General features: G+C 66.0%; 148 protein-coding genes, 9 tRNA genes and 2 pseudogenes (1 of these 159 cut by a window edge). 102 read left to right on the top strand and 57 right to left on the bottom strand.

What is annotated here, in order from left to right:
• Position 1 precedes the first annotated feature (1 nt).
• The 3 genes from AC07OK_RS01810 to AC07OK_RS01800 all read left to right on the top strand — a co-directional run bounded on the left by AC07OK_RS01810 (position 2) and on the right by AC07OK_RS01800 (position 439).
• A tRNA-Glu gene (locus AC07OK_RS01810) sits at positions 2-77 on the top strand.
• A gap of 152 nt (positions 78-229) precedes the next feature.
• Positions 230-305, top strand: a tRNA-Glu gene (locus AC07OK_RS01805).
• A 58-nt stretch (positions 306-363) separates the two neighbouring features.
• Positions 364-439, top strand: a tRNA-Glu gene (locus AC07OK_RS01800).
• Positions 440-483: 44 nt separating this feature from the next.
• Here the strand turns inward: AC07OK_RS01800 and AC07OK_RS01795 are convergent.
• From AC07OK_RS01795 to AC07OK_RS01785, 3 genes are all read right to left on the bottom strand, one after another.
• Positions 484-2,520 carry a S8 family serine peptidase gene (locus AC07OK_RS01795; protein ID WP_494688691.1) on the bottom strand — a complete coding sequence of 679 codons (2,037 nt, stop codon included), beginning with the start codon at positions 2,518-2,520 and terminating at the stop codon, positions 484-486.
• An 11-nt stretch (positions 2,521-2,531) separates the two neighbouring features.
• Positions 2,532-2,825 (bottom strand): hypothetical protein, encoded by a 294-nt coding sequence (locus AC07OK_RS01790; protein ID WP_494688690.1) that lies wholly within the window; start codon positions 2,823-2,825, stop codon positions 2,532-2,534.
• A gap of 93 nt (positions 2,826-2,918) precedes the next feature.
• Positions 2,919-4,157: a hypothetical protein gene (locus tag AC07OK_RS01785; RefSeq protein WP_494688689.1), complete on the bottom strand. Its 1,239-nt coding sequence runs from the start codon at positions 4,155-4,157 to the stop codon at positions 2,919-2,921.
• A 164-nt stretch (positions 4,158-4,321) separates the two neighbouring features.
• Between AC07OK_RS01785 and earP the strand changes: the two genes are divergently transcribed.
• The 4 genes from earP to AC07OK_RS01765 all read left to right on the top strand — a co-directional run bounded on the left by earP (position 4,322) and on the right by AC07OK_RS01765 (position 9,110).
• Positions 4,322-5,476, top strand: coding sequence for an elongation factor P maturation arginine rhamnosyltransferase EarP (earP, locus tag AC07OK_RS01780; protein WP_494688688.1), 1,155 nt, complete (start codon positions 4,322-4,324; stop codon positions 5,474-5,476).
• 132 nt (positions 5,477-5,608) lie between these two features.
• The gene (locus AC07OK_RS01775) at positions 5,609-6,184 is read left to right on the top strand and encodes an elongation factor P (RefSeq protein WP_116988197.1); all 576 of its coding nucleotides are present in this window, start codon (positions 5,609-5,611) and stop codon (positions 6,182-6,184) included.
• 192 nt (positions 6,185-6,376) lie between these two features.
• Positions 6,377-7,984: an amidase gene (locus tag AC07OK_RS01770; RefSeq protein ID WP_494688687.1), complete on the top strand. Its 1,608-nt coding sequence runs from the start codon at positions 6,377-6,379 to the stop codon at positions 7,982-7,984.
• A gap of 109 nt (positions 7,985-8,093) precedes the next feature.
• On the top strand, positions 8,094-9,110 hold the full coding sequence (locus AC07OK_RS01765; RefSeq protein ID WP_494688686.1) for an alpha/beta fold hydrolase: 1,017 nt from the start codon (positions 8,094-8,096) through the stop codon (positions 9,108-9,110).
• Here AC07OK_RS01765 and AC07OK_RS01760 read toward each other — a convergent pair.
• From AC07OK_RS01760 to msrB, 8 genes are read right to left on the bottom strand one after another with little or no spacing between them, the layout of a single operon-like run.
• On the bottom strand, positions 9,103-9,837 hold the full coding sequence (locus AC07OK_RS01760) for an ABC transporter ATP-binding protein (RefSeq protein ID WP_494688685.1): 735 nt from the start codon (positions 9,835-9,837) through the stop codon (positions 9,103-9,105). The two genes, AC07OK_RS01765 and AC07OK_RS01760, sit on opposite strands and share 8 nt — an antisense overlap.
• Complete coding sequence (locus tag AC07OK_RS01755) at positions 9,827-10,585, bottom strand: ABC transporter permease (protein ID WP_494688684.1); 759 nt, start codon at positions 10,583-10,585, stop codon at positions 9,827-9,829. The genes AC07OK_RS01760 and AC07OK_RS01755 overlap by 11 nt, the downstream gene beginning before the upstream one ends.
• Before the next feature lie 9 nt (positions 10,586-10,594).
• Positions 10,595-11,053 (bottom strand): cupredoxin domain-containing protein, encoded by a 459-nt coding sequence (locus AC07OK_RS01750; protein WP_494688683.1) that lies wholly within the window; start codon positions 11,051-11,053, stop codon positions 10,595-10,597.
• The gene (locus AC07OK_RS01745; protein ID WP_494688682.1) at positions 11,050-11,634 is read right to left on the bottom strand and encodes an SCO family protein; all 585 of its coding nucleotides are present in this window, start codon (positions 11,632-11,634) and stop codon (positions 11,050-11,052) included. The genes AC07OK_RS01750 and AC07OK_RS01745 overlap by 4 nt, the downstream gene beginning before the upstream one ends.
• The gene (locus AC07OK_RS01740) at positions 11,631-12,680 is read right to left on the bottom strand and encodes an ABC transporter substrate-binding protein (RefSeq protein ID WP_494688681.1); all 1,050 of its coding nucleotides are present in this window, start codon (positions 12,678-12,680) and stop codon (positions 11,631-11,633) included. Before AC07OK_RS01740 ends, AC07OK_RS01745 begins: the two co-directional genes overlap by 4 nt.
• Before the next feature lie 47 nt (positions 12,681-12,727).
• On the bottom strand, positions 12,728-13,441 hold the full coding sequence (gene msrA / locus AC07OK_RS01735; RefSeq protein WP_494688680.1) for a peptide-methionine (S)-S-oxide reductase MsrA: 714 nt from the start codon (positions 13,439-13,441) through the stop codon (positions 12,728-12,730).
• Positions 13,442-13,456: 15 nt separating this feature from the next.
• Entirely contained in the window at positions 13,457-15,286 is a 1,830-nt protein-coding gene (locus tag AC07OK_RS01730; RefSeq protein WP_494688679.1) for a cytochrome c biogenesis protein DipZ, read from the bottom strand.
• 16 nt (positions 15,287-15,302) lie between these two features.
• Positions 15,303-15,797, bottom strand: coding sequence for a peptide-methionine (R)-S-oxide reductase MsrB (msrB, locus tag AC07OK_RS01725; RefSeq protein WP_494688678.1), 495 nt, complete (start codon positions 15,795-15,797; stop codon positions 15,303-15,305).
• 151 nt (positions 15,798-15,948) lie between these two features.
• On the opposite strand from msrB, the gene AC07OK_RS01720 reads away from it, so the two are divergent.
• Both AC07OK_RS01720 and AC07OK_RS01715 read left to right on the top strand, forming a co-directional pair.
• Positions 15,949-16,665, top strand: coding sequence for a response regulator transcription factor (locus AC07OK_RS01720; protein WP_116988204.1), 717 nt, complete (start codon positions 15,949-15,951; stop codon positions 16,663-16,665).
• Positions 16,662-18,155, top strand: a complete 1,494-nt coding sequence (locus AC07OK_RS01715) for a sensor histidine kinase (RefSeq protein WP_494688677.1) — start codon at positions 16,662-16,664, stop codon at positions 18,153-18,155. The genes AC07OK_RS01720 and AC07OK_RS01715 overlap by 4 nt, the downstream gene beginning before the upstream one ends.
• On the opposite strand, the gene AC07OK_RS01710 is transcribed toward AC07OK_RS01715, so the two are convergent.
• A complete protein-coding gene (locus AC07OK_RS01710) occupies positions 18,152-18,955 on the bottom strand; it encodes an AraC family transcriptional regulator (protein ID WP_494688676.1) in 804 nt (267 codons plus the stop codon). The two genes, AC07OK_RS01715 and AC07OK_RS01710, sit on opposite strands and share 4 nt — an antisense overlap.
• Before the next feature lie 61 nt (positions 18,956-19,016).
• On the opposite strand from AC07OK_RS01710, the gene AC07OK_RS01705 reads away from it, so the two are divergent.
• Positions 19,017-20,222, top strand: coding sequence for an MFS transporter (locus AC07OK_RS01705; protein ID WP_494688675.1), 1,206 nt, complete (start codon positions 19,017-19,019; stop codon positions 20,220-20,222).
• Positions 20,223-20,227: 5 nt separating this feature from the next.
• Here AC07OK_RS01705 and dbpA read toward each other — a convergent pair whose 3' ends face one another.
• From dbpA to AC07OK_RS01660, 9 genes are all read right to left on the bottom strand, one after another.
• Complete coding sequence (dbpA, locus tag AC07OK_RS01700) at positions 20,228-21,646, bottom strand: ATP-dependent RNA helicase DbpA (protein WP_494688674.1); 1,419 nt, start codon at positions 21,644-21,646, stop codon at positions 20,228-20,230.
• 73 nt (positions 21,647-21,719) lie between these two features.
• Positions 21,720-21,944 carry a hypothetical protein gene (locus AC07OK_RS01695; RefSeq protein WP_494688673.1) on the bottom strand — a complete coding sequence of 75 codons (225 nt, stop codon included), beginning with the start codon at positions 21,942-21,944 and terminating at the stop codon, positions 21,720-21,722.
• A gap of 136 nt (positions 21,945-22,080) precedes the next feature.
• Positions 22,081-23,745, bottom strand: a complete 1,665-nt coding sequence (locus AC07OK_RS01690; RefSeq protein WP_494688672.1) for an acid phosphatase — start codon at positions 23,743-23,745, stop codon at positions 22,081-22,083.
• A gap of 149 nt (positions 23,746-23,894) precedes the next feature.
• Positions 23,895-23,971 (bottom strand) — tRNA-Met (locus AC07OK_RS01685).
• Between the two features lie 436 nt (positions 23,972-24,407).
• Positions 24,408-24,815: a hypothetical protein gene (locus AC07OK_RS01680; protein WP_494688671.1), complete on the bottom strand. Its 408-nt coding sequence runs from the start codon at positions 24,813-24,815 to the stop codon at positions 24,408-24,410.
• Between the two features lie 91 nt (positions 24,816-24,906).
• Positions 24,907-26,076 carry a methyltransferase gene (locus AC07OK_RS01675; RefSeq protein WP_494688670.1) on the bottom strand — a complete coding sequence of 390 codons (1,170 nt, stop codon included), beginning with the start codon at positions 26,074-26,076 and terminating at the stop codon, positions 24,907-24,909.
• A 105-nt stretch (positions 26,077-26,181) separates the two neighbouring features.
• Entirely contained in the window at positions 26,182-27,123 is a 942-nt protein-coding gene (locus AC07OK_RS01670; RefSeq protein ID WP_494688669.1) for a hypothetical protein, read from the bottom strand.
• A gap of 77 nt (positions 27,124-27,200) precedes the next feature.
• Complete coding sequence (locus tag AC07OK_RS01665) at positions 27,201-27,410, bottom strand: hypothetical protein (protein ID WP_494688668.1); 210 nt, start codon at positions 27,408-27,410, stop codon at positions 27,201-27,203.
• 41 nt (positions 27,411-27,451) lie between these two features.
• Positions 27,452-28,066 (bottom strand): putative metalloprotease CJM1_0395 family protein, encoded by a 615-nt coding sequence (locus AC07OK_RS01660; protein ID WP_494688667.1) that lies wholly within the window; start codon positions 28,064-28,066, stop codon positions 27,452-27,454.
• Positions 28,067-28,213: 147 nt separating this feature from the next.
• Here AC07OK_RS01660 and AC07OK_RS01655 point away from each other — a divergent pair, with 147 nt between their 5' ends.
• Positions 28,214-28,369, top strand: a complete 156-nt coding sequence (locus tag AC07OK_RS01655; RefSeq protein WP_199538385.1) for a hypothetical protein — start codon at positions 28,214-28,216, stop codon at positions 28,367-28,369.
• A gap of 6 nt (positions 28,370-28,375) precedes the next feature.
• On the opposite strand, the gene AC07OK_RS01650 is transcribed toward AC07OK_RS01655, so the two are convergent.
• From AC07OK_RS01650 to AC07OK_RS01635, 4 genes are all read right to left on the bottom strand, one after another.
• Positions 28,376-29,527 (bottom strand): serine hydrolase domain-containing protein, encoded by a 1,152-nt coding sequence (locus AC07OK_RS01650; RefSeq protein ID WP_494688666.1) that lies wholly within the window; start codon positions 29,525-29,527, stop codon positions 28,376-28,378.
• 32 nt (positions 29,528-29,559) lie between these two features.
• Complete coding sequence (locus tag AC07OK_RS01645) at positions 29,560-33,366, bottom strand: AAA family ATPase (RefSeq protein ID WP_494688665.1); 3,807 nt, start codon at positions 33,364-33,366, stop codon at positions 29,560-29,562.
• Positions 33,363-34,613 (bottom strand): exonuclease SbcCD subunit D C-terminal domain-containing protein, encoded by a 1,251-nt coding sequence (locus AC07OK_RS01640; RefSeq protein WP_494688664.1) that lies wholly within the window; start codon positions 34,611-34,613, stop codon positions 33,363-33,365. The genes AC07OK_RS01645 and AC07OK_RS01640 overlap by 4 nt, the downstream gene beginning before the upstream one ends.
• A gap of 87 nt (positions 34,614-34,700) precedes the next feature.
• Entirely contained in the window at positions 34,701-37,358 is a 2,658-nt protein-coding gene (locus AC07OK_RS01635) for a diguanylate cyclase domain-containing protein (RefSeq protein WP_494688663.1), read from the bottom strand.
• Between the two features lie 144 nt (positions 37,359-37,502).
• On the opposite strand from AC07OK_RS01635, the gene AC07OK_RS01630 reads away from it, so the two are divergent.
• The 7 genes from AC07OK_RS01630 to clpB all read left to right on the top strand — a co-directional run bounded on the left by AC07OK_RS01630 (position 37,503) and on the right by clpB (position 48,758).
• A complete protein-coding gene (locus tag AC07OK_RS01630) occupies positions 37,503-38,744 on the top strand; it encodes a winged helix-turn-helix domain-containing protein (protein WP_494688662.1) in 1,242 nt (413 codons plus the stop codon).
• Positions 38,745-38,754: 10 nt separating this feature from the next.
• Entirely contained in the window at positions 38,755-39,744 is a 990-nt protein-coding gene (locus tag AC07OK_RS01625; protein WP_494688661.1) for a DUF2804 domain-containing protein, read from the top strand.
• 15 nt (positions 39,745-39,759) lie between these two features.
• Positions 39,760-42,168, top strand: coding sequence for a bifunctional acetate--CoA ligase family protein/GNAT family N-acetyltransferase (locus tag AC07OK_RS01620; RefSeq protein ID WP_494688660.1), 2,409 nt, complete (start codon positions 39,760-39,762; stop codon positions 42,166-42,168).
• A gap of 250 nt (positions 42,169-42,418) precedes the next feature.
• Positions 42,419-43,045, top strand: coding sequence for a hypothetical protein (locus AC07OK_RS01615; protein WP_494688659.1), 627 nt, complete (start codon positions 42,419-42,421; stop codon positions 43,043-43,045).
• 79 nt (positions 43,046-43,124) lie between these two features.
• Positions 43,125-45,602: a DUF349 domain-containing protein gene (locus AC07OK_RS01610; protein ID WP_494688658.1), complete on the top strand. Its 2,478-nt coding sequence runs from the start codon at positions 43,125-43,127 to the stop codon at positions 45,600-45,602.
• Complete coding sequence (locus AC07OK_RS01605; RefSeq protein WP_494688657.1) at positions 45,599-46,075, top strand: molybdenum cofactor biosynthesis protein MoaE; 477 nt, start codon at positions 45,599-45,601, stop codon at positions 46,073-46,075. The genes AC07OK_RS01610 and AC07OK_RS01605 overlap by 4 nt, the downstream gene beginning before the upstream one ends.
• 100 nt (positions 46,076-46,175) lie before the next feature.
• Positions 46,176-48,758, top strand: coding sequence for an ATP-dependent chaperone ClpB (gene clpB, locus AC07OK_RS01600; RefSeq protein WP_494688656.1), 2,583 nt, complete (start codon positions 46,176-46,178; stop codon positions 48,756-48,758).
• Here the strand turns inward: clpB and AC07OK_RS01595 are convergent.
• The gene (locus AC07OK_RS01595) at positions 48,755-49,720 is read right to left on the bottom strand and encodes a GGDEF domain-containing protein (RefSeq protein ID WP_494688655.1); all 966 of its coding nucleotides are present in this window, start codon (positions 49,718-49,720) and stop codon (positions 48,755-48,757) included. The genes clpB and AC07OK_RS01595 overlap by 4 nt on opposite strands.
• A 65-nt stretch (positions 49,721-49,785) precedes the next feature.
• Positions 49,786-50,574, bottom strand: coding sequence for an AraC family transcriptional regulator (locus AC07OK_RS01590; protein ID WP_494688654.1), 789 nt, complete (start codon positions 50,572-50,574; stop codon positions 49,786-49,788).
• A gap of 94 nt (positions 50,575-50,668) precedes the next feature.
• Between AC07OK_RS01590 and AC07OK_RS01585 the strand changes: the two genes are divergently transcribed.
• The 3 genes from AC07OK_RS01585 (at position 50,669) to aceA (ending at position 54,002) form a co-directional block, all read left to right on the top strand.
• Entirely contained in the window at positions 50,669-51,892 is a 1,224-nt protein-coding gene (locus tag AC07OK_RS01585; RefSeq protein ID WP_494688653.1) for an MFS transporter, read from the top strand.
• 37 nt (positions 51,893-51,929) lie between these two features.
• Positions 51,930-52,424: a ribonuclease E activity regulator RraA gene (gene rraA, locus AC07OK_RS01580; protein ID WP_494688652.1), complete on the top strand. Its 495-nt coding sequence runs from the start codon at positions 51,930-51,932 to the stop codon at positions 52,422-52,424.
• A 282-nt stretch (positions 52,425-52,706) separates the two neighbouring features.
• Positions 52,707-54,002: an isocitrate lyase gene (aceA, locus tag AC07OK_RS01575; protein WP_494688651.1), complete on the top strand. Its 1,296-nt coding sequence runs from the start codon at positions 52,707-52,709 to the stop codon at positions 54,000-54,002.
• Positions 54,003-54,055: 53 nt separating this feature from the next.
• Here the strand turns inward: aceA and AC07OK_RS01570 are convergent, their stop codons facing one another.
• Together AC07OK_RS01570 and AC07OK_RS01565 are read right to left on the bottom strand one after the other, a co-directional pair.
• A complete protein-coding gene (locus AC07OK_RS01570; RefSeq protein WP_494688650.1) occupies positions 54,056-54,277 on the bottom strand; it encodes a hypothetical protein in 222 nt (73 codons plus the stop codon).
• Positions 54,278-54,279: 2 nt separating this feature from the next.
• A complete protein-coding gene (locus tag AC07OK_RS01565; protein ID WP_492923629.1) occupies positions 54,280-54,537 on the bottom strand; it encodes a hypothetical protein in 258 nt (85 codons plus the stop codon).
• A gap of 176 nt (positions 54,538-54,713) precedes the next feature.
• Here AC07OK_RS01565 and AC07OK_RS01560 point away from each other — a divergent pair, with 176 nt between their 5' ends.
• Positions 54,714-55,643 carry a 23S rRNA (adenine(2030)-N(6))-methyltransferase RlmJ gene (locus AC07OK_RS01560; protein ID WP_494688649.1) on the top strand — a complete coding sequence of 310 codons (930 nt, stop codon included), beginning with the start codon at positions 54,714-54,716 and terminating at the stop codon, positions 55,641-55,643.
• 105 nt (positions 55,644-55,748) lie between these two features.
• Positions 55,749-57,017: an EAL and HDOD domain-containing protein gene (locus tag AC07OK_RS01555; RefSeq protein WP_494688648.1), complete on the top strand. Its 1,269-nt coding sequence runs from the start codon at positions 55,749-55,751 to the stop codon at positions 57,015-57,017.
• 19 nt (positions 57,018-57,036) lie between these two features.
• On the opposite strand, the gene AC07OK_RS01550 is transcribed toward AC07OK_RS01555, so the two are convergent.
• From AC07OK_RS01550 to AC07OK_RS01540, 3 genes are read right to left on the bottom strand one after another with little or no spacing between them, the layout of a single operon-like run.
• Entirely contained in the window at positions 57,037-58,296 is a 1,260-nt protein-coding gene (locus AC07OK_RS01550) for a lipoprotein-releasing ABC transporter permease subunit (RefSeq protein ID WP_494688647.1), read from the bottom strand.
• 3 nt (positions 58,297-58,299) lie between these two features.
• A complete protein-coding gene (locus AC07OK_RS01545) occupies positions 58,300-59,025 on the bottom strand; it encodes an SAM-dependent methyltransferase (protein ID WP_217945901.1) in 726 nt (241 codons plus the stop codon).
• Positions 59,026-59,033: 8 nt separating this feature from the next.
• Positions 59,034-59,624 (bottom strand): Maf family nucleotide pyrophosphatase, encoded by a 591-nt coding sequence (locus tag AC07OK_RS01540; protein ID WP_494688646.1) that lies wholly within the window; start codon positions 59,622-59,624, stop codon positions 59,034-59,036.
• A 128-nt stretch (positions 59,625-59,752) separates the two neighbouring features.
• Here AC07OK_RS01540 and AC07OK_RS01535 point away from each other — a divergent pair, with 128 nt between their 5' ends.
• The 29 genes from AC07OK_RS01535 to AC07OK_RS01395 all read left to right on the top strand — a co-directional run bounded on the left by AC07OK_RS01535 (position 59,753) and on the right by AC07OK_RS01395 (position 82,459).
• Positions 59,753-60,250 carry a YceD family protein gene (locus AC07OK_RS01535; protein ID WP_494688645.1) on the top strand — a complete coding sequence of 166 codons (498 nt, stop codon included), beginning with the start codon at positions 59,753-59,755 and terminating at the stop codon, positions 60,248-60,250.
• A gap of 198 nt (positions 60,251-60,448) precedes the next feature.
• Positions 60,449-60,631: a 50S ribosomal protein L32 gene (gene rpmF / locus AC07OK_RS01530; protein ID WP_008449924.1), complete on the top strand. Its 183-nt coding sequence runs from the start codon at positions 60,449-60,451 to the stop codon at positions 60,629-60,631.
• A gap of 194 nt (positions 60,632-60,825) precedes the next feature.
• Complete coding sequence (gene plsX, locus AC07OK_RS01525) at positions 60,826-61,887, top strand: phosphate acyltransferase PlsX (protein ID WP_494688644.1); 1,062 nt, start codon at positions 60,826-60,828, stop codon at positions 61,885-61,887.
• Positions 61,888-61,902: 15 nt separating this feature from the next.
• Complete coding sequence (locus AC07OK_RS01520) at positions 61,903-62,916, top strand: beta-ketoacyl-ACP synthase III (protein ID WP_494688643.1); 1,014 nt, start codon at positions 61,903-61,905, stop codon at positions 62,914-62,916.
• Positions 62,917-63,028: 112 nt separating this feature from the next.
• Complete coding sequence (gene fabD / locus AC07OK_RS01515) at positions 63,029-63,970, top strand: ACP S-malonyltransferase (RefSeq protein WP_494688642.1); 942 nt, start codon at positions 63,029-63,031, stop codon at positions 63,968-63,970.
• 45 nt (positions 63,971-64,015) lie between these two features.
• The gene (fabG, locus tag AC07OK_RS01510; RefSeq protein WP_494688641.1) at positions 64,016-64,762 is read left to right on the top strand and encodes a 3-oxoacyl-ACP reductase FabG; all 747 of its coding nucleotides are present in this window, start codon (positions 64,016-64,018) and stop codon (positions 64,760-64,762) included.
• Between the two features lie 156 nt (positions 64,763-64,918).
• Complete coding sequence (gene acpP / locus AC07OK_RS01505) at positions 64,919-65,158, top strand: acyl carrier protein (protein ID WP_008449912.1); 240 nt, start codon at positions 64,919-64,921, stop codon at positions 65,156-65,158.
• Positions 65,159-65,188: 30 nt separating this feature from the next.
• On the top strand, positions 65,189-66,436 hold the full coding sequence (fabF, locus tag AC07OK_RS01500; protein ID WP_445228937.1) for a beta-ketoacyl-ACP synthase II: 1,248 nt from the start codon (positions 65,189-65,191) through the stop codon (positions 66,434-66,436).
• A gap of 177 nt (positions 66,437-66,613) precedes the next feature.
• Positions 66,614-67,042 carry a protein YgfX gene (locus AC07OK_RS01495; RefSeq protein ID WP_494688640.1) on the top strand — a complete coding sequence of 143 codons (429 nt, stop codon included), beginning with the start codon at positions 66,614-66,616 and terminating at the stop codon, positions 67,040-67,042.
• Between the two features lie 77 nt (positions 67,043-67,119).
• A complete protein-coding gene (rpoE, locus tag AC07OK_RS01490; protein ID WP_494688639.1) occupies positions 67,120-67,722 on the top strand; it encodes an RNA polymerase sigma factor RpoE in 603 nt (200 codons plus the stop codon).
• Positions 67,723-67,809: 87 nt separating this feature from the next.
• Positions 67,810-68,124 carry a sigma-E factor negative regulatory protein gene (locus tag AC07OK_RS01485; protein ID WP_494688638.1) on the top strand — a complete coding sequence of 105 codons (315 nt, stop codon included), beginning with the start codon at positions 67,810-67,812 and terminating at the stop codon, positions 68,122-68,124.
• A gap of 198 nt (positions 68,125-68,322) precedes the next feature.
• Complete coding sequence (locus AC07OK_RS01480; protein WP_494689019.1) at positions 68,323-69,762, top strand: Do family serine endopeptidase; 1,440 nt, start codon at positions 68,323-68,325, stop codon at positions 69,760-69,762.
• Between the two features lie 41 nt (positions 69,763-69,803).
• Positions 69,804-70,049: a glutaredoxin family protein gene (locus AC07OK_RS01475; protein ID WP_217945911.1), complete on the top strand. Its 246-nt coding sequence runs from the start codon at positions 69,804-69,806 to the stop codon at positions 70,047-70,049.
• A gap of 247 nt (positions 70,050-70,296) precedes the next feature.
• Positions 70,297-72,090 carry a translation elongation factor 4 gene (lepA, locus tag AC07OK_RS01470; protein WP_494688637.1) on the top strand — a complete coding sequence of 598 codons (1,794 nt, stop codon included), beginning with the start codon at positions 70,297-70,299 and terminating at the stop codon, positions 72,088-72,090.
• Positions 72,087-73,004: a signal peptidase I gene (gene lepB / locus AC07OK_RS01465; RefSeq protein WP_494688636.1), complete on the top strand. Its 918-nt coding sequence runs from the start codon at positions 72,087-72,089 to the stop codon at positions 73,002-73,004. The genes lepA and lepB overlap by 4 nt, the downstream gene beginning before the upstream one ends.
• Before the next feature lie 38 nt (positions 73,005-73,042).
• Positions 73,043-73,432, top strand: a complete 390-nt coding sequence (locus tag AC07OK_RS01460) for a DUF4845 domain-containing protein (protein WP_494688635.1) — start codon at positions 73,043-73,045, stop codon at positions 73,430-73,432.
• Between the two features lie 106 nt (positions 73,433-73,538).
• Positions 73,539-74,276, top strand: coding sequence for a ribonuclease III (gene rnc, locus AC07OK_RS01455; RefSeq protein WP_494688634.1), 738 nt, complete (start codon positions 73,539-73,541; stop codon positions 74,274-74,276).
• An 11-nt stretch (positions 74,277-74,287) separates the two neighbouring features.
• A complete protein-coding gene (era, locus tag AC07OK_RS01450) occupies positions 74,288-75,190 on the top strand; it encodes a GTPase Era (RefSeq protein WP_116988253.1) in 903 nt (300 codons plus the stop codon).
• A gap of 21 nt (positions 75,191-75,211) precedes the next feature.
• Positions 75,212-76,072: a DNA repair protein RecO gene (gene recO / locus AC07OK_RS01445; RefSeq protein ID WP_494688633.1), complete on the top strand. Its 861-nt coding sequence runs from the start codon at positions 75,212-75,214 to the stop codon at positions 76,070-76,072.
• Between the two features lie 21 nt (positions 76,073-76,093).
• Positions 76,094-76,855 (top strand): pyridoxine 5'-phosphate synthase, encoded by a 762-nt coding sequence (gene pdxJ / locus AC07OK_RS01440; RefSeq protein WP_494688632.1) that lies wholly within the window; start codon positions 76,094-76,096, stop codon positions 76,853-76,855.
• Positions 76,852-77,247 (top strand): holo-ACP synthase, encoded by a 396-nt coding sequence (acpS, locus tag AC07OK_RS01435; protein ID WP_494688631.1) that lies wholly within the window; start codon positions 76,852-76,854, stop codon positions 77,245-77,247. Before pdxJ ends, acpS begins: the two co-directional genes overlap by 4 nt.
• A gap of 22 nt (positions 77,248-77,269) precedes the next feature.
• Positions 77,270-79,129, top strand: a complete 1,860-nt coding sequence (gene uvrC, locus AC07OK_RS01430) for an excinuclease ABC subunit UvrC (protein ID WP_494688630.1) — start codon at positions 77,270-77,272, stop codon at positions 79,127-79,129.
• 96 nt (positions 79,130-79,225) lie between these two features.
• Complete coding sequence (gene pgsA / locus AC07OK_RS01425; protein ID WP_494688629.1) at positions 79,226-79,810, top strand: CDP-diacylglycerol--glycerol-3-phosphate 3-phosphatidyltransferase; 585 nt, start codon at positions 79,226-79,228, stop codon at positions 79,808-79,810.
• A 54-nt stretch (positions 79,811-79,864) separates the two neighbouring features.
• Positions 79,865-81,826: a DUF6351 family protein gene (locus AC07OK_RS01420; RefSeq protein WP_494688628.1), complete on the top strand. Its 1,962-nt coding sequence runs from the start codon at positions 79,865-79,867 to the stop codon at positions 81,824-81,826.
• A gap of 71 nt (positions 81,827-81,897) precedes the next feature.
• Positions 81,898-81,973 (top strand) — tRNA-Gly (locus tag AC07OK_RS01415).
• A gap of 66 nt (positions 81,974-82,039) precedes the next feature.
• Positions 82,040-82,115, top strand: a tRNA-Gly gene (locus tag AC07OK_RS01410).
• Between the two features lie 45 nt (positions 82,116-82,160).
• A tRNA-Gly gene (locus AC07OK_RS01405) sits at positions 82,161-82,236 on the top strand.
• Between the two features lie 56 nt (positions 82,237-82,292).
• Positions 82,293-82,366 (top strand) — tRNA-Cys (locus AC07OK_RS01400).
• Positions 82,367-82,383: 17 nt separating this feature from the next.
• Positions 82,384-82,459: transfer RNA gene (locus tag AC07OK_RS01395), tRNA-Gly, on the top strand.
• 553 nt (positions 82,460-83,012) lie between these two features.
• On the opposite strand, the gene AC07OK_RS01390 is transcribed toward AC07OK_RS01395, so the two are convergent.
• The gene (locus AC07OK_RS01390) at positions 83,013-83,252 is read right to left on the bottom strand and encodes a hypothetical protein (protein WP_494688627.1); all 240 of its coding nucleotides are present in this window, start codon (positions 83,250-83,252) and stop codon (positions 83,013-83,015) included.
• Positions 83,253-83,490: 238 nt separating this feature from the next.
• Between AC07OK_RS01390 and AC07OK_RS01385 the strand changes: the two genes are divergently transcribed.
• Both AC07OK_RS01385 and AC07OK_RS01380 read left to right on the top strand, forming a co-directional pair.
• Positions 83,491-84,447, top strand: coding sequence for a sensor domain-containing diguanylate cyclase (locus AC07OK_RS01385; protein WP_494688626.1), 957 nt, complete (start codon positions 83,491-83,493; stop codon positions 84,445-84,447).
• Between the two features lie 37 nt (positions 84,448-84,484).
• Positions 84,485-84,925 (top strand): FKBP-type peptidyl-prolyl cis-trans isomerase, encoded by a 441-nt coding sequence (locus tag AC07OK_RS01380; RefSeq protein WP_494688625.1) that lies wholly within the window; start codon positions 84,485-84,487, stop codon positions 84,923-84,925.
• Between the two features lie 8 nt (positions 84,926-84,933).
• On the opposite strand, the gene AC07OK_RS01375 is transcribed toward AC07OK_RS01380, so the two are convergent.
• A complete protein-coding gene (locus tag AC07OK_RS01375; protein WP_494688624.1) occupies positions 84,934-86,094 on the bottom strand; it encodes a glycoside hydrolase family 88 protein in 1,161 nt (386 codons plus the stop codon).
• 205 nt (positions 86,095-86,299) lie between these two features.
• Here AC07OK_RS01375 and AC07OK_RS01370 point away from each other — a divergent pair, with 205 nt between their 5' ends.
• The 6 genes from AC07OK_RS01370 (at position 86,300) to AC07OK_RS01345 (ending at position 98,188) form a co-directional block, all read left to right on the top strand.
• Positions 86,300-88,486 carry a glycoside hydrolase family 88 protein gene (locus AC07OK_RS01370; protein WP_494688623.1) on the top strand — a complete coding sequence of 729 codons (2,187 nt, stop codon included), beginning with the start codon at positions 86,300-86,302 and terminating at the stop codon, positions 88,484-88,486.
• Positions 88,487-88,496: 10 nt separating this feature from the next.
• On the top strand, positions 88,497-90,917 hold the full coding sequence (locus tag AC07OK_RS01365; protein WP_494688622.1) for a polysaccharide lyase 8 family protein: 2,421 nt from the start codon (positions 88,497-88,499) through the stop codon (positions 90,915-90,917).
• Between the two features lie 144 nt (positions 90,918-91,061).
• Positions 91,062-92,126 carry a LacI family DNA-binding transcriptional regulator gene (locus AC07OK_RS01360; protein ID WP_494688621.1) on the top strand — a complete coding sequence of 355 codons (1,065 nt, stop codon included), beginning with the start codon at positions 91,062-91,064 and terminating at the stop codon, positions 92,124-92,126.
• Between the two features lie 176 nt (positions 92,127-92,302).
• On the top strand, positions 92,303-94,699 hold the full coding sequence (locus AC07OK_RS01355) for a TonB-dependent receptor (RefSeq protein WP_494688620.1): 2,397 nt from the start codon (positions 92,303-92,305) through the stop codon (positions 94,697-94,699).
• 80 nt (positions 94,700-94,779) lie between these two features.
• Entirely contained in the window at positions 94,780-96,768 is a 1,989-nt protein-coding gene (locus AC07OK_RS01350; protein ID WP_494688619.1) for a DUF2264 domain-containing protein, read from the top strand.
• A gap of 136 nt (positions 96,769-96,904) precedes the next feature.
• Positions 96,905-98,188, top strand: a complete 1,284-nt coding sequence (locus tag AC07OK_RS01345) for an MFS transporter (RefSeq protein ID WP_494688618.1) — start codon at positions 96,905-96,907, stop codon at positions 98,186-98,188.
• Here AC07OK_RS01345 and AC07OK_RS01340 read toward each other — a convergent pair.
• The 5 genes from AC07OK_RS01340 to AC07OK_RS01320 all read right to left on the bottom strand — a co-directional run bounded on the left by AC07OK_RS01340 (position 98,179) and on the right by AC07OK_RS01320 (position 104,470).
• Positions 98,179-98,994 (bottom strand): NAD-dependent epimerase/dehydratase family protein, encoded by an 816-nt coding sequence (locus AC07OK_RS01340; protein ID WP_494688617.1) that lies wholly within the window; start codon positions 98,992-98,994, stop codon positions 98,179-98,181. The two genes, AC07OK_RS01345 and AC07OK_RS01340, sit on opposite strands and share 10 nt — an antisense overlap.
• Positions 98,995-99,088: 94 nt before the next feature.
• Positions 99,089-100,381, bottom strand: coding sequence for a D-tagatose-bisphosphate aldolase, class II, non-catalytic subunit (locus AC07OK_RS01335; RefSeq protein WP_494688616.1), 1,293 nt, complete (start codon positions 100,379-100,381; stop codon positions 99,089-99,091).
• A complete protein-coding gene (locus AC07OK_RS01330; RefSeq protein WP_494688615.1) occupies positions 100,378-101,328 on the bottom strand; it encodes an ROK family protein in 951 nt (316 codons plus the stop codon). Before AC07OK_RS01330 ends, AC07OK_RS01335 begins: the two co-directional genes overlap by 4 nt.
• Positions 101,315-102,442, bottom strand: a complete 1,128-nt coding sequence (locus AC07OK_RS01325) for an SIS domain-containing protein (protein ID WP_494688614.1) — start codon at positions 102,440-102,442, stop codon at positions 101,315-101,317. Before AC07OK_RS01325 ends, AC07OK_RS01330 begins: the two co-directional genes overlap by 14 nt.
• 87 nt (positions 102,443-102,529) lie before the next feature.
• Positions 102,530-104,470, bottom strand: coding sequence for a glycoside hydrolase family 27 protein (locus AC07OK_RS01320; protein WP_494688613.1), 1,941 nt, complete (start codon positions 104,468-104,470; stop codon positions 102,530-102,532).
• Positions 104,471-105,030: 560 nt separating this feature from the next.
• Between AC07OK_RS01320 and AC07OK_RS01315 the strand changes: the two genes are divergently transcribed.
• The 14 genes from AC07OK_RS01315 to AC07OK_RS01250 all read left to right on the top strand — a co-directional run bounded on the left by AC07OK_RS01315 (position 105,031) and on the right by AC07OK_RS01250 (position 121,872).
• Positions 105,031-106,899, top strand: coding sequence for a DUF1302 domain-containing protein (locus AC07OK_RS01315; protein ID WP_494688612.1), 1,869 nt, complete (start codon positions 105,031-105,033; stop codon positions 106,897-106,899).
• Between the two features lie 13 nt (positions 106,900-106,912).
• Positions 106,913-108,268, top strand: coding sequence for a DUF1329 domain-containing protein (locus AC07OK_RS01310; protein ID WP_494688611.1), 1,356 nt, complete (start codon positions 106,913-106,915; stop codon positions 108,266-108,268).
• An 80-nt stretch (positions 108,269-108,348) separates the two neighbouring features.
• On the top strand, positions 108,349-109,326 hold the full coding sequence (locus tag AC07OK_RS01305; protein WP_494688610.1) for a WD40/YVTN/BNR-like repeat-containing protein: 978 nt from the start codon (positions 108,349-108,351) through the stop codon (positions 109,324-109,326).
• Between the two features lie 16 nt (positions 109,327-109,342).
• The gene (locus AC07OK_RS01300; RefSeq protein WP_494688609.1) at positions 109,343-111,733 is read left to right on the top strand and encodes an efflux RND transporter permease subunit; all 2,391 of its coding nucleotides are present in this window, start codon (positions 109,343-109,345) and stop codon (positions 111,731-111,733) included.
• Between the two features lie 39 nt (positions 111,734-111,772).
• Positions 111,773-113,980, top strand: coding sequence for a long-chain-fatty-acid--CoA ligase (locus AC07OK_RS01295; RefSeq protein ID WP_494688608.1), 2,208 nt, complete (start codon positions 111,773-111,775; stop codon positions 113,978-113,980).
• Between the two features lie 79 nt (positions 113,981-114,059).
• Positions 114,060-115,040 (top strand): quinone oxidoreductase family protein, encoded by a 981-nt coding sequence (locus AC07OK_RS01290; protein WP_494689018.1) that lies wholly within the window; start codon positions 114,060-114,062, stop codon positions 115,038-115,040.
• A 10-nt stretch (positions 115,041-115,050) separates the two neighbouring features.
• A complete protein-coding gene (locus AC07OK_RS01285; RefSeq protein WP_494688607.1) occupies positions 115,051-115,899 on the top strand; it encodes a TauD/TfdA dioxygenase family protein in 849 nt (282 codons plus the stop codon).
• A 17-nt stretch (positions 115,900-115,916) separates the two neighbouring features.
• Positions 115,917-116,969, top strand: a complete 1,053-nt coding sequence (locus tag AC07OK_RS01280) for a beta-keto acid cleavage family enzyme (protein WP_494688606.1) — start codon at positions 115,917-115,919, stop codon at positions 116,967-116,969.
• Between the two features lie 5 nt (positions 116,970-116,974).
• A complete protein-coding gene (locus tag AC07OK_RS01275; RefSeq protein WP_494688605.1) occupies positions 116,975-118,258 on the top strand; it encodes an MFS transporter in 1,284 nt (427 codons plus the stop codon).
• Positions 118,255-118,902, top strand: coding sequence for a DsbA family oxidoreductase (locus tag AC07OK_RS01270; protein ID WP_494688604.1), 648 nt, complete (start codon positions 118,255-118,257; stop codon positions 118,900-118,902). The genes AC07OK_RS01275 and AC07OK_RS01270 overlap by 4 nt, the downstream gene beginning before the upstream one ends.
• Positions 118,899-119,225, top strand: a complete 327-nt coding sequence (locus AC07OK_RS01265) for a Rieske (2Fe-2S) protein (protein WP_494688603.1) — start codon at positions 118,899-118,901, stop codon at positions 119,223-119,225. Before AC07OK_RS01270 ends, AC07OK_RS01265 begins: the two co-directional genes overlap by 4 nt.
• The gene (locus AC07OK_RS01260; protein ID WP_494688602.1) at positions 119,222-120,232 is read left to right on the top strand and encodes a YeiH family protein; all 1,011 of its coding nucleotides are present in this window, start codon (positions 119,222-119,224) and stop codon (positions 120,230-120,232) included. The genes AC07OK_RS01265 and AC07OK_RS01260 overlap by 4 nt, the downstream gene beginning before the upstream one ends.
• Positions 120,233-120,260: 28 nt before the next feature.
• A complete protein-coding gene (locus tag AC07OK_RS01255; protein ID WP_494688601.1) occupies positions 120,261-121,466 on the top strand; it encodes a porin in 1,206 nt (401 codons plus the stop codon).
• 10 nt (positions 121,467-121,476) lie between these two features.
• A complete protein-coding gene (locus tag AC07OK_RS01250) occupies positions 121,477-121,872 on the top strand; it encodes a type 2 periplasmic-binding domain-containing protein (RefSeq protein ID WP_494688600.1) in 396 nt (131 codons plus the stop codon).
• A 7-nt stretch (positions 121,873-121,879) separates the two neighbouring features.
• On the opposite strand, the gene AC07OK_RS01245 is transcribed toward AC07OK_RS01250, so the two are convergent.
• Both AC07OK_RS01245 and AC07OK_RS01240 read right to left on the bottom strand, forming a co-directional pair.
• Positions 121,880-122,170: a helix-turn-helix domain-containing protein gene (locus tag AC07OK_RS01245; RefSeq protein WP_494689017.1), complete on the bottom strand. Its 291-nt coding sequence runs from the start codon at positions 122,168-122,170 to the stop codon at positions 121,880-121,882.
• 132 nt (positions 122,171-122,302) lie between these two features.
• Positions 122,303-122,899 (bottom strand): annotated as a pseudogene (locus AC07OK_RS01240) (AraC family transcriptional regulator); the annotation flags it as partial.
• A 388-nt stretch (positions 122,900-123,287) separates the two neighbouring features.
• Between AC07OK_RS01240 and AC07OK_RS01235 the strand changes: the two are divergent.
• The 3 genes from AC07OK_RS01235 (at position 123,288) to AC07OK_RS01225 (ending at position 129,670) form a co-directional block, all read left to right on the top strand.
• Complete coding sequence (locus AC07OK_RS01235) at positions 123,288-126,287, top strand: TonB-dependent receptor (RefSeq protein ID WP_494688599.1); 3,000 nt, start codon at positions 123,288-123,290, stop codon at positions 126,285-126,287.
• 20 nt (positions 126,288-126,307) lie between these two features.
• Complete coding sequence (locus AC07OK_RS01230) at positions 126,308-128,173, top strand: glycoside hydrolase family 35 protein (RefSeq protein ID WP_494688598.1); 1,866 nt, start codon at positions 126,308-126,310, stop codon at positions 128,171-128,173.
• 96 nt (positions 128,174-128,269) lie between these two features.
• Positions 128,270-129,670, top strand: a complete 1,401-nt coding sequence (locus AC07OK_RS01225) for a diguanylate cyclase domain-containing protein (protein ID WP_494688597.1) — start codon at positions 128,270-128,272, stop codon at positions 129,668-129,670.
• On the opposite strand, the gene AC07OK_RS01220 is transcribed toward AC07OK_RS01225, so the two are convergent.
• Both AC07OK_RS01220 and AC07OK_RS01215 read right to left on the bottom strand, forming a co-directional pair.
• Positions 129,611-129,964, bottom strand: a complete 354-nt coding sequence (locus AC07OK_RS01220; RefSeq protein WP_494688596.1) for a cupin domain-containing protein — start codon at positions 129,962-129,964, stop codon at positions 129,611-129,613. The genes AC07OK_RS01225 and AC07OK_RS01220 overlap by 60 nt on opposite strands.
• A 3-nt stretch (positions 129,965-129,967) precedes the next feature.
• Positions 129,968-131,782 carry an AI-2E family transporter gene (locus AC07OK_RS01215; RefSeq protein WP_494688595.1) on the bottom strand — a complete coding sequence of 605 codons (1,815 nt, stop codon included), beginning with the start codon at positions 131,780-131,782 and terminating at the stop codon, positions 129,968-129,970.
• 208 nt (positions 131,783-131,990) lie between these two features.
• On the opposite strand from AC07OK_RS01215, the gene AC07OK_RS01210 reads away from it, so the two are divergent.
• Genes AC07OK_RS01210 through AC07OK_RS01190 form a run of 5 tightly spaced genes read left to right on the top strand, consistent with a single transcriptional unit; the run spans position 131,991 to position 138,706 of the window.
• Positions 131,991-133,112, top strand: a complete 1,122-nt coding sequence (locus AC07OK_RS01210) for a hypothetical protein (protein WP_494688594.1) — start codon at positions 131,991-131,993, stop codon at positions 133,110-133,112.
• Between the two features lie 12 nt (positions 133,113-133,124).
• On the top strand, positions 133,125-133,556 hold the full coding sequence (locus AC07OK_RS01205) for a phosphate ABC transporter substrate-binding protein (RefSeq protein ID WP_494688593.1): 432 nt from the start codon (positions 133,125-133,127) through the stop codon (positions 133,554-133,556).
• A 42-nt stretch (positions 133,557-133,598) separates the two neighbouring features.
• A complete protein-coding gene (locus AC07OK_RS01200) occupies positions 133,599-135,212 on the top strand; it encodes a methyl-accepting chemotaxis protein (protein ID WP_494688592.1) in 1,614 nt (537 codons plus the stop codon).
• The gene (locus AC07OK_RS01195; RefSeq protein WP_494688591.1) at positions 135,209-137,587 is read left to right on the top strand and encodes an ATP-binding protein; all 2,379 of its coding nucleotides are present in this window, start codon (positions 135,209-135,211) and stop codon (positions 137,585-137,587) included. Before AC07OK_RS01200 ends, AC07OK_RS01195 begins: the two co-directional genes overlap by 4 nt.
• Before the next feature lie 12 nt (positions 137,588-137,599).
• Positions 137,600-138,706: an HD-GYP domain-containing protein gene (locus AC07OK_RS01190; RefSeq protein ID WP_494688590.1), complete on the top strand. Its 1,107-nt coding sequence runs from the start codon at positions 137,600-137,602 to the stop codon at positions 138,704-138,706.
• Between the two features lie 16 nt (positions 138,707-138,722).
• Here the strand turns inward: AC07OK_RS01190 and AC07OK_RS01185 are convergent, their stop codons facing one another.
• The 6 genes from AC07OK_RS01185 to AC07OK_RS01160 form a co-directional block, all read right to left on the bottom strand.
• Complete coding sequence (locus AC07OK_RS01185; protein ID WP_494688589.1) at positions 138,723-139,817, bottom strand: transporter; 1,095 nt, start codon at positions 139,815-139,817, stop codon at positions 138,723-138,725.
• Positions 139,818-139,981: 164 nt separating this feature from the next.
• Positions 139,982-141,580 carry a bifunctional 3-(3-hydroxy-phenyl)propionate/3-hydroxycinnamic acid hydroxylase gene (locus AC07OK_RS01180; protein WP_494688588.1) on the bottom strand — a complete coding sequence of 533 codons (1,599 nt, stop codon included), beginning with the start codon at positions 141,578-141,580 and terminating at the stop codon, positions 139,982-139,984.
• Positions 141,577-143,520 carry an acyl-CoA synthetase gene (locus AC07OK_RS01175; protein WP_494688587.1) on the bottom strand — a complete coding sequence of 648 codons (1,944 nt, stop codon included), beginning with the start codon at positions 143,518-143,520 and terminating at the stop codon, positions 141,577-141,579. Before AC07OK_RS01175 ends, AC07OK_RS01180 begins: the two co-directional genes overlap by 4 nt.
• A 31-nt stretch (positions 143,521-143,551) precedes the next feature.
• Positions 143,552-144,580 (bottom strand): alcohol dehydrogenase catalytic domain-containing protein, encoded by a 1,029-nt coding sequence (locus AC07OK_RS01170; protein ID WP_494688586.1) that lies wholly within the window; start codon positions 144,578-144,580, stop codon positions 143,552-143,554.
• The gene (locus AC07OK_RS01165) at positions 144,577-145,533 is read right to left on the bottom strand and encodes a fumarylacetoacetate hydrolase family protein (protein WP_494688585.1); all 957 of its coding nucleotides are present in this window, start codon (positions 145,531-145,533) and stop codon (positions 144,577-144,579) included. The genes AC07OK_RS01170 and AC07OK_RS01165 overlap by 4 nt, the downstream gene beginning before the upstream one ends.
• Before the next feature lie 39 nt (positions 145,534-145,572).
• A complete protein-coding gene (locus tag AC07OK_RS01160; RefSeq protein ID WP_494688584.1) occupies positions 145,573-146,721 on the bottom strand; it encodes a VOC family protein in 1,149 nt (382 codons plus the stop codon).
• Positions 146,722-146,881: 160 nt separating this feature from the next.
• Between AC07OK_RS01160 and AC07OK_RS01155 the strand changes: the two genes are divergently transcribed.
• From AC07OK_RS01155 to AC07OK_RS01115, 9 genes are all read left to right on the top strand, one after another.
• Positions 146,882-147,562: a TetR/AcrR family transcriptional regulator gene (locus AC07OK_RS01155; RefSeq protein ID WP_494688583.1), complete on the top strand. Its 681-nt coding sequence runs from the start codon at positions 146,882-146,884 to the stop codon at positions 147,560-147,562.
• Positions 147,563-147,614: 52 nt separating this feature from the next.
• On the top strand, positions 147,615-148,319 hold the full coding sequence (locus tag AC07OK_RS01150) for a TetR/AcrR family transcriptional regulator (RefSeq protein ID WP_494688582.1): 705 nt from the start codon (positions 147,615-147,617) through the stop codon (positions 148,317-148,319).
• A 273-nt stretch (positions 148,320-148,592) separates the two neighbouring features.
• Positions 148,593-149,699 (top strand): efflux RND transporter periplasmic adaptor subunit, encoded by a 1,107-nt coding sequence (locus AC07OK_RS01145; protein WP_494688581.1) that lies wholly within the window; start codon positions 148,593-148,595, stop codon positions 149,697-149,699.
• Positions 149,696-152,749 (top strand): efflux RND transporter permease subunit, encoded by a 3,054-nt coding sequence (locus AC07OK_RS01140; protein ID WP_494688580.1) that lies wholly within the window; start codon positions 149,696-149,698, stop codon positions 152,747-152,749. Before AC07OK_RS01145 ends, AC07OK_RS01140 begins: the two co-directional genes overlap by 4 nt.
• A gap of 25 nt (positions 152,750-152,774) precedes the next feature.
• A complete protein-coding gene (locus tag AC07OK_RS01135; protein WP_494688579.1) occupies positions 152,775-154,145 on the top strand; it encodes a TolC family outer membrane protein in 1,371 nt (456 codons plus the stop codon).
• 30 nt (positions 154,146-154,175) lie between these two features.
• Positions 154,176-154,358 (top strand): hypothetical protein, encoded by a 183-nt coding sequence (locus AC07OK_RS01130; RefSeq protein ID WP_494688578.1) that lies wholly within the window; start codon positions 154,176-154,178, stop codon positions 154,356-154,358.
• Positions 154,355-154,951 (top strand): hypothetical protein, encoded by a 597-nt coding sequence (locus tag AC07OK_RS01125; protein WP_494688577.1) that lies wholly within the window; start codon positions 154,355-154,357, stop codon positions 154,949-154,951. Before AC07OK_RS01130 ends, AC07OK_RS01125 begins: the two co-directional genes overlap by 4 nt.
• A gap of 195 nt (positions 154,952-155,146) precedes the next feature.
• Positions 155,147-157,870, top strand: a complete 2,724-nt coding sequence (locus AC07OK_RS01120) for a TonB-dependent receptor (RefSeq protein WP_494688576.1) — start codon at positions 155,147-155,149, stop codon at positions 157,868-157,870.
• 93 nt (positions 157,871-157,963) lie between these two features.
• On the top strand, positions 157,964-158,608 hold the full coding sequence (locus tag AC07OK_RS01115) for a GntR family transcriptional regulator (protein WP_494688575.1): 645 nt from the start codon (positions 157,964-157,966) through the stop codon (positions 158,606-158,608).
• An 8-nt stretch (positions 158,609-158,616) separates the two neighbouring features.
• Here the strand turns inward: AC07OK_RS01115 and AC07OK_RS01110 are convergent, their stop codons facing one another.
• The 3 genes from AC07OK_RS01110 to AC07OK_RS01100 form a co-directional block, all read right to left on the bottom strand.
• Positions 158,617-159,528 carry a hypothetical protein gene (locus tag AC07OK_RS01110; RefSeq protein ID WP_494688574.1) on the bottom strand — a complete coding sequence of 304 codons (912 nt, stop codon included), beginning with the start codon at positions 159,526-159,528 and terminating at the stop codon, positions 158,617-158,619.
• Positions 159,528-162,194, bottom strand: coding sequence for a TonB-dependent receptor (locus AC07OK_RS01105; RefSeq protein WP_494688573.1), 2,667 nt, complete (start codon positions 162,192-162,194; stop codon positions 159,528-159,530). The genes AC07OK_RS01110 and AC07OK_RS01105 overlap by 1 nt, the downstream gene beginning before the upstream one ends.
• A gap of 110 nt (positions 162,195-162,304) precedes the next feature.
• Complete coding sequence (locus AC07OK_RS01100; protein ID WP_494688572.1) at positions 162,305-163,261, bottom strand: helix-turn-helix domain-containing protein; 957 nt, start codon at positions 163,259-163,261, stop codon at positions 162,305-162,307.
• Between the two features lie 168 nt (positions 163,262-163,429).
• Here AC07OK_RS01100 and AC07OK_RS01095 point away from each other — a divergent pair, with 168 nt between their 5' ends.
• From AC07OK_RS01095 to AC07OK_RS01080, 4 genes are all read left to right on the top strand, one after another.
• Positions 163,430-165,679 carry a glycoside hydrolase family 3 C-terminal domain-containing protein gene (locus tag AC07OK_RS01095; protein ID WP_494688571.1) on the top strand — a complete coding sequence of 750 codons (2,250 nt, stop codon included), beginning with the start codon at positions 163,430-163,432 and terminating at the stop codon, positions 165,677-165,679.
• 342 nt (positions 165,680-166,021) lie between these two features.
• Entirely contained in the window at positions 166,022-166,741 is a 720-nt protein-coding gene (locus AC07OK_RS01090) for a hypothetical protein (RefSeq protein ID WP_494688570.1), read from the top strand.
• Positions 166,738-167,748, top strand: a complete 1,011-nt coding sequence (locus AC07OK_RS01085; RefSeq protein ID WP_494688569.1) for a hypothetical protein — start codon at positions 166,738-166,740, stop codon at positions 167,746-167,748. The genes AC07OK_RS01090 and AC07OK_RS01085 overlap by 4 nt, the downstream gene beginning before the upstream one ends.
• The gene (locus AC07OK_RS01080; RefSeq protein WP_494688568.1) at positions 167,730-170,060 is read left to right on the top strand and encodes a trypsin-like peptidase domain-containing protein; all 2,331 of its coding nucleotides are present in this window, start codon (positions 167,730-167,732) and stop codon (positions 170,058-170,060) included. The genes AC07OK_RS01085 and AC07OK_RS01080 overlap by 19 nt, the downstream gene beginning before the upstream one ends.
• Positions 170,061-170,459: 399 nt before the next feature.
• On the opposite strand, the gene AC07OK_RS01075 is transcribed toward AC07OK_RS01080, so the two are convergent.
• On the bottom strand, positions 170,460-172,136 hold the full coding sequence (locus tag AC07OK_RS01075) for a sodium:solute symporter family transporter (protein WP_494688567.1): 1,677 nt from the start codon (positions 172,134-172,136) through the stop codon (positions 170,460-170,462).
• A gap of 184 nt (positions 172,137-172,320) precedes the next feature.
• Positions 172,321-172,977, bottom strand: a complete 657-nt coding sequence (locus AC07OK_RS01070) for a PEP-CTERM sorting domain-containing protein (RefSeq protein ID WP_494688566.1) — start codon at positions 172,975-172,977, stop codon at positions 172,321-172,323.
• A gap of 86 nt (positions 172,978-173,063) precedes the next feature.
• Here AC07OK_RS01070 and AC07OK_RS01065 point away from each other — a divergent pair, with 86 nt between their 5' ends.
• Positions 173,064-173,606, top strand: coding sequence for an NADPH-dependent FMN reductase (locus AC07OK_RS01065; protein ID WP_494688565.1), 543 nt, complete (start codon positions 173,064-173,066; stop codon positions 173,604-173,606).
• On the opposite strand, the gene AC07OK_RS01060 is transcribed toward AC07OK_RS01065, so the two are convergent.
• Positions 173,563-174,330 carry an MFS transporter gene (locus AC07OK_RS01060; RefSeq protein ID WP_494688564.1) on the bottom strand — a complete coding sequence of 256 codons (768 nt, stop codon included), beginning with the start codon at positions 174,328-174,330 and terminating at the stop codon, positions 173,563-173,565. The genes AC07OK_RS01065 and AC07OK_RS01060 overlap by 44 nt on opposite strands.
• A 302-nt stretch (positions 174,331-174,632) precedes the next feature.
• Between AC07OK_RS01060 and AC07OK_RS01055 the strand changes: the two genes are divergently transcribed.
• Genes AC07OK_RS01055 through AC07OK_RS01045 form a run of 3 tightly spaced genes read left to right on the top strand, consistent with a single transcriptional unit; the run spans position 174,633 to position 179,150 of the window.
• Complete coding sequence (locus tag AC07OK_RS01055) at positions 174,633-176,639, top strand: TonB-dependent receptor plug domain-containing protein (protein ID WP_494688563.1); 2,007 nt, start codon at positions 174,633-174,635, stop codon at positions 176,637-176,639.
• Positions 176,640-176,646: 7 nt separating this feature from the next.
• Positions 176,647-177,195: a YfiR family protein gene (locus tag AC07OK_RS01050; RefSeq protein ID WP_494688562.1), complete on the top strand. Its 549-nt coding sequence runs from the start codon at positions 176,647-176,649 to the stop codon at positions 177,193-177,195.
• Positions 177,192-179,150 carry a putative bifunctional diguanylate cyclase/phosphodiesterase gene (locus tag AC07OK_RS01045; protein WP_494688561.1) on the top strand — a complete coding sequence of 653 codons (1,959 nt, stop codon included), beginning with the start codon at positions 177,192-177,194 and terminating at the stop codon, positions 179,148-179,150. Before AC07OK_RS01050 ends, AC07OK_RS01045 begins: the two co-directional genes overlap by 4 nt.
• A 460-nt stretch (positions 179,151-179,610) precedes the next feature.
• On the opposite strand, the pseudogene AC07OK_RS01040 reads toward AC07OK_RS01045, so the two are convergent.
• Both AC07OK_RS01040 and AC07OK_RS01035 read right to left on the bottom strand, forming a co-directional pair.
• Positions 179,611-179,874: pseudogene (locus AC07OK_RS01040) on the bottom strand (transporter substrate-binding domain-containing protein); the annotation flags it as partial.
• 14 nt (positions 179,875-179,888) lie between these two features.
• Positions 179,889-180,350: a cache domain-containing protein gene (locus AC07OK_RS01035; protein ID WP_494688560.1), complete on the bottom strand. Its 462-nt coding sequence runs from the start codon at positions 180,348-180,350 to the stop codon at positions 179,889-179,891.
• A gap of 289 nt (positions 180,351-180,639) precedes the next feature.
• Between AC07OK_RS01035 and AC07OK_RS01030 the strand changes: the two genes are divergently transcribed.
• The 3 genes from AC07OK_RS01030 to AC07OK_RS01020 all read left to right on the top strand — a co-directional run.
• Positions 180,640-180,966 carry a response regulator gene (locus AC07OK_RS01030; RefSeq protein WP_494688559.1) on the top strand — a complete coding sequence of 109 codons (327 nt, stop codon included), beginning with the start codon at positions 180,640-180,642 and terminating at the stop codon, positions 180,964-180,966.
• A 98-nt stretch (positions 180,967-181,064) separates the two neighbouring features.
• The gene (locus AC07OK_RS01025) at positions 181,065-184,361 is read left to right on the top strand and encodes an EAL domain-containing protein (RefSeq protein ID WP_494688558.1); all 3,297 of its coding nucleotides are present in this window, start codon (positions 181,065-181,067) and stop codon (positions 184,359-184,361) included.
• Positions 184,362-184,430: 69 nt separating this feature from the next.
• Positions 184,431-185,609: the 5' portion of a sensor histidine kinase gene (locus tag AC07OK_RS01020; protein WP_494688557.1), read on the top strand. The gene runs 45 nt beyond the window's last position; 1,179 of the gene's 1,224 nt are visible here — the first part of the coding sequence; the start codon lies at positions 184,431-184,433; its stop codon lies off the right edge, out of view.

Here is a 185,609-nt window from a genome sequence, read left to right as displayed (position 1 = left end):
TGTCCCCATCGTCTAGAGGCCTAGGACATCACCCTTTCACGGTGAGTACGGGGGTTCGAATCCCCCTGGGGACGCCAGTATTGCAAAAGCCGCCTAGAGCGGCTTTTTTGTTTTTGCAGCCTTTGCGCGCTTGTTGCAAGCTCGACTATGTTTCGGGTTTTTCCTGTAAAAACAAGGGTTTGCTATTGCCAAGCGCGGATTTGACTGCTATGATTCGCGCCTTAGAAAAGTCCCCATCGTCTAGAGGCCTAGGACATCACCCTTTCACGGTGAGTACGGGGGTTCGAATCCCCCTGGGGACGCCAGTGTTTCAGGACTTTTCTAACAGGTCAGCGCAGTTGATACGCGCATGGACAGATTTCTGTCCCCATCGTCTAGAGGCCTAGGACATCACCCTTTCACGGTGAGTACAGGGGTTCGAATCCCCTTGGGGACGCCAGTCAAGCAAAAAGCCGCCTAGTGCGGCTTTTTGCTTTTCCGGGCTTACCACATGATGGGGTTGTACGGCTGCGGCAGCGGGAAGCGCCCCATATGGAGCGGCCATTGCGTGCCGTAGGCGGCCATCTGCGCCGCCCGCGCCACGTCCAGCCCCAGCGGATCGTAGACCGCGCCGCCGCCCATCAAGCCGCTCATTGGGTTCCCCATCGCGCCACCCAGCGCGCCGCCCAACTGCGGCGCCGCCATCATCGGCGACAGCACGCCGGCCTGCTGCGGCGCCACCTGCGCGGGCTGCTGGTTGGCCTGGTTCTGCAAGCCCACCGCCACCAGCACATCCGGCAAGCCGAAACCGGTGCGGCTCTGGTCGGCCAGGCTGACCCGGTGCGCGCTGGCGCGGATGATCTGGAACAGCCGCTCGACCCGCTCGGCCCCGCGCGCCTTGTACTGCGGCGACTGGAAGTCCGGGTGGTGCGCCAGGGTCAGCGCCGCCAGCCCGGTCACGTGCGGGGTCGCCATCGAGGTGCCGTCCCAGGCCGCGAAATTATTCGGCGGCACGCAAGAGGTGATCGCCACCCCCGGCGCGCACACCGCCACCTGCGGTCCAAAGCAGCTGAACTTGGCAGTGAAGTAGCCGTAGGCGTCGACATTCTGGTCCAGCGTCTGCGCGTGGTAGCTGTCGGCCGGGAACTCGTCGAGCTTGCCCACCGCCGCCACCGCCAGCACATTCGGCGACGAGGCAGGGTATTGCACCGCGCCGCCCGAATTGCCGGCCGCGACAATGCAGGCGATGCCGGCCCGCTTGGCGCGCACGATCTGCTGCTCCAGCGCTTCCGACACCTCGGCCCCGCCCAGGCTCAGGTTGACCACGTCGATCTGCTTGTCGATGCAGTACTCCAGCGCGTCGATCAGCTGGCTGATCTGCCCGCCGGGGAAGAGCTTGCAGGCATGGACCTCGGCGTCCGGCGCAAAGCCGCGGATGCCCGAGGCGATGTCGGCCGCCGCGATCACGCCGGCGCAGTGCGAGCCGTGGCCCAGCGTGTCCTGGTCCCAGCCGTCGGGGTTGGTTTTCTTGTTCAGCACGTCGAAGCCGGCCTTGATGCCTTTCAGGTTGGCGTGGGTGGTGGCCGCGCCGGAATCGATGATGGCGATCTTGATCCCCTGGCCGCGATAATTGCCGGGCAGCTGATCCAGCCGCATCGCCTTCTGGCCCCAGCCGTAGGCGCGCTGGCGCGGGAAGCCGGCCAGCGACGGCCAGTCCGACAGCGCGCGCAGCGTCACGACATTGGCTTCGTCGGTACTGATGTCGGGGTCGCGCTGGTAGAAGCTCCAGTAATCGGACTTGGGCTTGACGTACAGGCCGCGCACCGATTCCGGCGTCTCGCCGAACAGCGACAGCGTGACCTGGCCGTTGGCGTCGGTCACGCCGCTGGCCGGCAGCATGCTGCCGAACAGCGACACTTCCGCTTCCGCCTGCGGTGCGCCGTCCTTGCCGATCACGCTGACGACGGCGTTGAGCACCGGGCCGCCGCTGGTCGACATGACGCCGGTTACCATTGCCGGCTGGCGCAGCGCCGGGTCCATCAGGTTCAGGTGCTGGTCGTTTTCCACCAGCAGCCGGCCCTGGCCTTGCTGGTGCAGCACGGCGGCTTTCTGTTCCGTCATGCGCGCCACCAGCACGCCTTGCGAGCCGCCCATGCCGTCGGCCAGCGCGCCGAGCACGGATTTCGGGCCGACCGTGTCGACCACTTCGATGTCGTTGCTGCTGCGCAGAGCCTGTTCCAGCGCCGAGAATTGCAGCGGCTGGAAACTCATCGCCTGCAAGCCGTCCGGTTGGCGCGGCGCGATCACATACTGCTTCTTGCGCGCCGAGATAGCGCGGCCAGCGCCGTTGGCGGGGCGTTTGCCGGGATCGCCGGCGGTATCGGCCGCCGTGTCGCCGGCAGCGGCGACCGGGCCGGCGCCGGCGCCGCTGGAGCCGCGCGTTGAGCGGCTGGTGTTGTCTGTGGAACTGGCAGGTTCGCCGCCGCCGGAAAGCGTGGGATCCGGGGACGACGAGACGCCATCGTTGGAGGGTTTGGGCATGGACTTTCCTTTCAAATCGGATCGGCCTGCTCGCGGTCGAAAAGCGACAGCGGCTGGTCCGGTTCTATCGTCAATTGGTGGGAGGGCGTGCCGGTGCTGCGGAAATGCAGCTCCAGCACGCGGGCTTTGTCGGGACTGATTTCTACGACCGCCGTATGCGGCTGGTCGTGCGGACCGATGACGTCGACCACAGTGATCTCGGGGTCGACGTCGGCCAGCGCCAGAAAATCGGCCAGCGGCGCGCCGCCGGTGGCATGGATCAGATACCTGGCCTTCTTGGCTTGCGCGCCTTGGGTTTCAAACATGAGGGTCTCCTTGAAAAGTGCAGCGCCCTCCGCGGCCGCCGCCGTCGGAGGGCAGGGACGGCGGCGCCGTCCGGTCAGCGCCTCAGCGCGCGGTCAATGCAGTAATTGACCGCCGTACAGCGCGGTGTTGCCGGCGTTGGCCATTTGCGCCTGCTGCGAAAGCTGCGCCAGTTGCGCTTGTTGTGCCTGCTGCTGTTGCTGTTGCTGTTGTAGCTGCTGTTGCAACTGCTGCGTATAGGCCGCAGTCACCGGGTCCACGGCGAACGGCAGCATGCCGCCCAGCTGCCCGGCGATGCCGCCGATGGTGTTGCCCAGTCCCGAATTGCCGAAGGCGCCGCCGATCACGCCGCCCAGCGGTTGCGCCACGCTCTTGATGATGTTGCCGAACCAGCCCTGCGGCGCCAGGCCTTGCAGCTGTTGCAGCTGTTGCAGCTGCGCGTCCTGGGCTTGCTGCGCATAGGCTTGCGTCACCGGATCGACGGCGAACGGCAGCAGGTTGGCGATGTTGGGACCCGGGTAGCCGATGCCTGGGCTGCCGATGGGGCGGCTGAAGATGGGTGGGCTGATGATGCCGGTATTCGCGCGGTTGCGCAGCAGGTCGCTGAAGTAGCCCTGCGGCGCCAGGCTTTGCGCTTGCAGCTGCGCCGCCTGCTGTGCATAGGCTTGCGCCACCGGATCGGCCGAGAAGGGCAGCATGCCGCCCAGCTGGCCGGCGATGCCGCCGATGGTGTTGCCGATCCCCGCATTGCCGAAGGCGCCGCCTATCATGCCGCCCAGCGGCTGCGCCACGCTCTTGATGATGTTGCCGAACCAGCCTTGCGGCGCCAGGCCTTGTGCTTGCAGCTGTTGTAGTTGTTGGAGCTGCGCTGCTTGCTGGGCATAAGCCTGCTGCACCGGATCGGCCGCGAACGGCAGCATGCCGCCCAGCTGGCCGGCGATGCCGCCGATGGTGTTGCCCAGGCCGGCGTTACCGAAAGCGCCGCCGATGGCGCCGCCCAGCGGTTGCGCCACGCTCTTGATGATGTTGCCAAACCAGCCCTGTGGTGCGAGCTGGGCCTGTTGCAGTTGCTGCAGTTGCTGTTGTTGTGCTTGTTGTGCGTAGGCGGCAGTCACCGGGTCGACGCCCAGTGGCAGGAAGGCGCCGCCGATGCCACCGGCCGCCTGGCCGATCTGGTTGCCGAGATGAGAGTTGCCGAACAGCCCGCCGATGCCGCGGCCGATCAGGCCGCCCAGCGGTGCGCCCAGCAAGCTGCCGAAGAAACCTTGCGGCGCCAGGCCGCCCAGTTGTTGCGGTGCTAGTTGTTGTGCATAGTATTGTTGATACTCGTTCATGACATCTCCTTGTTGTGGTTGCTGTTGGCCAGCGCCGTCCGCGTGCCGCTTGAACCGGCGCTGGAAGGGATTGGACTGGGCCAGTGAGCGGAAGTTTTGGTATTCTTGGTGGCTCTCGCACGTTAATCAGGTATCATCCAGCCTCACTTTTTTTTCGACCTGTCATGAAGAAATTCCGCCGCCTCGATCTGTTCTGCCGTGTGGTCGACAACTACGGCGACATCGGCATCTGCTGGCGCCTGGCGCGCCAGCTGCGGCGCGAGCACGACCTCGCCGTCACCTTGTGGGTCGACGACCTGGCCAGCTTCCGCCGCATCTGCCCCGAGGTCGACACCGCCGCCGACCGCCAGCAGCTCGATGGCGTGCAGGTGCGCCACTGGCGCGACCAGGACGGCGTCTACACGCCGGCCGACGTGGCCGACATCGTCATCGAATTCTTCGCGGTCGACATCCCGCCCGGCTACATCGAGGCGATGGCGCAGTGCGAGCCGCGCCCGGTGTGGTTCAACCTGGAAGGCCTGACGGCGGAGGAGTGGGTCGAAGGCTGTCATCGGCTGACGTCGCCGCATCCGCGCCTGTCGCTGACCAAGCATTTCTTCTTCCCCGGCTTCACCGACAAGACCGGCGGCCTGCTGCGCGAGGCGGAGCTCGATGAACAGCGGCGCCAGTTCCAGTCCTCGCCGGCGGCGATGGCGGCGTTCCTGGCGCGCTTCGGCGTCACGCCGGCCGAGATGGCGGCCACCAAGGTCTCGCTGTTCTGCTACCCGCACGCGCCGGTGTCGGCGCTGCTGGACGTCTGGCGCCAGGGCGATACGGCCATCACCTGCCTGGTGCCGGAAGGCGTGGCGGCCGAGTCGGTGCAAGCCTTCCTCGGCGCCGACGCCATCGCCGGCGCCAGCGCCACCGACGGCGCGCTGACCTTGCGCGTGCTGCCCTTCGTGCCGCAGCCGGACTACGACAAGCTGTTGTGGGCCTGCGACCTGAACTTTGTACGCGGCGAGGATTCCTTCGTGCGCGCGCAGTGGGCCGGCAAGCCCTTCGTCTGGCACATCTATCCGCAGGAGGAAGACCTGCACCACCAAAAACTGCGCGCCTTCCTGCAGCGCTACGCCACGGAGCTGGCGGCGCTGGCCGAATTTTCGCTGCGCTGGAACGGCGCGCCGACGGCGGGCGAGGGCAGCGACTGGGCGTCGCTGTGGCAGGCGTTCGCGCGCCAGATGCCGGCGATGAGCGCGCGCGCCGCCGAGTGGCAGGGACAAATGCTGGCCAACGGCGACCTGGCCGCCAATCTGATGGCGTTCGCCGCCACGCTGAGATAGGCGGCGCGGGAAAAGCCGGGTATAATGCCGGGTTAATCTTTAGCGCATTTTTACCTGATCAACCGTGAGCTTTGGGCCTAGCACCTGGCGACAGATGATTTTTACGCAACCTACTTTTTACGTACACTCTCTATGAAACCTGCAAAAGAAATTCGTGTTGGCAACATCATCATGGTTGACAGCAAGCCTATGATCGTTCTGCGCTCCGACGTCAACGGTTCGAGCCGCACGGGCTTCACGTACAAATGGAAGATGAAGAATCTTCTGACCAACACCCCGATGGAAAACGTATTCCGCGGCGACGACAAGTTCGACGTGGTGGTTCTGGACAAGAAGCCAGTGACCTACTCGTACTTCGCCGATCCGCTGTACGTGTTCATGGACACCGACTACGAGCAATACGAAATCGAAGAAGAAAACCTGGGCGAAGCGCTGAACTACCTGAAAGACGGTATGGAATGCGAAGCCGTGTTCTACGACGGCAAGGCGATCTCGGTTGAACTGCCAACCACCATCGCACGCCAGGTCGTGTACTCGGAGCCTGCGGTCAAGGGCAACACTTCGGGCAACGTCCTGAAAGAAGCCAAGATCGAAAACGCCATCGAAGCCCATCGCCACACCGTGCAAGTGCCGCTGTTCGTGAGCCAGGACGACGTCATCGAAATCGACACCCGTACCAACGAATACAAGCGTATCGTTCGTAACTAATCGGTTTTAGTGCTAAAAAAGCACGCCCAAGCATGTTAAACACATGCCGGCGTGCTTTTTTTATTGGAAATTGGTAATTATTTGCTGATTTGTAATAATTTTTGTAGTGTGGCTGGCAACACGCTGATATATTTATGCAACGCAATAAATAGTGCGCATTGGTGATCAGTTCAAACCACTCACGAGGATGGCATGGATCGCAGGGAATTCGTTCGTATCGGCGTGGCGGCGGGTGCCGCGGCGGGCAGCAACCGGGTGCTGGCGGCGCCGGCGAGTGCGGCGTCCAAGCATGGCCCTGGCGGCATTCTCGATGCCGGCGTCTGGGAACAGCAGCAGATGATGGAGGCCGGCAAGCTGACCTCGCACTCGCTGACTTCGCAATACCTGGCCCGCATCAAGACCATCGACAAAGCCGGACCCCGCCTCAACGCCATCATCGAAATCAATCCCGAAGCGCTGAAGATCGCGCTGGAAATGGACCGTGAGCGCAACCTCAAGCGCGTGCGCGGCCCGCTGCACGGCATCCCCGTCCTCCTCAAAGACAACATCGCCACCGGCGACCGCATGAGCACCACCGCCGGCTCGTTGGCGCTGAACGGCATCCGCGCCGCGCGCGACGCCCACGTTGCGGCGCAGCTGCGCGCGGCCGGCGCCGTCATCATCGGCAAGACCAACCTCAGCGAGTGGGCCAATATGCGCTCGACGCATTCGGTCAGTGGCTGGAGCGGGCGCGGCGGCCTGACCTTGAATCCGTATTCGCTGGACCGCAATTGCAGCGGCTCCAGCTCCGGCTCGGGCGCGGCGATCGCCGCCGGTCTGGCCACGCTGGCGGTCGGCACCGAGACCGACGGCTCGATCGTGTCGCCGGCCTCGATCTGCGGCCTGGTCGGCATCAAGCCAACCTTGGGACTGGTCAGCCGCAGCGGCATCATCCCGATCGCCCACTCGCAGGACACGGCCGGCCCGATGGCGCGCAGCGTCGCCGACGCCGCGCTGATGCTGGCCGCGATGACCGGCGTCGACGCCAGGGACCCGGTGACGCAGCAAGGCGCCGGCAAGGCCGGCGACTACCGCGCCGCGCTGGAGAAGGGCGGCTTGAAGGGCAAGCGCATCGGCGTGGCCCGTAACTTCTTCGGCACCAACGACGAGCTGGACGCAGTGATCGAAAAAGCGCTGCTGGACTTGAAGGCGCAGGGCGCGATCCTGGTCGACACCGAAGTGCCCAACATCAGCAAATATGGCGACAGCGAAACCGAAGTGCTGCTGTACGAATTCAAGGCCGACCTGGCGGCCTACCTGAAGGAATATGCGCCGCACGCGCCGGTGTCCAACATGGCCGACGTGATCGCCTTCAACCAGAAAAACCACCAACAAGAGTTGCCGTACTTCGGCCAGGAATATCTGGAGCGCGCGCAAGCGAAGGGCGATCTCGACACTCCGGCCTACCGCGATGCGCTGGCCAACAACCAGCGCTACGCGCGCGCCGAAGGCATCGACCAGGTGATGCGCGAGCACCAGCTCGACGCGCTGGTGGCGCCGACCGGCGGCCCGGCCTGGCTGACCGACTTCATCAACGGCGACCATTTCGGCGGCAGCTTCTCGTCGCCGGCGGCGGTGGCGGGCTACCCGCACATCACGGTGCCGGCGGGGTATGTGCACGGCCTGCCGGTAGGCCTGTCGTTCGTCGGCGCCGCCTACAGCGAAGCCGTGCTGATCCGCATGGCCTACTCCTACGAACAAGCGACGCTACACCGTCGCGCCCCGCAATTCCCCGCCAGCGTCTCCCTCGCCGTCCGCTAAAAAGAGGGTCAAGTCTGACATTCGGACACGGGCACAACTGTAGTAAAGTTGCTAAGCTTGAGCTCGTGTCCGAATGTCAGACTTGACCCTAATTTTAAGGAGGAATTGAATGATTAAACCTTTGTTCCGTTTTGCATTGCTGGCGCTGGTTGCCGGCGCGCTTTCTCCGGTATTGGCGGCTTCCGCCGTGAAGAGCGATGGCGGCCGTGCGTTTGCCAAGCCGCAGCAGCTGATTGATGTCGGCGGTCGCAAGATGAATCTGCATTGCAGCGGCGAGGGCGACACCACCGTGTTGTTCGACTCGCCGTCCGGTGACGCAGGTTGGGCCTGGTTCAAGGTGCAGCCGGAAGTGGCCAAGCACACGCGCGCCTGCGTGTTCGACCGCGCCGGCTACGGTTTCAGCGACCCCGCAACGCGTCCGAACACTTCCGAGAACGTGGCCGAGGATCTGCACAAGCTGCTGGACGGCGCCGGCGTCAAGCCGCCGTATATCCTGGTTGGCAATTCGCTCGGCGGCGCCAATGTGCAGGTCTACACCTATCGCTATCCGGACGAGGTCAAAGGCCTGGTGCTGGTCGAAGCGCAGCATGAAGACGAAACCAGCCGCCTCGATAAAGTCACCGATGGGAAGATCAAGCAGATCTACGGCATGGTCGAGCAGCAGAACCAGTACTGCCTGGCCGCCGCCAGCAAAGGCAAGGGCATCGCCGCCGGCAGCCAGCAGCAGAAGAACTGCATCGGCGATCCGTCGACCTTCTTCGGCCCTGCACTGGGACCGGTGGTGCTGGCGCAGGAGCGCAAGCCGACCTACTGGCGCACCACGGTGGCGGAATGGAATGCGATGAAGGACAGCGACGAGCAGCTGCGCGCCTTGCGCCGCCCGCTCGGCGACCTGCCGCTCGTGGTGCTGACGCGCGGCGTGAGCCCGTATGCGGTGCCGAACCAGCCGCAAAGTGCGCTCAATAAAGCGATGGAAGACGAGAACGTGGCGATCCAGAAGCAGATGGCCGCGCTGTCCACGCGCGGCACGCAGCGTATCGTGGCCGGCGCCGGCCACGGGATTCAGGTCGACAAGCCGGAAGCCGTGACCGAGGCCGTGCTGGAAGTGCTCACACAGGTCAAATAGTCACACCCAATTCGCGCAGGATCTGTTCCTTCATCTCCTGGAACTCGGGACGGGACAGCTTGCGCGGATGCGGATGCGGCACCTCGAACGTCGCCTGTATCCGCGTCGGCCGTGGCGACAGCACCAGGATGCGGTCCGCCATGAACAGCGCTTCCTCCACATCGTGCGTGATCAGGATCACCGTGTGACGTTCCTCGGAAAGGATGCGCAGCAGCTCGGTGCGCATCTTCAGGTTCATCAACGCGTCCAGCGCGGAGAAGGGTTCGTCCATGTACAGGATCTCCGGCTTGACCACGAAGGCCCGCGCCAGCTCCACCCGTTTCAACATGCCACCCGACAGCTCGTGCGGATAGCTGTTCTCGAAACCCTTCAAGCCCACCATCTCCGCATAGTGATCGGCCAGCGCCGATTTGTCGCCATGGCCGTTGCCGGTCAGGCCGAACATCAGGTTCTGCTGCACCGTCAGCCACGGGAACACCGAACCATGCTGCGAGATCGCGATGCCTTTGGGGCTCGGCCCGCGCCGCACCGTGCCGTCGATGCGCACCTCGCCCTCGCTGGGCTGCTCGAAGCCGGCGATGATCTTCATCAGCGTCGATTTGCCGCAGCCGGACGGCCCGACGATGGCGACGAATTCGCCATCCTTCACATCCAGGCTGACGCCGCCGACCACCGGCAGCTCCTTGAAGTTTTTCTTGATATCGTTGACGACGATCTTAGCGTCCATAGCGCCACCTTACCGATTTGAGGCCTTCGAGTTTGCGCATCACCGCGTCCAGTATCAGGCCGATGACGCCGATGATGATCATGCCGGCGATGACCAGGTCATAGCGGTTGCCGGCGTTGCGGGAGTCCATGATCAGGTAGCCCAGGCCGGAGCGCAGCGCGATCATCTCGGCCGCCACCACCACCAGCCACGCCACGCCCAGCGCGATGCGCATGCCGATGATAATCTCCGGCAGCACCGCCGGTATGATCACCTGCCGGAACAGCGTAGTTTTGGAAACGCCGAAGTTCTCCGCCGCCCGCAGGTAGCGCCGCTCGATGGTGTGCACGCCGGACGCGGTCTGCACGATCATCGGAAACACGGCGGCGATAAAGATCAGGAAGATCGGCGACAGGTTGCCGACCCCGAACCACAGGATCGCCAACGGTATCCACGCGATCGGCGAGATCGGCCGCAGGATCTGGAAGATGGGGTTGAGCGTGATGTAGGCGCCGTCCACGCGGCCCATCCACAAGCCCAGCGGAATCGCCACCGCCGCCGCCAGCCCGAAGCCGGTGCCAACGCGGAACAGCGAGGCGCCGATATGCTCCCACAGCGTGCCGTCTTCGGCCAGTTCCAGCGTGCCGGTCACCACTTGCAGCGGCGTCGGGAAGATCACGCTCTCGGTCTGCACCACCACGATCCACCACAGGGCGATCAGCGCGGCCAGCACCGCCAGCGGCGGCAGGATTTTCTTGAGTTTTTCCATAACGTCCAATTAGGTTGAGAACATATGCGGCGCGCGCGCCCAGATGCGCAGGGCGCGCCACTTCAGGCGCGGCCAGCCGACGGGCGGCATGGCGTCGACCACCACCCGCATTTGGCCGCTGGCGTGTGCGGTGCAGGCGAAGTCGTTGACGGAGACGGTTTCAAACGGCAGCCGGAAACTCTGGCCCGGCATGATCAGCACCGGCCCGAAGATCTGCGGCACGCTGTCCTTGTTGCGCAGCAGGAGCACATCGTTCGCACCCTGCGTCAGATGGATTTCGGAAGGCAGGATCTCCACCTTGTCGCCGGCCATGCGGCGCGCCCAGGTGCCGTTGGGGATTTCAAACAGCTCGTCGCGTGAGGGCAGGGCGAGCGGTGCCAGCGCGGCCCATGCGCACAGGGCTACGACGCCGGTAGCGGCAAGGCCCAGCGCGATAACGGCCGGTTTGCGTAGGCGTTGCGTACTCAATTCTTCAGCAGCAGCGTGGCGTCATGCACCACGTCGGCGGCGGTGCGTCCGAACGGCAGCAGCGCGCGCAAGCTTCCCTTGCGATCGACGAAGTACAGGTACGAGGAATGGCCGACGGTGTAATCGGTCTTGCTACCGTCGATCATCTTCTTGGTCGCGGTGATGCCGTAGTCCTGGCGCACGCGCGCCATTTGCTGCGGCGTGCCGGTGGCGCCGACGAAGGTCGGGTCGAACGCGCGCAGATAGTTCCGCATGCGCTCGGGCGTGTCGCGCTCGGGATCGACGGTGACGTAAATCACCTGCAGCTGGCTGGCCTGCGCGCCCATCTGCCGGCGCGCCTCCGCCAGCATCCCCAGCGATACCGGGCACACATCCACGCACGAGGTGTATCCGAATTCCAGCAGCACCAGCTTGCCCCGGTACTGGCTCAGTTTCAGCTCCTTGCCGTCCGAGCCGCGCACCGTGAAGTCGGGCGCCATGCGCGGCGGATCGAATACGCCGGCCTTCAAGCCAAGGGTGTCGGCGGCTTGCGCGCCGAACGCGATCGACATCGCCAGTAACGCTACGCTCCACTTGCTCATATGTTGATGGCGACCGGCTTGATGGCCTTGACGAAGCTCTCGTCCACGTAGGACTCGTAGGCGATGGGGTGCTTGATGGTGCCGGCTTCGATCGACAACTGCATCAACTCGTCGAACTCGGCGCGTATCATGCGCAGGTCGCCGTAGGTCACGCGGTCGGTCGGGTTCTGCATCACGAAGCGCAGGATGTTCGGGTCCTGGTTGAAGTACTTGCGGCCGGCGGCGATGGTGATCGCCTTCTCGCGGCTGGCCGGCGTGGAATCGAGCCAGCTGCCGGCGGCCTGCACGTAGTTGACCAGCTCCTGCACCAGCGGGCGGTTTTCCTTGATCAGCTCTTCGCGTACCGTTAGCACGCAGCAGATGTAGTTGCGCCACTCGTCGCGCGTCATCGCCAGCGGACGGGCGTAGCCGGCGCGCTGCGCTGCGGCGCCGAAAGGTTCGCCGGTGCAGTAGCCGTCCACCGCCTTGGCGTACAGCGCGGCCGGCATGTCCGGCGGCGCCATCTCGACGATCTCGATATCCTTGGGCGTCATCTTCTCGCGCGCCAGCATTTTACGCAGGAATAGGAAGTCCACCGCGAAGCGGCTTGGTATGGCGATGCGCTTGCCGCGCAGGTCGGAGAATTTTTTATGCGTGGAGTCGGTGCGCACCATGATGACGGCGCCCGAACGGTGGCCCAGCGAGACGATCTTGACGGGGATGCGTTTGTCGGCCAGGTCCATCACCAGCGGCGCCAGCATGTAGGCGGCCTGGATGCGGCCCGTCATCAGCGATTCCTTGACCTCTGGCCAGCCGTTGTATTTGCTGTATTCGAAGCCGCGCGGCAGCGCGCCCGGTTTGCCCGCTGCCGCGGCCTTCGCCATGCAGGCAACCGGCAGCGTCAGATTGCAGGTGACGGGCAATCCTCCGACCTGGATGGGGGCATCGGCCGCGCGCGCGCTGGACGGCAAAATCAGCGGCAGCGCGGGCGCGGCGGCGGACAGCAGGCCGCCCAGCAGCCGGCGGCGCAGCGGTGAATCGGGGGAGGGATCGTCTCTGGTATCCATGGCGCCTGGCCGCATAGTATTTTGCTGTAATTGTACTACAGCCAGTACTACAGCCCTTTACGGACCAGCACCGGATCGGCGCGATACACATCCGGCGCGATACGCTTCAGGTTCTCGACCTTTGGCAGGTCGTTGAAGGCGATGTACGGATGGCTGGGGTGCAGCGTCAGGAAGTTCTGGTGATAGGTCTCGGCCGGGTAGAATGCCTTGTCCATTTCGATCCTGGTCGCCAGCGGTTTCTTGAACACGTGCGACGCATCCAGCTGGGCGATGTACTTTTCCGCCACGCTGCGCTGAACCGGCGTTTGCGGGAAGATCGCCGAACGGTATTGCGTGCCGCTGTCCGGTCCCTGGCGATTGAGCTCCGTCGGATTGTGCGCCACCGAGAAGAAGATCTGCAGCAGCTTGCCGTAGCTGACCTGCGCCGGGTCGTAGGTGATCTTTACGCTCTCGGCGTGGCCGGTGTCGCCACCGCTGACGGCGTCGTAGTTGGCGCTGCGGCTGTCGCCGCCGGCATATCCGGAGACGGCGTTGCTGACGCCTTTCACATGCTGGAAAACGCCCTGTACGCCCCAGAAGCAGCCGCCGGCAAAGATCGCGGTGGCCGCATGCCCGGCGCCGGCCGGTTCATCGATCGCCGGCGGGGCGATCACCACCGCGACCTCCGCCGATTCCGCCGGCTGCTGCCACAGTGCCACGCCGAAGATGGCCGCGCCGACCAGAGCCGCAGGACCGCCCCAATTTTTCAGGATACTGTTCATGATGTGCTCTCCATTTCAACCAAAGGTAAAGGCGTAGGCTTGCGCGCCGGGATCGAGAAATTCAATGCTGAAGGTGCGGTCGGCGATGCCGCCGGACTGCCGCACCAGCTGATACAAACGCTGCCCGGTGATGGTACCGCTGCCGTCGGCGCCGACGTCGGTGCCGTGGCTGGCGCCTGGCGCGGCGCCGTCTACCGTCACGCGGAAGCGCACCGGCTTGCCGTCCTTGCCGGGGCCGAGCACCAGGTGCAGGTCGCGCGCATGGAAGCGGTAGACGATGCGCCCCGTGCCCTGGCTCAGTGTGACCTGGTCGGGCTGCGACAGCCAGTTCCCGGCCAGGCCCCATTGATTCAGCGCCAGCTGCGAAGGTGCGGTGTAGCTGCGCGCCTTGTCCGCTGCCTGACCTTCCGGCGAGGCGAAGTTCCGTGCGCGTTCGTAGCCCAGATAGGTCTCCGGTGAAGCCACCTGGCTCATGTCGGCGGCCTGCTGCACGCCCTTGGCGTCTTCCGCGCTGACTACCGTGTTGGCGACGTTCTTGCGGCCCGCTTCCTCCAGCAGTTGCTGGATCACCTGCTCGGACTGGGCGTATTCGCCTTCGCCGAAATGGTGATGACGGATCTGGCCCTTAGCGTCGATGAAGTAGTGCGCCGGCCAGTACTGGTTGCCGAAGGCGCGCCAGATGGCGTAGTCGTTATCGACGGCGACAGGGTAGGTGATGCCGAGATCCTTGATCGCCTTGCGGACGTTGCCGATATCGCGTTCGAAGGCGAATTCGGGAGCGTGCACGCCGATCACCACCAGGCCCTGGTCGCGATATTTTTCCGCCCAAGCTTTCAGATAAGGCATGGTGCGCAGGCAGTTGATACAGGAGTAGGTCCAGAAGTCGACCAGCACTACTTTGCCTTTCAGCTGGGCTGCGGTCAGCGGCGCGGAGTTCAGCCAGTCGACGGCGCCGGTCAGCGGCGGCAGCTTGCCTTCCACCGGGAGCGTGTCATCGTTCGACGCTGCGCCGTGCATGGCCATCATGGCAGCGCCCTTGCCGGTCATCGCGGTGCGCGACATCATCGCACCGCCGGCCATCATCGCGCCGCCTTGCGGTTCGCGGGGCGACAGCTTATCGATCAGCTTCTGCTCCAGACCCGCCGTCGCCACGGTCGACACCCGTGTCAACAGCCCGGTATCGAGCCCGCTGGCGATGGCCGCCACGCCGCCCAGCATCGCCACGCCCAAGCCGCGCCGTATCCATTCGCCCGCGCCCAATGAGCGCTTCATCGCGCTGAAGACCTTACCGCCGATGAGCAGCGCCAACGCCAACGAAGTCGCCGCGCCAGCCGCATAAGCCAGCAGCAGCAAGGTAGTCCCGGCACTGGCGCCGTTCAGCGCCGCGCCGGTCAGCACCAGGCCAAGCACCGGACCGGCGCAGGGAGCCCACAGCAGACCGGTCGCAATCCCGAGCAGGAACGACGCCCGCGCTCCGGACCATGCACCGTCACCAGTTGCAGCATCCGACGCATGCGCCTTGCTGGACAGCTTGTCGCCCAGCGCCACTAGCGGCTTGGTCAGGCGATCCGCCAGATGCGGCAGCATCAAGGTCAAACCAAAGAAAGCCATCAGCGCCATCGCCAGCCAGCGTCCGTACTGGTTGGCCTGCACCACCCAGCCGCCACCGACCGCCGCCAGCGTGGCCACCAGCGCAAAGGTCAGTGCCATCCCGGCCAACATCGGCAGGCCGCTGCGCACAAACGGCTGCCCGGTGCGCGCAAACACGAACGGCAGCACCGGCAAAATGCACGGGCTGAGGATGGTCAGCGCGCCGCCCAGATAAGAAAGAAGTATCAGCAACATGACGATCACCCTCCCGTTAAGCCGCGCCGGGCGTGAAGGTCAGCGCCAGACCGTCGATGCAGTAACGCAGGCCGGTCGGTTCCGGGCCGTCATCGAAAACATCGCCCAGATGCCCGCCGCAGCGGCGGCACTGCACCTCCGCGCCACGGAAGCCCAGCGACGTCGTGCGGCTGGTGTAGACGCCGCGTTCCAACGGCTTCCAGAAACTGGGCCAGCCCGTACCGCTATCGAACTTGGTCGCGGACGAGAACAAAGGATTCTGGCAGCCGGCACAGAAGAATTTTCCGGTGCGATGCTCCTTGTAGAGCGGGCTGCTGAACGGCCGCTCCGTGCCGCCGCGCCGCAAAATTTCGTACTGCGCAGGCGAGAGCAGGGCGCGCCATTCGGCGTCCGTGTGGGTCACTTCCCAGGCCGGAGTTGGCGCGGCATGGGCGGCGCGCCATTTTAAAGCTGCGGCGCCTGCCATCAGGGCGGCGCCGCTAGTCAGGAGAAATTTACGTCTGGAAGTCATAAGAGCTCCATAAAGTGGAATGTCGATGCAGCCATTGTGGCCGGGAAGGGCTGGCGAAATCCTCACGTAAACTTCAATTAAATGTGATACTTTTCAAGGCAGGAATCCCGCACAATGGCGGCACCCAGACTCTTACCCGGCCCGACTGACTATGGATTTACCAAAACGCGTCCTGATCGTTGAGGATGATATGCCCATCGCCGACCTGCTGCGCCTGCATTTGCAGGACGAGGGCTACCAGGTCACCCATTGCGCCGACGGCAACCAGGGCCTGGCCCAGCTGCGCACCGGTGGCTGGGATGCGCTGATCCTCGACCTGATGCTACCCGGCGTGGACGGCCTGGAAATCTGCCGCCAGGCGCGGGCAATGGCGACCTACACGCCCATCATCATCACCAGCGCCCGCTCCAGCGAAGTGCACCGCATCCTCGGCCTGGAACTGGGCGCGGACGATTACCTGGTCAAGCCGTTCTCGGTGCTGGAGCTGGTGGCGCGCGTCAAGGCGCTGTTGCGTCGTGCCGACGCCATGGCCCGCAACCAGCGCAACGAATCCGGCGCGCTGGAACTGAACGGTGTGCGTCTTGATCCTCTGACCCGGCAAGCCCAGGTCGAAGGCCGCCCGCTGGACCTGACGCCGCGCGAATTCGACCTGCTGTACTTCTTCGTCAAGCATCCCGAAAAAGTGTTCTCGCGGCTGGACCTGCTCAACCAGGTCTGGGGCTACCAGCACGACGGCTACGAGCACACGGTGAACACCCACATCAACCGCCTGCGCGCCAAGATCGAGGCCGATCCCGCCGACCCGGCCCGTATCCTGACCGTGTGGGGCAAGGGTTACCGCTTTGCCAACGGCGGGCCCGCGGAATGAACCTGAGCCTTTCCCAGCGGCTGTCGCTGGTGTTCTCTGTGCTGCTGCTGGCTTGCTGCGGCGCGTCCGCGTGGTTGCAGATCCGCGCCAACATCATGCATGAGAAGGAAGTGGTGCAGGGCCTGTCGCGCGGACTGGCGCGCAGCATCGCGCTCGATGCGCAGCTGATGCATGCGAACAGCGATCCCGCGCCAGCGCCCGGCGTACCGGCCAGTGTGGGCCTCGGCCCCGAAACGGTGCGTCGCCTGTTCGGCCAGCTGATGGTGGTCAATCCCAACGTCGAGGTCTATCTGCTGGACATGGACGGCCGCATCGTCGGCCACGCCGCGCCGGCCGGCCACCTGAAGCGCGACCATGTCAACCTTGAACCGATCCGCCGCCTGCTGGACAACCAGCCCTTGCCGATCCAGGGCGACGACCCGCGCAGCGACAGCGGCCGCAAGGTCTTCAGCGCGGCCGTGCTGCGCATGGATGAACGCAAGGTCGGCTACATCTACGTCATTCTGCAAAGCGAGGAGCATGACCGCCTTGCCGCCCGCGCCACCGCCAGTTCGGTGCTGCGCACGACCTTGTGGTCGATGGCGATCGTGGCCTTGCTAGGTCTCTTGGCCGGCCTGGTTGCCTTCCGCCTGATCACGCGGCCTTTGCATCGCCTGGCCGCCACCATGCGCCAGCTCGACACCAAGGCCGAGCAGCTGGTGCTGCCGCCGCCCAATGCCGGCGGGCGGCGCGACGAGATCGCGATCCTGGAGCGCACCTATGGCGAAATGGCGGAGCGCATCAACGAACAATGGCAGACCATGCGTCAGCTGGATCATGAACGCCGCGAAGTGGTGGCGAACATTTCGCACGACCTGCGCACGCCGCTTGGCTCACTGCACGGCTACCTGGAGACCTTGTCGCTGAAGGATGAAACGCTGGACGCGGCGAGCCGCCAGCATTACCTCGGCATCGCGCTGGCGCAGAGCCGCAAGGTGGGACGCCTGGCGCAGGCCCTGTTCGAGCTGGCGCGCCTGGAGCACGGCGCGGTGGAGCCGGAGATTGAAGCCTTTTCGCTCAGCGATCTGATACAGGACGTGTTCCAGAAATTCGAGCTGCGCGCCGAGGAAAAGCAGCTGCGCCTGAATGCCGTGCTGCCGCATCCGGCGCCGATGGTGCGCGCGGACCTGGGCATGATCGAGCGCGTGCTGACCAATTTGTTCGACAACGCGATCCGCCATACGCCGCCCGGCGGCACCGTCGAGATCACGGTGGAGCCGGGTGGGCAAGGTCACGTTCGCATCACCGTCGGCGATACCGGCCCAGGCATCCCGGTGGATATGGAGGGAGTACTGTTCCGCCGCCCATTCGCGCTGCGCGGCGAACACAGGGAAGGGGGCTTGGGCCTGCTGATCGTCAGCCGCATCTTGCAACTGCACGACAGCAGCATTGAATTGGTCCGCGTGCCGGAGCGGGGCGCCGTCTTCCGTTTTACGCTGGCGACGGCTTAGGCCTGCTGCAAAGGCGCGCGCCAGCTGTTCAGATAATGTTGCGGTGTTTTGCCGAGTATGCGGCGGAACATGGCGCTGAACGCGCTCGGGCTGGCGTAGCCCAGCGCCGCCGCGATCTCGCCCACGCTGTCGCCGCGCGCCAGCCGGCCGAACGCCTCGGCCAGATGCACCTGCTGCACCCACTGGCGGTAATGCAGCCCGGTCTCCTTGGGGAACAGACGGATCAAGGTGCGCGCGCTGGCGCCGGCTTCGGTGGCCCAGTCCTCGATGGTGCGCGGGCTGCCCGGATCGTCCACGATGGCTTCGCACACCGCCAGCAGGCGCCGGTCGCGCGGCCAGGGGATCGCGATCGGCACCGTCTCCGCCGCCGCCAGTTCGGACAGGATCAGCATCGCCAGATGTTCACCGCGGCCGGGCAGCGGGTATTCGATCGGCTCGTCCAGCAACGACAGTATCAGTTCGCGCAGCAGCGGGCTGACTTCGATCACGCGGCAGCTGTCGCCGAAAGCCTGTGCCGTTGCGGCCTCGATGTAGATGGTCCGCATCGTCACGCGGCTCAGCGAGGTCCATTGATGCACCACGCCCGGCGGGATGAACAGCGCGCGGCGCGGCGGCAGTAGCCATACGCCGAAGGCGGTCTTCACCTTCATCAGTCCTTCGGTGGCATAGAGCAGCTGCGCGCGTTCGTGGCTGTGCGGGGCCGCCGATACACCGTGCACCGCGTCGCGCGCCATTGCCGTGACCACGCGTGGCACGCGCTGATAATCGCGATGGTCGCCGCTGCGTTGGAGAGCTTTCATTGTCACTTATTCGACGAAAAATGGAATAGATCGGGTTTTCGACCATATTACACTGGCTGGCATGAATACATCCACACTTGCTCCCGCCAGTCGCCCGCACGGCGACACCGTTATCTCCATCCTCGGCGCCGTCGCCCTGGTCCATCTGCTGAACGACCTGACGCAAGCGATGCTGCCGTCGATCTACCCGATGCTGAAGGCGCAGTTCGGCCTGACGTTCACACAGGTCGGCCTGATCACGCTGGTCTTCCAGTGCACCGCCTCGCTGCTGCAACCGTGGATAGGCCTATACACCGACCGTCGCCCGATGCCATTTCTGCTGCCGCTGGGGATGGTCGCCACGCTGATCGGCGTGCTGATGATGTCCGTCGCCAGCAGCTTCCCGGCTTTGCTGATAGCCGCTGCGTTGATCGGCGTCGGTTCCTCGACCTTCCACCCGGAGGCTTCGCGCGTGGCGCGCATCGCCTCGGGTGGGCGGTTCGGTTTTGCGCAATCGCTGTTCCAGGTCGGCGGCAATGTCGGCTCGGCGCTTGGGCCTTTGCTGGCTGCGGCCATCATCATCGGCCGGGGGCAGGGCAATATCGCCTGGTTCGTGCTGGTGGTGGTGGTGGCGATTGCGGTGCTGGTGCATGTCGGCCGCTGGCATAGCGCGCACCTGGCCGGACTGCCGCGCAAAGCCGCATCGCACGCCGTATCGCCTTTATCTAAAGCCCGCGTTTATGGCGCGCTGACGGTGCTGGCGCTGCTGGTCTTCTCCAAGTACGTCTACATGTCCAGTTTGAGCAGCTACTACACCTTCTACCTGATCGATAAATTCGGCTTGTCGGTATCGTCGGCGCAGTTGTATCTGTTCTTGTTTTTGGCGGCGGTGGCGGCGGGCACCTTCATGGGTGGGCCGATCGGCGACCGCATTGGCCGCAAGCGCGTGATCTGGATCTCGATCCTTGGCGCGGCGCCGTTCACGCTGGCACTGCCCTACGTCGGCCTGTTTTGGACGGCGGCGCTGTCGATGGTGATCGGCTTTGTGATCTCGTCGGCGTTTTCCGCCATCGTGGTGTTCGCGCAGGAGCTCATGCCGGGCAAGGTTGGCATGATTGCGGGGATCTTCTTTGGATTGATGTTTGGCGTGAGCGGCATCGGCGCCGCCGCCATGGGGCATATCGCCGACGTGGCCGGCATCGCCTATGTGTACAAGCTTTGTTCGTTCCTGCCGCTGCTGGGCATCCTGACGGTGCTGCTGCCGCATATCGAGCAGCCGCACCGCTAATCGAATCAGGACTCGATGAAGCGCATCTTGAAGTTGCGACCTTTGATGGCGCCGAAGTCGCCGCCCAGCGGGTTGTTCTTGCTCAGGCGCTCGAAGGCATCGTAGGCCACGCGGCGGTCGATCGCCACGTAGGTCTGGAACTCGAACACGTTGATCTTGCCGACTTGTTCTTTGCTCAAACCAGCATCGCCGGTCAGTGCGCCCAGCAGGTCGCCCGGACGCAGCTTGTCCTTTTTGCCGCCCGAGATCACCAGCGTCATCATCGGTGCCGGATCGACGCCGTATTCGTTGTCGTCCAGCGATTTCAGGTCGAACCATTCGACCGGCGCCTTCTGGTATTCCTCGATCAGCTTGACCCACTTCTTCTCGTTCGGCGCGCACAGCGACAAGGCCAGGCCTTGTTCGGCGCCACGGCCGGTGCGGCCGATGCGGTGGATGTGCACCTCGGTGTCCTTCGACACGTCGACGTTGATCACCGCTTCCAGGTTAGGGATGTCCAGGCCGCGCGCGGCGACGTCGGTGGCCACCAGCACGGAGCAGCTGCGGTTGGAGAACAGCACCAGGATCTCGTCGCGTTCCTTCTGTTCCAGTTCGCCGTACAGCGCCATCGCGGAGAAACCCTTCGATTGCAGCTCTTCCACCAGCTCGCGGCATTGCACCTTGGTGTTGCAGAAGGCGATGGCCGATACCGGCTTGTAGTGGCCTAGCAGGCGCGCCACGGCGGAGGTGCGCTCGTCGAAACCGATCTCGAAGAACAGCTGTTCGATCTGGCTGTTGTCGTGCTGCGCTTCGACCGTCACTTCGACCGGATCGGCCAGGAAGGAATCGGTGGCGCGGCGGATGTCGTCAGGGTAGGTGGCCGAGAACAGCAAGGTCTGGCGACGTTTCGGGCAGGCGCTGACGATGCCGGCGATTTCGTCGTAGAAGCCCATGTCGGTCATGCGGTCCGCTTCGTCCAGCACCAGCGTTTCCACTTTCGACAGGTCCAGCGTGGCGCGGCCCAGGTGGTCGCGCACGCGGCCCGGCGTGCCGACCACGATGTGGGCGCCATGCTCCAGCGAGGCGATCTGCGGACGCATCGGCGAACCGCCGGTCAGCACCAGCACCTTGACGTTGCCGGTGGCGCGGGCCAGGCGGCGCAGCTCATTGGCCACCTGGTCGGCCAGTTCGCGGGTAGGGCACAGCACCAGCGCCTGCACGGCGAACCAGGCCGGATTGAGCTTGGCCAGGATGCCGATGCCGAAGGCGGCGGTCTTGCCGCTGCCGGTCTTGGCCTGGGCGATCAGGTCGCGGCCTTCCAGCACCGACGGCAGGCTTTGCGCCTGGATCGTCGTCATCTCCTTGTAGCCGAGCGATTCGAGATTGTCCAGGAGGGCGGTGGTCAGCGGCAGGCTGGAAAACGCGGTGGAGGCGGTGGATGTCATGGTGTCAGACCTGTTCAAAAAGGACGTGGTCACAGTCTAACAGGCTCGCTGACGCTGTGATATCGGGTTGGTATTAGTTTGGCGCCCACACCGGCAAGCCGGTCAGGTCCAGGTTTTCGTCGCGCACCCAGACCGGCAGACCGGAGTTGTCGGTGGCGTCGAGCAGTTCGAGCTGCACTTGCTTGAGCGTGGGACGCTTGCCGCGTGGCGCCGGTGGGCGCTTCGCTTCCGGTTCGAGCGGCGCGGCCGGGCTGAAGCCGGGCAGGTCGAACGTGGCGTTATCTTTTTTATCTCTCATTCTTAAATCTCGTGCCCACGGCACTGGTGAAAATGCGCCGCTCAAAACAAAAGCCCGGCTGCAGCAGTCGGGCTCAGTAAGTAAGTCGCGGATTGTAACACAGAGGTGCCGTCTCCAGCACATCCGCGGCATCAACTCATCGGAAGCTCAGCGCCCCCGTCAGATCGCCCGGCGGCAGCGCATTACGGGCCGCGAAGGCGTCGTTGCGCAGCTTCAGGCCTTCCAGCAGCGGCAGGCCGTGCAGGCGGGTGATGAAGCGCATGATCGAGGTGGTGTCGTAGAAGCTGTGATCGACCTGGCCTTTTTTCGCGTACGGCGAGACCACGATGGCAGGGATGCGCGAGCCTGGGCCCCAGCGGTCGCCCTTGGGCGGCGCCACGTTATCCCACCAGCCGCCGTTTTCGTCGAAGGTGATCACGATGACCATGTCCTTCCACTGCGGGGACTTCTTCAGGTGCTCGATCACGTTGGCGATGTGGGCGTCGCCCGACTCGATGTCCGAGTAGCCGGCGTGCAGGTTCAGGTTCCCTTGCGGCTTGTAGAAGGTCACCGCTGGCAGCTTGCCGGCGATGGCGTCGGCGAGGAATTTGTTCGAGATCGGGCTGTCGCCCAGGCCACCGTCGCGCAGGTGTTCCGCGCGCGCGGCGGTGCCGGGCGCGAACTGCTTGAAGTAGTTGAACGGCTGGTGGTGGTACTGGAAGTTGGGCTTCTCGCCGCCGCCGCGCGCGTCGAGCGCCGCCTGCCACGCGCCGCCGTACCACGCCCAGCTGACCTTCTTGGCCGACAGCAGGTCGCCGATGGTGTCGTAGGTTTGCGGCGGCAGGGTGCCGGAGTCCTTGGGATCGGCCAGCAGCGGATCGCCGTCGAAGGCCGGGCGGATATAGCTCGGCTGGTAGGGCGGGGCCATGGTGTTGACCGCGTAGCCGTCCGGCGTGATGGCGCCGTTGTTGGTGTAGATTGGATGGCCGTCCATCGCCGAGGCGGGGCTGTCCTTGGTCACGGACAGGCGCATGCCGGTTGGGCCGTCGTCGAGCACCGCGATCTTTTTCTTGGCGGCGGTGTCCTTGGCGTTGAAGTATTCGGGCGTGCGGCCGGAGATCAGGAACTGGTGGTTCAGGTAGGAGCCGCCGAAGGCCGCCATGAAGAAGTTATCGCACAGCGTGTACTGTTCGGCGATCTTCCACAGGCCGAGGTTCTTGCTGGTCTCGCCGTAGTAGCCCATGACCATGCCGCCGGTGTTGCCCCAGGCCGCGAAGCCGTCGTTCTTGCCGTCGTTGATCTGCATCTGGTTCTGGTAGAACAGGTGCCACAGGTCGCGCGTGATCACGGCTTCAGGCAGTGGTTTGCCATCGCTGTCGACCAGTTTGAACGGGCCGTTCGGCAGGTTCTTGACGTCGTCTTCCTTCAGCGCGTATTTTTTGCCGCCGATGTCCTGGGTGTTCGGCACCATGCCGCCCCAGACTTTCGGCAGCGTGGGCAGCACCGAGCCGTCGAAGTCGCGCTGCTGGCAGGCCGCTGCGGTGGCGGCCGACAAAGGCGCGGCGGTGCCGGGGAAGTTGGCGAACAGGTTGTTGAAGCTGCGGTTTTCCAGGTAGATCACGACCACGTTCTTGATGTGGGCTTGCAGCTTGGCGTCCAGCGAGCCTTTGGCGGCGGCCGGCTTGGCGGCGGCGGCTTCGCTCAGGGCAGGCAGGGAAGCGGCCATGCCGGTAGCGGCGGCGGCCTGGAAGATGCGGCGGCGCGATGGACTGGCGGGCGCATCCTGCTCCTGTTGGGCTGTAACCTGAACTTGATCCTTCACACGCGTCTCCCTGGGTAACCAAAAAGAGCAATTGTGACAGTTTTGTGACGGGTTGGGTATATCGGCGATGGGGCTGCGCGCCAGGGGGATCGGCGCCGTAAACAGAAAAAGCCGTTGATTCCTGAAAGAAATCAACGGCTTATCGAATCTGGTTGCGGGGACAGGATTTGAACCTGTGACCTTCGGGTTATGAGCCCGACGAGCTGCCAGACTGCTCCACCCCGCGTCTGAGGCCCGAATTATACATAGACCTTTTGTATTCCGCAAGGGTCAAAATAAGAGCTACTTATATTTCTCCAGATTTTTTAAGTTCGGCTTATGCTTATGGCATCACTACGGGAACTTGTCGATGTCTGCGTGGGTTCCGCAGTCCCTCAAATATGCACAGCCGCTTTCAAAGGTGAAGCTCGCCTTGTAGGCGTCGTTGCTAGTGAGGTGAACCGTGTAGACGTTGACTTTTTTCGTCGGGTCCAGTGCCGAGCTAACTTGCTTGTTGGTCAGAGTATGCAGGTGCAGCTTAGCTGGTGGGTTATCAATGTCTATCAAAATCATGTCGCCGAGAGCGCGCCTTGCCTCTTTCTTGATGTCCGGTTTAAGCCGCTGAAAACTGTTTTTAAACCGAGGTAGATCACAGTTGAGCGTTCGGATAAGTCTCTCCGAACTCATCTCTCGGACTCAATCCGGTCCAATACCTGATTTACTTCCTCTGCCGTGCTTGCTACATACCCGGGTTTGCGGGGAGAGAACGGTATGTCGTGCTCGCCAAGTTCCCACTGCAGATTGGTGGCGGAGGCATAGGCGGCTCTCGCAGCTTCCCTGAGGAGGGGCAAGACAGCTCGTTTGTAGGTTTCTCGGATAACTTGCTTGGCTAGTGCCAGTGCATCGTCGATTTTGAAGTCGAGGTCGAGAGCATCTTCGGCTTCGCCGGAGTGGATGCGCGAAAGTGTGGCGTCAAAATACTCCTGCATTTGACTTAAGTGTCTCGACAACTCTGCGAAATTGTCGGATTTTGTCTCCTGAAGTTGCTCCAGAAGGCTGCGTATCGCTTGAAGGATCTCAACTGTTTGCATGAGTGGCCCCGCTTTCTTAGGAAAGTCTGCTCTGGATGTTAAACAGAGTCAAACGCCACTCGATACAAGTCTGATCTGCCGCAAGGCGGTGTTACGCGGCGGCCAGGCGCCACAGCGACGTGACCTCGGCGGCGCGTGCCGCGTGCAGCGGATCGGTGGCGTCGGCGGCGCGCGGGTGGGTAGGGCGCACGTCGTGGCGGTCGATCACTTTCAGGCCGGCGGCGGCGATCCATTCCATCAGGTCCGTGCGCGGACGCAGGCCCAGGTGCTCGGCCAGGTCCGACAAAATCAGCCAGCCCTCGCCACCCGGCGTCAGATGGTCCGACAGGCCGGCCAGAAAGCCGCGCAGCATGCGGCTGTCCGGATCGTAGACCGCGTATTCAATCGGCGAGCTCGGACGCGCCGGCACCCACGGTGGATTACACACCACCAGCGGCGCCCGGCCTTCGGGGAACAGATCCGCCTCCAGCAGCTCGACCTGGCCGTCCAGATCCAGCCGCGCCAGATTCTTGCGCGCGCAGCTCAGCGCCCGCTGATCCTGGTCGGTGGCGATCACGCGCGCCACGCCGCGCTTGGCCAGCACCGCCGACAGCACGCCGGTACCGGCGCCGATGTCGTAGGCCAGCTTGACGCCGGCCGGCAGCGGCGTATTCGCCACCAGTTCCACATACTCGCCGCGCACCGGCGAGAACACGCCGTAATGCGGGTGGATGCGCGCGTCCAGCGCCGGGATCTCCACGCCGGTGCGGCGCCATTCGTGCGCGCCGATCACGCCCAGCAGCTCGCGCAGCGAAGCCACGAACGGTTCCTCGAAGCGGCCGTAGGCCTCGTTGCAGGCCAGCTGCACGTCCGGCGCGCGGCGCAGCGGGATGGCGTAGGCGGCGTCGAAGGGAATCAACAGCATGGCCAGCGTGCGAGCGCGTTGCGACTGCGCCTGGCGATGCAGGTGGAAGGCTTCGGTCGGCGTGGCAGGCACTTTGGCCGGCTTGGCTTTCTTGGCCGGCTTGGCCTTGTGGTCGGCGCGGCGCGCCAGCGCTTGCAGCAGCTGACGGGCGTTCTGGAAGTCGCCGCGCCACAGCAGCGCCGTGCCTTCGCAGGCCAGGCGGTAGGCCACGTCGGCATTGGTGCGGTCGTCGGCGAGGACGACGCGTTTCGGCGGCGCCATGCCGGCTTCGGAACGCCAGCGCGCGGAACACTGCACGCCGTTCTCCTCCCAGTGGATCTGTTGTGGCGTCGGGGAGGCGGTGGTTTGTGCTGACATGTCGGGGCAATCGGTAGGTGTAATAAGCGGAAGCACAAAAAACGCCGGGGATGGTGTCCATCCCTGCCGGCGTTTTGGTGTTGAGGCGCTTATTATACTTGGCGCTTAGCTGGTGGCGTCTTTGGCGCTCGGTGCGGCGTCGTTGGCGGCGGTGGTCGAGATCGGGTCGTCGGCCAGCGCGGGCGTCGCGCTGACGCCTGCCGGTCCCGCCTTGATGGGGTCCGACACGGCTTGCACGCCGTTGGCGTCGCTTGCCGGCTTGACCTTGTCGGCGGCGGTTGGCGCGCTGTAGGTGTTGGTGTCCTTGCTGTTGACCAGGCTGAGAAGACGCAGCGACAGGTTGCGCAGCGTATTGCGGTCGATGCCGTTGCTGGCCTGGCTCGGGGAGCTGTCGCCGGTCGACAGCGCCGAGTGCAGGTCGCGGCCGATCAATTGGAACAGGTCGGCCAAGGTGCCAGGGAAGTCGATATTCGGCACCTGCACCGACGGCAGGTTGTCGGTGCTGGCGCCATCGGCGGCCACCGGTTTCTTGCTGGCGGCGTCGCTGGATGGCTTGCTGTTGCTGGTTTCCTGGCTGGCGGCGCCGCTCAGTTCAGCGTCGTACTGCACTTCCACTTCGAAATCGAATTTGCGGCCGTCGGCGGTGGTGATCGTGCCCTTGCCGATGAAGTGCGAGCTGTCGGTCAGGTCGAAAGCGGCAGCGTCGCTGCTGCTGTTCGGTCCCGAAGTGTGCTGCACGCCCACGGCAAAGCTGGACGAGGTGTCCAGGCTGGCCGAGTCGAAACTGATGGTCGCGCCCTTGCCCGCGTCGCCGAACAGCGAGGTGGCGAACTTATTGACGAAATCCTGCGCGAAATCGACCGTCGCGTTGCCGACCGAGGCCACATGCTGCGCCAGGGCGTCGTCGGACAGCGAAGCCGGCGAAGAACTGGCGGCTTTCAGGGGCGTGGCGGCGGCCGCGCCGGTCGTCTTGCCGTCGTTGCGCGTGTTGGCGCCATAGAGTGGCGCTGGCAAAGCGCGGGGGCCGAGAGCAGGTAGGATAGACATGGCAGGTTCCAGCGGATTCCATTTGATAGTACTTCTATAACGGTCCCGCTGGAGATTTCTTGAGGGCTGCGCGAAGATTAATGATGATGGGTCCAGCCTTCCGGCGCCGCCAGGTAGGAGGCGACGGCGTCTTTCTGGCCGATGGCGTGGTGTTTGACTTCGCCGCAGGTGCAAATTCCCAGGTAAGGCTGGATGTGCGAGCAGGCCGACACCTTTTGCAGGCGGACTTGCACGGCTTTGGCGCACTTGGCGCATTTGAAGGTCAGGGTGCGTGGTGCTTTTAACATGGTTGCTCTTGGCTGGACTGGTAAAGGCGGGATTCTATCACTCAGGCATAGATGTCCAGCTTGGGCGGCACCAGCGGCGGCGTTTCGTAGGTGCGGCGGACTTTGGCGGCATCGTCAGAGCCCTGTCCGTGGACCCGTGCCGCCGCCTGTTCCACCTGCTGCGTCGCCAGTTCGGCGCGGGCCTGCAGTTCCAGCTGCGCCGCCTGGGCCGCCACCGCGCGGTCGGCGCCGGAGGGATCGGCCGGCGCCAAGGCCGCCGCCTGTATCGTGCGGGCGCGCTCGATGGTCTCTTGCGGCGTGCGGCCGGGCGATGTATCGATATGCACCTCGCCGCCGATGGCGTAATCGACTCCGTTCGGTCCGCGCTGGTAGGTGTAGGAAGCGCCGGATGTGGCCAGGCCGCCGGCGGTGGCCAGGTGCGCCTGCTCGTGCTGGCGCACTTCGGTGTCGCGGGTTTTCAGTTGGGCGACCAGGGCCAGCGCTTCGGGCGTGAGGTTGGTGACGGAGTCGCTGCCGGAAAAATTGGTGTTCGGGGACGAGCTGGTCGAGGCGGAAGCCGGACCTGCAGGCGTGACCGACGACGTCACCTGAACCGGCGGCGTCGCGCGCACCGGCGGCTGGCTGGCGGAACTCGGTGATATGGCGCCTGTGCTCATGGTGGTGCGCATTGCCTCCTGCTCATCTGAATGATAGCAAATCTGTAGCAAATGGTTGCAAATTAGCGGCGGCCCGCAGGTCAACTGGCGCGGCGCGCCCGCGTTGAAGGTCTACTGGGGATCATCTTCCACCAAAGAGGCAAGACCATGGACCAAAAGAAGCAACCGAGCAAAGAATCTGTGCGGCAGTGGTTGCAGACGCAAATCGCGGAACGGCGCCCGCCGCCGGACGCCCAGCAAATCCGCCGCGAGCTGGGGTGGGAGATGCTCAAACTGGAGCGAAAGGAGCGGCGCGAACGCTAGGATGTTCTAGTCGCTGACGGTGGCGATCAGCGTGTGCAGCAGCTGGTTGACCTTCGCGCCCATCGCATCGGAGCCGTAGTCGCCGGCGGTGATGACCACCGTCAGATCGAGCTCCGGCACGATGAAGATGCGCTGGCCGCCGTTGCCGAAAGCGGCGCTCCACGGCGTGCGATGGCCGTGCCAGGCCGCCGTGCCGTCCCACCACTGGTAGCCGTAATGCAGCTCGTCCGGCTGGTTGCCCGGACTCCTGAAGCCCACGCTCAGGCGCGGCTTCAGCGATGCATCCACCCATTCCTCGGTCACGATCTGGCGGCCGTTCCAGCGGCCGTGGTTCAGCATCAGCCGTCCCAGTTTGGCCATGTCGCGTGGACGCAGGCGCAGTCCCGCAAACGGCGCCGGCCGGCCGCGCAAGTCGGTCACCCATTCCCACTGCAGGATACCCAGCGGTTCGAACAAGTCCTTGCGGGCGACCTCGATCCACGGCTGGCCGCTGACGCGGCTGACGATGTCGGCCAGGATGGTGGTGCCGCCGCCGTTGTAGTTCCACACCGCGCCAGGCGGCGCGACGATGGGCCGCTCCAGCACATAGCGCAGCTGGTCGGATTTCCAGAACAGCCGCAGCTCGTTGTTGGGCTGTGCGCCTTCGTCCCACTTCCAGCCGCCGCTCATGGTCAGCAGATGTTCGAGGTTGACGGCGTTCAGCAGCGGCGTGCGCAAGTCCTGATATTCGGGGTAGTAGTCCAGCACCGGCGTGGTGAGCGCGCCGATTTTGCCGCGCTGCTTCTCGATGCCGACCAGCAGGCCGATGACGCTCTTGCCGATCGAGCGCACGTCGTGCAGCGTGTCCGGCCCGAATTCCACCGTCGGCGCGAACGGCGGCCAGACGCCCAGCCCACGCCGGATCGAGTGGTCCTTGCCGGTGCGGTACATCTCCGCCACCAGCTTGCCGTGGCGTTCAATGACGATGCCGTGGATATTGTCCTTGCCCTGGGCCAGCGCGGTCAGCGTGACGCACAGTGCGTTGGCGTTGAAGCCCGATGCTTCAGGCGCCGCCAGTTCCCAGCCATCGCCTTGCGTGTAGGGCGCGGCGCAAGGCGCGGCATGGGCAAGCGGCAGTGCGGTGGATAAGCAAAAACACAGACGGAGCAATAATTTCATGAGCCAGCCTGAATTAACAATAAAACACCATTCTACTGCACTGTGACCGCGCTTTTGCCACCCGCCGAAGGTTGTACCAAGATTTTTACGGCGATCCGCTCAGTCATTTCCTGCACGTGCGAGATGACGCCGACCTTGCGGCCCATCGCTTGCAGGCCGTCCAGCGCATCCATCGCCACGCGCAGGGTCTCGGCGTCCAGGCTGCCGAAGCCTTCGTCGATGAACAGCGATTCGACGCGCACGCGGTTGGACGACAGCGAGGCCAGTCCCAGCGCCAGCGCCAGCGACACCAGGAACGATTCGCCGCCGGACAGCGAATGCACCGAGCGCATCTCGCCACCCATGTCCTGGTCGCGCACCAGCAGGGCCAGCGACGGGCTGGCCGGGTTGTCGATGCGTTCCAGCTGGTAGCGACGGGCCAGGTGGTTCAGATGGGCGTTGGCGTAACCCAGCAGGACGTCCAGCGTGAATTGCTGGGCGTAGTTGCGGAACTTCTTGCCGTCGGCCGAGCCTATCAGGTCGTTCATGCGCGCCCAGCGCTGTTCGATTGCTTCCTGCAGCTCGATCTCGGCCAGCATGGCTTGCGATTGCTGGCGCTTGGCGTCGTCCTGCGCCAGCGCCAGTTGCAGGGCGGTGGCGCTGTCGTGGGCGGTCTTGCGTTCGACCGCCAGCTCGTTCAGCGCGGCGGCCAGCAGCGCGATCGGCGTTTGCTCGTCTGCCGGCGCGCGCTCCGGCGGCGCGGACAATTGGTGTTGTTCGCGCTGGCGCTGGCGTTCATTGAGCACGGTGGCCGCGTTGTCGGCGGCGCGGTCGATGGCTTGCAGCGCGGCGCGTTCGGCGTCGACCTGTTCGGCCGAGTGGGCCAGCAGTGCGTGCAGGTGCTCCAGGTCGCGCAGGCCGGCGTCGGGCTGGCGCTGCTGGAAGGCGGCGATCCAGTCGGACAGCGCGGCCGCCGCCGATGACGATGCGCCGTGCAGCGCCGCCAGCCGTTGCGCCGCCTGGGCCTGCGCCTCGTCCGCGCGCGCGCGCGCGTGGGCCGCCTGCTGTGCTGCGGTTTGCAGGCCGGCCAGGCGCTCCCTGGCGGCGTCGATGGCGGCGTTGAGCGCCGTTTCGACGTCGCGCACTTCCTTGCCGCCCCACAGCGCCATGCGTTGCTGCTGCATGTCCTTGAGCGCGGCGTCGGCGCTGCTGTAGATAACGCGGGCGTTGACGGCGTCCAGGCCGGCCTTGGCCTGCGCTTCGCCGAGCGCCTTCACCTCCACATCGACGGTGGCGATGGCGGCGGCGCGTTCGTCGTAGGCGGCGCGCTGCGTCAGCCATTGCCTGCTCTCGGCCTGGCGGGCTTCGTGGAATCGGGCGGGGCCGGCCTTCCAGTCGTCCTTCCAGTCGTCGCTCGGGATGTCGCTGCCGCTGAAGGCCGGGTCCAGGTCCGCGAGCAGGGCGCTCAGCGTCAGGGCGACTTCGATGCGCTGGTCGTCCAGCGCCTTGTATTCCGTGTTCGATTGCGCCAGCGCGGTCTGGGCGTGCGAGGCGACGCTCTGCAAACGCGTGTGCTCGGCCGCCGCCAGGTCGTAAGCCGATTGCGCCTGGTCGCGGGCGATGCGGGCCGTATGCAGGGCGCGCTCCTGCCGCTCGATGGCTTGCAGCGCGTCGCGCACCATCTCCAGTTGGGCGACGAACCAGCCGGTGCGTTCAGGCTCCGGCGGCAGCGATGCCGCAAGCTGCGACGCGGCCTCGTCCCGGCCCTCAGCATGCAGGTGGCTGTGCCACGCTGTCGCGACGCGTTCCAGCGCCTGCGCCACGGTGCGGCCTTCGCTGGCCAGCGCGTTCAGCTGCTCAAGACTGGCCTGCTCGGTGGCGCGTTGCGCCGCCTGCTGGTTGACGTTGGCCTCCATCTGCTGCCGGCAGCGGGTGACTTCCGCCTGGAACTCGGCCAGCATGTCGTGCAGGCCGTCGTTATCGTGCCGGTATGGATGCTCGTTCGATCCGCACACTGGGCAAGGCGTATCGTCCTCCAACGCGGCGCGCAAGGATTCGACGTTCTTGGCGCAGGCGGCTTCCGCCAGCTTCAGCGAACGTTCCGCCTGCGAGAAGGCGGCCAGCATGCCGACGCTTTCCTGCAGCGCCGCCTTCAACTGGATTTCGGCCGCTTCCACGGCCTGTCGCAACTGCGCGGACTGCGCCTGGATATGCGTATATCGCGATTGCCGCGCATCGAGATCGATCCAGAGTTTTTCCGCAGACGCCAACTGATCGCGGCGCAACTCCAGGTCGTGGCGCGATGTCTGCAACTGCTCGACCGGGAAGGCCGTCAGCGCGCGCGCCGCGTCCTGGCGTTGCGCTTCCAGTGTTTGCAGGGCGACGCTGGAGGCGGTCAGCTTGCCGCTGGCGTCGGCCTCGTCGTCGCGATGCGCCTTGGCGTTGCGCTGCACGCGGGCCAGCGCGCTGCTCAGTTTCTCGGCTTGGGAGGCGGCTTGGCCGGCCTGTACGAACAGCACATCCCAGCGCTCCCAGGATTGCGCCATCGTCTGCCATTGTTTGTGCTGCGCCAGCCAGGCGACGCCTGCTTCATGCTGCACGCCCAGGCGCTTGCGTTCGTCCTGCCGTTCTTGCAGCGCGGCCCTGGCCACGGCATCCGCCTGGTCGGCTGTTTCGCACGCGGCGGCGGCTTGTCGGTAAGCGGGCAGCAGGGCTTCGATGCGGGCGTCGAGCGCCTTGGCCTGGTCCAGCTGCGGCGCGGCTGCGCGCTGGGCGGTTTCCGATTCCTGCACCTGCGTCGCGGCCTGCGCTTGCGCCGCCGTGGCGCGCTCCAGCGCCTGCGCTGCGGACGCGGCATCCTGCGTGCTGGCGGCGATGGCTGCCTGCGTGGCCGCGATGTCGGCGGCGATGCGTTCAATTTCAGCGGCCAGTGGACGCGCCGGTTGCACTGCGGCGATGCGCGCCAGCGCGGTGCGGCGCGGCGCTGACGCTTCCACTTCGGCGACTGCGGCCCGGCAGGCCTGCTGCGCCGACTGTTCGTCTTCCGCCAGCTTCTCGGCCTGCTTGTGCCAGCGCAGTTCCTGTTCCAGCTCGGCCTTGCGCTGCTCCAGCAATTGCAGCTCGGCTGCGGCGGTTGCGCTGTGCGCTTCCAGCTCGCCGCGTTGTTCGGCGTTGAGGGGCTTCTGGTCGGCCAGGCGGGCGCTCAGTCTTTGCAGCGCGGCCTGTTCCAGCTTGGCGCGTTCGAAGGCCCGCATCGAGATTTCGCTGTAGACGGTGCTGCCGGTCAGGGTCTCCAGCAGTTCGCCACGTTCATTGTCCTCGGACTTGAGGAAGGCCGAGAACTCGTTCTGCGCCAGCAGCACGGCGCGCGTGAACTGCTCGAACGACAGGCCGATGCGCTTCTCGATTTCCACCTTCACTTCGGTCTTGGTGCCGCCGATGGCCTGCAGCGACGGCAGCAGATGCAGCGTCATCTGGGTCGGCTGCAACGCGCCTTCGGCCTTGGTGCGCGAACGGCGCACGCTCCAGCGGGCGCGGTACGAGGCGCCGTCGTTGCCGACGAAATCCACTTCCGCAAAGCCCTCGGCCGTGCCGCGACGCAGCAGCGTGCGCGGGTCCTGCGTGGAGATGGTCTCCGCGCCGACGTCGGTCAGGTAGCTGCGGCCCGCGACCTTCAACAGGCGCGGCGTGGCGTCGTACAGCGCCAGGCAAAGCGCGTCGAGCAGGGTGCTCTTGCCGGCTCCGGTCGGGCCGCTGATGGCGAACAGGCCGGTCGACGCCAGCGGCTCCTGCTCGAAGTCCACGCCGAATTCGCCCGCCAGCGACGCCAGGTTCTTGCCGCCGATTTTCAGGATTCTCATGGCTGCCCCGGCGTCAACATCAGTTCCGCGAAGGCGCTCAACTGGTCGGTCGGCGCATCGTTGTCGAACCTTTGCCGGTATAGCTGGCGGAAGATATCGTCCGGCTTGAGCTGCTCCAGCTGGTCCAGCGTCATCACCTCGTCGTCGATGGAGGTGCTGCGCGCCGCGCTGGAGGTCTCGATCTTGGCCAGTCGCACCGGCTTGCCGTCCAGCGCCGCCTCGATGCGCGCGCGCAGGCCCGGCTCCGGCGCGTCCAGCCGCACCCGCACCTCCAGAAAGGGTTGCTGCTCCGGCTCCGCCGGCTGCGCGTCCAGCGCCGCCAGTTCCTCCAGCACCTGCGCCAGCGGCGCCGGTTTGGCCGGAATGCGCAGCAGCTGGACCGCGCGCGGCACCATCAGCGGCGCGATCTCGCGTACTTCGCCGCCGTCGATGTCGATGCGCAGGATCTGGTGCTGGTAGCCCACCTCCGCGAACGACAGCGGAATCGGGCTGCCGCAATAACGGATGTGCTGCTGCTTGCCGACGCTCTGCGCCAGATGCAAATGCCCCAGCGCGGCGTAGACGATGGCCGGGTCGAAGATCCCTGCCGGTAGCATCTCGGTGCCGCCGATGACGATGCGGCGTTCCGAATCGTTGGACATCTGGCCGTCGACCATGTGGCAATGGCCCATGGCCAGTATCGCCTGGCCTGGCTGGCGCTTGGCCAGCGCCAGTTCCAGCGCCTGTTTGTAGAGCAGGGCGATGCCGGCCAGATAAGGGTCGGCGCAAGGATCGGCACCTTCGTCGGCCGCCACGCGCGGTACGTCGCCAGGGCGCAGGAAGGGCACGGCCAGGCACCAGGCCTCCACCGCGCCGCCACGGCCGGTCAGCGGCAGCACCAGTTGTTCCAGGTTGATCTCGCCGTCCGCCTTGCGCTGCACGCTGCCGACCACCCGCGTGCCGTGCGCTTCCAGCAGCGGTCCGGGCGCCTCCAGCCGTCCCGGCGAATCGTGGTTGCCGGCGATGACCACCAGGTTCAGATGCGGCACCCGCTCCCTGGCCCGCTGCAAAAATCGATACAGCTGCTTCTGCGACGAGGCCGAGGGATTGGCGTTGTCGAAGATGTCACCGGCGATCAGCAGCGCGTCGGCCTGTTCGGCGGCGACGGTGTCGAGCAGCCAGTCCAGGAAGTGCTGGTGCTCGTAAGTACGCTCGAAATTATGCAGGGATTGGCCCAGATGCCAGTCGGAGGTGTGCAGCAGACGCATGAAGATGTGTAATCAAAACAGCCGGGAAGCGCACAATATAGCGCAAGATGGCGCCGGATGAGTTGATAAAAGTGGATCGGCGGCCGGCTAGGCCGCGTTGCTGGCCGTCGCCGGCAGGGCCGGGCCGGCGCGATAGGTGTTGCGGCCGCCCTGTTTGGCCTCGTACAGCAGCACGTCGGCGCGGTTCAGCAGCTCGGCCGGCGTGACATCCTCGCCGCGGTAGTAGGCCATGCCGATGCTGGCGGAAATCGACACCACCGTGCCATCAAGGTCGAACGGCGCCTGCATCGCGGTGACGATCTTGGCTGCCAGCGCATCGGCGGCGTCCATGCGGCCGATGCGCTCCATGATGATGGTGAATTCGTCGCCGCCCAGCCGGGCGACGGTGTCGGAGCCGCGCACCGCGTGCGTGAGCCGCCCCGAAAAAGCCTTCAGCAGCGCATCGCCGACGCTATGGCCGAAGGTGTCGTTGACCGGCTTGAAACGGTCGATATCCATGTACATCACCGCCATCAGGCCCACGTTCTCGCGGCAGGCGGCCATCGTGTCCTGGAGCTTTTGCAGGAAGCCGGCGCGGTTGGTCAGCCCGGTCAGCGCATCGACTTGCGACAGCTTGAGCAGGCGCTGCTTCTCGCGTTTTTGCGCCGTGATGTCCTGCCGCATGACGTGGAAGCCGATCACGGTCACGCCGTCTTCGTCCATCTGCGGGATGTACACCACCTCGAAGGTGCGGCCGACGGTGCTGTCGGGATCCTCCTCTTCGAAGGTCAGCGTTTCGCCGGCCAGCGCGCGCTTGATGTAGGGGGATAGGAATTGATAGCGCTCCTGGCCCATGGTCGTCTCGATGGACTTGCCCAGCACCGTCAAGCCGCTGCGGTTGAATTCCCGTTCGTAGGCGACGTTGTGGAAGCGGTAGATCTCCTCCGAGTCGACATAGGCCACCATCGCTGGCAGGGTATCGGCGATGGTGCGCAGGCGCGCTTCGCTCTCGCGCAGCGCCATCACCGATTTGCGCACGTGGGTGATGTCGTCCACCGTGCCGACGTAGCCGTAGATCTGGCCATCCACCACCATCGCCGCGACCTTGAACGAGATCCAGACCATCATGCCGTCCGGGTGCACGCAGCGCACCGTGTCCTGGTAGGGCACGCGAGTCTTGGCCATGTGGTTCAGGGCCGCCTTCAGCACCGGGCGGTCGCTGGGATGGACGGCCCGCATCCACTGGTCGCCCAGCGCCTCTTCGCGCGTCAGGCCGGTGATGAATTCGAAGGTGCGGTTGACGTAGGTGCAGTGGCCGGTGGGATCGGCGCGTATCAATCCGAGCGGCGAGGCGTCGTTGACGGCCGCCAGTTCCGCCTGGTTCTTGCGCATCGCCAGTTCGCTTTCCTTGCGCGGGGTGATGTCGCGCGTGGTCACGGCCACGCCTTCGTGGATGGCGACGATCTGGTGGTGCAGCCACAGATGGGCGCCGCCCGGCAGGAAGTCGACTTCGAATTCCTCCTCCAGCGGCCGGCCGCTGGCCAGCACCGCCTTGTACTTGTCGAGGAAGCCCTTGGTGTGCAGCGCCGGCAGCACTTCCATCAGGCGCTTGCCCTTGACTTCTTCGGCGGTGGAGCCCAGCAGCGCCGCGCCGCGTTCATTCAGGTCGGCGATGGTGAAATCGATCACCTGCTTGTCCGGACCGCGCATGCGGCAGGCCTTGAACAGGTAGACCGCGTCCATGCTGGCGTCGGCCGCGGCCCGCAGCATGGTCTGCGCTTCGGTGACCATGCGCGCGCTGCGCCGCAGGCGGTGCGCCTGTTGCATCAACAAGCCGACAAACAGCAGCACCAGCACCGAGGCGACGGCCACCGCCTTGTAATAGATGTCGCGCCGGTGCTCGAAGGTGGCCATCGCCGATGTGACAGGGTTGCCGACCACCGCCAGCATCAGGTAGCGCGGCATCTCGGTGTAGCCGTAGATGCGCTCGACGGCGTCGAACGGATGCGCCAGCAGCAGCTCGTCCGATTGCTGCCGGCCGCCCTGCGCCACAGTGAAGTCGATCGAATCGCTGATGATGACCTGTTCGTCGACGCGGGCGGTGGACATGCCGTTTTCACGGCTGATCAGCAGCACCGCGCCGCCTGGGTCGACGTTCAGGCGGTCGTAGTCCTCGACGAAGGCGGCGGGATCGATCATCACCATGATGACGCCGGCGAATTCGCCCTGGCGGTTGTTCAGGCGGCGGGAGATCTGGATTTGCCATTTCTTGGTGCGCGGCTCGACCACCGGCGTCGTCACCAGCGGCGTATCGGCGGTGTTGTTGGCGAGTTGGCTGAAGAAGGCTTGCTGGTGCTGGTCCGGCGCGAAGTAGCCGTTGCGGCTGTCGAGCAGGCGGCCGTCGGCGCCGACCAGTGCCAGCGGCAGGTCCAGCTTGGACGGCAGCAGCGAATCGAGCAGGCCGTTCCTGCGGGTGAATTCGGCCAGCCGCAGCGTGCCGCCGGTTTCCTCGTATTTGAGCTTGAACAGCTGCGTCGCGTGGTCGATCTGGCGCAGCAGGTGGTTGGTGTGTTCGGCCAGCGTGCGCGCCAGCGACTGGCTATGCAGCACCGCTTCGTAATGGGCGGTCAGTTTCTCCTGGCCGATCTGGTAGGCCGCGGCGGCCCACAGGGCTGCCAGCAGCGCCAGTGCAAACACCGGCAGCAGTATCGCGCGATACAGGTGGCGTAAATACATCACGAACGGGCGAGTGGCGAAATAGTTCATCGAAAATCTACGTTCCCCGCGAATTGAAAGCTGCTTGCCATGTGTGGATATTCTGCACGGAAATGTCACGTTTGTGGCTGGCGGGTCAAAAAAAACCGCTTTCCGATCACAGGCAATGTTGATTTCTTTATTAGAATAGCGTTCATGAACGAATTGATCATCAGCCTGGCCGCGGCGCGGGCGCTGCACCTGGCGGCGCAGGGACTGCTGCAAGCGCGCCGCCGCAAGGCGCGCCAGGCCGATGTGGTGGAGGCGATCCGCCAAATGGGCGTGCTGCAGATCGACACCATCCACGTGGTGGCGCGCAGTCCCTACCTGGTGCTGTGGAGCCGCCTGGGCGACTATCCGCAACCGTGGCTGGAACAGGCGCTGGCTGGCGGCCAGCTGTTCGAGTACTGGGCGCACGAGGCCTGCTTCGTGCCGATCGAAGACTACGGCCTGTATCGCCACCGCATGCTGGACCCGGCCGCGATGGGCTGGAAGTATTCCGAGACCTGGATGGTCGAACGCCGCGCCGACGTCGACGCGGTGCTGGCCCACATCCGCGCCAACGGCCCGACGCGCTCCTCGGACTTCGAGCGCACCGACGGCCAGAGCGGCGGCTGGTGGAGCTGGAAGCCGGAAAAGCGCTCGCTGGAAGTGCTGTTCACGTCCGGCGCGCTGATGATCGCCGCGCGCGAGAACTTCCAGCGCATCTACGACCTGGCCGAGCGGGTGCTGCCCGGCTGGGACGACAGCCGCACGCCGCACATCGACGACACTCGCCGCGCGTTGGTGCTGAAGGCGGTCAAGGCGATGGGCTGCGCCCGCGCCGGCTGGATCAGCGACTACTTCCGCACCAAGCCGCCGCGCCTCGATCCGGCGGAACTGGTGGAGCAGGGCCTGCTGCTGCGCGCCTGGGTCGAGGACTGGGATGATCCGATTTACATCCACCCCGACCACGCCGAACTGCTGGCCGCCGCTGCCGCCGGCACGCTGGCGCCGACCCTGACCACCATCCTGTCGCCGTTCGACCCGGTGGTGTGGGACCGGCGCCGCGCGCTGGAGCTGTTCGGCTTTGACTACCGGCTTGAATGCTACACTCCGGCGGAGAAGCGCCGCTACGGCTACTTCACGCTGCCGATCCTGCGGCGCGGCGCGCTGGTCGGCCGGGTGGACGCCAAGGCGCACCGGCGCGGCGGCGTGTTCGAATTGAAAGCACTGGAACTGGAGCCGGGCGTGCGCGTCAGCGAGCGCTTCGTGCGCGATGTCGCCGGCGCCTTGCAGCGTCTGGCCAACTGGCACCAGTGCCCCGATGTACAGATTACGCAGGCCACGCCGGACAGTTTCGCGCCGCTGCTGCGCGCCGCGCTGGCCAACAACACCAAGGAAATGGAAGCTGCATGATGGGAGTTCAATGAGTTTGCCCGCCGCCCCCGCCAGCCTGCTGAGCCCAGACGGCCAGCCGCTGTTCGGCCGCTACGCCGGCCAGGTTGGCCATATCGACTGGAGCCAGCTGGCCGCGCCGTTTGCGCGCGGCCGCCTGTGGCGCCGCTTCCACCACAAGCGCTGGCACTACGTGGCGCTGTGCACCGAGCAGATATTCTGCGCGGTGGCCATCGTCGACCTGGGCTGGACCAGCACCGCCTTCGCCTACGCCTTCGACCGCAGCGATGGCGACATGCTGGCCAACTTCGGCCAGGACGGCTTGCCCGGCCTGTCGGCGCGGCTGGCCGACCATGCCGGCGCGTCGAGCAGCTTCAAGACGCGCAAGAGCAGCATCGCCATCGACAGCCGCGACGACGGCAGCTACGCCCTGACGCTGCGCTGCGACTACCTGGAGATCGACGCCGAATTCGGCCCCGGCGCCTCGCCGCTGCTGTTGGCCACCGGGCCGGTGGCGCAAGGCTCGGTGCACGCGACGCAGAAGTCGTCCGGCCTGCCGCTGAGCGGCGAGGTGCGCACCTTCCGCGAGGATTACAACCTGGCCGGCGGCGTCGCCAGCTTCGATTACTCCAACGGCCTGCTGGCGCGGAACACCGCCTGGCGCTGGGCTTCTGCGCACAACCTGGAGATGGGCTTCAACCTGCAGTCGGGCTACTTCGGCGGCAACGAGAACGCGCTGTGGCTGGACGGCCAGGTGCACGCGCTGGCGCCGGTGCACTTCATCTACGACAGCAGCGATCCGCTGTCGCAGTGGCACATCTTCACCGAGGACGATCTGCTGGAGCTGTACTTCACGCCGGAAGGCGCGCGCCGCGACAACAAGAACCTGGTGGTGGCGGCCAGCCGCTACCTGCAGCCGATCGGCACCTTCACCGGTTGGGTGCGCAGCGCGCCCGACCAACCGAAACGCATGGTCACGCAGATGATGGGCGTGACCGAGGACCACGCTTCACGCTGGTAAAAAGGTAGGGCCGCCATGAGCATCAGGAATCTCGATCGACTGTTCCAACCCCGCTCGGTGGCCGTGATCGGCGCATCGGACAATCCGCAGCGCATTGGCGCGCGCGTGCTGGCCAACCTGGCGGAAGCCGGCTTTGGCGGCGACGGAGGCGCCCTCTGGCCGCTCAATCCCAAGCACCAGGTGCTGCATGACCTGCCGTGCTACGCCCGGGTGTCGGCCTTGCCGGCGGCGCCGGACCTGGCCATCCTGTGCACGCCGCCGTCGACCATCCCTGGCCTGATCGCGGAACTGGGCGCGCGCGGCACCCGCGCCGCCATCGTCATGACGGCGGGGCTGGCCGACATCCGGGCCGGCAGCCGCACCTTGCAGCAGGCGACGCTGGACGCGGCCAAGCCGCATCTGCTGCGCATCCTCGGGCCGGGCAGCGTCGGCCTGCAATCGCCGGCGCTGGGGCTCAACGCCAGCTTCACCCACCTCGCCGCCGCTCCCGGCAAGCTGGCCTTCGTCTCGCAATCGGGCGCGCTGGGCGCGGCGGTGCTGGACTGGGCCAGCCTGCGCGGCATCGGCTTCTCGCGCTTCGTCACGATGGGCGAGGGCGCCGACGTCGATTTCGGCGACCTGCTGGACTACCTGGCGGGCGACCCCGGGACCGAAGCCATCCTGCTGTGCATCGAGGACGTGCGCTGCGCGCGCAAGTTCATGTCGGCCGGACGGCTGGCGGCGCGCGGCAAGCCGGTGATCGTGCTGAAAGTGGGGCGCGACGCCGCCCCCGGCGCCGACCTGGTGTTCGACGCCGCGATCCGCCGCGCCGGCATGCTGCGCGTGCATTCCACCGAAGACCTGTTCGACGCCGTCGAAACGCTGGCGCGCCAACGGCCGCAGCGCGGCGAGCGGCTGGCGGTGCTGACCAACGGCGTCGGCCTGGGCCTGATCGCGGCCGACGCGCTCGAATGCGGCGGCGCGCAACTGGCGCCGCTGTCGGCCGAGACCCTGCGCCTGCTCAAGCGCGCCGCCGCGCCGCTGACCAATCCGGTCGACCTGCTGGCCGACGTGCCGGTCGAGCGCTACACCAGCGCGGTGGAGGCGCTGCTGCGCGAAACCCAGGCCGACGCGCTGCTGTTCCTGCACGCGCCCACCGCCATGGTGCCCAGCAGCCTGATAGCGGCGGCGGTGGCGCCGCTGATGCGCAACGCCTCGAAGAATGTGCTGTCCTGCTGGCTGGGCGGCCGTTCGGTGGCGGCCGCGCGCCAGGTGTTCGCCGACGCCGGCCTGCCTACATATGACACGCCGGAAAAGGCGATCCACGGCTTCCTGCAAATCGCCCAGTACCGGCGCAACCAGGACCTGCTGATGGAAGTGCCGGCGCGCCTGCCTGCCACCGCCGCGCCGGAACGCGCGGCGGCCCAGGCGCTGGTGATCGCGGCCCTGGCGGCCGGCCGCGGCGAGTTGTCCGACCAGGACGCGCGCGAGCTGCTGTCGGCCTACGGCATCGCGCTGGCCACGCCGCAGCAGGCCGCGCTGACCGGGCCGACGCTGGCGGCGGCCCGCATCCAGATCGCCACCGATCCGGTGTTCGGGCCGGTGGTGTTCTTTGGCCAGGGCGGCATCGCGGCGGAGGTGGCGGCCGACCGCGCCGCCGGCCTGCCGCCGCTGAACATGGTGCTGGCGCGCGACATGGTCGGCCGCACCCGCGTGGCGCGGTTGCTGGCGCAAGGCCAGACCGCCGCCGACGCCGACGCCCTGTGCCGCACGCTGGTGCAGGTGGCCGACATGGTGGCCGACCTGCCGCAGCTGGCCGAACTCGACCTCAATCCGCTGCTGGCGCTGGGCGGCGGCGTGGTGGCGCTGGCCGCGCGCGTGCGGCTGGCGCCGGCGCGCAGCGACGACACGCTGGCCATCCGTCCCTATCCGCTGGAACTGGAGCAGGAGCTGGACTGGGACGGCGGCCGCATCCTGCTGCGGCCGATCCGGCCGGAGGACGCGCCGCAGCACCAGGTGTTCTTCGCCGCGCTCGACCCGGACGATGTGCGGCTGCGCTTCTTCACCGCCATGCGCGAGCTGCCGCCGTCGCAGCTGGCGCGGCTGACGCAGATCGACTACGACCGCGCGATGGCTTTCATCGCCACCCGCAACGGCCCCGGCGGCGAACCGGAAACGCTGGGGGTGGTGCGCGCCGTGGCCGATGCGGACAATCAGTCCGCTGAATTTGCCGTCATCGTGCGCTCCGACCTGAAAGGGCATGGGCTGGGCTACATCCTGTTCCAGAAACTGGTCGATTATTTCCGCAGCCGTGGCACGGCGGAAATCGTCGGCGATGCCTTGTCGGAAAATCTGGGCGTGCAAAAACTGGTGCGGCATTTTGGCGGCGTGGTTTTGCCGCATCCGGAGGCGGGAATGGTGCGGCTTCAATTGTCTTTACGATAGCATTCGCGGCCGGCTTGTTATATATTGGTGTGTATAGCGCTACGGCCAGGGTTTGTTCTAGCTCAAAGCGTGTTTGTCGGCTTTATTTACACTTTTACTTCCGGTCTTGCCGCTCATCCGGGCGCGCGCAACTTCAGTTTTGGGAGTCAGAATGTTAACTGCCACATATACTCTGGTAGCACTGTCGGTGGAGCACGCAAGTGTCCGCCTCAGTTTGTTATCGTTCCAAAAGTATGTGCGCTCCACGCTGATGCATCAGAACAGCATCACCCTGTCGCAGCTGGAATATGCCTGCGAGAACTTGAACAGCCTGTACCAGGCTTGCCACTGGCGTAAAACCGAGATGTACCTGATCCCCGCGCTGCGCGAGGCGACCGAGCGCGCCGACCAGCTGCTGGACGAGCTCAACCGTCTGAACCAGTCGGCGCTGCTGTCGATCCGCATGCTGCAAGACCGGCTGGGCTCGGTGGCCGAGGTGCGCGACGAACAGGTCAACCTGATTTGCGACAGCATCGAAACCTTTTGCTCCTCGCTGCTGAAGCGGCTGGAAAAGGAAGAGCAGGAACTGTTCGCCATCGCCCGCAACGCCATCGCCGGCGAAACATGGTTTTCCATTGCGAATCAATTGATGATGCACGACAAGCATCTGGAAGAAATGAAACGCGCGGGCGTGACGCCGGTCGAGGCGGTCGAGGCGGCCAAGCCCAAGGCGGTGGCCGCGCGCAACCTGGCCGGTGCGGTGCGCGTGGTGGACGACGGCCAGATCAGCATTCCCGGTTTGCAGGTGTTGCCGATAGTAAGCATCGAGGAAAGCGCGGCGCAAACGGCGCCCGCCAGCCTTGTCCGATCGACCCGGCAGTTGCCGGCGATGAAATAACCGCCCAATTAGCATACGCATCGGGCAAATTCCCCTCGCTTTGCTATGATGGTGGTTTTAGCCATCTCATAGCGCATCCATGTTCGATTTCATCTTCAAGCGAACTACCGACCAGGCGGCCGATCAGCAGGCCGCCGTGGCCACTCCCGAGCAGGGCGCCGCCGCTGCCGCATCGGCCAGCCGCCGCGAGGAGCAGGCGCAGCGCGCCGCCGCGCTGGCGGGCGACGAGGCCGCCGCCGTCGAACTGATACTGCACAGCGAATTTGCCGGCGTGCGCCTGGCCGCCGCCGAACACGTCCAGTCCCAAGCCCATCTCGAGCAGGTGTTGCAGGCGATGCGCAATACCGACCGCCGCGTCGCCAAGCTGATGCAGGGACGGCTGGACGCGATCCGTTACCGGCTGGCCGAGCAGCACAAGGCCCAGGCCTGCCTGGACCAGGCCCAGCGTTTGTTGCAGGATGAGAAGCTGACGCCCAACCAGGTCGCCGACCTGGACCGCCAATGGCAGGTCACCGCCGCCGTGCCGCAGCTGGCCGAGCCGTTCGCCCACGCGCGCGCCGCGCTGGCTGCGCGGCTGGAGGCGCAAGTCAATCTGCAGCGGGCCATCATCGATGCGATGGCGGCGCTGCGCCAGCTGCCGAGCGCCGGCTTGCCGCCTGAAGAGGCGCAGCAGGCGCTGGAGCGTCACGCGGCCGCCCAAGCCGAATACCAGCAAGCGCCGGAACACAAGGCCTTGCCCAAGCATTTGCTGAGCGATTTCGCGCAGGTGCTGGAGCACAGCCGCGCCGCGCTGACGGCCGCCAGCCAGCGTCCCGCCGCCGCGCCGGAAGCCGCGCCTGCGGCAGAATCGCCGGCCGCAGCGCCAGCCGGCGCCGCAGGGCCTGCGCCAGCCGCCGCTGCGCCCGCACCCGCCGCGCGCGAGCCGAAGAAGCCGGCCGTGGCCAAGGAAACCGACAAGAAATTCCTGGAAACGCTGGATGCGATGGAAGCCGCGCTGGAGCAGGGATTGCTGCACGCCGCCGCCGACCACGACAAATGGCTCAAGGAACACAAGACCCGTTTGACGCCGGCCCAGACCGACCGCCTGAATCACGTCCGCGCCGAGTTGAAGCGCCTGGGCGACTGGGCGCGCTGGGGCGGCAATGTCTCGCGCGAGGAACTGGTCAAGGCGGTGGAGGAGCTGCCCGCGCTGGGCCTGGCGATGAGCGAGCTGGCCAAGAAGGTCGGCAGCATGCGCGAGCGCTGGAAGTCGCTGGACGCGGTCTCCGGCCACGCGCCCAAGAGTTTGTGGGAGCGCTTCGACAGCGCCTGCACCGCCGCCTACGCGCCGGCCGCCGCCCACTTCAAGCAACTGGCCGACGAGCGCCACGCCAACGCCGCCAAGGCCCAGGCCCTGATCGACGAAACCCGCAACATGGCCGCCACCGCAGCGAGCGAGGGCGCGGACTTGAAGAACGTGGCCGCCGCCGGCCAGCGCCTGCGCCAGGTGTGGGGCCGCCTGGGCACCATCGACCGCAAGGATAAACGCAAGCTCGACCAGGCCTTCGACAAGGCGCTGGGGCAGATGCTGGCGCCGCTTTCCGAGCAGCGCAAGATCGAAAGCGCCAAGCGCGAGCTGCTGATCGCCGAGGCCGAACAGATGCAGGCCAGCGACCGCCACACCCTGGACAATCTGCGTCGCCTGCAGGAGCGCTGGCAGGAGCAGGCCAAGGCGCTGCCGCTGGAGCGCAAGATCGAGCAGGCCTTGTGGCAACGCTTCCGCGCCGCCTGCGACGCGATCTTCGCCAAGCGCAAGGAGTCCGCGCACGCCGCCGACCACGAACGCAAGGCCCATCTGCACGCGCGCGAAGCGCTGTGCAATGAACTGGAAACGGCCACCTTCAGCGGCGACGACAAGGCGCAACTGGCGGCCATCGCCAAGACGCTGCGCGACACGGCGGCGGCCTGGCATGCGGCCGGCGGCGTGCCGCGCGCGTCCGAAGCGCGCATCACGCAGCGCTATCAGGCGGCGGTGGCGAAGGTGCAGGGCCAGGCCGACGCGATCAAGCGCCGCGCCGGCGCCGCCCAGGCCAACGCGCTGCGTGACAAGCTGCGCCTGTGCCAGGCGCTGGAAAGCGCGCTCGGCACGCCGGCCGACGGCGCGGCCATCGACGGCGCGGACTGGCAGTCGCGCTGGTCGGCGCTGCCGCCGCTGGCCGCCGATTACGAGCGCGCCTTGCACGGCCGCTTCAACGCGGCGCTGGGCGCGCTGGATAAGGTTGACGAAAAGCGACGCAGCGCCTACGCCGAGCAGCTGGAGCGCAACCGCGCCAAGCTGCTCGATGAAGTGCTGCGGCTGGAGATCGTGGCCGGCGTCGACAGCGGCGCCGAGTTCGCGCGCGAGCGCCTGAAGATGCAGGTCGAAGTGCTGCAATCGTCGCTGAAGTCCGGCCAGAAGCCGCAGAGCGCCGGCACCGCCTACCTGCAACTGTGCGCGATGCCGGCCCTGGCCGACGACCGCACCGCCAGCCGCATCGAGCAACTGTTCCGCCGGATCGGCGCCGCGGAGCGCGCATGAGCGCGGGCGATCACTTCCAGGTCCGCATCCAGACCCAAGACTTCGACCTGAGCACCGAGCTGGCGCAGCTGCGCGCCGCCAACCCCAAGGTGGGCGCCATCGTCAACTTCGTCGGCACCGTGCGCGACCTGAACGAGGGCGCCAGCGTGGCGGAGATGGAGCTGGAGCACTATGCCGGCATGACCGAGCAATCCATCCTGGCCATCATCGAGCAGGCCCGCCAGCGCTGGCCGGTGTTCGGCGCGCTGGTGATCCACCGGGTCGGCCCGCTCAAGCCGCTCGAGCAGATCGTGCTGGTGGCGGTGACCTCGGCGCACCGCGGCGAGGCCTTCGCCGCCTGCGAATACATCATCGACTTCCTCAAGACCGAGGCGCCGTTCTGGAAAAAAGAGCAAACCCCGGCCGGCGCGCGCTGGGTGGACGCCCGCGTCAGCGACGACGTCGCGCTGAAAAAATGGAGCATTGAGCCGTAGTTGATGTAGCGCATGGATTTGTCATTTAAAAGGGTGTCTCCTTGAAAACGGATCGCAAACCCCTATGTATGCGATAAGTTAAATTTATCGGAGCAATTCCATGCGGCAAGACAAACTCACCACCAAACTGCAGGAAGCCTTGTCGGACTCGCAGAGCCTGGCAGTTGGCAATGACAACCAGTACATCGAGCCGGTCCACCTGCTGACCGCGCTGCTGAACCAGGACGACGGCAGCGCGCGCTCGCTGTTGCAGCGTGCCGGCGTCAATGTCGGCGGCCTGACCAAGGCGCTGGGCGCCTCGCTGGAGCGGCTGCCCAAGGTGTCCGGCACCGGCGGCGATGTGCAGGCGGGCCGCGAGCTGGTCTCGGTGCTAAACCTGGCGGACCGGGAAGCGCAGAAGCGCGTCGACCAGTTCATTTCCAGCGAGATGGTGCTGCTGGCGCTGACCGAGGACAAATCCGACGCCGGCAAGCTGGCGCGCGAGAACGGCCTGACCCGCAAATCGCTGGAGGCCGCCATCGACACCGTGCGCGGCGGCGCCAAGGTGGACAACGCCGAGGCCGAAGGCCAGCGCGAAGCCCTGAAAAAATACACGCTGGACCTGACCGAGCGCGCCCGCGCCGGCAAGCTCGACCCCGTGATCGGCCGCGACGACGAGATCCGCCGCGCGATCCAGGTGCTGCAACGCCGCACCAAGAACAATCCCGTGCTGATCGGCGAGCCCGGCGTCGGCAAGACCGCCATCGTCGAAGGCCTGGCGCAGCGCATCGTCAACAACGAGGTGCCCGATTCGCTCAAGGGCAAGCGCGTGCTGTCGCTGGACATGGCGGCGCTGGTGGCGGGCGCCAAGTACCGCGGCGAGTTCGAGGAGCGCCTGAAGTCGGTGCTCAAGGAGCTGGCCATGGACGAGGGCCAGACCATCGTCTTCATCGACGAGATGCACACGATGGTCGGCGCCGGCAAGGCCGACGGCGCCATGGACGCGGGCAATATGCTCAAGCCGGCGCTGGCGCGCGGCGAGCTGCACTGCGTCGGCGCCACCACCTTGGACGAATACCGCAAATACATCGAGAAGGATGCCGCGCTGGAGCGCCGCTTCCAGAAGATCCTGGTGGACGAGCCGTCGGTCGAGGCCACCATCGCCATCCTGCGCGGCTTGCAGGACAAGTATGAGCTGCACCACAAGGTCGCCATCTCGGACGCCGCCATCATCGCCGCGGCCGAGCTGTCGCACCGCTACATCACCGACCGCTTCCTGCCCGACAAGGCGATCGACCTGATCGACGAGGCCGCGTCCAAGATCAAGATCGAGATCGATTCCAAGCCGGAGGTGATGGACAAGCTGGAACGCCGCCTGATCCAGCTGAAGATCGAGAAGGAAGCCGTCAAGAAGGAAAAGGACGAGGCCTCGCGCCGCCGCCAGGACTTGATCGACGAAGAGATCGTCAAGCTGGGCCGGGAGCTGAACGACTACGAGGAAATCCTCAAGGCCGAGAAGGCGGTGGTGCAGGGCAGCACCCACATCAAGGAAGAGATCGAGAGCGTCAAGCTGCAGATGGAACAGGCCACGCGCGAGAGCAACTGGCAGCGCGTGTCGGAGTTACAGTACGGCCGCCTGCCCGAGCTGGAAGCGCAACTCAAGCAGGCCGAGAACGTCAACCTCAAGGCCGGCGACGCCGCCAGGCCCAAGCTGCTGCGCACCGAAGTGGGCGCCGAGGAAATCGCCGAGGTGGTGTCGCGCGCGACCGGCATCCCGGTGTCGCGCATGATGCAGGGCGAGCGCGACAAGCTGCTGCATATCGAAGAGAAGCTGCACGAGCGCGTGGTCGGCCAGGACGAGGCGATCGCCGCCGTGTCCGACGCCATCCGCCGTTCGCGCGCCGGCCTGTCCGATCCCAACCGCCCGTACGGCTCCTTCATGTTCCTGGGGCCGACCGGGGTCGGCAAGACCGAGCTGTCCAAGGCGCTGGCCGGCTTCCTGTTCGACACCGAGGAATCGATGATACGCATCGACATGAGCGAGTTCATGGAGAAGCATTCGGTGGCCCGCCTGATCGGCGCGCCGCCCGGCTACGTCGGCTACGACGAGGGCGGCTACCTGACCGAGGCCGTGCGCCGCAAGCCGTACAGCGTGATCCTGCTCGACGAGGTGGAGAAGGCGCATCCGGACGTGTTCAACGTGCTGCTGCAGGCGCTGGACGACGGCCGCATGACGGACGGCCAGGGCCGCACGGTGGACTTCAAGAACACGGTCATCATCATGACCTCCAACCTGGGCTCGCACAAGATCCAGGCGATGGAGGAATCCGATCCCGGCGTGGTCAAGCTGGCGGTGATGGCCGAGGTGCGCTCGCACTTCCGTCCCGAGTTCATCAACCGCATCGATGAAATCGTCGTGTTCCATGGCCTCGACGAGAAGAACATCGGCGCCATCGCCAAGATCCAGCTGGCGATCCTGGAGCAGCGCCTGGCCAAGATGGAGATGACGCTGACCATCACCGAGGACGCGCTGCAGAAGATCGCCGAGGCGGGCTACGATCCGGTGTATGGCGCGCGGCCGTTGAAGCGGGCGATCCAGCAGCAGATCGAGAATCCGCTGTCCAAGCTGATCCTGCAAGGCCGCTTCGGCCCCAAGGACACCATCCACATCGGTGTCGCGAACGGCGAGCTGGACTTCAGCTAACGCCGCTCAGCCTCGTGGTGGACGATGCGGTTGCGACCGTCGCGCTTGGCGCGGTAGAGCGCATCGTCCGCCCGTTTCAACACTTCCTCGCTGGAGCCGTCGCCGGGCTGCATCTCGCTCAGGCCGCCGCTGATGGTGGCGCCCTGGCCCAGCGTGCCCAGTTCCCGCAACTGCCCGGCGATGCGCAGCCGCAGCCGTTCGGCGATCGGCACCGCCTGTGCCCAGCTGGTGTGCGGCATCAGGATCACGAATTCATCGCCGCCCAGCCGGGCCGGAAAGTCGGTGGCGCGCAGCTCGCGCCGGCAGACTTCGGCCGTGGTCTGGATCGCCTTGTCGCCGCTCAGGTGGCCGTACTTGTCGTTGATGTCCTTGAAATGGTCGATGTCAAAGATCAGCACCGAGGCCGGCGTCTGGTAGCGGGCGTGTAGCTCGTGGTTGTCGCTGAGGGCCTGCATCAGTTTGCGGCGGTTGGCCAGGCCGCTCAGCGAGTCGGTCTCGCTTTGCATGCGCAGCAGCGCTTCCAGATTCTTGCTGGCGGTGATATTGCTGGCGACCCACAGCACGGCGTCCTCGCCCAGCACCTGGTAGTCCAGCGCCTGCACCCGGCCTTCAAACCAGATGGTGTCTTCCGGGCCGTCGCTGTCGAGGCCCTTCACATCCTTGCGGTTCAGCTGGTATTCGACCACATGCAAGCCCCGCTTGGCCAGCGCGACGGCGATCTGGGCCAGGAACCAGGCGGCTTTCTCGGCGTGCAGCACGTCGGGGATGCGCTTGCCGACCAGCGTGCTGCCGTCGTGGTAGTAGCGGGCGTCGGTGCCGCCGAAAATGGCGGCGTAGGCGCCGTTGCGCGTCAGGATAAATGCCGGGTCCGGCAGCGCGGCGAGCAGTGCCGCGATCTGTTCGCTCGAGAAGAGAGACACGTCCGTCATGCGATAGCGCTTTTCCAGTTGTTGAGTTTCCACTAATGTACCGTACTTTCGTCCAAGACAACATTAACGGTGCATAAATCGAAAACTTGATCGTTTATCTATTTTTCAGCGAAAAAAGCGGTCGGCGTGCTGCCGAAGGTCTTCTTGAACATGGCGGAAAAGGCCGACTGGCTGGCATAGCCCAGCTGCGCCGCCACTTGCGACAGCGGCACGCCGCGCGCGATCAGCGGCGCCGCGTGGGCCAGCCGCACCTGCTGGCGCCACTGGCTGAAGCTCATGCCCAGCTCGCGCTCGAACAGGCGGGTCAGCGTGCGCTCGGAGGCGCCGACCCGGCCGGCCCAGTCTTCCAGCGTGTGCTCGGCGCCGGGATCGGCGATCAGCGCGTCGCACAGGGTTTTCAGGCGCTTGTCCTCCGGCAGCGGCACGCGCAGCGCCCGGCCGGCGCAGCGCGGCAGTTCGTCGAGGATCATTTCGCCCAGCAGCCGCTCGCGGCCGGATTGCTCGCCCTGGTCGTGCTGCTCCAGCGCGGCCATCAGCTCGCGCAGCAGGCTGGACACTTCGACCACCTTGCAGGCGTCGGGGAAGGGCGAGCGGCTGGCGTGCACGCACAGCGGGCGCAGCCGGCTCGGCTCCAGCACCGTGATCGCGTGCTCGACGTCCGGCGCGATCCAGATGGCGCGCTGCGGCGGCACGATCCAGCTGCTGTGGTTGGCTGTCACCCGCATCACGCCCTGCATCGCGTAGGTGAACTGGCCCCACGGATGGTGGTGCGGCAGCAGCACGGCGGCGGCCGGCAGGTCGCGGCCGGACATGGTCAGCGGCCGGGCCGGGGTGGGGAAGTCGCAATGCCAGTTGAATTGCGTGTGTGTGACGACCGGTATCGGCATGGCGGATTCTCGACAAATGTTGACCCGCTATCTTAAATCGGCCTGGCGCCAAATGCTTACACTATGCTTTCTTTTTTTGAAACAGGGAGGCGGCATGAACCACACATCGTTGCTGCGGCAGGACGCCAGGGTCATCGGCCTGGTCGGGCTGGCGCATGGCACTTCGCATTTCTACCACGTGATCCTGGCGGCACTGATCCCCTGGCTGAAGCCGGAATTCCATCTTTCCTATGCCGAGCTGGGCTTGCTGATGACGGTGTTTTTCACCGTCTCCGGCGTGGGACAGGCGATGGCCGGCTTCATCGTCGACCGCTACAGCGCGCGCACGGTGCTGTTCAGCGGCATCGCGCTGCTGGGTTTGTCGGCTGTGATGCTGTCGAGCGCGCACAGCTACGCGCAGCTGATGCTGGGGGCTTTCCTGGCCGGCTGCGGCAACAGCGTGTTCCATCCGGCCGACTACACGCTGCTGAACCAGCGGGTGTCCAAGGCGCGGCTGACGCACGGCTTTTCGGTGCACGGCATCAGCGGCAATATCGGCTGGGCGATTTCGCCGCTGTTCCTGACCTTCGTGGCGGCGCGCACGGACTGGCGCACGGCGCTGTTGAGCGCGGCCCTGCTGCCGCTGGCGGTGCTGGCGCTGCTGGTGTGGAACCGCCACGCGCTGCGGCCGGAGCCGGTCGCGGCGCCGGCGGCTGGGCCGGCCGGCGGCGGCAAGGTCAGTGCGTTCAGCTTCCTGCGGCTGGAGGTGGTGTGGATGTGCTTTGCCTTCTTCCTGATCTCGGCGGTGGCGCTGGCCGGCATCCAGAGCTTCGCGGCCACCAGCCTGGTGAGCTTGTACGGCATGTCGCTGGCGTGGGCCACCACGGCCTACACCGCCTATATGCTGGCCTCGGCGGTGGGCATGCTGTACGGCGGCTTCCTGGGCGCCGGCAGCCGCCAACACGACCGCATCATCATGCTGGCGTTCGGCTCGGCGGCGCTGCTGGCGCTGGTGCTGGCCGCCGCCGTGGTGCCGGCCTGGATGGCGGTGGTGCTGATGGGATTGATCGGCCTGGTGACCGGCATCTCGGGGCCGTCGCGCGATCTGCTGATACGCGGCGCGGCGCCGGCCAATGCCACCGGCCGCGTGTTCGGCGTCGTGTATTCCGGCCTGGACAGCGGGCTGGCGCTGGGGCCGCTGCTGTTCGGCGCGCTGATGGACGCCAACCATCCGTCGGGCGTATTCATCGGCATCGCCGTGTTCCAGGCGCTGGTGATACTGACCGCGATCGGGGTCGGCAGCAAGACCCGCGTGGTGGGCATGCCCAAAACAGCTTAGAATCCTTGCTATCTTAACCAACACGCACGGGACCGCCATGAGCTTTGCCACCACCGATTTATGCGACGACAACGCCAAGCTGCTGGAGGACGGCCGCCTGGCCGTGCTGCCGCCGGTGTTCCTGCACTTTGGCAAGCAGCGGCGTTTTTCCGGCCGCGTGACCACGCTCAAGGTACATGAGGACAATGCGCTGGTGCGGTCGGTGCTGGAAACCCAGGGCGGCGGCAACGTGCTGGTGATCGACGGCGGCGGCAGCCTGCGCCGCGCGCTGGTCGGCGGCCAGCTGGGCTTGCTGGCCCAGGACAACGGCTGGGCCGGCATCATCGTCGACGGCTGCATCCGCGACTGCGATGAGATCAATTCCTGCGAAATCGGCGTGCGGGCGCTGGCCGCCCATCCGCAAAAGAGCAACAAGAAGGGCGTTGGCGAGCGCAACGTGCGGGTGCACATCCAGGGTGTGCCGGTGCAGCCTGGCGACTGGATCTACGCCGACGCCGACGGCATTCTGGTGGCGCAGCAAATGCTTGCCTGAGCCCGATCGTGCAGTTCCTGGACACCCCGTCAGCCACGCGGCGGACGGGGTGTTTTTCATCTGGCGGGGCATTCATTTCACATCGCGGGAATAGGTGACTGGCGGATACCTTTTTCTCTTCCATTCCAAGAAATGTCATCCCGCATCATAAAAAAATAAACATAAGTACATGATTTTTAATGAGATATATTTAGTTATATGTCTTATATAAGACTATTGGTGCATGGCACAAAGAGGTCTACTATTTGATTAACGGATTTCGTTTTTAAATAGGAGAGCACCATGGCAACCCGTGAACAGCAAATCGCAGCCTTGCAACAGGACTGGGACAGCAACCCTCGCTGGAAGGGCGTCACCCGTACTTACAGCGCCGCAGACGTGGTGCGCTTGCGCGGCTCCTTGCAGATCGAGCACACCCTGGCCAAGCGCGGCGCCGAAAAACTGTGGAGCCTGGTCAACAATGAGCCCTACATCAACGCGCTCGGCGCGCTGACCGGCAACCAGGCCATGCAGCAAGTCAAAGCCGGCCTGAAAGCGATTTACCTGTCCGGCTGGCAAGTTGCCGGCGACGCCAACCTGGCCGGCGAAATGTACCCCGACCAGTCGCTGTATCCGGCCAACTCGGTGCCGATGGTGGTCAAGCGCATCAACAACACCTTCCAGCGCGCCGACCAGATCCAGTGGTCCGAAGGCAAGGACGACATCGATTTCTTCGCGCCCATCGTGGCCGACGCCGAAGCCGGCTTCGGCGGCGTGCTGAACGCCTACGAGCTGATGAAATCCATGATCGAGGCCGGCGCCGCCGGCGTGCACTTCGAAGACCAGCTGGCGTCGGTCAAGAAATGCGGCCACATGGGCGGCAAGGTGCTGGTGCCGTCGCGTGAAGCCATCGAAAAACTGACCGCGGCCCGGCTGGCGGCCGATGTCATGGGCGTCTCGACGCTGGTGATCGCCCGCACCGACGCCGAAGCGGCCGACCTGCTGACCTCGGACGTGGACGACAACGACAAACCCTTCTGCACCGGCGAACGCACGGTGGAGGGCTTCTACAAGGTCAAGCCGGGCATGGAGCAGGCGATCTCGCGCGCGCTGGCGTATGCGCCGTACGCCGACCTGGTCTGGTGCGAGACCGGCAAGCCCGACCTGGCCTTCGCCAAGCGGTTCGCCGAAGCCGTGCACGCCCGCTTCCCCGGCAAGATGTTGGCCTACAACTGCTCGCCTTCGTTCAACTGGAAGAAAAACCTGGACGACGCCACCATCGCCAGGTTCCAGCGGGAGCTGGGCGCCATGGGCTACAAGTTCCAGTTCATCACGCTGGCCGGCTTCCATGCGCTGAACTACGGCATGTTCAACCTGGCGCACGGCTATGCGCGGCGCCAGATGTCGGCCTTTGTGGAATTGCAGGAGGCGGAATTCGCCGCCGCCGAGAAGGGCTACACGGCCGTCAAGCACCAGCGGGAAGTGGGCACCGGCTACTTCGATGCGGTGACCCAGTGCATCCAGAACGGCCAGTCGTCGACCACCGCGTTGCACGGTTCGACCGAGGATGAACAATTCTTCGACAAGAAGGTGGCCTGAGTTGGGCGGCGCGGCGCAGGCTGGCAGCAGCTTGCCCGCGCCGCGTTATTGCTTCAGGGCTTGCCGGCCAGGTGCTGATCCAGATGCTGTTTCAGACGGCCCTGGAAGTCGTCGATGTCGTTGATGGTGCCCAGGTCGTCGTCAACCTCCAGCATGTGGGTGGTGTGGCCGGGCGCGAACGATACGCTCGCTTCCACCTGTCCCTGCTTGTCGGTCAGCGAATGGCCTTGGACTGCGCCCAGGATGTTGTTCTGGTCGTCCGTAATGATCGTCATTTTCATACCATGCCTCCGCCTTGCAGGTTGTGGAAGGCGCCGCCTATGCCCTTGTTGTGGATCTGGACGAAATAGGTGGCGTTGCCGTTGTTTTCCTTGCGCTTGCTTTGCTGGTCCGCCATGTGGACCGCGCCCAGGTTGGGCGCCTTGACGTCGGCCGAGGCGAACTGCGTGCCATGGTCGCTGGGATAGCTGTAGCTCCAGAACGCCGTTTGCCCCGGCGCCAGGAAGGTCAGCGGACCTACGTTGTTGAATGCCATAATCTCCTCCATGAAAGGTCACCGCGCCTGCGGATGCAGCACGGCTGTTCCATCTTAGTCACCATGCTGGTGCACGCTTTGACGCAAACGATATGGGCGCTTTTTTGGCGGCAGGCGCTTTCTAGTGGATAATGCCGGATTGTTCCGCACCATCTCATTTAGGAAGTACCAAAGTTATGTTGAGTTACCGCCACGGTTTTCACGCGGGTAATCACGCCGATGTGTTGAAGCATTTCGTGACCATCCAGTTGATGCAGTATCTGAATCAAAAAGATACCGCGTACAGCTATATCGACACCCATTCCGGCGCCGGCGTCTACGCGCTCGACGGCACCTTCGCCTCCAAGAATGCCGAGTACGACACCGGCATCGGCCCGCTGTGGGAGCGCACCGACATGCCGGCGGCGCTCAAGGAATACGTCGACCTGGTGCGCGCCATGAACCCGAGCGGCAAGATGCGCTACTACCCGGGTTCGCCCTACATCGCCGACCAGGTCGCGCGCGAGCAGGACCGCCTGCGCCTGTTCGAGCTGCACCCGGCCGACGCCAAGCTGCTGGCCGATAACTTCCGCAAGCTCGACGAGCATGCCGCGCAGCAGGGCATCCGCTCGACCACGCGCGGCAAGCGCGTGCTGGTCACCCGCGGCGACGGCTTCCAGGCGCTGAAGGCGCTGCTGCCGCCGCCGTCGCGCCGCGCGCTGGTGCTGATCGATCCGCCGTATGAAGACAAGCAGGACTACAAAAAGGTCAAGGACACGCTGGCCGAGGCGCTGGTGCGCTTCCCGACCGGCACCTACGCGGTCTGGTATCCGCTGCTGCATCGCATGGAGTCGCGCCAGTTCGCCGACAAGCTCAAACAGCTGCAATGCAGCGACTGGCTCAACGTCGTGCTGACCACCAACACGCCGATGCCGGACGGCTTCGGTTTGCACAGCAGCGGCATGTTCATTTTGAACCCGCCGTACACGCTGGAGCCGATGCTGAAGGAAGTCACGCCCTACCTGGTCAAGGTGCTGGGCAAGGATTCCGGCGCCCGGTTCACGCTGGAAAGCGGCAAACCGACGGGTGTACGCAACAATGCGGTGCGCCGGCCAGTTACGCGCTAGAAAAATGTTGTCAGGACGGTATAGGCAGGTATAGTCTCGTAATTAGCGGATTGCCGCTTGAGACGGCAAACCGAATAAAAGCAGATTGCAGATTGGGAGTTTCCCATGATGATCGCGCCGTCCACGATGCCGTCCAAGCTAGCCGATAATTTCTTTCTTGCGCGCCAGCCCATCCTCAACCGGGGACAGCGGCTGGTGGCATACGAGCTGCTCTTTCGCGACGCCCGCGTTCGCAACGAAGCCACCATCACCGACGACGCCGAGGCCACCGCGACCGTGATCGCCCACGCTGCCGAGCTGGGCATGGAGCACGTGGTGGGCGACCAGATGGCCTTCGTCAACGTCGACGCCATCGGCCTGATGAGCGACTTCATCCGTTTTCTGCCGAACGACAAGGTCATCCTGGAAATCCTGGAGACCGTCAAAGCCACGCCGGAAATCCTCGACCGCATCCGCGAATTGAAGCAGGCCGGCTTCAAGTTCGCGCTGGACGACGTGATCGGCCAGTCCGAAGACGTGCAAAAATTCCAGCCGCTGTGCGACGTCATCAAGGTCGACATCAAGGAGATGCAGCCCGGCACCTTGCCGGCGCTGACGCGCGTGCTGAAGAACCCCAGGCAAAAGCTGCTGGCCGAAAAGGTCGAGACGATGGAGGAGTTCCAGCAGTGCATGGAGCTGGGCTTCGAATATTTCCAGGGCTATTATTTCGCGCGCCCCGTCATCCTCAGCGGCAAGAAGATTTCGCCGTCGCAGCGCAGCGTGCTGCATTTGCTGGACCTGCTCAACACCGACGCCAGCAGCCACGAGATCGAGCGCAGCGTCAAGCACGACGCGCTGATCACCTTGAATTTGCTGCGGTTGGTGAACACGCCGGCGGTCGGCGCGCGCTACCGCATCAACTCGGTTGGCCATGCGCTGATGGTGCTGGGGCGGCGCCAGCTCAAGCGCTGGCTGCAGATCCTGTTGTACGTGAAGAGCGGCGGCGCGCAGGAATTCACCTCGCCCTTGCTGCAGCTGGCCACCACGCGCGGCAAGACGATGGAGCTGATGGTCGAACATTTGCGGCCGGGGCAGCGCGTCAGCGCCGACATCGGCTTCACGGTGGGGGTGATGTCGCTGATGGACACGCTGTTCTCCATCCACATGCGCGACGTGCTGGAAAGCGTCAACGTGCTCGACGAGGTGCGCGCCGCGCTGCTGCACCGCAGCGGCGACTACGGCAGCATGCTGAGCCTGATCGAGCACATCGAGCGCAACCGCGACGGCAAGCAGCTGGCGCAGATGCTGCACCAGCTGGAGCTGACCCCGGCCGAGCTGTACGCGATCCAGCTGGCCGCGATCGAGTGGGTCACCGACTACACCCGCAGCGTCTAGTCACTGGCGCGGCGGCCCGCTATTCATGGCGCAGGGCGTCGGCCGGCTGGCTGCGCGTCGCCCACCAGCTCGGATACAGCGTCGACAGGAAGGACAGCGCCACCGCCACCGCGACCACGCCGGCCACGTCGTCCCAACGCAGCTCGGACGGCACGGCGCTGATGAAATAGATGTTCTTGGCCAGCAGGTGGGCGCCGCTCAGGTGCTCGAAGGCGGCCACCATCGCGCCCAGGTTCCAGGCGATCAGCACGCCGACGGCGGTGCCGGCCACCACCCCTAGCAGACCCGACAGCAGCCCCTGCACCATGAAGATCTTCATGATCGACAGCGGCCGCGCGCCCAGGGTGCGCAGGATGGCGACGTCGGCGCGCTTGTCGGTCACCGACATCACCAGCATGGCCACCACGTTGAACGCCGCCACGGCGACGATCAGCGACAGGATGATGAACATCATGGTCTTCTGGCTGCGCAGCGCGGCGAACCAGGTGGCGTTGCGCTGGGTCCAGTCGCGCAGGATGTACTGGCCGTCCAGCGTCTGCTTCAGCGCCTGCGCCACCTGCGGCGCCTGGTTGGCGTCGGCGATGCGCAAGCGCAGGCCGGCCGGCGCGTCGACCTGCTGCAGTTGCTCGGCGTCTTGCAGGTGGATGAAGGCCATGCCGGAATCGAATTCGAAGTGGCCGATCTCGAAGGTGCCGGCCACGGTGAAGCGGCGGGTCTGCGGCATCATGTTGCTGAGCGACGAATGCTGCGAGGGCAGGGCCAGGATCACCTGCTCGCCCTGCTTGACGTGCAGTTCCCTGGCCAGGTCGGCGCCGAGCACGATGTTGTAGGCGCCTGGCGTCAGCGCGGCGAAGCCGGCCGCGTTGTCGCCCTGGATGAACTCGGCCACCTTGGCTTCCTGCGCCGGCAGCACGCCGCGCAGGGTGGCCGGCTTCATGCGGTCGCCCTCCAGCAGCATGCCCTGCAGTTCGAGGAAGGGAGCGCTGGCCTGCACCGCGCCGTTGCGCGCCGTCGCGGCGGCCAGCGCCGGCCAGTCGGGCATCAGGCCGCGCGCGTCATACACTTCGATGTGCGACAGGACCGAGATCATGCGGGCGCTGACGTCGCGCTGGAAGCCGTTCATCACCGACAGCACCACGATCAGCGCGGCGACGCCCAGGCCGACGCCGGTGATCGACGCCAGCGACATGAAGGAGACGAAGCTGTTGCGGCCGCCGCGCCGTCCGGCGCGCACATAGCGCACGCCGATCAGCCATTCGTACGGCAGGTGGCGGGCCACCGCTTACTGGCCCAGCAGCAGGAACACGGTCGGCTTCTTGTGGAAGTCCGGCGCCTTGGCGCTCTTCCATTGCGACGCGGTCATGGTGCGGATGGTTTCCGACGGCAGGCTCAGGTCGGTCGCCACGCACAGCAGCGTGCCCGGCGCGCAGGCCGCGATCAGCGCTTCGAGCATGGCGGCGTTGCGGTAGGGCGTCTCGATGAACAGCTGCGTCTGCTTTTCCTTGCGCGAGCGCAGCTCCAGTTCCTTGATGCGGGTGGTGCGCTGCGCCGCGTCGGTCGGCAGGTAGCCGTTGAAGGCGAAGCTCTGGCCGTTCAGCCCGCTCGCCATGACGGCCAGTAGCAAGGACGACGGCCCCACCAGCGGCCGCACCGGGATGTTGTGCTGATGCGCCAGCCGCACCAGGTCGGCGCCGGGATCGGCCACCGCCGGCACGCCGGCTTCCGACACCAGGCCGCCATCGCGCCCCGCCAGCAGCGGCGCCAGCAGGCCCGCCAGCGCGGCCGCGGGGGTGTTGACGTTCAGTTCGGAGATGGTGATCTCCTGCAGCGGCTTGGCCAGCGGATGCTGGGCGTTGACCAGTTTGAGGAAGGCGCGCGCCGTCTTGGCGTTCTCGGCGACGAAATAGTCGAGCTGCGAGGTGATCTGCTGCACCTGTTCGGGCAGCACGGAGGCGAGCGCTTCAGTCTCGCCCAGGGTGTTCGGTATTAAAAAGAGGGTGCCGGGCATAAAAACAGTCAAAGATTAAAAAAAGAAACGCCGATGTTGCGCAGCATGCCTGTCAGCGCGATCAAAGGCAAGCCGGTGAGGGCGGTCGGGTCGCTGCTGTCGATGCGTTCCAGGATGGCGATGCCCAGCGCCTCGTTCTTGGCGCTGCCGGCGCAGTCGTAGGGCTGCTCGATGCGCAGGTAGGCGTCCAGCTCGGCGTCGGGCAGGTCGCGGAACTTGACGACGGTCTGGATGTCTTCCAATTGGAAGCTCTGGTCGCGGCCATCCCATACGCACAGCGCGGTGTGGAAGACCACCTCGCGCCCGCGCATGGTCTGCAGCTGGGCCAGCGCGTTGGCGTGGTCGCCCGGCTTGCCGATTTGCCGGTCGTCCAAGGTGGCGACCTGGTCGGAGCCGATGACGACGCGGCCCGGCAGCTTGGCGGCCACGGCGGCGGCTTTTTCGCGCGCCAGGCGCAGCGCGGTGGCGCTGGGCGACTCGCCGGGGAGGGGGCTTTCGTCGATGTCCGGCACCGCCACGTCGAACGGCAGTTGCAACCGTGATAAGAGTTCCTTGCGGTAGGCGGAGCTGGAGGCGAGTACGAGTAAACTTGATGTCATGTGGGGAATGTTATATGCTCTGTCGCCGGTAGTGCCAGCGGCACAAAAAGAACGAAAAATACGCTAAGGCTTTGACTTGACGATGAAAACCCTGTTATTATCGCAGGTTTTCCGGGGAAATTTCTGTAATGAATGCTATTGTGATCGACGCCTTTGATTTTTGTCGGAGCAACGGCAGCCAGCACGGCGTGACGCCTGTTGCCGAAATGACCCGTTTGATCAAGGATTGTGCCGATACGTCGGGCACGATAACCTGGACGGCAGCAGGGGGTACCAGCAAGATGGGCTTCCCGCAGTTGACGCTGTCGGTTTCCGGCACCGTGCGACTGGTCTGCCAGCGCTGCCTGACCTCGTATGCGCACACCATCGATGCCCAAACGGTGCTGATGCTGGGCAAGGACGATGAGCAGGCTGACGAGATCGAAGAAATGCTCAGCGACGAAACGATCGATGTGATCGTCGGCAGCCGCAGCATGGAGTTGATGGATTTGGTGGAAGACGAAGCGTTGCTGGCCCTGCCGCACACGCCGAAACACGCAGTCTGCCCCGATACCGCTCTGCTGGACAAGGCAAAGAGCGAGAAGCTGTCGCCGTTCGACGCCCTCAAGGGCCTCAAATCCGAATAAAGCAGTACCGAATATGTAGTGTTGTAAAGAACGTGTCAAACGCGTGTAGTAAATCGAGTATGGCAAGTCAGCAGTGAAATGTAGTAAATCTCAGTTTAACTATGCCGGTTCAGTTTTGCCGGCAGGATACTCGATTCGCATGTATTTGCTGGTCGAATGTGTTAAAATTTTAGAACTTATGTATTAGGAGTCATTAACATGGCAGTTCAACAGAACAAGAAGTCCCCTTCGAAGCGCGGTATGCACCGTTCGCACGATTTCCTGGTTGCTCCACAACTGGGCATCGAGCCAACCACCGGTGAAACCCACCTGCGTCACCACATCAGCCCTAACGGCTTCTACCGTGGTCGTAAAGTCCTGAAAACCAAAAACGACGAGTAATCGACGCTTTTGCTGGACCCGGAAATAGGCGGTGCTACGTGGATAACTCGCGAAGCATCGCTTTTTCTTTATCATCGGCTGCAATCCTCTTTTGCACACCGTCATTTTGAAACGCGTAGACCTGGAAAGTGTTGGTCCGCAGCTTGCCGCAGCTTGCCTCGTAAAGGCTGGAGCGTGGTACTGAATCAAAGCAAATGACAATCAAAATTTCTATCGACTGTATGGGTGGCGATCACGGCCCGTCGGTCACTATCCCCGCCGCTGTTTCCTTCCTCAAACGTGAGCCTGACGCTGAACTGATCTTGGTCGGTTTGGAGGATGTCATCCGCGCGGAACTGAAAAAGCTGCACGCCGACGCGCATCCGCGCATCACCGTGCAACACGCTTCCGAACAAGTCACCATGGACGATCCGCTCGAAGTGGCCCTGCGCCGCAAGAAGGATTCGTCGATGCGCGTCGCCATCGAGCAAGTCAAGGACGGCAAGGCCCAGGCCTGCGTCTCGGCCGGCAACACCGGCGCCTTGATGGCGGTGTCGCGCTACGTGCTCAAGACCATGACCGGCGTCGACCGTCCGGCCATCTGCGGCATCATGCCGAACCAGAAAAATGGTCCGACCTATATGCTGGACCTGGGCGCCAACGTCGATTGCGAACCGCATCACCTGCACCAGTTCGCCATCATGGGCTCGGTGCTGGTCGCCGCCATGGAAAAAATCGAGCGCCCCACCATCGGCCTGCTGAACGTCGGCACCGAAGACATCAAGGGCAACGAAGTGGTCAAGGCCACCAGCAAGCTGCTGCAGCTCGATCACGAGCGCGGCGCGCTCAACTTCTACGGCAACGTCGAAGGCAACGACATCTTCAAGGGCACCACCGACATCGTGGTGTGCGACGGTTTCGTCGGCAACGTCACCCTGAAGGCGGTGGAGGGCGTGGCGCGCTTCTTCGGCGACACGCTGCGCACCGAATTCAAGCGTAACCTGTTGACCATGCTGGGCGCCCTGTTCGGTGGCGGCGCGCTGAAGGCGGTCAAAGACCGCTTCCAGCCATCGCGTCATAATGGTGCCAGTCTGCTGGGCCTGCGCGGCCTGGTGTTCAAGAGTCACGGCGGCGCCGACGCCTATTCATTTGAATGGGCGATCCGACGAGCGTATGATGCTGCAAAAAATGATGTGTTGGGACATATCTCGGAAATGATCGCCGAGCTCATGCCGCGCAACACGGATACTCCGGAAGTACCTAGCTCAACTATTTAGTGGACGGTAGACGGCATGACTTTGTACAGCAAAATTATAGGCACCGGCAGCTATCTGCCGGAAAAGCGGGTGAGCAACCAGGATCTGGCTGACCAACTCGCCGCCAAAGGCATCGAGACTTCGGACGAATGGATTGTCAGCCGCAGCGGTATTTCGGCGCGCCACTTCGCCGAGCCTGAACAGAAATCGTCCGACCTGGCGGTCAACGCCGCCAAGCAGGCGCTGGAGATGGCCGGCCTGGAGCCGAACGATATCGACCTCATCGTGCTGGCCAGTTCGACGCCGGACTTCTTCGGCAGCTTCCCCAGCACCGCCTGCATCGTGCAGAAAAAGCTGGGCATCACCAACAACAGCGCGGCGGTCGACGTGCAGGCCGTGTGCAGCGGCTTCGTCTACGCCGTCTCCACCGCCGACGCCTTCATCCGCGCCGGTGTGCACAAGAACGTGCTGGTGATCGGCGCCGAAGTGTTCTCGCGCATCCTCAATTTCGACGACCGCACCACCTGCGTGCTGTTCGGCGACGGCGCCGGCGCCATCGTGTTGAGCGCATCGGAAGAGCCGGGCATCCTGGCCACCAAGCTGCACGCGGACGGCCGTTATTCGGACATCCTCAGCGTGCCGGGTTCGGTCGACGGCGGCGCGGTTGCCGGCAGCGCCTTCCTCTACATGGATGGCCCCGCCGTGTTCAAACTGGCTGTGTCGGTACTGGAAAAAGTCGCGCACGAAGCGCTGGACAAGGCCAATATGACCGCCGACCAGATCGACTGGCTGATTCCGCACCAGGCCAATATCCGCATCATGAACAGCACCGCCAAGAAGCTGGGCCTGCCTGTTGAGAAGATGGTCGTCACCGTCGACCAGCACGGCAATACCTCGGCCGCGTCGATCCCGCTGGCGCTGGACGTGGCCGTGCGCGATGGCCGCATCAAGAAGGGCCAGCACATCATGATGGAAGGTGTGGGCGGCGGCTTTACCTGGGGCGCCGTCCTGGTGAAGATGAATGGCCTTCCTGATGTTCGCCAGGACTAGGCCAAGTTTTAACGGCCTGAATTAGAATTAGAGTTCTAACGGGCTCAGCGGTAGCAAGCTTGTCACGATGGCATGCTAGCGTAGCGTTCAATAAAAATGAGATGGATGAAGTATGACTAAATTTGCTTTTGTATTTCCAGGCCAGGGTTCGCAAGCGATCGCGATGATGGACGGCTTCGCCGGTAATCCGGTGGTGGCGCAAACCATCGCCGAAGCGTCCGATGCCCTGCAATTCGACCTGGGCAAGCTGATGGCCGAAGGTCCGAAGGAAGAGCTCGACCTGACCACCAATACCCAGCCGGTGATGCTGACCGCCGCGGTCGCTGTCTACCGCGCCTGGATCGCCGCCGGCGGTCCGCTGCCGTCCATCGTTGCCGGCCACAGCCTGGGTGAATACTCGGCGTTGGTGGCTGCCGGTGTGATCTCGTTCAAGGATGCCGTGCCGCTGGTGCGCTTCCGCGCGCAGGCGATGCAGGAAGCCGTGCCGGTCGGCATGGGCACCATGGCCGTCGTGCTGGGCCTGTCGGACGACGACGTCCGCGCCGCCTGCGCCGAAGCCGCCGCCGCCGTGGTCGGCGCGGTGGTCGAGGCCGTCAACTTCAACGCGCCGCTGCAAGTGGTGATCGCCGGCGACACCATCGCCGTCGAGCGCGCCTGCGAGATCGCCAAGGCCAAGGGCGCCAAGCGCGCCATGAAGCTGCCGGTGTCGGCGCCGTTCCACTCGTCGCTGCTGAAGCCGGCGTCGGACCGCCTGCGCGAGTACATGGATGGCCTGACGTTCTCGGCGCCGCAGATCGCGTTGATCAACAACGTCGACGTCGCCGTGCTGAACGATCCGGCCAGCATCAAGGATGCGCTGGTGCGCCAGGCCGCCGCGCCGGTGCGCTGGGTCGAGACCATGCAGAAAGTCGCCGCCGAAGGCATCACGCAAGTGGTCGAGTGCGGTCCCGGCAAGGTGCTGATGGGCTTGACCAAGCGCATCGACGCCACGCTGGTGGGCGACGCCATCACCGACCAAGCCTCGCTGGAGCGCGTGTTGACCCTGCTTAAATAAGCGGCCGGGTTTTCAGGCACACTCCCTCAACGTATAAGGATACAAATGAATTTAGCACATCAAATTGCCCTGGTAACGGGCGCATCGCGTGGCATCGGCAAGGCCATTGCCCAGGAGCTGGCCCGTCAAGGCGCCCGCGTGATCGGCACCGCCACCACCGAAGCCGGCGCCGAGGCGATCTCGGCCTATCTGGCCGAGCTCGGCGCAGAAGCCGGCAAGGGCATGGTCCTCAATGTCACCGACGCCGCGCGCTGCGCCGCCGTCATCGACGAAATCAGCAAGACCTGGGGCGCCGTCGGCATTCTGGTCAACAACGCCGGCATCACCCAGGACCAGTTGGCCATGCGCATGAAGGACGAGGAGTGGGACAGCGTCATCGCCACCAACCTGAGCTCGGTCGGCCGCCTGTCGCGCGCCGTGCTGCGCGGCATGATGAAGGCCAAGACCGGGCGTATCATCAACATCACTTCGGTGGTGGCGTCCTCCGGCAATCCGGGCCAGATGAACTACGCCGCCGCCAAGGCCGGCGTGGAGGGCATGGGCCGCGCGCTGGCGCGTGAAATCGGCAGCCGCAACATCACCGTCAACAGCGTGGCGCCGGGCTTCATCGACACCGACATGACCAAGGCGCTGGGCGAAGAGCAGCATGCCGCCTTGCTGACCCAGATTCCGCTGGCGCGCCTGGGCAAGCCCGAGGACATCGCCGCCGCCGTGGCCTTCCTGGCGTCGCCGCAGGCGGCGTATATTACCGGTACCACCCTGCACGTGAACGGCGGGATGTACATGAACTGATGTGTTCCGGTGGCGTAAAATTCACCGGATCTCGTCTTTTAGCAGTGATTTCGGACTAGTTGTAGGCAAATACGCAGCAGCTACCGAAATTAGTTTTTCAGTGCGCAAACCTGATAAAATGCGCGCTTTCCGTAACAAACAAAATGGAGCCATAACATGTCGGATATCGAACAACGCGTTAAGAAAATCGTCGCTGAGCAACTGGGCGTCGCCGAAGCAGACATCAAGATCGAATCCTCGTTCGTCGACGACCTCGGCGCTGACTCCCTGGACACCGTGGAGCTGGTGATGGCCCTGGAAGACGAATTCGAAATGGAAATCCCTGACGAACAAGCAGAAAAGATCACCACCGTGCAGCAAGCGATCGACTACGCTACCGCCCACGTCAAGGCGTAATTTCTGCCCGATCGACTTTAGGAGAATCGCTTGAGAGGTTCTAAAAACCGTCGTGTTGTCATCACCGGCCTGGGCGCCGTGACTCCGGTCGGCAATACTGTTGCCGAATCGTGGGCCGCGATCACCGAGGGTAAATCCGGGATTGCCAACATCACCAAGTTTGATGCGCAAGCTTTCACCACCAAGTTCGCCGGTGAAGTCAAAGGCTTCAATATCGAGGATTACATCCCCGCCAAGGAAGCGCGCCACATGGATACGTTTATCCATTACGGCATGGCGGCCGGCATGCAGTCGGTGCAAGACTCCGGCATCGTCGTCACCGAAGAGAACGCCGATCGCATCGGCGTCATCATCGGTTCCGGTATCGGCGGCCTGCCGCTGATCGAAGAAACCAAGGAAGAGTACGACAAGCGCGGTCCGCGCCGTATTTCGCCGTTCTTCGTGCCTGCCTCGATCATCAACATGATCTCGGGCAACCTGTCGATCAAGTACGGCATGCGTGGTCCTAACCTGTCGATCGTCACGGCCTGCACCACCGGCCTGCACTGCATCGGCGCGGCTGCCCGCATGATTGAGTACGGCGACGCCGACGTCATGGTGGCAGGCGGTGCGGAATCGACCGTGTCGCCACTGGGTCTGGGCGGTTTCGCCTCGGCCCGCGCGCTGTCGACCCGCAACGACGATCCAGCGACCGCGTCCCGCCCCTGGGACATGGACCGCGACGGTTTCGTGCTGGGCGAAGGCGCTGGCGTGATGGTGCTCGAAGAGTACGAGCACGCCAAGGCCCGCGGCGCCAAGATCTACGCTGAGCTGCTGGGGTTCGGGATGAGCGCTGACGCTTATCACATGACCTCGCCATTGGAAGATGGCAGCGGCGGCAGCAAGTCCGTGATTGCAGCGCTGGCCAACGCCGGCATCAATCCGGACCAGGTGCACTACCTGAACGCACACGGCACGTCGACCCCGCAAGGCGACGTGGCGGAAGTGCAGGGCATCAAGCGCACCTTCGGCGCGCACGCCAAGAACATGGTGATCAATTCGACCAAGTCGATGACCGGTCACCTGTTGGGCGGCGCCGGCGGCCTGGAAGCAGTGTTTACGGTACTGGCGGTACACCATCAGGTGTCGCCTCCGACCATCAACATCTTCAACCAGGACCCTGCTTGCGACCTGGACTTCTGCGCTAACGTGGCCCGTCCGATGAAGATCGAGTATGCAGTCAAGAACTCGTTCGGCTTCGGCGGTACCAACGGTAGCCTGGTGTTCGGCAAGATCTAAAGTCCGTAAAAAGTTCGACCTCGCGTTGAACTAATCCCCGCGATCCCTGTCAAAACAGGGTGAGCGTGGATTCGGCGCCGGCATTCGCCGGCGCCAGAATTGCCCGGCCTTCGCGGTCGGCGCTTCCGATTGTTATTCCCTGTTTTGTTGCACCGTTGTTGAACGCACGCTGCTGTCATGTCGATCGCGGTTTCCGTCATCGTTCGCCCCTCGTCCGGTTTGCGCCTGCTGCATGCCGGCGCGTGTTGCTGCGCGATGGTGTCGGCTGCCGCCTGTCCCGGTTGGTACGCGCCATTGTGTTGCGTGCTGGCCGGGCTATTTGGCCTGTGGCATGGACGTCCGTATCGTTTTGCACGTCAGCTTGATATTTCCGCTGTCGGCCAATTGCGGCTGACGGTATACCGGGAGACGGGGATGGCGCTGCGCCTGCTGGAAGGCTCGACCATATGGCCGGGTTTGCTGCTTTTGCGGCTGGGCGACGGCGACGGCCACGTGCGGCTGGTGACGGTGTTGCTCGACAGTGTAACGCCCGCCGATTGGCGCGCCTTGTCGCTGGCTTGCCGGGCCATCGCCGCACGGGCTGAAATAAAAACGCGAACACTGTGAACTTCTTGCAGCGGGCTAACTCTATAGCATATGGCTATATTATTCGGCCACGCTGCATGCCACCGAGGAATGCAGGAGTGACGACAGAACGTGAGTGCGACCAGGTGCTGGTGGACCGGGTACGGGATGGTGACAAGCAGGCGTTTGATCTGCTGGTGGCGAAATACCAACGCCGGCTGATGCGCCTGCTGTCGCGCATCGTCCACGATCCGGCCGAAGCCGAGGATGTGGTGCAGGAGACATTTATCAAGGCCTACCGCGCGCTGCGGCATTTCCGTGGCGACTCGGCCTTTTATACGTGGCTGTACCGCATCGGCATCAACACCGCCAAGAATTTTCTGGCGACGCAGGGGCGCCGCACGCCCACGTCGACCGAAGCCGACGCCGAACAAGCCGAAGCCTTTAACGATGGCGAGCATTTGCGCGACATCAATACGCCGGAATCCATGCTGGCAAGCAAGCAAATCGCCCAAACCGTCAACGCGGCGATGGACGCCTTGCCCGTGGATTTACGCACCGCGATCGCCTTGCGCGAGATCGAGGGACTGAGCTATGAGGAAATTTCCGACATCATGGCCTGTCCGATCGGCACGGTGCGCAGTCGCATATTCCGCGCCCGCGAAGTCATCGCCGAGAAATTGAGGCCTATGCTGGATTTGCCGGTTGACAAGCGCTGGTAAGCGGCGAATGATGGCAATTCTTATTGGCGTCTGGCAATGCGCCTGCGGCTGGCGCGGCGGACTTGTTTTGACATGGCGGGAAACGCGATGGATACCCAGAAAAGACTGCACGAAAACATCTCGGCGCTGGCCGACGGCGAGTTGGCGGACAGCGAGCGCGAACTGGCCCTGGCGGCGCTGGACACGCCGGAAGGGCAAGCCGCCTGGCGCGCCTACCATCTGACCGGCGACGTGCTGCGCGACCAGGCCAAAGGCGAGCTGAGCGAAGGCTTCAGCGCCTCGCTGGCGGCGCGCCTGGCGGCCGAACCTGCCCATGTCCCCGATGCCGCACCGGCGGGCCGCGCAGCCGGCCCTCTGGCGCCCGATCCGGCCGAGTCACCGGCGGACGTCATCTTGCCTTGAAAAGCATACGCTTTTAACATCTGCGTACGCACCGTCGGGCGACTTTTCGCTTACCATACGCTAGCCTTAGCCTCGCGCGGCTCGCCCGAGGGGTACGTGCGTTCCAGAACTTTATAGAGACCGATACTTTCCATGAAAAATAATTTCTCTGTTGGTAGTAAAACTCTTTCCGCGCTGCTGGTCAGCGCAAGCGTATGGATGTCGCCGGCCGTGCTCGGCATGGCGGCTGCGACGGCCGCCGCGCCGGTCACCGGCGCCGTCATCGGCCTGCCGGACTTTGCCGACCTGGTCGACCGCGTCGGCCCGGCGGTGGTCAACATCCGCACCACCGAACGTCTCAAGCTGGGCAGCCGCGGCAACGCCGACGGCCAGCCGGGCGAAGAGGAAATGCAGGAATTCCTGCGCCGCTTCTTTGGCGGCGCCTTGCCGCAGCCGGGCAATCCCGGCGGCAAGAGCGTGCCGCGCGGCCGCCGCCAGGCGCCGTCCGACGAGCCGGTGCAGCGCGGCGTCGGTTCCGGCTTCATCCTGTCGGCCGATGGCTACGTGATGACCAACGCCCACGTGGTCGACGGCGCCGACGAGGTGTTCGTCACCTTGACCGACAAGCGCGAGTTCAAGGCCAAGGTGCTGGGCGCCGACGCCCGCACCGACGTCGCCGTGCTCAAGATCGAGGGCGACAAGCTGCCGTTCCTGCTCATGGGCGATTCGGACAAGATCCGCGTCGGCGAATGGGTGATCGCGATCGGCTCGCCGTTCAACCTGGAAAACACCGTCACCGCCGGCATCATCTCGGCCAAGCAGCGCGACACCGGCGACTACCTGGCGCTGATCCAGAGCGATGTCGCGGTCAATCCCGGCAACTCGGGCGGCCCGCTGATCAATATGCGCGGCGAGGTGATCGGCATCAACTCGCAGATCGCCACGCTGTCGGGCGGCTACAACGGCATTTCCTTCGCCGTGCCGATCGACGAGGCGATCCGCGTGTCGGAGCAGCTGAAGAAAAGCGGCAAAGTCACGCGCGGGCGCATCGGCGTGCAGATCGGCGAAGTCAGCAAGGAAGTGGCGGAATCGCTGGGCTTGAAGAGCGCGCAGGGCGCCGAAGTGTCGCTGGTGGAGCCGGGCGGTCCTGCCGACAAGGCCGGCATCAAGGCGGGCGATATCATCCTCAAGTTCAACGGCGTGCCGGTGAACCGATCGTCCGACCTGCCGCGCTTGGTGGGCGGCACGGCGCTGGCCAGCAAGGCCACCGTGACGGTATGGCGCAAGGGTCAGCAGCTGGACCTGGCGGTGACCGTGGCCGAGCTGCAGGCGGACAAGACGGCCAAGGCCGGCAAGACCGAGCCGGAGGCGGTGGTCAAGGCCAACGCGCTGGGCTTGAAGGTCAGCGACCTGACGGCCGAGCAGAAGAAGGACCTGGGCGTTGACGGCGGCGTGGTGGTGGACTCGGCCGAAGGCGTGGCCGGCCGCGCCGGCGTGCTGGAAGGCGACGTGCTGCTGCAATTGAATAACGTTGAAATCAAGGACGCCAGGCAGTTCAACGCGGCCGTGGCCAAGCTCGACGCGAAGAAGGCCTCGGTGCTGCTGGTGCGCCGCGGCGACGTCACGCAGTTCGTTTCCGTGCGTCCTAGCGCCAAGTAAGGAGTTCGCCCCGCCCGTTTCGGCGCGGCGGGGCGCCAGTCATGCATTTTACCCTCTACTCCCGCAGCTACTGCCACCTGTGCCAGGACATGCTGGACGCCCTGATGCGCCTGCAAACGCCGGAACGGCCCATCACCGTCGACGTGATCGACGTCGATGCCGACGACGCCCTGGTGGCCCGTTTCGACGAACTGGTGCCGGTGCTGTACGCCGACCTGTCCCAGCCCGAGCTGTGCCACTACTTCCTGGACGAAGCAAAAGTGCGGCAACTGCTCAAATCTGCTTAATAAATAAGCATCCTCGCGACATTTTTTGCCCCCGGACCTTAAGCAATATGCATTTCACACCGCATAAGTCGGCCTTTCCCCTCTGAAATCCGGTAAAATGCGGGGGTAGAAAAGCTTACGTTTTGCTTTTAGTGGCTGTCATCAAGGCGCTCGCCAGGGCATTACCGCCCCGCTCGGAGCGCTTTTTTCGTATTGCGCGCGGTTTCCGCGCCCCCGTCGTTTCAAACCCGTTTTTGAATATTTGTTAATGAACAACATACGCAATTTTTCCATCATCGCCCACATCGACCACGGTAAATCCACCCTGGCGGACCGTATCATTCAATTGTGCGGTGGCTTGTCCGAACGCGAGATGGAGTCGCAAGTGCTCGATTCGATGGATCTGGAGCGCGAACGCGGCATTACGATCAAAGCGCAGACCGCGGCCCTGAAATACAAGGCCCGCGACGGCCAGATCTACAACCTGAACCTGATCGACACCCCCGGCCACGTCGACTTCTCCTACGAAGTGTCGCGCTCGCTGTCAGCCTGCGAAGGCGCGCTGCTGGTGGTCGACGCTTCCCAGGGCGTGGAAGCCCAGACCGTGGCCAACTGCTACACCGCGCTCGACCTGGGCGTGGAAGTGGTGCCGGTGCTCAACAAGATCGACTTGCCGAACGCCGATCCGCCGACCGCCATCGCCGAGATCGAAGACGTGATCGGCATCGAAGCCGGCGACGCCGTCCACTGCTCGGCCAAGACCGGCCTGGGCGTGGAAGACGTGCTGGAATCGATCATCGCCAAGGTGCCGCCGCCGAAGGGCGACCCGGACGCGCCGCTGCAGGCGCTGATCGTCGACTCCTGGTACGACGCCTACGTCGGCGTGGTGATGCTGGTGCGCGTGATGAACGGCACCCTCAAGCCCAAGGACAAGATCAAGCTGATGGCCACCGACTCGCTGCAGCTGGTGGAAGACGTCGGCATCTTCGCGCCGCGCTCGGTCTCGCTGCCGCAGCTGTCGGCCGGCCAGGTGGGCTTCATCATCGCCGGCATCAAGGAATTGAAGGCCGCCAAGGTGGGCGATACCGTCACCCTGGCCAACCGTCCCGCCGCCGCGCCGCTGCCGGGCTTCAAGGAAGTGCAGCCGCAGGTGTTCGCCGGCCTGTTCCCGGTCGAAGCCAACCAGTACGACGCGCTGCGCGACTCGCTGGAAAAGCTGAAACTGAACGACGCCGCGCTGATGTACGAGCCGGAAGTGTCGCAGGCGCTGGGCTTCGGCTTCCGCTGCGGCTTCCTCGGCCTGCTGCACATGGAAATCGTCCAGGAACGCCTGGAGCGCGAATTCGACCAGGACCTGATCACCACCGCGCCGACCGTGGTGTACGAGGTGGTCATGCGCGACGACAGCATCGTCAAGGTGGACAATCCATCGAAGATGCCTGAGCCGACCAAGATCAACGAGATCCGCGAGCCTATCGTCACGGTCAATCTGTACATGCCGCAAGAATACGTCGGCTCGGTGATCACGCTGTGCATCGGCAAGCGCGGCGTGCAGATGGATATGGCCTACCACGGCCGCCAGGTCAAGCTGGTGTACGAAATGCCGATGGGCGAGATCGTGCTGGACTTCTTCGACAAGCTCAAATCGACCTCGCGCGGCTACGCCTCGATGGACTACGAGTTCAAGGAATACCGCGCCTCCGACGTGGTCAAGGTCGACATGTTGATCAACGGCGAGAAGGTCGACGCGCTGGCCATCATCGTGCACCGTTCCAACTCCGCCTATCGCGGCCGCCAGGTGGCGGCCAAGATGCGCGAACTGATCCCGCGCCAGATGTTCGACGTGGCGATCCAGGCGGCCATCGGCGTCAACGTGATCTCGCGCGAGAACGTCAAGGCCTTGCGCAAGAACGTGCTGGCCAAGTGCTACGGCGGCGACATCAGCCGTAAGAAGAAGTTGTTGGAGAAGCAAAAAGCAGGTAAAAAACGCATGAAGCAAGTGGGCTCGGTAGAGATTCCACAAGAAGCGTTCCTGGCAATCTTACAAGTGGACGACAAATGAACCTGCAAGTGATCTTAGGTAACTTTGCTTTAATCCTGTTCGTGCTGATGGTGATCACCGGTGTGATCTGGTTCCTGGATGTGTTCTACCTGGCCAAGCAGCGCCGTGCCGCCGCCGACCGCGCGCTGGCCGACTACGACGCCCGCAACGCCAAGCTGACCGCCGACGGCATCAAGCTCGACAACCAGGGCAATCGCGCCGCGATCGAGGCCGCGCTGCTGCGCCAGCCGACCTGGATCGAATACTCGGGCAGTTTCTTCCCGGTGATCGCGCTGGTGTTCTTCCTGCGCTCGTTCCTGTACGAGCCGTTCAAGATCCCGTCGTCGTCGATGGTGCCGACCCTGCTGGTGGGCGATCTGATCCTGGTGAACAAGTTCACCTACGGCATCCGCCTGCCGGTGTTGAACCAGAAGATCGTGCAGATCAACAACCCGCAGCGCGGCGATGTGATGGTGTTCAAATATCCGCTGGACATGAGCCAGGATTACATCAAGCGCGTCATTGGCGTGCCGGGTGATAAAATCACATATGAAAACAAACGCTTAACGGTGAACGGCGCGGTAGTGAAGTACACGCCGCTGGACGACTACCTCGACGACGAGCACCTGGCCTACAACAAGCAGTTCCAGGAAGACTTGACCGGCGTCAGCCACCGCATCCTCAACAACGAGGCTGCGCCTACGCTGAGCCTGGATGGCGTGAAGAAGTTCCCGTACAGCGAAAATTGCACCTACAAGTATGAAGGCTTTACCTGCGTAGTTCCGCAGGGAAATTACTTCATGATGGGCGACAACCGCGACAACAGCGCGGACAGCCGCTACTGGGGCTTTGTGCCGGACAAGAACATTGTTGGTAAAGCATTCTTCGTGTGGATGAACCTGGGTAACCTGCGCCGCATCGGCAGCATCCATTAATCATCCACGCTCGGCGGGCCACGGCGAAAGGGACTAAGATGCAATCAAGCTTGAAGCAGCAGCAGGGCGTTTCCCTGGTCGGACTGATCATCGTGCTGGCCGCGCTGGGCTTTGTCGGCGTGCTGGCGCTGAAGATCGTGCCGACCTACACCGAATACCGGGCGATCCAGAACGCCATCGTCACGGCCAAGGCCACCGGCGGTTCCGTGCTGGAGATGCAGAAGTCGTTCGACGCCAACGCCACCACCGGCTACATCAGCTCGATCACCAGCCACGATCTGCTGATCGCCAAGGAAAATGGCGAGTTCGAAATCAGCTTCGCCTACGAAAAGAAAATCCCGCTGGTTGGCCCGGCCAGCCTGTTGTTGGAATACCAGGGCACCACGTCGAAAAACGGCGTGCCTGCCCCGGCCAAGACCGATCAATAAATCAAGCAATCAGCTTAAAAAAGAACCGAACCGTATAATGAATCTTCAGTTATTGCAAAACCGCTTAGGCTATACGTTCCAGGATGCTGGCCTGTTGCAGCAAGCCTTGACGCACCGTAGCCACAGCAGTTTGCATAATGAACGACTGGAGTTCCTGGGCGATTCGATCCTGAACTGCGTGGTGGCGTCCATCCTGTACGAGCGTTTCGTGACGATCGACGAGGGCGACCTGTCGCGCCTGCGCGCCAACCTGGTCAAGCAGCAGTCGCTGTACGAGATCGCGCAAAAGCTGGAGCTGTCGCAGTTCCTGCGGCTGGGGGAAGGGGAGTTGAAGTCGGGCGGTTTCCGCCGTCCCTCGATCCTGGCCGACACGCTGGAAGCGCTGCTGGGCGCCATCTTCCTCGACGCCGGCTTCAACCCCGCGCGCGACGTGATCCGGGCCTTCTACATTCCCATCCTGGAATCGGTGGACCCGCAAACCCTGGGCAAGGACGCCAAGACCCTGCTGCAGGAATTCCTCCAAAGTAAGAAGATTTCACTTCCGCTGTACAATGTGGTTGCCACCCATGGCGCCGCGCACAGCCAGGAATTCGAAATCGAATGTCTGGTGCCCAAGCTGGGCATCCAGGTCTACGGACGCGGCGGAAGCCGCCGCGCCGGCGAACAGGCCGCCGCCAAATTGGCGCTGGAAGTGGCCGAACAAGCGTTGGTGAAGACGCCGGCCGCCGGCCGCAAGTCCAAACCGCGCGCTGCCCAGCTCAAGCTGGCCGGCATCGCCACCGTGCAGACGACCGAGGCCGGTAATGAACCGTCGCCACCGCCTGCCAAAGCAGCAAACAAGTAAAGAGAACTGAAATGAATACCGAAACGACCTCCGCCAACTTCCGTTGTGGCTATATCGCCATCGTGGGCCGCCCGAACGTGGGCAAATCGACCCTGATGAATACGCTGATTGGCGCCAAGGTCAGCATCACCTCGCGCAAGGCGCAGACCACGCGCCACCGCATCACCGGCATCCAGACCCATGACGACGCCCAGTTCATCTACGTCGACACGCCGGGTTTCCAGACCCGCCACTCGAACGCGCTGAACAAGACGCTCAACAAGACCGTCACCAACACCCTGATCTCGTCCGACCTGATCCTGTACGTGATCGAGGCGGGCACCTTCGGCCCGGCCGACCAGCAAGTGATGGACCTGCTGCCGACCGAAGTGCCGGTGATCCTGGTGATCAACAAGTCCGACCGCGTCAAGGACAAGGCGGTGCTGCTGCCGTTCGCCCAGCAGGTCGCGGCCAAGTTCAACTTCGCCGCCATCGTGCCGGTGTCGGCCAAGCTGCGCTTCCAGCTGGACGGCCTGGAAAAAGAGATCAAGCGTTTCCTGCCGGAGAACCAGCCTATCTTCGGACCGGACGACATCACCGACCGCAGCGAGAAATTCCTGGCGTCGGAAATCGTCCGCGAAAAACTGTTCCGCTTCGTCGGCGACGAACTGCCTTACACCAGCACCGTGCTGATCGAGCAGTTCGAACAGGAAGGCGACCTGCGCCGCGTGTTCGCCGCCATCCTGGTCGAGCGCGACACGCACAAGTCCATGATCATCGGTAACAAGGGCGCGCGCCTGAAGGAAGTCTCCACCCAGGCCCGCCTGGACATGGAAAAACTGTTCGGCGGCCCGGTGTACCTGGAGATCTGGGTCAAGGTCAAATCCGGCTGGGCCGACAACGAAGCGGGTCTGCGCGCCTACGGCTACGAGTAATAGCAGAAAAAGCGAGGGACGATGTCCACCACCACGCTAGAGGCCGACATCGCAGCGGCACCGCAGCAGGCCGTGCCTGAGGCGGAGCGTGAAGTGGTGCCCGCACCCGCAGCACCAGCAGCACCAACAACTCCCAAACGCCCGCGCGCACCGTCGCGCGAGCGCACCTTCGGCACCAAGGTTGCAGGCCAGCCGGCCTTCGTCCTGCACAGCTATCCCTACAAAGAAACCAGTCTCATCATCGACCTGTTCACGCGCGACTTCGGCCGCGTGGCCTTGATCGCCAAGGGCGCCAAGCGGCCGCACTCGCAACTGCGCGGCGTGCTGCAAACCTTCCAGCCGCTGTCGTCCAGCTGGGTCGGCAAATCCGAACTGCGCACGCTGACCGAGGCCGAATGGGTGGGCGGCATGCTGCCGCTGGAAAAGACCGCGCTGCTGTGCGGCTTCTACCTGAACGAGCTGCTGGTCAAGCTGCTGGCGCGCGACGACGCGCACCCGCGCCTGTTCGACCACTACGTCGCCACCTTGAACCAGCTGGCGCACAACGAACCTCCGCCCATCGTCTTGAGAAAATTCGAACGGGCCCTACTTAAGGAGACAGGTGTCGCCGCCGACCTGACCCGCTGCACCGAAACCCGCCGCGCCGTGCAGGCCGACGTGGTCTACGTGGTGGATCCGGAACGCGGCCCGCGCCCCGAGCGCGCCGCCGATCCGTGGCCGCGCGTGGCCGGCAAGACCCTGCTCGACATGGAACGCGAAGACTACCAGGACGCCGCCACCCAGGCGCAGAGCAAGCAGCTGATGCGCTTCCTGCTGGCGCACCACCTGGGCGGCGCGCCGTTGAACACGCGCCAGATCCTGATTGACTTGATGCAGTTATAACTAGATAAACGGTATAGACTAATGAGCTTCCTGCAACCATCCGGCACCATCATCGACCTCGGCGTGAACATCGACCACGTCGCCACCTTGCGCAACGCGCGCGGCACCACCTATCCGGACCCGATCCGCGCCGCGCTGCTGGCCGAGCAGGCCGGCGCCGACTGCATCACCCTGCACCTGCGCGAAGACCGCCGCCACATCAAGGATGCCGACGTGATCGCGCTGGCGCCCCAGCTGCTGACCCGCATGAACCTGGAAGCGGCCGTCACGCAGGAGATGATCGACTTCGCCTGCCGCATCAAGCCGGCCGACGTCTGCCTGGTGCCCGAGAAGCGCACCGAAGTCACCACCGAAGGCGGCCTCGATGTCGTCACCCACTTCAAGGCCGTGCAGGCCGCCGTCAAGCAGTTGCAGGCCGAAGGCATCCGCGTCAGTCTGTTCATCGACGCCGACGAAGCGCAGATGAACGCCACCGCCGAAATCGGCGCGCCGGTGATCGAGCTGCACACCGGCCGCTACGCCGACACCGAAGGCGCCGAGCAGGCCGCCGAACTGGAACGCATCCACCGCGGCGTGCTGTATGGCGTGTCGAAGGGCCTGAAGGTCAACGCCGGCCACGGCCTGCACTACACCAACGTGCAAGCCATCGCCGCGATTCCGGAAATCGCCGAGCTCAATATCGGCCACGCCATCGTCGCCCATTCGGTGTTCGTCGGCTGGGAAAACGCCGTGCGCGAGATGAAGGCCATCATGGTCTCGACCCGCCTGGGACGGGCCAAGTGATCTACGGCATAGGTACCGACATCTGCAAGATCCCGCGCATCGAGGCGGCGCTGGCGCGCAACGGCGACCGTTTCGCCGCCAAGATCCTCGGTCCGCAGGAGATGGAAAAGTACCTGGCGCGCAAGACCAAGAACGCGGCGCGCGGCATCCGTTTCGTCGCCACCCGCTTCGCCGCCAAGGAAGCCTTCTCCAAGGCCATCGGCCTGGGCATGCGCATGCCGATGACCTGGCCGGCCGCGCAGATGCTCAACGCGCCCAGCGGCAAGCCGATGATCGTCTGCAGCGGGGTGCTGAAGGAATTCATGGAAAAGCATAAGCTGTCGGTACAGGTGACGGTCAGCGACGAGGAAGAATACGCCGTCGCCTTCGTCATCGTTGAACAAGCGCAGTGAGAAAACGCAGTGAGAAAATAGTATGACTGAACTGGAAGCCGCGCCCGATCCGCGCGAACAGGTGCTGGCCACCGTCGCCAAGCTGCCCAACCTGCCGGGCGTGTACCGCTATTTCGACGCCGACGACAAGGTGCTCTACGTCGGCAAGGCGCGCGACCTGAAGAAGCGCGTCTCCAGCTACTTCCAGAAAAACCTTAGCAGCCCGCGCATCGCCATGATGGTCGAACGCATCGCGCGGCTGGAGACCACCGTCACCCACAGCGAAGCCGAAGCGCTGATCCTTGAGAATAACCTGATCAAGGCCCTCAGCCCGCGCTTCAACATCCTGTTCCGCGACGATAAATCCTATCCTTACCTGAAGATCACCGGCGGCGACGCGCCGCGCATGGTCTATTACCGCGGCGCGGTGGACAAGAAGAACCAGTATTTCGGCCCGTTCCCCAGCTCGTGGGCGGTCAAGGAATCGATGCAGATCCTGCAGAAGGTATTCCTGATCCGCACCTGCGAAGACAGCGTGTATTCCAACCGCACCCGCCCATGCCTGCTGCACCAGATCGGCCGCTGCAGCGGGCCGTGCGTGGACCTGATCAGCAAGGAAGACTACAAGGCCGACGTCGAAAACGCCGCGCGCTTCCTGCGCGGCCGCCAGAGCGAAGTGATGGCCGACCTGGAAAAGAAGATGCACGCCTACGCCGGCGAGCTCAAATTCGAGCTGGCCGCCGGGGTGCGCAACCAGATCCAGTCGCTGTCGCGCGTGCTGCACCAGCAAAGCATGGAAACCACCGGCGACGCCGACGTCGACATCATCGCCGTGCTGGTGCAGGGCGGGCGCGCCTGCGTCAACCTGGCGATGGTGCGCGGCGGCCGCCACCTGGGCGACCGCGCCTACTTCCCCCACCATATCGGCGACGCCGCCGCGATCGCGGAAGAGCCGATCGAGCTTGAGGTGCTGGCCGCCTTCCTGGTCCAGCACTACACCGAGAAGTTCATCCCCGGCACGCTGATCCTGAACATCGAATTCGACCACCCGGCGCTGATGCAGGCCTTGCAGGAGCAGTGCGGCCACCGCATTCACCTGATCTTCCAGCCGCAGGACCAGCGCCGCAAATGGCTGGAGCTGGCGCAGAAGGGCGCCGAGATCTCGCTGGCGCGGCTGCTGTCGGAGCAGGGCTCGCAGCAGTCGCGCACGCGCGCGCTGGTCGAGGCGTTGCAGCTGGAGCCGGAAGACATCGACGCGCTGCGCGTGGAATGCTTCGACATCTCGCACACGCAGGGCGAGGCCACGCAGGCCTCGTGCGTGGTGTTCCATCACCACCAGATGCAGAACGGCGAATACCGCCGCTACAACATCAACGACATCACCCCCGGCGACGATTACGCGGCGATGCGCCAGGTGCTGATGCGCCGCTACGAAAAGGTCGCCAACGGCGACGGCGTGATGCCGGACGTGGTGCTGATCGACGGCGGCAAGGGCCAGATCGAAATGGCGCGCCAGGTGTTCGCCGAGCTGGGGCTGGACATCAGCCTGATCGTCGGCGTCGCCAAGGGGGAAGGGCGGCGCGTCGGCCTGGAGACGCTGATGTTTGTCGATGGCCGGGCCGCGCAGGAGCTGGGCAAGGAATCGGCGGCGCTGATGCTGGTGGCGCAGATCCGCGACGAGGCGCACCGCTTCGCCATCACCGGCATGCGCGCCAAGCGCGCCAAGACGCGCCAGACCTCGCGCCTGGAGGAGATCGAAGGCATAGGCGCCAAGCGCCGCCAGCGCCTGCTGGCGCGCTTTGGCGGCCTGCGCGGCGTGGTCGACGCCAGCATCGAGGACCTGAAGCAGGTCGAGGGCATCTCGAGTGCGCTGGCCGAGGAAATCTACCGCCAGCTCCATTAAGGCGTGCACAACAACAGTGCGCTGGTTTAATGTGCGGCGGCAAGGTAGACTAGCGGCGCATTAACAATTTTCACGGCCGCACTAATTTTCGAGCTTATGCCCTTCAATATACCGATACTGTTGACCTGGTTGCGCGTTGCGCTGATTCCGCTGGTGGTAGGCGTCTACTATCTGCCCACCACCGTGCTGCCCGTGGCGGATCAGAACCTGGCGGCCACGCTGGTGTTCATCGTCGCCGCCGTCACCGACTGGTTCGACGGTTTCCTGGCGCGCCGCTGGAACCAGACCTCGGCCTTCGGCGCCTTCCTCGACCCGGTCGCGGACAAGCTGATGGTGGCGGGCGCCTTGCTGGTGCTGGTGCAGCTGGACCGCGCCAACGCCGTGCTGTCGTTCGTCATCATCGGCCGCGAGATCGCCATTTCGGCGCTGCGCGAATGGATGGCTCAAATCGGCGCCTCCAAATCGGTGGCGGTCAGCTCGCTGGGCAAGATCAAGACCACCGCGCAGATGATGGCCATTCCACTGCTGCTGTTCCATGACGTGCTGTGGGGCGCCATCGACACCCAGTTCTGGGGCTCGCGCCTGCTGGAAGTGGCGGCCGTGCTGACGGTGTGGTCGATGTTCTACTACCTGCGCCTGGCCTGGCCGCTGATCAAGGAAAAAGCGGGCACGCTGAGCTAGTAACAAAATGCTATGATCTGCTGAGGTTCACCACACCAGATCAGGAGCACTGCCATGGCGTTCTGGAGATTCCTGGCCGCTTGCGCGGCAACCGCAATCTGCCTGGCAGCGCAGGCGCAGCAACAACCTTTCGTCTGCCGCACGCAGGAAGCAGGCCTGGGCCAGCCCAGCGTCGACAACCAGGACGGCATCGGTCACCCCGTGGTCGATGAAAGCAGCGGCGCCATCGTCGGCTACAGCCGCAATTGCAGCATCGCCACGCGGGTCCAGTACTTCTACCTTGCCGGCAGCCGCTTCAAGCCTTTCGATCCCGCCACCGGCTACACCGCACCGCCACCCGACCTCACGACCATACAGCGCAACGGCGCGGCCGTGCCCTTCGTGGTGCGGGTGGAAGTCGGCACCATCAACCGTTTCGTGTACACCATCGCCATGCTGGCGCCGGCGGCCTGGAACCGCAAGCTGGTGTACTGGCTGGGCGGCGGTGTCGGCATCGGCCATCATCAAGGCTTGCCGCTGTGGTTCAAGCCCGGAGGCTTGAGCGGCAACGAGCGCCAGTTGATGGTCCCCATGCTGGAGCAGGGCTACGCCATCGTCAGCTCGTCCGGCAATGAGGCCGGCGTCCATTACAACATGCGCCTGGCCGGGCAGACCGCCATGCTGACCAAGGCCCGCTTTGTCGAAGCCTATGGCGCGCCGCTGTTCACCATCGGCCTGGGTGGCTCGGGTGGGGCGGTGCAGCAGTACCTGTTCGCGCAAAACCATCCTGGCCTGCTCGATGGCGGCATTGCGCTCCAGTCCTATCCGGACATGATCACGCAGACCATCCCGATCTCGGATTGCCCGCTACTGAGCCAGTACTTCAAGGACGAGGTGGCGCTCGATCCCTCGTCGCCGTGGGCCAGGTGGACCAATCAGATCGCGATCGAAGGCATGAACGCCAGCGACAGCGCGCGCCATGCCTGGACCGGCGGCGCCGGATCGACCGAGTGCATCAACGGCTGGAAGATGGCAATCGTGACGGTGCTGAACCCACGCTACAAGGATGACCGCTACGACCTCGCGGCGGCCTTCTACCGCTATCCCGCCGGCGCCTTCGACCATGTCAAATGGACGCACTGGAACGACCTGGCGGATATCTACGGCACCGACAAGCAAGGCTATGCGCCCATCTCCATCGACAACGAGGGCGTGCAGTATGGCCTGAAGGCGCTGGAGCGGGGCAGTATAGGCATCGATGAATTCCTGCGCCTGAACGCCTGCGTGGGCGGCTGGAAGGAGCAGGCCGACTTCGTGGACTGGCAGGCCAAGGACGACCCCTACGACAGCCGCAACATGCTGCGCAGCGCCACCTGCCGCGATCCGCAGGGCGCACCGTCGCCGCGCCGCAGCGGCAGCGTGGAGGCGATGCGCAAGGCCTACAGCGCGGGCCAGGTGTTCACCGGTCAGCGCCTCGGCATCCCGATGATCGATCTGCGGCCCTATCTGGAGCCGGAGCTGAACATGCACAACGCGCGCCAGGCCTTCTCGGTGCGGGCCCGCCTGCTGGACGCCAACCGCGCCGAGGCCGGGCGCCAGGTGATCTGGTTCACCCGCTCCGAGGCCGACATGCGGGACAGGGTGCTGCAAGCCTTGTCGGTCATGGACCGGGTCCTGAGCGGAGGCCCGGCGCCGGCCGAATTCACCGACCGCTGCATCGATGCCGGCGGCGCCGTCATCGCCGCCGGCCCCTCTGTCTGGGGCGGCATCCTGGACGCCAGGCCGGCGGGCGCCTGCACCAAGGCCTTTCCGCTGTTTTCCAGCCCACGCATGGTGGCGGGGGAGTCCATCAGGGGCGACGTCTTCAAGTGCGCGCTGAAGCCGGTCGCGCAAGCGCTGCGGGATGGCAGCTATCCCGCCGGCGCGGCTTGGACGGCGCAACAACAGGCCTGGCTGCAGCGGATATTCCCGCACGGCGTCTGCGATTACAGCCAGCCGGACCAGGGCCGGCCGTCGCCTTTGAAGCGGAACCGATAAGATTGGCATCAAGGCCATTGACAGATGCCATGGATCATCTATAATGCTGGCCTGTTGTTGATGACAGCGACGCGGGAGTAGCTCAGTTGGTAGAGCGCAACCTTGCCAAGGTTGAGGTCGAGAGTTCGAGACTCTTCTCCCGCTCCAAGTTATCAAGAACTAAGTAGCACTGGCAATAATGACCGCTAGCTGCTATGATGTTGGACTCCAAATGCGGGAGTAGCTCAGTTGGTAGAGCGCAACCTTGCCAAGGTTGAGGTCGAGAGTTCGAGACTCTTCTCCCGCTCCAGTTTCTTTGAAACTGGTTGGCGCAGTAAAAATCAGTAGCTCCAATGCGGGAGTAGCTCAGTTGGTAGAGCGCAACCTTGCCAAGGTTGAGGTCGAGAGTTCGAGACTCTTCTCCCGCTCCAGAATTCCGGATCGCAGCGCGTAACCCCGCTGTGCGTCTTAGTAAATAGTTTCCTCTGGCGAGGTAGCAAAGCGGTTATGCAGCGGCCTGCAAAGCCGTCTAGGTCGGTTCGACTCCGATCCTCGCCTCCAGACAATTTGAACTCCAAGCGGGAGTAGCTCAGTTGGTAGAGCGCAACCTTGCCAAGGTTGAGGTCGAGAGTTCGAGACTCTTCTCCCGCTCCAGTATGTAGAAGGGCAGCCGATGTGGCTGCCCTTTTTGCATTGCAAGAACGGTGGCAGCATTCACTGGTTGCGCTGTCCACCTGATCAGTTTGCAGCTTGCGCCTGACGTGTAACGAGCGGAGCATTTTCGGTTGAATAGCGGACCGTAAGGGACTCTCCATCTTGATAGGCGACGGGTAGCTGACCTTGCGTCCTGTTTGCTGTCTCGAGCATCAGTCGTGATACGAGAGGGGTGTGACATAACCGTTTCGAATGCAAACGGCAGTCGTCCGGCGATTGCTTCGGCGCGCGCCGCCATCGCTGCGCGTTGGGCAGCCTCGTCGCGGGCATTTTGATCCGGAAATTCACCCTTCAGGTCTTTGGCCACCTGGTCCGGATTGATGAAATGCTCTGGCAATGGCACCACGCCGCGCATGGTTGCGAGGCCGGTTAGCTTAAGTTCGTCTATTAATGATGTTTTGCCAGAACCATTCGGACCAGCGAACATTACGACCAGAGGGCGAAGGTCATGGCAAAAAACGCGACCAAAGCCGCGTTTTCAGAAAGTAGGTGGTTATTTTTGGCCAGCCAGTCTTCGACTAGCGTAGCTCGCCACGTCAAAATTAGTGGCTTTGTTCACGTCACGCTTCGGCGTCAATTCAGCGCGCCGTTTGATCTGGGCAAGCGTGTGTTCCATGTTGCCAACGATGGCCTTGTCCCATTGCTTCACCGTCGCACCTAGAAATGGTGCATTTCCCTGTAACGTAGTGGGGGAACGGAACCGATCAGCAGAGCCGGGCGTCTTGAGTTTCATGAAATTTCTCCTACTGAGATGTTTTCATTATAGACCAAAGCTGATAGAAGGCCCCGGGCTTGATCGGTTCGACTCCGATCCTCGCCTTCAGAAAATGGAACGCCACGCGCGGGATAGTTCCCGTTGACATGGAACGGGCCATGTAGATGCACTGAATCAGATCATCGCGATAGGATAGCAGTATGGCGTCACCACATTTAGTGCACAATGACGCCGTCCCCGCTCATTCCCGCGATTCATGACCTCTCCGCATCCAGACTCCGAAGCCGTCGCCGACACCGATCCTCTCGTCTATCGCACCCTGCTGGAATTGACCCGCGCCATCCCCTGGCGTATCGACTGGGCCAGCATGCGCTTCACCTACATCGGTCCGCAGATCGAAGAGCTGCTGGGCTGGAAACAGTCGAGCTGGCTGTCGGTGAACGACTGGGCCGACCGTATCCACGAAGAAGACCGCCAGAAGACGGTCGATTTCTGTGTCGCCCAGTCGCAACAGGGCGTGGACCACGAAGCGGACTACCGCGCGCTCACGCGCGATGGCGACCAGGTCTGGATCCGCGACGTGGTGCACGTGGTGCGGCATGCCGATGGCAGCGTCGATGCGTTGGTCGGATTCATGTTCGATATCACCGAGCGCAAGCAGGCAGAAGACAAGATCCTGCAACTGCAGCGCGAGCTGGAAGTGCTGTCCTACCGCGACAGCCTGACCGGCGTGGCCAACCGCCGCATGTTCGACACCCTGTATCCGGTCGAATGGGCCAAGGCGCGCGCCACCGGCGAGCCGCTGTCGCTGCTCGTCATCGACATCGATTACTTCAAGCAGTACAACGACCACTACGGCCATGTGCAGGGCGATGAGTGCCTGCGCCGCGTGGCCCAGGCGTTGGACAGCTGCGCCTCCCGCACGCGCGACCTGTGCGCGCGCTTCGGCGGCGAGGAATTTGTGCTGCTGCTGCCGGCCACCGACGAGGACGCCGCCCGCAACGTGGCCGAGCGCTGCCGCAAACTGCTGCTGCACAAGGAAATCCCGCACGCCCGCTCGGGCGTCGGCCGCGCGGTCACCGTCAGCATGGGCGTCGGCACCATCGTGCCCGGCGCCCATGACGACCGCAACGTCTTCCTGGACCGGGTCGACCGCCGCCTCTACCAGGCCAAGTCCGCCGGGCGCGACCGGATCTGCGACACCGAGACTTGATCAATTCCCGTTTTTACACTCCACACGAAAGTACAAGATGAAACAACTGCTGTCCACCTGCGTTATCGGCCTCACCCTGACCTTGGCCCTGGCCGGCTGCGAGCGCGCCAAGGCGCCGCAAACTGCGGCGGCCGACGCCACCCCTTTGCAAAAGATCGACACGGTGGTCGGCACCGGCAAGGAAGCATTGGCCGGCGTGACCGCCGTGGTCAACTACACGGGCTGGCTGTACGTCCAGGGTGCGCCAGCGCAGCACGGCGCCCAGTTCGATTCCTCCATCGGGCGCGAGCCGTTCAGCTTCCCGCTGGGCGCCGGCCGCGTCATCCCGGGCTGGGATGAGGGTGTCAAGGGCATGAAGGTCGGCGGCAAGCGCACGCTGATCGTGCCGGCCGCCATGGGCTATGGCGAAAACGGCGCCGGCCCGATCCCGCCGAACGCTACCCTGATCTTCGACGTCGAACTGCTGGACGTGCGCTGAGTTGTCCCTCAGGCGAAATACGGCGTCCAGCCTTTCTCAGCGCGCAACAGCGCTTCCAGGTAATAGTAATCGCCCCACAGGGTCGCCTCATCCACTCCCGCCTCCGCTAGCCGGTGATATACGCCGTGCCGCAGCAAGCCGTCGCAAGCGGGGCGGGCGCCCGCGCAGTGGGTGATGAGGGCGTGAAGCAGGCGCTGGCCTTGCTGCGCGTAGTGCTGCCGGCGCGGACAGCCGGGCGCCAGTTGCGCCGCAATCTCCTGCAGGCCGCAGACGGCGATGGCGACGGCTGAGCTGTCGCGCGGCTCGCCGCTGTCGTGCGCCAGGCTGAGGTCCCACAGCGCGATGCCGTCGGGAGGTAAATGCGCGAGGAAGTAATCGGCCGCCTGGATTGCCGTGTGCAGCAATCCCAGTTCCGGCAGTTGGCGATGGTTGAGAGCAAAGCCGTAGATGGCCCAGGCCTGGCCGCGGGCCCAGCACGATTGGTCCGACAGCCCCTGGTGGGTCGAGATGCGCAGCGCCGTGCCATCAACCGGATTGAGGTGCACGGTATGGTAGGTGGCGCCGTCAGGCCGGACCAGATGCTGGCGCATGCGTTCCAGGTGGCTGGCGGCGGCGTGGTGGAACCCGGCGCGGCCGGTGGTCCGTGCCGCCCAATGCAGCAGCGGCAGGTTCATGGCGCCGTCGATGATCACGCGGCCGCGTTGTTGCGGATCGTCCGGGGTACCCCACGACTGGATGACGCCGGCACCTGGCAGGAAGCGCTGCAGCAGCAACTCGGCGGCCTCGATGGCACACTTGCGGGCGCCGGGCACGGCGGCCAGCACGCCGGCCGGAATGCAGGTCAGCTGGTACAGGAAGCCGATGTCATGGTTGCCCAGATCGTCACGATGCGCCAGGCGCCGCATGAAGCTGGTCGTTTGCACGGTGGCGGCATGCCGGTAGCGGGCCTCGCCGGTGGCGGCGTATGCCAGCCACAGCTGGCCGGTCCAGAAGCCGGTGGTCCAGCCCACATTGGCGCCGACGGCATGGCCGTCGAGCTGGCGCGGCCGGTAGTGCTGGCCCTCCGTGGTGTCGCCGGGGAAGGACGCCGCGAAGTCGGGCAGCAGGGCGTCGATCTGGCGCAGCGCCTGCGTCAGTGCGGTGGCCTGGCCGGCGGTGGATGTGGTCATGCGGGGGTGGAAATGTAAGTCATGAGGTTAACGTTACCATAAACGGATAGGCAATTCAAGCATTTAGCCATCCAGTGCAGCGGCCGGCCCCCGTGAGGATGAAAATTTCTGGGGCGGTCTGGATTTTTATGTGGTATCGTTAACTTATTCGATGCCGGCACACCTGCCGGACCCATTTGTTCCTTTAACCTTGGATGGATCGCCTATGTCGCGCCGCTTACTTGCTCCCTTCCCCCTGGCTAGCTTGTGCGCCAGCCTTTGCCTGATGGGCGTAGCCGGCACCGCGCCGCCGCCGGCCGCGGCCGCGAGCGCCGCCGCGCAGCCGGCCGTGCCGGCGCCGCAGGCGGTGCTGGCGATGATGGAGCGGGTGGCCGACTGGCAACTGGCCCATCCCACCACCTATCCCGCCGACGACTGGACCGAAGGCGTGGGCGACGCCGGCTTCATGGCGCTGAGCGGGATCTCGGGCCAGCGCAAATACCGCGACGCCATGCAGGCCCGGGGCGAGCAGGCCGGCTGGCAGCTGGGGCCGAGCCGTTATCATGCCGATGACCAGGTGGTCGGCCAGACCTATGCCGAACTGTATCTGCAAGTGCGCGATCCGCGCATGCTGGCGCCAATGCGCAGCCAGTTCGACGCGGTGCTGGCGCAGCCGCGCGAAGGCACGCTCGACTTCCTGGTGCCGGGCGTGCTGCACCGCTGGTCGTGGTGCGATGCCTTGTTCATGGGCCCCCCGACCTGGGCGCGCCTGAGCGCCGCCACCGGCGATCCGCGCTACCTGGAATTTGCGATCAGCCATTGGTGGAAAACCTCGGACTACCTGTACGACCAGAGCGAGCACCTGTATTTCCGCGACAGCCGTTACTTCCAGCAGCGCGAAGCCAATGGCAAGAAAGTGTTCTGGGGACGCGGCAACGGCTGGGTCATGGGTGGGCTGGCGCGCATGCTGCAGTACATCCCCGACAACCATCCGGAGCGGCCGCGCTTTGTGGCGCAATTCCGCGACATGGCCGAACGCATCGCCGGCCTGCAGCAGGCCGACGGCCTGTGGCGCGCCAGCCTGCTCGACCCGGGCAGCTACCCGAACCGCGAAACCAGCGGCACCGCGCTGTACACCTATGCGCTGGCCTGGGGCGTGAACCAGGGCTTGCTGCCGCGCGCCGTGTACGGCCCGGTGGTGCAGCGCGCCTGGCAGGCGCTGAGCTCGCATGTCGAAGCCGACGGCCGCCTGGTGCATGTGCAGCCGATCGGCCAGGACCCCAAGCATTTTGATCCAGCCTCGACCGATGTGTTCGCGGTCGGCGGCTTCCTGCTGGCCGGTGGCGAAATCTACCGCATGGGCCTGGAGCAGGGCGGCGTGCGGCAGGTCGCGGTCGCCAACCCCGGCGCCCTGCGCCGCCAGGAGGAGAGCCTGGAAGTGCCGGGCGCGGGCGCCGACATGGCGCTGGTCGACAGCCTGACGGCGCGGGTGCTGCCGGTGCAGGCCACCGAGCGCGGCCTGTTGTTCCAGGCCGACCTGGCGCCGGGTGAAACGCGCCGCTACCTGCTGTTGCCGCGCAGCCGGCTGGCGGCCCAGCCGCCGGTCGATGCGCGCGCCCACGCCCGCTTCGTGCCGGAGCGCATGGACGACTTCGCCTGGGAAAGCGACCGCACCGCGCACCGCGTGTACGGCCCGGCCATCATGACCGACCCGCGTGAAATGCTGGTCAGCAGCGGCGTCGATGTCTGGTCCAAATCGGCGCACCGGCTGGTGCTGGACGAGTGGTACCGGCGCGGCGACTACCATCTCGATCGCGGCGAAGGCCTGGACTTTTACCACGTGGGCCAGACCCGCGGCTGCGGCGGCTTGGGCATCTACGACGGCCAGCGCCTGCACGTTTCGCGCAACTACAGCAGCTGGAAAGTGCTGGCGGACGGCCCGCTGCGGGCGGTGTTCGAATTGCGCTATCCGGCCTGGGACGCGGCTGGCCGCCAGGTCGAGGAAACCCGGCGCGTGTCGATCGATGCCGGCAGCAATTTCAGCCGCATCGAAAGCCGCCTTGCCAGCCCGGGCGCGGCGCCGTTGACGGTTGGCGTCGGCATGGTCCGGCGCGACGGCGCCGGCCAGTATCGCGAAGACCGGCGTGGCTGGATGAGCTATTGGGAGCCGCAGCACGGCGCCGACGGCAACGCCGCCTGCGCCATCGTCCTGCCGGGCGCCACCGGCTTCGTCGCCCAGCAAGGGCAATATCTGGCGCTGGCGGCGGCCACGCCGGGCCAGCCGCTGGTCTATTACATGGGCGCCGGTTGGAGCAAGAGCGGCGATTTCCCGGACGCGGCGGCGTGGGAAGCCTACGTCGCCAACCGCGCGGCGCGGCTGGCGGCGCCGTTGGCCGTCAGCGTCTCGCCGTAAGCCCGGCACCATGCGCAAGCATCGACAACGCTGGCTGACGGGGGTGGCGCTGGCCGCCAGCCTGGTGACGGCCAGCGCCACCGCAGGCGAGCCCTACGGCGACCTGCTGGCGCGCTGGCAGGCGCGCCTGAACGGCGGGCCGGCGCTGGTGCGCGACGACGCGCTGGTGGCGCCGCTGCTGCAGGCCCAGGCGCGCCAGGCCCAGGCGTGGCTGGCCAGCATGCGTGTCCCGCAGGCGGCGCTGCCGCTGTGGGATGACGCCGCCCAGTTTGCGCATCCGCAGGGCTTGCTGGCGTCGGCCTGCGTCACCACCAACGCGGCGCGGCTGGCCCAGATGGCGCTGGCCTGGGCCACGCCCGGCACGCCGTCCTATCAGGATGCGGCGCTGGGCGCGGCCGCCGTGGCCGGCCTCGACTGGCTGGTGCGCCAGCACTACAGTGCCGGCCGCGCGCCCGTGGGCAATTGGTGGGACTGGCAAATCGGCGCCCCGCTGCATCTGTTGAATGCGCTGGCCATGCTGGAGCGGCGCGTGCCGCCCGAACTGGCGCAGCGCACGCTGGCCGCGGTGGCCTGGTTTGTCCCCGATCCGAACTGGCGCACGCTGCCTGACGGCCGCCCCGGCCCGGTGCTGGAAACCGGCGCCAACCGGCTCGACAAGGCCCTGCTGGCGATTCTGCACGGCATGCTGGCGCGTGACGGCGCCCGTATCGGCGCCGGCCGTGACGCCATCGGCGCCGCGCTGCAGGTCGTCGATCACGGCGACGGCTTTTACCGCGACGGTTCCTTTGTCCAGCATGGCGACATCGCCTACACCGGCAGCTACGGCGCGGTGGCGCTGGCCGACCTGGCGCGGCTGCTGTATCTGCTGGATGGCTCGGCCTGGCCCTTGCGCGATGCGGACGCCGGCCAGGCGCTGCGCTGGGCCCGCAGCGCCTTCGCGCCGTGGCTGATCGATGGCGCCATGCCGGACGCGCTGCGCGGCCGCAAGCTGTCGGCCAGCGAGCTGAGCGACCACCTGGTCGGGCGCGGCGTGATCGCCAGCCTGGCCAGCCTGGCGCAGCAGGCCGGGCCCGACGATGCGGCCGCGCTGCGCGCCGCCATCAAGGGCTGGATGGTGCGCGACCACAGCTTCGGCCCGTCGTATCTGGGCGCACCGGGCGGTCCGGGCGTGGCCGGCCTGGCGCCGTATGAGCTGGGGCTGCTGCAGGCGATCGGCGCCGACGCCGGCATACCGCCCGCGCCGGAAGCGCCGGGCGCGCGAGTGTATCCCTCCATGGACCGGGCGCTGCTGCGGGGCGCCGGCTTTGCCGCGGTGTTGAGCATGAGTTCGCCCCGCATCAGCGCCTTCGAATTCGGCAATGGCGAAAACCTGCAGGGCTGGTGGAGCGGCATGGGCATGCTGGCGCTGTACGACGCCGACCAGTCCCAGTACGGCCACGGCTACTGGGCCATGGTCGATCCGCGCCGGCTGCCCGGCACCACCACCGACCACAGCGGCAGCGGCCGGCCGCAGGAGTGGCGCCCGTCTCGCAACGACCAGGCCTGGGTGGGCGGCGCGGCGCTGGGGCGGGATGCCGCGCTGGGCATGGCGTTCAGCCTGCGCGGCGTGACCGGCTCCGACCTGGAAGGCAAGAAGTCGTGGTTCCTGCTGGGCCAGCGCATCGTGGCGCTGGGCGCCGGCATCCGCGCCAGCGCCGCCGGGGTCGAGACCATCGTGGCCAACCGCCGGCTGGGCGATGCCGCCGGCGCCATGCTGCTGGTCGACGGCGTGGCATTGCCCACCGGCGCCGCCGACGGCGCACGCTGGGCCCATCTGGCCGACCCGGCCGCAGGCAGCGCGCTGGGCATGCTGTTTCCGCAAGGGGCCGCGCTGCGCAGCGAGCGCGGTGAGCGCCGCGGCAGCTGGCGCGACCTGAACGAGCAGCAAAGCGCGGCCGTGCTGGCGGCGCCGTTCCAGAGCCTGGCCATCGCCCATGGCGCGGCGCCGCGCGCTGGGCGTTATGCCTACGTGCTGCTGCCCGGCGCCAGCGCGCAACAGACGGCGGCGGAAGCGGCCGCGCCGGCGCTGCGCATCGAAGCCAATGACGAGGCGGTGGCCGCCGTGGCCGATCCGGCGCGCGGCGTGTATGCCGCCAACCTGTGGCGCGCCGGCCGCGCGCCGCGCGCCGGGCGGCCCTATCTGCAGGCCAGCGGCGCCGCCGCGGTGGTGCTGCGCCAGGCCGGCGGCCAGCTGGAGTTGGCGCTGGCCGATCCGGCGCGCGCCGGCGGGGTGCTGGAATTGCAGCTGGCCCAGCCGGTCGCCGCGCTGCTGGAGGCCAGCCCCGGCGTCAGCGTGCTGGCGCTGGCGCCGGCACTGCGCCTGCGCATCGCGCTGGACGGGGCGGCCGGCGCCACGCTGGGCGCGCGCTTCCGTCTGCCGGACGCGCCTTGACAGCGGCCGGGGCGGCCTGCAACATGGCAACGCCTGTGGTTTTTTGGTACGGGCGCTGGAAAAGGCTTGCTGGCGAACCAGGTGGCTGGTATCGTTAACACAAAGGATCGCCCTGAAGGCGGTCGATCACTCGGATGAGGCGGTATGAAGCAGAAATCGGTAACCCTGGTGCAAGTGGCGGCAAAGGCGGGCGTGTCCGTGATGACGGCCTCGCGCGCCATTTCCGGCGAAGGCTATGTGTCCGACGACACCCGCGCCAAGGTGCAGGCCGCCGTCGCCGAACTGGGCTATGCGACCAATACGCTGGCGCGCATGATGAAGGGCGGGCGCACCAATGTGATCGGGGTGGTGGTCAACGACCTGGCCTCGGTGGTGGTCAACGCCTTTGTCTCGGCGCTGACCGAGGAGGTGCGCAAGTACCAGATGGACATGTTCATCTACAACTCGATCGACGACCTCGACCAGCAGGCCGGACGCCGCCACCGCGATTTGCTGCATGGCTTGTGGGATGGCCTGATCTATGTGCTGCCGCGCATGAGCGACGATTACCTGGCCACGCTGGAAGCGAGCCCCAGCCCCATCGTGCTGGTCAATTTCTGCCGCCGCGAGACCAGCTTGCCGGTGGTGTTGGGCGACAATTACAACGGTGCGCGCGATGCCGTGGCCAGCCTGGTCGGCCTGGGCCACCAGCGCATCGCCTTTATCCGCGGCACCCATTTCAGCGGACAAAGCGCCGAACGCGAGCGCGGCTATCGCCAGGCCATGCACGACGCCGGGTTGGCGATCGACGAGCGCTGGGTGGTGCAGGGCACGTTCAGCGAGCTGTCCGGCCTGGAGGCGGGGCGGGCGCTGCTGGCGCTGGACCAACGGCCGACGGCGATCTTCGCGGCCAACGATGAAATGGCGATCGGCTGCATGAATGCGCTGCGCGCCGCCGACGTCGCGGTGCCGGGCGAGATCTCGCTGGTCGGCTTCGACGATGTGCAGGCGGCCAGCCTGGTGCAGCCGCGCCTGACCACGCTGCGCCATCCGATCGCGCAGATGGCGCAGGCGGCGGTGCAGGAATTGATGCGCCGCATCCAGCAGCAGCCGGGGCTGCGCCAGCGCATCGAGTTCCCGAGCGAACTGGTGATACGCGAATCGGCCGCCGCCGCCCCCCAGGTGGCTGCGGCGCGAGTCTCCCGATCCCGCAAGACAGCGGGGTCTTGAATGGACATGCCCGGCGCGGGCCGGGCATGTCCATTTTTTTTCGGCAGCGTGTGATAACGTTCACATAGCCGGTGGCACAGAATTTGAGCGGGGCGCCAGGCGTTTCATTCAATGGGGAAATCCGAAAGTCAGATATATCGGAAGCAGTTCTTATATTATTCAAACGAGGAGACATGATGAGAGCAGACCAACAAGACAAGGGCGCGCCACTGGCGCTGCGTCCACTGAGCTACGCGGTGGCACTGGCGGTGCTGGGCATGGCGGGCAACGCCATGGCGCAGCAGGCCCCCGCCCAGGGCAGCGAGCTGCAACTGGACCGGGTGGTGGTGACCGCCAATAAGCGGGCCCAGAACCTGCAGGACGTGCCGGCCGCGATCACGGTGCTGAGCGACGCCACCTTGCAGCGCGAAAACGTCAAGGGCATCGACGACCTGCCCAACCTGTCGCCGGCGGTGACGGTCAGCTACAGCAGCCATCCGGGCAACTACAGCATCAATATGCGCGGCATCGGCACCTTCTCGTTCGGCATCGGGGTCGAGTCGGACGTGGCCGTCATCGTCGACGATATCCCGCTGGCGATCCAGGCCAATGCCTTCAAGGACTTGACCGACGTGTTCCGGATCGAAGTGCTGAAAGGCCCGCAAAGCACGCTGTACGGCAAGAGCGCGATCGCCGGCGCGCTCAACATCACCACCGCGCCGACCCGCGGCCCGATGCAGTTCAAGACCAGCGGCTACTACAGCAGCGACAAGGAATCGCGCCTGTCGGCCACCGTCACCGGCTCGGTCAGCGACACCCTCAGCATGCGCCTGGCCGCCAGCAAGACCAACTTCGACGGCCTGGTCAACAACCTGCACGACGGCAGCCATCTGAACGGCAACGCCGGCCAGTCGCTGATCGGCAAATTCGACTGGGCCCCGGTCGAGGGCCTCGACGTCGTGATCAGCCCGCGCTACAACGACACCAAGAATACCTGCTGCGTGATGCCGTTCACTTCGGTCAGCCCGGGCGGCTACTACAAGAAAAATCCGCTGCTGCCGATCGCCACGGTGCTGCCGGGGGTGAACTTCTCGTCGACCAATGTGGACGTCGTCAACGACTTCCAGAACGGCGGCAACTCGCACGACGCCGGCCTGGGCGTCAAGCTGAACTACACCTTCCAGGAAGGTTCGGCGCTGGCCGACTACACGCTCAGCTCGATCACCTCGTACGCCAACTACAGCATGTTCGACGCGCAGGACGGCGACGGCACGGCCACCGACGTGGTGCAGTATGAAACCCCGGCCGGTTTCCACGGCGGCCTGCAGCAGTACGGCAAGTTCGGCACCCAGGCGCGCAGCCAGGAATTGCGCCTGACCTCGCCGGACAAGGGCGCGTTCCGCTACGTCGCCGGCCTGTGGTATGGCGACAACCGGTTGCAGCGCGCGCTGACCCGCGGCCCGATCACCACCTACGTCACGGCCTGGGAAGCGACCGCCTTCAACACCAGCTATGCCGCGTTCGGCCAGTCGTCGTGGAGCATCACGGACAAGACCAGCCTGCTGACCGGGGTGCGCTTCAACCGCGAGAAGATCGGCTATACCTACACCCGCTACACGCCGCCGCCGGCAGCCCGGGTGCGGACCGAATACTACCAACGCGACGACACCGAGAACAAGGTCACCGGCCGCATCGGCCTGGAGCACCAGCTGACCCCGGACCACATGGTCTACGGCCTGGTCTCGACCGGCCACAAGGGCGCCGCCTACGACCTGACCAGCAGCTTCGGCGCCGCCAACGCCGCGCTGCCGCCGGTGCCGGGCGAGAACGCCAAGAACTACGAGCTGGGCGCCAAGCTGAGCCTTCTGAACAACCGGGCGCTGGTCAACCTCGCGCTGTTCCGCACCGATTTCACCGGCTTCCAGCAGTCGGCCGGCGAGGTCGACGCCGACGGCATCTTCCGCACCACCTTGCACAGCATCGGCGCGCTGCGCACCCAGGGCCTGGAAGTCGATGCGATGATGAAGGTCAGCCGCGAGCTGTCGCTGAATGCCGCCATCGGCCTGGTCGACGCCAAGATCCGCGACTTCCCGAACGGTCCCTGCTACACGGTGCTGAACGCCGACCACAGCGCCGTGGTGCCGAACGCGGCCTGCTCGGTCGACCCGCGCTTCAACAACACCAAGGTGCAGAACCTGTCGGGCAAGGTCTTGCCGAACGCGCCGAAGATCAAGCTCAACCTTGGTGCGCAGTACGAGCTGAAATTGGCCGAGCAAAGCTTCGACGGTTTCCTCAACGGCAGCTATCACTGGCAGAGCGAAACGCAGTTCGGCCTGAACCAGGACCCCGGCACCATCCAGGGCGCGTATGGCATCGCCAACCTCGGCCTGGGCATCAAGGACAAGGGCGGCCGTTATACACTGAGCCTGTTCGTCAACAATTTGTTGGACCAGCGCTATGCGGCCAACCTGGCCAACACCCTGGCCAATCCGACGTATAGCACGGCGAGCACCATCGTCAACACCACCTCGTGGACTCCGCCGCGCGACTACACCCGTTACTTCGGTGTGCGCCTGGACCTGGCGTTCAAGTAAGCTGTAGCACTAGGAAGGGCGGCCGGCGGGCCGCCTTTCTTTTGTCGGGCCATCCAAGCGCCCGGTGACTGGAGACTGATATGAATGAACGACGCCGCGCGTTGCGCTCGCTTGCCGGCCTGGGCCTGGCCACGCCGCTGTCCGCGCTGGCCGCGCCCCTGGCCGCCGCGCCGGACCGGGGACGCGCCGAACTGGCCGTCCTGCAGCGGAAAATCAACGGCCACGCGCAATTGCCGCCGACCTTCAATCCGCTGGCCGGCAATCCGCTGCGCACGCGCGCCGATGTGGTGCGCGGCATCAAGGACCTGTATCTGCCGCTGACGCCGTATTACTCGCAGGGCGGGGCGCGGGTCCGGCTCGATCCGTCGGCCACCATCTTCGACCAGGCGGCGGTGGACCTGGAGGGCTTTGCCCGGCCGCTGTGGGGCCTGGCGCCGCTGGCGGCCGGCGGCGGCGCCGACTTCGTCGACTGGGAACTGCTGCGCCGCGGGCTGGCCAACGGCACCGACCCGCAGCACCCGGAATACTGGGCAGCCTGCGCCGACCGCGACCAGCGCATGGTGGAACTGGCCGCCGTCGGCTTTGCGCTGCGCCTGATTCCGCACCTGCTGTGGCAGCCGCAATCGGCGCGCGCCAAGAAAAACATCGCCGCCTATCTGCAGAACGCCTATGGCCGCAGCTTCATCAGCAACAACTGGATGTTCTTCCGCCTGATGATAGGCCTGGGCCTGCGCGCGGTCGGCGAGCCGGTCGATGTGGCGCTGATGGCGCAGTACGAGCAAGCACTCGGCGCCTTCTACCTGGGCCAGGGCTGGTACCAGGACGGCGCCTTTCCGCGCGCCGACCACTATGTGGCGTTCGCCTTCAATTTCTACGGCGCCCTGTACAGCCGGCTGGGCGCAGGCCTGCCCGGCGCCCAGCGTTGCGGGCAGCGCGCGGCGGAACTGGCGCCGCACTTTGCGCACTGGTTCGCCGACGACGGCGCCGTGATACCGTTCGGCCGCAGCCTGACCTACCGCTTCGCCTGCGCCGCCTACTGGTCGGCGCAGGCCTTGACCGAGACCCCGGCAATGGGGTGGGGGGAGCTCAAGGGCATGATCCTGCGCCACCTGCGCTGGTGGTCGCGGCAGCCGATCGCCCATCGCGACGGCGTGCTGTCGCTGGGCTTTGCCTACCCCAACCAGCAAGCCACCGAGACCTATAGTTCGGCCGGCTCGCCGTACTGGGCCTTCAAGGTGTTTGCCTTCATGGCGCTGCCCGAGCAGCATCCGTTCTGGACCACGCCGGAGCAGGCGCTGCCGGCCGAGCGCGGCCCCGCCACGCTGCCGCAGCCGGGCATGCTGCTGTTCCATCCGGCCGGCGACGCCATCGCCCTGTGCAGCGGCCAGGAGGAAATCAAATCCTGGCTGCGCATGGGCGCCGAGAAGTATGCGAAATTCGCCTACTCGGCGCACTACGGCTTCAACGTGGAAACGGTGGCCAACCAGTACGAGTCGGCCAGCTTCGACAACATGCTGGGCTTCAGCCGCGACGGCGTGCATTTCCGCGTGCGCGAAGGCAACCAGGTGGCCATGATCGCCGACCAGCTGCTGTATGCGCGCTGGTCGCCCGACGAGGACATCACGGTCGAGACCTGGCTGTTGCCGGCCTCGCCGTGGCATATCCGGCTGCACCGCATCCGCAGCGCCGTCTCCTGCCACGTCACCGAGGGCGGCTTCGCCATCGAGCGCCGCGCGCATGGCCAGGCGCAGCAGGGCGAGGGCAGCGCCTGCCTGGTCACGGACCAGGACCTGTCCGGCATCCGCGACCTCGGTTCCAGCGTGGCGCGCAGCGGGCGGGTGCTGGAGGCCGTCCCCAATTCCAACCTGATCAATCCGCGCAGCAGCGTGCCGCAATTGCGCGCCACGCTGGCGCCCGGCGTCAGCCTGCTGTTGACGGCGGTGCTGGCGCAGCGCGATCCGCCGGCCGGCCTGCTGGCATGGGAGCGGCCGCCGGCGGCGCCCGCCATCGAGGCGCTGGAGCGCATCATCCGCGACAGCGGCGTGGCGGTCGGCACGATGCGCCGTTGAGCGCGCCGCAGCGGCGTGGCGTGGCCGACACAGCCGCGCCGCTTGCGCGCCATTCCCGCCCCTGGCGGCCCGATCGGCCTTGGGATTCCGGCACACACTGCCGTATAGTAAGGGCAGTGTGTGCCGGAGATGACAGGTGATCAAGCAACTGATGGAGGCGGCCCGCCATATGCGCGGCGGGTGGATAAGCTTGTGCGCGCTGCTCTTGCTGGGAGATTTGGGCTGGTCGCTGAAAGAGCGCGCGGTGCAGGAATTGTTCAAGGCGCAGCTGATGCTGTTCAGCCAGAACGCGATCCTGTTGAATGTGCTGCTGGGCGCCTTGCCGGCGCTGGCGGCGTTGACCATCAGCCCGGCCATCGGCGCCTGGAGCGACCGCAGCGCGACCCGCTGGGGGCGGCGCATTCCCTTCCTGCTGCCGACCAGCCTGTTGACCGCGTGCGCCATGCTGGGCCTGGCGTACAGCGAAGCGGCGGGCCGCGCGCTGGCCGGCAGCGCCGAGCCCACGCGTGCGATCGTGGTGGCCATGGTGGTGTGCTGGAGCGTGTTCGATGTCGCCACCTGCGTCGGCAACACGCTGTTCCTGGCGCTGATCAACGACACCGTGCCGCGCCACATCCTGGGGCGTTTTTGCGCCTTGTTCCGCATCGTCAGCCTGGCCACCGGCGCCGCTTTTTTCGCCTGTTTTTTCGATAACAGCCTGACTTCCTGGTTCCGGCCCTTGCTGATCGGCCTGGCCGCGGCCTATCTGGCGGCGATGCTGGCGGTGTGCCTGGGCGTGCGCGAACCGGCGCCGGGCGCGCGGGCGCCGGCCGCGGCGGCGGGGCCGGCCGGCGAGCTGGCGCTGCTGTTCGCGGCGGTGGCGCTGGCCGCGATCGCGGTGCTGCCGCTGAATATCAACAGCTACAATGCGCGCGCCCAGTTCGGGGTGGATGCGGCCAGCTTCGGCCGCGCCATCGCGCTGACCTATGGCATTTCGATCGTGCTGGCCTGGCCGCTGGGCTGGCTGGCCGACCGTTTCCATCCCTTGCGGGTGGGCGGCGCCGTGCTGGCGCTGTATGCGCTGGCGATGCTGGGGGCCTGGGCCGGCGTGGCCGGGCGCAGCTCCTTCCTGGTGGCGCTGGTGCTGCACGGGGTGTTGGCCGGCGCCTTCCTGACCGGCACGGCGGCGCTGTTGCCGGCCATGCTGCCGCAGGCGCGCTTTTCGCAACTGGCGGCGCTGTCGGCGGCGGCGACGGCGCTGCTGGCGGTGGTGTCGACGGTGGCCATGGGCGCGGCGCTGGACGGCGCCGGCCATGACTACCGGCTGCTGTTCCTGGTCGAGGCCGGCGTGGCCGGGCTGGGCGTGCTGCTGTGGTGGCGGCTGTTGCGGCGCCATGCGGCCGCGCGGCCGGCGCGCGGCCGGGCCTGGGTTCAGTCGTAGAACGGGCCGGTGCTGACGAACGGGCCGCCCTGGTACTGGCTGGCGCGGTCGTCGGCGGCCGGATAGGCGGCGCTGTCGGGGAACAGGTGGGCATGGACGCGCGAACTGTGGCGCGGCCGGTAGCCCAGGTGCGCGGCCTTGCTGTTGTTCCACCACAGCGCGTCGTTGTCCGACATGCCGTAGGCGATGGTGTGGCCGACGCGCGGCGCGAACAGCGAGCAGCGGATCAGCTCGATCAAATCCTCGTAGTGCAGATAGGTCACCATCATGCGCCGCGTGGCCGGCTGCGGGAACGCCGAGCCGATCCGCAGGCACACGGTTTCGAGGCCGAAGCGGTCGTAGTAGAAACGCGCCAGCTGCTCGCCAAAACATTTGCTGACGCCGTACAAGCCGTCGGGCCGGGTCGGGCTGTCCGCGTCGAGCTGGGTGGTGGTCGGATGGAAGCCGATCGCGTGGTTGGAGCTGGCGAACACCATGCGCCGCACGCCGGCCGCGTGGGCCGCCTCGTACAGGTGGTGCACGCCGACGATGTTGGCCTGCAGGATGGCGTTCCAGCCGGCCTCCACTGAAATGCCGCCGAAGTGCAGCACCGCGTCGACGCCTTCCAGCAGCCGCAGCATGGCGCCGCGGTCGGCCAGGTCGGCATAGACGATTTCCTCGCCGGGACCGGCCTGGCCCAGGCCGTCCAGGTCGGACAGCCGCACTACCTCGGCCCACTGGTGCAAGTGCGGTCGCAATACGCGGCCGAGGCCGCCGGCGGCGCCGGTCAGCAACAGGCGCTGGAAGGGTTTGGGGTGGTCACTCATGGTGTGCTGGTCTCCGGGACTGGGTGGATGGGGGCGCGCGCCGGGCGCTGTCGGGTGTCAGGCAAGCGTGGCCGCGTCAAGGTGTGCGCTGCGCTCAGCATGGCTGCGGCGCCGCGTTGCGGTGGCAGGCGCGCGCGTAGCGGGCCAGCACCTGGCCCACCTTGTGGCGCACCAGCGCGTCCGGGGTGGCGCGCAGCGCGCCGCTGCGCACCGCGGCCAGCTGCTGCGGCAGGTATTGGCTCAACAGCGGCAAGGGCAGCGGCTGCGCCGCCAGGTTGGCGTGCAGCCGCGCCAGCGCGGCCTGCACCGGCGGCTCGTTCCAGTAGTAGCGGCTGCGGTCGCTGAGCGCGAACTGGCGCAGCAGGCGCAATTGCGCCGGCGCGCCGGTGTAGTGCTTGTGCCAGTGGCGCGGCTGCTCCTGCATGCAGCGGTCCAGTACTTCCTCCAGATGCGAACGCTGCTCGACCGGCACCAGCGCCGCTTCGATCGCGGCCAGCGCGAAGCACGCTTCGCGCAGCGCATGGGTGGCGGCCGGGCCGACCTTCAGGATGGCGAAGTGGTCGCGCACCAGCGCATGCAGCGCCGCTTCCGACTGGTAATCGGTGGAGTGGGCTTCGTACACCAGCGGCTGGCCATGCAGCATGGCGGCCAGGCCGCTGGCCGCGGCCGGATCGTAGTCCTGCACCTGGCTGTGGTCGAAATCCACCCCCGGCTGCACCACCAGCGCGACCACGCGCTGCCAGGCCTCGCCCAGCCCGCGTTCGCCGAACGCCAGCCGGTGCGCCGCCAGCGTGGCGGCCGCCGCTTCCGGGCGGGTGAGCTCGACCCCGTTGTCGAGCGCGGCCTCGCCGCCGGGCGGCGGCACTTCGGTGCCGACCACGTACATCGGCGGCGCCCGGCCGGCGGCGGCGGCGGCCTGCTCGGCCACGGCCGCCAGTTCGGCGGCGCGTGCCGCCACCAGCGCGTCGGGCAGGGGCAGGGGATCGCCGGCGCAGGCCATGCTGCAGTCGAGGTGGAGCTTGCTCAAGCCGGCCTGCGCATAGGCGCTGATCAGGACCCGGGCGTGCCGCATCGCCAGCTCCGGCGGCAGGTGCTGCCAGCTGTTCGGGCCCAGGTGGTCGCCGCCCAGCAGCAGGCGCTCGGGCGGAAAGCCGGCCTGCCGCGCCAGCGCGTGCACATAGGCGACGAAGTCGGCCGGCCGCATGCCGGTGTAGCCGCCGAACTGGTCGACCTGGTTGGAGGTGGCCTCGATCAGCAGCGGGCTGTCATGTTCGAGCGCGACGGCCATGGCGGCCAGCAGCACTTGGGCATTGGTGCAGCACACGCTGGCCAGGCCGACGTGCTGGCCGGCCTGGCGGGATTGGATGAGTTGGGACAGGATGGTCATGCGTACTCCGTAACAAGGTGGGCGCTGGCCTGGCGGGCCAGCAGGGCGGCGCCGCGGGCGCCGCCGGCGTCGCCGAAGGTCGGCGGCAGAATGGGGGGCGGCTGCAGGCCGCCCAGCAGGTGGGGCGCGATCGCGGCGGGCAGCCCGCGGTACAGGTGCGGCAGGCGCGACAGGCCGCCGCCCAGCACGATCACATGCGGATCGTAGGCCAGCACCAGGGTGGCGATGGCGGCCCCCAGCAGTTCCAGGTGCAGCGCATACACCGCCTGCGCGGCAGGGTCGCCGGCCGCGCGGCGCTCGGCCAGTTGCGCCGCGCTGGCGCCGGCCTGGCCGGACAGGTGCTGGTGCAGCGCGCTCACGCCGCGGCCGGACAGGTAGCGCTCCAGGCAGGCGCTGGCGCCGCAGCCGCAGGGCCACGGCGGCAAGCCATGGCGCGCCAGCAGCGCCGGCGCCAGCGGCCAGTGGCCCCACTCGCCGAGCACGCCCTGGCGGCCGGCCAGCAGGCGGCCGTCGGCGCAATAGCCGGCGCCGGCGCCGGTGCCGAGGATCAGGCCCAGCATGCTGGGCTGGCCGGCGGCCGCGCCGCCATGCGCCTCGGACAGCGCGAAGCATTGGCAGTCATTGCCCATGACCACGATGCGCCGCAGTTGGGCGCGCAGCGCCGGCAGCAGCTGGCGGCCGCACAGCGCCGGCACATTGGTGCTCAGGTGGGCGCCGCTGGCGGCGTCGACGATGCCGGGGATACCCAGGCCCAGCGGCGCGCGCATGCCGAGCTCGGCGTCGGCGGCCAGCACCAGCCCGGCCAGCGCCGCCAGCAAGGTGTCGAAGTCCTGGTGCGGGGTGGCGATGCGGCGCCGGTACACCACCTGCAGCGCGGCGTCGCAGGCCACCAGTTCGATCTTGGTGCCGCCCAGGTCGATGCCGTAGAACAGCTCAGGGGGCCGCATAGGGATACACCGTCACGCCCTGCACCACGCGGTTGACGCTGCCGTCCGGGAAGGGGTTGTCCGGCGTCAGCCCGAGCCGCAGCGACTGGTGCAGCGCCAGCACCTGGGCAAACAGCACATAGACCGGGGCCCGCCAGCAATCGTCCAGCCAGGCCGCGTCCAGGTCGATGCAGTCGACCGCGCCGGCCAGGCCGTCGCGCCGCAATTCGTCCAGCAGGTCCTGCTGGTAGCGGCGCGCCTGCGGCTCGCTGCTGGAGAACAGGAACACCAGCGTGTCGGCGGTCAGCATGGCCTTGGGGCCGTGGCGGAAGCCGAGCGGCGAATTGGCCACCGCCAGGATGCGGCCGGCGCTCAACTCCAGCACTTTGAGCGACGCCTCGCGCGCCAGCGCTTCGAGCGGGCCGCTGCCGAGGTAGACGATGCGGCCGGTGGCGCGCTGGCCCAGCGCCCGCCAGTTCTCGGCCTGCTGTGCCAGCCAGTGCGCCGCCAGCGCGGCCAACCGGCCGATGCGCTCGGCCGCCTGCGCCGGCGCGGGACGGCCCAGCAGGGCCAGCGCCGCCAGCAGCATGGTGCTGAAGCTGGAGGTCATGGCGAAGCCGCGGTCGCAGCTGGCCGGCGGCAGCAGCCAGGTCATGCTGTCGGCGCGGCCGGCGTTGGCGCGCGCCAGCTGGCCGTCGGCGCTGCAGGTGAGGTTGAGGAACTGCGCGCCCGGCGCCTGGGCCCGCACCAGCTCGACCACGCCCTGGCTTTCCGGGCTGTTGCCGCTGCGCGCGAACGACACCACCAGCAGCGGCCGCCCGGCGCGCAGGAACAGCGCCGGATGCGACAGCAGGGTGGTGCTGTGGATGGCGCGCACCTGGGCCGGCCAGGCCGCTTCCAGGCTGTCGGCCAGGATCTCGCCGATATAGGCCGAGGTGCCGGCGCCGGTCAGGATCACCTGGCCGCGCGGGTCGGCCAGCGTGGCCTCCAGCGTGGCGCGCCAGGCCGGCGGCAGCGCCAGCAACTGCTCGGCCAGCTGCCGCCAGACGGCCGGTTGCTGGGCGATTTCCTGCGCGGTGTGCAGGCCGCCGCACGCGTGCCAGCGGGCGGTTGCCAGGGTGTGCAAATGGGTCATGGATGAACTTCCTGTGTTAACGTTATCTTTTTTGAGCGATGAGAAATGGTGACGGGGCCGGCGCGGCCCCGTGGTCTTGCGGCCTTATCAGGAAGTGGTGATGGAGAAGATGCGCAGTGCCGGCTGGTTGGGCAAGGTGATGGAGATCAGGTTCTTGCCGCCAGGAAGAGGGAACTTGGCGTGCGAAAGGACGTGGTTGCCGCTTGCCTGCGCCTTGGCTTGGGTGTTGCTGTAGCTTGTGATGCTGGCGCTGCTGTCGCCGAACGCGCCGGGGTTGACGGTTTGCCAGTCGGGGAAGCCGAGCGTGACGGCGGCGCTGGTGCCGTCGCTGTAGTTCAGCGTCAGCGTGCCGGAGAGGTCGCCGCCGTTCGAGGCGCCGAGGAAGCCGATGTCGCTGCGGCCGACGGCGGAGTACGCGATGGTCTGGCCGCGCGCGACGATGCTGTCGAGCTGGCCGGCGCCGCCGCCGACCCAGTTGGTGAAGGTCTGGCCGTTGATCGTGACGCTGCCGCCTGCCACCACGCCGGCCGCGGCGAAGGCGTCGGCGGAATAGCTGCCGCAGCTGCTGTCGAAGCAGGCGGCGGTGGAGGCGTCGTCGTCGCTGATCGAGGTGGCGTTGCGGGCCTGGCGCCAGGCGCTGTAGGCGTTCGAGCTCGGATGCAGGCGGTACAGCACGGCGCTGGTCGCCGGCACGCTGGCCGAGATGGCGCCGCTGCTGGTGGTGACGGCCTTGGACCACAGGTCGGTGAGGCTGAACTGGGTCGCCGAGCTGCCCACGGCCAAGCCGGTGGTGGCGATGGTCTGGGCGTTGCTGGACTTGTTCAACAACAGCACGGCGTAGTCGCCGTTGGCCAGCGGCTTGGCGAACACCGAGGTGTTGGCGTCGTTGACGATGCGCTTGCCCTGCGCGCCGATCTGGTCCTGGCTGATGGCGATGACGTCGGCGTTGCCGGCGTCACTGACCAATTGCGGGGTGAGCCCGGTGGTGACGCCGACCTTGATGTTGAGCGGCGCGGCCAGCACGGCCCAGATGCTGAACTCGGATTGGCCCTGGGCCGTGGTCAGCGAACCCTTGCCCATGGCCAGCTGGTCGAGGTCGTTGAAGTGGCCGGCGCGGGCGTAGGCTGCGGCGCCGACCGCCTGGTCCACCGTGGTCAGCATCGCCGCCCAGGTGCTGCCGCCATTGTCGCCGCCGATGCGCCACTGCTGGGCGTACAAGGCCAGGCCGTTGAGCACCTTCTGGAACGCGGCGGTGCCGGTGGCGTTGTTGTTCCAGTTGAAGTAGGCGGCCGGCGACGGTGTCAGCACCATGTGGGTGCCGTAGGCGGTGTTGGCGGCATCGACCGCCTGCGCGGTTTGACGATAGGCGTCGACCGCGATGGTGGCGTCATTGTCGGTGGTGAGCGGCCAGCCGCTGGAAGTGTTGTTGATGTTGTAGCAGTAGTCGCTCTTGATATAGTCCACGCCCATGCTGGCGTAGTAGTTGGCGTCGCTGGTGAAGTAAGTGGGCCCGCTGGCGGCGTTCATCGCGGCGCCGCCATCGCAGGTCTTGCTGCCGCCGTCGGTGTAGATGCCGAACTTCAGTCCCTTGGCATGGACATAGTTGATGGTCGCCTGTATGCCCTGCGGGTATTTGCTCGGCGAGGCGATCGGGTGGCCGCTGGCGTCGCGCCCGCCGGTGCAGTTGGGCACGGCGGTCTTGGCGCTGTCCCAGTCGGTGCAATCGGTGCGGACCATCCAGTCGTCGTCGACCGCGACGTTGTTCCAGCCCTTGGCCGCCAGTCCCGTGCTGACCAGGCCATCGGCGACCTGGCGCACCAGGGCGTCGGTGGTCTCGCGCCACGAACCGGGGCGCACGACCATGCTCGGCACGCCCTGCAGGGTGTGGTCGGCGACATTGCCAGGCAACGAGACGGCATGCGCCGGCGTCGCCAGCGTGGCGAAACCGGACAGGGCGAGCTTGACGGCCAGGCCGATGCTGCGCGGCTGGAGGCTTGGTGCTACGTGAGACAATTGGTGCGTGCGCATAGTGATCCTCAATGAAAAACTTGGTTGGCTTTAAATTTCCTGGAATCGGGACGATGCATTTCGCCAGTCGTAGGCCATCGCTTCAATTCCCCTCTTGATTGAACCGTTGCTCGTTTTTGTAGGTTGGCGTCCCCTCCTTGTTGGATACCCGCTGGTCCACACACCTGTCCTTGCCGCCTCCGCCACCGGGGGCGGCGTGAATGATATCGAAGGTGTTAACGTTATCTGTTAACGTTAGCATATCAGCGAAAAAGCAAGCTGGTCAAGCTCTGGAACAGGATACGGCGCCGGAGCGTTGTTTCGGCGCGCCGTGGACCACCCAAATCAAGAGGACATCATGCAGGCCGTCATCGGTAATGCCGTGGCCAGCATCGGCGGCGGCCAGGGCATCGCCGTGATCTTCGAACGCTGCTGAACCGCTGTCGTGAAATGCGAAGTGCCCGTCATGAAATGAATGCGCGACGGGCCGCGGCGAATCCTATGATGGGTCATCGTCGACGCTGACCGGACACCATAAGTCCGGCTGTGTTCGACGACCCACACCATCAGGAGACAGCTCGATGCATATCACCACCACTGGCGCGCCGTCCGGCGTGGCCACGGCCGTTTTGCGCCATGCCCCTACCGTCCAAGGTCCCCGACTGGTCCGCCATGCGCTGGCCGCCGCGCTGTGCGCCATCGGCTGCGCGCAAGCGGCCGAGATCGCCACCGGCAACCCGGACCTGGCGGTCCGCTTCGACAACACCATCAAGTACAACTACGGCCATCGCCTCAGCGCGCAGAACCAGTCGCTGCTGAAGTCGGCCAACTTCGACGACGGCGACCGCAACTTCAACCAGGGTATGGTCTCGAACCGGGTCGATCTGTTGAGCGAACTCGATATCGTGTTCCAGCAGCGCATGGGGATGCGCATGTCGGCCGCGGCGTGGTACGACGCCGCCTACAGCAGCCTGGACAACACCAACGTCGCCAGCTCCAACCACCAGCAGGACGGCAAGCCGGCGCTCGGCCTGTCCGACTACACCAAGCGCTACCACCGCGCCTCGGGCGAGGTGCTGGATGCCTTCGTGTTCGGCAACTTCGAAGTGGCCGACATGCCGCTCAACGTCAAGCTGGGCCAGCACACGCTGTACTGGGGCGAGAGCCTGTTGACGCCGATCCACGGCGTCAGCTACGGCCAGTCGCCGGTCGACCTGCTGAAGGGCTACTCGGTGCCGGGCAGCGAGGTCAAGGAACTGTTCCTGCCGCGCCAGGCCGTGTCGGCGCAATTCTCGCCGACGGCCGAACTGGGCTTCGCGGCGCAGTACTTCTTCAACTGGAAGCCGGCGCGCCTGCCGGAATCGGGCTCCTTCCTGGGCTTCTTCGACTACGCCTTCCAGGGCGGTGAGTCATTCATCCTCGGCCCGCTGGGCGCGCCGGCCGCGCGCCGCGCCGACAGCCGCGCGCCGCAGTCGGGCGACTTCGGCGTCGCCACCCGTTGGAGCCCGGCCTGGCTGGACGGCACCGCCGGCCTGTACCTGCGCCGCACCTCCGACCTGCTGCCGCAGGCGAACGTGCGCCTGGTCGGCCTGCCGACCGCGCTGTTCGGCGCCTCGGGCGCGGCGCTGTGCAAGGGCTACATTCCCGGCGCGGCGGTGGCCGGCAACAACTGCCTGTTCTACCCGGGCCAGCTGACCGGCAACCAGTACCAACTCGAATACGCCAACGGCATCGACGTGCTGGGCCTGTCGCTGTCGAAGAGCATCGCCGGCGTGGCGATGGGCGCCGACCTGTCCTACCGCCGCAACATGCCGATCTACTCGACGCCGGCGCTGCTGATGCCGGTCGGGACCAACCCGGCCATCATCAATGCGTTGAATGCCAAGGTGGCGCCGCAACTGGTGGTCACCGCCGCCGGCCTGCCGCAGCAGGGCGAAGTGAGCGGTGCGCGCGGCAACACCATCCACGGCGTGCTGAACTTCCTCGGCACCACCGCCAGGACGCCGATCGCCGACGCCTCGACCTGGGCGGTGGAAGGGGTCTGGAACCGCCTCGGCAAGATCACCCAGGGCGCCCAGTTCTCGCGCAGCCGCGACGGCTACAACGGCGTCGACAAGGTCACGCGCGACTTCTTCTCGCTGGCCGCGACCTACACCTCGACCTGGTTCCAGGTGTTCCCCGGCGTGGACGTGTCGATGCCGCTCAGCTATTCGGTTGGCCTGAAGGGCAATTCCGCCGTGCAGGCGGGCGGCAACAAGGGCGCCGGCAACTACGCGGTCGGCGTGTCGTTCGACGTGCGCCAGAAGTACCGCTTCGACCTGAAGTATGTCGACTTCTTCGGCCCGCTGGTGACCGACCCGACCACCGGCGCCGTCACTTCCTACGGCGGCGTGACGTCGCTGCTCAAAGACCGTGGCTTCCTGGCCGCGACTTTCAAGACCACCTTCTGACTGGGTAGAGATCATGAACTTCAAACACACCATCATGCTGGCCGCGCTGCTGGCGGCCAGCGGCGCGCATGCCGCCGTCACGCCTGAAGAAGCCAAACAGCTGGGCGGCACGCTGACCGCGGTCGGCGCGGAAAAGGCCGGCAACAAGGACGGCACCATCCCCGAATACACGGGCGGGCTGGCCTCGCCGCCGGCGGCTTACGTCAAGGGCAGCGGCGTGCGTCCCGACCCGTTCGCGGGCGAGAAGCCGCGCCTGGTCATCACCGGCAAGAACCTGGCCGGCATTGAAGACAAGCTGACCGCCGGCACGCGCGAACTGCTCAAGCGCTATCCGGCCTTCCGCGTCGACGTCTACCCGACCCACCGCACCGTGGCGCTGCCGAAGGCGCAGCTGGACAACACCGCAAAAAATGCGCTCAACGCCAAGACCACCGACGGCGGCGTCGGCGTCGAGAACACGCTGTCCGGCGTGCCGTTCCCGATCCCCAAGACCGGCAACGAAGTGATGTGGAACCATCTGCTGCGCTACCAGGGGCACGCCTTCACCACCAAGTACGAATCGTGGAACGTCGATGCGTCCGGCACGCCGAGCCTGGCCACCGCCGGCGAGATCTTCGAGGAGTTCCCGCTGGCCGATCCGAAGCAGACCGAGGTCGCCAGGCAGAACGACGTCTTCTTCCGCACCAAGCTGACCTACCTGGCGCCGGCCCGCCGCGCCGGCGAAGGCTTGATGGCGTTCGACGCTGTCAACCCGGCCGTCCAGCCGAGGAAGGTATGGCAATACCTGCCGGGCCAGCGCCGCGTCAAGCTGGCGCCGGACGTGGCCTACGACACGCCCAACCCCGGCGCCGCCGGCGCCGCCACCTACGACGACGCCTGGATCTTCAACGGCGCGCTGGATCGCTACGACTTCAAGCTGGTCGGCAAGAAGGAGATGATCGTTCCTTACGGCGAGTACGCGCTGTTCGGCGCCAAGGTGGTCACCGACGTGGTCAAGCCGAATCACCTCAATCCCGACTTCGTGCGCTGGGAACTACACCGCGTGTGGGTGGTGGAGGCGACGCTGAAGCAGGGCAAACGCCACATCTACGGCAAGCGCACCTTCTACATCGACGAGGACAGCTGGGTGGCGCTGGCGTCGGACCAGTATGACGCGCGCGGCCAGTTGTACCGCTCATCGTTCGATCACCTGATCTATTCGTACGACGTGCAAGCCACCTACACCGGCAACCACGTGATCTACGACTTCATCAGCGGCGCCTATAACCTGACCGGCATGTCCGGCCCATACGGCGGCCTGAAATACATCGACCCGCTCAAGCCGATTCAATGGTCGCCTGAAGCGCTGGCCGGCGCCGGCGTGCGCTAGACCTTTTTATCCGTAGTTCCGTTTGCTGCCGGGGGTGCACGAGCACCGGCTAGTCCCGGCAGATTTTTTGCGAGTACGTTATGAACCGAATTTTCCGTTCGCTTGGTCTGGTCCTGCTGGCAGCTGCCGCCAATGCCGCTGCCGCGACGCCGGCCTTTGTCGATCCGCTCGACCTGCCGGCCCAGCCCAGCGCACTGGCGCAGCGCGCGCTGATCAACGGCGTGGCGCAGGCAGGCCGCCGGCTGGTGGCGGTGGGCCAGCGCGGCCATATCCTGCATTCCGACGACCAGGGCGCCAGCTGGCGCCAGGCGGCGGTGCCGATGTCCGGCGACCTGGTGGCGCTGACCTTCACCAACGCACGCGAGGGCTGGGCCGTCGGCCACGACGCCGCCGTGCTGCACACCGACGACGGCGGCGCCAGCTGGCAGCGCCAGTTCGACGGCCGCCGCGACGCGCAGGCCGGCGACAAGGCGCTGCTCGACATCTGGTTCGACGGCGCCGGCCACGGACTGGCGGTGGGCGCCTTCGGGCTGGCGCTGCGCAGCGACGACGCTGGCCGCAACTGGCGCCATTGCGAGGAGCTGCTGGACAACCCGCAAGCGCTGCACCTGAACGCGATCCGCGCCATCAACGGTGCGCTGTACATCGTCGGCGAACAAGGGCTGGTGCTGCGCCGCGCCGCCGGCGCCGAGCGCTTCGAAGTGCTGGCCACACCGTACAAGGGCAGCTTCTTCGGCATCACCGGCAACGCCAACGCGCTGGTGTTGTTCGGCCTGCGCGGCACCGCGCTGCGCAGCACCGACGCCGGCCGCAGCTGGCAACCCGTCGCCACCGGCACCCAGGTCGGCCTGACCGCCGGCGTGCAATTGCAAGACCACACGCTGCTGCTGGTGAGCCAATCCGGCCAGCTGCTGCGCAGCCGCGACGACGGCGCCAGTTTCGTAGCGCTGACCGGTGTCAAGCCCGGTTCGGCCGCAGCCGCGCTGCCGCTGGACGGCCAGCGCCTGCTGATCGGCGGCGTGCGCGGCCTGCGCGTGCAGCCGCTCGAACTTCACTAGAAAGACGACTATGGACATGAGATGCAATGGACCGGACCAGATGCCGGTCGTCCAGGAGCTGGCGCACTTCGACCGCCGCTCGGGCAACTGGCTGGAGCGGCTGGTCTTCAATAACCGCATGGCGATGGTGGTGCTGTGCGCGGTGGCGACCGTGGTGCTGGGCTGGCTGGCCGGCACGCGACTGAGCCTGAACGCCAGTTTCGAGAAGATGCTGCCGCAAGGGCAGCCCTACATCCAGAACTATTTGCAGCACAAGCCGGCCCTGCGTGGGCTGGGCAATGCGCTGCGGGTGGTGGTGGAAAATCCGCAGGGCGACATCTTCGAACCGCGCTACCTGGAATCGCTCAAGCAGGTCAACGACGCGCTGTTCCTGACGCCCGGCGTCGACCGCGCCTGGATGAAATCGATGTGGACGCCGTCGGTGCGCTGGACCGAGGTGACGGAGGAGGGCTTCCAGGGCGGCCCGGTGATGCCGGACGGGTATGACGGTTCGGCGCGCAGCGTCGAGCAGCTGAAGATCAACATCGCGCGCTCCGGCATCGTCGGCAGCCTGGTGGGCAACAACTACAAGTCCACCATGATCTTCGTGCCGCTGCTGGACAAGGATCCCGCCACCGGCGAGGCGATCGACTACCGCCAGCTGGCGCGCGCCATCGACCAGACGGTGCAGGCGCAGCAGAAGGGCGCCTATCCGGTAAAGATCCACGTGATCGGCTTCGCGGAGCTGATCGCCGAGCTATTGGCCGGCATGCAGCAGGTGCTGATGTACTTCGGCGCCGCCGCCGCCATCGCCACGCTGGTGATCTACGCCTACACGCGCTGCCTGCGTTCGACCACGCTGGTGGTGGTCTGCTCGCTGGTGGCGGTGCTGTGGCAACTGGGCCTGGTGGCGGCGCTGGGCTTCGCGCTCGATCCGTTCTCGATCCTGGTGCCGTTCCTGGTGTTCGCCATCGGCGTCTCGCACGGCGCGCAGAAGATGAATGGCATCATGCAGGACGTCGGCCGTGGCACGCACCGCTTGGTGGCGGCCCGCTACACTTTCCGCCGCCTATTCCTGGCCGGCCTGACCGCGCTGCTGGCCGACGCGGTGGGCTTCGCCGTGCTGATGACCATCGATATCCCCGTCATCCGCGACCTGGCGATGACCGCCAGTATCGGCGTGGCGGTGCTGATCTTCACCAACCTGCTGTTGCTGCCGGTGCTGCTGTCGTATGTGGGCGTGTCGCCCGCTGCGGCGGCGCGCACCATGCGCAGCGAGTCCGGCCCGCAGCGCGGCATGGCGGGCCTGTGGCAGGGGTTGGAGCGTTTCGCCACGCCGCGCTGGGCTGGCGTGACGGTGGCGGTGGCGTTGCTGCTGGCGGCGGGCGGCTACGCCGTCAGCCTGCAGCTGAAGATCGGCGACCTCGATCCGGGCGCGCCGGAGCTGCGCGCCGACTCGCGCTACAACCGCGACAACGCCTACATCACGGCCAACTATTCGCTGTCGTCCGACCAGTTCGCGGTGATGGTGGAGACGCCCAAGGAAGGCTGCCTCAAATACGAAACGCTGGTGGAGGCCGACCGCCTGGCCTGGACCCTGCAGCAGATTCCCGGCGTGCAGACCACGGTCTCGCTGGCCGACGCGGTGCGCCAGATCACGGCCGGCACCTCGGAGGGCAGTCCCAAGTGGCTGACGCTGTCGCGCAACCAGGACGTGCTCAATTACGGCGTCCAGCAAGCCTCGGTCAACAATCCGGAGTTGTTCGACCGCGCCTGCACGCTGATGCCGGTGATCGCCTACCTGTCCGACCACAAGGCGGAGACGCTGGAGCGCGTGACCGCGGCGGCGGCAGCCTTCGCCGCCGCCCACAGCACGCCGGAGCGCAAGTTCCTGCTGGCCGCCGGCAGCGCCGGCATCGAGGCCGCCACCAACATCGTCGTCAAGGAAGCCAACCACAAGATGCTGCTGTACGTGTACGCCGCCGTGATCGTGCTGTGCTGGGTCACCTTCCGCAGCTGGCGCGCGGTGCTGGTGGCGGTGCTGCCGCTGGTGCTGACCTCCATCCTGTGCGAGGCGCTGATGGTCATGCTGGGCATGGGCGTCAAGGTCGCGACCTTGCCGGTGATCGCGCTCGGTGTCGGCATCGGTGTCGACTACGCGCTGTACCTGGTGTCGGTGCAGTTGGCGCGCCAGCGCGCCGGCGACAGCCTGGCCGAAGCCTACCGCCACGCGCTGCAATTCACCGGCAAGGTGGTGGCGCTGGTCGGCGTGACGCTGGCCGCTGGCGTGGTGTGCTGGGCCTGGTCGCCGATCAAGTTCCAGGCCGACATGGGCATCCTGCTGACCTTCATGTTCACGCTGAACATGGTGGGCGCGCTGGTGCTGGTGCCGGCCCTGTCGCACTTCCTGCTGAGGAAAATGAAGTGAATTTCCGGATCAACCAATTGAAGCTATCAAGGAGTCGCAATGCAAGGTCTGATGCAGCATCAATCGTTGCTGGTGTCGTCGCTGATCGAACACGCCTGCCACAGCCACCCGGAACGCGAAATCATCTCGCGCACCTCCGAAGGTCCAGTCCAACGCAGTACCTACACCTCGGTCGCGCGGCGCGCGCGCCAGCTGGCCAACGCGCTGCTGCGCATGGGCGTCAAGCCGGGCGACCGGGTCGCCACGCTGGCCTGGAACGGCTACCGCCACATGGAGCTGTACTACGCGGTGGCCGGCATCGGCGCTGTGCTGCACACGATTAACCCGCGCCTGTTCCCGGAGCAGATCGAATACGTCGTCAACCATGCCGACGACCAGCTGCTGTTCTTCGACATCGGCTTCGCCGGCCTGGTGTCCGAGCTGATGCCGAAGATGAAAAGCCTGCGCAAGGTCTACGCGCTGACCGACCGCGCGCACATGCCGGCCATGCCGGACGTAGGCTGTTATGAAGAACTGATCGTCCGCGAAAGCGAACAATATACGTGGCCGCAGCTGGATGAGCACAGCGCGGCGGCGCTGTGCTACACCTCGGGCACCACCGGTCATCCCAAAGGCGTGCTGTACTCGCACCGCTCGACGGTGCTGCATGCGATGTCCGTGTGCGGCGCCGATGGCCTGGCCATCTCCGGCGCCGACACCGCGCTGGTGGTGGTGCCGATGTTCCATGTGAACGCCTGGGGCATGCCGTATGCGGGCGCCTTGTCCGGCGCGCGGCTGGTGTTCCCTGGGCCGCACCTGGACGGCGCCAGCGTCTACCAATTGATGCGCGATGAGCGCGTGACGGTGGCGCTGGGCGTGCCGACGGTGTGGCTGATGCTGTTCCGGCACGTGGAACAGCACAACCTCTTTCCGTTGCACGAACTTTGCCTGGAGCGCGTGGTGATCGGCGGTGCGGCGGCGCCGCTGTCGATGATCGAGACCTTCGAATCGCGCTTCGGCAGCGAAGTGCTGCACGCGTGGGGCATGACCGAGCTGTCGCCGCTGGGCACAGTGTGCCGGCCGATGCGCAAGCACGCCGGATTGCCGCAGGAAGCCTATCGACGCATGCAGATGAAGCAGGGCAGGCCGGTGTTCGGCATCACGCTGAAGATCATCGACGAGGATGGCAGGGCGCTGCCGCACGACGGCAAGGCGGCCGGCCGCCTGCTGGTGCGCGGCCCGTGGGTGGCCAGCGCCTACTTCGGCGGTCAGCCGGGCGAACTGCTGGACCCGGACGGCTACTTCGACACCGGCGACATCGCCACCATCGACATCGACGGCTACATGCTGATCACCGACCGCGCCAAGGACGTCATCAAGTCCGGCGGCGAATGGATCTCATCGATCGACCTGGAAAACGCGGCGATGGGCCATCCGGACGTGGCCGAGGCGGCGGTGATCGGCGTCGCCCATCCGACCTGGCAGGAACGCCCGCTGCTGATCGTGGTGCGCAAGCCGGGCCGCGAGGTCAGCGGCGCGGAGCTGCAAGCCTTCCTGGCGGCCAGGGTGGCGCGCTGGTGGTGTCCGGACGAAGTGGTGTTCGTCGAAAGACTGCCGCACACCGCCACCGGCAAGCTGCAAAAGATGGTGCTGCGCCAGCAGTTCCGCGACTACCGACTGAGCCAGCCGGCGCCGCCGCGCCGCGCCGCGCCGACCTTGCTGATCGTCCCCGGCCTGCGCGACCACGTGCCGCAGCACTGGCAAACCTTGCTGGCCGAGGCCACGCCCGGCGCCCGCATCGTGCCGCCGCTGGAGGTCGACGGACTCAATTGCGCGGCGCGGATAGCGGCGTTGGATCAGGCCATCGCCGCCATCGACGGTCCGGTGATCCTGGTGGCCCACAGCGCCGGCGTGCTGATGGTGGCCCACTGGGCCGCCAAACACCAGCGTCCTATCGCCGGCGCCTTGCTGGTCACGCCGCCGGACCTGGAGGCCGATTGGCCGGAGCCGTATCCGCGTCCGGCCGCGCTGGTGGCCAACGGCTGGGCGCCGCTGCCGCGCCAACGCCTGCCTTTCCCGGCGCTGGTGGCGGCCAGCAGCAACGATTATTTGGCCAGCCACCAGTCGGTGCGGGCAATGGCCGAAGACTGGGGCGCCGAGCTGGTGGAGCTGGGCGCGGTCGGCCACCTGAATCCGGCCGCCGGCTACGGCCCATGGCCGCGCGCGCAGGAACTGCTGGAACGTTTGCAAGCCAGTGTCGTGAAATGAAAAGACGCTGTCGCCCACTGCACGGTTTCCGCCGAATCGGCGGGACTATACTCATCAAAACAGAACGAGGAGATCAATGATGGCAAAGGCAGTCCGATTCAATAGTGCCGGCGGGCCGGAAGTGCTGTACCTGGCGGAGGTCGAAGTGGCCGATCCGGGTCCGGGCGAAGTGCGCATCCGCCACGTGGCGGTCGGCATCAACTATGCCGACACCTACTTCCGCAACGGTACCTATGCGATCCCGCTGCCGAACGGCATAGGCGTCGAAGCGGCCGGCGTGGTGGTGGCGTTGGGCGAGGGCGTCACCCACCTGGCGCTGGGCGACCGCGTCACCTACACCGGCTTTATCAACACCCTGGGCGCCTACAGCACCGAGCGCGTGATCTCCGCCGCGCCGCTGATCAAGCTGCCCGAGACCATCTCCTTTGAAGCGGCGGCCGCCGCCACCATGCGCGGCCTGACCTCGGCCTACCTGATGCGCCGCATCCGCGACTTCAAGCCGGGCGACACCGTCCTGCTGCACGCGGCGGCCGGCGGCGTTGGCCTGATCGTATCGCAATGGGCCAAGCTGCTGGGCGTGACCGTGATCGGCACCGTGTCCACCGCAGCCAAGGCGGAACTGGCGCTGGCCCACGGTTGCACCCATGTGATCAACTACAGCACCGAAAGCGTGGCCGAACGGGTGCGCGCATTGACCGGCGGTGTTGGCGTGGACGTGGTGTTCGACAGCGTCGGCAAGGACACCTTCACGGCGTCGCTCGATTCGCTGCGCAAGCGCGGCCTGCTGGTGTGCGTCGGCACCGCTTCCGGCCCGGTGCCGGCGTTCGACCCGGTGCTGCTGGCGATGAAAGGCTCGTTGTTCGTCACCCGCCCGGCGCTGGCCGACTACATCGCCGATCCGGCCGAGAAGGCGGCGCTGGCTGCCGAGCTGTTCGACCATGTCGGCAATGGCCGCATCAAGATCGAGATCAACCAGCACTATGCTCTGGAAGACGCGGTCCAGGCGCACCGAGACCTGGAAGCCCGCAAGACCACCGGTTCGTCGATTTTCGTGATCTGAGGAGAGCGCGATGCGAGTAGAACAACTGACTTGCGCCATCGGCGCCGAACTGCGCGAGGTGAACCTGGCCGACGCGCTCCACGACGACGGTCTGTTCGACGATATCCGCGAACTGCTGCTGCGCCACCGCGTGCTGTTCCTGCGCGGCCAGGACTTCAGCCGCGCCGAACACGTGGCCTTCGCGCGCCGCTTCGGCGAGTTGGAAGACCATCCGGTGGCCGGCAGCGATCCCGATCATCCTGGTCTGGTGCGCATCTACAAGAGCCCCGACCAGCCCAGCGACCGCTATGAAAACGCCTGGCACGCCGACGCTACCTGGCGCAACGCGCCGCAGTTCGGCGCCGTGCTGCGCTGCGTCGAGTGCCCGCCGGTGGGTGGCGACACTATGTGGGCCAACATGGCGCTGGCCTACGAGCGGCTGCCGGACGATATCAAGACCCGCATCGAAGGCCTGCGCGCGCGCCACAGCATCGAGGCCAGCTTCGGCGCCGCGATGCCGATCGAGAAGCGCCATGCATTGAAGGCGCAGTTCCCGGACGCCGAACATCCGGTGGTGCGCATCCATCCGGAGACGGGCGAGAAGATCTTGTTCGTCAACGCCTTCACCACCCACATCAGCAACTATCACACGCCCGATCGCGTGCGCTACGGCCAGGACGCCAATCCCGGCGCCAGCCAGTTGTTGAGCTATCTGATCAGCCAGGCCTACATCCCCGAGTACCAGGTGCGCTGGCGCTGGCAACCGGACAGCGTGGCGATCTGGGACAACCGTTCGACCCAGCACTACGCCGTCATGGACTATCCGCCGTGCCATCGCAAGATGGAACGGGCCGGCATCGTCGGCGACATCCCCTACTAAAAATACAGGAGCACAGCATGCAATTTCTCGACGATTCCCTGCACCCCGAGAACCAGGACAAGGTAGTCATCACCACCGCGCCGTATGGCCCGGAGTGGGCGCCGGAAGACTTCCCCGAAGATATCCCGGTGACGATGGAAGAACAGATCCAGAAGGCGGTCGACTGCTACAACGCCGGCGCCACCGTGCTGCACCTGCATGTGCGCGAACTCGATGGCAAGGGCAGCAAGCGCCTGTCCAAGTTCAATGAGCTGATCGCCGGCGTGCGCGCCCGCGTGCCGGACATGATCATCCAGGTTGGCGGCTCGATCTCGTTCGCACCGGAAGACGACGGCCAGGCCGCCAAGTGGCTCAGCGACGACACCCGCCACATGCTGGCCGACCTGGACCCGAAGCCGGACCAGGTGACGGTGGCGATCAACACCACCCAGATGAACATCATGGAGCTGCTGTATCCCGAGTACCTGGAAGGCACCTCGCTGGCCTCGCCGATGATGCACGCGGCCTACAGCGAAATGACGGTGCCGGCCGGCCCGGCCTGGGTGGCCGAGCACCTGAAGCGCCTGCAGGCCTCCGGCATCCAGCCGCACTTCCAGCTGACCGGCATGCACGCGCTGGAGACGCTGGACCGCCTGGTGCGCAAGGGCGTCTACACCGGCCCATTGAACCTGACCTGGATCGGCATCGGCGGCGGTTTCGACGGCCCCAATCCGTTCAACTTCATGGACTTCATCCGCCGCGCGCCGGACGGCGCCTGCATCACGGCCGAATCGCTGCTGAAGAACGTCCTGCCGTTCAACATGATGGCGATGGCGATGGGCATGCACCCGCGCTGCGGCACCGAGGACACCTTGATCGGCCAGCTGGGCCAACGCATGACCTCCGTGCAGCAGATCGAGCAGTGCGTGCGCGTGGCGCGGGAACTGGGGCGCGAGATCGCCAGCGGCAAGGACGCGCGCGAGATCTACCGCATCGGCGTGCAGTACAAGGATGCCGAGGAAACCCTGCGCATGAACGGCATGGCGCCGAACCGCAAGCGCGGCCAGAAAAACGTACCCCTGCGGACCTGAACGCCATGGCCTACCACTCAACCGATGACGGCGGCGACGACGATTCGACCGTGCCACGGCCCTACGCATGGCTGGTGTTCGCGCTCAGTTTCGGCCTGCTGATCTCGGACTACATGTCGCGCCAGGTGCTCAACGCGGTGTTCCCGCTGCTGAAAAGCGAATGGCTGCTGAGCGACGCGCAACTGGGCCTGTTGAGCGGCATCGTCGCGCTGATGGTGGGCCTGCTGACCTTTCCTCTGTCGCTGATGGCGGACCGCTGGGGCAGGGTGCGCAGCCTGGTGCTGATGGCGGTGCTGTGGAGCGTGGCCACGTTGGGCTGCGGCCTGGCGCAGAACTACGGCCAGATGTTCGCGGCGCGTTTCCTGGTCGGCGTCGGCGAGGCGGCGTATGGCAGCGTCGGCATCGCGGTGGTGCTGTCGGTGTTCCCCAAGCACTTGCGGGCCACGCTGACCGGCGCCTTCATGGCCGGCGGCATGTTCGGCTCCGTGCTCGGCATGGGGATGGGCGGCGCCATCGCGGCGCACATGGGTTGGCGCTGGGCCTTCGGCGGCATGGCCTTGTTCGGACTCGCGCTGGCGTTGCTGTATCCGGTGGTGGTGCGCGAAAAGCGCATCGCGCCGGGCCGCGCCGCGACCGCCGGCCAGCAGCGCGTGCCGCTGCGTAGCCTGTTCGGCAGCGCCTCGGTGCGCGCGGCCTACATCGGCAGCGGCTTGCAGCTGTTCGTCGGCGGCTCCTTCATCGTCTGGATGCCCAGTTTTATGAACCGCTACTACGCCATGAGCGCGGGCCGCGCCGGCCTGGGCGCCGCGCTGGTGGTGCTGGCCAGCGGCGCCGGCATGATCTTGTGCGGCATGCTGAGCGACCGCATGTGCCGCGCCGCGCCGGAACGCAAGATCGCGCTGGCGGTCGGCTACTGCCTGGGCAGCTGCGTGCTGCTGCTGGCGGCGTTTGCGATGGCGCCCGGCGCCGCGCAGCTGGTGCTGATCGGCGCCGGCATGTTCCTGGCGGCCGGCACCACCGGCCCGGCCGGCGCCATGGTCGCCAACCTGACGCACCGCTCGGTGCACGGCACCGCGTTCGCCACGCTCACCTTGGCCAACAACCTGCTGGGCCTTGCGCCGGGACCGTTCCTGACCGGCGTCATGGCCGATCGCTACGGCCTGGCCGTGGCCTGCCAGCTGGTGCCGCTGGTCAGCCTGGCCGCCGCGCTGGTGTTCATGCGGGCGCGCCGCAGCTATCTGCAGGACGTACAGCGGGCCGCGGGCGCGCCGTTGGCGGAGGCCGCGTGAGCGCCGCGCTGGACATCGAAATCGGCTTCGATTTCATCTGCCCCTGGTGCCTGATCGGCATGCGCAATCTGCAAACCGCGCTGGCCCAGCTGCATACCGAGCAGCCGCAAGCCACGGTGCGATTGAATTGGCGCGGCGTGCAGCTGCTGCCCTCCGTGCCAGCAGAAGGCTTGCCCTTCCAGGCGTTTTACCTGCGCCGGCTGGGCGGCGAAGTGGCGCTGCGCCAGCGCCAGGCCGAGGTGCAGCGCGCCGCCGCAGCGGCCGGCGCCCGCATCGACTACAGCGTCATCGAAGTCATGCCCAACACCGCCGACGCGCACCGGCTGCTGGCCTATGCCGGTCATCACGGCAGCGCGGCGCAACGCGACGCCTTGCTGGAACGCCTGCTGCGCGCCTACTTCGAAGAGGGCGACGACATCGGCAACCCGCTGGTGTTGCTGGCGCATGGCGAGGCGACGGGCTTCGAGCGCGCCGCGATGGAGGCCGAGCTGCTCGGCGCCGGGCAGCCCTACCATGCCGGCCCTGGCGTTGGCGGCAGCGGCGTGCCGTTCTACGCCATCAACGGCAAGCTGGCGCTGACCGGAGCCCAGCCGCCCGCCGTGCTGCTGGCCACACTGCGCGAGGCGCTAGCCCTACCGCGATGAATCACCGTATCGAAATCGATCCCGCCCGTTTGCCGGCGGTGGGCAGTCACGCCTGGCTGCGCCTGCATGGCTACGACATCGCGCTGTTCAACGTGCAGGGCTGCTACTACGCGCTGGACGACAGCTGCCCGCACCAGGGGGCATCGCTGGCCGGCGGCAAGGTCGTCGACGGCAAGGTGCAGTGTCCGGCGCACGGCCTGCGTTTCGACCTGGCCAGCGGCTGCCTGCAAAACGTCCCGACCGTGAAAGTCGTCACCTATCCGATCTACATTGAAGAGGGCAGGGTGTATTTGAGCCTGCCCGGCCAGGAGTCCGCATCATGAATACCGCCGTCCTTACCCACACCCACCAGCGCGTGCGCGAACTGGCGCCCGGCTTTGCCGTCAGCGCCATGGTGGCAGCCGCCGCCAGCTTCCTGTCCGAGCATTACGGCGCGCCGGTGATGCTGTTTGCGCTGTTGCTCGGCATGGCGCTGAACTTCCTGTCCGCCGACGGCCAGTGCAAGCCGGGCATCGAATACACGGCGCGCACCGTGCTGCGCTTGGGCGTCGCCTTGCTGGGCCTGCGCCTGACGCTGGCGCAGATGGCGGCGCTGGGCTGGAAGCCGGTGGTGATGGTGGTGGTGATCGTCACGGTCACCATCCTGAGTTCCATCGTCGCGGCCAGGCTGCTGGGCTTTAACCGCTTGTTTGGCCTGCTGACCGGAGGCGCCACCGCGATCTGCGGCGCCTCGGCCGCGCTGGCGCTGGCCGCCGCGCTGCCGGCCCATCCGCAAAAGGAAAAGGCCACGCTGTTCACGGTGATCGGCGTGTCGGCCCTGTCGACGGTGGCGATGATCGCCTATCCGATGCTGTGCAAATGGTTCGCGCTGTCGCCGCAGCAGGCCGGCGTGTTCCTCGGCGGGACCATCCACGATGTGGCGCAGGTGGTGGGCGCGGGCTACAGCATGTCGCGCGAAACCGGCGACGCCGCCACCGTGGTCAAGCTGATGCGGGTCGCCATGCTGCTGCCGGTGATCCTGTGCGCCACGCTGGTCACGCGCGCGCAGAGCGCCGGCAGCGGCGGTGTGCGTCCACCGTTGCTGCCGATGTTCGCGGTCGGCTTCCTGGCGCTGGCCTGCATCAACAGCACCGGCTGGGTGCCGGCCGCGGTGCAGCAGCTGGGCAACGACGGCTCGCGCTGGGCGCTGACCATCGCCATCAGCGCGCTGGGCATGAAGACCCAGTTGAAGGAATTGGCGGCGGTCGGCATCAAGCCGATCGCTCTGATGATAGGCGAGACCATTTTTCTCGCCGCCCTGGTCCTGTTGCTGATGCACTGGGGCCTGTAGGGACTTTTTTAACCACCGAAGGAAAATAATGAAAAGACTCATCCTGGCCAGCGCCGCGCTGGCTGCGTGCGGCTGCGCCCACGCCGGCATCGGAGACAGCGGCAATCTGACCATCAGCGGCTTCGGCACGCTGGGCGTCGCCAAGAGCGACACCAACGACGCCAAGTTCGTCCGCTACAACCAGGCGGACGGCGTCGGCGACAGTCCGCGCATCGGCCTCGATACCAATCTTGGCCTGCAAGCGAGCTATGTGGTTGACCAGCGCCTGTCCGCGACGGTGCAGGTCCTGAGCCGCAAGAACACCAGCCCGGCCTTCACCACCGACCTGACGTGGGCCTTCCTCAAGTACAAGGTCAGCGACGAACTCAGTGTGCGCGTGGGCCGCGTGGCGCTGCCGGTGTTCATGATCTCGGACTACCAGAACGTCGGTTACGCCAACACCATGATGCGGCCGCCGGTCGAGATGTATGCGCAGGCGCCGATCGAATCGGGCGACGGCGTCGACCTCAATTACCAGCACGCGCTGGGCGACACCAACATCAGCGCGCAGGCCGTGCTGGGCGTCAGCCGGGGCAAGCTGTTCCTGGTCAGCACCGGCACGGTGGCCAGCTACCGCGCGCCGGTGCATGGCGTCAGTGTGGCGGCCGAACGTGGCCCGCTGACGTTGCGCGCGGCCTACCTGGGCGCCACCATGAGCAGCAACGACATCACGCCGGTCAACACGCTGGTGGGCACGCTGCGCAACGTCGGCTTCGGCCAGCTGGGCGACGACTTCGCCGTCAGCGCCAAGCGCATCAGCTTTGTCGCCGTCGGCGCCACGCTGGACTGGAACAATGTGGTGGGCCAGGCGGAATATGGCCGTCGCCGCGCGCGCGACAAGGTCTACATCCCCGACACCGATTCGTGGTACGCCATGGCCGGCTACCGCATCGGCAAGGTGCTGCCATACTATACGCACGCCGTGGCCAAGGGCGCCGGCAGTTCGATCACGCTGCCCGCCGGCTTCCCGGCCAGCGGCGCCTTGTCGAACGCGGTGCGCGGCGCCTTGCTGGCGTCGGAGCAAAGCTCGGACACGATAGGCCTGCGCTGGGACTTCGCCAAGTCGGTGGACTTGAAGCTGCAGCTGGACCGCGTGCATCCCAAGCAGCGCAACGGCATGCTGATCTACGGACCGGCCGCTGGTTTGCAGCGCAGCGTCACCGTGGTTGGCGCCACGCTCGATTTCGTGTTTTAAGGAGACCGTTATGAAAATTCTGATCACTGCCTGCCTGCTGGCGAACGCGCTGTGCGCGCAGGCCGAAACCGTCGTCATCGTCAACAAGGCCAATCCGGCCACGCGCATGTTCGGCGAGCAGGCGTCGCAATTCTTCCTGGGGAAATCGACGATGTTCACGCCGGTCGACCAGCCGGAAAGCTCGGCCATCCGCACCGACTTTTATCACAAGGTGGCCGAGAAGGATACCGCGCAGGTAAAGGCGATCTGGTCCAAGCTGGTGTTTACCGGCAAGGCCGTGCAGCCGAAGGAATACGCGTCCAACACGGAGGTGAAGAAGGCGGTGGCGGCCGATCCGAAGGCGATCGGCTACATCGACAAGTCGGCGGTCGATGACAGCGTCAAGGTGATCCTGACGCTGCCTTAAGCACGCATCAAGTCGGCGCCACGCAGGGCTTGCCGTTGTTGGCGCGCCAGGCGGCCGGCGTGGCGCCGAATTGCGCGGTGAACCAGCGCGTGAAGCTGCTGGGCATGGAGTAGCCCAGCAGGTCGCCGATGCGCGCCAGTGAGTAGCTGGGGTTGTTCATATAGCGCTGCACCAGGTCGCGCCGCACCTCGTTGATCAAATCGCTGAAGTTGGCGCCGTCATCCTCCAGCCGGCGCTGCAGCGTCCGCACATTCATGCCCAGCGCCGCCGCGATCTGTTCGATCGTCGCGCGGCCCATCGGCAGCAGCAGGTAGATCGCCTTGCGCACCTCAAACACCAGCGACGCCTCGCCCACCGCCGGCAGCGTATCGACAAAGCGCTGCGCATAGCGCGCCATGGCGGGATCGGCGCGCGGATTGGGCGCGTCGAAAGCGGCGGCGGGGCAGGCGATGCCGTTGAACTCCGCGCCGAACTGCACCGGGCAGCCGAACACGCGGCGATGGATGCGCGCGTCGTCCGGCGCATCGTGGCTGAAATTGACGCTGGCCGGACGCCACGCGGGGCCCAGCACGCTGGCGCACAGGCGCGCCATCACGCCCAGCGCCAGCTCGGTGGCCTGGCGGCAGGGCAGCGGCGTATCGGTCACCACTTCCTCGCGGATGATCACCAGCTCGCCCACCTCTTCGATATAGATCGCCAGCGCGCGGTTCAACAGGTGGCGGTATTGCACCGTCACCTTCAGCGCGTCGCGCAGCGTGGGCTGGTGGGTCAGCAGCAGCGATACCGCGCCCAGGTCGGAAAACTGGCGCGATTCGGCCATGCGCAGGCCCAGGGTCTGGCAGCCGCTGTGGGCGGCGGCGTTCTCCAGCAGCTGCACGGCGGCCTTCACCGGGATCGAATGGTCGGGGTCCTGCAGCATGGTCTTGCTCAGTCCGACGGCGGCCAGTTCGGCCTGGGCGTTGAGCCCCAGGTGCTGGGCCACTTCGAGGAAGTTGGTGAGCACCGCAGCGCGGACCAGTGTAGACATTCGGTATGTTTCCTTGAGTTGCGGGCCCGGACCGGGCGCGCAGAAATTGTATCGGCGCGCTGTGCTGCTGGCAACCTACTTGCGCCTGGAAAACAACGGTGCAGGAAGCGCAGAAACAACCTTGATCCCCGATGCCGAGTTGCCGGAGCTTCGCCGATGAACGATGTTGTAATTTCGTAACGAAGCGAAACATCGCCACCCGTCAATATCGTAAAACGAAAGATATTTCCGCTTAAAACATGGCGAATTCCCCAAGATATTTTCTTTTCATTGACTTGAATCTTATTTAATTTTAAGGTTTATTCAGGCTGATCTTACGAAAACGAAAGATTTGGCTGCGTTGTATTCCGCAGAAACTTATATACGCAAATAAGAACGGAGACTATGCATGAAGAAAATACCGAAGGCGGGCGGCACCGCCGTGCGGCGATCGCTGCTCGTCCTGAGCCTGCTGTCCGGCGTTGCCGAAATGAACGGCGCTTGCGCCCAGTCGATTACCGGTGGTTTGTATGGCTCGGTGCCGGTGGGCGCGAGTGCGAACCGGGTGACTGTCACGAGCGAGCAGACCGGCTTCAAACGCGAACTGCCACTGGACGGGCAAGGGCGCTACAAGACTTCCGGGCTCAACCCCGGTTTGTACACCGTCACGCTCAGGCAGGGGGAGCAGGTGATCGCCGTCCGCCAGGTGAGCGTGAAGCCGAACAGCGACACGGCTGTCCTGGCCGTGACGGCGGAAAACCAGGGCGGCCCGGAAACGCTCGCCACTGTGACTGTGGCCGGCCACTCGGCCCAGACCATGGTGCTGCCCATCGACGTCAATACCCCGGAATTATCCAGCCACTACAGTCGGGAACTGATCAACAGCCTGCCGCTCATCAGCGGCAACGCGGAATCCATTGCGCGCTTGCGCTCCAACGTGCGCTACGACCAGAACACGACCGGGCTGGTCCAGCTGGGCGGGGCTACGCCGGCGGAAAACCGCTACTACCTCAACGAATTCGACACCACCAATGACCGTACGCTGCTGGGCGCCAACCGCCTGCCGCGCGAGGCGATCCAGGAAACCGAGGTGATGGCGGGCAGCTTCGGCGCCTCGTGGACCAATGCCACCGGCGGCATCATGGCGCAGACGGTGCGCCAGGGCTCGAACAAATTCGAGGCGGGGTACTCGATGTATTACACGCCGGCGACGTCGGCTGCCTTGATGCCGGCGGAAAAAGACATACGCAACGGGCAGGGCGATTATTACCGCTATTCCTCGGACAACCGCAGTGAAGCGAGCACGACGAACTACCTGTGGGCGTCGGGCGCGCTGGTCAAAGACAAGCTGTTTGCCTTCGTGCTGCTGGGCGACCGGCTGCCATCGCGCAGCTACAGCTTCAGCCAGAATCGCGAGTCGATTTCCAGTTCGAAAAGCAAGAACCTGCTGCTGAATCTGACCTGGAACATCAATGACGAGCATACGCTCAACCTGACCGGCTCGCGGGCGTGGAGCAGCACCAGCACCGACAACTATCGCCTGCTGAAGGACTACAGCACGCAGGTCGGCGCCTTCTCGTCCAGTGCCTATTCGCCCGTGACGGAGCGCATGTTGATTGCCAACTACCACGGCAACCTCACGCCCAACCTGGAACTGCGCTTGATGGGCGGTTTCCTGGGGCAGCTCAATGACCGCGCCCACGGCGCCGAGGACGTACCTTATGTCGACGCCTACAACAGCCAGACCCAGAAGACCAGCAACATCGGGATGCAGGACCGCACCGTCAATTTCCGCCCCGACGATTACTGGCGACGCGGCTATAAGGGCGACCTGAGCTGGAGCCTGGGCAATCACAAGCTCGTGTTCGGCGCCGAGTACTACCAGCACTTCCTCGGCCAGGACTGGCACACGCCGCAGGCCGGCTGGTACACCTATTACGACCGTCCCAACACCGTGCAACTGCCCAATGGCGAGCAGGTCAGCGGCAAGTACGTCGGCTACTATTTCAACCACGAGTTCGGTCGCATGGTGTCGATCAACAAGGCGGCCTATCTTGAGGACTACTGGAAAATCGGCAACGGCGTGATGCTGTACGGCGGTCTGCGTTTCGACAAGTTCATCAACAAGGACGCGCTGGAGCGCCCGCTGTTCTCGTTTCCCACCACTTCGCCGCGGCTGGGCTTGTCGTGGGATGTGCACGGCGATTCCAGCCTGAAGGTCGGGGCCAACCTGGGGCGCTATTCGCTGTCCATGCCATCGAACTTCAGCTTCGGCGTCGCCGAGTCCCACCTCGAACAGCGCAAATGGTACCGCTACAGCGGCATGGATCCCAACACCAAACTGCCGCTGGGCCTGGCGCAGATCGGCTCCACCTATACCGCGCCCGGCCATGACGGCACGCCGCCGGCGGCGGACCAGGTGGCCACCACCAATTTGAAGGCGCCTTACCAGAACGAGTTGCAGTTGTACGCGCAGAAGGCGTTCAACCGTCACTGGGTAGGCCAGGTCGATTTCGGCTATGCCGAGCTGAAGCGCGTCATCAATTCCACCTGCTACGGCCAGGGCATAGGCCAGTACGCCAACAGCCACGGCTATCCAAACTATCCGAGCGACTACGAGTGCTTTGAACTCAATCCGGGTGAGGACGTCACGGTCACGCGCGATTTCCGCGGGGATGGCAAGCCGGTGTCGCTGACGATACCAGCCGCCGAATTCGGCCTGCCCAAACCCAAGCACAAGTACATCCACCTGACCTTCGATGCGAGTCACTCGCGCAGCGCCAGCGAGCCGTGGTACCTGAATCTGAGCTACACCTGGACCCGTTCGTTCGGCAACGACAATGGCTTCCTCAATCTGGAAAACCGGAACGCCGGCTATATCGGCCAGACGGGCGTCTACGATTTTCCGGAGACGACACGCGGCGCCAGCGGCAACCTCACCAACGACATCCGCCACGCGTTCACCGCATCGAGCGCCTACTACTTCCAGAATGGCCTGCGCGCCAGCGGCATATTCAGCATGCACAGCGGTGAGCCGGTCAGCTGCTTCGGCCTCAATCCCGACGTGAACAGCCTCTCCTACAACTGGGGTTCGTGGGGACACTACTGCGATGCGAGCACCAATCCGGTTGGGGTCAAGACGGCGGGCACCAGTGGCCGCCTGCCACTCTTCTGGCAATTCGACATGGGCGTGGGCTACGATATGAAGGTGGGCGCGGACAGCAAGCTGAGCCTGGATCTGAGCATCCAGAACCTGTTCAACCGGCGCGGCATCACCGACCGCTACAACACCTACAGCGCCGACGTGAACGCCGACAATACCATCGTGCCGGATGTGAACTGGGGCATTCCGAGCCAGTATCAAACGCCGCGCAGGGCCTCGCTGGTGCTGCGCTACCAATACCGTTAATCGTGACCGGAGTCCCTACCTTGAAACTGACCAAAACTATCCAGGCCGGCTTGCTGGCCCTGGCCCTGAGCAGCACACTGGCGTACGCGGCCGAGCCGCTTGCGCGCCCCCCGCATTTCGCCATCGACGGCGCGCATTTCAAGCTCGACGGCCAGCCGTATGTGATCCGCTCCGGCGAAATGCATTATCCGCGCATCCCCCGCGCCGCCTGGCGCGAGCGGCTGCGCATGGCGCGCGCGATGGGCTTGAACACGGTGACCACCTATGCCTTCTGGTCGCAGCACGAACCGGAGCCGGGGCAGTGGAACTTTTCCGGCCAAAACGATCTGCGCGCGTTCGTCAAGACCGCCGCCGAGGAAGGTTTGAACGTGGTGCTGCGGCCCGGCCCCTATGTCTGCGCCGAGGTGGATTTCGGCGGCTTCCCGGCCTGGCTGTTGCGCACGCAGGGACTGCGCGTGCGTTCCATGGACGCGCGCTACCTGGCCGCCAGCGCGCGCTACTTCAAGCGTCTGGCGCAGGAGGTGGCGGACCTGCAGAGCAGTCGCGGCGGCCCCATCCTGATGCTGCAACTGGAGAATGAGTACGGTTCCTACGGTCGCGATCACGACTACCTGCGCGCCGTGCGGACGCAGATGCGCCAGGCCGGGTTAGACGCGCCCCTGTTTACTTCCGACGGCGGCGCCGGCCGGCTGTTCGAAGGCGGCACGCTGCCCGATGTGCCGGCCGTGGTCAACTTCGGTGGCGGCGCGGACGATGCCGACGCCTCGATCCAGGAACTGGCCGCCTGGCGCCAGCATGGCCCGCGCATGGCCGGTGAATACTGGGCCGGCTGGTTCGATCACTGGGGTGAGCAACACCACACCCAGAGTGCCGAGGAGGCGGCGCGCACGGTGGACCGGATGTTGTCGCAGGGCGTATCGTTCAATCTGTACATGTTCCACGGCGGGACCAGCTTCGGCTGGCTGGCCGGTGCGAACTATTCGGGCCCCGATTCCTACCAGCCGGACACCACCAGCTACGACTACGATGCCGCCCTGGACGAGGCGGGACGCCCGACGCCCAAGTACTTCGCCCTGCGCGACGTCATCGCCCGGCATGTGAAAACGGCGCTGCCGCCGGTGCCCGCCGCGCCGCAACCGCAGGCGCTGCCCGCGTTCGGGCTGCAGCCGGCCGGCAGTCTGCTGGCCCAGCTGGAGCTGTTGTCCAAGGCCCGGCCGTCACGCTGGGCCAGGGCGATGGAGGAATTTGATCAGAACTACGGCTACATCCTCTATCGCAAGCGGCTCGATGCGCCGGCCAAGGGCAAGCTGGTGCTCGACGGCTTGCATGACCAGGCCACCGTGCTGGCCGATGGCCGTGTGATCGGCCGGCTGGACCGTCGCCTGGGCGAGAGCTCGCTGGCGGTGGATTTGCCGGCGGGCGTCCAGCTCGACCTGCTGGTCGAAGCGATGGGGCGTATCGGCTTCGGCGCCAAGCTGGTCGATGACAGCAAGGGCATCACGCGCGGGGTGAAGCTGGGCGACGATGAACTGGAGGGCTGGACCGTCTACCCGCTGCCGCTGGACGCGGCGGCGCTGAAACGCCTGCCGGCAGCGGCGGGCGATGCGGCCGGGGCGGCGCCGGGCTTCTGGCGCGGTACGCTGACGCTGGCCAAGCCGGTCGATACCTTCCTCGACACGCGCGGCTGGGGCAAGGGACAGGTCTGGGTCAACGGCCACCATCTGGGGCGCTACTGGCACATAGGCCCGCAGCAAACGTTGTATCTGCCGGCCTCGTGGCTGAAGGAGGGCGCCAACGAGGTACTGCTGTTCAGCACGGAAACGCCCACGGCAAGCACCATGCAGGGCATGGCCGCGCCCGTCTACGACACGCCGAAGCGAGACTAGGCTTGCAACGTTGGCAAATAAGGACGTTGTTGGTCTTTCGTCACAATCGGCAGGGGAGCGCCTAGGCACGGGCATTCGGAGCTAGAATTGGCCGATATGCATAAATCGACTGCCGCCACGATAGCCCGTTTCACCGACCTGCTGATGGACGCCGTCTGCATGGTCGATGCCGAGGGTCGCTTCGTGTTCGTCAGCGCCGCCTGCGAGCGTATCTTCGGCTACGCTCCCCAGGAAATGATCGGCATGCAGATGATCAACCTGGTGGCGCCGGCCGACCGCGAGCGCACCCTGGCGGCGGCGCGCGCCATCATGGACGGCCAGCCCACCTCCCGCTTTGAAAACCGCTACGTGCGCAAGGATGGCAAGATCGTCCACATCATGTGGTCGGCGCGCTGGTCCGAGAGCGACCAGCTGCGCGTGGCCGTGGCGCGCGATATCACGGCCACCAAGCAGGCGGAAACGATGCAGTCCGCGCTGTATGCGATCTCCGAGGCCGCGCACGCCAGCGACGACTTGCCGGCCTTGTTCGAGCACATCCACCAGATTATCGGCGCCATGCTGCCGGCGCCGGGATTCGCGGTCGCGCTACGGAACGACAAGGGCGGGTGCGTGGAGTTTTCCTATCACGTCAACGCCCATGGTGGCAGCGCGCCGCATCCGCTGGCGTGCTGGCTGGGGGAGGAAGTGCTGCGCAGCGGACAAGCGGTATTGCTGACGCCCGCCACGGCGGCCGCGCTGCCGCCGGCCTTGCAGGCGCACGGCACGCGGCCGGATTGCTGGCTGGGCGTGCCGCTGACGACCAGCCAGGGCCGCATCGGCGTGCTGATGCTGCAAAGCGGCGACGAGCCGGACCAGTCCGGCTACACCGACCAGGACCAGGAGTTGTTGATGTTCGTCTCCCACCAGGTGGCGACGGCGATCCAGCGCAAGCAGCTGCATTCCCGTCTGCGCTTCATGGCCCAGCATGATGAGCTGACCCAGTTGCCCAATCGCCGGCTGTTCCTCGACCGCTTGCAGATGGCGGTGGCGCGCGCCCAGCGTCACCAGGGCCGGCTGGCCTTGCTGTTCATCGACCTGAACAAGTTCAAGCAGGTCAACGACCAACACGGCCATGCCTGCGGCGACCTGCTGTTGCGCGAAGTGGCGCACCGGCTCAAGCATTGCGTGCGCGAATCCGACACCGTGGCGCGGCTGGGCGGGGACGAGTTCGTCGTCATCGTGGAAGAAGTGCTGGTGGCCGACGACGCCTTGCAAATCGTGAACAAGATCCACCAGGTGCTGGCGGCGCCGATGTTGTTGGCCACCGGTCTCGGCTTGGCGATCACCGCCAGCGTCGGCGTCGCGCACTATCCCGAGCATGGCGTCGACATCGAGCAGTTGATGCGCTACGCCGACCAGGCCATGTACGCAGCCAAGCAAAGTGAAGAGCATTCCGATCTAGGCCGACGCGAGTTCGTCGATCAGCAGCGCGAGCAGGCGTTGCTGCGGCCCCGATAAGGCGGCGGGAACCTCTCCCCATCCGCAGATTCTATCCAGTACCGCGTTCAGTATTTTTCCCGGCTTGAACACGAGCGCGTGGCGCGGCAGGGCATCGCACAGGTCCGGCCTTAAATAAACAATCGTTCCGGATAGCGGCCAAGCCGTGGCCGCCGCATGGGAAACACCCGGCGGTATCCATCCAAGCTCCCGGTCGGGCCGTAGCAGGCAGATTTGCCCTTCGCGCCGGCAGCCGGGCAGGCCGCCGCCCAGCTGCAACGGACGTTCGTCGTGAATGAAGCGGGAAGCAGCCATGTATCAGGCGGCAGCTTTGCGGGGAACGACGAAGGCCAGCCCCTCCTCGAAGGAACGCAGCACCATGTCCATGTGCGGCTGCACCGCCGCCAGGTGGACCGCGCACTCGTCCGGCGGCGGCCGGGTCGTCACCAGCAATGCCTGCGGCAGCAAGCCGCGCACCGCCGCCACCGCCGCCAGCCATGCCTCCAGCTGTTCCTGCAGCGGGTAGGGAATGAACACCGTGGAAATCAGGGCCGCCTTGTCCGGCGCATGCTCCTCGTAAGGCAGGGGCAGGGCGACGCTGCGGGCGTCGATGCCGGTCTCGCGCAAGGCGCGCGCCAGCAACTCGCTCACCAGGTCGTCGCGTTCCGAAGCCAGGCCGGTGCACAGCACGATGGAGCCGAGCGGCACGTCGAGCGAGCCTTGCCAGCGCCCCGTGCGGGCCTCGCGCAGCTGGCGCAAGTGGGTGCCGACATTGGCATCGAGCAGCGACACCCGGTGGCGCCGCCGCTTCGCCGCCGGTGCGGCCACTGCCGGCGCCAGCGTCTCCGCCACATCGGCCACGGTGCTGCGGATCCTTCCCTGCTGGGCGGCGTCGATCTGGCCCGCGCGCCATTCGGCGGCGGCCAGCGCCAGGCCGGGCAGCAGCACGTGATCGCAATAGCGCACAAAGCTGCCGCGCTGCAGGAAGGCGCCGGCGTCGCGGATGATGGCGTCGGTGTCGCCGGACAGCGCGCGCTGGAAGAAGCGCTGCGCGGCGGTCACGTTCGGGCTCTCGCCCAGCAATACCGACAGGGGCTCCAGCGCCCGCACATGCCGCCCGGCGACCACCAGGCACACCGTCAGCGGTGTCGAGATCAGCAGGCCGACCGGTCCCCACAAACTGCCCCAGAACAGCGCCGAGATCACCACCGCCAACGGCGACAGGCCGGTGCTATGGCCGTAGACCTTGGGCTCGACCACATGGGCCACCACCAGCTCCAGCACGCCGAACATCACCATGCACGACAGCGTCAGGCTCCAGCCCGGATCGATCGCCGCCACGAACACCATGATGGCGGCGCCGGCGGCCAGCACGCCCACATACGGAATGAAGCGCAGCGTGGCGCCCAGTATGCCCCACAGCAGCGCGTGCGGAATGCCGGCCGCCGCCAGCGCCACGCCGGTGGCCAGGCCGAAGCAGGCGTTGACGATGAACTGCGACAGGAAGAAGCGCGACACGCCCTGCGCGGCGTCGGCCAGCGCCCGGATCGTGCGGCTGACTTCACCCTGGCCGGTGAGCCGGATCAGCCGGTCCTGCAGCGACTCGCGCTCCCACAGGATGAACACCAGCAGCACCAGCACCATGCCGGCCTCGCCGATGGCGGTGCGCGCCAGCGTCAGGAAATGCGCCAGCACGTCGCCCGAGGCAGGACGGGCGGCGCCGGCGCTGTCCACGGCTTGCGGCGCGGCCGCCGCGTCGGCCGGCGGCTGCATCAGGTGCATTTCCGCCTCGACCCGGGCGAACGGGCGGGCCGCCAGTTCGTGCAGCGTATCGACCTTGCGCTGGATGGCCGCGCGGTATTGCGGCAGTTCGGCGGTGACGCTGGCCAGCTGCGCCACCAGGATGGCGCCGGTGCCGGCCACGCAGGCGCTGGCCAGCAGCAGCGCCGCCAGCACGGTCGGCGCGCGCCCCAGGCCCAGACGGCCGAGGCGGCGCACCAGCGGCGCCACGATCAGGCTGAGGATGGAGGCCAGCGCGATCGGTTGCAGGAAGTCGCGCCCCAGGTGGAGCACGGCCAGCACGCAGGCGCCGCACAGGATGGGAGTGGAACTCAGGCGGGAGGGCGTATGCATGGTCGGAGCGGCATGGAGTAAGGGAGGAATGCCGACACTATATCATAGTGACTTATGTGTCATTATTAAAATCTCGGTCGAGTCTTATTTAAATTGACTCAATTGTCAGAGTGACGATATAATCATTATGAACTCACGGAACGGTTGCCCTGGTCATTGCTGGCAGCTGTTGTATTACCTGCCATCTTGTCAACCGAAAGGAAACTGTATGTCGTCTTCACTCCGTGGCGCCGCGCTTGCCGCGCTGGTCCTGCACACCGCCGCCGCGACGGCGGCCGATGCCACCCCCTCCATTTTTTCGTTCAGCGGCTACGGCACGCTGGGCATGACCCGGTCGAGCGAGCAGCACGCCGACTACACCGCCAGCAACTTCCAGCCCAACGGCGCCGGCCACACCCGCAGCTGGTCGCCGGACGTGGACAGCCGCCTCGGCGGCCAGGTCTCGGCCGAAATCGACAGCCACTGGTCGGCCGTGGTGCAGGTGGTGGCCGAGCAGCGCTGGGACAATAGCTACACGCCGGCGCTGGAATGGGCCAATGTGCGCTACGCCTTCACGCCGGCGTTCAGCGTGCGGGTCGGCCGCATCGCCTTGCCGACCTTCCTGATGTCCAACACCCGCAAGGTCGGCTACACGCTGCCGTGGGTGCGCACGCCGAACGCCGTCTACAACGCGCTGGCGATGACCAGCAACGACGGCGCCGACCTGACCTGGAGCGTGCAGTCGGGCGAGTTGCGCAACACGGTGGTGGCCTACGTCGGCCGCAACAACTCCACCTATCCGAACGGCAGCGCCGGCGGCTACCGCGAAAAGGCACGCCACATGCGCGGCCTGGCCGACACCGTCAACTACGGCGACCTGACCTTGCAACTGTCGCACTTCGACGCCAAGCTGAGTTCCGCCGCGATCGGCCTGGTCGACCAGCCATACCGGGTCAACTCGGCCGGCGCCAGCTTCGATCCGGGCGCCTGGTTCGTCACCAGCGAGTGGGCCCGCATTTCCGGCCAGGACGCGCACGCCATCCCGAGCTGGTACGTGGGCGCCGGCGCGCGCTTCGGCGCCTGGACGCCGTATGCCGGCATCAACTGGCGCAAGCAGGCCTATCCGGAGCTGCACGCGCTGGGCCTGGCGCAGTCGACGGTCGGCATCGGCCAGCGCGGCCGTAACGTCGGGCTGCGCTGGGATGTCAGCAAGAACGCCGATATCAAGCTGCAATACGACCGCAACACGCCGGACGCCGGCTCGGTCGGTACCCTGGTCAACTTCCAGCCGGGTTTCCGTCCCGGCGTCGCCTACAACGTGGTCAGCCTGGCGCTGGACTTCGTCTACTAAAGGAAAACGCAGATGAAGATCCAGTCTCAATTCCGCCGCGCCGCCACCGGGCTGGCGCTGTCGCTGGCCGCCATGGCCGCGCGCGCCGACGTGGTGGTCGTGGTGTCGGCCAAGAATCCCTGCGGCCAGCTGACGGCGTCCCAGGTCAGCGACATCTTCCTCGGCAATGCCGCCAGCTTCCCCGGCGGCGGCCAGGCCGTGCCGCTGGACCAGGGCGACGGCGCGCCGCGCGAAGAGTTCTACGGCAAGACCGTGGGCAAATCGTCGTCCCAGGTGAAGGCTTACTGGGCCAAGATCATCTTCACCGGCAAGGGCCGGCCGCCCAAGGAGGCGGGCGACAGCGCCGCCGTGCGCAAGCTGGTGGCCGACAGTCCCAGCTTCATCGGCTATATCGAACGCGGCGCGGTTGACGCCAGCGTCAAGGTGGTGCTGGCGGTGCACTGACGCGCCCCAGCCCCCGACCCCTCGCTCAAAGGAACCCGCGACATGAGTATCAAACGCAGAATCTGGGCCGTGCCCATCATCGCCGCCGTGCTGTTTGGCATCGGCCTGGCGGTGACGATGTATTTCACCACCGGCGCCATCGCCTCCATCAACGCCACCGCGCAAGTCGACTATCCGCTGCTGGACCAGGTCAAGGCGCTGGCGCAGCAGGTCGACGAACTCAGCGGCGGCTTCAAGGACGCCGTCACCGAAGGCGACACCAAGCGCCTGGCCGCGCTGGCCGAGCAGCAGCGCCAGATCCTCGCGGGCAGCAAGGCGCTGGGCGCGATACCGGGCCAGGCGGCGCAGGCCGCCCGCATCGCGCGCGAAGCCGAGGCCTACTATGGCCCGGCCATGCGGGTGGCGCGCATCATGCTCGAGGTGGAGCAGGGCGAACCGGGCGACGCCATCCAGGCGATGCAGCAGAACCTGGCCACGCTGCAGACCGACCTGGCGCGGGCCGGCACCCAGGCACAGCGCCAGTTCCAGGCCGGCATCGCCCGTGGCGGCGACAGCGTGCAGCGCGTGCTGGGCACCAGCGTCGCGGTGGCGGCGCTGGTGATCCTGAGCCTGGGCCTGGCGTCGCACTTCGTGGTGCGCTCGATCTGGCAGCAGCTGGGCGGCGAGCCGGAGTACGCCTGCGCCATCGCCCGCGCGGTCGCGGCCGGCGACCTGGCCATGCCGATCGAGACGGCGGCCGGCGACCACGCCAGCATCCTGGCCGCGCTCAAGGCCATGCAGGGCCGGTTGGCCAGCATCGTCGGCGAGGTCAAGGCGGCGTCGGCGGCGATCGAGCTGGCCGGCGCCGAGATCGCGGCCGGCAACGCCGACCTGTCGGCGCGCACCGAGCAGCAGGCCAGCCGCCAGGAGCAGACCGCCAGCGCCATGCTGGCGCTGACCAACACCGTGGCGCTGAACGACGACCATGCGCGCCACGCCAACCAGCTGGTGCTGGGCACCTCCGACGTCGCCCATCGCGGCGGCGCGGTGGTGGCCGAAGTGGTGTCGACCATGCACGCGATCCACGCCTCGGCCAGCCGCATCGCCGACATCATCGGCGTGATCGACAGCATCGCCTTCCAGACCAATCTGCTGGCGCTGAACGCGGCGGTGGAGGCGGCGCGTGCCGGCGAGCAGGGGCGGGGATTCGCCGTGGTCGCCACCGAGGTGCGCGGCCTGGCGCGCCGCAGCGCCGAATCGGCCAAGCAGATCAAGGAGCTGATCCTGGCCTCGGTCGAGCGGGTCGACGCCGGCGCGCGGCTGGTCAACCAGGCCGGCCAGACCATGGAGGAGGTGGTCGGCTCGGTCACGCGGGTGACCGCCATCATGGGCCAGATCGCCGCCGCCAGCCTGCTGCAGCGCGAGGGCATCGAGCAGGTCGACCACGCCATCCGCCAGACCGAGGCGATGACGCAGCAGAACGCCGCGCTGGTCGAACAGGCCGCCGCCGCGGCCGCCTCGCTGGAGCAGCAGACCGGCTGCCTGAGCGACAGCCTGGCCATCTTCAAGCTGACCCGTGGTCGCAACGCCGACGCCGCGCCGCAACGGCCGCGGGCCGCGCCGCCACACCGCCTGGCCGCCGCGCTGCCGCAAGCTCGGCTGGCGGGGCAGCGATGAAGCTGCGCCGGGTCTGGCTGATCCTGTCCATCACCGCGCTGCTGGCGGTACTGCTCAACGTGGTGCTGGTGGTGCTGATCCAGCGCGCCCACACCCAGGCGCTGCGCGCCCAGCAACAGCGCCAGCTGGCGCAGGGCCTGACCGCCGAGCTCCAGCAGGAGGCGGAACAACTGGCCAGCCTGGCGCGCAGCTACGCCGCGACCGGCCACAAGCGTTACCTGGGCTACTACTGCGACATCCTGGCGATCCGCGACGGCGACAAGGCCGCGCCCGAGCATTTCCAGCCCGCCACCTACTGGAAGGAAGTGATCGCCGGCCGCCGCGAGCACCGGTTGCCAGCCGGCGGCGTGCGCCGTTCGGTGCGGGCCCGCATGCGCGAGCTGGGCTTCGGCGCCGACGAATTCGCCGGGCTGACGCGCGTCATGGCCACCACCGAGGCGCTGCGCCAGATCGAGAAGCAAGCCTTCGACGCGGCCCAGGGCCTGGCGGCCGATGGCGCCCGCCGCGAGGGTGCGGCGCATCCGGCCCAGGCCGGCGCGCTGCTGCACAGCGAACAGTACAACCGCTTGCAGGCCGAGTTGGCGCAGGCCGTGGCCGCGCTGGCCGCCAGCACCGAGCGCCGCACCGACGCCGAAGTGCAGGCCGCGCAAGACCAGCTGCACTGGCTGATCGAAGCCACGCTGGCCTGTCTGCTGGGCAGTATCGCGCTGGTGCTGCTGGCCACGCGGGTGATGCAGCACCAGGTGCTGCGGCCGTTGCGCCGGCTGTCCTCGGCCGCCAACGCGCTGGCGGCGGGCAATTACGCCACCCGCGTCGGCGCGGCCGGCGGCGGCCCGGTGGACCACCGCTTCGGCGCGCAGGAGCTGGTGGCGCTGGGCCGCACCTTCAACGGCATGGCGCAGTCGATCGAACGCGACCTGCACCAACGGGCCGCCGCCCAAGAGGCGCTGGAACAGGCGCGCCAGCATTCCGAGGACGCCACGCGCGCCAAGTCGATGTTCCTGGCGAATATGAGCCATGAGATCCGCACCCCGATGAACGCCATCATCGGCATGACCTACCTGGCGCTGGGCACCGAGCTGACGCCGCGCCAGCGCGACTACGTGGACAAGGCCAACCACGCCGCCACCGCGCTGCTGGGCATCATCAACAACATCCTGGACTTCTCCAAGGTGGAGGCGGGCAAGATGGAGCTCGACTGCGCGCCGTTCCGGCTGGAGCAGGTGGTCGGCAACGCGCTGGCGCTGGTGCAGCTGCCGGCCCAGCACAAGCAGCTGGAGCTGGTGCTGGACCTGGCCGATCCCGAACTGCTGGGCGCCGACGGCATGCTGGCCGGCGACGCCATGCGGCTGGGGCAGGTGCTGACCAATCTGCTGGCCAACGCCATCAAGTTCACCGAGCGCGGCTCGGTGCGGCTGTCGGTGCAGGTCGAGCGACGCGACGCGCAAGGCGTGGACCTGCGCTTCGTGCTGAGCGACACCGGCATCGGCATGGACCGCGCGCAGCTGGCGCGGCTGTTCCGGGAGTTCAGCCAGGCCGACGGTTCGACCACCCGCAAATACGGCGGCACCGGCCTGGGGCTGGCGATCGCGCACAAGCTGGTGGAGCTGATGGGCGGGCGCATCTGGGCCGAAAGCGTGCCCGGCGTCGGCACCAGTTTCATCTTCACGCTGCGCCAGGCGCGCGCACCGGGCGCGCCCTTGCCGCTGCTGGCGGGCGCGGTGGCGGCGCCGCGGGTGTTGACCGGTACGCCGGGCGAGCAGCAGGTGGCGCAGCCGGCCGGGCCGCACTTGCAGGGCATGCGGGTGCTGCTGGTCGAGGACCTCGCGGTCAACCGCCAGCTGGCGACCGAGCTGATGGCGCAGCGCGGCGTGCAGGTCGAGATCGCCGAGCATGGGCAGGCCGCGCTGGAGCGGCTGGCGGCGTCGCCGCCGGAGCACTTCCACGCCGTGCTGATGGACTTGCAAATGCCGGTGATGGATGGCTACGAGGCCACCCGTCGCCTGCGCCTGGACCGCCGTTACCACGCGCTGCCGGTGATCGCCATGACGGCGCACGCCATGCAGCAGGAGCGCGAACGTTGCACGGCGGCCGGCATGAACGGCCACCTCAGCAAGCCGGTCGAGCCGGACCGGCTGTACGCGTTGCTGGCGCACCACTACGGCCCGGCGCGCGCGGCGCCGCCCGGCTGGCTGGCGCGCTTGCGCCTGCTGCTGCGCGCCTGCGACAGCGATGCGCTGGCCCTCTGGCACAGCTGCCAGGCCGAGGCGGCCACGCTGTGGGGCGCGCAAGCGGCGCGCCGCGTCGGCGCCGCACTGGACCATTTTGAATTTGATCGGGCGCTGGCCGAGTTGGCCAGCGCCAGTCCGCACTGAAAGCGAGAAACCATGACCACCATTACCGACGCTTCCACCTCCCGCCCCACCGTGCTGGTGGTCGACGACACCCCCTCCAATCTCAGCCTGCTGTCCAGCCTGCTGCGCGACAAGTACCGCGTACTGCTGGCCAACAACGGCGCCAAGGGGCTGGAACTGGCGCTGGCCGAGCGGCCCGCCCTGATCCTGCTGGACGTGATGATGCCGGAGATGGACGGCTACGAAGTCTGCCGCCGCCTGAAAGCCGAAGCGCGCCTGGCGCGGGTGCCGGTGATGTTCCTGACCGCGCGCACCGGCATCGAGGACGAGGAGCGCGGCCTGGCGCTGGGCGCGGTCGACTTCATCCACAAGCCGATCAGCCCGCCCATCGTGGCGGCGCGCGTCAAGGCCCAGCTGGAGATCCAGGCCTGGCAGGACTTCCTGTACGACCAGAACGACTGGCTGCAAATGCAGGTCACGCAGCGGCTGGCGGAAATCCACCACCTGCAGGACGCCGCCATCGACGTGATGGTGTCGCTGGCCGAGTTCCGCGACGAAACCACCGGCAACCACGTGCGCCGCACCTCGGAATACGTGCGCCTGCTGGCGCTCAACCTGGCCGGCCAGCCGCGCGACGCCGCGCAGCTGACGCCGGAGACCATCGAGATGATGGCCAAATCGGCGCCGCTGCACGACATCGGCAAGATCGCCATCCCCGACCACATCCTGCTCAAGCCCGGCAAGTTCGAGCCGGCCGAGTGGGCCGTCATGCAGACCCACGCCCGGCGCGGCTACGACATCCTGCGCCGCGCCGGCGACCAGATGGGCGTGCGCGGCCAGTTCCTGGCGGTGGCCATGCAGATCGCCGGCAGCCACCACGAAAAATGGGACGGTTCCGGCTATCCGGAAGGCCTGGCGGGCGTAGCCATCCCGCTGGCGGCGCGGCTGATGGCGGTGGCCGACGTGTTCGACGCGCTGTTGGCGCGCCGCCCGTACAAGGAGCCGATGTCGGCCGGCGCGGCCGCCGCCATCATCGTCCAGGGACGCGGCGCTCACTTCGACCCGGCCGTGGTGGACGCCTTCCTGCGGCTGTTGCCGAAGTTCGAGCAGGTCGCGGCCCGGCTGGCGGACGCCGAATGAACGCCGGCCGGACCGCTCACCACAGCTTGATCAGGCGGATCTGCGTGAAGGTGCCGGCCTTGGCGTTGCGCGAGGCGGTGGTGTTGATGTACTGGATGGTCACCACCGTGTCGATGGGCGCTATCTTCGTGGTGAAGAAGGCGCCGGTGTTGGTCGAGCGGAAGCGGCTGGCGCCGAGCGGATTGTTGTCGTCGTCCTGGTACTGGCGCAGGTGGATCGCGTGCCAGCCGACCACGCCGACCGGCGTCTTGTAGCCGGCCGCCAGCTCCAGTCCGGCCCAGTTGCCGCTGCGCAGATGGTTGTCGCTGTTGCGGCTGTTCAGGCCCAGCGACAGCTTGGCGGCCACCGCCACCTCCGGCGTCGGCAGATAGCCCAGTTGCAGCGTCGGCCGCAGCGTGGTGTAGTGGCCGGTGCCGATATCGGGCGCCGGGCCGCTGTCATACTTCCCGGTCGGCAGGATCACCGAGCCGCCCGCCAGCACCCGCCATTGCTCCCCCGCATACAGCCAGCCCGCCTGGAGCTCGACATCGCCGATGCCGCTGAGTTCGCCGGTGGCGCTGGCGCTCTCGGCCGCCAGCGCGCCCTGGTACTGGGCGCCGAACTGGCCCTGCACGGCGGCCTGCGTGGCGGCCGGCACCGCCGGGTTCCATTGCAGCGCCGGCGTCGCGGCGTTGGCCACGATGGATTGCTGCTTGCGCGCATACGGCACGTCCAGCACGAAGGCCAGCCGGCCGCCCGCGTAACGGTCGGTGGTCAGGTAGGCCAGCACCATGTCCCAGCGGGTGAAGGTGCCGGTGCCGTCGATGACGGCGCGGTTGCCGCCGTAGGATGGATACAGCGCCGCCGGCGCGCCCGGCAGCGGCACCACGCCGCCCGGGATGGGCTGGCCGAGCTTCTGGCCGTCGTCGCCGGTCACCTGGTCGACGCGGATGCGGGTGGCCGCCAGCACGCCGGCCCAGCCGGCCTGGTCGGGCGGGGCGAACAGTTCGCCGCCCAGGCTGCCGGCCATGTTGTAGCGCGGCTCGAAGCCTTCGGCCGCGCCGGCGCTGCCGCCGGCCAGGGCGGCAAACGCCGATATTGCCGCAAGAGCGAGGGGGATCGAACGGGTCATGCTGGTCTCCTTGGTGGTGTGCTTCGATGATTTTTATACTGACATAGTAGTCATCCTGAGAATTGTGTCAATGCTTTGGGCGAAAAAAATCCCGCCGCGTTGCTGCGGCGGGACAAAAACCCCATGGCAAGGAATTACCATGGAGACTGGGAGGGTAAAACGGTTTAGCCGGCGATGCCCAGCAAGGCCAGCGCGGCCTCGACGACGGTGTCGATCTGTTCCAGCGGGCCGTCATGCAGCACGGTGCGGTCCGGCCGCACCACGGCGACCCAGCCGACCGGCGCCGCGTTCGGCACCAGGCAGTCGCTCATGTCTTCCCACGAATCGGCGGCCGTGCGCAGCTGGCCGCGGTGGCGCAGCTGCATGATGCGGCCGCCGGCGCGTTGCCAGCGCGCCAGCAGGGCGGGGCTGAGCGCGGCCAGCGCGTCGCAGCCGAAGCCGATCAGGTTCAGGTGCGGACCCAGCACGTCGTCGCTGGGCTGGCAGGCCGCGTCGGGGCTGCTGCGCACCAGGCCTTGCGGCAGCAGGCCGCCGCGCACCAGCCGCGCGCGTCCGGCGCCGCGCTGGAACAGGCCGCGCGCAAAGCGGTTGACCGGCTTGATCTTCAGGTCCTGGAACCAGGCGCGCGTCATCGGCAGCAGTTGCAGCAGCGTCATCAGGCCGTGTACGCCCAGCGCGGTCAGGCGGTTGCCTGGCATGACCAGGCGGCCCATCCACAGCGCCAGCTGGATGACCGACTTGGCGTGCGGGCGGCGTTCGGTGTCGTAGCTGTCGAGGATGTCCGGCGAGGCGCGGCCGTGCACCACCCACGCCAGCTTCCAGCTCAGGTTGGCCACGTCGCGCAGGCCGGCCACCAGGCCTTGGCCGACGAACGGCGGCGTGATGTGGGCGGCGTCGCCGGCCAGGAACACGCGGCCGCGCGAGAAACGCTCGACGATGCGGGCGTGGAAGCGGTACACGGCGGTGCGCTCGACGGTGACTTGGTCGGTGTCGCACCACGGCGCCAGCAGTTCGCGGATCTGTTCCGGCCGCTCCATCTGCTCGCGCGTCTCGCCCGGCGCCAGCTTGAATTCCCAGCGCTGGCGGCCGCCGGGCGCCACCATGTGCGGCGTCGGCCGGCGCGGGTCGCAGATGAATTCGATGTGGTCGATCGGGTCGGGCACGCCGATGGCGTCCACCACCAGCCAGTCCTCGCTGAAGGTCTTGCCTTCGAAGCCGAGGCCGGCGCGGTGGCGCACCGGCGAGCCGGCGCCGTCCACGCCGACCAGGTAGCGCGTGCGCACCGTGGCCAGCGTGCCGTCGGCCTGCCTGAGCGTGACGGCGATGCCGTTGTCGGTCTCGGCGTAGTCGACCAGTTCGGTGCTCAGCGCGGTCTGCACGCAGTCGTATTGGGCCAGCCTGCTGCGCAGCACCTGCTCCAGCTCCGGCTGGTAGAAGGTGACCAGGCGCGGATGGCCGTCCTGGTCGCCGGCGGTGTTGGCGCGCGCGTAGGCCCCGAACAGCGGCGAATGCATCTGCACCTTGGCGATGGCGTGGATGGCGAACGCGCCTTCCTCGATGCCGGCCATTTGCAGGATGCGCAGCGCCTCGTTGTCGAGCGCGATGGCGCGCGGCATGGTGAACACCTCGGCGGCCTTGTCGATCGCCAGCGTGCGCACGCCGTAGCGGCCCAGCAGGTTGGCGGCGGCGGCGCCGACCGGCCCCAGGCCGACCAGCAGCACGTCGACCGAGGCCGGCAGTGCGGCGGTCTGGGCGCGGCTCATGGCTGCTCCTTTGCGCCCGGCGGCGCAATGTCGATGGGGTAGCCGAAGCGGGCCAGCGCGGCGCGCGCCTGTTCGGCCTGCGGGGCGGCGACCGCGATCGTGGCGACCGCGCCGCGCTGGCTGTCGGCATGGACCCGGACGCCGGCGGCGATGCCACGCTGCGCCAGCATCTGGCCGAACACATGGGCGGCGGCGCGCATGCGCAGCTCGGCCTTGGCGATCTTGCCGATGATGGTCAGCGGGATCTGGCTCAGCACTTCGATGCGGACCGGCGCGGCGGCGCGTTCGGCCACCAGCGCGCGTGCCGCTTCCAGCAATGCTTCCGGCGCAATGGCGGCGCCGGGTTTCAGCGTGACATAGGCCACCGGCAGCTCGCCGGCATGCTCGTCCGGCTGGCCGACGGCGGCCGCCTGCGCCACCGCCGGATGGCGCAGCAGCGCATCCTCGATCATCACCGGATCGATATTGTGGCCGCCACGGATGATCAGGTCCTTGGCGCGGCCGGTCAGGTGCAGATAGCCGTCGGGGTCCAGGTAGCCCAGGTCGCCCGTGTTGAGCCAGCCGGGCGCCAGCCAGATGCCCTGGTTGTCGTGGGAGTTCAGGTAGCCGGGGAAGACGTTCGGGCCGGCGATGCCGATCACGCCGACCTCGCCGCTGGCGCAGGCGCGCGTGGCCAGGCCGGCGCCGTCGATGCGCCACGCCTGCAGGGCCTGGTGCGGCAGGCGCAGCCCGACGCTGCCGGCGCGGTGGCCGCCGCCGGTGGGATTGACGGTCGAGATGCAGGCGCCCTCGGTCAGGCCGTAGCCCTCGCACAGCGGGATGCCGGCCGCCGCCTCGAAGCGGCGCGCCACCTCGGCCGGCAGCGGCGCCGCGCCGCAGAAGGCATGCCGCAGCGACGACAGGTCGACGCCGTCGCGCGGCAGGTTGGCCAGCGCGGCGAAGATGGTCGGCACGCCGCTGAAGGTGGTGGCGCGGAAGCGCTCCACCAGCCGCCAGAACTGCGGCAGCACGTCTTTGCCGCGATAGCCCTGCGGCGTCAGCATCACCACTTCCCAGCCGCCGTGGAAGGCCGCCAGTCCGGTCACCATGGCGCCGTTGACGTGGAACAGCGGCAGGCCGCACAGCACCACGTGCGGCTGCGGCTCCAGCACGCCCAGCATGCAGGCGACAAAGGTTTCATTCAGGTGGGTGTGGACCGCGATCTTCGGCAGGCCGGTGGTGCCGCCGGTGTGGAAGTAGGCGCAGCGCTCGCCGCCGTCGATCACGCGGCCGGACACCAGCCGTTCCGACGGTTCGGCCCGCAGCGCGGCGTCGAACGGCACGATGCGCAGGCCGGCGCGTTGCGGCTTGGGGGCCGACTGGTACAGCGCGTCGAGCGCGGCGCCGGTGGCGGCGTCGACATACGGCGACAGGCCGACCACGAACAAGGTGCGCAGCGACGGGCAGCGCTCGGCCACCGCCACCGCCTTGGCCCAGATGTCGCTGTCGGGCAGCGGCGCCAGCGCCACCAGCGCGGTCGCTTCGGTGGCGTTGACGATGCTGGCGATGTGGTCGACGTCCAGCATGGGATTGATCGGGCTGGCGATGCCGGCCGCCTGCGCGCCCAGCTGGGCGTAGTGGGTTTCCGGCAGGTTGGGCAGCAGCAAGGTCACCGCCTGTCCGGGCGTGACGCCGGCGCGGTGGAAGGCGTTGGCGGCGCGCGTCACCTGTTCCTGCAGGGTGCGGTAATCGATGGCGTGTTCCGGCGCGTCGGCCGCGCCGGTCAGCACGAAGCGCAGCGCGCTGCGCTCGGGATGGCGCGCGCTGGCCTGGCGCAGCAGCTCGTAGGTGCTGCGGGCCGGCAGTTGCTGGGGCCACGGCGTTTGCTCGTAGGCGATCAGCTCGTCCAGCGAGCGGATGCGGGCGGGCTGGGCCGCCGCAACGGGGGTGAGGTCAGTCATAGGGTCTCCGTCCAGGTTGGTTTTTTTTGAATTAGAGGTTGTTGGGCAGCAGCACCACGCGGCCGGGGCGGCGTTGTTCGACATGCTCGTGCGCCTTGGCGATGTCGGCCATGCGATAGGCTTGCAGCATCGGCGTCGGCGGCCGGCAGACGGCGTACTCGGCCAGCCAGTCCAGCGCGTTGGCGTCGGGCCGGAACACGGTCCAGGCGTAGCGTCCGCCGGGCGGCACGCCGGCGGCGCTGCGGTGCTTGCCGGCCAGCGCCGCCAGCGCGCCGCCGACCACGCCGTAGCGGTCGATCTGCGCCAACAGCGGATGCACGGTGGTGGCGTGGCCGAGCGCGTCCGGCGCCAGCCGCCCCAGCAGCGCCGCATCGTCGTCCCAGTGCGCGAAGTTGAGCGTGGCGTCGAACAGCGGCGGCAGCGAGGCCAGCGGATGCTGCTGCCGGTCCAGCGCCAGGTCGGCGCCGGCCGCGCGGCAGTCGGCCAGGCCGCGCTCGCCGGCCACCACGGTCACGTGCGCGCCCAGTTGCTTGAGCAGGCCGATGGCGATCATGCCCAGCCGGCCCGAGCCGCCGTGCACCAGCACCTTGCGTCGCTGCGCGCTGCTGCGGGTGAGGCCGGCGTCGGCCAGCGCGCGGCACACGGTCTGGAAGTTGTACGGCAGCGTGGCCAGCTGGGCGGCGGCGACCCCGGCCGGCTGCGCCAGTGCGTGGGCCGCGTCGACCGCCACATGGCTGGCGTGCGTGCCCAGGCGGGAAGGGGGCTTGGCGCCGAACACCTTGTCGCCCTCGCGCCAGCCGGCCACGCCGGGGCCGACCGCGCACACCGTGCCGGCGAAGTCATTGCCCAGCACCAGCGGCAGGCGCGCCGCGCCCATCAGGCCGAACAGCTTGCGGCCGTAGCCGGCGCGGCGCCGCACGTCGATCGGGTTGACGGCGGCGGCCGCCACACGCACGACGATCTGGCCGCGGCGCGGCTGCGGCAGCGGCGCCGCGTGCACCCGCAGCCGGCTGGCGTCGCCGAATTGTTCGATGGTGGCGGCCACGCAGGTGGTGCTCATACCGCCACCACCCGGTTGCGCTGCTCGCCCAGGTCGAGCCGGCCGTCTTCGGTGCGGATGCTGGCGGTGACCAGGTCGCCCGGCCGCAGGTAGGCCGGATTGGCCAGGCCCTTCTTGATGAACAGCCGCCACTTGGTGGCGTCCGACATCAGGTGCTGCATGATCCACATCACCAGCTTGCCGGGCGCGCGCGCGGCGCAGCCGGCCGGGGTGCCGGTGGCGATCAGGTCGCCCGGTTCCAGGTCGTGCAGGCCGGACATTTCGGTCAGCGTCTGGTGCGGCTTGAAGATCATGTCGCCGCACAGGCTGTCCTGGCGCGTCTGGCCGTTGACCGCCAGCCGCATGCGCAGCTCCGGCCAGCGCAGCCATTCCTCGGCGTCGAGCAGCAGCAGGTAGGGGCCGGCCGGGCCGAAGGTGCGGTAGCTCTTGCCCTTGTAGAACTGGGTCTGCGGCAGCTGCACGTCGCGCGCGCTGATGTCGTTGACGATGGTGACGCCGGCCAGCCAGTGGTGCAGCTCGCCGCTGCCGACGGTGGTCGTGGCGCGCAGCGGACGCTTCATCACCAGGCCCAGCTCGACCTCGTAGTCGAGCAGGCGCACGTGGGCCGGCCGCACCACGTCGTCGTGCGCCGACGCCAGCGACGACGACGCCTTGGTGAACAGCGTATTGAAGCCGATGCGCTCCGGACCCATGCCGGACTCGCGCACATGGCTGGCGTAGTTGATGCCCTGGCACAGGAACTGGCGGTCGCTGGTGATGGGCGACAGCAAGGTCACCTGGTCGAGCTCCAGTTGCGCCTGTTTGGGCGTGCTGGCGCGCGCGGCCTCCATGCCCTCGTTGATGAAGTCGGCCGTGCTGGCGTAGTGCTGCGGCAGCGGCGCGATGCGGCGCTGGTGTACCACGCCCCAGATGGCGTTGCCCTCGTGCAGAAAGCGGACCACGGTGATTGCCATATTGTTCTCCTGTTGTTTGGAATAGAAATGCGTGCGCGCTTACAGCCACGGACGCGGACGACCCATGGCGCGGCCCAGCAGCTTGAGGCGGGCGATCGACAGCCGGCCTTGCCATAGCAGGCGCGCCACCTTGAGCAGCGTGCCGAGGTCGCGCCGCACGCCCATCGAGGCCGGCACGTCGTCGCCCCAGGCCCAGATGCCGGACAGTTCCAGCGGCACGTAGTGGGTGGGGTGGTCGGCGGTGAAGACGTCGCCGTCGGTGTAGTGCTCGAACTCCATGCCGTCCGGGTCGTACCAGTAGTCGAACAGCTGGCTGCCCAGCACGTGGCGGCCGATGCCCCACATATGGCGGTGGCCGTTGGCGCGCAGCACGTTGTGGCCCTGGCCCAGCGCGTCCAGGTCGACCACCTCGTAGGCGCTGTGCTCGTACTTGTCCTCGATGCCGCCGGCCAGCACGAAGCTGTGGTGGTCGGCCGGCGCCGCGCCCAGGTCGAGGCGGAAGAAGCACAGCGTCGGCGAGCCGTCCTCCAGGTACTGGACGTCGGTGGGGATCAGGCCCAGGTGGCGCATATACCACTGCGCCATGTTGGCGAAGTCGACCGTCTGCATCACCACGTGGCCGATGCGGGCGATGGCGGCCGGCTCCAGCGGCGGCCGCACGGTGGCGTTGATGCGCGGCAGCAGGCCGACGCTGTTGGTCAGCGGATGCAGCGGCGCGCGCAGCGGCAGCGGCAGCGGCGCCAGCGGCTGTTGTCCGCACACCAGCCACAGCAGGTTGCCGGCCGGGTCGCTCAGCTCGACGCCGCTGCCGCCGCCTGGCACCGCGCCGGCGAGCAGGCGGCGGGCGCCGGCCTGGCGTTCCAGCGTGGCCAGTTCGGCTTCGCCGGCCACGCGGAAGGCGGCGCCCAGGTAGCGCGAGCGCGCGCCGCGCCGCGCCAGATAGATGCCGGAGGCGGTGTCGCCGCCGCGCATCAGCAGCTGCTCGCCGTCGCGCGCCACCGGCTGCATGCCGAAGTCGCCGAGGAAGGCGGCACAGGCGTCGAGGTCGGGTTTTTCAAACATCAGGAAGGCCAGCGCCTGCGCCTTGACCAGCGCGGCCGGCCGCTCCAGCTTGCGCACCTGCGGCGGCAGGGCGTGTTCCGGATAAGCCGGCGGGGTGCGCAGCGCGGCGCGATTCGATCCAGTCATCGTGTCTCCTTGTGGACAGTGTCGCCTCTGTGGCGGCCTGTTATGCGGTCGGTTATGGTCTGAAAGTGACATTATCGTCAGAATGACTTTGATGTCAACCAAAATTTTCGTATAATCGGGAGATCGGGCGCCGCATTTGCCGCGCCACACAAGGCCAACTATGAATCCAGAAGAGATACCCAACCACCGCACCAGGGTCGCGGCCGAACGGCGCGAGAAGACCCGCGCCCGGCTGCTGGAGAGCGCGCTGCACGTGTTTTCCAGCAAGGGGCCGCATGCCGTCATCGACGACGTGATCGCGCATGCCGGCATGGCGCGCGGCTCCTTCTACAACTACTTCCGCACCAACGAGGAATTGCTGGCGGCGCTGGCGGCCGAGCTGAACAACGAACTGATACGCGCCATCGATCCGCTGGTGCAGCTGCTGGCCGACCCGGCCGAGCGGGTGGCGCGCGGCGCGCGCATGCAGCTGCACGCGATCACCCGTTTCCCGCACTTGGGCGCCTTCATCTCGCGCCTGCCGTTCCCGACCGCCAACAGCAGCCTGCTGGGCCTGCGTTTCCTGTCGCGCGATATCGCGCAGGGCATCACCGCCGACCGCTTCCGCCAGATCCAGCCGCGCGTGGCGATCGACCTGGTGGCGGGGGTGGTGCTGAGCGCGGCCTACGCGCTGGCCTGCGAGACCCTGCAGCCGGACTACCCGGAACAGAGCGTGTGCCAGATGTTGCAGGGACTGGGGGTGGACGGCACGGAGGCGCAGCGCATCGTGGCGCTGCCGCTGCCGGAACTGACCTTGCCGGACAGCGCCATCTTATTGCGGACCGGGCACGATCCGGCCTAGCTGGATCTGGTATCATCGCGGGCATGCCAACTGCCCGTAGAGAAGAACCAGCATGCCTGCCGCTCCCAATCCCACCGACCACCGTCCCCGCGTAGCCGCCGAGCGGCGCGAGCGCATGCGCAAGCGCCTGATCGAGAGCGCGCTGATCGTCTTTGCGCAAAAAGGCGTGGGCGCCAGCGTGATTCCCGAGGTGGTGGCGGCGGCGGAAGTGTCGCAAGGTTCGTTCTACAATTATTTCCGCACCAACGAGGACTTGCTGACCGCCGTCAGCGAAGAGCTCAGCAATGAAATGTTGCAGCTGATCGAGAGCGTGGTCGGCACCATCGCCGATCCCGGCCTGCGGGTGGCCACGGCGATCCGCTGCTATCTGCATATGGCGCGCGGCAACCGCATGGTGGCGCGCTTCCTGGCCGGCGCCGGCATGCGCGTCGGCGGCGAGCACAGCATGGTGTACGACGTGCTGCCGCCCGACCTGGAAGAGGGCGCGAAGCTGGGCCAGTTCGACGCCGCCGCGCTGACGGTGGCGGTGGACGTCATCAAGGGCGCGGTGTTGGTGGCGATGCACCGCATGGCGAGTGGCCGTATCGCCAAGGATTACCCCGAGCAGATGGTGCAAGCCATGCTGCGCTCGCTGGGCATGAGCACGGCCGATGCCGTCAAGCTGACGGCCGCTTCGCTGCCGCGCCTGGCCATCCCGGCCGAATCGTTGCTGGCCCGCGTGCAGGCACGCGTGGCGGCCCAGGCCGCCGAAAGCTGATCTCCCGGCGGCCCCGGCGGCCGCCACCCCGTCTTCCCTCCAAATAGCCCGTCCCGGGCTGCACCGCTTTACCTCCATCCGCTTGCATCCCCGTCCCGTCGGCGCGTCCGCGCCCGGCGCGTTTGCGCGCGCGCCAAAAAAAATTTGTAACAAAACTGAAAATGAACACAACGTCATAATGACAACTGCGTCGTTATGGTATATATTGCCGTTACTAAATACTTTTCCGCCCGGCTGGGGCGGGCCACAGACCCCCGACAGGAGGATGGAAAATTGAAAACGTACTACCAATCCGCGGCCCTTGCCGTCATCGCAGCCCAGCTCCTGGCCGGCTGCACGCCAGCGCCCACGGCGCCCCATGAAGAGGTGCGCCCGGTGCGCACCGTGATCGCCGGCCGCAGCGCCGGCTCGGTCGGCGCCACCTATTCGGGCGAGATCCGCGCCCGCTACGAGAGCCAGCTGGGCTTCCGCACCGGCGGCAAGATCGTCGCCCGGCTGGTGGAGGTGGGCGCCCGCGTGCGCCAGGGCCAGCCGCTGCTGCAACTCGATCCCTCGCAGGAGCAGTTGCAGGTGGCGGCCGCCGGCGCCGATACCGACGCCGCCCGCAGCCGGGTGGCGCAGGCGCGCATCGACCTGCAACGCCTGATGCAGCTGCAAGCCCGCAATTTCGCCTCGGCGGCCGAGCTCGACCAGCAGCGCCTGGCGCTCGACCAGGCCGAGGCGCAATTGCGCGCGGCGCAGGCGCGCCAGCAGATCAACAGCAACCTGCGCGGCTACACCACGCTGGTGGCCGACCGCGACGGCGTGGTCAGTTCCATCGTCGCCGAGGCCGGCCAGGTGGTGGCGGCCGGCCAGCCGGTGGTGACGCTGGCGGCCGACGGCGAGCGCGAGGTCACGATCAGCATCCCCGAATCGCGCGTCGACGAACTGCGCAACGCCCGCTCGCTGCTGGTGACGGTGTGGGCCCATCCGGGCCAGTCCTGGAACGGCTCGCTGCGCCAGCTGAGCCCGGATACCGACAGCGTGACCCGCACCTATTCGGCCCGCATCGCCATCGCCCAGCACGATCCGACGCTGCTGCGCCTGGGCATGACGGCCTCGGTGGCCGCGCCCGACGTCGACGGCCAGAGCGCGATCCGCCTGCCGCTGACGGCCATCGTCGACCGCGACGGCCGCCGCCAAGTGTGGGTGGTGGACCGCCAGCATGGCCGGGTGGCGCCGCGCCAGGTACAACTGGGCAGCGCGCAGAACGACAGCGTGCTGGTGGTGGACGGCCTGGCCGGCGGCGAGACCGTGGTCAGCGCCGGCGTGCACATGTTGCAGCCGGGCCAGCGCGTCGCGCTTGAAGCGGCCAGCGCCGCTGTTGGAGGTGTGAAGTGAAAGGCGTCAACTTATCCGAATGGGCCCTCAAGCACCAGCAGATGATGGCCTTCCTGCTACTGTTGCTGTCGGTGGCCGGGGTGCTGGCGTATTGCAGCCTGGGGCAGAAGGAAGATCCCGAATTCACCATCAAGACCATGGTGGTGCAGGCCAACTGGCCCGGCAGCTCGGCCCAGCAGATGGCCGACCAGGTCACCGACCGGCTGGAAAAAGCCCTGCAGGAAGTGGCCGAGGTCGATTACCTGTCGACCTACGTCAAGCCGGGCGAGACCCAGATCAAGGTCAACCTGCGTGAGGACGTGCCGCCGCGCGTGGTGGCCGACGTCTGGTACCGGGTGCGCAAGAAGGTGGGCGACATCCGCCACACGCTGCCGCCCGGCACCCAGGGGCCGTTCTTCAACGACGAGTTCGGCGACACCTTCGGCAACCTGTACGCCATCACCGGCGACGGCTTCAGCTACGCCGACCTGCGCAAGATGGCCGACGCGGCGCGCAACGAGTTCCTGCGCGTGGGCGACGTCAACAAGGTCGACCTGGTGGGCCGCCAGGATGAGAAGATCTACGTGGAAACCTCGACCGCCAAGCTGGCCTCGCTGGGCATCGATCCGGCGCTGATCGCCGCCACCCTGGCGCAGACCAACGCGGTGGCCGCCGCCGGCACCGTGCAGACCACGGCCGAGCAGGTGCGGCTGGCCGTCAGCGGCGAGTTCGATTCGGTGGAGAACATCCGCGCCATCGGCATCCGCGCCGGCCAGCGCACCTTCCGCCTGGGCGACATCGCCGACGTGCGGCGCGGCTTCGTCGAGCCGGCCACGGCGCGCATGCGCTTCAACGGCCAACCGGCGCTGGGCCTGGCGGTGAGCATGCGCAAGGGCGGCGACGTCATCAGCCTGGGCAAGCAGCTGGAGGCGACCGTCAAGCGGGTCCAGGCCAGCCTGCCGGTGGGGGTGCAGATCCACGCCGTCAGCGACCAGCCGCAGGTGGTGGCGCATTCGGTGTTTGAATTCAAGAAGAGCCTGGCCGAGGCGGTGCTGATCGTGCTGGCCGTGAGCTTCTTCTCGCTGGGCATGCGCACCGGCCTGGTGGTGGCGCTGTGCATACCGCTGGTGCTGGCCATGACCTTCCTGGTGATGTACCTGATGGGCATCGACTTGCAGCGCATCTCGCTGGGGGCGCTGATCATCGCGCTGGGCCTGCTGGTGGACGACGCCATCATCGCGGTGGAAATGATGGCGCTCAAGCTGGAGCAGGGCTGGGACAAGTTCCGCGCCGCCACCTACGCCTACACCGCGACCGCCTTCCCGATGCTGACCGGCACCCTGATCACGGCGGCCGGCTTCCTGCCGGTGGGCTTCGCCAAGTCCGGCACCGGCGAGTACGTGTATTCGCTGTTCCAGGTGGTCGGCATCGCGCTGGTGCTGTCGTGGATCGTGGCGGTGTTGTTCACCCCCTACATCGGCTTCAAGCTGCTGAAGGAACACGCCCACCCGGACCATGACGAAAACGCGATCTACCAACGAGGCATGTACGTCAAGTTCCGCCGCCTGGTCGAGCTGTGCCTGCGCCGCCGCCACTGGGTGATCGGCGCCACGCTGGCGCTGTTCGCCGGCTCGCTGCTGCTGTTCCAGCTGGTGCCGCAGCAGTTCTTCCCGGCCTCCGACCGTCCCGAGCTGATGGTCGACCTGTGGCTGCCCAAGGCCGCCACGTTCGAGTCGAGCGAGCGCGAGGTGCGCCAGATGGAGGCGCTGCTGAAGGCCGATCCCGATGTCGCCGCGGTGACCAGCTTCGTCGGCAACGGCAGCCCGCGCTTCTACTTGCCGCTGGACGTGCAGACGCCCAACCTGAACCTGGGCGAGCTGCTGGTGATGACCAAGGGCGGCGAGGCGCGCGAACGCGTGCTGGCGCGCCTGCAGCAAATGTTCGACCAGCGCTTCGCCAATGTGCGCGGGCGCGTCAACCGGCTGGAGAACGGCCCGCCGGTCGGCTATCCGCTGCAGTTCCGCGTGTACGGCAACGACAACGCCAAGGTGCGCGAGATCGCCGACCAGGTGGCCGCCATCGTGCGCGCCAACCCGGACGTGCGGCGCGTGAACCAGGACTGGGGCGAACGCGTCAAGCGGGTGCGGGTCGACGTCGACCAGGACAAGGCGCGCGCGCTGGGCATCAGCTCGCGCCAGATCAAGGAAACGCTGGAGGCGTCGCTGTCCGGCACGCCGATCACCGAGTACCGCGAGGACGACCAGAGCATCGCCGTGGTGGCGCGCCTGGTGGCTTCCGAGCGCACCGACCTGAACAACCTGAAGGACGCCCGCATCTATCTGCGCGACGGCAAGTTCGTGCCGGTGTCGCAGTTGGCCCGCCTGACGCTCGACAGCGAGGACAGCGAACTGTGGCGCCGCAACCGCATCCCGACGCTGACGGTGCGGGCCGACATCGCCGGCGCCCAGGCGCCGGACGTGACGCGCGCCCTGCTGCCCAAGCTGGACGCGCTGGCCAAGACGCTGCCGCTGGGCTACGGCATCGACACCGGCGGCGCCTTCGAGTCCAGCGCCAAGGCGCAGGCCTCGGTGTTCGCGGTGATGCCGGTGACGCTGATCGTGGTGCTGGTGCTGCTGATGGTGCAGCTGCAGGACATGAAGAAGATGGCGCTGGTGCTGCTGACCGCGCCGCTGGGCCTGATCGGCGTGAGCATCATCATGGCCGCGTTCCGGATTCCGTTCGGCTTCGTGGCGATGCTGGGCGTGATCGCGCTGGCCGGCATGATCATCCGCAACTCGGTGATCCTGGTGGTGCAGATCGACCTCGAGGTGGCCAACGGCATGCCGCTGTGGACCGCCATCGTCGAGTCGGCGGTGCGCCGCCTGCGCCCCATCGTGCTGACCGCGCTGGCCGCGATCCTGGCGATGATACCGCTGACCGAATCGGTGTTCTGGGGCCCGATGGCGTGGGCCATCATGGGCGGCCTGGCGGTGGCGACGCTGCTGACGCTGATCTTCCTGCCGGCCCTGTACGCGGCCTGCTACCGGGCCCTGCGCCCCAGCGCGGCCTGAGCGCCGCAACGAAAGGATACGTAACATGAAACAGTTTTCTCATCTGGGCCGCGGCCTCTTGCTGGCCGCGTCCGCCGCGCTGTGGCTGGCGCCGCAGGTTAGCCGGGCGCAAGCGCTCGACCTGGTGGGCGCCTATCGCCAGGCGCTGCAGAACGATCCCACCATGTTGGCGGCCGACCAGGCGCTGGCGGCGGGGCGCGAGCTGGCGGTGCAGGGCGACGCCTTGCTCAAGCCGCGCGTCAACCTGCAGGCCGGCGTCAACCGCATGCATGAACACCTGGACAGCGAGCTGCCGGGGCCGGCGGCCGGGCTGCTGCCGTCCGACAGCAGCGGCACCGCGCGCCAGGCCAGCGTGCAGCTGGTGCAGCCACTGTACCAGCAGGGCATGCGCGCCACGCGGCGCCAGCTGCACGAGCAGAGCGCGCTGGCCGGCACCCGCCACGACGCCGAGCGCGAGCAGCTGGTGCTGCGCGTGGCGGAGGTCTACCTGGGCGTGGTGGTGGCGCAGGAGTCGCTGCGCGTCGAGCAGTCCGAGCAGGCGGCGGTGTCGCAGCAGCGTGACCGCGCCCAGGCCCGCTTCGAGGTCGGCCACGGCAAGATCACCGAAGTCCACGAAGCCCAGGCGCGGCTGGACGCAGTGCAGGCGCGCCTGCTGACGGCGCAGTCGCTGCTGGAGCTGCGCCAGGCGCAGTTCCGCGAAACCGTGGGCAGCGCGCCGCTGCAACTGGCGCCGATGGCGGCCGGCTTCGCGCCGCGCCAGCCGGAACCGGCCGACCTGGCCTCCTGGCAGGCGCGCGGCGAGAGCGGCAACACGCTGGTGCGCGGCCAGCGCTCGGCGCTGGACATCGCCGCCGCCGAGCTGGACAAGAATCGCCTGGCGGCGCGGCCGACCATCGACCTGGTGGCCAGCTACGGCGCCAAGAACCAGAGCGGTGGCCTGTCGGCGCTGGTGGCGCCGAACGGCGAGCGCAGCGCCTCGATCGGCCTGCTGCTGAACGTGCCGCTGTACGCCGGCGGCGGGCTGGATTCGCGCCAGCGCGAGGCGGTGGCGCGGCGCGCCGAGGCCGAGCAGCAACTGGCGGCGGCCCGGCGCGACATGCGCCTGAAAGTGCAGGAAGGCTATCTGGCGGTGAGCACCGGCGTGGCCCGCGTGGCCGCGCTGGAGCAGGCGCTGTTGTCGGCGCGCAGCGCCCTGCAGGCGACCAGCCTGGGGCGCGATGTCGGCAGCCGCACCGCGCTCGACGTGCTGGATGCGGAACAAAGGGTGGCGGCGGCTGAGCGCGAGCTGGTGCAGGCGCGCGCCGACTACCTGCTGGGACGGTTGCGGCTGGCCGCCGCCGCCGGTGAATTGAGCGAGGAGAGCCTGCGCGCGCTGGGGCCCTGGTTCGCATCCTGACAGACGGCGCGTAACGACAGGGAGAACGATATGTTGCAGATGATCCAAGACGACGGCACGTCGCCGCAACCGTGCCAGCCACGCGAGCAGGTGGTGCCCGCCGACCCGGCGCCGTTCCGCGCCGCCATCGATTTCTACCGGCTGGACGCGGAGCGGCGCAAGCCGGCGAAGGCCGGCGCGACCGAACCTCAGCCACCGAGGCAGTTGCGTTGATCGGGGCGGAGAACACCGACGCCATGCTGCGCAACGCCGGCAAGCTGGCGCAGCTGGCCGGCGCCATCCTGGACGACAGCGCCAGGCTGCTGGGGCGCGTGATGGTGCTGGCGAGCGAAGGCATCGACAATAGCGACCAGGTGACGGCCTCGATCAGGACGCTTCAGCGGCAGCTGGAATCGACCACCTTGCGCTGCGGCGGTGATCCGTTGCGGACCGGCGAGCTGCTGGCCGCCAGCACGGCGGCCCGGCTGCTGATGTTGCGATCGGCCGAAACTGCGGTGCGGCTACGCCAGTTGATCGGCGGCGAGTCCATTTCCGAGCGTTATCGCTGGAGCGCCCGTGCGCCGGGCGCAAACATGGCGCAGGTGCATGCGGACCTGGACGAGCTGGCGGGCCTGGCGGAAGAGGCGGCCGCCTGCTGGCCGGTCGCCCGGGCCGAAATCCAGGCGGTGGAGCGCGGCATCCACACCATGTGCAACGTGGCGCGCCATCATCGTGCGGTGGCCGAGGACGCGCTGCTGGCGGTGGAAAAGCTGCACGAACGCGCCACCCAGTTTGTCCGCACCTTGCAGCAGGCCGGCTTGTTATAGACGGCCCGGTGTGTGCGGTTGTGCCGATTTCCTACCTTTCTAGTGTTGAGACTGCCAAGACGTGCTCGGTCGAGCCACGTAAGCTCAGTGGCGATTCGATAGCCTGTTGACGCGCGCCATCGAAGCAAACCGGCAGTTTCATTGCAACGATCTCCCACACACGATGGGGGACGTCATCACTAGGAGACGAGTAATATGTTTCAGGAAAAAATATGTGTGCGCTGGGTGAAGTTGGCGCTGGCCTTGTTGTCGGCCCACGGCTTGGCGCACGCGCAGCTGGAGGATGCGCCCAAGCCGGACGCCAAGATGGAGCGGGTGGAAATCACCGGCAGTAACATCAAGCGCATCGCGCAAGAGGGCGTCTCGCCGATGACCCTGATCACCAAGGAAGACATCAAGCGCTCGGGCGCGACCTCGGTGCTGGACGTGTTGCGCAACCTGCCGTCGGTCGGCGGCAACGGCCGCGATTTCACCAACGGCAACGACTTCCGCAACGGCGCCACCTCGGCCAGCCTGCGCGGCATGCCGACCCTGATCCTGTTGAACGGCAACCGCCTGCCGGTGTCCGGCTCGGACGATTCCAACGGCTTCACCTCGGTGGACTTGAACATGCTGCCGCTGGCGGCGATCGAACGCATCGAGGTGCTCAAGGACGGCGCCTCGGCGATCTACGGCACCGACGCGGTGGGCGGCGTGATCAACTTCATCATGCGCCAGAACTACCAGGGCGTGGACCTGAGCACCAGCTACGGCGCCACCACGCTGGGCGGCGGCGATGTGCGCAAGCTGTCGGTGGCCGGCGGCTACGGCGACCGCGCCACGCAGAAATTCAACCTGACCTACGCCGCGATGTACGAGGACACCAAGCGCATCAAGGGCACCGACCGCGACTGGGCCAACCACATCGACTTCGGCGCCAGCGGCGGCCTGCAGTACGCCAACGTCTACGGCGCCCACGGCACCGATGCCGGCACGCTGTCGATCGGCGGCAACCGCTTCCCCGACCCGGGATGCCTGCCCGGTTCCAAGCTGCCTTATCCGAGCGGCGCCGAATGGTTCCCGTCGCCGACCCGCAACGGCTGCCTGTCGGCGACGGCGGAATTCACCGACCTGGTCAAGCCGTCGCGCCGCGCCGGCGCCACGGCCGCGCTGAACTGGGACATCGCCCCGGACCTGACCTTGTTCGCCAACGCCTTCTTCACCAACTTCGACAAGCGCCTCGTCGGCCAGTCGTCGTGGCTGCAGGGCCGCAACCGCAACAACCTGGTCATCCCGGCCTCGAATCCCTTCAACACCTACGGCAAGCCGGTGACGGTGCGGCGCGATTTCCCGGTCTACGAGGGCGGCATCAAGACCAACGTCGACAACCTCTGGCTGCTGACCGGCCTCAAGGGCGAGCTGGGCGGCTGGGATTGGTCGGCGACCTTGTCGCACGGCGAGGAGCGGGGCCGCAGCGATAACCTGGGCTCCTACAAGCTGGAGGCATTGAACCAGGCGGTCGACGATGGCCGCTTCAATCCCTTCGGCGCCAACAGCAATTCGGACGCCTTGATCAAGGAGTTGTCGGGCGATATGTATGTGAAGACCCGCAGCAAAACCGATTCCATCAAAGTGCAGGCCGGCACCGAATTCGGCGAGCTGCCGGGCGGGAAGGTTGGCGTCTCGATCGGTTCCGAACTGCGCAAGAATTCGCTGTCGTACACGCCGTCGCAGGATTGGCAGCAAGGCTTGCTGGGCCAGTACGCGGTGCTGCCGCCGATCTCGGGTTCGGAAAAATTGTCGGCCGTGTATGCCGAGCTGAGCCTGCCGCTGTTGACAACGCTGGAGGCCCAGGCCGCCGTGCGCTACGACAAATATGAGCTGGCCGGCGCCACCACCAATCCCAAGTTCGGCCTGAAATGGAAGCCGAGCAAGGCGATCATGCTGCGCGCGAACTACAGCACCGGCATGGTGGCGCCGTCGCTGCCGCAGCGCTTCAGCCAGGGCCGCGATGCCTTCTTCCAGACCAAGGACCCGCACCGCTGCGTCGAGGGCGATGAGTATTTCGATGCCTACTGCAGCCGCCAGGTCAAGGCCTCCAACGTCGGCACCAAGGGCTTGCAGCCGGAGAAGTCGAATCAGTACAACATCGGCTTCGTCATCGAACCCATCAAGGACCTGAACTTCGGCCTGACCTATTACGACATCAAGTGGAAAAACAAGATCGACATCCTCGATACCACGACGGTGCTCGATAACGAAGATGGCGCCTACAAGTCGAGCGTGGCGCGCAAGGCTGTCACCGCCGACGATATCGCGGCCTACGCGGCGCTGTCGGCGGCCGACCGGGCGCGGCTGGGGCCTTTGCGCGGCGAGCTGTCGAGCATCCAGACCGGCTGGGTTAACCGCTTCGAGTCGCACACTTCCGGCATCGACCTGGAAGCGTCCTACACCTTCCGCACCGAGAAGCTGGGCCGCATCAAGGTGTTCGGCGACGCCACCTACACGCTGCGCTACGACACGGTGCTGTTGGCCGACAACGTCTACATCAACTGCCCGAACAACACCTCGTGCGATAGCGGCGAGTACGGCAATCCGCGCGTGCTGGCCAACGTCGGCATGAACTGGGACCTGGGCGCGTGGAGCGGCACCGGCATCGTCAAGTACGTGGCCGGCACCAAGGTCGATCGTTCGCCATCGGCCGTGCAGAACCAATGGTATGACTTCTATGCCAAGGGCCGGCGGATTCCCGCCATCGCCACGCTGGACGCATCGCTGGCCTATTCGGGCATCAAGAACACCGTGATCCGCGTCGGCGCCAACAATGTGTTCAACCGCGATCCGGCCTTCGATCCGGGCTCCTCGCTGGGCTACAACGATAGCTGGGGCGATCCGCGTGGCCGCTATGTGTATGTCAGCCTGGACTACAGCTTCAAATAAGCGTTGCTGACGATCCGGCCGTCTTCTTCCGGGAGGCGGCCGGATTTTTTTGTGCGTATAATTCGTATACCTTATTCGCATGGTTGCTGGAGCATGAGCCTTGTAGTTCGAACACTCTCCGAACAAATTTTCACGCTGATACGCGAGCGCATCATCGCCGGCCGGATTGCGCCGGACGCTTCGATCCGCCAGGATGCCTTGGCCGCCGAACTGGGCGTGAGCAAGATCCCCTTGCGGGAAGCCTTGGCGCGCCTTGAGCAGGAAAGCCTGCTGGTATCCCATCCCAATCGCGGCTACTTCGTGCGGCCCTTGAGCGCGGAAGAGGCGGAAGAGGTCTACGCGCTGCGCCTGAAACTGGAACCCGATTCCGTAGGCGAGGCGAGCAGGCTGGCCACGCCGGAGGACAAGGCCGCGGCCAGGCGCGCGCTGGAGGCGCTGGACGAGGCGATGGTCTCGAACAAGGACATGGTGGGCGGCCTCAACCGCGATTTCCACATGGCGCTGGTGCGGCCGCTCGGCCGTCCGCTGACCATCCAGATCATCGAACGTCTCAATATTATTTCCGAACGATATGTACGCAAGCACCTGGAGCCCGCCGGCCGCGAGGACCGGGCGCACAAGGAACACCTGGCCATGCTGAAGCTGTGGTCGCAGGGTAAAGGCAATGTGGTCGCCGCCATGATGCACGACCACATCGCCTCGACGCTGGAAGACCTGCGGCGGGAATTCAAGCTTTGAGCGGGGCGTCAGGAATAGCAGTCGTTCCTGGCCTTGCCTGAGTCGTCCAGCGATACGCGGGCGCTGTCCATGCGGGCCGCGTGCATATAGAACACGTCGGCCGCGATATGGTGGTTGCCGCCATAGACTTCCGCCAGGATGGCGTAGAGCTCCGGATCGTGGGCCTGCAAGTGCTGGTCGTTGACCACGGTCAGCGTGTCGGTGATGTAGGCCTTGTTGGAGTTGAACCAGAACTGCGTGCCTTCGGCCCAATACTCTTCCAGGGTATTGGCCATGTAGGCGCCTTGCCACAGGCGCTTTTCCCTGGCGTGGGCATAGGAGCTTGCAAGGCGCGCGATCAGCTGCGGTTCGATGGTGCGCAGCGCGTTCATGATGTTGTGCGAAAACTCGTGCACCAGGATGTTCTCGCCGTAGTAGCGCGTCTTCGGCGCGCCCATGATGTTCTCGGCGGCGCCGGTGGTGTACAAGCCGCCCATGCCGCGCGAACGCGCGTCCCAATACTGGCGGTCTGTCATCTGGCCTATCGTCTTGGCGTAATCGCGCAGCTCGCATTTCGTCAACCTGGGGTCGTCGATCGCGGGCTTTTTCCAGTCGCGCTGTTCCGGCAGGTCGGTGGTGTTTTCCGTGATCGCCATGACGCCGACGCGGGCGCCTTGGCGCGTCAGTTCGTCGCGGATGTCGGGGCGATACGTCAGCATTGACATCACGATGTCGCGCGCCGCCAGTATCGCCGCGTCCGGCACCTGGCTGGAGCCGGTGATCGGTATGCCCTGGGCATCGGCATATTTGGCATAGAAGGGATCGAAGCCGAAGCTCGACGGTGGCGTCCGGATCAGGTCGACATGCGCGCAGGCCGCCAGGCCCGTCGCGACGGCCAAGGCGGCCAGCGCCTTGGCTGGTTTGAATAGCTTAGTTTTCATTATTGGAATTTGTAGGTCAGTCGAACATAGTAGGCGCGGCCGATCGGATCGGACAGGCGCGGATCGTAGCCGGTCTGCGGGTTGGCGTTCTGGTTGGAGAATGGTGGATCGCTGTTCAGCAGGTTCTTGATGCCGGCGGTCACGGTGGTGTTCTTGAAGCCGGTATAAGCGCCCGACAGCGTCCACACCGAGTTGGCGGAGACATCGCGCTGGTATTGCGCCGCCACCGCGTTCTGGTCCACGTAGCCGGAGGTATAGCGTTGCGACAGCGTCGAGCTCCAGGCGCCGTTCATCCAGCGCAGGGCGAGATTGTGTTTCCAGCGCGTGGCGCCGTTGTACAGGCCTATGCTTTCGAACGGATCGACGTCCGGCGTGGTCTGCCACACATTGCTGGTGACGTAGGTGCCGTTGATCCAGGTGTCGAACCAGCCTATCGGCGTCTGCGGGAAGCGGTACTGGAGCGTCAGGTCGATGCCGCTGCTCTTGCGGACACCCAGGTTGGCCAGCGAGGACAGGTTGACGTACTCGAGCGCCGTGCCGCTGGCGTTGTAGTGGAAGCGGTCGCGGTATTTTTCCGGATCGGCGAACAAGTCCGCCTCGGTCAGCGCGGCGCCGATGCCATCGGTGACCTTGATGTGCCAGTAATCGAGCGACGCGGTCAGGTCCTTCACCGGCTCGAACACCACGCCGAAGGAATACGAGCGCGACTTCTCGGGATGCAGTTCGGGGTTGCCGCCGCTCTTGCCTGGCTGGATGGCGTGGCATGCCGTGAGCGGATTGACGCCGGCCTTGGCCACGCTGCCGGGGCACAGTTGCGGATCGTCGTAGGCGCCCGCGGTATTGGTGTCGTAGACCGGCGAGTGCATTTCGTACAAGCTCGGCGCGCGGAAACCGGTGTTGGCCGAAGCGCGCAGCATCACTTGTTTCAGCGGCTGGAAGCGGATGCCGAGCTTGGGATTGAAGGTGCTGCCGGCGTCGCTATACCGGTCCGAGCGGGCGGCCAGTTGCAGTTCCAGCGTCTTGTGGAGCGGGGCGACGAGCTCCGCGTACACGGCCGACAGCGAGCGCGAGGCGTCCTGGTCCTTCACGCCAAACAGGGCGGTGGCGCGATAGATCGCGGCCTGGTCGACGATCGCGTGGTTGACGGTGTAGGTGGAATGCTCCGTGCGATGTTCGGCGCCGATCGCCAGCGCCAGGGCGCCGCCGGGCAGCGCCATCAGCTCGCGCGTGGCGCGCGCGTCGACGCTGGTGTTTTTCGCCTTGGCGTTCAAGGCGTTGCCGGTCAACAGCGCGCCTTGCAGGTAGGCCGTTCCCTGGGCGTCTTGCGCGCCGAACGGGTTGAGCGTGCCGGCGGTGATGCCCGGCTGGATCAGGGCGTCTTTCACATAGCCGTTGGTGAAATCCTGGGTGACCCGCGTTTGCGCGTAGCTGGCGCCGCCCGTCAAGTCCCATCCGTAGGCCGAACCTTCCAGGTTGAGCACCACGCGGTCGGATACGCCAAGGTTCTTCGAGGTCCGCTGTCCCGCTTCCAGCGGACGCCAGCTGATCGTCAGGTCTTCGCCGGTGAGGCCGCTCACGGCGGGAGTGCCGCCCGCCGCGCCCGGATACCACTTGTTATCGGCGTGCATCTTCAGTCCGGTCAAGGGCGGCGGTGCGATGCGGCTGATGTTCTCGCTTTCCGAGTGCAGGTAGTCCAGCGTGGCCAGGCCGTCGGCGCCGAAACGCAGCGCGCCCTTGACATAGGCGGTGGTCTGCTTGGTATCCGGAATATCGTCGACCAGGCGGGCATAGTCCTGGCGGCAGGTGCCCATGTCGGTGACGCCGTTGCCGGCTTGCGGCACCGTGTTCGGCGCAAAGCAGCCACTGGCGTAGCGCGGGTTGCCGGTGATGCTCTTGGCGGAAAAGAAGTTGGCCGGGAAGGTGGTGCCGCTGGTCTTGCTGATGCCGTAGGCCGGTAGTATGCCGGTGGACGAGTATGGCCGGTCGATCGAGCGCACCCGGCCCTGGTCGTGGTAGTCGAGTACGCCGAAGACGTTGTAGCCGTCTCGTTGCAGGTCGCCGAAGCCGGCGGTGACGTTGCCGCGCTTTTCGCGGCCGCCGGTCTGCTGTGGAATGACGGCTTCGGCGGTGGCCGACACGCCGGTGAACGAGCGCTTGGTGATGAAGTTGATCACGCCGGCCACCGCATCGGTGCCGTAGATGTGCGAGGCGCCGTCGCGCAGGATTTCCACCCGGTCCAGCGCCGCGAACGGGATGGCGTTCAGGTCGACGCTGTTGCCGTCGAAGGGATGGTTGGCCAGGCGCCGGCCGTTGAGCAACACCAGCGTGCGGTCGTCGCCCAGGCCGCGCAGATTGGCCGACGATTTGCCGCCGCCGTCGAAGCCGATGCTGGTGCTGCCGACGGTGGTCTGCTGGTTGGCGGACACCGAGGACAGCACTTCCTCGATCGTGGTCATGCCCTTGCTGACGAATTCATCGGCCTTCATGATCGTGACCGGCAGCGCGGATTCGCCGGCGATGCGCTTGATGGATGAGCCGGTCACGGTCACGCGCTGGATTTCCGCCGCAGGTTCCTGCTCCTGGGCGAGCGCGGGCAGGGTGGAGGTGAGGGCCGCGCCGCCCAATGCGAGCAGGACGGCGCGGTGGATGCGAGTCATTTGGAACATATTGTTGTGTCTCCCTTTTTTTGACGACTTATAAAAGCTGGCAACTACGATCTTGAAATTTTCAAGACCTGCCTGCGCGTCAAATCCTGCGGAAGTTGCACAAAAACGCTTCAATCTGCGACGCTGCACGCCTCGGTTTGCACGTCGCGCGCCAGCTGGCGGAAGGCCGCCGGCGCCACGCCGTAGCGGCGCGCAAAGGCGCGGGAGAAATGGCTGGCGTTGGAGAAGCCTAGGTCGAGCGCAACGTCGATGATGCGGGCGTCGCCGGCGACCAGGAGCTCGCGCGCGCGCTCGATGCGCAGCTTCATCAGGTACTGGTGCGGCGGCATGCCGACCGATTTGTGGAATTCGCGCGAGAAGTGGGACTCGCTCATCGCGCAGGCCTCGGCCAGGTCCACCACGGCGATTTCCTCCGCCAGCCGCTCGGCCATGTAGGCCAGGATCTTCTGCAGGCGCGAACCCGCCAGGCTGCTGGTGGCGGAGGCTGCGGGCAGCTGCGCGTGCTGTTGTAGCAAATATGCCACAAGTGCCGATGTCAGGTGGTCGCGGAATTGCGGCGCCCAGTCGCCGGCCAGCGTGTCGGCGTCGAGCAGCTTCAGGGTCAGGTCCATGACCACGCGATCCGGCGCGATCCAGTTGCTCGACAGTGTGGAAAGGCTCTGGCCGCAACTTGCGGCCATGGAGCGCACGGTTGTCGTCGGGACGAAGATGTTGACGATGTCGCAGCCGCTCAGGCGCAGCCAGCGGCCCTGGGCGCCCGGCATGCAAACGCGAAAGCGGTTGGCGCCGATCACGCCGCTCCAGACGGGGGCGCTGTCGTTCCAGACTTCCGATTGCTGTGGTTCCAGCTGGATGGCGATGCGGTAGCTGTCGGGATGGGGCACGATGGAGCGGATCGCGGTATCGGCGCCGTCGGCGGTCCAGCGCACGATCACGGCGCCCGACAACGGCAGCGGCCCGATGCAGGCCCGCAGCGGTTCCGTCGCCCCGCTGCGCCGGAAGCATTCCTTGAGCGTGTCGGAGTTGTCCCATCCGTAGGCCTGCGTGAGCTGACTGAGCTGATTCATGATTTGCCGCAATCCAGAAATCGTATACCGTATATTACCTAGGGATTGTGCATTCAACAAGACGGTGTTGCGGAATATCGTTCCGGAGATTGGTCATTTTCGTAATTGCCCGGCTTGAGCGGCGGGGGCACAATCCCCCGCAAACAATTCAGAAAGTGATGGAGATACATGAACTTGCGGAGAAAAATCAGCCTGATATCGGCCGCCGTGGCGCTCTGCTGCGGTAGCGTAGGCGCGCAAACCGGCGAGGCTGCGGCGCCTGCGGCCACGCCGTGGATGAACGCGCAGCTGGGTGCGGAGGAACGGGCCCGCCTGGCGGTCGAGGCGATGACGTTGGACGAGAAGCTCAAGCTGGTCTACGGCTATTTCGGCGCCGACATGGAATCGAAAAAGAGCACCCGGCCGGCACCGTCGCACCAGCAATCGGCCGGCTTCATCTACGGCGTGCCGCGCCTGGGCATCCCCCATCTGTGGGAAACCGACGCCGGCCTGGGCGTGGCCAGCCAGGCCGGCCCGGATGCGCGGCCGGGTACGGCGCTGCCGTCCGGCCTGAATACGGCGGCCACCTGGGACTTGCAAACCGCCTACGCGGGCGGCGCCATGATCGGCGCGGAAGCACGCGCCTATGGCTTCAACGTGCTGCTGGCCGGCGGCGTCAACCTGATGCGCGAGCCGCGCAACGGCCGCAACTTCGAATACGCGGGCGAGGACCCCCTGTTGGCCGGCAAGATCGTCGGCGCGCAGATCAAGGGCATCCAGTCGAATCGTGTGGTGTCCACGCTCAAGCACTTCGCCCTGAACGACCAGGAAACCGGCCGCAATACGCTCAACGTCAGGATCGACGACCGGTCGGCGCGCATGTCGGATCTGCTGGCCTTGCAGATCGCGAACGAGGACGGCAATCCGGGTTCGGTGATGTGTTCCTACAACCGCGTCAACGGCGCCTATTCGTGCGAGAACAGCTATCTGCTGAACGAGGTGCTGAAGAAGGATTGGGGCTTCAAGGGCTGGGTGATGTCGGACTGGGGCGCGGTGCACAGCACGGTGCCGGCCACCAATGCCGGGCTGGACCAGCAATCCGGCATGCCGTTCGACCATGCCGATTATTTCGGCCCGCCGCTGAAGGAGGCCGTGTTGAACGGCTGGGTGCCGCAGGCGCGCCTGGACGACATGGTGCGCCGCATCCTGTATGCGATGTTCGCGCACGGCGTGGTGGACCACCCGGTGGCGCCGGCGCCGCAGGCGATCGATTTCAATGCGCATGCGGCCGTGTCGCGCAAGGATGCGCAGGAGGGCATGGCGCTGCTGAAGAACAGCGCCGGCGCCTTGCCGTTGAAACCATCCGCCAAACGGATCGCGGTGATCGGCGGCTATGCCGACCGCGGCGTGTTGGCCGGTGGCGGTTCGTCGCTGGTGTATCCGGCCGGCGGCAATGCCGCGCCGGAGCTGGCGCCCAAGACCTGGCCCGGCCCGGTCATGGTGTATCCGTCATCGCCGCTGAAAGCCATCCAGGCGCGGCTGCCGTCGGCCACGGTGGTGTACAGCGACGGCAGCGACCGCGCCGCAGCGGCCAAGCTGGCGCGCGACAGCGACGTGGTGCTGGTGTTCGCCACCCAATGGACGGGCGAGGGCTTCGACATGCCGAACCTGTCGCTGCCCGACCAGCAGGACGAGCTGATCGCAACGGTGGCGGCGGCCAACGCCAACACGGTCGTGGTGCTGGAGACCGGCGGTCCGGTGACCATGCCGTGGCTGCCGAAGGTGTCGGCCGTGCTGGAGGCGTGGTATCCCGGCAGCGATGGCGGCGAGGCGATAGCCGGCGTGCTGTTCGGCGAGGTCAATCCGTCGGGGCATTTGCCGGCCACCTTCCCGGCGTCGGAATCGCAATTGCCGCGCCCGGCGCTGGACGGTTTCCCCGAAGTGGCGGACCGGCGCTTCGATGTCGACTACAGCGAAGGCGCGGCGGTCGGCTACAAGTGGTTCGACCTGAAGGGCATCAAGCCTTTATTCCCGTTCGGCCACGGCTTGTCCTACACCCAGTTTGCTTTCTCGGACCTGGCCGTCAGCGTCAAGGGCGGCGTGGTGCGGGCCTCGTTCACGGTGAAGAATGTGGGCAAGGTAGCGGGCAAGCAGGTGGCCCAGCTCTACGTGTCGCCGTTGAAGGTGCGCTGGGAAGCGCCCAAGCGCTTGGCGGGCTTCCAGAAGGTCGAGGTGCAGCCGGGGGCGGGTGTTCAGTCATCCGTTACCGTTGATCCGCGTTTGCTGGCGGTCTATGACTCAGCATCGAAGACGTGGAGGGTTGCCAAGGGCGGCTACAAGCTCACCTTGGCGTCCAGCGCGGCTGATGACCAGGCCGTCAGCACCGTGATTCATCTGGAGGCCGCCGTCTACGATGTGAAGGGCAAGCTAACTCGCTAAAACGCTGGACGATAAAAAAGAGCGGGCGCTGCAAATGCAGCGTCTGCTCTTCTTATTTGTACTAGCACTGACTTGGCCTGACATGAGCTGTCAGATGAGTTAGAGTTCTGAGAGGCCGCTACCGGCCAGGAGTAGTCATTCGACTGTTGGCTTCGAACGTCATCGGTTTCTTGCCGACTAACGCTGCGGCGGCGGCTTTTGTTCCGAAGGTGCGTTTGCTATCCGGGTCTGCTAAATTGACGTCTAATCCGGGATTGGATTGAACCAGTGGCTCAGATTTTGGTCCAAAGCTACGTGTGGTCAGGCACTCGGGTGAATTGCAGTCAGCCAAGGAGGATCGGGATGCGAACGCTGCTGTCGAGATCCATGCTGTACGTGCTGACGCCGGCGCTGCTGATCGCGGCCGGCGTCGCGCCTGTGGCCGCGTCCGGCCCGGAGGGACCGATCGAGGAAGTGCGGCAAAGCGAACCTGTGGGGGCGAATCAGCTCCTGCTGCGCGCGGTGTATCAGGAACCGGGCCGGATCGATGCCGCCACGGCATGGACGCCGGTCGCTTCGGCACGGATCTCCGGCCCCATCTTTCTAGACTTCGAGATTCGAGACAACCGCGAACTCGGGTACCTCCTAAGGTACAGCTTGTCGTGTGCGGGTGCCGATACGGCCTGTCAATTCGACTGGAAGCCGGCCACGATCGATTCGCTGCACCTGGGTCCGCGCAACCTCTGGGCGCTGGCGCGGCAAAAGTCCAGCCCGATCGAATTTCGATACGTACCGGTTTGCCTATGCTCGACGCCGAACGCGGCGCCGTCGTCCCCCGTTCACCTGGTGCTCGTTCCGACCCGGTCGATCAATCTCTCGTACGTAATCAAGACAGAAGGAGGAGAGACAATTAAATCCGAGTCTCTTGAGAACCTGCCCGCCGGCAGGCCATTCGAGATCTCGATTGCGTTCGCCAAAGCAAAGCCGCCGACGGTCTTAAAGGTGCGCCTCAACCACATTGCGATTCAGGAAGGCGAGGTGGAGCGTCTAACGGATAGCTTTGACATCGTCTGGGACCGATGATGGACAAATTGGATGGCACCTGGATGGGCCGGATCACCGCCTGTGCTGCGGCAGTGGCGGTCTTGCTTGTGCTGCGCATGAGCTCAGGTCCCGCCACGCTCTCCACTGATGGCCTGTCGGCCACGGCCTTTCAATTCGAGTCCCGGGAAGTCGAACGTCCGCTCATCAGCGAAACGGCCCGCTCGCGACAAATCTTCTTTACAGGCTTCTCCGCGCCCACATTGGGCTTGGGGGAATCGGGCACCACCTTCACGCTGGAGCGTGCGGATCAATTGCATGTCAAGGATCTGTATGTCTCGGCGGATTCCCTCGTCCAGATGGCGTTGTCCGGAACGAGCCTGACCGTCTTCGTCGATACGGGTTCTCGCGAACGCTCACGCAGCTTCGGGCGCATCGGTGTCGGCGACAAGGTCGGGCTCAAGACGGAAGGCGCAGCCCGTCATGAAGCGGGTGTCGGTGTCGGTGACGGCAACGTCGCCGTGACGTGTGATACGTCCTCGTGCGCGATGGTGCTTAACCTTCTCAATCCGGCCATCGAGGAACTTGTCAGGCCCTTCGACATTCGCCGCCTGAGTCTGCGCGTCGCAGGCAGCAATGCCGAGAGCGGCAGCGCCGCTCAGGTTTCCTCGATTCAGAAGGGTAAGATCGCGGTCTCCGCGAAGGACTTGTTCGGCGTGCCGTTCACAGTCAGATCGCTGACCTTGACCGCAGGCGATGCTCTGCTGCTGGATCCCGATGCGAAAGGGAGAGTGCGCATCGATACCGAGAAGGGTCTCTTCAAGCTGAGCTTCGGTTTGGACAGCGGACGCCACAGGTTTGTGCCGCGCGTCGGCGACGAGATCGTCCTCGCGCCCAGCACTCTGGAGATCCTGCTTCGCGAGCCCTGGCACAAGACACTCTGGGGGGTGGTCCTCGCGCTGATCCCTGTGATCATGCAGTTCGCGACGTTCGTCCGACGCAGGATCGTTCAGAAGTTGGAGGTGCGACAGTGGCCAAGAATTACCTAGCGCTAGCGATCACGCTGCCATCGCTGGCCGGCTCCCTTTGGGCTGCCGATGGCAAGCAGGAATCGCCGCCAATTCCCGAGGCGGTGAATGTTCGCTCCATCGTTAAGCTGAAGTCTGCGGAGGTGGGCACGGCTTTCGTCATCCTCACGGAGGGACGAAAGGCCTACTTGTTGACGGCGGCCCACGTCGTCAACGGGCGCTCGGCCCCCTCCCCCGATTGCCAGATCGAATTCGATACGGCCGACAGAAGCGCCCCCTGCAAGGTGCGATATGTCTGGAGCAAGGCAGATCTTGCCGTCGTGTATGCCGATCTGGAAGGCATCCGAGGCGCAGTGAAACCGCTCGAATTGGGCGATTCCGCGCTGCTGGCCACCAGCGGCGTCCACGTCTACACCGCTGGGTATCCGGGAGGCGGCAAGCTTCGGATCGACCGCGGCTTCGTCAGCGGCGCCGAGCCGCCCAATCTGATGTTGAAGGGCATCTCCGTGGAAAACGGACAGTCGGGCTCGCCCGTATTCACCGAGTCCGACGGACGAGTTGTCGGCATGATCCTGGAAAGGCCGCTCGACGGCCGGGGGCAGCGCGCCAGCGAGATCGATTCGATCAAGCTCTTTCTGCGCCGCGAGCAGCTGTTTCAATATCTGCTGCTCTTCACTCGCCCACCGTCCGGCGCGACCGGCCCGCTGGTTTCGTCGGACATCGGCCTTTCACTGACGAACGTCTTCCTCAGTGCCGCATCGCCTCATCGCTGGTTCGATCGCGCCAAGCGTTACTTTCGGACCGACATCGACGCTCCCACAATCGCCCCCGGCGATAGTTGGCTCGGAGTTCGTCGCGAATATCTTTCGTCCTCGAGCAACACTCTGGGGAGCTTCGGACGCGGCTGGACTTCGCAATTCGACTACCGCATCGACATGGAGCGCTCCGACATCTGTAACCTGCATCTGTGGAATCCCAAGAACAATCGGATCGTCCTCAAGCCGCCGTACGAATGTGCCAAGGTCAAGGACGCCATCGCCTCCCGAGTCGAGAGTCGAGACGTCCTGCAGGGGAGTCTGGGCGACATGATGGCTGACAAGGACCTGGCCGACAACATCCTTCCGAACAACGTGAGCTTCACGGGCGCGGACTTCGACGTGCTGCGCGCGCGATTCGTCATCGGAGGCATCGAGGTCATCGTCGGTTCGACGACATACATGTTCAATGTCAAGGGAAAGCTGCGCAGAGTCGAGTCGGATTCGCGCAGTCTGGAGCTCGACTACGACGCGAAGGGTAGGCTGTCGGTGGTTCGCGATGGACGACACACCCAAGAGCTCGTGTATTCAAACAACTCGTTCGTATCCGCGGTCCGATATGACGATGGCACCGAATTCACCTACAGGTACTCGCCGGCTAATCATTTGACGGAAGTGAGCAGTTCCTCCGGGCGCGGATACCTTTATGAGTACAACCGCGATGGATTGCTGGAGAAGGTAAAGGAGCGCGACGGGAAGGCGGATCCGAAGACTTGGATCATCGGCTACTCGCCTGAAGGTCGAAGAATTTCGGTGAAACACGAGGACAAGGAGTACAGATGGCGATTCGTGGAGAGCGCCAACGACATGCCGTTGATCGACATGGATATCTTGGAGAACGCAGAAATCAGCGAGAAGAGAACTTTCCAGTTCGACTATCAGACCAAAACGCTGAGCATGGCGATCAATGGCAACACCACGATCTACACGCTCACGGAATGCCTGTGCCTGCCATTGTCGGTGAAGAGTAGCGAGGGGGACATCGCCTACACCTACGATCCGTTCGGTCGGCTGAGCGAAATTAAGCTTGGCGAAACGCGAACGACCTACGCGTACGACAACCGATTCAACAAGACTTCCAAGTTTGAGCGATGGATTCGCGGAACACTGACGGAGACGGCGGAGGCGACCTATGACTCGAAAGGCAATCTCGTCCACACCAAGTCCATCGACGGCCGGACAGTCACCATGACCTACGACAAGGAGGGCAGGATCGCGTCAATCCAGGAAGGAACCGGCCGACCCGTCAAGCTGGTCTACAATCTGATCGGCAAGCCCGTGCTGATTGCTCGAGAGGGTCTCGGCGAAATCGAAGTTATCTACGGAGCGGACGGGGATATCATGACGGTCAACAGTAAGGACGGCCCCAGCGTCTCCATGCAGGTCGCTTCGATTTTCAATGCGCTTCTCGATTCGATTGCTCCATTCACAGCGGGAGCGCAGGTCGACAGTCGCTTTTCCGTACTGACCTCGGAGCCCGGGGGGTGCGATGAGTGCGGGCGGCATCAGGGCGATTGAAGTCGATGCGCTGCACACTCAGGCCGCCTTTGCGCGCCGGCCGTAAGCTGTTGCCCCTGTTCAGCTGGTCCTTTGAATCCGCCGGACCGGTCAGGTGGCGCCAATCTCGAAGTCAAAGCTTGGCTGCGGCCATCCAAAAACAGCTCCAAACGCCGGGGCAGCGGCTGCTTAGGGGCGGAAGCTGACTCTGGTGGATCACAAGCAGGCTGACAGCAGTTGTCAGATCGAGTTTGAGCCACTGCATTTATTTCAGGGTATCCGTATTTCGTGGTTGCTGAGGCTTAGTCGGTAATTGCGCGCAACCGGGCGAGCGACGTCGCCGCGTCCAATTTACTACGGCTACGCTTCACGCCCCGCCCGCGGCTTTTGCTTGTGTATCTCCGGATATCGGGCGCGTCGTTACCACCAAAGGCTGTAGATCGTCGTCAGCGCGACGGCGATCACAGCCGAACCCAGCGCAAAAGCGCCATCAACGCGGAACAACGAAGTATCGATGTGCATATGCTTCGACAAGTTGTCGCGCTTGACGCCGGCCATCTTGCTGATCACGACCATGCCGGCCACCACCACCCAGAACACGATGAACATGCGGTCGAGGAAGGGGATCTCTGCCAGGCCGCCGGCGGTGACCTTGGCAAAGCCGATCGGCACCAGGAACGACAGATCCATCATCGTCGGCAGGAACTTCAGCACGATCGAACCGACCAGGCCGCCCAAGGTGGCGAACATGGCCGCTCCGGCCGTGGTCTTTTTCCAGAAGAAGCCCAGCAGGAACATGGCCAGGATGCCAGGCGAGACGAAGCCGGTGTATTCCTGGATGTACTGGAAGCCGCCCTTCTTGTCGATGCCCATCATCGGCGCGATCAGCACGGCCAGCGCCATCGCCACCACCACGCTCACACGGCCGATCCACACCATGCGCTGTTCGCTGGCCTGCTTGTTGAAGGCCTTGTTGTAGATGTCGAGCGTGAAGATGGTGGCGATGCTGTTGGCCTTGCCGGCCAGCGAGGCCACGACCGCCGCCGTCAGCGCGGCGAAGGCGATGCCCTTCAAGCCCGATGGCAGCAGATTGAGCAGGATAGGGTAGGCGCGGTCGGGATTGACTTCGCCGCCGACCTTCATGGCGTCGCCCAGCGCGCCGGACTTGTCGAGCGCATACGCTGCAATACCGGGCAGCACCACGATCACCGGCATCAGCAGCTTCAGGAAGGCCGCGAACAGCAGGCCCTTGCGGGCGGTCGGCAGGTCGGCCCCCAGGGCGCGCTGGGTGATGTACTGGTTGCAGCCCCAGTAGTTCAGGTTGACGATCCACATGCCGCCCAGCAGCACCGACAGGCCGGGCAAGTCCATATAGTTGGGATTGTCACGCGTGAGCACCATGTCGAAGTGGTCGCGGGTATGGGCGTACAGTTCGGATAGGCCGGACAGTGCGCCTTGCTTGTGCGCCAGCGCCGCCACCATGTCGAGCGCCAGCCAGGTCGTGACCAGGCCGCCGACCACCAGGCAGGTCACTTGCACCACGTCGGTGTAGCCGATCACCTTCATGCCGCCCAGCGTGATGACCGCCGCGAACACCGCCAGGAACAGCATGCACGGCAGCAGGGCGATGCCCGACAGGCTGCTGATGGCCAGCGCGCCCAGGTAGAGGATGGAGGTCAGGTTGACCACCACGTACAGGCCCAGCCAGAACAGCGCCATCGTGGTGGCGACCGCCTTGCCGTAGCGCTGTTCGAGGAACTGCGGCATGGTGTAGATGCGGTTCTTCAGGTAGACCGGCATGAAGAACACGGCCACGATCACCAGCGTGGCGGCGGCCATCAGTTCGTAGACGGCGATCGCCATGCCGATGCGGAAGCCGGAGCCGCTCATGCCGATGAACTGCTCGGCCGAGATGTTGGAGGCGATCAGCGAAGCGCCGATGGCCCACCAGGTCAGCGAACCTTCGGCCAGGAAGTAGTCATGCGAGGCTTTGCCGGAGCCGCCTTGCTTGCGTCGGTAAACCCAGATGCCATAGCCGGCGACCAGGAAGAAATAAACGAGAAAGACGGTGACGTCCAGGGTGGAAAAAGTGCTCATGCAACGCTCGAAATGTGAAGTTTGTCTCCGGATGGACGGCCTGGTTGCGGCCGTACCCTTTTTTTTAAATCTGCCAAGTGAAAATCTTAGGCGATTTGGACCGGAAAACGCCAATACGACTTTTGCACTCAGCTATATCGTTTGGGTAAGGCTCTACTTCGAAGCGCTGCTTTTTTCGTATTGCCTAGGCGCGGCGGCGGCGCGCGATCGCGCCGATCAACAGCAAACCGCCCGCCAGCATCGCGTACGACGACGGTTCCGGCACGGCGCTCACCGAGAACTTGATGTTGTCGATGCCGACGTTGTAGGCGCTGTCATGCCACAGAATGCTCAGGCCGCTAGCCGACGAGACGTTCGGCACCAGGGTGGTGGCCGAGTTGCCGGTCGGGATAATGCCGTCAAAGCTGAACAACACCGGACCGCCGATCGCCGACACCGTCACCGAGGTGGTGTGCGCGCTGCCATAGGTGCCGAGGTCGAAGCGCGACAGGCTCACCACCTGGCCGGCCTGCTGCGGCAGCAGATCGATGCGGGCGGCCGAATGGGCGTCGTTCGAGCCGGCCCACAGCACGCCATGCAGGGTGTTGTAGCCGGTGCTCCACCAATTGAGCGTGCCAGCGCCGGTATAGGGTGCGGCGTATTGCACGTCGACCACGCCGGCCACGTCGCCGTAATCCTGCCCGATGCTGCCATTGCCGTTGGAGCAATCCTGGTGCGCGCCGTAGCCGCTGCCGTTGGCGGTGCAGATCTTGGGGGCGTCAAAGTCGAGCGTATAGTTGCCTGCGTGCGCGCTACCGGCGCACGCCAGTGCGGCGCCCAGGATGAGAGATGCTGCTTTCATGTCACTTGCCTTTCGGAATAGTGTTAAAAATAAAACATGTACTATACAATAAGTGTCAGTTCGACACCGTATCCATCAGGAGAAATATGAAAGTATTAGCATTCGCAGCAAGCAATAGCAGCAAATCGATCAACAAGAAACTGGCGACCTACGCCGCCGGCCTGCTGGAAGGCGCCGAGGTCGACCTGCTGGATTTAAACGATTACGAAATGCCGCTGTTCAGCATCGACCGGGAAGCGGCCTCCGGCCATCCGGAACTGGCCAAGGCCTTCCTGAAAAAAATCGCGGCCTGCGACGCGATGATCATCTCGTTTGCCGAACACAACGGCTCGTACAGCGCCGCCTTTAAAAACCTGTTCGACTGGTGCTCGCGGATAGAACCCAAGGTGTTCCAGAACAAGCCGATGGTCTTGCTGGCGACCTCGCCCGGCGCCCGTGGCGGCGCCTCCGTGCTGGCCGCCGCGACCGGCTCCGCGCCATTTTTCGGCGGACAGGTCAAAGCCAGCCTCGCCATTCCCAGTTTTAATGACAACTTCGATCTGGAGCGAGGCCTGCTCAAGCATGAGGAACTGAATGCCCAGCTGCTCAAAGCTGTGGCGATGCTGAAGGAAGAGGCGCCCGCCCTGTAGTTCTTTGCCCGAGATAGGGCAGCAAGCTGATGAGTGCAAGCACGGCCAGCGCGACGCCCACCCACAACGGCGAGCGCAGGCCGTAGCCGGCGGCTATCCCCAGCCCGCCGATCCACGACCCGGCGCCCAGGCCGATGTTGATCACCGATGTATGGATGGTGTTGACCAAGGGTCCCGGGTGCGCGGTGCGCATCACCCGCGCGATGATGGCGGGGTTCATCGACATGCCGACCAGGCCGGTCACCACCAGCAAAACAACGCTGATCGTCTGGTCGTGCGCGAAGACGGCGAACAGCGCCAGGCTGACGCTCAGGATCAGCATGCCGCCGACCATGAGCGGGATGGTGTACTGGTCCGCAAACCGCCCGACCACGCCATTGCCCACCACGTTGGCGACGCCGTACACCCCCAGCAGCCACGGTATCGAGGAGGGCGGGAAGCCGCTCACCTCGATCAGGATGGGCGCGAAGTAGCTGAAGGCGGCGAAGATCGCACCGATGATGAGGCCGCTGCTGGCGTAGGCCGTCCACAGATGGGGATTCTTGAACTCCTTCAGTTCGCTGTCCAGGCTGACCGCCTGGGATGCCTTGGAACGCGGTACCAGCTGCGTGACCAGCACCATGCACAGCACCGTCAGCACCACCACCAGCCAGAAGCTGGCACGCCAGCCCAGATGCTGGTCGACCAGCGTGGCCATCGGCACGCCGACCACGGAAGCGAGCATCAGGCCGCCGGGGCATTACTGGCGTGGTTCAAGAGTGATATCGATTTGACGAACTCACTTGCATGTCCATAGTTGCTTATAATTAAATATTGCGCAAACGATATCTGAGCGGATCGTCAAATGGCTTGATAAATGTCAAGCCGGGCTCGTCTGACGTGAATTGGCAGGAAGTCGGCGCGGGCGCGCCCGCGTTGTTGCAGAAACACCAGCGCATGGTCGTCATCGGCAGCGCCGACTGTACAAGCGCGCCTCAACCTGCCACCATGTTTTACTAGAGCAATTATTCGGGTGGTGAGAGGCATATGGCGATGATTAATCAACGGCGACTGGCGCCGCACCACCTCCCCATGCTGTGCGGTTTGCTCGCGCTCAACCCGTGCGCGGCGGTGGCCGGCGACGCGGCGCAAGACCTGACCGCGCTGCCGTTGGAGCAACTGATGTCGCTGGAGGTGTACAGCGCGTCGAAGTTCGTCCAGCGCGCCAGCGAGGCGCCGTCCAGCGTCACCGTGATCAGCGCCGCCGATATCCGCGCGTATGGCTGGCGCACGCTGGCCGAGGCGCTGCGCAGCGTGCGCGGCGTCTACGCCAGCTACGACCGCAACTACAGCTACCTCGGCGCGCGCGGCTTCCTGCGGCCGGGCGACTACAACACCCGCTTCCTGTTGCAGATCGACGGCAACCGCATCAACGACGTGGTGTTCGATTCGGGACCGATGGGCGGCGAATTCCCGCTCGACCTGGAACTGGTCGAACGGATCGAATACGTGCCCGGACCCGGCTCGTCGGTGTACGGCGCCAACGCCTTCTTCGGCGTGATCAACGTCATCACGCGCCGCCCGCGCGACATGGAGGGCAGCGCGCTGGCGCTGTCCGGCGGCCAGGACGGCGCCCGCCGCGGCCACGCCAGCCAGGCCTGGACCGACCGCTTCGGCACCGACTGGCTGCTGGCGGCCAGCCGCCACAAGACCGATGGCCGCGACCAGTTCTACGCCGCCTACGCCCAGGACGGCGTCAGCGACGGCGTGGCGCGCGGCCTCGATTATGAAAGCGGCCACCGCCTGTTCGCCAAGGCCATCCACGGCGGCTTTACCGCGACCCTGATCCACGCGGAGCGCGACAAGGGCGTGCCGACCGCCTCGTACAGCCAGCGCTTCAACGATCCGCGCTCGCGCACGGTCGACACGCAAAACTATGCCGACCTGGCTTACCGCACCATGTTGTCGCCGCAGCTCGAGCTCAATGCGCGCGCCTACTGGGCCGAGTATAGTTCGCTGGGCTACTACGTGGGCGACGACGCCAACGGCGTCCTCAATCGCGACGTCTTCGCCGGCCGCTGGTGCGGCGCGGAGCTGACTTTGCTGGCCAATGTCGGCGACCACAAGCTGCTGGCCGGCCTGTCCTACGAGGACGACTATCGCCAGCGCATGCTCAACTTCGACGTCGATCCGTACGCTCAGTACCTGAACGAAAACCACGACGCCAACCGCTACGGCCTGTACCTGCAGGACCAGCTGGCGCTGACGCCGGCGCTGCTGCTGAACGCCGGCCTGCGCTACGACCGCCACGTCGCCACCGGCGGCGTGTTCAGCCCGCGCCTGGCGCTGGTGCACCAGTGGAGTGCGGCGACCACGCTCAAGGCCCTGTACGGCAATGCCTACCGCGCGCCCAACAACTACGAACTGTATTACAGCGCGCCCGGCGACGGCGGCCAGCTGGCCAATCCCGCGCTGGGCCGCGAGCGCATCGTCAGCGCCGAGCTGGCGCTGGTGCGCCAGCTGGCCGGCAATCGCCGCGTGACGGTCTCGGTTTTCCGCAACGTGGTGTCGGCGCTGATCACGCAGGTCGACCATGGCGGCTTGCCGATCTTTGTCAACACCGGCCGCGCGGTGGCGCGCGGGGTGGAATTCGAATACGAGCAAAACTGGAGCAACGCGGCGCGCCTGAAGGCCAGTTACAGCTGGCAGCGTACGCGCCAGGACGGCGGCGACGGCGAGGGCGGCAACGTCAACACGCCCAGCCAGCTGGCCAAGCTGAACCTGACCGTGCCGCTGCACGGCGCCTGGCGCGCCGGCGCCGAGGCCCAGTACGTGGGCCGGCGCGCCATGATACGGGGCGGCAGCACCGGCGCCGCCCTGGTGGCCAACCTCAACCTGTACTCGCATCGCCTGGCGCGCCACGCCGACCTGGCGCTGACCGCCTACAACCTGTTCAACCGCCGCTATGCCGATCCCGCCTCGGTGGAGCACTTGCAGGACGCGATCCTGCAGGACGGCCGGCGGCTGCAACTGAAACTGATGCTGGACTATTGAGATGCCGATGGTGCGCGCCATAGCCGTGTGGTTTTCCAGCTTGCCGTTTGCCCTGCTGCTGGGTGGGTGGAGTGCTGTCGCGCGCGCGGAAAGCGCGGTGCCCGAGTACCAGCTCAAGGCGGCCTTCGTGTTCAACTTCGCGGTGTTTGCCGAATGGCCGGCCGAGGCGCTGCCGCCGGCCAGTCCGCTGGTGCTGTGCGCCTACGGCGGCAACGCGCTGCTGGCGGCGCTGCAGGAACTGCGCGACAAAAGCGTCAACGGCCATCGGCTCGAAGTGCGCGCGCTGGCCGCCGGCGCGGCGCCGCGCAACTGTCACCTGCTGGTGCTGGACCGCCAGGACCGCGACGCCTGGCCGCAGCTGCGGCAGGACCTGGCCGTGGCCGGCGGCAGCGTGCTGACCGTCGCCGACGACCGCCAGATCGCCCGCGCCGGCGTGATGCTGGCGCTGTTCATGGACGACAAGCGGGTGGTGTTCGACGCCGACCTCGGCGCCTTGCGCGCCGCCCGCATGGTGCTGAGCTCCAAGCTGCTGCGCCTGGCCAGGAGCGTGCAATGATGCGCGCGCCGCCGCCGGAAGCCGGGATCGCAACCACGACGGACGCGCTCGGCAGCACTGTCGCGCGCAGCATACTGCTGGTGGCCGGCGCCGCGCTCGGCGTGGCCGCCTTGCTGCTGGTGGTGTTCCAGTATTTTGTGCTGCGCGACGCGCTGCTCGACGACGTGCAGGTGCAGGCGCGCATCGTCGGCAGCAACAGCAGCGCCGCGCTGATGTTCCAGGACCAGCGCGCCGCCGCCGAGACGCTGGCCGGGCTGGCGCTGTCGCCGGTGGTGGAGAGCGCCGCCATCCTCGATCCGCGCAGCGTGCCGCTGGCCAGCTACCGGCGTGCCGGCGGCGCGCCGCCCACCGTCGACCAGGCCTTGCGGGCCGGGCGCCAGGTGTTTTCCGCCGGCGCGCTCGAAGTGCTGGAACCGGTCGCCGCCAACGGCGCCGTGATCGGCAGCGTGGTGTTGCGCGCCACCCTGGCGCCGCTGTACCGCCGCCTGGCCGCGTTTGCCGTCTACACGCTGGCCGTGGCGCTGGCGTCGATGGCGCTGGCCTGGCTGCTGGTGGCGCGCATGCGCGCCACCGTGCGCGCGGCCGAGCAGCGCCTGAACTACCTGGCCCTGGTCGATCCGGTGACGGCGCTGCCGAACCGGAACGCCTTCAACGACAACCTCGACGCCTGCCTGCGCCGGGCCGACCGCCAGGCCGGCGCGGTCGGCCTGCTGCTGCTCGACCTGGACAACTTCAAGGTGGTCAACGACACGCTGGGCCACACCTGCGGCGACCTGCTGTTGCAGCTGGTGGCGCAGCGCCTGCTGGCGACGCTGCGCGCGCAGGACGTCATCTGCCGCATCGGCGGCGACGAATTCGTGGTCATCGTCGAGGCCAAGGACGCGGCCCACGTCACGGCCGGGGTGGCGGAGAAGATCCTGGGCGCGCTGGCGACGCCGTTTCCGATCGAAGGCCAGCAGCTGTACGTCAGCGCCAGCATCGGCGTCGCCACCTATCCGGCGCACGGCGACAACGCCGAGACGCTGATGCGCGGCGCCGACATGGCGATGTACCACGCCAAGCACCTGGGCAAGAACACCAGCCAGGTGTTCCACCAGGAGATGACGCTGCGCGCCCACAAGCGGCTGACGATGGAGGCCAGGCTGCGGCGGGCGCTGGACAACGATGAATTGATGCTGCACTACCAGCCGCAGATCGACACGCGCAGCGGCCGCATGATCGGCTTCGAGGTGCTGGCGCGCTGGACCTGCCCGGAACTGGGGCCGGTCAGCCCGGCGGAATTCATCCCGGTGGCCGAGGACAGCGGCGTGATCGTGCCGCTGGGGCGCTGGGTGCTGCAGACCGCCTGCCGCCAGGCCGCGCAATGGCAGCGCGAAGGACTGTTGGAGGGCATCGCCCACGTGGCGGTCAACCTGTCGGCCCACCAGACCCGCGACAAGGACCTGATGGACGAGATCGAGGCGCTGCTGGCGGAGACCGGGCTGCCGGCGCACCTGCTGGAACTGGAGCTGACGGAAAGCGCGATGATGGAAAACGTCGAGGCCAACCTGGCGCTGATGCAGCGCATCCAGGCCGCCGGCATCCACCTGTCGATCGACGATTTCGGCACCGGCTATTCGTCGATGGCCTACCTGAAGCGCTTCCCGATCGACCAGCTCAAGATCGACCGCAGCTTCGTCAGCGACGTGCCGGGCGACGGCGCGGCGATCGCCATCGCCATCATCGCGCTGGCGCACAGCCTGGGGCTGTCGGTGGTGGCGGAGGGGGTGGAGAACGCGCAGCAGGTCGAGTTCCTGCGCCAGGCCAACTGCGACGTCATGCAGGGTTATTATTTTTCGCGGCCGGTGCCGGCGCCCGAGCTGGAGCTGATGCTGCGGCGGGCGCTGTCGGCGCCGCCGCTGCAAACGGATACAGCACAAAGCGCCCCGGCTCCGTCGCTTGGTAGCGGGCGATGAACTTGTCGATGGCGCCGCTCCTGGCCATCTCCTGCAAGGCTTTGGCCAGCTGGGCGGCCTGGTCTTGAAACGGCGATTTCCTCGAGATGAACAGGTGGTTGTCGATCTTGCGGAACAGCAGCACCGACGGATCGACCAGCCGCTCGCCGCCGGACTGCCTCAACTGGTAGAGCATCACCATCATATTGCCGGCGATGACGTCGGCGCGCTGTTGCGCGAACATCCTGGCCATCTGTTCGTAGGTGTTGACCTGGTGCTTGCTTAGGCGCCGGTCCGCGTCCAGGGCGGCGCCCAGCGTGGTATCGGCCATATGCAGGATGGTGCCGGCGCGCAGCAGCTCGTCGATATTTTCCAGGTGGGTGCCGATCCTGCCGAACGCCACCAGCCTGGCCTCGTCGGTGACGCCGGCGTCCAGCGCGACCAGGTCGACCTGGGGCGAGGCAAAGACGATGGCGCCGTCCAGCCTGCCCACCTTGAGCTCGGCCAGCAACCTGGCCTTGGGCTCGATGTGGATCTCGATCGGGATGCCGGTGCGCGCCGCCAGTTCCACCAGGATGTCGACATGCAGGCCGGCGGCGGCCCCGTGCGCGTCGCGGTAGGCCAGCGGCGCGGAGTCGATCACGCCGACCGTCAGCGCCGGCCGTTGCGCCAGCGCGGCCGGAGCGGCGAGGGCGCAGGCCAGCGCCAGCCACAGGGCGCGGCGCGTTGCCGGGCGACGGCGCATGCTCAGGCCGCCGCTTATTTGTAGATGCCGGAGCCGATGATCACGTCGTCGACCTTTTCCACATACGAGGCCTTGGGCTGTATGGCCTTGGTCACCGGATTGATCCACTTGAGGTCGACCCAGCCGCTGCCTTTGCCCATGGCCAGGTCGATCTGTTCCTTGACGAATTTCTTGCCATCCTCGTCCTTAATGTCCATCAGGTTCTTGCCTATCATGCGCTTGTTGGCGCCATGGGCCAGGATCTCGCCCTTCTGGCTGTAGACGAAGATGTACAGGTCGCGGTCGACGAACTCGCCCTTGGGATCGTCATAGGCGGCAAAGGCTTTGTCCTTGCCGTTGGCGCGGAAATAGGCCGCCGCCTTTTTGACCAGCGCGACCGCCTGCTCGGCGCTGCCGCGGTTCTCTTCGGCCAGGGCGCCGCCGCCCAGGGACAGCAACAACAAAGCACTCGCCAGCACACTGATGACCTTTTTCATTGCGATTTCCTCAAAGAAGAAGCGATGGATGCGTCCGCACGTGGGCGCAGAGGGGGGCTTGGGATGGGATGTTTCAGTGTAGTCCGATTGCAATTGCATGACAATCGCCGCGACGCCGGTGTTGCGTTTCACTCCTTGCGGATGTGCTCGGCAAGAAAGTCGATCGGCATCCGGTTCTCCTGCCACCGCGCGGAGCAAGTTCGCCTTTGGCCGGACCACTGTACGCGACCGTACAGAAGTCCTGCGCCGCCAGGCGCATGATGCTCCTACTCACACAAAGGAGAGCGTCATGCCTGACGATCGTATGCAAACCCAGCGCGTGCTGGTGGTGGATGACAATCACGCCGCCGCCGGTACCGTCGCCGCCCTGTTGGAAGCGTGCGGCTATTCCACCGCCATCGCCTACGGTGCCGAGGATGCGCTGGCGCTGGCGGACCAGTTCAGGCCGGACGTGATCTTCCTCGATATCGACATGCCCGACATGGACCGCTTCCGCACCGCCGCCGCCTTGCGCAGCCAGCAGACGGGCGAGCGCGCGCGCATTTTCTCGGTCGGCTTCAACGCCCACCTGGCGAAGCCGGCGTCGTTCGAAGCGCTGCTGAGCATCATGTTGTAGCCGCGCCGATTGCATGCCGCCTGCTGACCTTCACAATGGCAAGCGCGCAGGGTCAATAGTGCGTGCTATGCATGATTTTCTTCTGTTAAGATAAACGCATGCAGATCGAGCCACGGCCAAACACCACCACGGACCAGTCGATGCCAGAGATGGCCGAGGGGCGGCAGCGCGTCAACGGCGACGCCGTCGATCCGCAAACCTTCTTCGACCATTGCCCCTATTTTGTGTTCACGGTGGGCATGGACGGCCGGGTGCTGGCGCTGAACCTGCACTGCCGCCAGCACCTGGGGGCTTACAAGCTGGGCGAGCCGGCGGCGCAGCTGTACACCAATTGGGCGGCGCTGGTGTTGCAGGACGCGGCGCTGGCCGCCGCCCAAGAGAGCGGCTACTGGCACGGCGAACTTGAATTGCTGGGCGCCGATGGCAGCTTCCATCCGGTGACCCAGTCGATCGAGTTGCAGCCTGCAACGGAGCACCGGCCGGCGCGCTTCCTGTGCATGGCCTACGAGCTCAGCGACTACGACGTCTATGAATCGCTGCTGCGGTTCAAGCGGCTGTTCGAGCATCATCCGCAGCCGATGTGGATCTACGACCTGCAAACGCTGCGCTTCCTGATGGTCAATGCCGCCGCCGTGGCGCACTACGGCTACAGCGAAGCGCAATTCCTGCAGATGACGATCAAGGACATCCGCCCGCCCGAGCAGGTCGCGGCGCTGGAGCGCAACCTGGCCGCCGCGCCGGCCAAGGGCGCCGAGCTGGCCGGCGACTGGACCCACGTCAAGGCCGACGGCGGCCGCATCCAGGTGCAGATTTCCTCCCATTCGCTGGTGATCGCCGGCCGCCAGGCGCGCTTCGTGGTGGCGCACGACGTGACCGAGCAATTGCGCATGGAGGCCGAACTGTACGCCTCGCGCGAACTCAAGCAATTGGTCATCGACCACATCCCGCACCAGATCTTCTGGAAGGACCTGGACGGCAAATACTGCGGCTGCAACACCGTGTTCGCCGCCGCCGCCGGGCTGCGGGTGGTGGAGGAGGTGGTGGGCAAGACCGACGACGATTTCCCCTGGCGCCACAACGCCGCGACCATCCGCGCCGACGACCGCGGCATCGTCGCCACCGGACTAGCCCGCTTCAACGACGAGGACCAGTTGCTGAAGAGCGATGGCCGTCTGCACTGGTACCTGATCAACAAGCTGCCGTTCCACGACCAGCGCGGCAACATCATCGGCGTGCTGGGCACGATCGAGGACATCACCGACCGCAAGCAGGCGGAGCAGACGTTGCAGCTGCGCGGGCGCGCGCTGGAAGCCAGCGACAACGCGGTGGTGATCACCGCCCACGGCGCCAACGGCGACCTGATCGACTACATCAATCCCGCCTTCACGCGGCTGTTCGGCCATACCGAGGCCGAGGCGGCGGGGCGCCGGCTGGACCTGCTGCTGGAGCAGGAACACGCCGACCGCGACGCCTTGCTGGAAGCCTTGAGCGGGGTGCACGAGCTGACCATGATGCTGCGCATCGTCCACCGCGACGGCCACCTGCTGTGGGTGCGGCTGCATGTGGCGCCGGTGCCGGCGCCCGGCGGCCCGCCCAGCCACCATGTGTGCGTGCTGACCGACATGACCGAGTCGATCAACTACCAGAACCAGCTGGAGCACCAGGCCAACCACGATCCGCTGACCGGCCTGCCGAACCGGGCGCTGTTCGGCGACCGCATGGCGCAAGCCATCAGTTATGCCGAACGCTACGGCCATCACCTGTGGGTGGTGTTCATCGACCTGGACAACTTCAAGCTGGTCAACGACAGCCTGGGCCACCAGGCCGGCGACGAGCTGTTGTGCACGGTCGGGATCCGCCTGCGCGCCTGCCTGGCCGACAACGACACCGTGGCCCGCCTGGGCGGCGACGAATTCCTGCTGCTGCTGTCGGACTCGCCGGAGTCGCCGGCCGCGGCCGTGTTGCAGCAGGTGCAGGAAACGGTGGCCGAGACGATCGTCATCGCCGGCCAGGTGTTGACCGTCACCTGCAGCATCGGCGTCAGCGTCTACCCGCTCGACGGCGGCGAACCGCACCAGCTGCTCAAGCACGCCGACATCGCCATGTACCGCGCCAAGGAGGGCGGCCGCAACCAGCTGCAGTTCTACGAGGCGGCCATGCACAGCCGCATCACCGAGCGCGCCATGATCGAGGCCGAGCTGCGCCATGCGCTCGAACGAGACGAGCTCAGCCTGCACTACCAGCCCAAGGTCGACCTGCGCAGCGGCGCCGTGGTCGGCATGGAGGCGCTGCTGCGCTGGCAGCATCCGACCCTGGGCATGGTATCGCCGGCGCGCTTCATCGGCGTCGCCGAGGAGACCGGGCTGATCGTGGCGATCGGGCGCTGGGTGATGCGCACCGCCTGCTTGCAGAACATGGCGTGGCAGCAGGCCGGGCTGACGCCGCTGCGGGTGGCGGTCAACGTGTCGGCGCGCCAGTTCCGCGATCCCGGCCTGAGCCGGGAAGTGCAGGCGGCGCTGTCGGACAGCGGGCTGGCCGCGCACTACCTGGAACTGGAGCTGACCGAGAGCCTGGTGATGCACAACGTCGAGGGCGCGGTGGCGGTGGTGCGCGAGCTCAAGCAGATGGGCATCGCGCTGTCGATCGACGATTTCGGCACCGGCTACTCCAGCCTGGCCTACCTGAAGCTGTTCCCGGTCGACTACCTGAAGATCGACCAGTCCTTCGTGCGCGAGATGCTGGCCGAACCCAAGGTGGCGGCCATCGTGCGTTCGGTGATCGCGCTGGGCCAGAGCCTGGGCTTCAAGGTCATCGCCGAGGGCGTGGAGACCGAGGCCCAGCTGGCCTATCTGCGGCGCTACCACTGTGACGAGATGCAGGGCTATTGGTTCAGCAAGCCCTTGGCGGCGCCGGCGTTCGGCGAGCTGCTGCGCGCCGAGCGCGCGCTGGCGCTGCCGGCCGAGGAAACGCCGGGCGAACAGCAAACCCTGTTGTTGCTGGACGACGAAGCGAGCATCCGTTCCGCGCTGGCGCGCCTGCTGCGTCCGGACGGCTACCGCATCCTGCGCGCCAACACCGCCGAGGAAGCTTTCGATCTGCTGGCCAGCCACCAGGTGCAGCTGGTGATCAGCGACCAGCGCATGCCGGGCATGAACGGCACCGAGTTCCTCAGCCGCGTCAAGGACATGTACCCGGAGACGATACGCATCATCCTGTCGGGTTACACCGAGCTGGAGGCCGTGCTGAACGCCATCAACCGCGGCGAGATCTACCGCTTCTACACCAAGCCCTGGGACGACCTGACGCTGCGCGAAAATATCCGCGACGCCTTCCGCTACCAGAAGATGATGTACGGCCGGCCGCCGCAAACGAACGGGACGGTTATCGATGGATAGAATTGGTGAGATTTTCGCCTGGTAAAGTAGGCATAATTGTTCTAGCCAACAATGGTTCCAGGAGGCGACATGTCCGAGCTTGTCCCGCGTACGCGCATTATGGTCGTGGACGATCAGGCTGCCCATTTGAAAGCGCTGTGCGACATACTCGGCCAACACGAGTTCGACGCCATCGGTTTTGCCACCGGCGAACTGGCGCTGGCCCATCTGCGCGAGCATGGCTACGACCTGCTGCTGACCGACATGATCATGCCCGGCATGAACGGGCTGAGCCTGATCGAGGCGGCGCGCGCGCTCGACTCCACCATCGCCTGCATCATCATGACCGGCGAGGGCACGGTCGATACCGCCGTCAAGGCGATGAAGATCGGCGCCTTCGACTACATCATCAAGCCGTTCAAGGCCGCGACGCTGCTGCCGGTGCTGGCGCGCGCGCTGGACTCGCGCCAGCTGCGCAGCCAGAACCTCAAGCTGGAGGCGGCCCTGCGCGACCGCATCGACGAGCTCGGCCGCGTGAACCTGTTCCTGGAGACGGCGCGCAAGGAAGCCGAGCGCACCAACCGCGAAAAGTCGGCCTTCCTGTCGAACATGAGCCACGAGCTGCGCACGCCGCTCAACAGCATACTGGGATTCGCGCAGATCCTGGCCAGCGACAAATTCCCCAAGGCCGAGGGCGAACGCCAGCGCTTCTGCCAGAACATCGTCTCGTCCGGCAGGCACTTGCTGCAGCTGGTCAACGAGATGCTGGACCTGTCCAAGATCGAGTCCGGCAAGGTGTCGCTGATGGTGGGGGCGGTGATGCTCGACGAGGTGCTGCGCGAAGTGCAGGCCATCGTCGCGCCGCTGGCCGAGAAGCGCCTGATCGCGCTGCTGATGCCGGCCGACTGCAAGCTCGAGCTGTGCGTCGACCGCATGCGGCTCAAGCAGATCCTGGTCAACCTGCTGTCGAACGCGATCAAGTACAACCATGTGCACGGCAGCGTCACGGTCCACTGCAGCGTGGCGCGCGGCGGCCAGGGCTGCATCGCCGTCAGCGACAGCGGCATCGGCCTCAATCCCGAGCAGATGGAAGCGATCTTCCTGCCGTTCGGGCGCGCCGGCCGCGACGAGAGCGGCGAGGAAGGCACGGGCCTGGGGCTGACCATCACCAAGCGCCTGGTCGAAGCCATGCGCGGCAGCATCAGCGTGGAGAGCAAGCCCGGCGAGGGCAGCACCTTCCGCATCGAATTGCCGCTGCAAGGCGGGGTG

The sequence above is a fragment of the Duganella sp. GW821-FHT07G03 genome (genome assembly GCF_059418605.1).
This window is presented reverse-complemented; position numbering and strand designations above follow the sequence as displayed.

Bases quoted from the DNA above. Each gene is read 5' to 3' on its own strand.
- AC07OK_RS01170 (WP_494688586.1), bottom strand. From the start codon at position 144,580: ATGAGCACCACCTGCGTGGCCGCCACCATCGAACAATTCGGCGACGCC.
- AC07OK_RS01165 (WP_494688585.1), bottom strand. From the start codon at position 145,533: ATGGCAATCACCGTGGTCCGCTTTCTGCACGAGGGCAACGCCATCTGG.
- AC07OK_RS01495 (WP_494688640.1), top strand. From the start codon at position 66,614: ATGTCGATCGCGGTTTCCGTCATCGTTCGCCCCTCGTCCGGTTTGCGC.
- clpB (WP_494688656.1), top strand. From the start codon at position 46,176: ATGCGGCAAGACAAACTCACCACCAAACTGCAGGAAGCCTTGTCGGAC.
- dbpA (WP_494688674.1), bottom strand. From the start codon at position 21,646: ATGACATCCACCGCCTCCACCGCGTTTTCCAGCCTGCCGCTGACCACC.
- AC07OK_RS01210 (WP_494688594.1), top strand. From the start codon at position 131,991: ATGTCGTCTTCACTCCGTGGCGCCGCGCTTGCCGCGCTGGTCCTGCAC.
- AC07OK_RS01065 (WP_494688565.1), top strand. From the start codon at position 173,064: ATGAAAGTATTAGCATTCGCAGCAAGCAATAGCAGCAAATCGATCAAC.
- AC07OK_RS01235 (WP_494688599.1), top strand. From the start codon at position 123,288: ATGAAGAAAATACCGAAGGCGGGCGGCACCGCCGTGCGGCGATCGCTG.
- AC07OK_RS01520 (WP_494688643.1), top strand. From the start codon at position 61,903: ATGACTTTGTACAGCAAAATTATAGGCACCGGCAGCTATCTGCCGGAA.
- AC07OK_RS01215 (WP_494688595.1), bottom strand. From the start codon at position 131,782: ATGCATACGCCCTCCCGCCTGAGTTCCACTCCCATCCTGTGCGGCGCC.
- AC07OK_RS01245 (WP_494689017.1), bottom strand. From the start codon at position 122,170: ATGGGCCGCGCGACGATCGAACAGATCGCGGCGGCGCTGGGCATGAAT.
- AC07OK_RS01180 (WP_494688588.1), bottom strand. From the start codon at position 141,580: ATGAGCCGCGCCCAGACCGCCGCACTGCCGGCCTCGGTCGACGTGCTG.
- AC07OK_RS01330 (WP_494688615.1), bottom strand. From the start codon at position 101,328: ATGCGGCCCCCTGAGCTGTTCTACGGCATCGACCTGGGCGGCACCAAG.
- AC07OK_RS01695 (WP_494688673.1), bottom strand. From the start codon at position 21,944: ATGAGAGATAAAAAAGATAACGCCACGTTCGACCTGCCCGGCTTCAGC.
- AC07OK_RS01290 (WP_494689018.1), top strand. From the start codon at position 114,060: ATGGCAAAGGCAGTCCGATTCAATAGTGCCGGCGGGCCGGAAGTGCTG.
- AC07OK_RS01185 (WP_494688589.1), bottom strand. From the start codon at position 139,817: ATGACCCGTTCGATCCCCCTCGCTCTTGCGGCAATATCGGCGTTTGCC.
- AC07OK_RS01640 (WP_494688664.1), bottom strand. From the start codon at position 34,613: ATGCGTCTGCTGCACACCTCCGACTGGCATCTGGGCCAATCCCTGCAT.
- AC07OK_RS01055 (WP_494688563.1), top strand. From the start codon at position 174,633: ATGGCGATGATTAATCAACGGCGACTGGCGCCGCACCACCTCCCCATG.
- AC07OK_RS01655 (WP_199538385.1), top strand. From the start codon at position 28,214: ATGGACCAAAAGAAGCAACCGAGCAAAGAATCTGTGCGGCAGTGGTTG.
- AC07OK_RS01650 (WP_494688666.1), bottom strand. From the start codon at position 29,527: ATGAAATTATTGCTCCGTCTGTGTTTTTGCTTATCCACCGCACTGCCG.
- AC07OK_RS01305 (WP_494688610.1), top strand. From the start codon at position 108,349: ATGAACCGAATTTTCCGTTCGCTTGGTCTGGTCCTGCTGGCAGCTGCC.
- AC07OK_RS01460 (WP_494688635.1), top strand. From the start codon at position 73,043: ATGCAATCAAGCTTGAAGCAGCAGCAGGGCGTTTCCCTGGTCGGACTG.
- AC07OK_RS01675 (WP_494688670.1), bottom strand. From the start codon at position 26,076: ATGTCAGCACAAACCACCGCCTCCCCGACGCCACAACAGATCCACTGG.
- fabG (WP_494688641.1), top strand. From the start codon at position 64,016: ATGAATTTAGCACATCAAATTGCCCTGGTAACGGGCGCATCGCGTGGC.
- AC07OK_RS01355 (WP_494688620.1), top strand. From the start codon at position 92,303: ATGAGAGCAGACCAACAAGACAAGGGCGCGCCACTGGCGCTGCGTCCA.
- earP (WP_494688688.1), top strand. From the start codon at position 4,322: ATGAAGAAATTCCGCCGCCTCGATCTGTTCTGCCGTGTGGTCGACAAC.
- AC07OK_RS01275 (WP_494688605.1), top strand. From the start codon at position 116,975: ATGGCCTACCACTCAACCGATGACGGCGGCGACGACGATTCGACCGTG.
- AC07OK_RS01190 (WP_494688590.1), top strand. From the start codon at position 137,600: ATGACCACCATTACCGACGCTTCCACCTCCCGCCCCACCGTGCTGGTG.
- AC07OK_RS01370 (WP_494688623.1), top strand. From the start codon at position 86,300: ATGTCGCGCCGCTTACTTGCTCCCTTCCCCCTGGCTAGCTTGTGCGCC.
- AC07OK_RS01555 (WP_494688648.1), top strand. From the start codon at position 55,749: ATGATGATCGCGCCGTCCACGATGCCGTCCAAGCTAGCCGATAATTTC.
- AC07OK_RS01590 (WP_494688654.1), bottom strand. From the start codon at position 50,574: ATGCCGATACCGGTCGTCACACACACGCAATTCAACTGGCATTGCGAC.
- AC07OK_RS01225 (WP_494688597.1), top strand. From the start codon at position 128,270: ATGCATAAATCGACTGCCGCCACGATAGCCCGTTTCACCGACCTGCTG.
- AC07OK_RS01540 (WP_494688646.1), bottom strand. From the start codon at position 59,624: ATGACATCAAGTTTACTCGTACTCGCCTCCAGCTCCGCCTACCGCAAG.
- AC07OK_RS01745 (WP_494688682.1), bottom strand. From the start codon at position 11,634: ATGAGCAAGTGGAGCGTAGCGTTACTGGCGATGTCGATCGCGTTCGGC.
- pgsA (WP_494688629.1), top strand. From the start codon at position 79,226: ATGCCCTTCAATATACCGATACTGTTGACCTGGTTGCGCGTTGCGCTG.
- AC07OK_RS01115 (WP_494688575.1), top strand. From the start codon at position 157,964: ATGAGCCTTGTAGTTCGAACACTCTCCGAACAAATTTTCACGCTGATA.
- AC07OK_RS01075 (WP_494688567.1), bottom strand. From the start codon at position 172,136: ATGAGCACTTTTTCCACCCTGGACGTCACCGTCTTTCTCGTTTATTTC.
- AC07OK_RS01195 (WP_494688591.1), top strand. From the start codon at position 135,209: ATGAAGCTGCGCCGGGTCTGGCTGATCCTGTCCATCACCGCGCTGCTG.
- fabD (WP_494688642.1), top strand. From the start codon at position 63,029: ATGACTAAATTTGCTTTTGTATTTCCAGGCCAGGGTTCGCAAGCGATC.
- AC07OK_RS01610 (WP_494688658.1), top strand. From the start codon at position 43,125: ATGTTCGATTTCATCTTCAAGCGAACTACCGACCAGGCGGCCGATCAG.
- AC07OK_RS01325 (WP_494688614.1), bottom strand. From the start codon at position 102,442: ATGACCCATTTGCACACCCTGGCAACCGCCCGCTGGCACGCGTGCGGC.
- AC07OK_RS01255 (WP_494688601.1), top strand. From the start codon at position 120,261: ATGAAAAGACTCATCCTGGCCAGCGCCGCGCTGGCTGCGTGCGGCTGC.
- AC07OK_RS01630 (WP_494688662.1), top strand. From the start codon at position 37,503: ATGAACGAATTGATCATCAGCCTGGCCGCGGCGCGGGCGCTGCACCTG.
- AC07OK_RS01340 (WP_494688617.1), bottom strand. From the start codon at position 98,994: ATGAGTGACCACCCCAAACCCTTCCAGCGCCTGTTGCTGACCGGCGCC.
- AC07OK_RS01085 (WP_494688569.1), top strand. From the start codon at position 166,738: ATGATGGACAAATTGGATGGCACCTGGATGGGCCGGATCACCGCCTGT.
- AC07OK_RS01130 (WP_494688578.1), top strand. From the start codon at position 154,176: ATGTTGCAGATGATCCAAGACGACGGCACGTCGCCGCAACCGTGCCAG.
- AC07OK_RS01535 (WP_494688645.1), top strand. From the start codon at position 59,753: ATGAATGCTATTGTGATCGACGCCTTTGATTTTTGTCGGAGCAACGGC.
- AC07OK_RS01665 (WP_494688668.1), bottom strand. From the start codon at position 27,410: ATGTTAAAAGCACCACGCACCCTGACCTTCAAATGCGCCAAGTGCGCC.
- AC07OK_RS01795 (WP_494688691.1), bottom strand. From the start codon at position 2,520: ATGCCCAAACCCTCCAACGATGGCGTCTCGTCGTCCCCGGATCCCACG.
- uvrC (WP_494688630.1), top strand. From the start codon at position 77,270: ATGACTGAACTGGAAGCCGCGCCCGATCCGCGCGAACAGGTGCTGGCC.
- AC07OK_RS01025 (WP_494688558.1), top strand. From the start codon at position 181,065: ATGCAGATCGAGCCACGGCCAAACACCACCACGGACCAGTCGATGCCA.
- pdxJ (WP_494688632.1), top strand. From the start codon at position 76,094: ATGAGCTTCCTGCAACCATCCGGCACCATCATCGACCTCGGCGTGAAC.
- AC07OK_RS01220 (WP_494688596.1), bottom strand. From the start codon at position 129,964: ATGGCTGCTTCCCGCTTCATTCACGACGAACGTCCGTTGCAGCTGGGC.
- AC07OK_RS01740 (WP_494688681.1), bottom strand. From the start codon at position 12,680: ATGGATACCAGAGACGATCCCTCCCCCGATTCACCGCTGCGCCGCCGG.
- AC07OK_RS01570 (WP_494688650.1), bottom strand. From the start codon at position 54,277: ATGACGATCATTACGGACGACCAGAACAACATCCTGGGCGCAGTCCAA.
- AC07OK_RS01710 (WP_494688676.1), bottom strand. From the start codon at position 18,955: ATGAAAGCTCTCCAACGCAGCGGCGACCATCGCGATTATCAGCGCGTG.
- AC07OK_RS01645 (WP_494688665.1), bottom strand. From the start codon at position 33,366: ATGAGAATCCTGAAAATCGGCGGCAAGAACCTGGCGTCGCTGGCGGGC.
- AC07OK_RS01295 (WP_494688608.1), top strand. From the start codon at position 111,773: ATGCAAGGTCTGATGCAGCATCAATCGTTGCTGGTGTCGTCGCTGATC.
- AC07OK_RS01110 (WP_494688574.1), bottom strand. From the start codon at position 159,528: ATGAAAACTAAGCTATTCAAACCAGCCAAGGCGCTGGCCGCCTTGGCC.
- AC07OK_RS01760 (WP_494688685.1), bottom strand. From the start codon at position 9,837: ATGGACGCTAAGATCGTCGTCAACGATATCAAGAAAAACTTCAAGGAG.
- AC07OK_RS01100 (WP_494688572.1), bottom strand. From the start codon at position 163,261: ATGAATCAGCTCAGTCAGCTCACGCAGGCCTACGGATGGGACAACTCC.
- plsX (WP_494688644.1), top strand. From the start codon at position 60,826: ATGACAATCAAAATTTCTATCGACTGTATGGGTGGCGATCACGGCCCG.
- AC07OK_RS01280 (WP_494688606.1), top strand. From the start codon at position 115,917: ATGCAATTTCTCGACGATTCCCTGCACCCCGAGAACCAGGACAAGGTA.
- AC07OK_RS01315 (WP_494688612.1), top strand. From the start codon at position 105,031: ATGCATATCACCACCACTGGCGCGCCGTCCGGCGTGGCCACGGCCGTT.
- AC07OK_RS01480 (WP_494689019.1), top strand. From the start codon at position 68,323: ATGTCGCCGGCCGTGCTCGGCATGGCGGCTGCGACGGCCGCCGCGCCG.
- AC07OK_RS01250 (WP_494688600.1), top strand. From the start codon at position 121,477: ATGAAAATTCTGATCACTGCCTGCCTGCTGGCGAACGCGCTGTGCGCG.
- AC07OK_RS01265 (WP_494688603.1), top strand. From the start codon at position 118,899: ATGAATCACCGTATCGAAATCGATCCCGCCCGTTTGCCGGCGGTGGGC.
- AC07OK_RS01175 (WP_494688587.1), bottom strand. From the start codon at position 143,520: ATGACTGACCTCACCCCCGTTGCGGCGGCCCAGCCCGCCCGCATCCGC.
- AC07OK_RS01360 (WP_494688621.1), top strand. From the start codon at position 91,062: ATGAAGCAGAAATCGGTAACCCTGGTGCAAGTGGCGGCAAAGGCGGGC.
- lepA (WP_494688637.1), top strand. From the start codon at position 70,297: ATGAACAACATACGCAATTTTTCCATCATCGCCCACATCGACCACGGT.
- AC07OK_RS01755 (WP_494688684.1), bottom strand. From the start codon at position 10,585: ATGGAAAAACTCAAGAAAATCCTGCCGCCGCTGGCGGTGCTGGCCGCG.
- AC07OK_RS01200 (WP_494688592.1), top strand. From the start codon at position 133,599: ATGAGTATCAAACGCAGAATCTGGGCCGTGCCCATCATCGCCGCCGTG.
- AC07OK_RS01670 (WP_494688669.1), bottom strand. From the start codon at position 27,123: ATGTCTATCCTACCTGCTCTCGGCCCCCGCGCTTTGCCAGCGCCACTC.
- AC07OK_RS01350 (WP_494688619.1), top strand. From the start codon at position 94,780: ATGAATGAACGACGCCGCGCGTTGCGCTCGCTTGCCGGCCTGGGCCTG.
- AC07OK_RS01485 (WP_494688638.1), top strand. From the start codon at position 67,810: ATGGATACCCAGAAAAGACTGCACGAAAACATCTCGGCGCTGGCCGAC.
- AC07OK_RS01715 (WP_494688677.1), top strand. From the start codon at position 16,662: ATGAACCTGAGCCTTTCCCAGCGGCTGTCGCTGGTGTTCTCTGTGCTG.
- AC07OK_RS01770 (WP_494688687.1), top strand. From the start codon at position 6,377: ATGGATCGCAGGGAATTCGTTCGTATCGGCGTGGCGGCGGGTGCCGCG.
- AC07OK_RS01310 (WP_494688611.1), top strand. From the start codon at position 106,913: ATGAACTTCAAACACACCATCATGCTGGCCGCGCTGCTGGCGGCCAGC.
- AC07OK_RS01160 (WP_494688584.1), bottom strand. From the start codon at position 146,721: ATGACTGGATCGAATCGCGCCGCGCTGCGCACCCCGCCGGCTTATCCG.
- rpmF (WP_008449924.1), top strand. From the start codon at position 60,449: ATGGCAGTTCAACAGAACAAGAAGTCCCCTTCGAAGCGCGGTATGCAC.
- AC07OK_RS01285 (WP_494688607.1), top strand. From the start codon at position 115,051: ATGCGAGTAGAACAACTGACTTGCGCCATCGGCGCCGAACTGCGCGAG.
- AC07OK_RS01260 (WP_494688602.1), top strand. From the start codon at position 119,222: ATGAATACCGCCGTCCTTACCCACACCCACCAGCGCGTGCGCGAACTG.
- AC07OK_RS01660 (WP_494688667.1), bottom strand. From the start codon at position 28,066: ATGAGCACAGGCGCCATATCACCGAGTTCCGCCAGCCAGCCGCCGGTG.
- AC07OK_RS01585 (WP_494688653.1), top strand. From the start codon at position 50,669: ATGAACCACACATCGTTGCTGCGGCAGGACGCCAGGGTCATCGGCCTG.
- AC07OK_RS01380 (WP_494688625.1), top strand. From the start codon at position 84,485: ATGAAACAACTGCTGTCCACCTGCGTTATCGGCCTCACCCTGACCTTG.
- AC07OK_RS01625 (WP_494688661.1), top strand. From the start codon at position 38,755: ATGAGTTTGCCCGCCGCCCCCGCCAGCCTGCTGAGCCCAGACGGCCAG.
- AC07OK_RS01475 (WP_217945911.1), top strand. From the start codon at position 69,804: ATGCATTTTACCCTCTACTCCCGCAGCTACTGCCACCTGTGCCAGGAC.
- recO (WP_494688633.1), top strand. From the start codon at position 75,212: ATGTCCACCACCACGCTAGAGGCCGACATCGCAGCGGCACCGCAGCAG.
- AC07OK_RS01365 (WP_494688622.1), top strand. From the start codon at position 88,497: ATGCGCAAGCATCGACAACGCTGGCTGACGGGGGTGGCGCTGGCCGCC.
- AC07OK_RS01045 (WP_494688561.1), top strand. From the start codon at position 177,192: ATGATGCGCGCGCCGCCGCCGGAAGCCGGGATCGCAACCACGACGGAC.
- AC07OK_RS01030 (WP_494688559.1), top strand. From the start codon at position 180,640: ATGCCTGACGATCGTATGCAAACCCAGCGCGTGCTGGTGGTGGATGAC.
- AC07OK_RS01070 (WP_494688566.1), bottom strand. From the start codon at position 172,977: ATGAAAGCAGCATCTCTCATCCTGGGCGCCGCACTGGCGTGCGCCGGT.
- AC07OK_RS01565 (WP_492923629.1), bottom strand. From the start codon at position 54,537: ATGGCATTCAACAACGTAGGTCCGCTGACCTTCCTGGCGCCGGGGCAA.
- msrA (WP_494688680.1), bottom strand. From the start codon at position 13,441: ATGAACAGTATCCTGAAAAATTGGGGCGGTCCTGCGGCTCTGGTCGGC.
- AC07OK_RS01785 (WP_494688689.1), bottom strand. From the start codon at position 4,157: ATGAACGAGTATCAACAATACTATGCACAACAACTAGCACCGCAACAA.
- AC07OK_RS01035 (WP_494688560.1), bottom strand. From the start codon at position 180,350: ATGAAAAAGGTCATCAGTGTGCTGGCGAGTGCTTTGTTGTTGCTGTCC.
- AC07OK_RS01720 (WP_116988204.1), top strand. From the start codon at position 15,949: ATGGATTTACCAAAACGCGTCCTGATCGTTGAGGATGATATGCCCATC.
- AC07OK_RS01090 (WP_494688570.1), top strand. From the start codon at position 166,022: ATGCGAACGCTGCTGTCGAGATCCATGCTGTACGTGCTGACGCCGGCG.
- lepB (WP_494688636.1), top strand. From the start codon at position 72,087: ATGAACCTGCAAGTGATCTTAGGTAACTTTGCTTTAATCCTGTTCGTG.
- AC07OK_RS01205 (WP_494688593.1), top strand. From the start codon at position 133,125: ATGAAGATCCAGTCTCAATTCCGCCGCGCCGCCACCGGGCTGGCGCTG.
- AC07OK_RS01335 (WP_494688616.1), bottom strand. From the start codon at position 100,381: ATGACCATCCTGTCCCAACTCATCCAATCCCGCCAGGCCGGCCAGCAC.
- aceA (WP_494688651.1), top strand. From the start codon at position 52,707: ATGGCAACCCGTGAACAGCAAATCGCAGCCTTGCAACAGGACTGGGAC.
- AC07OK_RS01420 (WP_494688628.1), top strand. From the start codon at position 79,865: ATGGCGTTCTGGAGATTCCTGGCCGCTTGCGCGGCAACCGCAATCTGC.
- AC07OK_RS01605 (WP_494688657.1), top strand. From the start codon at position 45,599: ATGAGCGCGGGCGATCACTTCCAGGTCCGCATCCAGACCCAAGACTTC.
- AC07OK_RS01135 (WP_494688579.1), top strand. From the start codon at position 152,775: ATGAAACAGTTTTCTCATCTGGGCCGCGGCCTCTTGCTGGCCGCGTCC.
- AC07OK_RS01560 (WP_494688649.1), top strand. From the start codon at position 54,714: ATGTTGAGTTACCGCCACGGTTTTCACGCGGGTAATCACGCCGATGTG.
- AC07OK_RS01385 (WP_494688626.1), top strand. From the start codon at position 83,491: ATGACCTCTCCGCATCCAGACTCCGAAGCCGTCGCCGACACCGATCCT.
- AC07OK_RS01705 (WP_494688675.1), top strand. From the start codon at position 19,017: ATGAATACATCCACACTTGCTCCCGCCAGTCGCCCGCACGGCGACACC.
- AC07OK_RS01150 (WP_494688582.1), top strand. From the start codon at position 147,615: ATGCCTGCCGCTCCCAATCCCACCGACCACCGTCCCCGCGTAGCCGCC.
- AC07OK_RS01790 (WP_494688690.1), bottom strand. From the start codon at position 2,825: ATGTTTGAAACCCAAGGCGCGCAAGCCAAGAAGGCCAGGTATCTGATC.
- AC07OK_RS01060 (WP_494688564.1), bottom strand. From the start codon at position 174,330: ATGCTCGCTTCCGTGGTCGGCGTGCCGATGGCCACGCTGGTCGACCAG.
- AC07OK_RS01050 (WP_494688562.1), top strand. From the start codon at position 176,647: ATGGTGCGCGCCATAGCCGTGTGGTTTTCCAGCTTGCCGTTTGCCCTG.
- AC07OK_RS01680 (WP_494688671.1), bottom strand. From the start codon at position 24,815: ATGCAAACAGTTGAGATCCTTCAAGCGATACGCAGCCTTCTGGAGCAA.
- AC07OK_RS01320 (WP_494688613.1), bottom strand. From the start codon at position 104,470: ATGCGCACGCACCAATTGTCTCACGTAGCACCAAGCCTCCAGCCGCGC.
- AC07OK_RS01120 (WP_494688576.1), top strand. From the start codon at position 155,147: ATGTTTCAGGAAAAAATATGTGTGCGCTGGGTGAAGTTGGCGCTGGCC.
- AC07OK_RS01730 (WP_494688679.1), bottom strand. From the start codon at position 15,286: ATGTTGCTGATACTTCTTTCTTATCTGGGCGGCGCGCTGACCATCCTC.
- AC07OK_RS01765 (WP_494688686.1), top strand. From the start codon at position 8,094: ATGATTAAACCTTTGTTCCGTTTTGCATTGCTGGCGCTGGTTGCCGGC.
- AC07OK_RS01775 (WP_116988197.1), top strand. From the start codon at position 5,609: ATGAAACCTGCAAAAGAAATTCGTGTTGGCAACATCATCATGGTTGAC.
- AC07OK_RS01635 (WP_494688663.1), bottom strand. From the start codon at position 37,358: ATGAACTATTTCGCCACTCGCCCGTTCGTGATGTATTTACGCCACCTG.
- era (WP_116988253.1), top strand. From the start codon at position 74,288: ATGAATACCGAAACGACCTCCGCCAACTTCCGTTGTGGCTATATCGCC.
- msrB (WP_494688678.1), bottom strand. From the start codon at position 15,797: ATGACTTCCAGACGTAAATTTCTCCTGACTAGCGGCGCCGCCCTGATG.
- AC07OK_RS01155 (WP_494688583.1), top strand. From the start codon at position 146,882: ATGAATCCAGAAGAGATACCCAACCACCGCACCAGGGTCGCGGCCGAA.
- rraA (WP_494688652.1), top strand. From the start codon at position 51,930: ATGAGCTTTGCCACCACCGATTTATGCGACGACAACGCCAAGCTGCTG.
- AC07OK_RS01300 (WP_494688609.1), top strand. From the start codon at position 109,343: ATGAGATGCAATGGACCGGACCAGATGCCGGTCGTCCAGGAGCTGGCG.
- AC07OK_RS01615 (WP_494688659.1), top strand. From the start codon at position 42,419: ATGCATCAGAACAGCATCACCCTGTCGCAGCTGGAATATGCCTGCGAG.
- AC07OK_RS01105 (WP_494688573.1), bottom strand. From the start codon at position 162,194: ATGTTCCAAATGACTCGCATCCACCGCGCCGTCCTGCTCGCATTGGGC.
- AC07OK_RS01375 (WP_494688624.1), bottom strand. From the start codon at position 86,094: ATGACCACATCCACCGCCGGCCAGGCCACCGCACTGACGCAGGCGCTG.
- acpP (WP_008449912.1), top strand. From the start codon at position 64,919: ATGTCGGATATCGAACAACGCGTTAAGAAAATCGTCGCTGAGCAACTG.
- AC07OK_RS01545 (WP_217945901.1), bottom strand. From the start codon at position 59,025: ATGCCCGGCACCCTCTTTTTAATACCGAACACCCTGGGCGAGACTGAA.
- AC07OK_RS01620 (WP_494688660.1), top strand. From the start codon at position 39,760: ATGAGCATCAGGAATCTCGATCGACTGTTCCAACCCCGCTCGGTGGCC.
- AC07OK_RS01390 (WP_494688627.1), bottom strand. From the start codon at position 83,252: ATGAAACTCAAGACGCCCGGCTCTGCTGATCGGTTCCGTTCCCCCACT.
- AC07OK_RS01095 (WP_494688571.1), top strand. From the start codon at position 163,430: ATGAACTTGCGGAGAAAAATCAGCCTGATATCGGCCGCCGTGGCGCTC.